At 57.4% G+C, this 228,055-nt stretch carries 206 protein-coding genes, 3 tRNA genes, 2 rRNA genes and 1 riboswitch (1 of these 212 cut by a window edge); of the genes, 121 read left to right on the forward strand and 90 right to left on the reverse strand.

Going from position 1 to position 228,055, the window contains the following annotated elements:
* The 6 genes from AC1V0D_RS10820 to aceK all read left to right on the forward strand — a co-directional run.
* Nucleotides 1-98, forward strand: a 23S ribosomal RNA gene (locus AC1V0D_RS10820); the annotation flags it as partial.
* A 92-nt stretch (nt 99-190) separates the two neighbouring features.
* A 5S ribosomal RNA gene (rrf, locus tag AC1V0D_RS10825) occupies nt 191-306 on the forward strand.
* Nucleotides 307-485: 179 nt separating this feature from the next.
* A complete protein-coding gene (gene metA, locus AC1V0D_RS10830; RefSeq protein ID WP_009092644.1) occupies nt 486-1,415 on the forward strand; it encodes a homoserine O-acetyltransferase MetA in 930 nt (309 codons plus the stop codon).
* A 263-nt stretch (nt 1,416-1,678) separates the two neighbouring features.
* Nucleotides 1,679-3,277, forward strand: a complete 1,599-nt coding sequence (gene aceB / locus AC1V0D_RS10835) for a malate synthase A (RefSeq protein ID WP_336793994.1) — start codon at nt 1,679-1,681, stop codon at nt 3,275-3,277.
* 17 nt (nt 3,278-3,294) lie between these two features.
* Nucleotides 3,295-4,596 (forward strand): isocitrate lyase, encoded by a 1,302-nt coding sequence (gene aceA / locus AC1V0D_RS10840; protein WP_150028772.1) that lies wholly within the window; start codon nt 3,295-3,297, stop codon nt 4,594-4,596.
* A gap of 61 nt (nt 4,597-4,657) precedes the next feature.
* On the forward strand, nt 4,658-6,406 hold the full coding sequence (gene aceK, locus AC1V0D_RS10845) for a bifunctional isocitrate dehydrogenase kinase/phosphatase (protein WP_482907413.1): 1,749 nt from the start codon (nt 4,658-4,660) through the stop codon (nt 6,404-6,406).
* On the opposite strand, the gene iclR is transcribed toward aceK, so the two are convergent.
* Entirely contained in the window at nt 6,381-7,208 is an 828-nt protein-coding gene (iclR, locus tag AC1V0D_RS10850; RefSeq protein WP_046100998.1) for a glyoxylate bypass operon transcriptional repressor IclR, read from the reverse strand. The two genes, aceK and iclR, sit on opposite strands and share 26 nt — an antisense overlap.
* A 194-nt stretch (nt 7,209-7,402) precedes the next feature.
* Here iclR and metH point away from each other — a divergent pair, with 194 nt between their 5' ends.
* Nucleotides 7,403-11,086 carry a methionine synthase gene (gene metH, locus AC1V0D_RS10855; protein ID WP_482907556.1) on the forward strand — a complete coding sequence of 1,228 codons (3,684 nt, stop codon included), beginning with the start codon at nt 7,403-7,405 and terminating at the stop codon, nt 11,084-11,086.
* 359 nt (nt 11,087-11,445) lie between these two features.
* On the opposite strand, the gene AC1V0D_RS10860 is transcribed toward metH, so the two are convergent.
* The 5 genes from AC1V0D_RS10860 to pgi all read right to left on the reverse strand — a co-directional run bounded on the left by AC1V0D_RS10860 (nt 11,446) and on the right by pgi (nt 17,559).
* On the reverse strand, nt 11,446-13,536 hold the full coding sequence (locus AC1V0D_RS10860; protein ID WP_046100999.1) for a YjbH domain-containing protein: 2,091 nt from the start codon (nt 13,534-13,536) through the stop codon (nt 11,446-11,448).
* The gene (locus AC1V0D_RS10865; RefSeq protein ID WP_009092636.1) at nt 13,536-14,279 is read right to left on the reverse strand and encodes a capsule biosynthesis GfcC family protein; all 744 of its coding nucleotides are present in this window, start codon (nt 14,277-14,279) and stop codon (nt 13,536-13,538) included. The genes AC1V0D_RS10860 and AC1V0D_RS10865 overlap by 1 nt, the downstream gene beginning before the upstream one ends.
* Nucleotides 14,276-14,923, reverse strand: a complete 648-nt coding sequence (locus AC1V0D_RS10870; protein WP_046101001.1) for a YjbF family lipoprotein — start codon at nt 14,921-14,923, stop codon at nt 14,276-14,278. The genes AC1V0D_RS10865 and AC1V0D_RS10870 overlap by 4 nt, the downstream gene beginning before the upstream one ends.
* A gap of 176 nt (nt 14,924-15,099) precedes the next feature.
* Complete coding sequence (gene yjbE, locus AC1V0D_RS10875; RefSeq protein ID WP_009092634.1) at nt 15,100-15,348, reverse strand: exopolysaccharide production protein YjbE; 249 nt, start codon at nt 15,346-15,348, stop codon at nt 15,100-15,102.
* Between the two features lie 564 nt (nt 15,349-15,912).
* Entirely contained in the window at nt 15,913-17,559 is a 1,647-nt protein-coding gene (gene pgi, locus AC1V0D_RS10880; protein WP_150028770.1) for a glucose-6-phosphate isomerase, read from the reverse strand.
* 429 nt (nt 17,560-17,988) lie between these two features.
* Nucleotides 17,989-18,179: riboswitch (Lysine riboswitch) on the forward strand.
* Between the two features lie 119 nt (nt 18,180-18,298).
* On the opposite strand from pgi, the gene lysC reads away from it, so the two are divergent.
* The 3 genes from lysC (at nt 18,299) to panS (ending at nt 21,684) form a co-directional block, all read left to right on the forward strand.
* The gene (gene lysC, locus AC1V0D_RS10885; RefSeq protein ID WP_482907414.1) at nt 18,299-19,651 is read left to right on the forward strand and encodes a lysine-sensitive aspartokinase 3; all 1,353 of its coding nucleotides are present in this window, start codon (nt 18,299-18,301) and stop codon (nt 19,649-19,651) included.
* Between the two features lie 238 nt (nt 19,652-19,889).
* On the forward strand, nt 19,890-20,585 hold the full coding sequence (aqpZ, locus tag AC1V0D_RS10890; RefSeq protein ID WP_190311312.1) for an aquaporin Z: 696 nt from the start codon (nt 19,890-19,892) through the stop codon (nt 20,583-20,585).
* Nucleotides 20,586-20,766: 181 nt separating this feature from the next.
* Nucleotides 20,767-21,684, forward strand: coding sequence for a ketopantoate/pantoate/pantothenate transporter PanS (panS, locus tag AC1V0D_RS10895; protein WP_009092628.1), 918 nt, complete (start codon nt 20,767-20,769; stop codon nt 21,682-21,684).
* Nucleotides 21,685-21,721: 37 nt separating this feature from the next.
* On the opposite strand, the gene AC1V0D_RS10900 is transcribed toward panS, so the two are convergent.
* From AC1V0D_RS10900 to AC1V0D_RS10925, 6 genes are all read right to left on the reverse strand, one after another.
* On the reverse strand, nt 21,722-23,347 hold the full coding sequence (locus AC1V0D_RS10900; RefSeq protein ID WP_111208883.1) for a Na/Pi cotransporter family protein: 1,626 nt from the start codon (nt 23,345-23,347) through the stop codon (nt 21,722-21,724).
* 108 nt (nt 23,348-23,455) lie between these two features.
* The gene (locus AC1V0D_RS10905; protein ID WP_046101005.1) at nt 23,456-24,448 is read right to left on the reverse strand and encodes an ABC transporter ATP-binding protein; all 993 of its coding nucleotides are present in this window, start codon (nt 24,446-24,448) and stop codon (nt 23,456-23,458) included.
* A gap of 2 nt (nt 24,449-24,450) precedes the next feature.
* Nucleotides 24,451-25,236, reverse strand: a complete 786-nt coding sequence (locus AC1V0D_RS10910) for an ABC transporter permease (RefSeq protein WP_482907415.1) — start codon at nt 25,234-25,236, stop codon at nt 24,451-24,453.
* A gap of 10 nt (nt 25,237-25,246) precedes the next feature.
* Nucleotides 25,247-26,092 carry an ABC transporter permease gene (locus tag AC1V0D_RS10915; RefSeq protein ID WP_009092623.1) on the reverse strand — a complete coding sequence of 282 codons (846 nt, stop codon included), beginning with the start codon at nt 26,090-26,092 and terminating at the stop codon, nt 25,247-25,249.
* On the reverse strand, nt 26,089-26,901 hold the full coding sequence (locus AC1V0D_RS10920; RefSeq protein WP_009092622.1) for an alkaline phosphatase family protein: 813 nt from the start codon (nt 26,899-26,901) through the stop codon (nt 26,089-26,091). Before AC1V0D_RS10920 ends, AC1V0D_RS10915 begins: the two co-directional genes overlap by 4 nt.
* A 19-nt stretch (nt 26,902-26,920) precedes the next feature.
* Nucleotides 26,921-27,982 carry an ABC transporter substrate-binding protein gene (locus AC1V0D_RS10925; protein WP_009092621.1) on the reverse strand — a complete coding sequence of 354 codons (1,062 nt, stop codon included), beginning with the start codon at nt 27,980-27,982 and terminating at the stop codon, nt 26,921-26,923.
* A gap of 206 nt (nt 27,983-28,188) precedes the next feature.
* On the opposite strand from AC1V0D_RS10925, the gene AC1V0D_RS10930 reads away from it, so the two are divergent.
* The 4 genes from AC1V0D_RS10930 (at nt 28,189) to ubiA (ending at nt 30,871) form a co-directional block, all read left to right on the forward strand.
* Nucleotides 28,189-28,896: a UTRA domain-containing protein gene (locus AC1V0D_RS10930; RefSeq protein ID WP_009092620.1), complete on the forward strand. Its 708-nt coding sequence runs from the start codon at nt 28,189-28,191 to the stop codon at nt 28,894-28,896.
* A gap of 70 nt (nt 28,897-28,966) precedes the next feature.
* On the forward strand, nt 28,967-29,377 hold the full coding sequence (gene psiE, locus AC1V0D_RS10935; RefSeq protein WP_009092619.1) for a phosphate-starvation-inducible protein PsiE: 411 nt from the start codon (nt 28,967-28,969) through the stop codon (nt 29,375-29,377).
* An 86-nt stretch (nt 29,378-29,463) separates the two neighbouring features.
* Nucleotides 29,464-29,976, forward strand: a complete 513-nt coding sequence (gene ubiC / locus AC1V0D_RS10940) for a chorismate lyase (protein WP_482907416.1) — start codon at nt 29,464-29,466, stop codon at nt 29,974-29,976.
* A 28-nt stretch (nt 29,977-30,004) separates the two neighbouring features.
* Nucleotides 30,005-30,871: a 4-hydroxybenzoate octaprenyltransferase gene (ubiA, locus tag AC1V0D_RS10945; protein ID WP_369974609.1), complete on the forward strand. Its 867-nt coding sequence runs from the start codon at nt 30,005-30,007 to the stop codon at nt 30,869-30,871.
* Nucleotides 30,872-31,116: 245 nt separating this feature from the next.
* Here ubiA and plsB read toward each other — a convergent pair whose 3' ends face one another.
* Nucleotides 31,117-33,540 carry a glycerol-3-phosphate 1-O-acyltransferase PlsB gene (plsB, locus tag AC1V0D_RS10950; protein WP_482907557.1) on the reverse strand — a complete coding sequence of 808 codons (2,424 nt, stop codon included), beginning with the start codon at nt 33,538-33,540 and terminating at the stop codon, nt 31,117-31,119.
* A gap of 127 nt (nt 33,541-33,667) precedes the next feature.
* Here plsB and AC1V0D_RS10955 point away from each other — a divergent pair, with 127 nt between their 5' ends.
* The 3 genes from AC1V0D_RS10955 to dinF all read left to right on the forward strand — a co-directional run bounded on the left by AC1V0D_RS10955 (nt 33,668) and on the right by dinF (nt 36,179).
* Nucleotides 33,668-34,036, forward strand: a complete 369-nt coding sequence (locus AC1V0D_RS10955) for a diacylglycerol kinase (RefSeq protein WP_009092615.1) — start codon at nt 33,668-33,670, stop codon at nt 34,034-34,036.
* A gap of 105 nt (nt 34,037-34,141) precedes the next feature.
* Nucleotides 34,142-34,756, forward strand: a complete 615-nt coding sequence (lexA, locus tag AC1V0D_RS10960; RefSeq protein ID WP_009092614.1) for a transcriptional repressor LexA — start codon at nt 34,142-34,144, stop codon at nt 34,754-34,756.
* Nucleotides 34,757-34,856: 100 nt separating this feature from the next.
* On the forward strand, nt 34,857-36,179 hold the full coding sequence (gene dinF, locus AC1V0D_RS10965) for an MATE family efflux transporter DinF (protein ID WP_482907417.1): 1,323 nt from the start codon (nt 34,857-34,859) through the stop codon (nt 36,177-36,179).
* Between the two features lie 42 nt (nt 36,180-36,221).
* Here dinF and zur read toward each other — a convergent pair whose 3' ends face one another.
* Nucleotides 36,222-36,743, reverse strand: coding sequence for a zinc uptake transcriptional repressor Zur (zur, locus tag AC1V0D_RS10970; RefSeq protein WP_009092612.1), 522 nt, complete (start codon nt 36,741-36,743; stop codon nt 36,222-36,224).
* Between the two features lie 450 nt (nt 36,744-37,193).
* Between zur and AC1V0D_RS10975 the strand changes: the two genes are divergently transcribed.
* The 3 genes from AC1V0D_RS10975 to pspG all read left to right on the forward strand — a co-directional run bounded on the left by AC1V0D_RS10975 (nt 37,194) and on the right by pspG (nt 39,986).
* Entirely contained in the window at nt 37,194-38,444 is a 1,251-nt protein-coding gene (locus tag AC1V0D_RS10975) for a conjugal transfer protein TraF (protein ID WP_482907418.1), read from the forward strand.
* Between the two features lie 106 nt (nt 38,445-38,550).
* Entirely contained in the window at nt 38,551-39,543 is a 993-nt protein-coding gene (gene dusA, locus AC1V0D_RS10980) for a tRNA dihydrouridine(20/20a) synthase DusA (protein ID WP_482907419.1), read from the forward strand.
* 176 nt (nt 39,544-39,719) lie between these two features.
* The gene (gene pspG / locus AC1V0D_RS10985; RefSeq protein ID WP_009092609.1) at nt 39,720-39,986 is read left to right on the forward strand and encodes an envelope stress response protein PspG; all 267 of its coding nucleotides are present in this window, start codon (nt 39,720-39,722) and stop codon (nt 39,984-39,986) included.
* Nucleotides 39,987-40,193: 207 nt separating this feature from the next.
* Here pspG and AC1V0D_RS10990 read toward each other — a convergent pair whose 3' ends face one another.
* Nucleotides 40,194-41,177 (reverse strand): quinone oxidoreductase, encoded by a 984-nt coding sequence (locus AC1V0D_RS10990; RefSeq protein ID WP_009092608.1) that lies wholly within the window; start codon nt 41,175-41,177, stop codon nt 40,194-40,196.
* A gap of 96 nt (nt 41,178-41,273) precedes the next feature.
* On the opposite strand from AC1V0D_RS10990, the gene dnaB reads away from it, so the two are divergent.
* From dnaB to AC1V0D_RS11020, 6 genes are all read left to right on the forward strand, one after another.
* Nucleotides 41,274-42,680, forward strand: coding sequence for a replicative DNA helicase (dnaB, locus tag AC1V0D_RS10995; RefSeq protein ID WP_009092607.1), 1,407 nt, complete (start codon nt 41,274-41,276; stop codon nt 42,678-42,680).
* Between the two features lie 129 nt (nt 42,681-42,809).
* Entirely contained in the window at nt 42,810-43,289 is a 480-nt protein-coding gene (locus tag AC1V0D_RS11000; RefSeq protein WP_009092606.1) for an Lrp/AsnC family transcriptional regulator, read from the forward strand.
* A 241-nt stretch (nt 43,290-43,530) separates the two neighbouring features.
* Nucleotides 43,531-44,145: a YitT family protein gene (locus AC1V0D_RS11005; RefSeq protein WP_009092605.1), complete on the forward strand. Its 615-nt coding sequence runs from the start codon at nt 43,531-43,533 to the stop codon at nt 44,143-44,145.
* Between the two features lie 38 nt (nt 44,146-44,183).
* Nucleotides 44,184-45,377 (forward strand): amino acid aminotransferase, encoded by a 1,194-nt coding sequence (locus AC1V0D_RS11010; protein WP_482907558.1) that lies wholly within the window; start codon nt 44,184-44,186, stop codon nt 45,375-45,377.
* 119 nt (nt 45,378-45,496) lie between these two features.
* Complete coding sequence (locus AC1V0D_RS11015; RefSeq protein WP_009092603.1) at nt 45,497-45,916, forward strand: secondary thiamine-phosphate synthase enzyme YjbQ; 420 nt, start codon at nt 45,497-45,499, stop codon at nt 45,914-45,916.
* Entirely contained in the window at nt 45,916-46,251 is a 336-nt protein-coding gene (locus AC1V0D_RS11020) for an MmcQ/YjbR family DNA-binding protein (RefSeq protein ID WP_009092602.1), read from the forward strand. The genes AC1V0D_RS11015 and AC1V0D_RS11020 overlap by 1 nt, the downstream gene beginning before the upstream one ends.
* A gap of 38 nt (nt 46,252-46,289) precedes the next feature.
* On the opposite strand, the gene AC1V0D_RS11025 is transcribed toward AC1V0D_RS11020, so the two are convergent.
* Nucleotides 46,290-47,354 carry an NAD(P)-dependent alcohol dehydrogenase gene (locus AC1V0D_RS11025; RefSeq protein ID WP_009092601.1) on the reverse strand — a complete coding sequence of 355 codons (1,065 nt, stop codon included), beginning with the start codon at nt 47,352-47,354 and terminating at the stop codon, nt 46,290-46,292.
* Between the two features lie 233 nt (nt 47,355-47,587).
* Complete coding sequence (gene uvrA, locus AC1V0D_RS11030) at nt 47,588-50,416, reverse strand: excinuclease ABC subunit UvrA (protein WP_046101018.1); 2,829 nt, start codon at nt 50,414-50,416, stop codon at nt 47,588-47,590.
* A gap of 224 nt (nt 50,417-50,640) precedes the next feature.
* Between uvrA and ssb1 the strand changes: the two genes are divergently transcribed.
* On the forward strand, nt 50,641-51,183 hold the full coding sequence (gene ssb1 / locus AC1V0D_RS11035) for a single-stranded DNA-binding protein SSB1 (RefSeq protein ID WP_009092599.1): 543 nt from the start codon (nt 50,641-50,643) through the stop codon (nt 51,181-51,183).
* 72 nt (nt 51,184-51,255) lie between these two features.
* Here ssb1 and AC1V0D_RS11040 read toward each other — a convergent pair whose 3' ends face one another.
* Nucleotides 51,256-51,777 (reverse strand): isochorismatase family protein, encoded by a 522-nt coding sequence (locus AC1V0D_RS11040; RefSeq protein ID WP_046101019.1) that lies wholly within the window; start codon nt 51,775-51,777, stop codon nt 51,256-51,258.
* 122 nt (nt 51,778-51,899) lie between these two features.
* On the opposite strand from AC1V0D_RS11040, the gene AC1V0D_RS11045 reads away from it, so the two are divergent.
* Together AC1V0D_RS11045 and AC1V0D_RS11050 are read left to right on the forward strand one after the other, a co-directional pair.
* Nucleotides 51,900-52,727 (forward strand): AraC family transcriptional regulator, encoded by an 828-nt coding sequence (locus tag AC1V0D_RS11045; protein WP_009092597.1) that lies wholly within the window; start codon nt 51,900-51,902, stop codon nt 52,725-52,727.
* A 76-nt stretch (nt 52,728-52,803) separates the two neighbouring features.
* Nucleotides 52,804-53,763, forward strand: a complete 960-nt coding sequence (locus AC1V0D_RS11050) for a DMT family transporter (RefSeq protein ID WP_154928659.1) — start codon at nt 52,804-52,806, stop codon at nt 53,761-53,763.
* A gap of 924 nt (nt 53,764-54,687) precedes the next feature.
* On the opposite strand, the gene AC1V0D_RS11055 is transcribed toward AC1V0D_RS11050, so the two are convergent.
* Complete coding sequence (locus AC1V0D_RS11055; RefSeq protein ID WP_009092595.1) at nt 54,688-55,083, reverse strand: transposase; 396 nt, start codon at nt 55,081-55,083, stop codon at nt 54,688-54,690.
* A 525-nt stretch (nt 55,084-55,608) separates the two neighbouring features.
* Between AC1V0D_RS11055 and AC1V0D_RS11060 the strand changes: the two genes are divergently transcribed.
* Both AC1V0D_RS11060 and AC1V0D_RS11065 read left to right on the forward strand, forming a co-directional pair.
* Complete coding sequence (locus tag AC1V0D_RS11060) at nt 55,609-56,865, forward strand: oligosaccharide flippase family protein (RefSeq protein WP_033736443.1); 1,257 nt, start codon at nt 55,609-55,611, stop codon at nt 56,863-56,865.
* An 8-nt stretch (nt 56,866-56,873) separates the two neighbouring features.
* Complete coding sequence (locus tag AC1V0D_RS11065) at nt 56,874-57,824, forward strand: ATP-grasp fold amidoligase family protein (RefSeq protein ID WP_033736441.1); 951 nt, start codon at nt 56,874-56,876, stop codon at nt 57,822-57,824.
* A gap of 72 nt (nt 57,825-57,896) precedes the next feature.
* Here the strand turns inward: AC1V0D_RS11065 and AC1V0D_RS11070 are convergent, their stop codons facing one another.
* Nucleotides 57,897-58,178: a YjcB family protein gene (locus tag AC1V0D_RS11070; protein WP_009092592.1), complete on the reverse strand. Its 282-nt coding sequence runs from the start codon at nt 58,176-58,178 to the stop codon at nt 57,897-57,899.
* Between the two features lie 254 nt (nt 58,179-58,432).
* Nucleotides 58,433-58,858, reverse strand: coding sequence for a superoxide response transcriptional regulator SoxS (soxS, locus tag AC1V0D_RS11075; RefSeq protein WP_009092591.1), 426 nt, complete (start codon nt 58,856-58,858; stop codon nt 58,433-58,435).
* A 100-nt stretch (nt 58,859-58,958) separates the two neighbouring features.
* Between soxS and soxR the strand changes: the two genes are divergently transcribed.
* The 4 genes from soxR to AC1V0D_RS11095 all read left to right on the forward strand — a co-directional run bounded on the left by soxR (nt 58,959) and on the right by AC1V0D_RS11095 (nt 63,652).
* Nucleotides 58,959-59,444, forward strand: a complete 486-nt coding sequence (gene soxR, locus AC1V0D_RS11080) for a redox-sensitive transcriptional activator SoxR (RefSeq protein WP_009092590.1) — start codon at nt 58,959-58,961, stop codon at nt 59,442-59,444.
* Nucleotides 59,445-59,483: 39 nt separating this feature from the next.
* Nucleotides 59,484-60,149 (forward strand): glutathione S-transferase family protein, encoded by a 666-nt coding sequence (locus AC1V0D_RS11085; protein WP_167428935.1) that lies wholly within the window; start codon nt 59,484-59,486, stop codon nt 60,147-60,149.
* 358 nt (nt 60,150-60,507) lie between these two features.
* On the forward strand, nt 60,508-61,857 hold the full coding sequence (locus tag AC1V0D_RS11090; protein ID WP_058957003.1) for an NCS2 family permease: 1,350 nt from the start codon (nt 60,508-60,510) through the stop codon (nt 61,855-61,857).
* A 145-nt stretch (nt 61,858-62,002) separates the two neighbouring features.
* Nucleotides 62,003-63,652, forward strand: coding sequence for a Na+/H+ antiporter (locus tag AC1V0D_RS11095; RefSeq protein ID WP_009092586.1), 1,650 nt, complete (start codon nt 62,003-62,005; stop codon nt 63,650-63,652).
* A gap of 42 nt (nt 63,653-63,694) precedes the next feature.
* Here AC1V0D_RS11095 and AC1V0D_RS11100 read toward each other — a convergent pair whose 3' ends face one another.
* The gene (locus AC1V0D_RS11100; protein WP_111208679.1) at nt 63,695-64,597 is read right to left on the reverse strand and encodes a LysR family transcriptional regulator; all 903 of its coding nucleotides are present in this window, start codon (nt 64,595-64,597) and stop codon (nt 63,695-63,697) included.
* 102 nt (nt 64,598-64,699) lie between these two features.
* Here AC1V0D_RS11100 and AC1V0D_RS11105 point away from each other — a divergent pair, with 102 nt between their 5' ends.
* The 3 genes from AC1V0D_RS11105 (at nt 64,700) to AC1V0D_RS11115 (ending at nt 66,495) form a co-directional block, all read left to right on the forward strand.
* Nucleotides 64,700-65,125: a CidA/LrgA family protein gene (locus AC1V0D_RS11105; protein ID WP_046101023.1), complete on the forward strand. Its 426-nt coding sequence runs from the start codon at nt 64,700-64,702 to the stop codon at nt 65,123-65,125.
* On the forward strand, nt 65,118-65,813 hold the full coding sequence (locus AC1V0D_RS11110) for an LrgB family protein (RefSeq protein ID WP_046101024.1): 696 nt from the start codon (nt 65,118-65,120) through the stop codon (nt 65,811-65,813). The genes AC1V0D_RS11105 and AC1V0D_RS11110 overlap by 8 nt, the downstream gene beginning before the upstream one ends.
* Nucleotides 65,814-65,949: 136 nt before the next feature.
* Nucleotides 65,950-66,495, forward strand: coding sequence for a YfaZ family outer membrane protein (locus AC1V0D_RS11115; protein WP_009092582.1), 546 nt, complete (start codon nt 65,950-65,952; stop codon nt 66,493-66,495).
* A gap of 78 nt (nt 66,496-66,573) precedes the next feature.
* On the opposite strand, the gene AC1V0D_RS11120 is transcribed toward AC1V0D_RS11115, so the two are convergent.
* From AC1V0D_RS11120 to acs, 3 genes are all read right to left on the reverse strand, one after another.
* Nucleotides 66,574-68,229 carry a cation acetate symporter gene (locus tag AC1V0D_RS11120; protein ID WP_482907420.1) on the reverse strand — a complete coding sequence of 552 codons (1,656 nt, stop codon included), beginning with the start codon at nt 68,227-68,229 and terminating at the stop codon, nt 66,574-66,576.
* Nucleotides 68,226-68,555 carry a DUF485 domain-containing protein gene (locus AC1V0D_RS11125; RefSeq protein WP_009092580.1) on the reverse strand — a complete coding sequence of 110 codons (330 nt, stop codon included), beginning with the start codon at nt 68,553-68,555 and terminating at the stop codon, nt 68,226-68,228. Before AC1V0D_RS11125 ends, AC1V0D_RS11120 begins: the two co-directional genes overlap by 4 nt.
* Before the next feature lie 140 nt (nt 68,556-68,695).
* On the reverse strand, nt 68,696-70,651 hold the full coding sequence (acs, locus tag AC1V0D_RS11130; RefSeq protein ID WP_482907421.1) for an acetate--CoA ligase: 1,956 nt from the start codon (nt 70,649-70,651) through the stop codon (nt 68,696-68,698).
* Between the two features lie 585 nt (nt 70,652-71,236).
* Here acs and gltP point away from each other — a divergent pair.
* From gltP to AC1V0D_RS11150, 4 genes are all read left to right on the forward strand, one after another.
* Nucleotides 71,237-72,538, forward strand: coding sequence for a glutamate/aspartate:proton symporter GltP (gene gltP / locus AC1V0D_RS11135; protein ID WP_009092578.1), 1,302 nt, complete (start codon nt 71,237-71,239; stop codon nt 72,536-72,538).
* Nucleotides 72,539-72,896: 358 nt separating this feature from the next.
* On the forward strand, nt 72,897-73,808 hold the full coding sequence (gene murQ, locus AC1V0D_RS11140) for an N-acetylmuramic acid 6-phosphate etherase (protein ID WP_325936556.1): 912 nt from the start codon (nt 72,897-72,899) through the stop codon (nt 73,806-73,808).
* Entirely contained in the window at nt 73,808-75,262 is a 1,455-nt protein-coding gene (murP, locus tag AC1V0D_RS11145; protein WP_482907422.1) for a PTS N-acetylmuramic acid transporter subunit IIBC, read from the forward strand. Before murQ ends, murP begins: the two co-directional genes overlap by 1 nt.
* Nucleotides 75,263-75,490: 228 nt before the next feature.
* Nucleotides 75,491-77,035 carry a methyl-accepting chemotaxis protein gene (locus AC1V0D_RS11150; protein ID WP_046101031.1) on the forward strand — a complete coding sequence of 515 codons (1,545 nt, stop codon included), beginning with the start codon at nt 75,491-75,493 and terminating at the stop codon, nt 77,033-77,035.
* On the opposite strand, the gene AC1V0D_RS11155 is transcribed toward AC1V0D_RS11150, so the two are convergent.
* The gene (locus AC1V0D_RS11155) at nt 77,032-78,009 is read right to left on the reverse strand and encodes a cupin domain-containing protein (protein WP_482907423.1); all 978 of its coding nucleotides are present in this window, start codon (nt 78,007-78,009) and stop codon (nt 77,032-77,034) included. The genes AC1V0D_RS11150 and AC1V0D_RS11155 overlap by 4 nt on opposite strands.
* 104 nt (nt 78,010-78,113) lie before the next feature.
* On the opposite strand from AC1V0D_RS11155, the gene AC1V0D_RS11160 reads away from it, so the two are divergent.
* The 3 genes from AC1V0D_RS11160 to yncE all read left to right on the forward strand — a co-directional run bounded on the left by AC1V0D_RS11160 (nt 78,114) and on the right by yncE (nt 80,975).
* Nucleotides 78,114-79,301 carry an MFS transporter gene (locus AC1V0D_RS11160; RefSeq protein WP_325974721.1) on the forward strand — a complete coding sequence of 396 codons (1,188 nt, stop codon included), beginning with the start codon at nt 78,114-78,116 and terminating at the stop codon, nt 79,299-79,301.
* Between the two features lie 212 nt (nt 79,302-79,513).
* A complete protein-coding gene (locus AC1V0D_RS11165) occupies nt 79,514-79,723 on the forward strand; it encodes a YdgH/BhsA/McbA family protein (RefSeq protein WP_009092571.1) in 210 nt (69 codons plus the stop codon).
* A 199-nt stretch (nt 79,724-79,922) separates the two neighbouring features.
* Nucleotides 79,923-80,975 carry a 7-bladed beta-propeller protein YncE gene (gene yncE / locus AC1V0D_RS11170; RefSeq protein WP_482907424.1) on the forward strand — a complete coding sequence of 351 codons (1,053 nt, stop codon included), beginning with the start codon at nt 79,923-79,925 and terminating at the stop codon, nt 80,973-80,975.
* Between the two features lie 105 nt (nt 80,976-81,080).
* On the opposite strand, the gene sbmA is transcribed toward yncE, so the two are convergent.
* Complete coding sequence (sbmA, locus tag AC1V0D_RS11175) at nt 81,081-82,322, reverse strand: peptide antibiotic transporter SbmA (protein WP_009092568.1); 1,242 nt, start codon at nt 82,320-82,322, stop codon at nt 81,081-81,083.
* A gap of 276 nt (nt 82,323-82,598) precedes the next feature.
* On the opposite strand from sbmA, the gene AC1V0D_RS11180 reads away from it, so the two are divergent.
* From AC1V0D_RS11180 to AC1V0D_RS11190, 3 genes are read left to right on the forward strand one after another with little or no spacing between them, the layout of a single operon-like run.
* Nucleotides 82,599-83,333: a gluconate 2-dehydrogenase subunit 3 family protein gene (locus tag AC1V0D_RS11180; protein WP_009092567.1), complete on the forward strand. Its 735-nt coding sequence runs from the start codon at nt 82,599-82,601 to the stop codon at nt 83,331-83,333.
* Nucleotides 83,334-83,335: 2 nt separating this feature from the next.
* The gene (locus AC1V0D_RS11185) at nt 83,336-85,120 is read left to right on the forward strand and encodes a GMC family oxidoreductase (RefSeq protein ID WP_267369698.1); all 1,785 of its coding nucleotides are present in this window, start codon (nt 83,336-83,338) and stop codon (nt 85,118-85,120) included.
* 11 nt (nt 85,121-85,131) lie between these two features.
* On the forward strand, nt 85,132-86,442 hold the full coding sequence (locus AC1V0D_RS11190) for a c-type cytochrome (RefSeq protein ID WP_058957011.1): 1,311 nt from the start codon (nt 85,132-85,134) through the stop codon (nt 86,440-86,442).
* Between the two features lie 42 nt (nt 86,443-86,484).
* On the opposite strand, the gene AC1V0D_RS11195 is transcribed toward AC1V0D_RS11190, so the two are convergent.
* Nucleotides 86,485-87,894 carry an MFS transporter gene (locus AC1V0D_RS11195; protein WP_058957047.1) on the reverse strand — a complete coding sequence of 470 codons (1,410 nt, stop codon included), beginning with the start codon at nt 87,892-87,894 and terminating at the stop codon, nt 86,485-86,487.
* 227 nt (nt 87,895-88,121) lie between these two features.
* Here AC1V0D_RS11195 and AC1V0D_RS11200 point away from each other — a divergent pair, with 227 nt between their 5' ends.
* Nucleotides 88,122-88,454: a type II toxin-antitoxin system RelE/ParE family toxin gene (locus tag AC1V0D_RS11200; protein WP_009092563.1), complete on the forward strand. Its 333-nt coding sequence runs from the start codon at nt 88,122-88,124 to the stop codon at nt 88,452-88,454.
* Nucleotide 88,455: 1 nt separating this feature from the next.
* Nucleotides 88,456-88,740: a NadS family protein gene (nadS, locus tag AC1V0D_RS11205; protein ID WP_009092561.1), complete on the forward strand. Its 285-nt coding sequence runs from the start codon at nt 88,456-88,458 to the stop codon at nt 88,738-88,740.
* 60 nt (nt 88,741-88,800) lie between these two features.
* Here nadS and abgT read toward each other — a convergent pair whose 3' ends face one another.
* The 3 genes from abgT to AC1V0D_RS11220 all read right to left on the reverse strand — a co-directional run bounded on the left by abgT (nt 88,801) and on the right by AC1V0D_RS11220 (nt 93,238).
* On the reverse strand, nt 88,801-90,318 hold the full coding sequence (abgT, locus tag AC1V0D_RS11210) for a p-aminobenzoyl-glutamate transporter (RefSeq protein ID WP_482907425.1): 1,518 nt from the start codon (nt 90,316-90,318) through the stop codon (nt 88,801-88,803).
* Nucleotides 90,319-90,485: 167 nt separating this feature from the next.
* Nucleotides 90,486-91,928 carry a M20 family metallopeptidase gene (locus tag AC1V0D_RS11215; protein WP_140922766.1) on the reverse strand — a complete coding sequence of 481 codons (1,443 nt, stop codon included), beginning with the start codon at nt 91,926-91,928 and terminating at the stop codon, nt 90,486-90,488.
* Nucleotides 91,925-93,238 carry an amidohydrolase gene (locus AC1V0D_RS11220; RefSeq protein WP_482907426.1) on the reverse strand — a complete coding sequence of 438 codons (1,314 nt, stop codon included), beginning with the start codon at nt 93,236-93,238 and terminating at the stop codon, nt 91,925-91,927. Before AC1V0D_RS11220 ends, AC1V0D_RS11215 begins: the two co-directional genes overlap by 4 nt.
* A gap of 115 nt (nt 93,239-93,353) precedes the next feature.
* On the opposite strand from AC1V0D_RS11220, the gene AC1V0D_RS11225 reads away from it, so the two are divergent.
* Together AC1V0D_RS11225 and yjdN are read left to right on the forward strand one after the other, a co-directional pair.
* Nucleotides 93,354-94,250, forward strand: a complete 897-nt coding sequence (locus AC1V0D_RS11225; protein WP_009092555.1) for a LysR family transcriptional regulator — start codon at nt 93,354-93,356, stop codon at nt 94,248-94,250.
* Between the two features lie 73 nt (nt 94,251-94,323).
* Nucleotides 94,324-94,761: a VOC family metalloprotein YjdN gene (yjdN, locus tag AC1V0D_RS11230; protein ID WP_009092553.1), complete on the forward strand. Its 438-nt coding sequence runs from the start codon at nt 94,324-94,326 to the stop codon at nt 94,759-94,761.
* Nucleotides 94,762-94,843: 82 nt separating this feature from the next.
* Here yjdN and AC1V0D_RS11235 read toward each other — a convergent pair whose 3' ends face one another.
* The 3 genes from AC1V0D_RS11235 to AC1V0D_RS11245 form a co-directional block, all read right to left on the reverse strand.
* Complete coding sequence (locus AC1V0D_RS11235; protein WP_325954303.1) at nt 94,844-95,710, reverse strand: nucleoside-specific channel-forming protein Tsx; 867 nt, start codon at nt 95,708-95,710, stop codon at nt 94,844-94,846.
* 276 nt (nt 95,711-95,986) lie between these two features.
* Nucleotides 95,987-97,342, reverse strand: a complete 1,356-nt coding sequence (locus AC1V0D_RS11240; RefSeq protein ID WP_482907427.1) for a sensor histidine kinase — start codon at nt 97,340-97,342, stop codon at nt 95,987-95,989.
* Nucleotides 97,339-97,998 carry a response regulator gene (locus AC1V0D_RS11245; protein ID WP_009092548.1) on the reverse strand — a complete coding sequence of 220 codons (660 nt, stop codon included), beginning with the start codon at nt 97,996-97,998 and terminating at the stop codon, nt 97,339-97,341. The genes AC1V0D_RS11240 and AC1V0D_RS11245 overlap by 4 nt, the downstream gene beginning before the upstream one ends.
* A 488-nt stretch (nt 97,999-98,486) precedes the next feature.
* Between AC1V0D_RS11245 and AC1V0D_RS11250 the strand changes: the two genes are divergently transcribed.
* From AC1V0D_RS11250 to AC1V0D_RS11265, 4 genes are all read left to right on the forward strand, one after another.
* Complete coding sequence (locus AC1V0D_RS11250) at nt 98,487-99,272, forward strand: hypothetical protein (protein ID WP_482907428.1); 786 nt, start codon at nt 98,487-98,489, stop codon at nt 99,270-99,272.
* Nucleotides 99,273-99,606: 334 nt separating this feature from the next.
* Nucleotides 99,607-99,975 carry a helix-turn-helix domain-containing protein gene (locus AC1V0D_RS11255; protein WP_009092546.1) on the forward strand — a complete coding sequence of 123 codons (369 nt, stop codon included), beginning with the start codon at nt 99,607-99,609 and terminating at the stop codon, nt 99,973-99,975.
* A gap of 167 nt (nt 99,976-100,142) precedes the next feature.
* Entirely contained in the window at nt 100,143-101,039 is an 897-nt protein-coding gene (locus AC1V0D_RS11260) for a LysR family transcriptional regulator (RefSeq protein WP_046101042.1), read from the forward strand.
* Nucleotides 101,040-101,149: 110 nt separating this feature from the next.
* On the forward strand, nt 101,150-102,355 hold the full coding sequence (locus AC1V0D_RS11265; RefSeq protein WP_058957015.1) for an MFS transporter: 1,206 nt from the start codon (nt 101,150-101,152) through the stop codon (nt 102,353-102,355).
* 55 nt (nt 102,356-102,410) lie between these two features.
* Here AC1V0D_RS11265 and AC1V0D_RS11270 read toward each other — a convergent pair whose 3' ends face one another.
* On the reverse strand, nt 102,411-104,801 hold the full coding sequence (locus tag AC1V0D_RS11270; RefSeq protein WP_009092543.1) for a glucose/quinate/shikimate family membrane-bound PQQ-dependent dehydrogenase: 2,391 nt from the start codon (nt 104,799-104,801) through the stop codon (nt 102,411-102,413).
* Between the two features lie 276 nt (nt 104,802-105,077).
* Complete coding sequence (locus tag AC1V0D_RS11275) at nt 105,078-105,677, reverse strand: hypothetical protein (protein ID WP_111208662.1); 600 nt, start codon at nt 105,675-105,677, stop codon at nt 105,078-105,080.
* A gap of 399 nt (nt 105,678-106,076) precedes the next feature.
* Between AC1V0D_RS11275 and AC1V0D_RS11280 the strand changes: the two genes are divergently transcribed.
* Nucleotides 106,077-107,318 carry an MFS transporter gene (locus AC1V0D_RS11280; RefSeq protein WP_033736437.1) on the forward strand — a complete coding sequence of 414 codons (1,242 nt, stop codon included), beginning with the start codon at nt 106,077-106,079 and terminating at the stop codon, nt 107,316-107,318.
* Between the two features lie 845 nt (nt 107,319-108,163).
* On the opposite strand, the gene AC1V0D_RS11285 is transcribed toward AC1V0D_RS11280, so the two are convergent.
* Nucleotides 108,164-109,321: a Gfo/Idh/MocA family protein gene (locus AC1V0D_RS11285; protein ID WP_140028734.1), complete on the reverse strand. Its 1,158-nt coding sequence runs from the start codon at nt 109,319-109,321 to the stop codon at nt 108,164-108,166.
* A gap of 271 nt (nt 109,322-109,592) precedes the next feature.
* Between AC1V0D_RS11285 and AC1V0D_RS11290 the strand changes: the two genes are divergently transcribed.
* Together AC1V0D_RS11290 and AC1V0D_RS11295 are read left to right on the forward strand one after the other, a co-directional pair.
* Entirely contained in the window at nt 109,593-110,486 is an 894-nt protein-coding gene (locus AC1V0D_RS11290; protein ID WP_482907429.1) for a glucosamine kinase nucleotide-binding domain-containing protein, read from the forward strand.
* A 30-nt stretch (nt 110,487-110,516) separates the two neighbouring features.
* On the forward strand, nt 110,517-111,632 hold the full coding sequence (locus AC1V0D_RS11295; RefSeq protein WP_009092538.1) for an ROK family transcriptional regulator: 1,116 nt from the start codon (nt 110,517-110,519) through the stop codon (nt 111,630-111,632).
* Between the two features lie 56 nt (nt 111,633-111,688).
* On the opposite strand, the gene AC1V0D_RS11300 is transcribed toward AC1V0D_RS11295, so the two are convergent.
* Complete coding sequence (locus AC1V0D_RS11300; protein WP_482907430.1) at nt 111,689-112,780, reverse strand: ABC transporter ATP-binding protein; 1,092 nt, start codon at nt 112,778-112,780, stop codon at nt 111,689-111,691.
* 12 nt (nt 112,781-112,792) lie between these two features.
* Complete coding sequence (locus AC1V0D_RS11305) at nt 112,793-113,392, reverse strand: GNAT family N-acetyltransferase (protein ID WP_482907431.1); 600 nt, start codon at nt 113,390-113,392, stop codon at nt 112,793-112,795.
* Between the two features lie 550 nt (nt 113,393-113,942).
* Here AC1V0D_RS11305 and AC1V0D_RS11310 point away from each other — a divergent pair.
* From AC1V0D_RS11310 to AC1V0D_RS11325, 4 genes are all read left to right on the forward strand, one after another.
* Nucleotides 113,943-115,274, forward strand: coding sequence for an extracellular solute-binding protein (locus AC1V0D_RS11310; RefSeq protein ID WP_009092535.1), 1,332 nt, complete (start codon nt 113,943-113,945; stop codon nt 115,272-115,274).
* A gap of 57 nt (nt 115,275-115,331) precedes the next feature.
* Nucleotides 115,332-116,204, forward strand: a complete 873-nt coding sequence (locus AC1V0D_RS11315) for a carbohydrate ABC transporter permease (protein ID WP_009092534.1) — start codon at nt 115,332-115,334, stop codon at nt 116,202-116,204.
* Nucleotides 116,204-117,019 (forward strand): carbohydrate ABC transporter permease, encoded by an 816-nt coding sequence (locus AC1V0D_RS11320; protein WP_325936534.1) that lies wholly within the window; start codon nt 116,204-116,206, stop codon nt 117,017-117,019. Before AC1V0D_RS11315 ends, AC1V0D_RS11320 begins: the two co-directional genes overlap by 1 nt.
* A 103-nt stretch (nt 117,020-117,122) precedes the next feature.
* Nucleotides 117,123-118,454 (forward strand): glycoside hydrolase family 28 protein, encoded by a 1,332-nt coding sequence (locus AC1V0D_RS11325; protein ID WP_046101050.1) that lies wholly within the window; start codon nt 117,123-117,125, stop codon nt 118,452-118,454.
* A 53-nt stretch (nt 118,455-118,507) separates the two neighbouring features.
* Here AC1V0D_RS11325 and AC1V0D_RS11330 read toward each other — a convergent pair whose 3' ends face one another.
* Nucleotides 118,508-119,578, reverse strand: a complete 1,071-nt coding sequence (locus AC1V0D_RS11330) for a tartrate dehydrogenase (protein ID WP_009092530.1) — start codon at nt 119,576-119,578, stop codon at nt 118,508-118,510.
* 64 nt (nt 119,579-119,642) lie between these two features.
* On the opposite strand from AC1V0D_RS11330, the gene AC1V0D_RS11335 reads away from it, so the two are divergent.
* Nucleotides 119,643-120,584 (forward strand): LysR family transcriptional regulator, encoded by a 942-nt coding sequence (locus AC1V0D_RS11335; protein WP_009092528.1) that lies wholly within the window; start codon nt 119,643-119,645, stop codon nt 120,582-120,584.
* Between the two features lie 29 nt (nt 120,585-120,613).
* On the opposite strand, the gene AC1V0D_RS11340 is transcribed toward AC1V0D_RS11335, so the two are convergent.
* From AC1V0D_RS11340 to AC1V0D_RS11350, 3 genes are all read right to left on the reverse strand, one after another.
* Nucleotides 120,614-120,907 (reverse strand): DUF1330 domain-containing protein, encoded by a 294-nt coding sequence (locus tag AC1V0D_RS11340; RefSeq protein WP_009092527.1) that lies wholly within the window; start codon nt 120,905-120,907, stop codon nt 120,614-120,616.
* Nucleotides 120,908-120,918: 11 nt separating this feature from the next.
* Nucleotides 120,919-121,782 carry a glutathione-dependent disulfide-bond oxidoreductase gene (yghU, locus tag AC1V0D_RS11345; protein ID WP_009092525.1) on the reverse strand — a complete coding sequence of 288 codons (864 nt, stop codon included), beginning with the start codon at nt 121,780-121,782 and terminating at the stop codon, nt 120,919-120,921.
* Nucleotides 121,783-121,973: 191 nt separating this feature from the next.
* Nucleotides 121,974-122,852 (reverse strand): sugar phosphate isomerase/epimerase family protein, encoded by an 879-nt coding sequence (locus AC1V0D_RS11350; RefSeq protein WP_140922744.1) that lies wholly within the window; start codon nt 122,850-122,852, stop codon nt 121,974-121,976.
* Between the two features lie 259 nt (nt 122,853-123,111).
* On the opposite strand from AC1V0D_RS11350, the gene AC1V0D_RS11355 reads away from it, so the two are divergent.
* The 3 genes from AC1V0D_RS11355 to AC1V0D_RS11365 all read left to right on the forward strand — a co-directional run bounded on the left by AC1V0D_RS11355 (nt 123,112) and on the right by AC1V0D_RS11365 (nt 126,385).
* Entirely contained in the window at nt 123,112-124,137 is a 1,026-nt protein-coding gene (locus tag AC1V0D_RS11355; protein ID WP_482907432.1) for a LacI family DNA-binding transcriptional regulator, read from the forward strand.
* A gap of 150 nt (nt 124,138-124,287) precedes the next feature.
* Nucleotides 124,288-125,205, forward strand: coding sequence for a TIM barrel protein (locus AC1V0D_RS11360; protein WP_482907433.1), 918 nt, complete (start codon nt 124,288-124,290; stop codon nt 125,203-125,205).
* A gap of 10 nt (nt 125,206-125,215) precedes the next feature.
* Nucleotides 125,216-126,385 carry a Gfo/Idh/MocA family protein gene (locus AC1V0D_RS11365; RefSeq protein WP_336793899.1) on the forward strand — a complete coding sequence of 390 codons (1,170 nt, stop codon included), beginning with the start codon at nt 125,216-125,218 and terminating at the stop codon, nt 126,383-126,385.
* A 254-nt stretch (nt 126,386-126,639) separates the two neighbouring features.
* Here AC1V0D_RS11365 and AC1V0D_RS11370 read toward each other — a convergent pair whose 3' ends face one another.
* The 5 genes from AC1V0D_RS11370 to AC1V0D_RS11390 are packed head-to-tail and all read right to left on the reverse strand — an operon-like array spanning nt 126,640 to nt 131,891.
* Entirely contained in the window at nt 126,640-127,836 is a 1,197-nt protein-coding gene (locus AC1V0D_RS11370) for an ATP-binding protein (protein ID WP_140028740.1), read from the reverse strand.
* Nucleotides 127,833-129,098, reverse strand: coding sequence for an ATP-grasp domain-containing protein (locus tag AC1V0D_RS11375; RefSeq protein WP_140922733.1), 1,266 nt, complete (start codon nt 129,096-129,098; stop codon nt 127,833-127,835). The genes AC1V0D_RS11370 and AC1V0D_RS11375 overlap by 4 nt, the downstream gene beginning before the upstream one ends.
* A complete protein-coding gene (locus AC1V0D_RS11380) occupies nt 129,082-130,314 on the reverse strand; it encodes an MFS transporter (RefSeq protein WP_140922731.1) in 1,233 nt (410 codons plus the stop codon). The genes AC1V0D_RS11375 and AC1V0D_RS11380 overlap by 17 nt, the downstream gene beginning before the upstream one ends.
* 16 nt (nt 130,315-130,330) lie before the next feature.
* Nucleotides 130,331-131,413 carry a thymidylate synthase gene (locus tag AC1V0D_RS11385; protein WP_181161909.1) on the reverse strand — a complete coding sequence of 361 codons (1,083 nt, stop codon included), beginning with the start codon at nt 131,411-131,413 and terminating at the stop codon, nt 130,331-130,333.
* Entirely contained in the window at nt 131,403-131,891 is a 489-nt protein-coding gene (locus tag AC1V0D_RS11390; RefSeq protein WP_482907434.1) for a nucleoside 2-deoxyribosyltransferase, read from the reverse strand. The genes AC1V0D_RS11385 and AC1V0D_RS11390 overlap by 11 nt, the downstream gene beginning before the upstream one ends.
* A 272-nt stretch (nt 131,892-132,163) precedes the next feature.
* Here AC1V0D_RS11390 and AC1V0D_RS11395 point away from each other — a divergent pair, with 272 nt between their 5' ends.
* On the forward strand, nt 132,164-133,102 hold the full coding sequence (locus tag AC1V0D_RS11395) for a LysR family transcriptional regulator (protein WP_140028745.1): 939 nt from the start codon (nt 132,164-132,166) through the stop codon (nt 133,100-133,102).
* 105 nt (nt 133,103-133,207) lie between these two features.
* Here the strand turns inward: AC1V0D_RS11395 and AC1V0D_RS11400 are convergent.
* The 6 genes from AC1V0D_RS11400 to aspA form a co-directional block, all read right to left on the reverse strand.
* Nucleotides 133,208-133,283, reverse strand: a tRNA-Phe gene (locus tag AC1V0D_RS11400).
* Between the two features lie 107 nt (nt 133,284-133,390).
* Nucleotides 133,391-133,966, reverse strand: coding sequence for a division control transcriptional repressor DicD (gene dicD, locus AC1V0D_RS11405; RefSeq protein ID WP_482907435.1), 576 nt, complete (start codon nt 133,964-133,966; stop codon nt 133,391-133,393).
* A 64-nt stretch (nt 133,967-134,030) separates the two neighbouring features.
* Nucleotides 134,031-135,743 carry a protein-disulfide reductase DsbD gene (locus tag AC1V0D_RS11410; RefSeq protein WP_482907436.1) on the reverse strand — a complete coding sequence of 571 codons (1,713 nt, stop codon included), beginning with the start codon at nt 135,741-135,743 and terminating at the stop codon, nt 134,031-134,033.
* On the reverse strand, nt 135,719-136,033 hold the full coding sequence (gene cutA, locus AC1V0D_RS11415; RefSeq protein ID WP_265137468.1) for a divalent cation tolerance protein CutA: 315 nt from the start codon (nt 136,031-136,033) through the stop codon (nt 135,719-135,721). The genes AC1V0D_RS11410 and cutA overlap by 25 nt, the downstream gene beginning before the upstream one ends.
* A 68-nt stretch (nt 136,034-136,101) precedes the next feature.
* On the reverse strand, nt 136,102-137,403 hold the full coding sequence (locus AC1V0D_RS11420) for an anaerobic C4-dicarboxylate transporter (RefSeq protein WP_009092505.1): 1,302 nt from the start codon (nt 137,401-137,403) through the stop codon (nt 136,102-136,104).
* Between the two features lie 111 nt (nt 137,404-137,514).
* Entirely contained in the window at nt 137,515-138,951 is a 1,437-nt protein-coding gene (gene aspA, locus AC1V0D_RS11425; RefSeq protein ID WP_009092504.1) for an aspartate ammonia-lyase, read from the reverse strand.
* 327 nt (nt 138,952-139,278) lie between these two features.
* On the opposite strand from aspA, the gene AC1V0D_RS11430 reads away from it, so the two are divergent.
* The 4 genes from AC1V0D_RS11430 to AC1V0D_RS11445 all read left to right on the forward strand — a co-directional run bounded on the left by AC1V0D_RS11430 (nt 139,279) and on the right by AC1V0D_RS11445 (nt 142,628).
* Nucleotides 139,279-139,740, forward strand: coding sequence for an FxsA family protein (locus AC1V0D_RS11430; RefSeq protein ID WP_181405354.1), 462 nt, complete (start codon nt 139,279-139,281; stop codon nt 139,738-139,740).
* 228 nt (nt 139,741-139,968) lie between these two features.
* Entirely contained in the window at nt 139,969-140,262 is a 294-nt protein-coding gene (locus tag AC1V0D_RS11435; protein ID WP_009092502.1) for a co-chaperone GroES, read from the forward strand.
* Nucleotides 140,263-140,310: 48 nt separating this feature from the next.
* A complete protein-coding gene (gene groL / locus AC1V0D_RS11440) occupies nt 140,311-141,960 on the forward strand; it encodes a chaperonin GroEL (RefSeq protein ID WP_009092501.1) in 1,650 nt (549 codons plus the stop codon).
* A gap of 320 nt (nt 141,961-142,280) precedes the next feature.
* A complete protein-coding gene (locus tag AC1V0D_RS11445) occupies nt 142,281-142,628 on the forward strand; it encodes a DUF4156 domain-containing protein (RefSeq protein ID WP_009092500.1) in 348 nt (115 codons plus the stop codon).
* 53 nt (nt 142,629-142,681) lie between these two features.
* Here the strand turns inward: AC1V0D_RS11445 and epmB are convergent, their stop codons facing one another.
* Entirely contained in the window at nt 142,682-143,710 is a 1,029-nt protein-coding gene (gene epmB / locus AC1V0D_RS11450) for an EF-P beta-lysylation protein EpmB (protein WP_009092497.1), read from the reverse strand.
* A 43-nt stretch (nt 143,711-143,753) separates the two neighbouring features.
* On the opposite strand from epmB, the gene efp reads away from it, so the two are divergent.
* The 3 genes from efp to AC1V0D_RS11465 all read left to right on the forward strand — a co-directional run bounded on the left by efp (nt 143,754) and on the right by AC1V0D_RS11465 (nt 144,739).
* The gene (gene efp / locus AC1V0D_RS11455) at nt 143,754-144,320 is read left to right on the forward strand and encodes an elongation factor P (protein ID WP_009092495.1); all 567 of its coding nucleotides are present in this window, start codon (nt 143,754-143,756) and stop codon (nt 144,318-144,320) included.
* Nucleotides 144,321-144,371: 51 nt separating this feature from the next.
* Nucleotides 144,372-144,503, forward strand: coding sequence for an entericidin A/B family lipoprotein (locus AC1V0D_RS11460; RefSeq protein WP_009092493.1), 132 nt, complete (start codon nt 144,372-144,374; stop codon nt 144,501-144,503).
* A 101-nt stretch (nt 144,504-144,604) separates the two neighbouring features.
* Complete coding sequence (locus AC1V0D_RS11465) at nt 144,605-144,739, forward strand: entericidin A/B family lipoprotein (RefSeq protein WP_003848302.1); 135 nt, start codon at nt 144,605-144,607, stop codon at nt 144,737-144,739.
* Nucleotides 144,740-144,793: 54 nt separating this feature from the next.
* On the opposite strand, the gene AC1V0D_RS11470 is transcribed toward AC1V0D_RS11465, so the two are convergent.
* Entirely contained in the window at nt 144,794-145,318 is a 525-nt protein-coding gene (locus AC1V0D_RS11470; protein ID WP_111208268.1) for a lipocalin family protein, read from the reverse strand.
* 135 nt (nt 145,319-145,453) lie between these two features.
* Here AC1V0D_RS11470 and epmA point away from each other — a divergent pair, with 135 nt between their 5' ends.
* Nucleotides 145,454-146,431 carry an elongation factor P--(R)-beta-lysine ligase gene (gene epmA / locus AC1V0D_RS11475; RefSeq protein WP_009092488.1) on the forward strand — a complete coding sequence of 326 codons (978 nt, stop codon included), beginning with the start codon at nt 145,454-145,456 and terminating at the stop codon, nt 146,429-146,431.
* A 151-nt stretch (nt 146,432-146,582) separates the two neighbouring features.
* Here the strand turns inward: epmA and degS are convergent, their stop codons facing one another.
* The 3 genes from degS to zapG all read right to left on the reverse strand — a co-directional run bounded on the left by degS (nt 146,583) and on the right by zapG (nt 149,617).
* A complete protein-coding gene (gene degS, locus AC1V0D_RS11480; RefSeq protein WP_046101068.1) occupies nt 146,583-147,644 on the reverse strand; it encodes an outer membrane-stress sensor serine endopeptidase DegS in 1,062 nt (353 codons plus the stop codon).
* An 89-nt stretch (nt 147,645-147,733) separates the two neighbouring features.
* A complete protein-coding gene (gene degQ / locus AC1V0D_RS11485; protein WP_482907437.1) occupies nt 147,734-149,107 on the reverse strand; it encodes a serine endoprotease DegQ in 1,374 nt (457 codons plus the stop codon).
* 108 nt (nt 149,108-149,215) lie between these two features.
* On the reverse strand, nt 149,216-149,617 hold the full coding sequence (gene zapG, locus AC1V0D_RS11490) for a Z-ring associated protein ZapG (RefSeq protein ID WP_009092485.1): 402 nt from the start codon (nt 149,615-149,617) through the stop codon (nt 149,216-149,218).
* A gap of 178 nt (nt 149,618-149,795) precedes the next feature.
* Here zapG and zapE point away from each other — a divergent pair, with 178 nt between their 5' ends.
* From zapE to sspB, 5 genes are all read left to right on the forward strand, one after another.
* Entirely contained in the window at nt 149,796-150,923 is a 1,128-nt protein-coding gene (zapE, locus tag AC1V0D_RS11495; protein WP_482907438.1) for a cell division protein ZapE, read from the forward strand.
* A 227-nt stretch (nt 150,924-151,150) separates the two neighbouring features.
* Nucleotides 151,151-151,579, forward strand: a complete 429-nt coding sequence (gene rplM / locus AC1V0D_RS11500) for a 50S ribosomal protein L13 (protein ID WP_009092483.1) — start codon at nt 151,151-151,153, stop codon at nt 151,577-151,579.
* Between the two features lie 15 nt (nt 151,580-151,594).
* The gene (rpsI, locus tag AC1V0D_RS11505; RefSeq protein WP_008925401.1) at nt 151,595-151,987 is read left to right on the forward strand and encodes a 30S ribosomal protein S9; all 393 of its coding nucleotides are present in this window, start codon (nt 151,595-151,597) and stop codon (nt 151,985-151,987) included.
* Between the two features lie 330 nt (nt 151,988-152,317).
* Nucleotides 152,318-152,959 carry a stringent starvation protein SspA gene (sspA, locus tag AC1V0D_RS11510; protein WP_009092481.1) on the forward strand — a complete coding sequence of 214 codons (642 nt, stop codon included), beginning with the start codon at nt 152,318-152,320 and terminating at the stop codon, nt 152,957-152,959.
* A 3-nt stretch (nt 152,960-152,962) separates the two neighbouring features.
* Nucleotides 152,963-153,448 carry a ClpXP protease specificity-enhancing factor gene (gene sspB, locus AC1V0D_RS11515; protein WP_009092479.1) on the forward strand — a complete coding sequence of 162 codons (486 nt, stop codon included), beginning with the start codon at nt 152,963-152,965 and terminating at the stop codon, nt 153,446-153,448.
* Between the two features lie 113 nt (nt 153,449-153,561).
* Here sspB and AC1V0D_RS11520 read toward each other — a convergent pair whose 3' ends face one another.
* Both AC1V0D_RS11520 and AC1V0D_RS11525 read right to left on the reverse strand, forming a co-directional pair.
* Nucleotides 153,562-155,319: a sulfite reductase subunit alpha gene (locus tag AC1V0D_RS11520; protein WP_009092478.1), complete on the reverse strand. Its 1,758-nt coding sequence runs from the start codon at nt 155,317-155,319 to the stop codon at nt 153,562-153,564.
* A gap of 181 nt (nt 155,320-155,500) precedes the next feature.
* Complete coding sequence (locus AC1V0D_RS11525) at nt 155,501-161,032, reverse strand: glutamate synthase-related protein (RefSeq protein WP_482907439.1); 5,532 nt, start codon at nt 161,030-161,032, stop codon at nt 155,501-155,503.
* 891 nt (nt 161,033-161,923) lie between these two features.
* On the opposite strand from AC1V0D_RS11525, the gene arcB reads away from it, so the two are divergent.
* Both arcB and mtgA read left to right on the forward strand, forming a co-directional pair.
* The gene (gene arcB / locus AC1V0D_RS11530; protein WP_482907440.1) at nt 161,924-164,257 is read left to right on the forward strand and encodes an aerobic respiration two-component sensor histidine kinase ArcB; all 2,334 of its coding nucleotides are present in this window, start codon (nt 161,924-161,926) and stop codon (nt 164,255-164,257) included.
* 886 nt (nt 164,258-165,143) lie between these two features.
* The gene (gene mtgA, locus AC1V0D_RS11535; RefSeq protein WP_111208264.1) at nt 165,144-165,863 is read left to right on the forward strand and encodes a monofunctional biosynthetic peptidoglycan transglycosylase; all 720 of its coding nucleotides are present in this window, start codon (nt 165,144-165,146) and stop codon (nt 165,861-165,863) included.
* A gap of 2 nt (nt 165,864-165,865) precedes the next feature.
* On the opposite strand, the gene npr is transcribed toward mtgA, so the two are convergent.
* The 11 genes from npr to AC1V0D_RS11590 all read right to left on the reverse strand — a co-directional run bounded on the left by npr (nt 165,866) and on the right by AC1V0D_RS11590 (nt 173,844).
* Nucleotides 165,866-166,138 (reverse strand): PTS phosphocarrier protein NPr, encoded by a 273-nt coding sequence (gene npr / locus AC1V0D_RS11540; protein WP_009092474.1) that lies wholly within the window; start codon nt 166,136-166,138, stop codon nt 165,866-165,868.
* Entirely contained in the window at nt 166,135-166,989 is an 855-nt protein-coding gene (rapZ, locus tag AC1V0D_RS11545; protein WP_003851114.1) for an RNase adapter RapZ, read from the reverse strand. The genes npr and rapZ overlap by 4 nt, the downstream gene beginning before the upstream one ends.
* Nucleotides 166,990-167,036: 47 nt before the next feature.
* On the reverse strand, nt 167,037-167,516 hold the full coding sequence (gene ptsN, locus AC1V0D_RS11550; RefSeq protein ID WP_009092473.1) for a PTS IIA-like nitrogen regulatory protein PtsN: 480 nt from the start codon (nt 167,514-167,516) through the stop codon (nt 167,037-167,039).
* Nucleotides 167,517-167,666: 150 nt separating this feature from the next.
* A complete protein-coding gene (hpf, locus tag AC1V0D_RS11555; RefSeq protein WP_009092471.1) occupies nt 167,667-167,954 on the reverse strand; it encodes a ribosome hibernation promoting factor in 288 nt (95 codons plus the stop codon).
* Nucleotides 167,955-167,975: 21 nt separating this feature from the next.
* Entirely contained in the window at nt 167,976-169,409 is a 1,434-nt protein-coding gene (gene rpoN, locus AC1V0D_RS11560; RefSeq protein ID WP_009092468.1) for an RNA polymerase factor sigma-54, read from the reverse strand.
* Nucleotides 169,410-169,457: 48 nt separating this feature from the next.
* Nucleotides 169,458-170,183: an LPS export ABC transporter ATP-binding protein gene (gene lptB, locus AC1V0D_RS11565; RefSeq protein WP_009092467.1), complete on the reverse strand. Its 726-nt coding sequence runs from the start codon at nt 170,181-170,183 to the stop codon at nt 169,458-169,460.
* A 5-nt stretch (nt 170,184-170,188) separates the two neighbouring features.
* Nucleotides 170,189-170,740 (reverse strand): lipopolysaccharide ABC transporter substrate-binding protein LptA, encoded by a 552-nt coding sequence (gene lptA, locus AC1V0D_RS11570; protein WP_482907441.1) that lies wholly within the window; start codon nt 170,738-170,740, stop codon nt 170,189-170,191.
* Complete coding sequence (gene lptC / locus AC1V0D_RS11575; protein WP_009092465.1) at nt 170,715-171,287, reverse strand: LPS export ABC transporter periplasmic protein LptC; 573 nt, start codon at nt 171,285-171,287, stop codon at nt 170,715-170,717. The genes lptA and lptC overlap by 26 nt, the downstream gene beginning before the upstream one ends.
* Nucleotides 171,284-171,850, reverse strand: a complete 567-nt coding sequence (gene kdsC / locus AC1V0D_RS11580) for a 3-deoxy-manno-octulosonate-8-phosphatase KdsC (protein WP_009092464.1) — start codon at nt 171,848-171,850, stop codon at nt 171,284-171,286. The genes lptC and kdsC overlap by 4 nt, the downstream gene beginning before the upstream one ends.
* A 13-nt stretch (nt 171,851-171,863) precedes the next feature.
* Nucleotides 171,864-172,847, reverse strand: a complete 984-nt coding sequence (gene kdsD / locus AC1V0D_RS11585) for an arabinose-5-phosphate isomerase KdsD (protein WP_482907442.1) — start codon at nt 172,845-172,847, stop codon at nt 171,864-171,866.
* A gap of 16 nt (nt 172,848-172,863) precedes the next feature.
* Entirely contained in the window at nt 172,864-173,844 is a 981-nt protein-coding gene (locus tag AC1V0D_RS11590; protein WP_482907443.1) for a calcium/sodium antiporter, read from the reverse strand.
* 226 nt (nt 173,845-174,070) lie between these two features.
* Between AC1V0D_RS11590 and mlaF the strand changes: the two genes are divergently transcribed.
* The 7 genes from mlaF (at nt 174,071) to murA (ending at nt 178,877) form a co-directional block, all read left to right on the forward strand.
* Nucleotides 174,071-174,886, forward strand: a complete 816-nt coding sequence (mlaF, locus tag AC1V0D_RS11595; RefSeq protein WP_046101074.1) for a phospholipid ABC transporter ATP-binding protein MlaF — start codon at nt 174,071-174,073, stop codon at nt 174,884-174,886.
* 4 nt (nt 174,887-174,890) lie between these two features.
* Nucleotides 174,891-175,673, forward strand: a complete 783-nt coding sequence (gene mlaE, locus AC1V0D_RS11600; RefSeq protein ID WP_009092460.1) for a lipid asymmetry maintenance ABC transporter permease subunit MlaE — start codon at nt 174,891-174,893, stop codon at nt 175,671-175,673.
* A 4-nt stretch (nt 175,674-175,677) separates the two neighbouring features.
* Nucleotides 175,678-176,223 carry an outer membrane lipid asymmetry maintenance protein MlaD gene (gene mlaD, locus AC1V0D_RS11605; protein WP_009092459.1) on the forward strand — a complete coding sequence of 182 codons (546 nt, stop codon included), beginning with the start codon at nt 175,678-175,680 and terminating at the stop codon, nt 176,221-176,223.
* A gap of 15 nt (nt 176,224-176,238) precedes the next feature.
* The gene (gene mlaC / locus AC1V0D_RS11610) at nt 176,239-176,874 is read left to right on the forward strand and encodes a phospholipid-binding protein MlaC (RefSeq protein ID WP_482907444.1); all 636 of its coding nucleotides are present in this window, start codon (nt 176,239-176,241) and stop codon (nt 176,872-176,874) included.
* Nucleotides 176,874-177,179, forward strand: coding sequence for a lipid asymmetry maintenance protein MlaB (gene mlaB, locus AC1V0D_RS11615; protein WP_046101075.1), 306 nt, complete (start codon nt 176,874-176,876; stop codon nt 177,177-177,179). Before mlaC ends, mlaB begins: the two co-directional genes overlap by 1 nt.
* A gap of 113 nt (nt 177,180-177,292) precedes the next feature.
* Nucleotides 177,293-177,550, forward strand: coding sequence for a BolA family iron metabolism protein IbaG (gene ibaG, locus AC1V0D_RS11620; RefSeq protein WP_009092456.1), 258 nt, complete (start codon nt 177,293-177,295; stop codon nt 177,548-177,550).
* A 67-nt stretch (nt 177,551-177,617) separates the two neighbouring features.
* A complete protein-coding gene (gene murA, locus AC1V0D_RS11625; RefSeq protein ID WP_009092454.1) occupies nt 177,618-178,877 on the forward strand; it encodes a UDP-N-acetylglucosamine 1-carboxyvinyltransferase in 1,260 nt (419 codons plus the stop codon).
* Between the two features lie 62 nt (nt 178,878-178,939).
* Here murA and AC1V0D_RS11630 read toward each other — a convergent pair whose 3' ends face one another.
* Both AC1V0D_RS11630 and ispB read right to left on the reverse strand, forming a co-directional pair.
* Complete coding sequence (locus tag AC1V0D_RS11630; protein ID WP_033736431.1) at nt 178,940-179,224, reverse strand: helix-turn-helix domain-containing protein; 285 nt, start codon at nt 179,222-179,224, stop codon at nt 178,940-178,942.
* Nucleotides 179,225-179,455: 231 nt separating this feature from the next.
* On the reverse strand, nt 179,456-180,427 hold the full coding sequence (gene ispB, locus AC1V0D_RS11635) for an octaprenyl diphosphate synthase (RefSeq protein ID WP_009092450.1): 972 nt from the start codon (nt 180,425-180,427) through the stop codon (nt 179,456-179,458).
* A gap of 257 nt (nt 180,428-180,684) precedes the next feature.
* On the opposite strand from ispB, the gene rplU reads away from it, so the two are divergent.
* The 3 genes from rplU (at nt 180,685) to cgtA (ending at nt 182,684) form a co-directional block, all read left to right on the forward strand.
* Nucleotides 180,685-180,996 carry a 50S ribosomal protein L21 gene (rplU, locus tag AC1V0D_RS11640; RefSeq protein WP_008925416.1) on the forward strand — a complete coding sequence of 104 codons (312 nt, stop codon included), beginning with the start codon at nt 180,685-180,687 and terminating at the stop codon, nt 180,994-180,996.
* A 15-nt stretch (nt 180,997-181,011) separates the two neighbouring features.
* The gene (gene rpmA, locus AC1V0D_RS11645) at nt 181,012-181,269 is read left to right on the forward strand and encodes a 50S ribosomal protein L27 (RefSeq protein ID WP_009092448.1); all 258 of its coding nucleotides are present in this window, start codon (nt 181,012-181,014) and stop codon (nt 181,267-181,269) included.
* Between the two features lie 242 nt (nt 181,270-181,511).
* On the forward strand, nt 181,512-182,684 hold the full coding sequence (gene cgtA, locus AC1V0D_RS11650) for an Obg family GTPase CgtA (RefSeq protein WP_009092447.1): 1,173 nt from the start codon (nt 181,512-181,514) through the stop codon (nt 182,682-182,684).
* 64 nt (nt 182,685-182,748) lie between these two features.
* On the opposite strand, the gene AC1V0D_RS11655 is transcribed toward cgtA, so the two are convergent.
* From AC1V0D_RS11655 to AC1V0D_RS11675, 5 genes are read right to left on the reverse strand one after another with little or no spacing between them, the layout of a single operon-like run.
* Nucleotides 182,749-183,171, reverse strand: coding sequence for a hotdog fold thioesterase (locus AC1V0D_RS11655; protein WP_111208260.1), 423 nt, complete (start codon nt 183,169-183,171; stop codon nt 182,749-182,751).
* A gap of 2 nt (nt 183,172-183,173) precedes the next feature.
* Nucleotides 183,174-183,932, reverse strand: coding sequence for a 2,3-dihydro-2,3-dihydroxybenzoate dehydrogenase (gene dhbA / locus AC1V0D_RS11660; protein WP_167431932.1), 759 nt, complete (start codon nt 183,930-183,932; stop codon nt 183,174-183,176).
* Nucleotides 183,929-184,783, reverse strand: a complete 855-nt coding sequence (locus tag AC1V0D_RS11665) for an isochorismatase family protein (protein ID WP_046101079.1) — start codon at nt 184,781-184,783, stop codon at nt 183,929-183,931. Before AC1V0D_RS11665 ends, dhbA begins: the two co-directional genes overlap by 4 nt.
* A 24-nt stretch (nt 184,784-184,807) precedes the next feature.
* Nucleotides 184,808-186,418 carry a (2,3-dihydroxybenzoyl)adenylate synthase gene (locus AC1V0D_RS11670; protein ID WP_482907445.1) on the reverse strand — a complete coding sequence of 537 codons (1,611 nt, stop codon included), beginning with the start codon at nt 186,416-186,418 and terminating at the stop codon, nt 184,808-184,810.
* Nucleotides 186,419-186,428: 10 nt separating this feature from the next.
* A complete protein-coding gene (locus AC1V0D_RS11675; protein ID WP_482907446.1) occupies nt 186,429-187,607 on the reverse strand; it encodes an isochorismate synthase in 1,179 nt (392 codons plus the stop codon).
* A 177-nt stretch (nt 187,608-187,784) separates the two neighbouring features.
* Between AC1V0D_RS11675 and fepB the strand changes: the two genes are divergently transcribed.
* The 4 genes from fepB to AC1V0D_RS11695 all read left to right on the forward strand — a co-directional run bounded on the left by fepB (nt 187,785) and on the right by AC1V0D_RS11695 (nt 191,605).
* Complete coding sequence (gene fepB, locus AC1V0D_RS11680; protein ID WP_482907447.1) at nt 187,785-188,759, forward strand: Fe2+-enterobactin ABC transporter substrate-binding protein; 975 nt, start codon at nt 187,785-187,787, stop codon at nt 188,757-188,759.
* 91 nt (nt 188,760-188,850) lie between these two features.
* A complete protein-coding gene (gene fepD / locus AC1V0D_RS11685; RefSeq protein WP_154928596.1) occupies nt 188,851-189,837 on the forward strand; it encodes a Fe(3+)-siderophore ABC transporter permease in 987 nt (328 codons plus the stop codon).
* Entirely contained in the window at nt 189,837-190,817 is a 981-nt protein-coding gene (gene fepG / locus AC1V0D_RS11690) for an iron-enterobactin ABC transporter permease (RefSeq protein WP_482907448.1), read from the forward strand. Before fepD ends, fepG begins: the two co-directional genes overlap by 1 nt.
* Nucleotides 190,814-191,605, forward strand: coding sequence for an ATP-binding cassette domain-containing protein (locus AC1V0D_RS11695; protein WP_482907449.1), 792 nt, complete (start codon nt 190,814-190,816; stop codon nt 191,603-191,605). The genes fepG and AC1V0D_RS11695 overlap by 4 nt, the downstream gene beginning before the upstream one ends.
* A 28-nt stretch (nt 191,606-191,633) precedes the next feature.
* Here AC1V0D_RS11695 and AC1V0D_RS11700 read toward each other — a convergent pair whose 3' ends face one another.
* The 3 genes from AC1V0D_RS11700 to fes form a co-directional block, all read right to left on the reverse strand.
* The gene (locus tag AC1V0D_RS11700; RefSeq protein ID WP_482907450.1) at nt 191,634-195,554 is read right to left on the reverse strand and encodes an amino acid adenylation domain-containing protein; all 3,921 of its coding nucleotides are present in this window, start codon (nt 195,552-195,554) and stop codon (nt 191,634-191,636) included.
* On the reverse strand, nt 195,547-195,768 hold the full coding sequence (locus AC1V0D_RS11705; RefSeq protein WP_312829986.1) for an MbtH family protein: 222 nt from the start codon (nt 195,766-195,768) through the stop codon (nt 195,547-195,549). The genes AC1V0D_RS11700 and AC1V0D_RS11705 overlap by 8 nt, the downstream gene beginning before the upstream one ends.
* Nucleotides 195,769-195,853: 85 nt before the next feature.
* Nucleotides 195,854-197,080, reverse strand: coding sequence for an enterochelin esterase (fes, locus tag AC1V0D_RS11710; protein WP_482907451.1), 1,227 nt, complete (start codon nt 197,078-197,080; stop codon nt 195,854-195,856).
* A gap of 239 nt (nt 197,081-197,319) precedes the next feature.
* Between fes and AC1V0D_RS11715 the strand changes: the two genes are divergently transcribed.
* On the forward strand, nt 197,320-199,581 hold the full coding sequence (locus AC1V0D_RS11715) for a TonB-dependent siderophore receptor (protein WP_482907452.1): 2,262 nt from the start codon (nt 197,320-197,322) through the stop codon (nt 199,579-199,581).
* Nucleotides 199,582-199,718: 137 nt separating this feature from the next.
* Here AC1V0D_RS11715 and dacB read toward each other — a convergent pair whose 3' ends face one another.
* Nucleotides 199,719-201,152, reverse strand: coding sequence for a serine-type D-Ala-D-Ala carboxypeptidase (gene dacB, locus AC1V0D_RS11720; RefSeq protein WP_009092423.1), 1,434 nt, complete (start codon nt 201,150-201,152; stop codon nt 199,719-199,721).
* A 250-nt stretch (nt 201,153-201,402) separates the two neighbouring features.
* Here dacB and greA point away from each other — a divergent pair, with 250 nt between their 5' ends.
* Nucleotides 201,403-201,879 (forward strand): transcription elongation factor GreA, encoded by a 477-nt coding sequence (gene greA / locus AC1V0D_RS11725; protein ID WP_009092422.1) that lies wholly within the window; start codon nt 201,403-201,405, stop codon nt 201,877-201,879.
* 106 nt (nt 201,880-201,985) lie between these two features.
* Here greA and yhbY read toward each other — a convergent pair whose 3' ends face one another.
* A complete protein-coding gene (gene yhbY, locus AC1V0D_RS11730) occupies nt 201,986-202,279 on the reverse strand; it encodes a ribosome assembly RNA-binding protein YhbY (protein ID WP_009092420.1) in 294 nt (97 codons plus the stop codon).
* 127 nt (nt 202,280-202,406) lie between these two features.
* Here yhbY and rlmE point away from each other — a divergent pair, with 127 nt between their 5' ends.
* From rlmE to AC1V0D_RS11815, 17 genes are all read left to right on the forward strand, one after another.
* Nucleotides 202,407-203,036 (forward strand): 23S rRNA (uridine(2552)-2'-O)-methyltransferase RlmE, encoded by a 630-nt coding sequence (rlmE, locus tag AC1V0D_RS11735; RefSeq protein ID WP_009092419.1) that lies wholly within the window; start codon nt 202,407-202,409, stop codon nt 203,034-203,036.
* A 113-nt stretch (nt 203,037-203,149) separates the two neighbouring features.
* Nucleotides 203,150-205,075: an ATP-dependent zinc metalloprotease FtsH gene (ftsH, locus tag AC1V0D_RS11740; protein ID WP_009092418.1), complete on the forward strand. Its 1,926-nt coding sequence runs from the start codon at nt 203,150-203,152 to the stop codon at nt 205,073-205,075.
* A 79-nt stretch (nt 205,076-205,154) separates the two neighbouring features.
* Entirely contained in the window at nt 205,155-205,988 is an 834-nt protein-coding gene (gene folP / locus AC1V0D_RS11745) for a dihydropteroate synthase (protein WP_009092417.1), read from the forward strand.
* A 2-nt stretch (nt 205,989-205,990) separates the two neighbouring features.
* The gene (glmM, locus tag AC1V0D_RS11750; protein WP_009092414.1) at nt 205,991-207,325 is read left to right on the forward strand and encodes a phosphoglucosamine mutase; all 1,335 of its coding nucleotides are present in this window, start codon (nt 205,991-205,993) and stop codon (nt 207,323-207,325) included.
* Nucleotides 207,326-207,542: 217 nt separating this feature from the next.
* Complete coding sequence (gene secG, locus AC1V0D_RS11755) at nt 207,543-207,881, forward strand: preprotein translocase subunit SecG (RefSeq protein WP_337021530.1); 339 nt, start codon at nt 207,543-207,545, stop codon at nt 207,879-207,881.
* Between the two features lie 37 nt (nt 207,882-207,918).
* Nucleotides 207,919-208,005, forward strand: a tRNA-Leu gene (locus AC1V0D_RS11760).
* A 59-nt stretch (nt 208,006-208,064) separates the two neighbouring features.
* Nucleotides 208,065-208,141, forward strand: a tRNA-Met gene (locus tag AC1V0D_RS11765).
* Between the two features lie 211 nt (nt 208,142-208,352).
* Nucleotides 208,353-208,805 (forward strand): ribosome maturation factor RimP, encoded by a 453-nt coding sequence (gene rimP / locus AC1V0D_RS11770; RefSeq protein WP_009092411.1) that lies wholly within the window; start codon nt 208,353-208,355, stop codon nt 208,803-208,805.
* A gap of 24 nt (nt 208,806-208,829) precedes the next feature.
* Nucleotides 208,830-210,317, forward strand: a complete 1,488-nt coding sequence (gene nusA, locus AC1V0D_RS11775; RefSeq protein WP_009092410.1) for a transcription termination factor NusA — start codon at nt 208,830-208,832, stop codon at nt 210,315-210,317.
* Between the two features lie 17 nt (nt 210,318-210,334).
* Nucleotides 210,335-213,028 carry a translation initiation factor IF-2 gene (gene infB, locus AC1V0D_RS11780; RefSeq protein WP_009092409.1) on the forward strand — a complete coding sequence of 898 codons (2,694 nt, stop codon included), beginning with the start codon at nt 210,335-210,337 and terminating at the stop codon, nt 213,026-213,028.
* Nucleotides 213,029-213,093: 65 nt separating this feature from the next.
* Nucleotides 213,094-213,501, forward strand: a complete 408-nt coding sequence (rbfA, locus tag AC1V0D_RS11785) for a 30S ribosome-binding factor RbfA (RefSeq protein ID WP_009092407.1) — start codon at nt 213,094-213,096, stop codon at nt 213,499-213,501.
* Complete coding sequence (gene truB / locus AC1V0D_RS11790; protein ID WP_167428883.1) at nt 213,501-214,445, forward strand: tRNA pseudouridine(55) synthase TruB; 945 nt, start codon at nt 213,501-213,503, stop codon at nt 214,443-214,445. Before rbfA ends, truB begins: the two co-directional genes overlap by 1 nt.
* A gap of 132 nt (nt 214,446-214,577) precedes the next feature.
* Nucleotides 214,578-214,847 carry a 30S ribosomal protein S15 gene (rpsO, locus tag AC1V0D_RS11795; RefSeq protein ID WP_003851063.1) on the forward strand — a complete coding sequence of 90 codons (270 nt, stop codon included), beginning with the start codon at nt 214,578-214,580 and terminating at the stop codon, nt 214,845-214,847.
* Between the two features lie 310 nt (nt 214,848-215,157).
* Nucleotides 215,158-217,293, forward strand: coding sequence for a polyribonucleotide nucleotidyltransferase (gene pnp / locus AC1V0D_RS11800; RefSeq protein ID WP_058957631.1), 2,136 nt, complete (start codon nt 215,158-215,160; stop codon nt 217,291-217,293).
* Between the two features lie 129 nt (nt 217,294-217,422).
* Nucleotides 217,423-218,307, forward strand: coding sequence for a lipoprotein NlpI (gene nlpI, locus AC1V0D_RS11805; protein WP_009092404.1), 885 nt, complete (start codon nt 217,423-217,425; stop codon nt 218,305-218,307).
* A 105-nt stretch (nt 218,308-218,412) separates the two neighbouring features.
* The gene (gene yrbN / locus AC1V0D_RS11810; protein ID WP_098053093.1) at nt 218,413-218,469 is read left to right on the forward strand and encodes a protein YrbN; all 57 of its coding nucleotides are present in this window, start codon (nt 218,413-218,415) and stop codon (nt 218,467-218,469) included.
* Between the two features lie 16 nt (nt 218,470-218,485).
* Entirely contained in the window at nt 218,486-220,378 is a 1,893-nt protein-coding gene (locus tag AC1V0D_RS11815; protein ID WP_009092402.1) for a DEAD/DEAH family ATP-dependent RNA helicase, read from the forward strand.
* Between the two features lie 55 nt (nt 220,379-220,433).
* Here the strand turns inward: AC1V0D_RS11815 and AC1V0D_RS11820 are convergent, their stop codons facing one another.
* Nucleotides 220,434-221,180, reverse strand: coding sequence for an SDR family NAD(P)-dependent oxidoreductase (locus AC1V0D_RS11820; protein WP_111207625.1), 747 nt, complete (start codon nt 221,178-221,180; stop codon nt 220,434-220,436).
* Between the two features lie 173 nt (nt 221,181-221,353).
* On the opposite strand from AC1V0D_RS11820, the gene AC1V0D_RS11825 reads away from it, so the two are divergent.
* Nucleotides 221,354-222,274, forward strand: a complete 921-nt coding sequence (locus tag AC1V0D_RS11825) for an AraC family transcriptional regulator (RefSeq protein WP_185155355.1) — start codon at nt 221,354-221,356, stop codon at nt 222,272-222,274.
* Here the strand turns inward: AC1V0D_RS11825 and AC1V0D_RS11830 are convergent, their stop codons facing one another.
* From AC1V0D_RS11830 to ubiU, 3 genes are all read right to left on the reverse strand, one after another.
* Nucleotides 222,275-223,285 (reverse strand): luciferase-like monooxygenase, encoded by a 1,011-nt coding sequence (locus AC1V0D_RS11830; protein ID WP_482907453.1) that lies wholly within the window; start codon nt 223,283-223,285, stop codon nt 222,275-222,277. It abuts the gene before it with no gap.
* Between the two features lie 115 nt (nt 223,286-223,400).
* Nucleotides 223,401-224,279: a U32 family peptidase gene (locus tag AC1V0D_RS11835; protein WP_154928689.1), complete on the reverse strand. Its 879-nt coding sequence runs from the start codon at nt 224,277-224,279 to the stop codon at nt 223,401-223,403.
* 9 nt (nt 224,280-224,288) lie between these two features.
* Nucleotides 224,289-225,284 carry a ubiquinone anaerobic biosynthesis protein UbiU gene (gene ubiU / locus AC1V0D_RS11840; RefSeq protein ID WP_046101094.1) on the reverse strand — a complete coding sequence of 332 codons (996 nt, stop codon included), beginning with the start codon at nt 225,282-225,284 and terminating at the stop codon, nt 224,289-224,291.
* A 206-nt stretch (nt 225,285-225,490) separates the two neighbouring features.
* On the opposite strand from ubiU, the gene ubiT reads away from it, so the two are divergent.
* Both ubiT and AC1V0D_RS11850 read left to right on the forward strand, forming a co-directional pair.
* Nucleotides 225,491-226,015: a ubiquinone anaerobic biosynthesis accessory factor UbiT gene (gene ubiT, locus AC1V0D_RS11845; protein WP_009092395.1), complete on the forward strand. Its 525-nt coding sequence runs from the start codon at nt 225,491-225,493 to the stop codon at nt 226,013-226,015.
* Nucleotides 226,009-226,515 (forward strand): GNAT family N-acetyltransferase, encoded by a 507-nt coding sequence (locus AC1V0D_RS11850; protein WP_009092394.1) that lies wholly within the window; start codon nt 226,009-226,011, stop codon nt 226,513-226,515. The genes ubiT and AC1V0D_RS11850 overlap by 7 nt, the downstream gene beginning before the upstream one ends.
* On the opposite strand, the gene AC1V0D_RS11855 is transcribed toward AC1V0D_RS11850, so the two are convergent.
* A complete protein-coding gene (locus AC1V0D_RS11855) occupies nt 226,499-226,792 on the reverse strand; it encodes a GIY-YIG nuclease family protein (RefSeq protein ID WP_009092393.1) in 294 nt (97 codons plus the stop codon). The two genes, AC1V0D_RS11850 and AC1V0D_RS11855, sit on opposite strands and share 17 nt — an antisense overlap.
* A 76-nt stretch (nt 226,793-226,868) precedes the next feature.
* Between AC1V0D_RS11855 and AC1V0D_RS11860 the strand changes: the two genes are divergently transcribed.
* A complete protein-coding gene (locus AC1V0D_RS11860; protein ID WP_046101095.1) occupies nt 226,869-227,297 on the forward strand; it encodes a YhbP family protein in 429 nt (142 codons plus the stop codon).
* Between the two features lie 33 nt (nt 227,298-227,330).
* On the opposite strand, the gene AC1V0D_RS11865 is transcribed toward AC1V0D_RS11860, so the two are convergent.
* Nucleotides 227,331-227,852: a type 1 glutamine amidotransferase domain-containing protein gene (locus AC1V0D_RS11865; protein WP_009092391.1), complete on the reverse strand. Its 522-nt coding sequence runs from the start codon at nt 227,850-227,852 to the stop codon at nt 227,331-227,333.
* A gap of 146 nt (nt 227,853-227,998) precedes the next feature.
* On the opposite strand from AC1V0D_RS11865, the gene AC1V0D_RS11870 reads away from it, so the two are divergent.
* On the forward strand, nt 227,999-228,055 hold the start of the coding sequence (locus AC1V0D_RS11870; protein ID WP_482907454.1) for an NAD-dependent epimerase/dehydratase family protein. It continues 579 nt past the right edge of the window; 57 of the gene's 636 nt are visible here — the first part of the coding sequence; it begins with the start codon at nt 227,999-228,001; its stop codon lies off the right edge, out of view.

Genomic DNA, 228,055 nt, shown 5'->3' on the forward strand with positions numbered 1-228,055 from the left:
TGAAGGGACGTTGAAGACGACGACGTTGATAGGCCGGGTGTGTAAGCGCAGCGATGCGTTGAGCTAACCGGTACTAATGACCCGTGAGGCTTAACCTTACAACGCCAGAGGCGTTTTTGAGAGACGTGATTTTCAGTTTGTGACGGATACGTCTGCGCGGCCCCTGTGGCGGCGCGGAAAACAGAATCTGCCTGGCGGCTTTAGCGCGGTGGTCCCACCTGACCCCATGCCGAACTCAGAAGTGAAACGCCGTAGCGCCGATGGTAGTGTGGGGCCTCCCCATGCGAGAGTAGGGAACTGCCAGGCATTATACAAGTGAAGAAGCCCCGCACCGACGTGCGGGGCTTTTTTACGTCTGCTGTTTGCCAGTTTAAGCTGAAACATTTTCATTTTCTGCATGAAACCTCGACAACTCACCCCAATCAGGCTAATGTTGGGCATCCAGATGTCTAAACGTTTATACGGTTGTATGAGGTGAGCAGGTTATGCCAATCAGGGTTCCCGACGAATTACCGGCAGTAAATTTTTTGCGTGATGAAAATGTCTTTGTCATGACATCATCGCGCGCCAGTGTTCAGGAGATCCGTCCGCTTAAAGTGCTGGTACTGAATCTGATGCCGAAGAAGATCGAAACGGAAAATCAGTTTCTGCGTCTGCTGTCCAACTCACCCTTACAGATCGATATTCAGCTGCTGCGTATCGACAGCCGTGAGTCGCGCAACACCCCCAGCGAGCACCTCAACAACTTCTACTGCAATTTCGAAGATATTCAGCACGACAACTACGATGGCTTAATCGTGACAGGTGCGCCGCTCGGACTGGTTGATTTTAACGATGTCGCTTACTGGCCACAGATTCAGCGCGTGCTGCACTGGGCAAATGAGCATGTTACCTCGACCCTGTTTGTCTGCTGGGCAGTGCAGGCTGCGCTGAATATTCTGTATGGTATTCCGAAACAAACCCGACAGAACAAACTGTCTGGCGTCTATGAGCATCAGATACTGCATCCGCACGCGTTACTGACCCGGGGTTTTGATGATAATTTCCTGGCTCCGCACTCACGCTATGCTGATTTTCCTACCCAGCTGATCACGGATTACACCGATCTTGAGCTGTTTGCTGAATCGGAACAAACCGGTGCGTATCTGATGGCGAGCAGGGACAAGCGACTGGTCTTTGTTACCGGTCACCCGGAGTATGATGCCCTGACCCTGGCCGGTGAGTATCATCGCGATTATGAAGCGGGCGTGAAACCGGAGATTCCGTATAACTATTTCCCGCAGAATAATCCGGCGCTGCCACCGCGCGCCACCTGGCGCAGCCACGGCAATCTGCTGTTTTCGAACTGGCTCAACTACTACGTCTATCAGATCACGCCGTTCGATCTGCGTCACATGAATCCGACGCTGGAATAGTCCCGCTTAATCTTCAACTGAACCGTGTTAGCCGATGGCAGCACGGTTTTTTTTCGCCTGTAAAAAGCCAGGTGAAAAGCATTCCTTTAAAAAATGAAACTTTAATTCGTTCTGAAACAGAGAGATATCGCCGTTTAAATACAAAAATGGAAATAGTTTTTGATTTAAGAAAATAAATGCTTATGCTCTGGATCTGTAGCTCACAAAACAAACAGCGAGTGGATCCGCTGCATTCGATCTTTTGAATACAGGAGAGCGCCAGCATGACAGATTCCGTGATCAGCCATACCCTGACCTTCAGCCAGCCCCTGAACCAGGGAGCAGAGAGCCTGTTTACCCCTGAAGCCATCTCGTTTTTAAAGGCTCTGGTGACACGCTTTGCGCCGCAACGCGAAGTACTGCTGCTCGACCGCCAGCGGCGACAACAACGCTATGACCAGGGCACGCTGCCAGACTTCGATATGGAAACCGCTTCCATAAGAGAAAGTGAATGGCATATTCGATCCATTCCGGCCGATTTAGCGGATCGCCGGGTGGAGATCACCGGGCCGCCCGATCGGAAGATGGTGATCAACGCGCTGAATGCTGACGTGAACGTCTTTATGGCTGACTTTGAGGATTCGCTTTCCCCGGCGTGGTCAAAACTGATCGACGGTCAGCTGACGCTGCGCGAGGCGGTGCAGGGGACACTGAGTTACACCAGCGACAAGGGCAAAATCTATCAGTTGAACGCCCATCCGGCGGTGCTGATGTGCCGGGTGCGCGGTCTGCATCTGTCAGAAAAACATGTCAGCTGGCAGGGTAAGGCGATTCCGGGCGGCCTGTTCGATTTCGCTCTCTACTTTTTCCACAACGTTCGCGCTTTACTGGCGAAAGGCAGCGGCCCTTACTTCTATCTGCCGAAAACCGAAAGCTGGCAGGAGGTCGCCTGGTGGCGTGAGATCTTTCGTTTCAGCGAGGATCAGTTCGATCTGCCGCGCGGAACGATCAAAGCGACGGTGCTGATCGAGACCCTGCCTGCGGTCTTCCAGATGGATGAGATCCTGTGGAATCTGCGCGATCATATCGTCGGCCTGAACTGCGGTCGCTGGGATTACATCTTCAGCTATATCAAAACCCTGCAACAGCATCCGGATCGGATATTGCCGGATCGCCAGTCGGTGACCATGTCGCAGCCATTCCTGGATGCTTATTCGCGACTGCTGATTAAAACCTGTCATCGCCGGGGGGCATTTGCGATGGGGGGCATGTCGGCCCTCATTCCCCACAAAGATCCGGCGCGCAATGCCTGGGTATTGCAACGCGTAACGGAAGATAAGCAGCGTGAGGCGGGCAATGGACACGATGGCACCTGGATAGCGCATCCTGGCCTGGCAGAGAGTGCAATGGCCGTCTTCAATGCCGCTCTCGGCGACCGGCCTAATCAGCTGCATGTCATGCGTGAAGCGGACGCCCCGATCACGGCAGAGCAGTTACTTGCGCCCTGTGAAGGGCAACGCACCGAGGCGGGTATGCGTGCCAACATCCGCGTCGCGCTGCAATACCTTGAGGCCTGGATTAGCGGTAACGGCTGTGTGCCGATTGATGGACTGATGGAGGATGCCGCCACGGCGGAGATTGCGCGCACCTCTATCTGGCAGTGGATTCGCCACCAGCAAATCCTGGACAGCGGCCAGCCGGTCACCGCTGAACTGTTTCTGCGCTGGCTGAACGAAGAGTTGCATCTGCTGCAAAACACGCTGGGTGAATCCCGTTTCAGCGGCGGTCGCTACCACGACGCGGCGCAGCTGATGGCGCAGATCACCACCGAACGCGAACTGGTTTCCTTTCTTACCCTGCCAGGCTACCGCCTGATCCCCTGAACAGAGGAGCTATTGCCATGACACGCACTCAACAAATCGAGCAACTTGAACAGGATTGGCAGACCGCACGCTGGCAGGGGATTACCCGCCCGTACAGCGCAGCAGAGGTGGTTAATCTGCGCGGCTCATTACAACCCGCCTGTACGCTGGCGGAGCGCGGTGCAGAGAAACTCTGGGCACTGCTGAACGGCAAGGCAAAGAAGGGCTACATCAACAGTCTGGGCGCGCTGAGCGGCGGTCAGGCCCTCCAGCAGGCGAAAGCGGGCATTGAAGCGATCTATCTCTCTGGCTGGCAGGTGGCGGCAGATGCCAACGTTGCCGGGCAGATGTATCCCGATCAGTCGCTCTATCCGGTCAACTCAGTGCCGGAGGTCGTGACGCGCATCAATCAGACCTTTCAGCGTGCCGATCAGATTCAGTGGTCTGCGGGTATAGAAGCGGGTGACAGCCGGTACACCGATTTCTTTCTGCCGATTGTTGCCGATGCGGAAGCGGGTTTTGGCGGCGTGCTGAACGCATTTGAACTGATGAAGGCGATGATTCAGGCGGGTGCCGCGGCGGTTCACTTCGAGGATCAGCTGGCTGCGGTGAAAAAATGCGGCCATATGGGCGGTAAGGTGCTGGTGCCGACTCAGGAGGCGATTCAGAAACTGGTGGCGGCCCGGCTGGCCGCCGATGTGATGGGGGTGCCCACCCTGCTGCTGGCCCGCACCGATGCCGATGCCGCTGACCTGATCACTTCAGACTGCGATGAATACGACCGTCCCTTTATCCGGGGCGACCGGACGGCAGAAGGGTTCTTTCGCACCCATGCGGGGATAGAACAGGCGATCAGTCGCGGTCTGGCCTATGCACCCTATGCTGACATCCTGTGGTGTGAAACCTCGACGCCGGACCTGGCGATGGCGCAGCGCTTTGCCGACGCCATCCATGCGCGCTTTCCCGGCAAACTGCTGGCCTACAACTGTTCGCCGTCGTTCAACTGGAAGAAGAATCTCGACGACAGCACCATCGCGACGTTTCAGCAGTCGCTCAGCGACATGGGTTATCGCTTCCAGTTCATCACGCTGGCAGGCATCCACAGCATGTGGTTCAACATGTTTGATCTGGCCCATGCCTATGCTCAGGGCGAAGGGATGCGTCACTATGTTGAAAAGGTTCAGCAACCTGAGTTTGCGGCGCGCGATCGCGGTTACAGCTTCTCGTCGCATCAGCAGGAGGTGGGCACCGGCTATTTCGATCAGGTCACCACCACCATTCAGGGCGGTAAATCGTCGGTCACGGCGCTGACCGGTTCGACCGAAGAGCATCAGTTCTGACGCGCTTTCCTGACGGATCCCCCGCCCGCACGCTGCGGGCGGGCCTTTGCCGGAGCTGATTATGCCGCCACGTGAATCTTTAATCGCCCACACGATTCTGCAGGGGTCAGATGCGCAGTATGGCCGCTTTCTGGATATCACCGCCGGGGCGCAGCAGCGGTTTGAACAGGCGGAGTGGCAGGCGGTGCAGCACGCCATGAAGGCTCGCATCCACCTCTACGACCATCATGTCTCTCTGGTTGCTGACCAGCTGCGGGTGCTGAACGGTGCGGCAGACTGGGATCAGGCATTCTGGCTGCGGATCAAGGAACACTATCAGAGCCTGCTTCCCGGCTACCCGCGGCATGAGATTGCCGAAAGCTTTTTTAACTCCGTCTACTGCCGGTTACATGGCCATGCCGATCTGCAGCCGGAGCGCCTGTTTATCTTCAGCTCTCAATCCCAGGCTACGCCGGTCACCCCTTTGCGGCCCCTGTCGCGACGTTATCTGCCGGACAGAGGCTGGCGGGCCGTGGTGGATCAGGCTCTGGCCGATTTACCGCTGACCCTGCCGTGGCAGCATCGCGCCCGGGATGTCGGCTGGATTGTCCGTCACCTGACGTCGCACTTTGCCGGTCTGGATCAGGGCTGGCTTGAGGTCAGCAGTGAGCTTTTTTATCGCAACAAAACCGCGTGGCTGGTGGCGCGCCTGCATCTGCCGGAAGGCATCGCTCCCTGTCTGCTGCCGATTCAGCGCACTGACGCCGGCGAACTCTGGATAGACACCTGTCTCACCGATGTGAATGACGCCAGCATTGTCTTTGGGTTCGCCCGCGCCTGTTTTATGGTCTATGCCCCGGTGCCTGCTGCGCTGGTCGCCTGGCTGCAACAGATTCTGCCAGGCAAAACCCTGGCGGAACGGTACAGGGCAATTGGCTGCCAGAAACATGGCAAAACGGAAAGCTACCGTGAATATCTTCAGGCGCTGGCAGAGAGTGATGCGGCCTTTGAGATCGCGCCTGGCGTGCGCGGCATGGTGATGCTGGTTTTCACGCTGCCGGGGTTTGATCGGGTGTTTAAGGTCATTAAGGATCGCTTCGCGCCACAGAAAGAGGTGACGGAAGCGCAGGTGCGCGCCTGTTATCAGCAGGTCAAAGAGCATGATCGCGTGGGACGTATGGCCGATACGCAGGAGTTTGAGCAGTTTGCGCTGCCGCTGGCGCGCTTCTCACCGGCGCTGCTGGCTGAGCTGAACGCCTGTGCGGCAGAAAAAGTGGAGATCCGGGGCGACCGTCTGATCATTCGTCATCTGTGGCTGGAGCGACGGATGCAGCCGCTTAATCTCTATCTGGCGCAGGCCAGCGCGGCAGAGCGGCATCATGCAATCGAGGAGTATGGCAACGCCATCCGGCAGCTGGCGGCCGCCAATATCTTTCCCGGCGATATGCTGTTTAAAAACTTCGGCATCACCCGCCATGGCCGGGTCATTTTTTATGACTACGATGAGATCCGCCCGATGCTCGAACTGAACTTCCGGGAGGTGCCGCGCGCGCGTTATGAGGAAGATGAACTCAGCGCAGAGCCCTGGTACAGCGTCGGGCCGGACGATGTGTTTCCGGAGACTTTCCGCTATGCGTTATGCAGCGAAGCCGCGACCGGCGCCTTGCTGCTGCAACTGCATCCGGAGCTTTTTGACCCCGGCTGGTGGCGCGCTCAGCAGCAGCGCATCGCTCAGGGCCATGTGGAAGAGGTAATTGCCTGGCGGCAGACGCAGCGTTTCAGCGTCTGCTACGCGGCAGAAACCGTTAACGACCGCTGTACGCCAGCGTAACCTGTCGCGCCTCGCGGATGACCAGCGCGCCGAGTTCAGTAATGCGGTCATCCGTCATGCGGGCAATCGGGCCGGAGATGGAGAGCGCCGCAAAGGCGTCGCCATGTTCGTCATAGATGGGGGCGGCGACACAGCGCAGACCCAGCGCATGCTCTTCATCGTCAAAGGAAAAGCCCGCTTTGCGCACCTGTGCCAGATTCTCCTTCAGGCTCTGCGGCGACATCAGCGTCTTCGCGGTGTAGTAGTGCAAGCCCTTCTGATGCAACAGCGCCGTGACCTGCTCATCGCCCAGATGTGCCAGGAACGCTTTGCCGGCACCGGAGGCGTGCATCGGCAGCTTGCCGCCAATCGGCGCAGACATCCGCATCAGCTGCGTACACTGCACCTGATCGATGATCACGGCCTGATGATCGCTGAGATCCAGCACCGCCAGATTGACCGTCTCGCCGGACTGCTCCATCAGCCTGCGCAGCACCGGGTGCACCAGCGCCAGCAGGTTACGGCTTTGCAGAAAACTGCTGCCGACCACAAAGGCGTGTGCGCCGATAGTCCACAGACCCAGGTCGCCCACCTGACGGACAAAACCCTGCTGCTGCATGGTGCTGAGCAGGCGATGGGTGGTGGAGTTTGGCAGGCCCGCCTGCTGGGCCAGTTCGGTCAGCGCCACGCTGCCGTGTGAATCAGCAATCAGCTCCAGCAGGGTCAGGCCGCGCGTCAGCGACTGGACCTGACCGCCCGCTGGTGCGGCGACAGGTGTGCTACGGGGTTTTTTGCCGCGCTTAGCGGGAACCGGCGTTGCCATGGGAAACTCCTCTTTTGCATTGTGGAAATCATTTTCGTTTTAATCGTGACGTTTGCAAACGCTGCTTTTCTGGTCAGACCTCTCAGCCCGCGATCGTTATCCGTCCCGCATAAGGTGACTTTGTCGCCAGTTAAGCTTGTGCCAGAATGAAAAACAGGCTTTTTCGCCAGCAGACTGACGTGAGTGGGGCAACGGTGAGCACGAAAATCGACGCGTTATATCAGCAGCTCGCACAACGCATTATGGTGCTGGACGGTGCCATGGGCACCCTGATCCAGTGCTACCGGCTGGAGGAGGCGGATTTTCGCGGCAGCCGCTTCGCCGAGTGGCCCTGCGATCTTAAAGGCAACAACGATCTGCTGGTGCTGAGTCAGCCGGCGGTGATCCGCGAGATCCACGACGCCTATCTGGCCGCAGGCGCTGACATCCTCGAAACCAACACCTTCAATGCCACGTCGATTGCGATGGCAGATTACCGCATGGAAAACCTCTCGGCAGAAATTAACCGTGAAGCGGCCCGGCTGGCACGATCCTGCGCCGATGCGTGGACGGCGAAAACGCCGGATCGTCCGCGCTTTGTGGCGGGCGTGCTGGGCCCGACTAACCGCACCTGCTCTATCTCGCCCGATGTAAACGATCCCGCCTTCCGCAACGTCACCTTCAGTCAGTTGGTGGACGCGTACCGGGAGTCGACCCGCGCGCTGGTGGAGGGCGGTGTTGACCTCATCATGATTGAAACGGTGTTCGACACGCTGAATGCGAAAGCCGCGGTCTATGCGGTGCAGAGCGAGATGGAGGCGCTGGGCGTGACGCTGCCGCTGATGATCTCCGGGACGATTACCGATGCCTCCGGGCGGACGCTCTCCGGCCAGACCACCGAAGCCTTTTATAACGCTCTGCGTCATGCAGAACCCCTCTCTTTTGGCCTGAACTGTGCGCTCGGCCCGGATGAGCTGCGTCAGTATGTGGCGGAGCTGTCGCGCATCGCTGAGGGCTACGTCAGCGCGCACCCCAACGCGGGTCTGCCCAATGCGTTTGGCGAATATGATCTCGATGCGGAAGTGATGGCCCGGCAGATGGGGGAATGGGCCCGTGCCGGCTTCCTGAATATTATTGGCGGCTGCTGTGGCACGACGCCGCAGCATATTGCCGCCATGGCCGCCGCTGTTGAAGGCGTCGCACCGCGGAAGCCACCGGCTATTCCGGTGGCCTGTCGTCTCTCCGGTCTGGAGCCGCTTAACATCAGCGCCGAATCACTGTTTGTGAACGTCGGGGAGCGCACCAACGTCACCGGCTCGGCAAAATTTAAAAGACTGATTAAAGAAGAGAAATATCACGAGGCGCTGGACGTCGCGTTGCAGCAGGTGCAGAGCGGCGCACAGATTATCGACATCAATATGGACGAAGGGATGCTCGACGCTGAAGCGGCGATGGTGCGTTTTCTGAATCTGATTGCGGGCGAACCCGATATCGCCCGCGTGCCGGTGATGATCGACTCTTCGAAATGGGCAGTGATTGAAAAAGGGTTACAGTGCATTCAGGGCAAAGGAATCGTTAACTCGATTTCGATGAAGGAGGGCGAGGCGGCCTTTATCCATCATGCCCGTCAGGTGCGGCGCTACGGCGCTGCCATGGTGGTGATGGCCTTTGATGAAGTGGGGCAGGCGGATACCCGCGCCCGTAAGATCGCGATCTGCCGCCGGGCTTATCAGATTCTTACACAGGAGGTCGGTTTCCCGCCGGAAGATATCATCTTTGACCCCAATATCTTTGCCGTGGCGACCGGCATAGAGGAGCACAACAACTACGCGATGGACTTTATCGGGGCGTGCGAAGATATCCGGCGTGAATTGCCCCATGCGATGATCTCGGGCGGCGTCTCCAACGTCTCATTTTCTTTTCGCGGCAACGAACCGGTTCGCGAAGCGATCCACGCCGTGTTCCTCTATCACGCTATCCGCAACGGCATGGGGATGGGGATTGTCAACGCTGGCCAGCTGGCTATCTATGACGATCTGCCCGCTGAACTGCGCGATGCCGTCGAAGATGTGATCCTCAACCGGCGCGAAGAGGGCACCGAGCGGCTGCTGGCGCTGGCGGAAACGTATCGTGGTGGCAAAAGTGACGGCGCGCAGGAGAAACAGCTGGCGGAGTGGCGCGGCTGGGCGGTAGCTAAGCGACTGGAATATTCGCTGGTTAAAGGAATAACGGAGTTTATTGAGCAGGACACCGAAGAGGCACGCCAGCAGGTGTCCCGCCCGATAGAGGTTATCGAAGGGCCGCTGATGGCGGGCATGAATGTGGTCGGCGACCTGTTCGGCGAAGGCAAAATGTTCCTGCCGCAGGTGGTGAAATCGGCACGCGTCATGAAACAGGCGGTGGCGTATCTGGAACCCTTTATCGAGGCCAGCAAAGAGGCCGGGCGCAGCAACGGCAAAATCGTGCTGGCCACGGTGAAAGGGGATGTGCATGACATCGGCAAGAATATTGTTGGCGTGGTGCTGCAGTGCAATAACTACGAAATTATCGACCTGGGCGTGATGGTGCCAGGGGAGAAGATCCTGAAAACCGCGCGGGAAGTCGATGCGGATATCATCGGCTTGTCGGGCCTGATCACGCCGTCGCTGGATGAGATGGTTAACATGGCGAAGGAGATGGAGCGTCAGGGCTTTACGCTGCCGCTACTGATAGGCGGCGCGACTACCTCAAAGGCGCATACCGCCGTCAAAATCGAGCAGCACTACAGCGGTCCGACGGTTTACGTGCAGAACGCTTCACGCACCGTCGGCGTTGTGTCATCGCTGCTCTCCGACACGCTGAAAGCCGATTTTATTGCCCGGACCCGACGGGAGTATGAAACCGTGCGCATCCAGCACGCACGCAAAAAACCGCGCACGCCGCCGGTGTCGCTGCAGGCCGCGCGCGATAACGCCAGCCTGATCGCGTGGGAAAACTACACGCCACCGGTGCCGCATCGCCCCGGCGTCAGTCAGGTTGAGGCCAGTATCGACACGCTGCGCCACTATATCGACTGGACGCCGTTCTTTATGACCTGGTCGCTGGCGGGCAAATATCCCCGCATTCTGGACGATGAGGTGGTGGGTGAAGAGGCACAGCGTCTGTTTGCCGATGCCAGTGCGATGCTCGACAGGCTAAGTGAGCAGTCGCTGCTGACACCCCGTGGCGTGGTCGGTATTTTCCCGGCTAACCGGGTCGGTGACGATATCCATCTCTATAGCGATGAGCGGCGCGATGAAGTTTTGTGTGTGAGTCATCACTTACGTCAGCAGGCAGAGAAAACCGACTTTGCAAACTACTGCCTGGCCGATTTCGTGGCACCCAAATCAACGGGAAAAGCGGATTATCTTGGCGCTTTCGCGGTGACCGGCGGGCTGGAAGAGGATGCGCTGGCGGCGGCATATGACCTGCAGCATGACGACTACAACAAGATTATGGTGAAGGCGCTGGCGGACCGTCTGGCGGAGGCGTTTGCCGAATATCTGCATGAGCGGGTGCGTAAGGTGATCTGGGGCTTCGCCCCCAATGAAAATCTCAGCAATGACGAGCTGATTCGCGAGCGTTATCAGGGGATACGACCGGCGCCAGGCTATCCGGCCTGCCCGGATCACACCGAAAAAGCGGCCATCTGGACGCTGCTGGGGGTGGAAGAACAGATCGGCATGACGCTCACCGAATCCTATGCCATGTGGCCGGGCGCCGCCGTCGCCGGCTGGTACTTCAGCCATCCTGACAGTCGATATTTCGCCGTGGCGCAGATCCAGCGTGACCAGGTGGAGGATTATGCGGCACGCAAAGGCATGTCGGTCAGCGAAGTGGAACGCTGGCTGGCACCGCATCTTGGCTACGACGAGGAGTAAAAAAGCGGGCTGAAGGCCGTTTCAGACAGCTGGAAATTTAAATCCGGGCGAATCTTACTGCAATGAATAAGCTCAATGCGCAGGGAACCCGGTCAGAAGAGGAAAGCGTCCCGCGCCAGGGACGGCGCGGGCCGAGCGGCCAGGGATGGCATTAGCGCCTTTCCGATCTGACCGGGTTTCCTGTGCGTGCACCCGCTTACCGCTGAGCAGGCTCAGGGAGCATACGCCTTGCGCAAAGTCGCCTTAACGCCATCCATGGCAGGCTCAGCGCGGGCCATCCCTGGCCCGCTATGCTTTGCTTCAGGCGTATGCTCCCATCGCTTTACGTCCGGCCGTCGTCTGAACGAGGCCGCTTCTGCTTAGTTAAAGCGCGCGTCGCGATCGGAGGTCAGATCATACAGCTGGTATTTACGACCCAGCATCTGACCGCCATCGCGCGTCAGCGGCACCCAGTTAACCTGCGCGCGACCGCGTGTTGGCGTCACGGTGAACAGATCCATTGGCACGGAGATATAGAAGCCTTTGGTGAAATCACCCTCGCCATACTCTTCCGAGGAGACGTTGGTTTTCGTGGCATACACGCCCACCATCACGCCGCTGTCAAAGCGCTTGGACACATCAACCGTCACGCCTTTATCTTTCGCCAGATACTGACCGACGCTGGCTTTCACCAGCACATCCTGCATAAACCACGGACGCCAGTAGCCGGTCAGGTTGCCGGTTGAGGCTTTATAGCGGTTGAACTGCATCATGTTGTCCCAGTCACGCTGCCGGACGTAGTTGGCATCGACGCCCACCGCCCAGTTCGCATCGACCGGACGATAGAGCACCTCGCCGCCCACGCCGCCATACATCGTCTCCAGATAACCGCCGTAGACCTGACCATAGAAGCCGTTACCAAGGTGGCCCATATAGTTGGCCTGCAGATCGTTAACGTAGACGTTATTCTCGACGTAGTCGCGGATGTGGGTACGCACGCGCGGCAGCGATGAGTCGGCCGGTGCGCCGTTATAGTTGAACTTATCGTAGTTGTTGGCGAGGTTGCCAAACAGACTGCCCCCCACCAGCAGGTGGTCGGTCAGCCAGTAATCGACGTTACCCATCACGCCGACCTGATACATGTAGAAACTCTCCGGGCCGCCCACCGACTGATTCAGCACCGGTGACAGGCTGTAGTTCAGGCGATCTTTGCGGATAAACATCCCCTGCTCAGTAGTGCCCGGATCGACTGGATCTTTGCGCGTCTGCTGCAGCGGCTGCTCATGGCCCAGCGGATAGCCTTGCAGATCGTTACGCAGGCTGGCGACCTGCGTTTCCGTGGTGACCTGCGGCATATTAAAGCGCGACTCGGTGACATTGATGGTGTCGATGCCGTCCGGCAGATGATTCATGATGATGCGGTTAGCACGATCGACGCCTTCGCGGGTATCGCGATATTTGGTCTGCTCACCGGAGACATAGAGCGTATGCCCCTGTGTCTGAATACGCGGGCCATCGAGACCGGCGTTATATTTCAGGTCGGTAAGCTGATTCCCCACCACGGTCGGCTCCAGCAGACGCGGCTGCGGCTGCGGATTGTAGGCGGGCTTCTCGCTGTCGATGTGCGCCTGGCGCAGATCGTTAAAGTTCGTGCGCAGGGTAACACCAAACATAAAGGTGTTGCCGCGTTCGTAGCTGGCGTTGATATCCGCCCAGTCGGTCACACGGTAAATCGCCCCGACGTTCAGCTTGCTGCGCTGCTCCAGACGGCCAGCAAAGTCATTCTGATAGTCGTTGCCCTCATACTCCATTTTAAGGCGCAGCGGCTGCCAGGGGGTCTGATACTCAATACCGCCAAACAGCGCCGTCGGACCGTGGAACATCTGCGAGCCGTTGATGGAACCCGCTTCACCGACCCGTGGACGCTGACAGTAGCTGTCGCTGTAGGAACAGAAGGGGTTCTTCACCGTGCCGCTGTTGCCGAGATAGCCCCAGCCGAGACCGAACGTAAAGTCGAACGGCCCCCAGGCCTTGGTCGCCACCAGATATTCGCTGTCGAACAGGCCCGTGCCGCCGAGATCGCGGGTGCCGACCGCCACTTCCGGCAGCCAGAATCCTTCCTGCCACAGACGCAGTTTCAGGTCGAAGGCTTTATCTTTATAGCTCTGCGTGCCGCTGAATTCAGAGACCGCACTGTACTGGCGGGTACGCACGTCGGTGTAACGCACGGTCGTCTCCAGCCACGGGAAGAGCTGCAGCGATGCGGAGTAATAGCGATACTGATCGTTGTCGCGGGCATTGAGGCTGAACTCCCCCTCTCTGGCCATGCGCGCGGTCGGCACCTGCATCAGGCCCACGCCGCCAAAATCAGATTGTGAAGGTCCCACCGGCGCAGGCCAGGTGTCAGCCTGCGCCTGACAGGCTGCCGCCACGGAAACAGCCAGCAGGCTGAAGAGATAACGTTTTTTCATCAGTCTGGTATCCGGTGAGTCAGTACGGAGAGGAGGCGATCGTTGAGATCTTCATAGGCACCTGGCAGGCTCCACGATGAAAAGCCGAGCCAGATAATGCTGCCTGGCTCCACTTCCACATGGCGATGATTCCAGTACGCTACCGGCACCTGCTGCGTGGCACCCGACGGAGCAATCACCGTAACAAAATTGCGTTCTGCCCCGGAAAGTAACGAATGCCCCGCAAGATAGTCACGTACGGATTTTCCCGGTTGCCAGCTCACTTTGCCTGCCCCACTCAGCGCGCCGAGCAGCAGCACGGAATCGGACGGGGTTTGCAGCCAGAGGTCATAGCTGCCTTCCAGACGACGGTTATCTGCCGGATGCAGACGGATCCAGTCCGGGTCGAGCGAGGTAAACTGGCGGCCTGTTACCCTGATCGCACTCAGCTGGCGGATCACCTCATCAATGGCCGCCGCCCGGTCGCCACTGCTGTCGGCACGCCACGCGCGCAGCTCGCCCAGCGTCTGCTGATAGTGCTGCTGTGCCACGGCGCTGGCACCGCGCTCGGCAATAAAAGTACGACGCCAGTCCGTGTTCGCCTGCAGCGGAGGAAGCGTCACCAGTTGGGCGAGATCGGCAATCTGGCTCAGTTCAGCCTGACCGCCATTATGCGGTGCGTGGACAATCACCTGCGCCGTCGCCTGCGCGCCTGCGCTGCTGAGCAGGCTCAGCCCGGCCAGCAAAAATGTTATTTTTTTCATGATTTCGCCGGCTTCAGAATAGTGGTGTCTACAGGGAAGGCATCTGCCGCCAGCATCTGATGGGCCTGCACCACATCGCCGCTGCTGTTATCGATCCAGAAGGTGTTTTCCCACGTGCGGTTACTGCTGTCGATGCTCACCTGCTCATGCCAGACGCGGCAGGGAATGCGGTTGCCCGCGAGGGTCAGGACTTCATCGGTGCCGCGCGCAAAGGTAGAACGCACGGTCGCGCCGCGAACCTTGCCCTGTTCGGTCCACTGCACGATGCGGGTCCAGCCTGCGCCATTGCTGAGGTGAAGGGCGGCAGCCAGCGGGTCCTGCTGCAGATTGCTGACGCTCAGCAGGTTATCCGGTAAGCCCAGGGTTTTTACCAGGCGCCCATGCTGTGTGACCAGCATCGCCTGATCCTGAGTCACCCATTTCTGCTGACCATTCTCGTTATAGCCCAGCACCACGAAAATACGCGGTCCCTCATTCAGCCGGGCATAGAGACTGGCGTAGGGCAGATTGTTGACCTGTTGATCGGTTACGGTGACGTCGTCAGGACCGTTAACCGCGAGCAGCAGGGTCTGTTCAAGACCTTTTTGCGTTTGTGTACAGGCCTGCAGCAGCAGGCAAGCGAGCAGCAGAGGAAGTTGGCGCACTGTGTGTCCCTGATAAGTCATGCCAAAGTAAAAATAACCACACAGACGTGTGGTTATGTTTAAAGGTGCTCTGCCCGTTACGTCTGGCGGCAAAACGGCGGACTGCGTGGCGTCGCTAAAACGTCAGCGTTGCCCGTGAGTCACCGGTCAGCAATCAGACGCGTTTCGGGTTTCCATCAACGAGTTGTGCTCGTCGTGGTTGTGGTTGTTGTACCGGTATTTGCACCGTCACCACCGCCAGAAGCGGCGATCCCGATCCCGACCAGCGCGCCCAGCGCACCGATACCGACAGCGGTCGACGTGCCGGACGAGATTGCTCCCGCCTGCGCGCCAGCTGCGGAACCCGCTTCTTCCGGCGCGGCAAAGGCGCTGGATGAGGCGGCAACGAGGATCAGGGCTGCACCGGCAACCATAGTTTTTTTCATAACAACGTTTCCTGCATTGAGTGAATGAAGGATCTCCGCCTGACGACCCTGGCTATACAGACAAGCTATGACCAGAGCGACAGGCAGTCCCATTGCGGGCGCGTTCATTATAGGGCAACAAAATATCAGAGTTCAGCGCTATAAAAACCAGGGCGGCGAAGGAGGTGATGGCGTGATTTAATCAGTCAGATTGGAGATAACCGCCTTTTATATCGGAATATTTCGGCCTGATGCCAGATATTTCGCTGCGGGTTAAAGAATTGCAAAGCGTAATGTTCTCTTTTATTAATATCTGGTACGGAATAAGAATAATCAGAATTTACTCAGGATTGCTAAAATTAAATAGGATTATGAATCAAGGGTTAACCCAGGGTAACGACACTTTTCAGGTCCATTTTATACTGGGTGTTGGCGGGTATGCTCCGGCAATGTTCAGAATTGTCTTAGGTGACTTTCGGAATTTTCCCGCGCCAGTGACGGTCTGTATATCCATAAAGCGCCAGACAGGGCGTAAACAGAGACAAAAAAGGCGGCAAATGTGCCGCCTGATTAATTTAAAGCCGATTAACGCCAGGACTTGTAGCGATTAATTAAGGCATTAGTGGAACTGTCATGACTGGTAATCTGTTCATCATTTTCCAGTTCCGGCAGAATGCGGTTCGCCAGTTGCTTCCCTAATTCCACACCCCACTGATCGAAGGTGAAGATATTCAGGATGGCACCCTGAGTGAAGATTTTATGTTCATACAGGGCAATCAGCGCACCCAGGCTGAATGGGGTAATCTCACGCAGCAGGATAGAGTTGGTCGGGCGGTTACCTTCAAAGACTTTGAACGGCACGATATGGGCCACGGACTCTGCGGATTTACCGGCATCCGTAAACTCTTTCTCCACGACGTCGCGTGACTTACCAAAGGCCAGCGCTTCGGTCTGCGCAAAGAAGTTGGAAAGCAGCTTCGGATGGTGGTCGGCGAGGGCGTTATGGCTGATGGCGGGTGCAATAAAGTCGCACGGCACCAGCTTGGTTCCCTGATGGATCAGCTGATAGAACGCATGCTGACCGTTGGTGCCCGGTTCGCCCCAGATAATAGGACCGGTCTGGTAGTCCACCGGGTGACCGTCGCGATCCACATACTTGCCGTTTGACTCCATATTTCCCTGCTGGAAATAGGCCGCAAAGCGGTGCATGTACTGGTCATAAGGCAGGATCGCTTCGGTTTCGGCACCAAAGAAGTTGTTGTACCAGATACCAATCAGCGCCAGCAGCACCGGCAGGTTCTGTTCAGCAGGCGTCGAGGCAAAGTGCTGATCCATGGCGTGTGCGCCGCTCAGCAGCTGCTCGAAGTTATCGAAACCGATAGAGAGAATGATCGACAGGCCGATGGCAGACCAGAGCGAATAGCGACCGCCGACCCAGTCCCAGAATTCAAACATGTTGTTGGTGTCGATGCCAAACTCGCCCACCGCTTTGGCGTTGGTGGAGAGCGCCGCAAAGTGTTTCGCCACGTGCTGCTGATCGCCAGCCGTTTTCAGGAACCAGTCACGCGCACTGTGGGCGTTGGTCATGGTTTCCTGCGTGGTAAAGGTCTTCGATGCGACCAGGAACAGGGTGGTTTCCGGGCTGAGATCTTTCAGCGTTTCGGCGATGTGGGTGCCGTCAACGTTAGAAACAAAGTGCATGTTCAGGTGGTTTTTATACGGGCGCAGCGCCTCAGTCACCATGAACGGGCCAAGGTCGGAGCCGCCGATACCGATGTTTACCACGTCCGTAATCGCTTTACCGGTATAGCCTTTCCACTCGCCGCTGATGATACGTTCGGAGAAGCCTTTCATCTTATCCAGCACCGCGTTCACTTCCGGCATCACATCTTTGCCATCCACCAGAATCGGGGTGTTGCTGCGGTTACGCAGCGCGACGTGCAGCACCGCACGATCTTCGGTCCGGTTAATCTTCTCACCCGAGAACATAGACTTAATGGCACCGCTGAGATCGGTCTCTCTGGCCAGCGCCTGTAACTTATCGAGGGTTTCCTGGATGATGCGGTTTTTGGAGAAATCCACCAGCATCTGATCATCAAAGGTGGCAGAGAATTTGGCAAAACGATCGGCATCCTCAGCAAACAGATCGGCAATTTCCACCGATTTCATCTGCTCAAAATGCTGTTGCAGCGCTTTCCAGGCTGCGGTTTGTGTCGGATTGATATTTTTCATGGCAACACTCTTGTTGATAAAAAGAACCGTCATCCCATCGGGTCACATCGACCCCGTTTAGCGTTTCAGTATGACCACAGTTGTAACTGAAAGGAAAAATTTTGTCAGCGCGCTCCGGGCTGGGGAGCGGAAAGCCCCCATCCTGTCGCCAGCATTCACTGGCGCGAACAGCCGGAGAGGGCAGTGACAACGTCCGACCGAGTGTGACGCGAAAGGCCGTACAAAACGTTGTGCCGAATCAGGAATGAATGCAACGGCTGAACCCATTAAGCTTCGCAGAAAAAAGGGCGCGTCGGACTGAACCCACCCAGCACTCTAGACGCTGTGGCGCAGGCAGATTTGTTTTCTGATGCGGCGCGCCAGCCATGCTGACATTGACAGCAGGGCCAGAAAAGGCTAAATGTATGCGCCTACTTGCGCACCTGTGCGCAAGCCAGAAGAGGCGCGTCGCCCAGGCAGTGTGTTGGAGGAACCGTATCCGGCGAAAACACATGATGGGGAGCGACGCCGAGGTGGGTCAGCACGCGGTGTGTTGCCTGTCGGCTACAGGGGCTGAATCCTCTGGGTTGTCACCAGAAACGTGCAGTCGACGTTTCGCAAGGTGGGGCGCTTCTGGGTGACTCGTCTACCCGATCTGGTCTGCCCGTTTCTGCTCTTTCCTTGTGCCTGGCTGAAAGAATGTTTCCCGACCCCTTTCTCAATGGCGGGAACAAGATAACCTGACACGAGGTTCTACTACATGTCTCAAACACTGATTGTGGCAAAATTTGGCGGCACCAGCGTCGCTGATTTTGAAGCGATGAATCGCAGCGCTGATGTGGTGCTGCAGGATGCGAGCACCCGTCTGGTGGTGCTTTCCGCCTCGGCGGGCATCACCAATCTGCTGGTTTCGCTGGCTGAAGGCCAGCCCGCTGCCCAGCGTGCCGTTATGCTCGATGATATCCGCCGTATCCAGTATGCCATTGTGGATCGTCTGCAGCGTCCGGATGTGATCCGCGATGAAATCGATCGGATGATCGACAATATCAGTATGCTCTCCGAAGCCGCTTCGCTGGCCACCTCAAGTGCCCTGACCGATGAACTGGTCAGTCACGGCGAGCTGATGTCCTCCCTGCTGTTTGTTGAAATTCTGCGTGAACGCCAGGTCAATGCGGAGTGGTTTGACGTTCGCAGAGTGCTGCGCACCGACGATCGCTTTGGCCGGGCTGTACCGGACGTCGACGTGCTGGCAACGCAGGCGACGGAGCAGCTGCAGCCGCGCATCGCGCAGGCGCTGGTTGTGACCCAGGGCTTCATCGGCAGTGAAAGTGAAGGACGCACCACCACGTTAGGCCGTGGCGGCAGTGATTACACCGCAGCGCTGCTCGGCGAAGCCCTTCACGCGGCGCGCGTGGATATCTGGACCGATGTGCCGGGTATCTACACCACCGATCCGCGCGTGGTGCCGACCGCGAAGCGTATTGATGAAATCACCTTTGAAGAAGCCGCTGAAATGGCGACGTTTGGCGCGAAAGTCCTGCATCCGGCCACGCTGCTGCCCGCCGTACGCCGCGGTATCCCGGTCTTTGTCGGCTCCAGCAAGGATCCGGCCGCGGGAGGAACCCGCGTCTGCAACGAAACCCGCAACCCGCCGCTGTTCCGGGCGCTGGCGTTGCGCCGCAAGCAGACGCTGTTAACGCTGCACAGCCTCAACATGCTGCATACGTTTGGTTTCCTCGCCGAACTGTTCAACATTCTGGCGCGCCACAACGTCTCGGTCGATCTGATCACCACCTCGGAAGTGAGCGTGGCGCTGACGCTCGACACCACCGGCTCCACCTCTACCAGTGCCAGCCTGCTGACCCAGGCGCTGCTGACGGAACTCTCGTCGCTCTGCCGGGTAGAAGTAGAAGAAGATCTGGCGCTGGTGGCGATTATCGGCAACCAGCTCTCTAAAGCCTGCGGCGTTGGCAAAGAGGTGTTTGGTGTGCTCGACCCGTTCAACCTGCGCATGATTTGCTACGGTGCCAGCAGCTACAACCTCTGCTTCCTGGTGCCGGGCAACGATGCAGAAAGCGTGGTGCGTACGCTGCACCGCAATCTGTTCGAGTAAGCCTCTCTGTTTTCTCAGGCCGCTTCAGCGCGGCCTGAGAAAGCGTCCGGCCGGATCACACTGGCCGGTTTTCCCCGCGTTACCTCATCCCGGATAAATCCCCTCTTTACAAAGGGTTATTATTTCCTGTTGCCAAATGGCAACCCTTTTATCCCGCCATTTCATGTACTTGCGTTGCGATCAGCCTGCGCAGTTTTATAATCCCGCCGCAAAATCCATTCACCCAATCACAGGAAATATCATGAAAAGGTTAATCGCAGAAGCGCTGGGCACCTTTGTGCTGGTGGCGGGCGGTTGCGGGAGTGCCGTGCTGTCTGCCGCGTTTCCGCAGCTGGGCATTGGCTTTCTGGGCGTGGCGCTGGCGTTCGGGTTGAGCGTGCTGGTCATGGCCTATGCGGTCGGACACATTTCAGGCGGTCATTTTAACCCGGCGGTCACCCTGGGCCTGGTGGCAGGCGGACGTTTTCCCGCGGCGCAGGCTATCCCTTACATCCTCGCGCAGCTGGCGGGTGGCATTGCGGCGGGTGCGGTGCTCTGGCTGATCGCCAGCGGCAGAAGCGAGTTCAGTGCCGCCGCCAGCGGCTTCGCGGCGAACGGCTACGGCACGCATTCGCCGGGTGGCTTCAGCCTGCAGGCGGGCATGATCAGCGAAGTCGTGATGACCGCCATCTTCCTGATCGTCATCATGGGGGCGACCAGCGAACGCGCGCCGAAAGGCTTTGCGCCAATTGCGATTGGCCTGGCGTTAACCCTGATTCATCTGGTGACGATTCCGGTGACCAACACCTCGGTTAACCCGGCTCGCAGCACGGCAGTGGCCCTGTTCCAGGGGGACTGGGCACTCTCACAACTGTGGATGTTCTGGCTGATGCCGGTTATCGGTGGTGTGGTGGGTGGTGTGATCTTCCGCAGTTTAGAGGATAAAGCAGCGTAATTTCGTCGATTTGCAGCGGATCGGCAGCAGTCGATCCGCATTTTCCCGCCTCGCCGCATCTTCGCCTTACGTCGTGATAACGAAATGTTATGATCCCGCCCGCGTCAGCAGTCGTTCCTGTATGGCGTGCTTCAGGGGCAACTCTGCATAAAACACAACACTCTTATAAGGAAGTCTGGCCATGCTCGCCACTTTAACCCGCCTGTTCCCGCTCTGGGCCGTGCTGTTATCTGTCGCCGCGTATTACTCGCCCGGAACGTTTCTTGGCATCGGGCCGTGGGTCACGTATCTGCTGATGCTGATCATGTTTGGCATGGGGGTGACGCTCAATATTGACGATTTTAAACGGGTGCTGACCCGCCCCGCGCCCGTGATTGCCGGTACCTTTCTGCACTATCTGGTGATGCCGTTAGCCGCCTGGGCGCTGGCAAAACTGTTCCATATGCCGCCCGATCTCGCTGCGGGGATGATTCTGGTCGGCAGCGTCGCCAGCGGTACTGCCAGCAACGTGATGATCTATCTGGCGAAGGGGGATGTGGCGCTGTCGGTCACGATCTCCTCCGTCTCGGCGCTGGTGGGCGTATTCGCCACGCCGCTGCTGACCCGCTTTTATGTGGACACCCATATTCAGGTGGACGTGGTGGGAATGCTGCTGAGCATCGTGAAAATCGTGGTGATCCCGATCAGCCTCGGGCTGATCATTCATCACAGCATGAACAGCGTGGTTCGCCGGGTCGAGCCCTGGCTGCCTGCGTTTTCAATGATCTGTATTCTGCTGATCATCAGCGCAGTCGTGGCGGGCAGCCAGAGCTTTATCGGATCGGTGGGCCTGATGGTGATCGCCGCTGTGATCCTGCATAACGCCATTGGCCTGCTGGGCGGTTACTGGGGAGGCAAGCTGTTTGGCTTTGATGAGTCAACCTGCCGCACGCTGGCGCTGGAGGTCGGGATGCAGAACTCCGGTCTGGCGGCGACGCTGGGTAAGCTCTACTTCTCGCCGCTGGCGGCCCTGCCGGGCGCGCTGTTCTCGGTGTGGCACAACCTGTCAGGTTCACTGCTGGCGGGCTACTGGTCCGGAAAGCCGATCAAGAAGCCCTAACACCGATGGCGCGCAGAGGTTTCCCTCCTCTGCGCGCTTATTCATAATCACGCTCATCATCGGGCTGCTCCAGCACGGTATAGGCGACGCTGCAGAACAGTGAGTTGAGACGCTTCATATCACCGAGCAAACCGAGGTGCAGCGAACTGGTCTCAATACTCTGCACGTTCTGCTGATGCAGGCGGTCAACGTGCGCGTGCGAGTAGCGGCGAATCATCAGGCGGAAACGATGTTTCGCGCGGCGCAGCCGTTTAGCACTGGTGACATCGTGCGACAGAAACACCGACAGACTCATTCTGAGGTTGCTAATCAGCAGCTCCTGCAGGCCTTCCAGCTCTTTCAGCCCCTCGGCTGAGAAGGCGCGGCCCGCCGCCAGCGACTTATCCGCCACATCGCCGCTCATCCGTTCAATGATGTCACCGGCCTGCTCCAGATTGAGCGACATCTCAATGATTTCCCCCCAGCGTCGCGAATCCTCTTCCGGCAGATCCTCTTTCGGCATCCGCGCCAGATAGAGTTTGATGGCGGTGTAGAGCACATCGACATCATCATCCAGCCGCCGTACCGTCCGCTCCTCGCGGGATTCCCCATGCATCACCTTATTGAACGCCTCCAGCATCTGCTCCAGCACGTCGCCCATGCGCAGCGCCTCGCGGGCGGCATTCACCAGGGCGAGCGCCGGGGTATCCAGCGCGCTGCGGTCAAGATGCTTCGGTTTCAGCTGCAGAGTGGTGTCCACATCGTCGGCGATGAGACGACGGCAGAGGCGCGCCATCAGGTCAGCAAAGGGCACCATCGCCACGCAGCGAACCAGGTTGTAGAAGACGTGGAAGAAGATCACCAGCTCTTCATCGTTCACCGGCAGCTTATCCAGCCATGTCGCCACGATATCGACAAAGGGCAGGATCACCACGCAGCCGATCAGCTTAAACAGCAGGCTGCCGAGCGCCACGCGCTTGCCCGCCGCATTGGAGCCGCTGGCGTTGATCAGGGCCAGCAGGCCGCTGCCCAGGTTGGCACCAATCACCAGACAGAGCGCCACCTTGAAAGAGATCACCCCGGTGGCGGTCAGCGTAGCGGTGATCAGCACTGCAGCCAGGCTGGAGTAACTGATAATAGCGAAGACCGCGCCCAGCAGGGCATCAAGCATCACATCGCCGGTCAGGCTGGAGAAGAGCACCTGGACCCCGGCGGCCTGGGTAATCGGGCGGGCGGCTTCAACAATCAGCTGCAGTGCCAGCAGGATCAGACCCAGTCCGATACTGGCCCGGCCTAGCTGTCCGGCTCGGGTCTGCTTACGGCTGAGAAAGAAGACCACGCCAAAAAAGATAAACAGCGGCGAGAGCCAGGAGAGATCAAACGTCAGGATACGCGCCATGATCGCGGTGCCGACATCCGCCCCCAGGATCACCACCAGCGCGGGGGTCAGGCTGACCAGATTCTGCGCCACAAAGGAGGTGACCAGCAGGGTGGTGGCATTGCTGCTCTGCACCAGCGTGGTCACACCAATGCCTGCCAGAAAGGCCATCGGTTTCTTTTCTATGCTGCGGCTGAGGACGCGGCGCAGATCGGCGCCGTAAACCCGCATGATGCCGGTGCGGACGATATGCGTGCCCCAGACCAGCAGGGCCACAGCGGAGAGTAAATTAAGCAGAGTTAACACGGGGGGTTGCTCCTCCAGAGTCAGGCTTAAAGCACAGACTGCCAGCCTGACGGAGAGAGCAATCTGTGAAAAGGGATTGCCGTGCTTTGCCTGATTTTTTCCTGTGTTTTAAGCCACCTGGCGCAAAGTCGACATCGCTAATTGTAGACCAATCTGACTGCCAGCGGGATGCAAATCCGCCGCCGATCGGTTAAGCACATCCACCGAAAGTTCCACATCCTGCGCCCGGATACGATAGCGGATGACGTTGCCCAGCAGGCTGTGGCTGAGGATGACCGCAGGAATGCCCTGGCCCTGCGCCGTGAACTGCATTGATTCCGGACGAATCGCCACCTGGCTGTGAAAAGGCTGGCCGGTCAGCCGCGTTGCCTGCTCAGCGCTGAGCAGGTTGTAGTTACCGATAAACCCGGCGGCGAAGAGGTCAGCCGGCTGGGTGTAGAGCGCTTCGGCATCGCCGTTCTGCACGATTTTACCCCGGTTCATCAGCACAATACGATCGGAGAGCGTCAGCGCTTCCTCCTGATCGTGGGTGACGAAAAGGGTCGTGAGGTTCAGCTCGCGCTGGATGCGGCGGATTTGATCGCGCAGATGGCGACGGATTCGCGCATCCAGCGCCGACAGTGGCTCATCCAGCAGCAGCAGACGCGGACGCGTCACCAGCGAGCGCGCCAGAGCCACGCGCTGACACTGTCCGCCCGACAGCTGATGCGGATAACGGCGCGCATAGTCGCTGAGCTCCACCAGCTCCAGCACCTCCGGCACCCGCTGGCGGATCTCTGCGTCGGGCAGCTTCTGCATCTTCAGGCCAAACGCGACGTTTTTCTCTACCGTCATGTTGGGAAAGAGTGCGTAGCTCTGGAACACCATACCGATGGCGCGCTTCTGCGGTGCCAGCGGCACAATATCGTGACCCGCCAGCCGGATTTCGCCGCTGTCGACGCCGGTTAAACCGGCCAGGCAGCGCAGCAGCGTCGATTTACCGCAGCCGCTGGGGCCGAGCAGGGTAACAAACTCACCTTCTGCCGCGCTGAAATCGATCTCCTCGAAAATGGGGGTGGGTCCATAGCGTTTATTCAGCGATCTGACCTCAAGATAACTCATACTCAGCCTCGTTCGGGATTCAGGGCGTTAGCCAGCCAGGTGACCAGCAGCACCACAAAGAAATAGGAGATCACCAGCGCGCTGGTGAAGTGACCGCTGCCGTTGCGCATGTTGTAGAGATAGACCTGCAGGGTTTCATAGCGGTTGCTGACCAGCAGGTTAGCAAAGACAAATTCGCCAATCAGAAAGGAGAAGGAGAGCAGAACCGCAATCAGCATCCCTTTGCGCAGGTTGGGCAGCACCACCCAGAGTGCCGCCTGCCAGGTGCTGGCACCAAGCAGCTGCGCGGCGTCGATCAGCTCTTTAAGGTTGATGGCCTGCATATTGTTCGCCAGCGCCCGATAGATAAAGGGCAGCGCGATGGTGAAATAACAGCCAATCAGTATCCACGGTGTGCCGGTCAGCATCAGCGGGGAGGAAGAGTAGAGCTGCAGCAAACCCACTGATGAGACCACCGGCGGTACGGCAAAGGGCATCAGGATCAGAATGTTCATCACCGCATCCAGCCGTGGATAGTAGTAAGCGATTACAAACATGGCAGGCAGCACCAGCAGCAGCGAGAAGAGCAGCGCACCAAAGCAAATCAGCAGGGAATGGCCCAGTGCCGTCAGAAAACGCGGGTCACTCCAGAGCTGGATGAACCACTTCAGGCTATAGCCCTGCGGCAGAATGGTATTACTCCAGTCAGAGGCGATCGCGTAGAGCAGCGTGGCCGCCAGCGGCAGGGCCAGCAGGAGAAAAAGTACCCCCACCATTATCCGGTGATACAGGCGCTCAGCAGATGACATGACGGCTCCTTCAGGGCTGTTTCGCGTTGAGATAGCTGCGGCGCACCAGATACTGCTGCACCAGGGTGATCAGCGCCATAATCGCCACCAGCAGCATCGCCAGCGCGCTGCCGGTGTTGGGGTCCAGCGAGATATCCCCGGAGACCAGCGCGGCGATGCGCACCGGCACCACGTTAAAGTTTCCGGTAGTCAGGGCATAAATGGTGGCGTACGCCCCCAGCGCGTTCGCCAGCAGAATGACAAAGGTGCCAAGCAGCGCCGGAAACAGAATCGGCAGGGCGATGTGCCACCCGTAGTGCCAGCGGCTGGCCCCCAGCAGAGCCGCTGACTCCTGCCACTCTTTCTTCAGTCCGTCGAACGCCGGGTAGAGCAGCAGCACGCCCAGCGGGATCTGGAACCAGGTGTAGACCAGCACCATGCCGTTGCGCGAAAAGAGCCGGAAGCTCTCAATCAGCCCGTAGTGACGCAGCAGCAGCGTCAGACAGCCGTTCAGCCCCAGCAGGATCACAAAGGCGAAGGCGAGCGGGACACCGGCAAAATTGCTGGTCATGTTGGTAAAGGAGAGCAGGAAGCGCTGCAGTCGCCCGCCGCCGAGCTGATGCAGGGAATAGCCGGTAACCAGCGCAATCACTAATCCATAGACGCTTGACCAGAGCGAAATATCGAGCGAAAAACGAAACGCCTGCTGATAAAAGGGCGAGGTCAGGATGTCGTGATAGTTATCCCAGCCCCACTGGCTGTTCATCTCACTCCAGAAGCTGTTGATGGCGATCCACAGCAGCGGTGCCAGCTGAAAGGCGACCCAGAACAGGGCAAACGGCAGCAGCAGCAGCAGGGCAAAGCCTTTTCTCCTCATCTCGGTGGCTCCGCCAGCAGCCCGCGGCAGACCGGTTTGTCATGCGGCACCTCAAGCAGTTCGCACAGGGTGCCGCACAGATCGGTCTGCTGCGGTGCCAGATCAGGCTGCAGCGAGAAGGCCCGGCCAAAGACAAACAGCGGCACCGTAGTCTCCTCAGGCAGAATGCCGCCATGGGAGCGATCGTCATTCATACCGTGATCGGCGGTCACCATCACCTGATAGCCCTCGGCCAGCCACAGCGGCATCCACTGCGACAGCAGGCCGTCGGCGATGCGCGCCCGGTTGCGGTACTGCGGTGAGGAGAGTCCCGATTTATGACCGGCGTCGTCGATGTTCATCGGGTGGATCAGCAGGAAGTCGGGATCGTGACGCAGCCGCAGGCTCTCTGCGTCTTCAAACAGATGCGAATCGGGATAGCTGTCGTCAGAGTAAAAATGACCATACTGAATCGGCAGTTCCGGCGCGTCCGTATGACGATCGCGCGCCGGAACAAACGGGGTGCGGTTATAAAGTTCACTCACCCAGTGGTAGGCCGCCGCCGCGGTGGTCAGGCCCGCCGCACGGGCAAAGTGAAAGATGCTGCGCTCGCGACTTAACCGGCTGACGCCATTGTGAATAATGCCGCTTCTGACCGGCGGGACGCCGGTCAGGATGCACTCATAAAGCGGCCGCGACAGCGAGGGCAGTTCACAGGTCAGACGGTAGTAAAAGCCGTTGCCCTGCGAACATTCGGCATGCAGATAACCCATTGCATGTTGTGCGACCTGATTGCTCAGCCCATCCAGCACCACCAGGATAGTCTTCATTTCCTCTCCCCGCCGCAGGTTACTGCTGCATGTTGATGATGACGTTTTCCTGCCACAGGCGCGGCAGCATTTTTGACGATTTATCCCAGGCGGCCTGATCTTTAACCGGACGGGCATTTTTATACTCTGACTGCGGCAGCAGGCGAGCCTGAACATCCGCAGGCAGCGTCAGATGCTCGGCACGAATCGGACGGGCATAGCCCTTCGCCAGGTTGATCTGACCCTGGTCTGAGAAGATATATTCGCGCGTCAGTTTTGCCGCGGCAGGATGTTTCGCATATTTGTTGATGAGGGTGGTGTAACCGGAAGTCACAGAACCGTCAGAGGGGATCACCACTTCGTAGCGGCTTTTATCAATCTGGTCACGGTAGTTAAGGGCGTTAAAGTCCCACACCACCGCCATCTGCACTTCCCCTTTTTCGATGTTGGCGATCACCGGATCGGTCACGCCAAGACGCCCCTGTTTTGCCAGGTCAGCAAAGAATGCCAGCGCCGGTTTCAGGTTCTTCTCGTCGCCGCCTAATGCGTAGTTTGCCGCCAGCACACCGTTGGCTGCCTGAGCTGCCACGCCGACATCACCGATAGTAACCACATACTTACCTTTTTTCAGATCGGCCCAGCTGTGGGGGATATCTTTAACCTGCTGCTTGTCGATCAGGAAAGCGATGGTGCCGGTATAGGCCAGCGCCCAGTGACCCTCTTTATCTTTGGCCCAGGCCGGGATCTGATCCCAGTGGGTCGGTTTATATGGCTGCGTCAGCCCTTTCGCCACGGCGATGGGGCCAAAGGCCGCGCCGACGTCGCCGATGTCAGCGCTGGCGTTATCTTTCTCCGCATCAAATTTCGCCAGCTCCTGCGCCGATGACATATCGGTGTCGCTGTGCTTAAGGCCATATTTGCTATTGAGATCGCTCCAGGTCTCCTTCCAGTTGGCCCAGCTGTCCGGCATCCCGACGCTGTTGACCTGGCCTTCACTGCGCGCCGCTTTTTCCAGCGCGGCGAGGTCGTTATCGGCGGCCTGCGCGACGGGCAGGGTGAGCACTACAGCACTGGCTACTACAGAGGCGATAAACGCTTTCATCTCAGTTGCTCCGGGTGTAAGTTGAGGGGCCTGACTGGTCTAGTCCAGCAAGAACCGAGCCAATGTAGCCCCTGTATATGAACGATTTATGACAGAACCGCGCGATACGGGGGAAGAAAGGCAGCAGACCCGGGTCATCCGCCCGTCACAGGCGCGTTAACCTGAACAGTTATAGTGCGGAGTCGCACCAGAATGAGGCTACTGTTGTGGAGTCAATCGCACTCAAAACGGCGGAGGCGATCGCCAGTGCACTGCTGAGCCGTATCCGGGATGGCGAGTTTCAGAGCGGGCGGTTGCCGGCGGAACGCGCCCTGAGCGAGGCTTTCAGCACCACGCGGATCACGCTGCGTGAAGCGCTGGGCAAGCTGGAAGCGCAGGGGATGATCTACCGCGAGCTGCGTCGGGGCTGGTTTATCGCGCCGCCGCGGCTGGTCTACAACCCGCTGCACCACAGCCACTTTCATGCGATGGCGACGGAGCAGGGGCGGCGGGCGACGACGGAGGTTATTGCGGCTGGCGAGGTAGCCGCGCAGGACGCCGTGGCGACAGCACTGGGTCTGGCCCCCGGCTCGGTGGTCTACTGCATCCGCCGTCTGCGGCGCATTGATGGGCGCGCGGTACTCTATGTGGAACACTACCTGAATCCGCACTTTTTCCCTGGCCTGCTGGAGGAAGATCTGACGCGCTCCCTGACCGACCTCTATGACCAGCGCTACGGTATTCGTTACGGTGGCGCGCGCTTTACCATTCTGCCCGGCCCGCTGCCGGACGTTGCCGCACCGGCGCTGAATGTGGCGACCGGCAGCCCCGGCCTGCTGATCACCCGCATCAACCGCAATCAGCAAAAAGCGGTGATCGACTGCGACTGTGAATACTGGCGCTATGATGCACTCTGTGTGGATGTCGAAGCCTGAGGAGTTATTGTGATTTACATCACACTCGCGCATGATGATGCGCGCTGATAACTCCATTTTAAGGCGCAACATGAGTGACAAAAATCCTTTGGCCCGCCACCTTGCAACAGCACTGCAATGGGTGCTGAATGTGGGCCTGCTGAGTCTGGCGATCATCCTGATCGTCTTTTTAGGCAAAGAGACGATCCATCTGGCAAACGTGCTGTTTAATACCGGCGAGCAGGCCTCTTCCTATCTGCTGATTGAGGGAATCGTGATCTATTTCCTCTACTTCGAATTTATTGCCCTGATAGTGAAGTACTTTCAGTCCGGCTATCACTTTCCGCTACGCTATTTTGTCTACATCGGCATTACGGCGATCATCCGCCTGATTATTGTCGATCACAAAAATCCCTTCGATACGCTCTGCTACTCGGCGGCGATACTGATGCTGGTCATTACGCTGTGGCTGGCAAACAGCAACCGGCTGAAACGCGAATAATTCACCTGCCGTCTGGTACGACGGCAGGTGTTCGCATCGCGTCTCTGCGCTAAACTACCGACCTCAAAATTACCGGGAGTGGTGCTATGTCTCAAGACGCGCTCAGCTTATTAGGTGCGCTCAACTGGCTTTCTCCATCGCAGGCAGCCCTCGCGCCGCCGTTGCTCGACTGGCTGATGGAAGAGGATTCAATGACGCGCCGTTTTGAACAGCATTGTCAGCGGGTGACGATTCAGCCATTGCGCGAAGGCTTTATCGACGCCAGCGAGTTGGGCGAGGAACGCGCCCTGTTGCCGGATGATGAACGCTTCTGGCTGCGTGAAGTGCTGCTGTTCGGCGACGATCAGCCCTGGCTGGCGGGCCGCACCCTGGTGCCGGAAAGCACCCTCAACGGGCCTGAGGCGATGCTGCAGCAGCTGGGTACCCGTCCTCTGGGTCGCTATCTTTTCTCCTCTTCGACGCTGACCCGCGATTTTATTGAACCCGGACAGATTGATGCATTGTGGGGGCGGCGGTCGCGTCTGCGCCTCTCCGGCAAGCCGCTGCTGCTGACTGAACTGTTTTTACCGGCATCGCCGCTCTATCGCGATCTGGTCTGAGGATTTTGTGGTGGAAAAGAGCTTAAGTATGAATAAATGGCGGGACTACAGCCGCCTGATGCGCATCGATAAACCGATCGGCACGCTGCTGCTGATGTGGCCCACGCTCTGGGCACTCTGGCTGGCTGACATGGCGATGCCGCCGTTACCGGTGCTGGCGGTGTTTGTGGCCGGGGTCTTTGTGATGCGGGCGGCGGGTTGTGTCATCAATGACTATGCCGATCGCAAAGTGGATGGTCACGTTGAGCGCACCCGACATCGGCCGCTGGCCAGCGGCGCGGTGAGTGCCAGAGAAGCGAAGCTGCTGTTTGTGATTCTGGGGCTGGTGGCTTTTGCGCTGGTGCTGACCATGAACCTGATGACCATCATGCTTTCCGTAGTGGGGCTGGCGCTGGCCTGGGTCTATCCCTTTATGAAGCGCTATACCCATCTGCCGCAGGTCGTACTGGGGGCCGCATTTGGCTGGGCAATCCCTATGGCCTGGTGTGCAGTTAGTGAGTCCTTACCTCTGGTCTGCTGGCTGGTATTCATTGCCAACATCTGCTGGACGGTTGCTTACGATACGCAGTATGCGATGGTGGACAGGGACGATGACCTGAAGATTGGGGTGAAGTCGACCGCCATTTTATTTGGTCGCTTCGACAAGCTGATTATTGGTCTGCTGCAACTGGCGACCCTGCTGCTGATGGCGTGGGTGGGGACGATGCTGCACCTGAACAGCGCCTTCTACTGGACGCTGCTGCTGGCTGCCGCCCTGTTTGTTTATCAGCAGAAGCTGATAGCCGGGCGCGAACGTCAGCCCTGTTTCCAGGCTTTCCTCAATAACAACTATGTCGGGATGGTGCTGTTCCTCGGCATTTTAATGAATACGCCGCCGTTCACTCAGCTGTTCTGACTGGAAAGGCAGCCTGTCATAGCGGGAAGACCGCGCCTGCGCAGGGGACAGGGCCAGATCGGAAAGACGCAAAAGCTGTCATCCATGACGGCTCGGCCCGCGCCATCCCTGGCGCGGGACGCTTTCCTCTTCTGTCCCTGTCCCCTGCGCGTCAGGTTCTTCGTTGCTGTAAGAAGCCTGCCAGACAGCCCTGTGCGACATAAAAAAGGCGACCCTGAGGTCGCCTTTTTTGCTTTACGCGGGTATCAGTCGTGCGCGACAGCCGTTTCAATGGTCATCCGGACATCGCTGGTCACCAGGTCAGCCAGGATGTGCCAGGTGGCCTGGGTCTGCGCCACATCCGCATCTCCGCTGTCACTGATATAGCCTTCATCACGCAGCGTCAGTACCAGTGAGGTAAAGACCGCTTTGTCGAAGAACTCCGGAGCGTTGATACCGTGCAGCACGGAGAGACGTTGTGCCAGCGTCCGGCTCTCTTTCTCCAGCGTGCCGCGGTTAATCGTCGGCTTGGCGCTGAGAATCGAGAAGGTAATGGCATAACGCTGCAGCGTTTCACGCACACCGGCGGCCAGCAGTTGCAGCGTGCGATAGCGCGCTCCGGTAAACCGCAGTTCTCCGGCCTCAAGCGTAATCAGACCCTGACGCGCCAGCTCCTGACTCAGTTCAGTCAGCAGTTGCGGCAGCTCATCCGTCTCCCAGCGCAGGAAGAGCTCGCTCTTCAGCATCGGATAGATCAGGCTGACCTGACGCAGCAGTTCCGCTTCGCTCAGCGTCTGGTGTTGCTGAACAATGGCGGCAATCAGCGACGGCATCACCAGCATGTGATGAATGTTGTTGCGGTAATAGGTCATCAGCACCGCCTGCTCACGCGGCAGAATGATGATGTCGCCAATGCTGTCCTTTTCACTCTCAAACTTGTTCATGCCCATGGCGTGATCCAGCAGCGCTTCCGCGGAGAGATCGGGCAGGGTCGCATTCGGCGAGTAAGGCACATTGCGCAGCAGCTGGGTATAGCACTCCAGCTGTTCAATCAACTGTTCGCGGGTAAGTGAGCGCTGACGTGAGGCAAGCAGGGCCGTAACACAGAGGTTCATGGCGTTAGCCGCGCCGGCTTCATTGATCCGCACCATCACGCGAGCCGCAATATCGTTCACGGTCGGGGTCAGCCAGCCGGGACGCTGTGGCTCAATCGGATCGATCGAGTCACGCCATTCCGGCACGCGCTTGTTGAGATAGTTAACCAGCGGCAGCGGTTCGCCAAAGTTAACGTAACCCTGACCGAGATTGCGCAGCTTACGCAGGCCACGCACCATCTGCATGAAGCCCTCTTTCTCTTTTGCCGCGCCGCGCAGCTCTTTGGCGTAAGTACCCACTTCCATCACATGCTCATATCCGATGTAGATCGGCACCAGCGTGATGGGACGATTGCCGCCGCGCAGCATCGCCTGCAGCGTCATGGCTAACGTGCCGGTTTTCGGGTCCAGCAGACGGCCCGTGCGTGAACGGCCACCTTCGACAAAGTACTCAACCGAGTAACCCCGGGTGAACAGCTCACCGAGGTATTCGCGGAATACCGTGGCGTACAGCTTGTTGCCTTTAAAGGTGCGACGGATAAAGAAGGCACCCAGACGACGGAAGATCGGACCGGCTGGCCAGAAGTTGAGGTTGATGCCTGCTGCGATGTGCGGCGGCACCAGGCCCTGGTGATAGAGCACGTAGGAGAGCAGCAGATAATCCATGTGGCTGCGGTGGCAGGGCACATAGACAATCTCGTGACCATCCTGCGCCAGCTGGCGCACTTTTTCGCCGCCATTGACGTTGATGCCCTGATAGAGACGGCTCCAGAGCCAGCCCATCACCCGGTCAGTAACGCGAATTGCTTCATAGGAGAAGTTCGCCGCAATCTCTTCCATCATCTCGACGGCATTCTGCTGCGCTTTCTCATGGGAGATTTTTTTGCTGCGCGCCTCATCTTCTACGGCTTTTTCAATCGCTTTGGATTGCAGCAGGCGATTAAACAGATCCTGACGGGCCGGTAAACGCGGGCCAATCGCAGCCAGCCGCTGACGGGCAAAATGGATACGCGCGACGCGGGCCAGCTTCTGCGCGATCGACTTATCTGTCCCATGTTCCGTGGCCATACGCCGCAGCGACACGGTCGGCGAGAAGCGGACAAAGCTGTCGCGCCCATGCCAGATGACCGCAAAGAACTTCTGCACGCCGTTCAGCACCCGCAGGTGTGGTGTGGCTTCGCCCTGAACTTCACGTCCCGGTGCGCGGCCAAACATCACGGTGACGGGCAGCATCTGAATATCCAGCGTGGGATTATTGCGATGCAGGTCCAGGTAATCGTGGAAAATTTTCACCGATTCCACGCTGGGTACAAAATAGGGGAAGACGCGCGGGCCATCGTGGATAAAGACGTGGCGAGGCAGCAGGGAACCATCAATCTCCAGTGGAGAGAGCGGATCGGGCAGATGATGCCGCAGACACTGCGCGCGCAAAGTCAGTAAGTCAGCCTTCGAATCGTAAGGCAAAACATACATAATAGGTCGGGTCGGATCCAGACCATGTTCAGACACGGGATCGGCCGGAATGGCCTTACTCTTTACCAGAAACGAGAGTGGTAAATTAAGCAATTTATAATAAAGTTTACGCCAACCTGACATAGACAACATGAAGCCTCTTGTTAGCAAAGCGCCGCAAGCATACCAGAAAGTGCAGCGAAGATCTGTGGTGGTGCCAAATGCACGCAGCCCAGACATTGACGTCAATCCGATAAAAGGGTTCCCACACATGGCAAATAATGCCACCGGACTTATCAGAATAGTAAAAGCCGCCGGTTACTCCTGGCAGGGGCTGCGTGCCGCGTGGCAACATGAAGCGGCGTTTCGTCAGGAAGCCCTGGCTGCGCTGGCGGCGATCATTATCGCGTGCTGGCTGGACGTTGATGTGATCTCGCGCATCCTTATGATTGGGTCGGTGGTGCTGGTGGTCATCGTCGAAATCCTCAATAGCGCCATTGAAGCGGTGGTCGATCGCATCGGTCAGGAGCATCATCCGCTCGCGGGCCGGGCAAAAGATATGGGTTCGGCAGCGGTACTGCTGGCTATCTTACTGGCCCTGTTTGTCTGGATCGCGCTGCTCTGGACACATTTGCGATAAACCTTCCATAACGCGGCTCAGGCCGCGTTTTCCCTGACAATCGGTTTTCATTTCGCCAATACCTGTATATACTCACAGCGACTGTATAAACAACCAGGGGGCGGGATGAAAGCATTAACCAGCAGGCAGCAGCAGGTCTATGACCTGATTCGCGACCATATTACTTCAACAGGCATGCCGCCTACGCGTGCCGAGATTGCCGCGCAGCTGGGTTTCCGCTCGCCAAACGCGGCAGAAGAGCATCTGAAAGCGCTGGCGCGCAAAGGCGTCATTGAGATTGTCTCCGGCGCATCGCGCGGCATCCGTCTGCTAATGGAAGAAGAAGCCTCAGAAGGCATACCGCTGATTGGCCGGGTTGCTGCCGGTGAGCCCATCATGGCGCAGGAACATATCGAGACGCATTACAAAGTCGATCCGGGCCTGTTCAAACCTTCGGCGGATTTCCTGCTGCGCGTCAGCGGAATGTCGATGAAAGATATCGGGATTATGGACGGCGACCTGCTCGCGGTGCATAAAACGCAGGATGTGCGCAATGGCCAGGTCGTGGTGGCCCGCATTGACGATGAAGTGACGGTGAAACGCTGGAAAAAGCAGGGTGCTATCGTGCATCTGCTGCCTGAAAACAGCGACTTCGACCCGATTGTTGTCGATACGCGTGCCCAGTCGCTGACCGTGGAAGGTCTGGCGGTGGGTGTCGTACGCAACGGCGAATGGCTCTGATTCTGACGCCTGCGTGCATTCGCCTTTTCTGGTGCTATTCTGTCTGCCCTGATTTTGTCGCTGCCGCCTCTGCGCAGCGACACTGAGCACGGAATGGCGAATGCGCTTTATCACGGCAACCGATAAAAATCTCTGGCGGCTCGCGCTGCCCATGATCCTGTCAAATATCACCGTTCCCTTACTGGGCGTGGTCGATACGGCAGTGATTGGTCATCTCGACAGCCCGGTCTATCTTGGCGGGGTCGCGGTCGGGACGACCGTCACCAGCTTCCTCTTTATGCTGCTGCTTTTCCTTCGCATGAGCACCACGGGCCTGACGGCACAGGCCTTCGGGGCAGGCGACAAAACGGCGCTGGCACGCGCCCTGATCCAGCCGCTGATCATGGCGTTGCTGGCGGGTCTGCTGTTTGTCGCGCTGCGTTACCCCATTATTCAGCTGGCTACCCATCTGGTTGGCGGCGATCCTCTGGTACTGGCACAGGCCGGACTGTTTATTCAGATCCGCTGGCTCAGTGCGCCTGCCACGCTGGCGAACCTGGTGATTCTGGGCTGGCTGCTGGGCGTGCAGTATGCGCGTGCGCCGGTGATCCTGCTGGTGGTGGGGAACCTGGTGAATATCGTGCTCGACCTCTGGCTGGTCATGGGGCTGCACTGGGGCGTTGCGGGGGCAGCCACCGCCACGGCACTGGCGGAATATATCACGCTGGGCGTCGGCGGCATGATGGTCTGGCGGGTTCTGAAGCTGCGCGGCATTCCATTCAGCCTGCTGAAACAGAGCTGGCGCGGTGACAGCGCCCGGCTGCTGCGCCTCAACCGGGATATTATGCTGCGCTCTCTTATGCTGCAGCTCTGTTTCGCCTCGCTGACCGTGCTGGGCGCCAGGCTGGGGCCGGAGGTGGTCGCGGTGAACGCCGTATTACTGATGTTCATTACCTTTACCGCCTACGCGCTCGATGGTTTTGCCTATGCCGTCGAAGCGTTTGCAGGTGAAGCGCATGGCGCAAAAGATGGCAGCAAACTGCTGCGCGTCTGGCGCTCTGCCTGCCGACAGGCGGCGGCGGTGGCGCTCTTCTTCTCGCTGGTTTATGCCTTTACCGGCCCGCAGATCGTGATGCTGCTGACCTCTCTGCAGACAGTGCAGCAGGCGGCCGACCGCTATCTGGTCTGGCAGGTGATTATGCCGCTGATCGGCGTCTGGTGTTATCTGCTGGATGGGATGTTTATCGGCGCAACGCGCGGACGTGAGATGCGTAACAGCATGGTGGTGGCAGCCGCAGGCTATTTTCTGACGCTGCTGAGCGTGCCGGTGCTGGGCAATCACGGTTTGTGGCTGGCGGTAACGGTTTTCCTGGCGCTGCGCGGCCTCTCACTGTGGCTCATCTGGCGCAGGCACTGGCGTCAGCACAGCTGGTTTGCGGCCTGAGCAGGCAGAACGTTTTTAGTCCGATAGTGATTGTTCCGCCGCTTATCCCCGTCGTCCGCGCTTTTTACCCTCATCCTGATGGTCATGTCCGCAGTTTTCGTGCTGCGTACAGGCGTCTGCTTCCGCGCAGTTTTCGCATAAGCCATGGGCTTCGATCACGCTGTGACGCAGGGCAAACTGCGCTTCACCCGCCAGCGTGGCGATAATCTTTTCCACGCCCTGCGCCTGCTTCTCGGTGACGGCGGCGCAGCGGTCACAGACCAGCATGACCGACGTATGAGCCGGCGCCTCAAAATGGTGACACATCACATAGCTGTTGTTGGACTCCACCCGATGCACAAAACCCTGCTCCAGCAGGAAGTCGAGCGCACGATAAACCGTGGGAGGCTTGGCCTGAGGTTCGCTGATCCGGAGCTGATCCAGCAGATCGTAGGCACTGATTGAGCCCGGCTGTTCCGCCATCAGACGCAACACTTCAGCGCGCTGCGAAGTCAGACGCACACCACGTTGCAGGCACATTTTTTCGGCCTGAATCAAAATTTGCTGCGACGTCATGGTAGTCATGAAAATTCTCCGCTGAATAAGTGATGTTATTTTATCACATAACCTGTCAGGGTGCTGAAGCGCGTTTCTGTCTGTTAAAACAGCACAATTAGCCTGAAAAAACAGCGCCTGTGGCATTTTCGCTCCTCTCTATCTCAAATCTGACGAAAAAACCGATCCACCTGTAAATCAACCGGAGCAGAATTTTTTGTCCTTTTGCTTTGCATCTCACTGAGTTAAGAAGTAATGTTCAGAAAGACTTAATAAAAGTCTGACATTATTTGAAATTAGCCGGTCCGTTTTTAATAATTACACGCTAATTCTGGTCGTAAAACGTCCAATCCTTTGAATTAAGACACTGTTTCCTTTGAATTCACAGCAATAACGCGTTAGCCAGGGTTCACAATAGGGCTGACAAACTATTCAGTTGTTGAATGTATCAACGACACTTTCTCAGGTGATGGCAGGCAAATGGTGAAAAAATCCGCTCAACGCTCAGCGCTGATCTGTTCCGCTGCAGCGACCGCGCTTTTCCTTTCTTCCTCCGCCATGGCGGCAGGGACCTGGTATGATGCACGTAATGACGCCATGGGCGGCACCGGCGTGGCATCTTCTGTTTATGGCTCTGCAGTGCTGGCGAACCCGGCATTAATGACGCGTGCTAAATCTGACGATAATGTCAGCATTATTATTCCTTCAGCAGGCATTCAGGTAACGGACAAAGATAAGCTGATCGATAAAGTCGATGATATTACCGACACCGTGGATCGTTACCGCGGTGTGATTGGTAACCTGACGTTTGCCGATTATCTGCGTGGTTATCCTGAACTGCGTGCTGCCTCCGGCGATGTCGCTGACAAGCTCAGCGATTTGCGCGGTAACAAAGCGGACGGCAGTGCGGGTGCGGCCGTCGCCGTGACAATCCCCAATGAAACGCTGCCTTTCGCCTTTATCGCCAAAGCCTACGGAACGGCACACGTCCGCGCCAATGTGGTCCAGAGTGATATCAACTACCTGCGCGGGGTTGCTAACGGTACGATTCTGCCCGTTCCGGGCGATCAGAATAACCTTCGCTCCAGTGCGAACGGCTTAGCGGCCCTGGTTACCGATTATGGTGTGGCGGTGGCGCATGAGTTCACTGTCGCCGGTCAGCCGGTGTCGGTGGGCGTGACGCCAAAAGTGCAGAAAACCTGGCTCTATAACTACACTGCCAGCATCTATAACTACGACAAAAATGACATCAACAACAGTCAGTATCGCAGCACCGACACCGGCTTTAACGTTGATGCCGGTCTGGCGACCACCTTTGCTGAAAACTGGACGCTGGGTGTGACCGGACAGAACCTGGTTTCACGCGATCTGCAGACCCGGGAGGTTAACGGGTTCCGCGACACCTACCAGATTCGCCCGCTGGTCACCACCGGTCTGTCCTGGGATAAAGGTCCGTTTACCGTGACCGGCGATGTGGATCTCACCGAAACGAAACGCTTCAAAACTCAGGATAACAGCCAGTATGCGGCAGTGGGTGCGGAGTACCGCGTACTTGACTGGCTGCAGCTGCGCGCAGGTTATCGGGCGGATATGCGGTCTAACGACGAAAATGTGGCCACAGCAGGTTTTGGCTTGTCGCCGTTTAACAAAGCTGTCCATCTGGATCTGGCTGGCTCCGTCGGTGCTAACAATACCTGGGGCGCGATGATGCAGCTGGGCTTTAACTTCTAAGCGGATTATCCCGGCTCTCCGGGGGCGGGCGATGCACTATCGCCCGCCCTTGTGTTATCCTTGCACAGAATTCCATCACCCTTAATTACCGGATTGTCTGCGCTACATGGCTACTTTTTCTTCGCAACGCTTCTCCATCGCCCCTATGCTCGACTGGACCGATCGGCACTGTCGCTATTTTCATCGTCAGCTGACCGGCGACACCCTGCTCTACACCGAAATGGTGACGACCGGCGCGATCATTCATGGCAAAGGGGATTATCTGGCTTACAGTGACGCTGAACACCCGGTTGCGTTGCAGCTGGGCGGAAGCGATCCGGCGGCGCTGGCGCAGTGCGCGAAGCTGGCGGAGCAGCGCGGCTACGATGAGATCAACCTGAACGTCGGCTGTCCCTCTGATCGGGTGCAGAATGGCCGGTTCGGTGCCTGCCTGATGGCCGAAGCCACTCTGGTCGCAGATGCCGTGAAAGCGATGCGCGACGTGGTGTCGATTCCGGTCACGGTGAAAACCCGTATCGGGATTGATGAGCTGGACAGCTATGCCTTCCTGACCGACTTTATCGGCACGGTGGCGGGCCGCGGCGAGTGCGAGACATTTATCATCCATGCGCGCAAAGCCTGGCTCTCCGGCCTCAGCCCCAAACAGAACCGCGAAATCCCCCCGCTGGATTATCCCCGCGTCTACCAGCTGAAGCGCGATTTCCCGCATCTGACGATTGCGCTTAATGGCGGCGTGAAAACGCTGGAAGAGGCACAGGCGCATCTGGAGCACCTTGACGGCGTGATGATGGGCCGTGAAGCCTATCAGAACCCCGGCATTCTGGCGCAGGTCGACCAGCAGCTGTTCGGGCGTCAGCATCCGGCGGCTAACCCGGTTGAGGTGGTACGCGCCATGTATCCCTATATTGAAGCGGAACTGGCGAAGGGCACCTATCTGGGCCACGTCACGCGCCATATGCTGGGACTCTTCCAGGGCATTCCGGGCGCACGCCAGTGGCGACGCCATCTGAGTGAAAATGCGCATAAGCCGGGGGCGGATGTCCGCGTTCTGGAAGCGGCGCTGGCCCTGGTGGCGGATAAGATTCCACAGGAAGCCTGATCCGCTCACGCCGCAGAAAACCAGCCTTCAGGCTGGTTTTTTTTACGCCATCATCTGGTCTTTTTCACCAGGTTATCTCACACCCCCTTCCCGTAAACCACGACTATTCAATAGGTTACCTGTTGGCACGCTTTTTGTAACTGTCCTGGTATGAAAGTGGATAAAGGAGTCCTGACGTGGAAATTTTATTTGTATTGGGGTTTTTCCTGATGCTGTTGCTGACCGGCGTGTCGCTGCTGGGCGTGCTGGCAGCACTGGTGGTCGCCACCCTAGTGATGTTTGTCGGCGGGCTGTTTGCACTTGTTATCAAAGTGTTACCTTGGCTGGTGCTGGCCGTGATCGCGGTCTGGCTGCATCGCGCCTTCTTTGGCGACAGCGAGGCGCGGGCACGACGTAAGCTAAGACGTAAGATCAACAGGTTAGACCGGAAAAGCTGGCGATAATTGCGGGAGTGATCACAGAGTGAGAGATTGCAAAGCCGCAATCTGCAATTAAACATATTTTTTACTTATGTTTTCTGGCAGGATGGCTTTTGTCAACGCGATGTGCCATCGACGCGACAGGAATTCATCGCCGCTGTCCCTACATCAGCGCGAACAAAAAATAAAAAAGAGAAGGGCTTCCTGCGGAAGCCCTTTTTGTTTGTCCGGTCAGGGGATCAGCAGGCAGGAACCCTGCGTGGCGCGGCTCTCCAGAATCTGATGCGCTTTGCTGGCCTCTTTCAGCGCAAACTTCTGCTGCTCCGGTACCTCCACCCTGATTGCGCCGCTTGCCAGCAGCGAGAAGAGTTCGGCGCTGGCCGTTTCCAGCTCCTGGCGGTTGGTGATGTAGCCAAACAGTGAAGGGCGGGTAACAAACAGCGAGCCTTTCTTATTCAGAATGCCAAGGTCGATGCCGGTTACCGGCCCGGACGCGTTACCGAAACTGACCATCAGCCCGTGACGGCGCAGGGAATCCAGCGACGCTTCCCAGGTATCTTTGCCGACAGAGTCATAAACCACACCCACTTTTTTCCCGTCGGTCAGCTCGCTGACGCGCGCGGCAATATTCTCTTCACGATAGTTGATGGTCGCCCAGGCCCCGGCGTTTCTGGCGATGGTTGCTTTTTCCGCAGAGCCGACCGTGCCAATCAGGTGTGCGCCCAGTGCTTTTGCCCACTGACAGGCGATTAAACCGACGCCGCCTGCGGCGGCATGAAACAGGAAGGTCTCGCCGGCGCTGATTTTATAGGTCTGCCGCAGCAGATACTGCGTGGTCAGCCCTTTCAGATAGCTGGCGGCACCCTGCTCAAAGCTGATCGCCTCCGGGAGATGCATCAGGCGATCTTCGGCCACGTTATGAAGTTCGCTGTAGGCCCCCATTGACGCCAGGCAGTAGACCACGCGATCGCCGGGTTTAAACAGGGTGACGCCACGGCCCACACGCGACACCACGCCTGCGGCTTCCGTACCCAGACCCGAAGGAAACGCCGCCACTGGATAGAGGCCGCTGCGCACATAGGTGTCGATGTAATTAATCCCGATCGCGCGGTGTTCCACCTGTACTTCATGTTCAGCCGGGTCAGCCGGGTCAAAATCCGTCCACGTTAACACTTCCGGTCCGCCGTGCGCGCTGAACTGAATACGCTTTGCCATTCTGACTCCTGTGATTGTTTCATCATGAGGGTGAGGCACGCACCCCAACTAAGGTATACTTGCGCGTCCCCACAGAAGATCGGTAATGCATTCACTATGGCAGGAAATAAACCCACCAACAAATCGAACGAAACGCAGGATCGCCAGCTGGCTGGCGTGAAAATGCCCCCGCATTCGCTGGAAGCGGAGCAGTCGGTGCTCGGTGGGTTAATGCTGGATAACGAGCGCTGGGATAACGTCTCTGAGCGCGTCGTTGCGAATGATTTTTTCAACCGCTCGCACCGGCTGATTTTTTCAGAGATGCAGCGGTTGCTGGAAAACAGCAAGCCCATTGACCTGATTACGCTCTCCGAGTCACTGGAAACCCGTGGCGAACTGGAGATGGCGGGGGGATTCGCCTACCTGGCTGAGCTGGCGAAAAACACCCCGAGTGCAGCGAACATCGGCGCCTATGCCGATATCGTGCGCGAACGTGCGGTCGTACGCGAGATGATCTCCGTTGCCAACGAGATCGCCGATGCCGGTTATGATCCGCAGGGGCGGAACAGCGAAGAGCTGCTCGACTTTGCGGAATCGAACGTCTTCAAGATTGCCGAAGCGCGCGCAGATAAAGATGCCGGGCCGAAGAACATCGAGCAGATTCTGGAATCGACCGTCTCCCGTATTGAGTCGCTCTATCAGACCCCGCACGATGGCGTCACCGGCGTCGACACCGGCTATCAGGATCTGAATAAAAAGACCGCTGGCCTGCAGGGTTCAGACCTGATCATCGTCGCCGCCCGTCCTTCGATGGGTAAAACCACTTTTGCGATGAACCTATGCGAAAACGCCGCGATGCTGCAGGATAAGCCAGTGCTGATTTTCAGTCTGGAGATGCCCAGCGAGCAGATCATGATGCGTATGCTGGCCTCGCTTTCCCGCGTCGACCAGACCCGCATCCGAACCGGCCAGCTTGATGATGAGGACTGGGCCCGTATCTCCGGCACCATGGGTATCCTGCTGGAGAAGAAGAACATGTATATCGATGACTCTTCCGGCCTGACCCCCACTGAAGTGCGTTCGCGTGCCCGGCGTATCTACCGTGAAAACGGCGGATTGAGCCTGATCATGATCGACTACCTGCAGCTGATGCGCGTGCCATCGCTGTCGGACAACCGAACGCTGGAGATTGCGGAGATCTCCCGCTCGCTCAAGGCGCTGGCCAAAGAGCTTAATGTGCCGGTGGTCGCGCTGTCGCAGCTTAACCGCTCACTGGAGCAGCGTGCCGATAAGCGTCCGGTTAACTCGGATCTGCGTGAATCGGGATCGATCGAGCAGGATGCGGATTTGATCATGTTCATCTATCGTGACGAGGTCTATCACGAGAACAGCGATCTCAAAGGGATCGCCGAGATCATCCTGGGTAAACAGCGTAACGGTCCAATCGGTACGGTGCGGCTGACGTTTAACGGTCAGTGGTCACGCTTCGACAACTACGCCGGCCCGCAATACGACGACGAATAATCTGCGCTTTATGCTGTCATGCACGATCTGTGCATGACAGCTCCCATCATCAGAAAATAGTGTTGGACAACCTCTCCGGTTATCGGGTTATCTGTAACAAAGCGACGCCTCTCACGCTGTGGAAACGGAATGACTCACGTAGACGATTACGACCTGAAAATCCTGACTTTATTACAAGCTAACGGCCGTCTTACTAACCAGGAGCTCAGCGACCTGGTTGGCCTCTCCGCCTCGCAATGTTCCCGCCGCCGCATCAATCTGGAACAGGCCAATCTGATTCTGGGCTATCACGCCCGGCTCTCGCCCGATGCCATTGGCCTGGGGATGGTGGGGCTGATAGAGGTACGCTTAATCAACCACACCACCGAATATGTGGAGAGCTTTCACCGCATGGTGGAGCAGGAAGAGGCGATTGTCGACGCCTACAAAACCACCGGTGACGCTGACTATCTGCTTAAAGTGGCGGTGGCCGATCTTAACTCCCTCAGTGCACTTATCAGCCAGTTAGTGGCGGGCCATCAGAGCGTGTCCCACGTCAAAACCTCCGTGGTACTGGGGCGCATGAAAGAGAATGGCCTGATGATGCTGCCTGCGAACAAAACGCGCTAAAAAGGTGCGTGCTGTGCGTTTTTGGTGCAGACTGGCGACCATAAACGCAAAGAATACGCATCGTAACGGGATTTTGCGCATGGAGTGACGGTTTTAACCGGAAGGTATGCACGAAATCCTGTTATAAAGCGCCTTAGATATCAACGGGATATCACCAGCCTTCGGCCAGCAGCCGATTGACGCTGCGGCAATGGTGCGTTTTTTGCATTGCAACCGCATCATTTGCACTGAGACAACCCCCATGGATAACATCGCAGAACCCTCCCGCGTCCCGCATTCGCGTATTGAAGATGCGCTGGCGATGGTGCTGGGCACCCTGATGGTTTCGTTCGGCGTCATTATGCTGAAACAGGCGGGTGCCCTGACGGGCGGCACTGCCGGTATCGCCTTTCTGCTGAGCTACCTCTCCCCGCTCTCCTTTGGCAGCGCATTTTTCCTGATCAACCTGCCTTTTTACTGGCTGGCGGTAAAACGCATGGGCTGGGAATTTACCCTGAAAACCTTCTGTGCCGTCGGGCTGGTGTCGCTGTTTACGCAGCTGCACCCGCTGTTCGTTCACTTTTCCGATCTCAATCCGTTCTATGCGACACTGTTCGGTAACGTCATCATGGGGATCGGGTTTATAGTGTTGTTTCGTCATAAGGCGAGCCTGGGCGGCATCAATATTCTGGCGCTGTGGCTGCAGGATCGCGTTGGGATCCGCGCGGGTAAACTGCAGATGGCGGTCGACACCTGCGTCGTGCTGGCATCCCTGTTTGTGGTCAGTGGCCCCATCCTGCTGGCCTCCATTGCAGGAGCCGTGATCCTCAATCTGATTATTGCAATGAACCACCGTCCGGGACGCTATCGGGTTTAGCCCTCTTTACCTCTGGACCAATCATGGAGACCTACACCGTGTTTCAAAACGTTGATGCCTATGCGGGCGATCCGATTCTGTCGTTGATGGAAGCCTTTAAACAAGATCCGCGCGAACACAAAGTTAACCTGAGCATCGGGCTTTACTACGACGAGCAGAACATAATCCCGCAGCTGAAGGCCGTAGCGGCTGCTGAAGAGCAGCTCAATGCCGAGCCAAAGCAGGCATCGCTCTATCTGCCCATGGAAGGCCTGAACAGCTACCGCAACGCGATCGCGCCGCTGCTGTTTGGTGCCGACCATCCGGTGCTGCAGGCGGGTCGTATCGCCTCGATTCAGACGCTGGGGGGATCGGGTGCGCTGAAAGTCGGGGCAGACTTCCTTAAGCGTTACTTCCCGCAGTCGGCCGTCTGGGTCAGCGATCCCACCTGGGAAAACCATATCGCGATTTTTAATGGCGCAGGTTTTGAGGTGAAGAGCTACCCCTGGTATGACGCCGAAACCCACGGTGTGCGTTTTGATGCCTTTATCCATACCCTGAAAACGCTGCCAGCGCAGAGCATCGTGTTACTGCATCCCTGCTGCCATAACCCGACCGGCGCTGACCTGACCAATGCGCAATGGGATGAGACCATTAAGGTGCTGAAAGCACAGCAGCTGATTCCTTTCCTGGATATTGCCTATCAGGGCTTTGGTGAAGGCATGCAGCAGGATGCTTATGCGCTGCGCGCCGTCGCGGCAGCCGGCCTGCCGGCACTGGTCAGCAACTCTTTCTCTAAAATCTTCTCGCTCTATGGCGAGCGCGTAGGCGGGCTCTCTGTCGTCTGTGACAGCGCCGAAGAGTCAGCGCGCGTGCTGGGCCAGCTGAAAGCGACCGTCCGCCGCAACTACTCCAGCCCGCCGAATTTCGGTGCGCAGGTCGTGGCCCGCGTCCTTAACGACGACGCGCTGAAAGCGAGCTGGCTGGACGAAGTGGAGACGATGCGTCTGCGCATTCTCGCGATGCGTGAGTCACTGGTCGGGGTGCTGAGCACGGCACTGCCGGGCAAAAACTTCGACTACCTGCTGAAGCAGCGCGGCATGTTCAGCTACACCGGCCTGAGCGTGCAGCAGGTTGACCGCCTGCGCAATGAGTTCGGCATCTACCTGGTGGGCAGTGGCCGCATGTGTGTGGCCGGTCTGAACAGCAAAAATGTGCATCAGGTAGCGGAAGCCTTTGCCGCGGTGATGTAACGGCACGCCTGCTGTGAACAAACCGCCCGCCTCGCGCTGGCGGTTTTTTTATGGCTCAGGGTTTACCTTTCGGCGACATGCTGCACACTTAAACGGGGTAACCGTTTCAGGAATAAGCTATGTGGCATCAACAGACTATTACGCTGAGCGCGAAGCCGCGCGGCTTTCATCTCATCACTGATGAGATCACCGACTCGCTCTCCGGATTGCGTGATATCAAAACCGGTCTGCTGCATCTGCTGTTGCAGCATACGTCGGCGTCATTAACCTTAAATGAAAATTGCGATCCGACGGTGCGCAGCGATATGGAGCAGCATTTCCTGCGGCACGTGCCGGAGAATGCGCCTTATCAGCACGACTACGAAGGACGTGATGACATGCCGGCGCACATTAAATCCTCGACCCTGGGCGTGTCGCTCTTGCTGCCGGTTCAGCGGGGACGTCTGGTTCTGGGGACCTGGCAGGGTATCTGGCTGGGCGAGCATCGCATTGAGGGCGGTGCCAGGCGGATTGTCGCCACTTTACAAGGGGAATCGTGATGAATCACTCAGACTTACTGACCTATTGCATGAGCAAGCCGGGCGCAGAGCAGAGCGTCCACAGTGACTGGAAGGCCACGCAGATTAAAAGCAACGGCGTGCTGTTTGCGATGGTACATGAGGTAAAAGGGCGGCCTGCGGTTTCGCTGAAATCGACGCCTGCGCTGGCAGAGCTGCTGCGCGAAGAGCATAGCGACATCATTCCCAGCGAGCATCTGAATAAATCACACTGGAGCACGCTGTTCCTGGATGGGTCGCTGAAGGATTCGCAGATCTACTATCTGGTCGATGCCTCCTTCCAGCAGGTTGACGCCGCGCGCCAGGCCGCGCTTTAACACCCCCCTGCCTGAGCAGGAGGGTGCAGGCGACCCGATCAGGCAGCCGACTGCTCGCGCAGGGTGTTGATGTCGATAACAAAGCGATATTTCACATCGCTTTTCAGCATGCGCTCATAGGCTTCGTTGATCTGATCCATCGCGATCAGTTCGATGTCCGAGGTGATGCCGTGCTCGCCACAGAAATCGAGCATCTCCTGCGTTTCTGCGATACCGCCAATCAGTGAACCGGCGATGCTGCGACGTTTGAAGATCAGGTTAAACACCTGCGGAGCCGGGTGATCGTGCTCAGGTGCGCCGACCAGCGTCATATTGCCATCCAGCTTCAGCAGGGTGATGAAGGGGTTAAGGTCGTGCTGAGCGGCAACGGTGTTCAGGATAAAGTCGAAGCTGTTGGCGTGCTGCGCCATCTGCTCAGGATCTTTGGAGATCACCACCTCATCGGCGCCCAGGCGTTTGCCATCCTCGATTTTGGACGGCGAGGTGGTGAACAGCACCACATGCGCCCCCATCGCGTGAGCAATTTTCACGCCCATGTGCCCCAGGCCACCCAGGCCTACGATACCGACTTTTTTGCCGGGGCCGACATTCCAGTGGCGCAGCGGCGAGTAGGTCGTGATACCGGCACACAGCAGCGGCGCGACGCCCGCCAGATCCAGGTTTTCCGGAATGCGCAGCACAAAGCTCTCATCCACAACCATCGCCGTTGAGTAGCCGCCGTAGGTGATCGCACCGGTCTCGCGGTCTTCACCGTTATAGGTGCCGACAAAACCGTTTTCACAATATTGCTCCAGCCCCTGCTGACAGCTCGGGCAGCTGCGGCACGAATCCACCATGCAGCCTACGCCAACCAGATCGCCGACTTTGTATTTCTGGGTCTGTGGGCCCACCGCGGTGACGCGACCCACAATTTCATGCCCCGGAACCACAGGGAAAATCGTGTTTTTCCACTCATTGCGGGCCTGATGCAGGTCTGAGTGGCAGACGCCACAGAACAGCACCTCAAGCTGAACGTCATGGGCGCGCAGCTCACGCGGCTTATAATCGAACGGTGCCAGTTTGGATTTAGCATCCTGAGCAGCATACGCATGCGTAATATTCATGGTGTCTCCAGTTTCGATGTGTCGTGAGTGTTTTTGATGAAGTGCAGCAGCGCAGAGGTGCTGCAAAAAACAGGGCGACGCCAGGGGCGTGCCAAAGAGGAACCGCTTAAGGATAGTCAGCGTGGGGAAGGGCGTATATGCCTATACATGTCTGAATCTTGCCTGATTCTGCATTTTTCTGGCTGAACCGGCAGCAGAAATAAGCAGGCCCGCACGGGGCGGGCCTGGCATCATTACTTCTGTAACAGGGGCTTCAGGAAGCGCGCGGTATGCGATTTCTCACACTCCGCCACGGTCTCCGGCGTGCCGGCAATCAGGATTTCGCCGCCGCCGCTGCCGCCTTCCGGGCCAAGGTCGACAATCCAGTCAGCGGTTTTCACCACGTCGAGGTTGTGCTCAATCACCACGATCGTGTTGCCCTGGTCGCGCAGCTGATGCAGGACCTCCAGCAGCTGCTGAATATCGGCAAAGTGCAGGCCGGTGGTCGGCTCATCAAGAATGTAGAGCGTCTGACCGGTGCCACGCTTCGACAGTTCACGTGCCAGCTTCACGCGCTGAGCTTCACCACCGGAGAGGGTGGTGGCGGACTGGCCGAGACGAATGTAGGAGAGACCCACATCCATCAGCGTCTGCAACTTACGCGCCAGCGCCGGAACCGCATCAAAGAACTCACGCGCCTCTTCGATGGTCATCTCCAGCACCTCGTGAATGCTCTTGCCTTTGTACTTCACTTCCAGCGTTTCACGGTTATAGCGTTTGCCTTTGCACTGATCGCACGGCACATAGATGTCCGGCAGGAAGTGCATTTCGACTTTCAGCACGCCATCGCCCTGACAGGCTTCACAGCGTCCGCCGCGCACGTTAAAGCTGAAACGACCCGGCGTGTAACCGCGTGACCGCGCTTCCGGCACGCCAGCAAAGAGTTCACGCACCGGGGTGAAGATGCCGGTGTAGGTCGCCGGGTTGGAGCGCGGCGTGCGGCCAATCGGACTCTGGTCGATGTCGATGACTTTGTCGAAGTGCTCCAGTCCCGCCACGTCGCGGTAAGGGGCCGGCTCTGCGATGGTGGCACCGTTCAGCGCCCGCTGCGCAATCGGGAACAGCGTATCGTTAATCAGGGTCGATTTACCGGAGCCGGAGACACCGGTGATGCAGGTGAACAGACCCACCGGCAGCGTCAGCGTGACATCCTTGAGGTTATTGCCGCGCGCGCCGGTAATCTTCAGCACCTTCGATGGATCGCCCTTCACCCGCGCCTCCGGCACGGCGATTTCACGCTTGCCGCTCAGGAACTGGCCCGTCAGGGACGCTTCCTGCGCCATGATCTCATCCACGGTGCCTTCCGCCACCACCTGGCCGCCATGCACGCCTGCACCCGGACCAATGTCGATCACGTGGTCGGCGGCACGAATCGCATCTTCATCGTGCTCAACCACAATCACCGTATTACCGAGATCGCGCAGGTGAATCAGGGTGCCGAGCAGACGCTCGTTGTCGCGCTGATGCAGGCCGATTGACGGTTCGTCCAGCACATACATGACGCCCACCAGACCGGCACCGATCTGGCTCGCCAGACGGATACGCTGCGCTTCACCACCGGAAAGGGTTTCAGCGGAGCGCGACATCGACAGGTAGTTCAGGCCGACGTTCACCAGGAAGCTCAGGCGATCGCTAATCTCTTTCAGCACCTTTTCGGCGATCTGCGCACGCTGGCCGCTGAGCTTCAGATTTTCAAAGAAGGACATCGCGTGACCGATGCTCATCTCAGAGATGGTCGGCAGCGTGGTATCTTCGACAAAGACATGTCGCGCTTCGCGACGCAGACGGGTGCCTTCACAGCTCGCACAGGCGCGGTTGCTGATGAACTTCGCCAGCTCTTCGCGCACCGCTGAGGATTCGGTCTCTTTGTAGCGACGCTCCATGTTGTTGAGCACGCCTTCAAACGGATGACGGCGAACCGAGGTGTCGCCACGGTCGTTGATGTACTTAAATTCGATGCTCTCTTTGCCAGAGCCGTACAGGATCACTTTCTGCACGTTGTCGGGCAGGCTGCCGAACGGCGCTTCAATATCAAAACTGAGATGGTCCGCCAGCGAACGCAGCATCTGGAAATAGTAAAAGTTGCGGCGATCCCAGCCACGGATTGCGCCACCGGCCAGAGAGAGCTCAGGGTTCTGCACCACGCGATCCGGATCGAAATATTGCTGTACGCCCAGGCCGTCGCAGGTCGGACAGGCGCCTGCCGGGTTGTTAAAGGAGAACAGGCGCGGCTCCAGCTCACTCATGCTATAACCACAAATCGGGCAGGCGAAGTTCGCGGAGAAGAGCAGCTCTTCGGCCTCGCTGTCATCCATGTCCGCCACGATCGCCGTGCCGCCTGAGAGCTCCAGGGTTGTCTCAAAGGACTCGGCCAGGCGCGTCGCCAGATCGTCACGCACTTTAAAGCGGTCAATCACCACTTCGATGGTGTGTTTTTTCTGCAGCTCCAGTTTCGGCGGATCTGACAGGTCGCACACTTCGCCGTCGATACGCGCACGGATGTAGCCCTGCGTCGCCAGATTTTCCAGCGTTTTGGTGTGCTCACCCTTGCGATCTTTCACCACCGGTGCCAGCAGCATCAGACGGCGGCCTTCCGGCTGAGCCAGAACCTGATCGACCATCTGGCTCACGGTCTGCGCCGCCAGCGGTACGTTGTGGTCCGGGCAGCGCGGTTCGCCCACGCGGGCAAACAGCAGACGCAGGTAGTCGTGGATCTCGGTGATGGTTCCCACCGTCGAGCGCGGGTTATGCGAGGTGGATTTCTGTTCAATAGAGATGGCGGGCGACAGACCTTCGATATGATCGACGTCCGGCTTCTCCATTAACGAAAGAAACTGGCGCGCATACGCAGAGAGCGACTCCACATAGCGGCGCTGACCTTCCGCATACAGCGTATCAAACGCCAGTGAGGATTTACCGGAGCCTGACAGGCCGGTCACCACAATGAGTTTGTCGCGTGGGATGGTCAGGTTAATGTTTTTCAAATTATGGGTGCGGGCACCACGAACTTCGATCTTATCCATTCACCTTTCCCGGATTAGCAGCACTCACCGCGCCTTGCCGACACGGCCAGAATAAACGTGTCATTATGGCACAAAAAATAGACTGAATAAATATCCAGTACTCTGTGGTCCGGACGTGCGAAGGATTAAAACCGGAACGCGGCTCGAAAGTGGGAAACAGTGAGCAGGACGTGTTAGAATTGATGGATTAGACTGAATGCATTAACTCATCGGGAGACAGCAACATGGCCAGTCGTGGCGTTAACAAAGTGATTCTTGTCGGGAATCTGGGTCAGGATCCGGAAGTACGTTATATGCCAAATGGTGGCGCTGTTGCCAACATTACGCTGGCTACGTCGGAGAGCTGGCGTGATAAGCAGACCGGTGAAAACAAAGAGATCACCGAGTGGCACCGTGTGGTGCTGTTTGGCAAACTGGCTGAAGTCGCGGGTGAATATCTGCGCAAAGGCTCTCAGGTCTACATCGAAGGTCAGCTGCGCACCCGTAAATGGCAGGATCAGGGTGGCCAGGAACGTTACACCACCGAAGTCGTGGTTAACGTCGGTGGCACCATGCAGATGCTGGGCGGCCGTCAGCAGGGCGGTAACGCCGGTGCAGGCGCGCAGGGTGGTGGCAACAACAATGGCTGGGGCCAGCCGCAGCAGCCGCAGGGCAACAACAATCAGTTCAGCGGCGGCGCGCAGTCCCGTCCGCAGCAGCCGCAGAGTGCGCCTGCCAGCAACAACAACGAACCGCCAATGGATTTTGACGACGATATTCCGTTCTGATTCATCTGGCCTGACGCGTTTAAAAAGCCCGCTATGCGGGCTTTTTTTATGCGCGGCCCCGGCCGACCGGGGCTATGACCATTCCGCCAGCACGGCATCCGTGCTCAGCACGCGCGGCACGTTGCCAGGGATCAGCAGCGAGGCCCACACCTCGTTGTGCTGATTAATCAGCGCTTCGGCCCCGACCCAGCGGCGATCGGCGGTGGTGTGCGCATCCGCCGCCACGGTTATCGCATAGCCCGCACTGGCCCCTGTTTTAATCGTGGTATCCAGACAGTAGTCGGTCGCACAGCCGCACACCACAAACGCCTCCACCTCCAGACGCTTTAACAGCGCGGCCAGCTCTGTCTGCCAGAAGCTGTCGCAGGCCGTTTTCGTCACGTAATGCGCGCCCGCAGGCTGAACCAGTTCCGGCAGCAGATCAAAGCTGGGGTCGCCCTCGCACATCGTGCCTTCACGATGCTGAATAAAGAGGATGATATCGGCGCGATCGGTCAGCCGGTTGATTCGGTCAACCCGGCCTGCCTTATCGAAACGTGGTGTGCTGAACACGCCGTTCTGCATATCAATGACGATGACGACTCGCTGTGCCATGCTGACTCCCTCAGAATGAGAAAAAAACAGTGTTACCTGCGGCGCGGCGGATAGCAATCTTTTGCATTTTCCCCCCGGTCGCAGGCATGCTAATCCGACATCGGATAAATAAGGAGAGAGAAGTGGAAGGTGTTCCGGCTGTTTTTCCCTGTGAAAAAGACCGCGCACAGTTTCAGCAACCGGCCGCGTTGCCCGGTGTGGAACTCTATCAGGCTCACATCTCCCGCTACGCTTTTGAACCCCATACCCATGAAGCCTTTGGCATTGGCACGATTGAGGCGGGTGCGCAGCGTTTTCGCTATCGCGGCACCGAATATACCGCGCCGGTGAACTCGCTGGTGACCATGAATCCGGATGAGCTGCATACCGGTGAGTCAGCCTGTGACGAGGGCTGGCGCTATCAGATGATCTACATTCAGCCGCAGCTGATGGATGAACTGACCGGCGATCGCGGCTGGTGGTTTAACGAGGCGCTGCTGACCGATCCGCGCATCGCGCAGCCGCTCTCCCGCACGCTGGCCGCACTCTGGCAGGCGGAGTCCGGACTGGCGCGCCAGAGTCTGCTTTCCGAACTGCTGTTGCAGATTCGCCCGCTGGCGCGGATGTCGTCACCGGGCAGGCCCGAGGGAGGGCATCGCTTTGATCAGGTGCGTGATTTTCTGCGGGCAAATCTGGCGGAACCGGTGCGGCTGGAGGAGCTGGCGGCGCTGGCCTCGCTGTCGCCGTGGCACTTCTTACGCGCTTTCCGCCAGCACTATCACGTCACGCCGCATCAGATGCTGATGGCTTTCCGCCTCTATGATGCCAAACAGCGACTGGCACAGGGCGAAGCCGCTGCCAGTGTCGCAGCGGCCGTCGGGTTAACCGATCAGGCTCATCTGACCCGCGCCTTTGCTAACCGCTATGGCATTACGCCTGGCCGCTATCAGAAACAGGTGCGCCAGCCCTGACACAACCGCAATCTGCTACAAGCCTTCCTCCTTCACTCCCGCCACACTGTGAAAAAAAGCTATACGGGAAAAAGTCATGTTTGCTGGTGTTATGTTTGCCGTTACCGCGGGGCTGATGTGGGGGCTGATCTTTGTCGGGCCGCTGCTGGTGCCTGACTATCCTGGTGCACTGCAGTCGGCGGGACGTTATGTGGCGTTCGGGCTGATTGCGCTGCCGCTGGCCTGGCACGATCGCCGCCGACTGCGCCAGCTGGGGCGGGCCGACTGGCGCGAGGCAGTGAAACTCTCGCTGGTGGGTAACCTCTTCTATTATGCGTTTCTGGCCAATGCCATTCAGCGCACCGGCGCACCGGTCTCCACCATGATTATCGGCACACTGCCGGTGGTGATCGCCGTTACCGCCAATCTCTGTTACGGCCACCTTGAAGGACGTCTGCCCTGGCGGCGGCTCTTTCCGGCGCTGGTGATGATGGCGGCCGGGTTGCTCTGCGTCAATGCAGCGGAGTTGCGGAGCCAGGGCGCAACGCTGGATCTTAGTCGTTACCTGACCGGTATCGTGCTGGCACTGCTGGCGGTGGTCTGCTGGACCTGGTATCCGCTGCGCAATGCCCGCTGGCTGCGCACTCATCCCGCACTGCGACCCTCGACCTGGGCGACGGCGCAGGGGCTGGTGACGCTGCCGATGGCGCTGACCCTGTATGCGCTGGTCAGCGTTCAGATCGCCTGGCAACAGCCTGACTTCCCGCTGCCGTTCGGGCCACATCCGTCACTCTTTATCTCTCTGATGCTGGCGATTGGCCTGCTCTGCTCCTGGCTCGGCAGCCTGTGCTGGAACGCAGCCAGCCAGCGTCTGCCCACGGTACTGATGGGGCCGCTGATTGTTTTTGAGATCCTGTTCGGTCTGTTATGGACTTTTCTCTGGCATCAACGCTGGCCACCTTTGCTCACCGTTATCGGCATTGCCTGTCTGATGGCTGGCGTGCTGTGGGCAATGCGTATCAAACCACAGCCGCGGGTGGTCGCCCTCAGCGGATAACCCTCACCGATCTCTGGAATAAACTGGCCGTGCGAAGCCAGCTTTGCCCGGCTTTTTAAGACAAAACCCTATCCCGATTTGCACTCTGTCCGACAGATTTTTGCCGCGAAATCGATTTCATGCGATGCGAAGGGGGAAAATCTCGTCGGGTTAACCCCTGCCATCCACCCCCGGTCAGCAAAAAAACGGCTCTTTTCACCCGCTGAAGGCGGATCGTTTACCGCCGGGATGCAATTTCCTGCACAGATAGCGCCCATAAATCAGGAAAAAAAGCGCAGCATTATGGACGTTACGCTTTTCTCTGCCGCATTTTATTGGATTGTGACCCTGAGTTATGCCCGCTAAAAACCACTATTAACTTCATTCCTCATTCAATGAGTAAGAAAATTCCGCCGCTGCGTTTTTAATTAAAGATTAATCTGTGGCATCAATGATGCGCAATGAAGAGAGTGAAAAGATAGCCACATAACGTTAGTGATAAGGAGCAATAAACTATTTATGCCGGATTAATCCTGGAGAAACTATTGCGGAAAAGGCACGCAAAGGAATTAAAGCGTAACCGCAAAAAGTTTGGGTTAGGGCCAGGATTAACTTAAAAGAAGTGTGATTATTTTTCGTTCTAAGTTTAAAGCGTCTTAATGTTATCCAGACGCTTTGGTAGTGGGGTTTAGCAGCACTTAACAAAAAAAGAGGAGGCCCAATCCCGCTAAAACGAGATTGGGAGGGGAAGAATCGGCGTAGAATGCGAGACTTTTGCTGTTGTGAATCAATTTTACCGCAAAAAAAGAAGCTTAGCCGTGAAGCCATTCATTAGTTATAAATGGAGCGGAAAGGGGTGCCGCAATTGTCCTGTTAAATGATCTTCATCTCTTCTGGTAAGAACAAATCTCAGCGTTAAGTCTGGTAAGCGCGGTAGCATGGGGGTTATCGGTTCTCCGTGCCTGACGGATAATGGTAAACGCTGCGGCTGATATCCAGTAAGCGGCAGCTGCGGCGGGTGCCGATGTCAAACGTGGTCTGCAGGAAGTCTACAGCCTGACGCTTTTCATTCGTGGTAAAGAAGTGCTTAAGCACGCTCTGCAGCATCTCTTTATCCGAGTTGAGGGTCTGCAGCTCACGCGTCGCATTCTGCAGTTTTTCTTCCAGCTCCTTGATTTTTCTGCCTTCTTCCGAAGACAACCCAGAAAACTTCTTCTTCCAGCTGTAGAACGTGGCTTCAGAGATGCCTAACTCTTCACAAATCTCTCTGACTTTCACGCCCGATTCAGAAGCTTTAATGGCATTTGTGATTTGATCTTCGCTGTATCGTGACTTTCTCATAAATGCTCTTACCTTTCTTATCGATTAATGGATGAGAATGACTTTAATAATTTCTGGCACTGTAAGATTCTATTAATGCAGTATTAAAGTGCGCCAATGGAATAGCGAAGCCTAAATTAAGATATTTAGAATAAATATCATCATGGGATAAATCTTATTTTATTCTTATCCGCAGGCCGCGCCTTCCTGGAGGCGGATTTTTGTTATAAATTCATCGCATCCCGAATACGGAAAAATTAAACGTAAACCGGATATTTAGCCTGACCGACCCGAATAATAGGGGGGTTGTGGCCGTTTAAGGTTGGGTTATTTTCAGCCTGAAATCGTTTCCATTTGAAGTGATTCGCGCCAGATATAATAAGAATTATCCTGAATTCACTCTCCGGATTATGATCAACTTCTCAATTTTCGGACCAGCCTGGTCTGAAGTCTTACATTTTCGCCAGGCCTACTGCGCGCTTATTAATTCGTTACAGGGATGTTGTACCGAAGCGGTTGTAGTTGAGTAATACTAAGGAAGAGTCGATGAAATTGAGCGTAATGTCTAATGCCGCCTGGATGATGTCTGAAAAGATCATCTCCGTATTTGGCGTCATTTTTGTGACGTCTTACGTGGCAAAATCCTTTGGCCCAACGGTGTTTGGCCAGATGGCGTTTTCAACCTCACTATTTGCAATGGTGCAAACCGTTGCCATCTTTGGCACCGAAACCATTCTGTTTAAGCGTGTCAGCAAAAATGCCTCAAAAGGCCTGCGTCTGATGAGCATCGCCCGGACGCTGCGGATGGTGCTGTTACTGGTCACTTCGGTGCCAGTCTTAATCTGGGTCTGGTACAACATGCAGGAAAATTTTCTGGCATTTGCACTGGCCTCATTTGTGGCGTCCGTTTTTGTCACCCAGGACACGTTCAGCGTCTACAACAATGCGCGGCTGGCCTCGCGCCTGAATACCGTTGCCAATGCGACAGGCATGCTGCTGAGTTTCGGCATCAGCTTTACCATCGCCTGGCTGCGCCTCAATCCGCTCTGGCTGACGCTCTCCATTGTGTCGGTGACCCTGGTGCCTTACCTGATTAAGCGTCACAACTTCTATCAGGATCATCAGGACCAGATGCCGCCGCGCGAAAAGCGTACCACCTATGTGCGTTATCTGATGTATGCCGGTCTGCCACTGGCCATCTCCAGCATCTTCATCTCTGTGCAGGTGAAAGCGGCGCAGATGTTTCTGGCAGGCACCGCGCCAGCGCGCGACCTCGGCCTGTTTGCGGCGGCGAATACCATTTCCGCCTCCTGGATTTTTATCCCGGTGGCGCTCATCACCTCCTGCTTCACTGAAATTTTCAGGGAGCGCGGCGAGGTCGCCATTAAGCTTGCCGCCCGGCTCAATGGCTATGTTATGGCGGTTTCACTGCTGATGCTGCTGATCATCTCGCTCTTCGGCGAGCGGATCATCATCGCGTTGTACGGGCCGGAATACACACAGTCAGGAAGTCTCATTACGTTGCTGTCGATAGCCACCAGCTTTTCGGCAATGGGGACCGTAGCCTATCGCTACATGGTTAAAGAGGGAGGATTCAATTACCTGCTGAGGAAAATCGTCTGTCTGATGGTCATCAGTTTGCCGCTCTCCTGGTGGTTGATCCAGGGTCACGGCATCATGGGGGCCGCGTGGAGCGTTTTCCTTTCAGAACTTTTGTCCCTGACCGTAATGAATTACTTCTTTAAAAACGGCGTCATTCAAAAGATTCAGGTTTCCTCACTCAACTACAAAACCTACAAATGAGGTCAGATATGCTCAAGTTGAAAGAAGAACTCAGAAGAAGTGTGCAGTATTTTATTAAGAAGATGCCCTGGGCTTATCAGGATCGCATCTACTACTTCCACAAGTTCAGAAAACTGCCCAATCTGCGTCAGCCAAAAGTGTTCAACGAGAAGGTGCTGTACCGTAAGTTTATCTTCGGCGATTACCAGAACTACGGTCGCCTGTCAGATAAGTACTCGGTGCGCGAATTCATTGCTGAGAAAATCGGTGATGAGTACCTGATCCCGCTGGTACACGAAACCACTGACCCGACCACGCTGAACAGCTTACCCTGCTGGAAGGGGACGGTGATTAAACCGAACCACGCCTCCAACATGGTAGAGATTCTGCTGGAAGAGCCGGATGCCCTGCGCAAGCAGCAGATCATTCATGACTGCTATCGCTGGCTGAAGACCGACTTCGCCAACGAAGCGCGTGAGATTCACTATCGCTACATCAAGCCACGTATTCTGGTGGAGAAGTACATTGGTGATGGCAAAAGCGCGCCGATCGATTACAAGTTCCATATGTTCAACAAGCGCGATGGTCGGTTTGAATATGTGCTGCAGGTGATCTACAACCGCTGCCAGCCGCTGCTGTCGATGAATTTCTACGTGAATAACCTCCAGGAGGCGTATCACAAGATTCGTGACACCGGGTTGGATGTCTCACCGATCATGCCGTCACTGGAACATGCGCTCGAACTGAGCAAGAAGCTGGCCAGTGATTTCGACTATGTGCGCGTGGACTGGTATATCCATGACGAGCGGATCTACTTTGGCGAACTGACCTTCACCCCAGGTGCAGGACTGGTCACCGGACTGGATCGCGGTTTAAATCAGATGATGGGAGATATGTGGATTCAGGACCGCCGCGGAACGCAGAGCCCGGGCGTTACAGTGCAGGATGTGAACATCCCTGCCATGTTGAAGAAAATTTAAACACACAGCAATATAAAAAACCCCGCGCAGCGGGGTTTTTTATGCCTGTCGATTGGGGATTATCGCGATCGATCAGGGCATCGGCCAGTCAGCAGGGGCCTGGCTCATCACATCGATAAACGCATGCTTTGAGATTTCCAGGAAGTTATGCACGTTTTCCATGCTCAGGGTAATGCCCATCAGCCCCGTCACAAACCAGCAGGTCACACCTAAACCAATCCCGCCACACATAAACGCCATCACATGACGGCTATCCTGACGCAGTCGGGTTTTAAGGGTACTGGCAAAAAACATCAGAACTGCGCTCAGCAACTCCCAGCGCATAACAAGAAAACTGGCGGTTAACGTGGCCATCGGTGGACCTCAATATCAGTAAGGATTCCTGACAATTCGCGGACATCACCGGCGGCAGAAAAGCGTGTCAGGAGGGGCTTTTTCGCCGTCAAACCAGGTTCAAAGTGTGACTTGGGTCACATTATATCACCCGATTTTAAATTTTGAACAAAATTTGACTCTGGTATGGCAGCTGGAGCGGGGGAAAAATGAACGGCAGGGGAGGAAATGCGGGAAATTCAGTCAGATGCGCCTGTTGCAGGCGCATCTGCCGGTCAGCGAACCGGACAGCACTCACCGGTGGTGCGCTGGGTATAGCTGCCAATGCCGTCGTTGCAGCCAAAGCTCAGCAGGCGAGGGCGCTGAATCGCCTGACGTCGCATGGTATGCCGGTAGGCAGTTGGCGTCTGCGAAAACTGACGGCGAAACACGCGGGAGAAGGTCTGCTGCGAGTCGTAGCCATATTGCATTGCGATATCAAAAACCGGGCGCTGTGTCTGCGACAGCGCTTCTGCTGCCAGGGTCAGGCGACGCTCACGAATATAGCCACCCAGCGTCTGTTTCGTCACGGTACGGAACATACGCTGCAGGTGCCATTTTGAATAACCCGATTTAGCGGCAACTTCATCGATCGACAGACTCTTGTCGAGGTTCTGGTCAATCCAGTGCGTCAGGGAATGAATGATCTCTTCTTGCATCATGGCCTCATCCTTCTGGTGCTTAATAAGTGATATAGGGAGTTTCGTCGTTTTGATAGAGAAGGAGTATAATTCCTCAAGTTAACTTGAGGTAAAGGGCCTGATGAAAAAAGAACGCAACTATCCAAAACCGGTGTTAACACCGGGTGAGGTGGCGCGCCGTAGTGGTGTGGCGGTGTCGGCACTGCACTTTTATGAAAGCAAAGGGCTGATTTTCAGTACGCGTAACAGCGGCAATCAGCGGCGATACAGTCGTGACGTGCTGCGACGCGTGGCGATTATCAAGATTGCTCAGCGCATCGGTATTCCGCTGGCGACGGTCAGCGACAGTCTCGATCACATCCCGGCTGACAAACGGATGTCGACACCGGAATGGGATGCGCTGACCCGGCACTGGCGCGAAGAGCTGGATAAGCGCATCGAAACCCTGACCCGCCTGCGCAACGATCTGGATGGATGTATCGGCTGCGGCTGCCTGTCGATGCGCGACTGCCCGCTGCGTAATCCCGGCGACCGGCTGGGCGAGCAGGGGTCGGGTGCGGTGCTGCTGGACCCGGAACAGGATGATAAACATCCGGATGTGGAGTGACGTCTATACTGAGGAGAGGTCAAAACACAGGGAATCATGATGATCACCGTTCACCATCTTGAGCAATCGCGCTCGCAACGCGTATTGTGGCTGCTGGAAGAGCTGGAAGTGCCGTACCAGATTAAACGCTATCAACGCGAACCGACCATGCTGGCCCCGGAGGCGCTGAAAAAGGTGCATCCGCTGGGGAAATCGCCGGTGATTACCGACGGCAACCGGGTTGTGGCCGAGTCGGGAGCCATCCTGGAATACCTGGAAGAGAACTACGATCACACCTTCCGGCTGAAAATCAGTGATGAGGCGTCACGTCTGCAGTGCCGCTATTGGCTGCACTACGCCGAGGGATCGCTGATGCCGCTGCTGGTGATGAAGCTGATCTTCGGGCAGATGGGCAAAGCCCCGGTGCCGTGGCTGCTGCGTCCGGTCGGGGCGGCATTCGGGAAAGGGGTGCAGAAGGCGTATCTGGATAAACAGCTAAAGCCGCACATGAAGATGATTGAACAGCATCTGGCAGCTAACCCCTGGTTTGCCGGTGAGCGCTTCTCCATAGCCGATGTCCAGATGAGCTTTCCGCTGCTGGCACTGGCGCAGCGCGCCGGGCTGGATCAGATGCCCGCCACCCGGAAATGGTTAGAGACCGTACAGCAGCGCGCCGCCTGGCAGCGCGCGATCGCTCAGGGCGGCGAGCTTTCGCTGCCAGGCTGATCCTCTTTTTCGCCCGGCGAGCCGTCTCTCTTCACGGCTTTGCCGGTGCCCCGTCCGTCAGAAACCGCTTTAACTTCAATGCGTCAGCGCGTTGCACTGGCCCCGGCTGCACGCTTTTCCGCCCCGAACCGCGGATCTTTATGCTGAACAATCTCCCTCTGACAGTTGAAACTGTGCCGCCAAACGCCGGATAATCGCCTGCCTTTTTATCCGGCCGCCTTTAGCGACCCACCCTCTGCGGCAAGGTAAACGTTTGCCTGCCGGGTCCGCCCGGTCAGGGTTACCGTCTACCCGCTTATTCCAGGGACAGCGATGGCCGCAGAGCGATCCACACAACAAAAATTTTTGAGGCTCAATTATGTCAACTGAATCACGCCCGGCCAGTGGAAAACTGGACGCCTGGTTCTCGATCTCGGCGCGAGGCAGCAGCGTGCGTCAGGAAATTCTGGCCGGACTCACCACCTTTCTGGCGATGGTTTACTCCGTAATCGTCGTACCGGGGATGCTGGGCAAAGCCGGTTTCTCCCCGACGGCCGTCTTTGTCGCCACCTGTCTGGTCGCCAGCTTTGGTTCTATCCTGATGGGCTTATGGGCCAACCTGCCGATGGCGATTGGCTGCGCGATCTCGTTAACCGCCTTTACCGCATTCAGCCTGGTGCTGGGTCAGCACATCAGCGTGCCGGTCGCGCTGGGCGCGGTGTTCCTGATGGGCCTGCTCTTTACGCTGATCTCCGTCACCGGTATCCGTGCGTGGATCCTGCGCAATCTGCCGATGGGGGTGGCGCACGGCACCGGCGTCGGAATTGGTCTGTTTCTGCTGCTGATTGCGGCGGATGGCGTGGGCCTGGTCGTTAAAAATCCGGCTCCCGGCCTGCCGGTCGCCTTGGGCCACTTCACCACCTTTCCGGTGATGATGACGCTGCTGGGTCTGGCGGCGATTATCGGGCTGGAGAAGCGCCGGGTGCCGGGCGGCATCCTGCTGACGATTATCGCTATTTCACTGCTGGGACTGATCTTTGACCCGGCGGTGACGTATCACGGGCTGTTTGCGCTGCCTGACCTGCGCGATGCGCAGGGACAGTCGCTGCTGTTCAGCCTCGATATCATGGGTGCCCTGCAGCCGGTGGTGCTGCCGAGCGTGCTGGCACTGGTCATGACGGCGGTCTTTGATGCCACCGGCACCATTCGCGCCGTGGCGGGGCAAGCCAATCTGCTGGATAAGCAGGGCCAGATCATCAATGGCGGCCGTGCCCTGACCTCGGACTCTGTCAGCAGCCTGTTCGCCGGTCTGGTCGGCGCGTCGCCGGCGGCAGTCTATATCGAGTCGGCGGCGGGAACGGCGGCGGGCGGTAAAACGGGTCTGACCGCCATTGTGGTCGGCCTGCTGTTCCTGGCCATTCTGTTTATGTCGCCGCTGGCTTACCTGGTACCGGCATACGCCACGGCACCTGCCCTGATGTATGTGGGTCTGCTGATGCTGAGCAACGTGGCAAAAATCGACTTCGCTGATTTTGTTGATGCGATGTCGGGTCTGTTAACGGCGGTGATCATCGTGCTCACCTGCAACATCGTGACCGGCATCATGATTGGGTTTGCCAGCCTGGTGGTGGGCCGTCTCTTCGCGGGCGAATGGCGCAGGCTCAACGTCGGCACCGTCGTGATTGCCGTTGCGCTGGTGGCGTTTTATGCCGGAGGCTGGGCGATCTGACTGCTGAACCGGACGTGTAACAACGCGTCCGGAATTTTTCACTTTTTTCCTCCTCGTCGCACGCGTAGCTGACACCCTTCATCGCCGTTTGTTTTACACTTTATCGCTTAACCAATGACTGAAAGAAACGACGCCTAAGGAAAGCATGGAAATCTTTTTTACTATTCTCATCATGACGCTGGTCGTGTCGCTCTCCGGCGTCGCGGCCCGCATTCTCCCTTTTCAGATCCCGTTACCCCTTGTCCAGATCGCCGCAGGTGCGCTGCTGGCCTGGCCGACGTTTGGTCTGCATGTCGACTTTGACCCGGAACTGTTTCTGGTGCTGTTCATCCCGCCGCTGCTGTTCGCGGATGGCTGGAAGACGCCGATCAGTGAGTTCCTGCATCACGGTCGTGAAATTATCGGCTTAGCGCTGGCGCTGGTGCTGATTACCGTAATTGGTATCGGCTATCTCATCTACTGGATGGTGCCAGGTATCCCGCTGATCCCCGCTTTTGCACTGGCGGCGGTACTGTCGCCCACCGACGCCGTGGCGCTCTCCGGCATCGTCGGTGAAGGCCGCATCCCTAAAAAGATTATGTCGATCGTGCAGGGTGAAGCACTGATGAACGACGCGTCGGGCCTGGTGTCGCTGAAGTTTGCCGTGGCTGTCGCCATGGGCACCATGGTCTTTACCTGGGGCGGCGCGAGCATCGAATTCCTGAAAGTCGCCGTCGGTGGTCTGGTGGCGGGTGTGGCGGTCTGCTGGCTCTACGGGAAATCGCTGCGCCTGCTCAGCCGCTGGAGCGGTGACGACCCGGCGACCCAGACCGTTCTGCTGCTGCTGCTGCCGTTCGCCTCTTACCTGATTGCCGAACATCTGGGTGTGTCAGGCATCCTGGCAGCCGTGGCGGCCGGTATGACCATCACCCGCTCCGGCATTATCCGTCAGGCTCCGCTGGCGATGCGTCTGCGCGCCAACAGCGTCTGGCAGATGCTGGAGTTTGTCTTTAACGGCATGGTCTTCCTGATGCTTGGCCTGCAGTTACCGGACATTCTGCAGACCTCGGTTGACCAGGCGCAGGCCGATCCCAACGTCGAACTCTGGATGCTGTTCGCTGATATCGCGCTGGTCTATCTGGCGCTGATGCTGGTGCGTTTCGGCTGGCTGTGGATTATGCAGCGCTTCAGTAAACGCCTGCTGAAGAAGAAGCCGCTGGAGTTCTCCAACTACTCGCTGCGCGAACTGCTGATCGCCTCTTTTGCCGGTGTCCGCGGTGCGATTACCCTGGCGGGTGTGCTCTCAATTCCCCTGTTCCTGAGCAATGGCGAACCCTTCCCGGCGCGTTATGAGCTGGTGTTTATTGCAACCGGGGTGATTCTGTTCTCGCTGCTGGTGGGCGTGGTGATCCTGCCGATTCTGCTGCGCGGCATCGATACCATCGACAAGGGTGCGCATCGCCGCGAACTGCAGAACGCCCGTGCGGTCATGGCCGGAGCCGCGATTGAGAGCCTGCACAAAATGGAAGAGCGGCTGGAGAAGGAGTCGGAAGAGAATATCGATCCGGAGCTGCTGAAAGAGGTGAGCCTGCGGGTGATCGGCAACTTACGTCGTCGCGCCGAAGGCAAGAACGACCTCGAACATGCGCTGTTCGCTGAAAACCTGGAGCGTCGCTTCCGCCTGACCGGACTGCGCGCCGAACGCGCCGAGGTCTATCATCTGCGCGCTACTCAGCAGATCTCCAATGAGACGATGCAGAAATTACTGCACGACCTGGACCTGCTGGAAGCGCTGCTGATCGAAAAAGAGGAGTAATCCGCAACGGGCGCGTCTGCGATAACGCGGCGCGCCCGCCTGCTACACCGACAGACGCGGCGGCTGATCCGGCCAGTGCTCGCGACAGCACGCTATCCACGCCTGCGCACTGCGCGACAGATAACTGCCTTCCCGCCAGATCAGACCCAGACTCCACTTCAGCTCCGACTCCAGCGGCAGCCACAATAAAGAGTGCTTATCCAGCCGCTGACAGATCGGCTCCGGCAGAATCGCCAGCCCCATTTCCGCCTGCACCATCGCCGCCAGAAAGTCCCACTGGCCGCTGCGCACCGCTATGGTCGGCGTCAGACTGAGCCGCTGAAATGCCTGCATCAGCTGACGGTTCAGCGAAAACTCCTCGTTGAAAATCAGCAGCGGATGCTGCGCCAGTTCAGCCAGTCCAATCTGCTGGCGGCCAAGCCACACCGGATGCCGGGGCAGCAGCACGCAGAGCGGATGGTGCATCAGGGGCAGGGTGTTCAGCGGCAGCCCGGCGTCAACCGGCAGGGCGGTCAGGGCGATGTCCAGAGTGCCCGCCAGCACCGCCTGCTGGACGGTCAGCCCGCCAAACTCCGAAATTTTCAGCGCCACACCCGGATAGCGGCGGCGAAACGCGGAGATCGATCCGGCTATCTGCATCCCGACCATCGGTGGAATGCCGAGCCGCAGCTCACCGGTTTTCAGCTCGTTGATGTCACCGATCTCCGCTTCCAGCTGATGAAACTCCTGCAGGATCGCCAGCCCGCGCTGATAGACCGCCTGTCCGCTGTCGGTAAGATGCAGGCGACGGCCATCGCGCAGAAGCAGCGTACAGCCCAGCTCCTCCTCCAGCTGGCGCAGCATTTTGCTGATGGTCGGCTGCGTCACAAACAGCTTCTGTGCCGCTCGGGTAAAGCTCTGCTGACGAACCACTTCAGTAAAGTAACGCAGGGCGCGGACATCCATAACTATTCCTTTCAGGCATGATTGCGATAATTTTAATTCATTTTTTTCACCTTCTGTCGCCGATTTATACTGGTGCGGTGAATTTAATCAGGAGAGAAGGGTATGGCGTTAGCACTCACACCACGCAGTCACCGCGCAGCGCAATGGCTGAGTCTGCCGCTGCAGCTGGGGTTCTATATCGGTCTGTTTATCGCCTGCGACCGGCTGGTGACGTGGCTGCATCTGCCGTTGCCTGCCAACATCGTCGGCATGCTGCTGCTGCTGGCATTGATCGTGACGCGCGTCGTGCCGCTCAACTGGGTGAAAGCGGGGTCACGCTGGCTGCTGGCCGAGATGCTGCTGTTCTTCATTCCGGCCGTGGTTGCGGTGGTCAACTATGGCGATCTGCTGCGGGTCGACGGCTGGCGCATCTGCGTGGTGATCGGCGTCAGTACCCTGCTGGTGCTGGCTTCCACCGCCTGGGTCGTGGATCGGCTTTATCAGTATGAAGTCGCGCGCGCCGCGCGTAAGCAGGGCCCCCATGCGTGATATTCTGCTCAGCCTGCTCTGTGTGGCGGTGACCCTGCTGGTCTATGCGCTGAATAAACGGCTCTACCGGCGCTGGCGGACGCTGCTGCTGATGCCACTGGTCATGACGCCGCTGGTGCTGGTGGCGCTGCTGCTGCTGACGCACATCAGCTGGCAGGATTACATCGCTGAAAACCACTGGCTGCTGTGGCTGCTGGGGCCCGCCACGCTGGCCTTCGCCGTGCCGGTGTATGAGAACGTGGCGATTATTAAGCGTCACTGGCTGTCGCTGAGCGCGGGCGTCGTGACCGCCACGCTGGTGGCCGTCTGCAGTTCCGTCTGGCTGGCGCGGTTGCTGACGTTACCGGAGTCGATTCAGCGCAGCCTTGCCGTTCGCTCCATCACCACCCCCTTTGCGCTGGCCGCCGCGGGGCCGATTGGCGGACAGCCCGATCTGGTGGCGCTGTTTGTGGTGATCACCGGCGTGTTTGGCATGGCGGTGGGTGACGTCCTGTTTCTGCGCATTGCCATTAAACAGGGCGTAGCGAAAGGCGCGGGACTGGGCGCAGCATCGCACGGCGCCGGAACGGCACGTGCTTATCAGCTTGGGCAGCAGGAGGGCGTTGTCGCCAGCCTGGTGATGATGCTTTCTGGCGTGGTGACCGTGGTTCTGGCTCCGCTGATTGGACACCTGATGTGGACGATATAGTCTACACTGCTCTGCGCAGGCGACTCTCCTGACCGCGACACGTATTTTTACGTAAAGTTTTCCGGATAATGTTGTCTCCGTTTTTCAGGCTGTTAACCTTGCGGCCGAATTAATTGTCCTTTCACGGAGTGGAATCATGTTTAAGCAACTTGTTACCGGGAGCGCCCTCGGGCTGGTTTTACTGAGCGGTGCCGCTCAGGCAATCGAAGGCAGTGTTGATGTCAGTGAACACAACACCAACCTGAATCTGGGTCTGGGCACCACCACGCCTGGGCTGTTTCTGAAGGGTAACTGGCTGCGTAGCGACCATGACGGCAGCACCTACGGTGCCGGTCTGGGTTACAACGTCGATTTCGGGCCGCTGCGTCTGGCGCCGACCGCAAAAGCGATCTTCACCCATCCTGAAGATGGAAAAGATGGATTTGCGGTGGCGCTGGGTGGTGCAGCACACTACAGCCTGAACAGCATGTGGGGCCTGTATGGCGAATACTACTATGCGCCGGAGTCCTTCACCGATCAGCTGGACAGCTACCAGGAAGCGGCGGGCGGCCTGAGCTTCACGCCGGTCTCACTGCTTAACCTGCGCGTGGGTTATCAGTACATCGAGCTGAACAACAAAGATGGACGCAAAGATAACGTGCTGGTCGATGGTCCTTATGTCGGGGCTTCACTGCGTTTCTGATGCGCGACATGAAAGAAAAGGGCGGCTGATTGAGCCGCCCTTTTTTTATGGCCTGTCTCTGCCCGTTTCAGAGGACGATCAGTGCGCTTTACCCTGTTCAATACCGGTGCCGGTCTGCGAGCGGATGAACTGCGCCCGGAAGCGCGAACGCTCCTCTGCACCCTGCGGCGAATGGTCGGTAATTGAGAAGATCCAGATGCCCACAAAGGCCACGATCATCGAGAACAGCGCCGGATACTCATACGGGAAGATCGGTGTGGCGTTGCCCAGCACCTGCACCCACACCGTCGGGCCGAGGATCATCAGGATCACCGCGGTCAGCAGACCGAGCCAGCCGCCCACCATCGCGCCGCGCGTGGTGAGTTTTGACCAGTACATCGACAGCAGGATGATCGGGAAATTACAGCTGGCCGCAATGGAGAAGGCCAGCCCGACCATAAAGGCAATGTTCTGCTTCTCAAACAGAATTCCCAGCGCAATCGCCACCACGCCCAGCGCCAGCACGGTGATTTTAGAGACCCGCAGTTCATCCTTTTCGCTGGCCTGACCTTTACGGTAAACGCTGGCATAGAGATCGTGCGACACCGCCGACGCGCCTGCCAGGGTTAAGCCCGCCACCACCGCCAGAATCGTGGCAAAAGCGACCGCAGAGATAAAGCCGAGGAAGGTGCTGCCGCCCACCGCATTCGCCAGGTGCACCGCCGCCATGTTGTTACCGCCTATCAGCGCACCCGCCGCATCTTTAAACGCCGGATTCGCGCCGACCAGCAGAATGGCCCCAAAGCCGATAATGAAGGTCAGGAAGTAGAAGTAACCCATGAAGCCGGTAGCCCAGAAGACGCTTTTCCGCGCCTCTTTGGCATCGGCCACGGTGAAGAAGCGCATCAGAATGTGTGGCAGGCCAGCCGTACCAAACATCAGCCCTAAGCCCAGTGACAGCGCCGAAATGGGATCTTTGACCAGTCCGCCAGGCTGCATAATTGCGGTGCCTTTGGGATGTACCGCCATCGCTTCGGTGAAGAGCGTATTAAAGCTGAAACCGGTCGCCTTCATGACCATCACCGCCATAAAGGTGGCGCCAAACAGCAGCAGCACCGCTTTGATGATCTGCACCCAGGTGGTGGCGAGCATGCCGCCAAACAGCACATACATCACCATCAGAATGCCGACCAGAATCACCGCCACATGGTAGTTAAGACCAAACAGCAGCTGGATCAGCTTCCCGGCCCCCACCATCTGTGCAATCAGGTAGAGCGCCACCACCACCAGCGAACCGCAGGCGGAGAGAATGCGGATCGGCATCTGCTTAAGACGATAGGAGGCGACATCCGCAAAGGTATAGCGACCCAGGTTGCGGAGCCGTTCGGCGATCAAAAACAGAATCATCGGCCAGCCGACCAGGAAGCCGAGCGAGTAGATCAGCCCGTCATAACCGGAGGTGTAAACCAGCGCCGATATCCCCAGGAACGACGCCGCGGACATAAAGTCTCCCGCCATCGCCAGACCGTTCTGAAAGCCGGTGATGTTGCCGCCCGCGGTGTAGTAGTCATTGCGTGAACGGGTTCGTCTGGAGGCCCAGTAAGTAATCCCCAGCGTGGCCCCGACGAAAATCATAAACATGATGATCGCCTGATAGTTGGTTGCCTGACGCTGCACGGCACCGGTTATCGCATCGGCGGCCAGCGCGGAGAAGGGCAGCATCAGGGCCAGCAGCCATAAGGTGAGTCGGGTCATGATTTCACCTCGCTGAGGATCGCTTTGGTTAAACGGTCAAACTCCCCGTTGGCGCGCCAGACATAGACGCCGGTCAGCAGAAAGGAGACCACAATCAGCCCGACACCAATCGGGATACCGCGGGTCACGTTGGTGCCGGCGTGCAGCGGCGTACCGAGCCAGCCGGGCGCGAACGCAATCAGCAGAATAAAACCGACATAAAGCACCAGCATAATCAGCGACAGCAGCGTCGCGAACGCCTGGCGTTTACGGACTAGCTCATGAAAACGGGGATTACGTTCAATCTGTTGATTGATTGCATCCTGACTCGAAAGGGCGTCATTCATCACATTTTCTCCAGAGGTCTTGCAGGGGAGAACCTCGCGTCAGGACGCGGATTCAGCTGGTTATAATATTTGTGACTACCGAAACAGACTGCGTGGGGCGGGGGGGGCGGGAAGCGATCTTCCCGCCGGACAGCGTGCGCTTAAGGCATGTTGATGGACTGTTTCTCCTCAAGCAGTTTTTCTACGACGCCAGGATCGGCGAGCGTGGAGGTGTCACCCAGATTGCTGGTGTCGCCGGTGGCAATTTTGCGCAGAATACGGCGCATGATTTTGCCGGAGCGGGTTTTCGGCAGAGAGTCCGTCCAGTGCAGCACATCCGGCGTGGCTATCGGGCCGATCTCTTTGCGTACCCACTGGCGGACTTCGGTGTAAAGCTCCGGTGACGGCTCCTCGCCGTGATTCAGCGTGATATAGGCATAAATCGCCTGACCTTTGATGCTGTGCGGAATGCCCACCACCGCGGCTTCGGCAATTTTCGGGTGCGACACCAGCGCTGACTCAATTTCGGCAGTGCCGAGCCGGTGACCGGAGACATTGAGTACGTCATCAACGCGGCCGGTGATCCAGTAGTAGCCATCCTCATCGCGACGGGCACCGTCACCACTGAAGTAGGCATTTTTAAAGGTGGAAAAATAGGTCTGCTCGAAACGGTCGTGATCGCCAAAGAGCGTTCGCGCCTGTCCGGGCCAGGATTCCGTGATCACCAGGTTGCCTTCGCAGGCACCTTCCTGAGGCTGACCTTCGTTGTCTACCAGCGCGGGCTGCACCCCGAAGAACGGCCGGGTGGCGGAACCGGCTTTCAGCTCGGTTGCACCCGGCAGCGGGGTGATCATGAAGCCGCCGGTTTCGGTCTGCCACCAGGTGTCCACAATCGGGCAGCGGCTGTTGCCGATTTTCTGATAGTACCACTCCCAGGCTTCCGGGTTGATCGGCTCGCCGACCGAACCCATGATGCGCAGCGTGCTGCGGTCAGTGTTCGCTATCGCCTTATCGCCTTCCGCCATCAGCGCACGGATAGCCGTGGGCGCGGTGTAGAGCAGGGTCACTTTATGTTTATCGACCACTTCCGCCATGCGGCTCGGTGTGGGCCAGTTCGGCACCCCTTCAAACATCAGCGTGGTTGCGCCACAGGCCAGCGGGCCATAGACCAGATAGCTGTGACCGGTGACCCAGCCGACATCGGCGGTGCACCAGTAGATATCATCCTGATGGTAATCAAAGACAAACTTAAAGGTGGTCGCCGCATAGACCAGATAGCCGCCCGTGGTGTGCAGTACCCCTTTGGGTTTACCGGTGGAGCCGGAGGTATAGAGGATAAACAGCGGATCTTCTGCACCCACTTCGGCTGGGGAGTGATTGGTGCTGGCGTTCTGCATCAGGTCATGCCACCACCGATCGCGGCCTTCCACCCAGCCCACCTCTCTACCGGTGCGCCGGAAGACCACCACGTTCTTCACGCTGGTGACGGCAGGATTTTTTAATGCGTCATCGACATTTTTCTTCAGCGGGATGCTGCGGCCGGCGCGGATCCCTTCATCCGCGGTGATCACCAGCGAGGCACTGGAGTCGACGATACGGCCCGCCACCGCCTCCGGTGAGAAGCCGCCAAAGATCACCGAGTGAACGGCCCCGATACGCGCACAGGCCAGCATCGCCACAGCCGCTTCCGGCACCATCGGCATATAGATCGCCACCACATCGCCTTTTTTCACCTCCAGCAGCTCCAGCACGTTGGCGAAGCGACAGACTTCAGCATGCAGCTGGCGGAAGGTCAGGGTTTTGCTCTCGCTGGCGTCGTCGCCTTCCCAGATAATGGCCGGGTGGTCGCCGCGCGTGGCGAGTTGACGGTCAAGGCAGTTTGCCGCCAGGTTCAGCGTGCCATCTTCGTACCAGCGAATGCTGATGTTACCCGGTGCAAATGAGCAGTTTTTCACGGTGCTGTAGGGCTTAATCCAGTCAAGGATTTTGCCCTGTTCGCCCCAGAAACTGTCCGGGTCGTCGACAGAGTGCTGATACATCGCCTGATACTGTTCTGCTGTGATCAGGGCATTCGCTGCAATGTTCTCTGGAACAGGATGTTTGTGGTTTTGGCTCATGGCGGATCTCCTTGAAGATGTTAATGATATGTCAATCAATAGTTAATTGAAGCCTGCCCTGAGCCTTTGTTTCTTTTTTGCGCCACAGATCACGGGATATTTCTTCGCCGCCTGAGCGGGAGGCTATCCCGATATTTCTGCTGGATAAGCCGACGGGGATAAGGGCGACAGGCATGACCTTTTGACACTCATCCTGAATAAAAAGCGAGCAAACGCGCCGGGAGCCTTTTTAACCGCTCCTGCATAGCTATGCGTAAATTCATCGAAGTAATACTTTTCATAACAGCAGGTTAGGGTTTTTCAGCGTCAGCAGCACTTTATGCTACTCAGGTGGTGAACTTTTAATCGGATCCGCCAGGGGTTGCATTTACCACAGTGAAAATGGTACTTATCTCGCCCCTGTTCTGCAGGTATCAACTCAGACCGCGTCTGAAAATGGGTATGGGAATCGTCAGATTTTCATACGAGGCGCTGTTTCAAGACACCCTCTAATTTACCGGGCTTTTTGCTCACTCCCTGTGTGTATCGTCTTCTGCACCTTCGCAGCAGAGAAAAAACGGGTTTTGACTGAGGAAATGACACGTTATGAAAGGTTTTAAAATCAGCCTGGCCTGGCAGATTCTGACAGCCCTTGTGCTTGGTATCATCGTGGGCGCTGTGTTGCATAATCAGCCAGACAATCGTGAATGGTTAGTCACCAACATTCTCAGTCCGGCAGGCGATATCTTCATTCATCTCATCAAGATGATTGTGGTACCGATTGTGATTTCATCCCTGGTGGTCGGCATTGCCGGCGTCGGTGATGCAAAGAAGCTGGGACGCATCGGCGTCAAAACGATTCTCTACTTTGAAGTGATCACCACCCTTGCCATTGTGGTCGGTATTACGCTGGCCAACGTATTTCAACCCGGCACCGGCATCGATATGTCAACGCTGGCAACGGTGGACATCTCTAAATATGAAGCGACAACGGCAGAGGTGCAGGGCGGTCCGCACAGCCTGGTCGCCACCATTCTGTCGCTGATCCCGCAGAACATCTTCGCCTCAATGGTGAAGGGCGACATGCTGCCGATTATCTTTTTCTCGGTACTGTTTGGCTTAGGCCTCTCGTCTCTGCCGTCAGAACAGCGCGATCCGCTGGTGAACCTGTTCCGTGGCATCTCTGAAACGATGTTTAAAGTCACGAACATGATCATGCGCTATGCGCCGGTAGGGGTGTTTGCGCTGATTGCGGTGACGATTGCCAACTTCGGCTTTGCCTCGCTCTGGCCGCTGGCCAAGCTGGTGCTGCTGGTTTACGTGGCGATTCTCTTCTTCGCCTTCGTGGTACTGGGCGGCGTGGCGCGTCTCTGCAAGCTGCGGATCACCACCCTGATGCGTATCCTGAAAGATGAGCTGATCCTCTCTTACTCCACCTCCAGTTCGGAAACCGTGCTGCCACGCATCATGGAGAAGATGGAAGCCTACGGCGCGCCGAAAGCGATCACCAGCTTTGTGGTGCCGACCGGCTATTCATTTAATCTCGATGGTTCAACGCTTTATCAGAGCATCGCGGCCATCTTTATCGCGCAGCTCTATGGCATTGACCTGTCACTGACCGACGAGATTGTGCTGGTGCTGACGCTGATGGTGACCTCGAAAGGGATCGCCGGCGTGCCGGGCGTGTCGTTCGTGGTGCTGCTGGCCACCCTGGGCAGCGTCGGCATTCCGCTGGAAGGCCTGGCGTTTATCGCTGGTGTTGACCGCATCATGGACATGGCGCGTACCGCACTGAACGTGGTCGGTAACGCGCTGGCGGTGCTGGTGATTTCCCGCTGGGAAAACCAGTTCGATGCAGAACAGGCGAAGGCGTACGAGCTGCAGCTGCGGACGCAGACCGCAGGCTGATCGTTCTCGTTCACGCAGAAAGGGCTCAACGAAAGTTGGGCCCTTTTTTTATGTGGCTTAGTTCATACCGGGTCGATAGGGCAGATGTCCGGCTAAAACTTCTTTTCAAACAGCAGTAAAACAGCCTGAGGGAAGAAAATGTTCACCTGACGAGTAAAGCGTCCCACGCCAGGGACGGCGTGGGCCGAGCGTCATGGATGACGAATGCGTCTTTACGATCAGGTGAACCTTTTCTGACCGGCTCCGGTTTGACAACGACGCCACTCACATCCAGTGAAAAAAGATCTCCCCCAGCGAATTAATCATTCTTTATAATGTTTTCCGGTTTGAATAATTTATTCCTTTTGCGGAGCCCGCCATGAAACTCGACCTCAGCCAGATGATTACCGAAGGCCGCAACCCGGCCAGCCAGAACATTGACGAACTCTCCACCGAAGCGATGCTGCGCGTCATTAATGATGAAGATAAAAAGGTCGCGCTGGCGGTTGAGGCTATCCTGCCGCAGATCGCTGCCGCCGTTGACGCCATCTGCGCCGCCTTCCGGGCCGGTGGACGACTGATCTACTGCGGCGCAGGCACCTCCGGACGGCTCGGTATTCTGGACGCCAGCGAATGCCCGCCCACCTTTGGCACCCCCCGCGAACAGGTTATCGGCCTGATCGCCGGTGGCCATACCGCCATCCTGCAGGCGGTTGAAAACGCCGAAGATAACCGGGAGCAGGGCGCGCAGGATCTGAAAGATATCCGCTTCAGCCGCCACGATATTTTGGTCGGTATCGCCGCCAGCGGTCGCACACCCTACGTGCTGGGTGCGCTGGCTTACGCGAACGAACTTGGCGCGACCACCGTGGCGCTCACCTGTAATCCGGACAGCGCCATGGCACAGGTTGCCGCGATTGCGCTCACTCCGGTGGTCGGCCCGGAGATTGTCACCGGCTCTTCCCGCATGAAAGCGGGCACGGCGCAGAAACTGGTGCTCAACATGCTTACCACCGGCGCGATGATCCGCAGCGGAAAGGTCTACGGCAATCTCATGGTGGATGTGGAAGCCACGAATCAGAAGCTGGTGCAGCGCCAGGTCAACATCGTCATGCAGGCCACGGATTGCGATGACGCCACGGCCCGCGCCGCGCTCACCGCCTGCGGCGGACACTGCAAAACGGCCATCCTCATGGTGCTGGCCGGACTGGACGCCGATGAGGCAAAAGCGCTGCTCAGCCAGCATCAGGGCTTTATCCGCCAGGCTCTGCAGGCAGCGGGAGCACGCTGATGGCCAGCATCACCGTAGCACTGCTGCGCGATATCCTGCAGGCGGTCGGAGGGGCGCACAATATCGCAGCCTGCGGCCACTGCATGACGCGGCTGCGGCTGACGCTCAATCAGGCCGGGCAGGCCGATCTGGCACGCCTGAAAAGCCTGCCGGGCGTGCTGGGCGTCATCGACAGCGAGGCGCAGCTTCAGATTGTCCTCGGTCCGGGGAAAGCGCAGACCGCCGCGGAAGGGATGCAGCGCCTGCTGTCACAGGAAGATATCTCGCCACCTCCGCGCCAGCAGACGGCGGATCTGGCACCGCGGGCGGCGGAGCAGAAGCAGCAGCTCAGGGCGAAACAGACCCACGGCGTTCACCAGTTTCTGTCGCGTTTTGCCACCATTTTTACCCCGCTGATTCCGGGCTTTATCGGCGCGGGCCTGCTGCTCGGTTTTGCCACGCTGATTGAGCAAAGCCTCCACCTTAATACGCCCGGCGACCATGCGCCCTGGCTGCTGCACACCGTGGCGTACATGAAAGTGTTCGGCAAAGGGCTGTTCACCTTTCTCAGCATCCTGATTGGCTACAACGCGCAGAAAGCCTTTGGCGGCAGCGGCGTCAATGGTGCCATCATCGCCTCGCTGTTTGTGCTGGGCTATGTGCCCACTGCCACCACGGGTTACTACGGCGGGATGGAGAGCTTCTTTGGCCTCAGCATCGATCCGCGCGGCAACATTATCGGGGTGCTGATGGCGACGATTATCGGGGCATGGATTGAGAAACAGCTGCGCCGCATCATTCCCGATAATCTCGATATGATCCTCACTTCGCTGTTTACACTGGTGATCACCGGCGCCATCACCTATCTGCTCATCATGCCGCTGGGCGGTGAACTGTTCAGAGGGATGTCATGGCTGTTCATCCATCTCAACAATAATCCCTTTGGCTGTGCTCTGCTGGCCGGGCTGTTCCTGATTGCGGTGATGTTCGGCATCCATCAGGGTTTTATTCCGGTCTACTTTGCGCTGATGGAAAGCCAGGGCTTTAACTCCCTGTTTCCGATTCTGGCAATGGCGGGGGCCGGGCAGGTCGGTGCAGCACTGGCGCTGTGGTGCAAAGCGGAGAAGGGGGCACTGCTGCGGGCGCAGATCAAAGGTGCCATTGTGCCGGGCCTGCTGGGTGTCGGTGAACCTCTGATCTACGGCGTCACCCTGCCGCGCCTCAAGCCCTTCGTCACCGCCTGTGGGGGCGGAGCGCTGGGCGGTTTCTTTATCGGACTGGTGGCGTGGCTGGGATTACCGGTGGGGATGAATACGGTATTCGGGCCATCCGGTCTGGTCACGCTGCCGCTGATGACGTCCGGACAGGGGATCTTCGCCGGGATGGCGGTCTATCTGGCCGGGCTGATGGTCGCCTGGACCGGCGGGTTTCTGCTGACCTGGTGGTTCGGCACCCGAAATGTTGACCTCAGCTGACGGACTGCCGGAATTCTGAAATCCGGCTAACGGATGAATAATCACCCAAAAATGTGAAAGCCGCTGCAAAGTGGCTTTTTTCGCGGCAGAAATTTAACGGAATCGCTAAAGAGAGTACAGACGCATGCCGAAAACATAAAAAAAGGTAATCGTTATCTCTCAGCCTGCCGTTTTCTCGCTGACAGTTAAGCTGTCACGGGCAGAAGGTCGGGTCTTCAAGGATTTTTGATGCGTAACAACCAGCCTGTCTCTCAGCGTGAATATCTGTTCGACGATCATGCGACACTGATGTCCACCACCGATCTCAACAGCCACATCACCTACGCCAACGACGCCTTCATCGAAGCGAGCGGATTCACCGCCGACGAGATCAACGGCCAGCCGCACAATATGGTGCGCCATCCCGACATGCCGCCGGAGGCCTTTGCTGACATGTGGGCAACGCTGAAGCAGGGCGAGCCCTGGACCGCGCTGGTCAAGAACCGACGCAAAAATGGCGATCACTACTGGGTGCGGGCCAATGCCATTCCGGTGGTGCGCGACGGCAAAGTGCAGGGCTATATGTCGGTGCGCACCAAACCCACCCCGGAAGAGGTGCGTCAGAGCGAAGCGCTCTATCAGGATTTTCGTGAAGGCCGCGCCAGAGGGCGACGTTTTCACAAAGGCCTGCTGGTGCGCAGCGGCTGGGGCCGTCCCGCCTCATTGCTGAAGACGCTGCCCCTGCGCTGGCGGATCCGCAGCACCCTGCTGGCGCTGCTGCCTCTGTCGGTGGCGGGTACCTGGGCGCTGGGTATGACACCGGCGGCCCTGGCCGGTTTTGCTGCCGGTATGGCCGCTCTGCTGACACTCAGCAGCCTCTGGCTGGAGCAGCAGATCTCCCGCCCGATCGAGCGGATGTGTCAGCAGGCCCTGCGCGTGGCGACCGGAGCCAGCCATCAGGTTGAGCAGATGGATCGCGTGGATGAGGTGGGCGTAACGCTGCGTGCCATCGGTCAGCTCGGCCTGATGTTCCGCTGGCTGGTGGATGATGTCAGCGGCCAGGCGATCAACGTTTTAAGCGCCAGTGACGCTATCGCCCGCAGCAATAACGAACTGAGTCGTCGCACCGAGCAGGCGGCCGCCAACGTGCAGCAGACGGCGGCCACCATGAACGAAATGACCGCGACGGTGAAGAGCAATACGGAAACCGCGCATGAGGTAAATACCCTCTCTGCCGACACCAGCAGTGCGGCGAGCAAAGGCGGCGAGGTGATGAGCGAGATGATGGAAATGATGGGCGAAATCGCCGACAGCTCGAAGCGAATTGCCAATATTACCAGCGTGATCGACGGTATTGCCTTCCAGACCAACATCCTGGCGCTGAACGCGGCCGTTGAAGCGGCACGGGCCGGTGAACAGGGCAAAGGCTTTGCGGTGGTGGCGGGCGAGGTGCGCAGTCTGGCGCAGCGCAGCGCCAAAGCGGCCAGTGAGATTAAAATGCTGGTCGAAACCAGCGCTGGCCGGGTCAAATCGGGCAATGAACACGCCAGCGCGGCAGGCCGGACCATGCAGGATATCGTGTCGCAGGTGCAGAATGTCACGGCACTGATTGCCCAGATCAGTGCCGCCACCGCCGAGCAGGCCACCGCACTCAGTGAGGTGAGTTCAGCGGTGGAAGATCTTGATGACATTACCCATCAGAACGCCGCGCGCGTATCGGAAAGCGCCGAGGCGTCGGGCCGCATGACCCATCAGGCAAACCGTCTGGTGGAGGCGATCAGCGTATTCCGCTAAGCGGCAGATGAGGCGGTCAGCGCCTGCGTGCCTTCGCGTCCGGCCCGCAGCGCGCCTGGCGACTGACCGACGATGCGTTTAAAGGCGCGGCTGAACGCTGCAATCGAACCGTAGCCGAGATGGTAAGCCACGGCTTCCACCGCTTCGCCATTGTTCACAATCCGCTGCACCGCCAGCCGCATCCGCAGTTCGGTCAGATAACGTAACGGCGTCATGCCGGTGGCGTTGAGAAAACGGCCGGCAAACACCGAACGCGAACAGCCCGCCACGCTGGCCAGCCGTGCGACCGTCCAGTTTTCGCCCGGCTCCCGGTGCATGGCGGCAATCGCCTGACTCAGCCGCGGATCGCGCATCGCCTGCACCAGCCCGCTCTGCTGGCCGCAGCCGTTCTCCACCCAGCCGCGCACAATCAGCGCGGCAACCACGTCGGCCAGACGCGACAGAATACCGGCAAATCCCGCCTGCCGGGTGCGCGACTCCCGTTCCATCGCCGCCAGGAGCGGCTGAATCTCCGGATACTGCGACAGCAGGGTACTCACCAGCATCACATCCGGCATAGTATTGATCAGCGGCTGCATGCCGCCCAGTTCAAATGCCATACAGGCGCTGAACAGCAGCACGCTGTGCTCATCCTCTCCGGCATCCTCCGGAGCGGCAATGGCGCAGACGCTGTCGCAGATCGGCTTGCTCGTCATATTTTTCACACACAGGCAGGCCACCTCCTCGCCGGAGATCAGGCTGTGCGGTTTACCGTGCGGCACCAGCAGCGCATCGCCGCTGTGAAGCGGAAACACCTCACCGGAGGCACTGCGCACCAGCAGTGAGCCGCGGCCGACAAAGTGAAACTGCGCCCGCCCCGGTGCGTGATCGAAGCGCAGCCCGAACGGTGCGCTTACGGCGATACGCTGATAGTTGACGCCATAAAGGCGCATCCCCATCAACAGCTCGCTGGTCAGGTCTCCATAGTGGCTCATGCGATTCCAGACGAATTATCAAAAATGAAGGTGTAAGCATCATAGATCGTCCTGACGCCTCCCTCTATGCTCTCTCACACTTTTTTATCTTCCGGAGAAGCAGCATGAGTCTGACAACCGAAGTGGCTGATGAGGTTTCCTCGCCGACCCACCCCGCGTGGGGCGCAGTTTTTGCTATGGCGTTTGGGGTGTTCAGCCTGATTACCGCCGAATTTTTACCCGTGAGTCTGCTGACGCCCATGGCGCACAGCCTCGGCGTTTCAGAAGGGCAGGCGGGACAGACCGTCACCATTACCGCCCTGGTGGCGCTGTTTACCAGCCTGGTGACCGGCAGTGTCACGCGGCGTATCGATCGCCGCATCGTGATGCTGGTGTTCTCACTGCTGCTGATCGCCTCGGCGCTGATGGTGGCGTTTGCCGGCGATCTGACGGTGATATTGCTGGCGCGCGTGTTGCTGGGGATGGCGATAGGTGGCTTCTGGACGCTCTCAACCGCCATCACCATGCGTCTGGTGCCCGTCGATCAGGTGCCGCGGGCGCTCTCCATCGTCTTCAGCGGGATCTCGCTGGCGACGATTATCGCCACGCCGCTTGGCAGCTACCTCGGTGGCCTGGTGGGCTGGCGCAACATCTTTATGCTGACCGCCGGGCTGGGCGCGTTGGCGCTGCTGTGGCAGTTCTTTACCCTGCCCGCCATGCCGGCAGAGAACAAAGCCCGCAGCGGCGGCGTACTGACCCTGCTGCGGATCGGCGTGATGCGCTGGGGCATGCTGGCCGTGATCATGATGTTCACCGGCCACTTCGCCTTCTTTACCTATCTGCGCCCTTTCCTGGAAGGTGTGGCGCAGTTCAACCTTAACCAGCTGTCGCTGGCGCTGCTGGCCTTTGGTGTGGCGAACTTCTTTGGCACCTCGCTGGCCGGTTTTCTGGTGACTCGCAGCGTGTCGCTGACGCTGAGCGGGATGGCGCTGCTGATGAGCCTGACCGCGCTGCTGCTGGTGACTTTTGGCGGGGTCAGCTGGATAGTGGGAGCGGGCGTGGCGATCTGGGGCATGGCGTTTGGTTCGATGCCAACCGGCTGGTCAACCTGGATTTCGCGCGCGGTGCCGGATGATGCAGAATCGGGCGGTGGTCTGCTGGTCGCCACGATTCAGCTGGCGATAACTGTCGGCGCGGCGGCGGGCGGCTGGATGTTCGATCTGCGCGGCGCTGGCGGCGTATTTGTTGCCAGCGGGGTACTGATGCTGCTGGCTGCACTGACCATCTTCAGCCGGGTCCGGCACCACGGTTAATCTTTTTCAGGCAGCGGATTATGCTGCCTTTTCTTTCATGAGCGGGTTATTAACCTTTTGAGCGATAACTGTACGATGCGTGCTTTTTATGTTCAGTTTTTCTGAAAGAGATAAGCAAAACCCTCCGCTTTTTCCTGATCAACTTCCGGACTATTATTTCTATCAACAAGGCAGCACGCCTTACCTGATAAAAATCAACCGAGGAATTGACCATGAAATCTATCAAAACTTTTGCAGCTGTTATCGCGCTTTCTGTTCTGCCATTCGCCAGCTTCGCGCAATCTGTGACCGCCATCGACTCTACATTGGACGGTGCTGAAGCGAAAATTGCTGCGCAGGCTCAGGAAGCTGGTGCTTCATATAAAATCACCGAAGCTTACACCAACAACGGCGTGCACATGACCGCTGAGCTGCTGAAATAATCTTTCTGCCCTCCCATGCTGACAGGACGCCTCCGGGCGTCCTGGCGGCGTTTCTGCGCGAATAATCCTGTCCCTTTCCTTCCGAAATAATTATTATTCTCAAAAACAAGATTCTCTCAGGCTGCTGGTCAGCTGTTTCTGGTTGCAATGTCGGGCTTTCATTTCACTGCATCTGCGGTGAATTCACTCTGGAGAAGTTATGAAAGCGAATACCAATACGCGCCGGACGCTGCGTCCGCTGTTACTGGCTACGGCCCTGTTTTCTGCGTCAGGATGGCTGGCTGTGCAGGCAGAAGATCTGAATCAGGCGGTGGGCAAAGGGGTCTATGAACTGGCCGTCAGCCCGAAGGAGAATGCGCTGTTCGTGGCGACAGCACAAAACAGCAGCGGCGAGGGCGGCACCGTGTTTCGTCTCGATCCCGCGACGCTGGCGGTGCAGAAGTCGATCGCCACGCCGCTGAAATCGTTTGGCGCGGCGCTCAACCCGCAAACGAACGTGCTCTATATCGGAAATACGCTTGACGGTTCAGTGACCGCGATTGATGCCAGCAGTGGCAACGTCCTCAACACGCGGGTGCTGGATGGCCGCAAGCGCAGCGAAACCGTGCGTCCGTTGCAGCCGCGTCAGGTGGCCGTGGATGTGAAAACTAACCGCGTCTATATCACCGGGCTGGGGCCGCAGAGCGTGGTCTGGGTCGTGGATGGCAGTTCGCTGAAACTGATCAGCACGATCCCGAACACCGGCAAAATGGGCACAGGCCTGGCAGTGGATTCAGCCGCGCAGAAGGTGTACGTCACCAATGCGGATGGCGAGCTGGTGACTATAAACGCCCGCACCAATGCCGTTGAGAAAAAACAGAAGATTGATGGCGATAAAGCGCACTTCTTCCTGAACATTGCGCTGGATACGCGCGGTCAGCGTGCCTTCCTGAGTGATTCAAAGCAGGCTCAGGTGCTGGTGGTTGATCTGCGTAGTCAGCAGGTCATACAGCGGATTGCCGTTCCGGAATCGCTGGCGGTGCTGTTCAATCCGGATCGCGATGAGCTCTATGTCACCCATCGCAAAGCGGGCGAGGTCAGCATCATCGACGCCCGCACCTATCAGGTTAAACGTACTGTAAAAACGCCGGCCCTGCCGAACAGTCTGGCGCTCTCAGCGGATGGCAACGTGCTTTATGTCAGCGTGAAGCAGCCAGGCTCGCGCAAGGCGCCGCCAGCGAATCCTGATAGCGTGATGCGCATAACTCTGTAAGGAACGCTCTCTGCGCGGGGAGGTAAACGGTTTTACCGCCGCGCTGTGTCACCGGAAAAGCCACTCTCACGGGTGGCTTTTTCGCCTCAATAAAGCGCCTGTGCGCTACACATCCTCTGACGCTTCGCGCATCATCTCGTCGTGCGGCACATCATCCAGAATCTGCTCGAAGCTGCGCAGACGTTTGTAGATGGACATCAGTTCAATCAGCGTCGACCAGGAGGCGATCAGATACTGGAACGAGCCGCGCACCTGATCAAACACGTTGGTGATCTGATTGAGTAAGCCCAGCGTGATGGTGCCCGCCACAATCGAAGGAAACAGCAGGAACAGGCCAAACACGTTATCGACCTGCAGATAGAGAATGCGGGTGATGTTGAAGTAGAGATAGTGAAAGTAGAGACGGAAGTAGTTAACCCGCACCCGACTGAACAGCTCCTGCACCGTCTGTGGCCCGGCGCGATCGGCATTGTCTTCGCCGTAGACCAGCTCTTTACGGTAGGCGGCTTCGACCCGCTGGTTGCGGAACTCCAGCCCAGGCAGTTTAATCCCGACCAGCGCCAGTAAACCTGTACCAAACACCGACCAGAGCACCGCGGCAATCACCAGCGCGTAAGGGATATTACCGAGGAACGGAATATCTTTAACGTGATGGGAGAGCGCCACCAGTACCGGCAAAAATGCCACCAGCGTCATGATCGCCTGAATAAAACTGACACCCCAGTTTTCCAGCGTGGTCGCAAAGCGCATGGTGTCTTCCTGCACACGCTGTGCGGCACCTTCAACATGGCGCAGCCGCTGCCAGTTGTGCATGTAATAGTTATTCATGGCGGTACGCCAGCGGAAAACCCAGTGGCTGATAAAGAACGAATTGAGTACGCCAATCACCACCGCGATTAATGCGATGCCGAGAAAAGCCACAACCTGGTGGTAAAACTCAGCAATCTGCACCGATCCCGCTTTTGTCAGCGCTTTCTGGATCAGATCGTAAAACGGGCCATACCAGGCGTTGATGGCGACCCCGACCTGGACACCAAACCAGGTGACAAAGATGATCAGTGCCGATCCCCAGACTGACCAGCGTTGCCACGGATGAGAGTCGATCACCCGCCACGCCACGGCAAAAATGGCGACCATTATCCAGTAATAGAGATAGAACCAGATCTGACTCGCCGCGATAAAACGCGCTGCGGTCGTCGGCAGGGGCGCTTTGATGGCGGTTTCGAACATGGGCCACATGCCGGGCAACTGCTCAGCAAAACCAAACCAGGCAAAAATAGCGACTAAACTCCAGACGGCCGCTGAGCTGAAAAACAGCGCTGGCCGCGGAAAAAAAGACTTAAACATAGGCACTCCGCTGTTGTGTGTGGTCTTTTATAACGTTTTGGTTGCTTGCTGTCTGTAGTCTGTTGTTTCTGCTCATGACAGGACAGGGATGAATGTTAATGAAATTGTGCGGTTTTGTTTCGCGGAACTAAATCTTTGTGAATAGCAGTGTTACAATATGGCGGCTTGTTACCGGTAACAAGCCGGCATCAGGGCCGGTATCTGCTGATAAAAACCACTACAACGCAACCACCTATTTTTTCATACCGCCATCCAGCGCGGGAATGAGGCAATGTCATGTCAGAACAAAAAAAGGGTCATTCACGCAGGGATTTTTTGCTGAAGACAATCACCCTGGCGCCTGCAATGGCGGTAGGGTCCACAGCGATGGGTGCTCTCTCCCTGCCGCTGACCGCACAGGCGGCTGAAACGCCGGCTGCACCACAGAAGGCGCGTGATTATCAGCCCTCCTGGTTTACCGCCGAAGAGTATGCCTTTATCACCGCCGCCGTGGCGCGCCTGATCCCCAGCGATGAACGCGGGCCTGGCGCAGTGGAAGCGGGCGTGCCGGAGTTCATCGACCGCCAGATGAATACACCCTATGCCACCGGATCGAACTGGTATATGCAGGGGCCGTTTAATCCCGATCTGCCGAAAGAGCTGGGCTATCAGCTGCCGCTGGTGCCGCAGCAGATCTACCGTCTCGGTCTGGCCGATGCCGACCACTACAGCAAACAGCAGCACGGTAAGGTGTTCGCTCAGCTCAGCGCGGAGCAGCAGGATGCGCTATTGCAGGCGATGGAGAGTGGCAGCGCCGAATTCAGCCAGCTGCCCGCTAAAACCTTCTTTGCCTTTCTGCTGCAGAACACCCGCGAAGGCTTCTTCAGCGATCCTGTCCACGGCGGAAATCAGGGAATGGTCGGCTGGAAGCTGATCAACTTCCCTGGCGCACGCGCCGACTTTATGGACTGGGTAGAGCGCGGTGAACGTTATCCGTTCCCGTCAGTATCGATTCGCGGGGAGAGAAGTTAAGCATGGCAAACGAAATGAAAAAAGTGGATGCGGTGATTGTTGGCTTCGGCTGGGCCGGTGCCATCATGGCAAAAGAGCTGACCGAAGCGGGCCTGAATGTGCTGGCGCTGGAGCGTGGGCCGCATCGCGACACCTATCCCGACGGCTCTTATCCGCAGTCCATTGATGAGCTGACCTATAACATCCGCAAAAAGCTGTTCCAGGATCTCTCTAAAAGCACCGTGACCATCCGTCATGATGCTTCGCAGACGGCGGTGCCTTATCGTCAGCTGGCGGCATTCCTGCCCGGCACCGGCACCGGCGGCGCGGGCCTGCACTGGTCAGGCGTCCACTTCCGCGTGGATCCGATTGAACTGCGGATGCGCAGCCATTACGAAGAGCGTTACGGCAAGAATTTCATCCCGGAAGGCATGACGATTCAGGATTTTGGCGTCAGTTACGATGAGCTGGAGCCGTTCTTCGATAAGGCAGAAAAAGTCTTTGGCACCTCAGGCAGCGCCTGGAGTATCAAGGGCAAGGTGGTCGGCAAAGATAAAGGCGGTAACCCGTTTGCGCCCGATCGCTCAGATAACTTCCCGCTGCCCGCACAGAAGCGTACCTACTCGGCGCAGCTGTTTGCGCAGGCGGCGGAGTCGGTCGGCTATCATCCTTACGATCTGCCTTCCGCCAACACCTCCGGGCCCTATACCAACACCTATGGCGCGCAGATGGGGCCGTGTAACTTCTGCGGATACTGCAGCGGCTACGCCTGCTACATGTATTCCAAAGCGTCACCTAACGTGAACATCCTGCCTGCCCTGCGCCAGGAGCCAAAGTTTGAACTGCGTAACAACTCGTATGTCCTGCGGGTCAATCTCAGCGATGACAAAACGCGCGCAACCGGCGTGACCTATGTGGACGGGCAGGGGCGCGAGCAGGTGCAGCCCGCTGACCTGGTGATCCTCTCCGCCTTCCAGTTCCACAATGTGCATCTGATGCTGCTGTCAGGCATCGGCAAGCCTTACAACCCGATTACCAACGAAGGCACCGTCGGCCGCAACTTCGCCTATCAGAACCTCTCTACCCTGAAGGCGCTGTTTGATAAAAACACCACCACTAACCCGTTTATCGGCGCAGGTGGCGCGGGCGTTGCGGTTGATGATTTCAACGCCGATAACTTCGACCACGGACCGCTGGGCTTTGTGGGCGGATCGCCATTCTGGGTCAACCAGGCGGGAACCAAGCCGATCTCCGGCATGCCAGTGCCTGCCGGTACGCCAAACTGGGGCAGTAAATGGAAAGCGGCAGTGGCGGATACTTACACCCATCACCTGTCGATGGATGCGCACGGCGCGCATCAGTCCTACCGCGCTAACTATCTCGATCTCGATCCCAACTACAAAGATGCCTATGGGCAGCCACTGCTGCGCATGACCTTTGACTGGCAGGAGAACGACATCAAAATGGCGCAGTTTATGGTCGGAAAAATGCGCAATATCGCTGAAGCGATGAATCCGAAGATGATTCTGGGCGGCGCGAAAAAGCCGGGCACCCATTTTGACTCCACGGTGTATCAGACCACCCACATCAGTGGCGGTGCGATCATGGGCGACGATCCGAAAACCAGTGCGGTTAACCGCTATCTGCAAAGCTGGGACGTGCCGAATGTGTTTGTGCCAGGCGCCTCTGCCTTCCCGCAGGGACTGGGCTACAACCCGACCGGCATGGTGGCGGCGCTGACCTACTGGTCAGCTAAAGCGATTCGCGAAAACTACCTGAAGAACCCCGGCCCACTGGTGCAGGCATAAGGAACATGGCGATGAAAAATGGCATTCTGGCCCTGATTCTGGGCACCCTGACCTTTGCCGCGCTGGCGGATGAGAGCCAGGACAATCTGGTTAAGCGGGGAGAGTATCTGGCGCGCGCCGGTGACTGTGTGGCCTGTCACACCAGCAAAGGCGGCGCGACCTTTGCCGGTGGTCTGCCGATGGCCACCCCGATTGGCACCATCTACTCCACCAACATTACCCCCGATCGCACGACCGGTATCGGTGAGTACAGCTACGACGACTTCCAGAAAGCGGTGCGTCATGGCGTGGCGAAAAATGGCGATACCCTCTATCCCGCCATGCCTTATCCCTCTTACGCGGTCGTCAGCGATGAGGATATGAAGGCGCTTTACGCCTACTTCATGCATGGCGTGACGGCGGTGAAGCAGCCAAATCGCGACAGCGACATTCCGTGGCCGCTGTCGATGCGCTGGCCGCTGGCGATCTGGCGCGGAATTTTTGCGCCCGATGTGAAAGCGTTCCAGCCTGCCGCTCAGGAAGATCCGGTGCTGGCGCGCGGTCGCTATCTGGTTGAGGGGCTGGGCCACTGCGGTGCCTGTCACACGCCGCGCAGTTTCACCATGCAGGAGAAGGTGCTGACCAACGCCGAAGGCAACGACTATCTGGCAGGCAGCAGCGCGCCGATTGACGGCTGGACGGCCAGCAACCTGCGTGGCGATAACCGCGATGGGCTGGGGCGCTGGAGCGAAGATGACCTGCGTCAGTTCCTGCGTTATGGCCGTAACGATCAGACTGCCGCGTTCGGTGGGATGACCGACGTGGTGGAACACAGCCTGCAGCACCTGAGCGAAGCCGATATCACCGCGATTGCGCGCTATCTGAAGTCCTTGGGCGCGAAAGATCCGCATCAGGCGGCCTTCAGCGTGGATGATGCCACCGCCAAAGCACTCTGGCGCGGCGATGACAGCCAGACCGGCGCGGCGGCCTATGTCGACAGCTGTGCGGCATGCCATAAAACCGATGGCAGCGGCTATAAGCGTTTTTATCCGGCGCTGCGCGGCAACCCGGTGGTACTGGCGGACGATCCGACCTCGCTGATTCACATCGTGCTGGTGGGTGGGCAACTGCCTGGTGTGAACGGTGCGCCATCGACCATTACCATGCCGGCATTTGGCTGGCGGCTGAACGACCAGCAGGTTGCCGATGTGGTGAACTTCGTGCGTAACAGCTGGGGCAATAAGGCGTCAGAACCGGTGACCGCGAAACAGGTCGCGTCGCTGCGTAAAGATGAGAAGGATCGTCTGGGCAGTGCAGATATCCGGGTGCTGGAAGGCAAATAACCCGTAAAAAGGCCGTCACCATCAGGATGACGGCCTTTTCTTTTAAATATTCTCCAGATCGATTCCACGGGTTTTCGGCCCGTAAATCCCTACCGACAGCATCACCATCAGCATGCTCAGCACGATGAACGTAATCACGCCCGGCGTGCCGGCGTATTGCAGGATCACCCCGATTAAAATACTGCTGAATACCGTAGAGAGGCGGCTGAAGGAGTAGCAGAAGCCGACTGCCCGCGCCCGGATGTGGGTCGGGAAAATCTCGGTCTGATAGGCGTGAAAGCTGAAAGTCAGCCAGGCGTTGGACCAGGTAATCAGGAAGCCGCAGAGGATCAGCAGCACCGGCTGCGTCTGGAAGGCGAACAGCGTGCCGAATACAACCGTCATCAGCGATGACAGAACAATCTGCCACTTATTCTCCAGCTTGTCGGCATAGCGGCTACAGATCAGCGATCCCAGCGGATAGGCTAGCGTGATAAAGAAGGCATAGAGCAGGCTGTGTGTCACCGTGGCACCGCGGCCTGACAGCAGCGCAGGCAGCCAGTTACCAAAGCCAAAAAAGCCGATCGCCTGGAAAAAGTTCATCACCACCAGCATCAGGGTGCGCTGTCGATAAGCGGGAGCCCAGATCTCACGAAAGCGCCCGCGTTTGGGCAGCTGTGCAGCCGCGTCATCGGGCAGGATAGCGGGCCCGGCCGGAATGCCGCAGCGCTGCTCCATCGCCGATAACACCTCATGCGCCGCCTGATAGCGCCCCTGCTGCGCCAGCCAGCGTGCCGATTCCGGCAGATTTCTGCGCACCAGCCAGATCACCAGTGAACAGAGTGCGCCTGCGATCACGACCCAGCGCCAGCCTTCCAGACCGAATACGGTCTGCGGCACCAGCCACCACGACATCAGCGCGACGGCAGGCACCGATAAAAACTGCACGAAAAAGGCGTAAGCAAAGGCGCGGCTGCGCAGGTGGCTCGGCACCCATTCCGACAGATAGGTATCAATGGTCACCAGCTCGACGCCCAGCCCGATCCCCACCAGAAAGCGGAACAGAATGATCATCTCCGCGCTCTGCTGAAAGGCCATCAGCAGGGAAAAGAGCCCATACCAGAGCAGTGCACACATAAAGGTCAGGCGGCGGCCAAATCGGTCAGCGTAGGGGGCCAGCAGGCTGGCGCCGAAAAAGAGGCCGAGAAAGGTGGCTGAGGCAAACGCAGCCTGATCGGAGAAGCCGAGCACACCCGCCTCACCGGTGTGAAAGACGCCCGCCGCCAGCAGGCCGGTGCTGATATAGCCGGTTTCAAACAGGTCGTAAAGTTCAAAAAAGCCGCCCAGCGCCAGCAGGGTGATAAAGCGCCATAAGCCAGCGGACGCGGGCAGCGCATCAATGCGCCCGGCTACGCTGTTGCGGGCCGCCGATGACGCGTGCATCGGCGGCATGCGGGTGGAGTGAGTGGTCATATCAGCGTCAACCTCAGGCAGTGTGGGAAACACCCGCAGGCGGTTATTCAGAACGTCAACCGTTAGCAGGCGAAGAAATAGCAGAATAATCAATTCATCTGCTGTTGCCGAGAGGGGCGTTGCTGACGATTTAGCAACATACGTTGCAGGTTTTGCCATCCGTGGGCTTTTTCATGAAGCAGGCTGGGTGTACTATGTACTCCTCATGGAAGAGGCAGGAGTGAGCGATGAGTCAGGCAATTGAGTTTATCGAAACCCCGATGTTTACCCGACAGATAAAGCAAATCGCCACGGATGAAGAGCTTCGGGAGCTTCAGAGGGAGCTTATCGAGTCACCGGAGAAAGGCGATCTTATTCAGAAAACCGGCGGACTGCGAAAAATCAGGATGGCGACGGGCAATCAGGGTAAAAGCAGCAGCGCAAGGGTAATTTACTTTCTGGCTACCGCTGAGGTGATTTACCTGATCATGGCTTATCCAAAGAATCTCAAAGAGAACCTCACGGATGCGGAAAAAGCCGTGCTGAAAAAGCTGACACAAAGACTGAAAGAGGAGATATGACATGAGTTTTTTTGATGAGCTGAAAGCATCGCTGGAAGAGGCGGTGGAGATAAAAAACGGTGTCAGAGAACCCGCCCGTGTTACCCATTACGCGCTGGCTGATGTGAAGGCTATCCGGGCGCAGCTTAACGTTTCCCAGAGTGAAATGGCTGCTGCACTGGGAACCAGCCTTGATACGATAAAGAGCTGGGAAAGCGGACGCCGCAATCCGACCGGACTGGCAGCTAAAGTACTGGCGACTATCCAGAAGAATCCCGCCTTCTTTCAGGAACTGGCTGCGCACTGACATAACTGCAGTGCCGCAGAAAACGTGCCAGCGTTTATGCTGTATCGCTGGCACGGTGCCTTAAGGCAGTTGCGGCCAGACGCCCGGCCCAATCGGCAGTCCCAGCCAGTACCAGGCGACCAGCAGCGCGATCCAGCTGATAAAGAACACCAGCGGATAGGGGAAGATCAGCACATAGTAGGTGCCGAGCTGCGCATCCTTCTGGTATCGCTGCAAAAAGGCGAGGAACAGCGGCAGAAAGGGCGACATCGGTGCCAGCGGCAGCACCGCCGAGTCAGCGATGCGAAAAATCATCTGGGCAAAGGCGGGATGGAAGCCGAGCAGCATAAACATCGGCACGAACACCGGCGCCAGAATCGACCAGATGGCTGAGCCGCTGGCGATAAACATGCAGAGAAATGCCGACAGAAACATCAGGCCGAGAAATGCGGGCGCGCCGCTGACGCCTGCGCTCTCCAGCACGTCGGTCAGTCCTATCGCCATGAATTTGCCCATGTTGCTCCAGTTAAAGAACGCCACGAACTGCGACAGCGGAAAGACCATCACGATAAAACCCGCCATGCCTTTCATCGGATCGACCAGCAGCTGCGGGATATCATCCGGACGGCGGATCTGCCGGGTGGCGACACCATAGGCAATCGCCACCACAAAGAAGAACAGAATGATGATCGGCACAATGCCCTGAATAAATGGCGAGGGGATAATGGCACCGCTGGCGGGATTGCGCAGCGGCGCATGTTCCGGCACAACCAGCAGCGCCATGACGGCGATAAACAGCAGCGCGGCGATCCCGGCGGCCCGCAGGCCGCGGTTCTCCAGCGGCGTCAGCCCCGCCAGCTTTTCGCCGTTGCCCTGCCACTGCGGCAGGCGCGGCTCAACAAATTTGTCGGTCAGTAACGCACCCACAATCGTCAGCACAATCACCGAGGTGGCCATAAAGAACCAGTTATCGATGACGCTGACATGCACCGTATCGCTGACCGCTTTAGCGGCTTCGGTGCTGATACCTGAAAGCAGCACATCGGTGGTGACGATCAGCAGGTTAGCGGTAAAACCCGAGGCGACACCGGCGATGGCGGCCAGCAGGCCCGCGACCGGATGACGGCCCACCGCCAGAAAGATCAGCGCACCCAGCGGTGGCATCACCACCAGCGCCGCGTCCGAGGAGATATGGCTGAAAAAGGCGATAAACAGCACCATGTAGCTGGCGTAACGGCGGCTGACGCGTGACGCCATCTTAACCATCAGCGACTGCAGCAGGCCGACCTTTTCCGCCAGCCCGGCACCAATGACCAGCGCCAGAATCGACCCCAGCGGGGTAAAGCTGCTGAAGTTTTTGATGATGTTGGGCAGGATCCACTGCAGACCCGCGACGCTCAGCAGGTTGTTGACCCGGACGATTTCGCCATTACCGGGGTTCTTCACCGCCAGATCCAGCGCACTGATAATGGCGGTTGCGACCATCAGTATCACAATCAGATAGACAAACAGTAAAAACGGGTTAGGCACTTTATTGCCTGCGCGCTCGATCCAGCTGAAGAGCCGGCCAGGACTACGGTTCTCGGAGGTTGCTTCCATGGTATGGGTTCTCTTCTTGTCGTCTTGTGACCCCCTTATCGATGGCGGCGCGGGCTGACGCCGGTCGCGACAGGCAACAGGCGGTGAGTTCAGTTCCGGCCCCGCAGAATCAGGGAAGTGTTTGCACTATTTTTATTCTGGTCCGCGTCAGCGACGCGGCCGCTGGCTCATCCGGCCAGTTTTGTGGGTGTGATCCCCGCCGGGATCGGGCAGTGATAGGGCTGCCCGGCGCGTGCCTTCTGAAATTCGGCCTGGCATTCCGCCAGCGCCTGTTCATCCTGCAGCAGCGTGGTCACCGTCGCCGCCATCACTTTGCCCGCCAGCAACATGCCCTTATGCGCGATCGTGGTGCGGCCCTGCGCCACCAGTTGCCAGGTGTGCAGCGGCGTGCCGAAGGTAAAGCAGGGCGCAAAACACTGTGCCGTCGGCGTGACCCAGCTGACATCGCCGACATCGGTGGAGCCATAGAGCAGGTCGCGGGTGACGGCATAGGGCGCGACCTGATCCATAAACAGCCTCTCCCCCAGCTGTTCAGCCCAGGCGTGACCGGCTTCGCCACCGATACGGGCGGCGTTCAGGCGGGCATTACGCAGATCGTCATCGGTCAGAGTGGCACGCAGTTCAGCCGCGAACGCGCGCTCTTCGTCGCTGTAGTCGGGCAAACCAAAGTGATGCAAATAGCGCTCCATGACCGCTTCCAGGGCGCGATTAGGCACATAGTCAGAGCAGGCTTTGTCAAAACGCACGGTCAGGGTCGTGTCCGTCATCAGGGCGGCACCCCGGGCAATATTGATCACCCGCTGATAGATCGCCTGCGCCTGTGGCAGCGATGGCGCGCGGATCAGGTAGAGCACCTCCGCATCGGCCTGCACCACATTTGGCGAGACGCCGCCGCTGTTGGTGATGGCGTAGTGCAGACGTGCCTCCTGTTCGATGTGCTCGCGCAGAAAGTTGGCCCCGGTATTCATCAGCGTGACGGCATCCAGTGCGCTGCGGCCCAGATGGGGAGAGTTAGCGGCATGAGCCGCGATCCCTTTGAAGCTGAACGCGGCCTGAATATTGGCGAGCGTGCGCAGATTGAACATGCCGCTGAAACCTTCCGGATGCCAGGTCACGGCGGCATCCACATCGTCAAACAGGCCCTCACGCACCATAAAGGTCTTGCCCGATCCCCCTTCTTCGCCAGGGCAGCCATAAAAACGCACGGTTCCGCCAGCGTGATGCTGCTCCATCCAGGCTTTAACCGCACAGGCCGCCGCCACGCCGGCGGTGCCGAGCAGGTTGTGGCCGCATCCGTGTCCGTTGCCGTTCACCTCCAGCGGTTCTGGCCGGGCGCATCCGGCCTGCTGGCTGAGACCGGCCAGCGCATCAAACTCCCCGAGGATGGCAATCACCGGTTTGCCGCTGCCGGCGCTGGCGATAAAGGCGGTGTCAATGCCGCCCACGCCGCGCTCCACGATGAACCCGGTTTCGGCCAGCGCGTCGGCCAGCAGGGCCGAGGAGCGGGTTTCGGCAAAGCGGGTTTCCGGCGTATCCCAGATGGCGTCGCTGAGCGTGCTGAAACGGTGCTGATGGCGGTCGATATAGTCGGCAATAAAGGCTTCCATCATCGTGTTTCACCATACTGCGCCTGATTGAGCGCCAGCGTCGCCAGCAGCGTGATGGCGTCCGGCATGACCCGCTCATCAAAGTCGAATCGGGCATTATGGTGGCCCGCCGCCAGGTCACAGCCGAAAATGACGTATGAGGCCTGGCCGCCACGCTGCCTGACCCGCTCCATCATATAGGTCGCATCTTCTGACCCTGCCGCCTGCGCTTTGCGATCGACCACGGAATCAAAGATACCGAGCGCGTCTGCCTGCTGGTGGATGAAGTCGACCCACGGCTGCGTCGGGGTGCAGCTGCGCGCCGCACCCATCAACGTCACCTGCTGCTCAACACCATACATCGCCGCCGCACCGGCAATTACCCGCAGCGCCTGCTGATAAATATCGTCGTTAACCTGATTGGTGATGCCGCGGGTTTCGACCTTCAGCAGGGCGCAGTCGGCGACCACGTTGCGGCCGGTTCCGGCCTGCAGCACGCCGACATTCACCCGCGCCACGCCGCCGCTGTGCTGGGCCAGGCCATGCAGGGCCAGCGTCGCCTGAGCCGCCGCCAGCAGGGCATTGCGTCCCTCTTCCGGGCGGCCACCCGCATGGGCACCGACGCCGGTGAAGTGAACATCCAGCTTGGTGGTGGCGAGAAAGCTGTCGCTGCCGCACACCACTTCGCCCGCCGGCACGCCGGTGCCAATGTGAATCGCCGTGAAGCGATCCACATCATCGACCACGCCCGCCGCTACCATCGCTTTCGCGCCGCGTACACCCTCTTCAGCAGGCTGAAAAATCAGTTTGATGGTGCCGCTGAGCCGCTCTTTCATCGCCATCAGCACTGAGGCAAGCCCCAGCCCGATGGTGGTATGGCCATCATGACCGCAGGCGTGCATCATGCCCGCATTGCAGGAGGCGAACCCTTCCCGATGCGGCAGATGATCGCTGGCCTGGCTCTCATTGAGATCCAGTGCGTCCATGTCCACGCGGAAGCCCATCACCGGGCCGGGACGGCCGGTTTCCAGCGTCGCCAAGATGCCGCAGAATCCGCCGGAAAAGTGGCTGATCCACTGCGGCAGCGCGCCCTGTTGTAACGCCCGCGCCTCCTGCTGTTTCAGCACGGCGGCGTCGGGCAGGCCCATCCGCGCCTCTGCGTCGATCACCTCACGCCCCAGCTTTAGCTGATAACCGAGCTGATGCAGCTCTTCAGCGACCAGCGTGGCGGTGCGAAACTCCAGCCAGCCCGATTCGGCGTAGTGATGGAAGTCACGACGCCACTGCTGAAGCTGCGGCAGCCTTGCACTGACGTGGTCGGAAAGGGTTTTCATCGGCTCTGTCCTCGTTGTTGGTTTTTTATGCACTGCTTCGAATCTACACAATGGAATAGCCGGGCATAAGATGCGAATATCTTGTGACTGATAAACAACGGTTATCACAGAAGTTATGTCCGCTAATCTCAAACTTCATCAACTGCGTGCGTTTGTTGACGTGGCGCGGCAGGGCAGTATCCGTGCGGCAAGCCGTGTTTCGGGGCTGTCGCAACCGGCGCTGACCAAAGCGATTCAGGAACTGGAGCGTGAGCTGGGGGCAAAGCTGTTTATCCGCCGCCAGCAGGGCGTGGTGTTAACGGATATCGGTGATAACTTTTTCCGTCATGCCAGCCTGGTGCTGGCGGAGCTGCGGGTCGCCGAAGAGGATATCCAGCAGCGGCTGGGGCGGGGCGGGGGGCAGGTGAATATCGGCATCGGCAGCAGCGTGGCGCGTACCGTTATGCCGCAGGTGATCAACCAGTTTCATCGGGAATATCCGCTGGTCAAGGTGCGCATCGTCGAAGGCCAGCTGGTGTCGATGGTGCATGAGCTGCGTCAGGGAACGCTCGATTTCACCATCAATACTTATGACCAGAGTCATCTCGATCAGGAGCTGATGTATGAGCGCGTGATGGAGCGGGAATATAAGGTGGTGGTTCGCAAAGGCCATCCGCTGGAAAAAGCCCGTTCACTGGCGGCGTTGCAGCAGGCGGACTGGACCATGCCGACGCCGAAAGGCAGCTATTACCGCCTGTTGCACGACCTCTTTGGCGAGCGCGGCATGGCACCCAAAATCGTGGTGACCTGTGAAACCTTTATGGCCTGCACCAGCCTGGTGGCGCAAAGTGATTTCATCAGCATTCTGTCAGCCGATGTGATTGACGATCCGGTTCTGGGACGGTCGCTGGTCGCGCTGACGCTTGACGAACCCCTGCCGAAAGCGATTTTTTATCTGATTCAGCGTAAGGAGACCGCGCTGACGCCCATGAGCAGCTATATGGCGCAGCTGTTTCGCCGTTATTGCCAGTAAAATCAGCGAGTAAAGTCGATCGTCTACACTCTTAGGGTACTGTAAAAATCCAACCGACAATATAGAGGTGAAGATGCAAGTCAGTCCTTATCTGTTTCTCTATGGCCGTTGTGAAGAGGCTATCGACTTTTACCTGCAGGCGACCGGGGGCGAGTTGCTCGCGAAAATGAAGTTTGGCGATATGCCGGATCAGGGAGAGCAGGTTGGCGATCAGTCCGCAGCGCCGCAGCCACCCGAGAAGATCATGCATGCGCAACTGCGTATTGGCGACGGCGAGCTGATGCTCAGCGACGGTAACACCGATCAGCCACCGGCGTCGGAACATGCCGGTTATGCGGTCAGCCTTTCCACCACCGATGTTGAAGAGGGCAAAGCGTGGTTTGAAAAACTGTCGGCAGGCGGCAAGGTGACAACGGAATGGCAGGAGACTTTCTGGTCGAACGGCTTCGCCATGTTTATTGATAAGTTCAACATTCCGTGGCGCATCAATGTGGAGAAGTCGCAGGATTAAGCGGCTGACGGACGTCACAGGACGTGACGTCATACCAGCAGAAACACAAGGCGGCGACGCGATAAAGCGCCGCCGCTTTACATCAGAAGTTGTAACCTGCCACCAGGTAGTAACCCCAGCCGGTCGATTTCAGCTCAAACGGCCCGCTGCCGAAGTTAACTTCCTGACCATCTGCCCACTGTCCGCCGTTGTGGAAATAACGCGCCACTGCAGAGAAGTGCCAGTGATCGTAGCCCAGAGACAGAATGTGGCTGGAGGCGATAGAGTTGCTGGTGCGTGATGCACCGCCTTTATCGCGCAGATCGGAACCCCAGTCGAAGTTAGTGAAGCCGACATAGCCCAGATTACCGCCCCACAGCGTCGTGATCGGGACGAAGTATTTCACTTTGAAGCGATAGCCATCCCAGCTGTTCTCGTTCGCCGCACCGTAGTTTTCCCACTGATATTTGGCATAGACGTTCAGCGACAGGCCGACATCGCTGTGCGTATCGATATCGGTGCCGAGACCCATATACCAGGTGTTCTGGCGGCTGTCGCTGTTGCGGCCCATATCGTAGATGTAGTTGTTAGCAAAATACCACTCTTTGAACGGACCAAACGCCAGGCTGGTGCCGGTCAGCTTGTCGATCGAGAAGCGCGGCTCAATTTCCATGAACATCGGGGAACCGTGGTCGAATACGCCGTTGGCGTTGCTGTTGCCGACGCCGAAGAAATTAGGTACGTCGAGATAGCCGTAAAAGTCGAACCACTCTTTTTTCGCAAACGCTTCATATTCCAGATAGACGTCGTTATTGAACTGCGGTCCGAAACGGGTGTGGTAGCTGCCTACCACGTTAACGCTCTGATGCCACCAGTCAGAGAGATACTGCGGATCGCTTTCTGCGGCCTGCGCAGCACCACTCAGTGAACATGCCAGCACGGCACCTGCTATCAACGTTTTATATTTCATTATCATCAGCCACATGCTTTTGACCGCCGCACAGCAGACGCAGTCAGAGAGAAATCGGTCCCTGGAGGGAATGAGGATGTCAGCAAAAAACAGCCGGTTGTTCAGCCCGCGTAGCGTGCCTGTAACAGATCGATAGAAAATAGATTTTGCTCACGTTTGTCAAAAAGTGTTGCATTACAATTCAGCTAAAATGTGATGCACTTCACAATTAAGACCATGATCGAACGGAACCAGGCAACCGTTTACGTTGTCTGGTTCGTGATCAAAAAGGCGGGATCAGGGAAAAGTAACGCGAACCTGTAAACCACAGATCGTACCCTGTGGGGTCAGACAGTTGGAAAGGGCGACGTGAATCTGATGCTTCTGAGCGACGTTACGCACGATGGATAATCCCAGTCCGCTGCCCTGGGCTTTAACGTCAGGCGAGCGGGTAAAACGATCAAACGCGCGCTCGATAAAGGATTCCGGCATGCCTGGCCCGTTATCGACAATATCGACCACCGTTTTGCCCGCGACCCGATGCAGCAGCACATCGACCAGACTCCCTTCCGGCGTGTGCAACATGGCGTTACCAATCAGGTTGTCAAACAGGCTGCGCAGCTCAGAACGACTGGCCTGCAGACGATATTGATCAGAGCCGTTAAAGCCGATATCAATGCCGCGCTTGTCTGCCACCACCATCAGCTGCTCAATGCTCTCCTTCAGCAGATCTTCCAGGTCAATATGCTCGACGCTGGCGACCACACTCTGGTCATCCTGGCGCGACACATTGAGTAGCTGTGTGACCAGATGACGGGTGCGCGTGACGCCCGCTTCCAGCTGGCTGAACTGCCGGCTCGCTTCGCCCGGCTGGATATGCTGACGCAGATTCTCCAGCTGTAAGGTCACCGCCGTTACCGGGGTGCGCAGCTCATGGGCGGCGTCCTCCAGGAACTGACGCTGAGAGGACCAGGCCTCGCGCAGTTTACTCAGCAACGAATTATAGGCAGCCACCAGCGGCAGGATCTCATCCGGCAGCCCCTCCGGCGAGACGTTATGCGGATGATGGGTCTCCTGCGCCGCGATCTGACGCGAAGCCACCTGCAGATCGCGGGTGATCTTGCGTACCACCAGCCAGATCACCAGCAGCGACAGCGGCATCATCAGGATCATCGGGATAATCGCCGCCAGCGCCCGCTTGACCATCGTGGACTTCATGTAGCTGAGGTTGTGCATGACCTGAATGGTTTTGATCGCGCTGCCGGGCAAACCGGGCCGGGTATAGATCCGCCATTCACAGTCGCGGCACTGGCCGACATGCACGTCGCGGTAACCCCGCTGGTTCTGTAACGGGGCCGCCAGCTCCGGCCAGGAGCTGGCACGCAGCTGTCCGCGATCGTCCCACAACTGAACCACAAACGCGCTTTTCGCTTTATCCGGCGCAATCAGCATCGGCATCAGGGCGGGCATCTGCTTATTGGTGGACCAGGCGTCCGCGATTTTTGCCAGCTGATCGTCCTTCATCGTGCCGACCATATCGCCGTAGCAGCTGAAGAAATACCAGGTGACACCGCCAATCATCAGCAGATGAATAATCAGCAGCGTAGAGAGCAGTTTATTACGCAGCGAGCGCATAAAGGTGAAGGGTTTCATATGGCCGGAACCCGCCAGCCCAGGCCACGCACGTTGCGGATCACGTCGTTATCCAGCTTGCGGCGCATGCCGTGAATCAGGACATCCACCGCATTGCTGCTGACTTCATCGCCCCAGCCATAGATGCGGTTTTCCAGCTGCTCGCGCGACAGAATGGCACCGGGCCGCTCCAGCAGAGCGTAGAGCAGGGCATACTCGCGCGCGGTCAGCTGCTCGCGCTGACCCTTGTAGAGCACTTCGCGGGTCATCATATCCAGCTGAACATCCCCGCTGCCCAGCACCGAATCTGCCGCGCCGTGGCGGCGTCGGGTAATGGCGCGCATCCGGGCCATCACTTCCTGGAGGTCGAACGGTTTAAGCAGGTAGTCGTCAGCGCCGCTGTCGAGCCCCTGAATGCGCTGCGCCACCGTATCGCGGGCAGTCAGAATCAGCACGGGCGTGGAGTCGCCGCGCCCGCGCGCCCGGCGCAGCACCTGTAACCCGTCATCGCGGGGTAAGCCGAGATCGAGCAGCACGCAGCTGTAGCCGCCTTCGCTCCAGGCATTGTGGGCAAAGACGCCATCGCGCACCCAGTCCACCGACCAGCCCGCGCCCTCCAGTGCCTGCTGCAGGTTTGCGCCGATCATTTCATCATCTTCAACCAGTAACACGCGCATGGCTGATCTCCTCTGCAAAGATGGGAGAGAGTTTACTCATCAATTGTTAGGCCAGAATTATCCGCCTTCACACTTCCCGCTGTCGCCGCGCTGGCTGCGACTTACCGCCTGCCTGCAGCACGAACGATTCTGGCAGACCGCCGTCACCGATATGTTATCGAGGTGGCAGGGTACCTCACTATACTCATCGAGATACCCGTGATTGCATGCGTAAAGAGGGTGACGTATATTTGAGCAACAGATCAATGTCAGACATTTCATCGGTGGACAGTATGTCAGCTCTGGAAGTAAAAATCAGACATCAGCGCGAGTATCAGGAGCGTGTTGAAGCTGTCCGAAAAGGTCAGGCTCCGGGACGCATACTTGAAAAACGACCTCAGGGTATTGTGCCTGCAAAAGGTGGACGCAGCCTCGCATTTTTCTGACGTTATGCCCTGCTAAACGCAGCCATGCGATAAAATAAGCCCATCATACCGGTGGGTTTTTTTATGACATCACAGGCTATTCCTCCCGAAGAGCAACTTCTTAAACTCAATCGATATCTGATCGATAATGCGGAACAGCTCCCATCCCCGGTTATTACCGTTGGTGGTCAGGCTGTTATGTACTGGTATCTGACGTATCTGCATCTCTATCCTGAGCAGCCTGACATCACGTCCATAACCTCAATTGATGTCGACTATGTGACCCGAAAGGAAGGCGTTGATGTAATTGCAAAAATTTTCAACGTTTCAGCACAGGTTCAGGACATTTTTAATCCGCCATCGATCGCACTCCTCACCCTTATTGATAAAGATACAGGCAGGGTCAAGGAGGATGTCCAGGGTCAGTTCCTCAATGAGCAACTAAATGAGGCAAATATTGTGGATATTATCGATCGGCCCACAGGCTTTGATGCTGGAGATTTTGACGGTGATAAACTGATGTTAAATACAGAACCCTTTCTGGTTATGCCGGATCGACATGGTGCAGATATGTGCCATGAATATGTTCGGGTTCTGAATCCGATTGCCTGTATCCGTTCTCGCCTTTCAAATGCCACCGTTCCCGGCGGAAAAAACAGGCTGACTGAAGCTGACCGAATACGCGTGCTGGCTCTGCCTGCTTTCAACTTTTTGCTGGAGAAATTACAAATCCTTCCTTTCCGACAGGGAAGGCATTACGTTGACTACTTTGTCTCGTTTATCTGGCAGAGAGCATTCAGACGTTTTCAGGCACAGCACAAAATCCCCTTATATCGGATTGTTGAGCAACTGGCGGCAGAACTGCAATAGGAGCCTGGCGACGACATGCCATCCGAATTTTATCGGGAGGAGTTACCTCGAAAAGTGGATTTTCTGGCTAAGGAGTATCAGCGATACCTCAGACGCATTGAAGCCGGATAAGACTACTGGCCCCTCATTAGTGACTGCCTGAGAAAATAGCGCTTCTCTTCACCGTCATTTTCTGCGCCGGGTCTGCTGTCCCTTGCAAGCCAGCCCCCGCTGGCCACACCCTCTCACCTCCGTTTCACCCCTTGCTAATTCTGCGCTAATTTTCTGCTAATTAAGGGATAAATTTTAGCGGGTAGAGTGGTTCCACTGCACATCAGCTTGAACAGGAGGAACCATGAATCAGCGCGAGTTTATTCGGAGTCTGCTGGACTGGATAGAGAACAACTTAGGACACGATCTGCATCTGGATGAGGTGGCGCGCCGCTCAGGCTATTCGCGCTGGCATCTGCAACGCCTGTTTCGCCAGCATACCGGCTTTTCCCTGGCAGAATATATCCGTCAGCGTCGCCTGACGGAGTCGGCGCTCACGCTGCTGAGCAGCAACGAAGCGATTCTGCAGGTGGCGATGAACTACGGCTTTGATACCCAGCAGGCCTACACCCGGACCTTCAAAAATTACTTTATGGTGACGCCGGGCCAGTTGCGCCGCCAGCGTCGCGTCGAGCCGGATCGACTGCTGTTCCCGCTGGCGATGGCCAGCTGATGCCTGACAAGGCCTTTCCGTCACGGCAGGCAGACGGAAAGGTCACTCCGTGCATTACCCTCGCTTCGCCTGCTATCGCCCTGTTTTTTTTGCCTCCTCGCCACAGTCCCCCCGCCTGAACGTGCTAGTTTGTTGCCTGCATCCCCTTACTGTCGGAGTCGGGAAACATGGAAAATGGCGCGAATTTAACCGCCATGCTGGTATTCGCACGGGTGGTGGAGTTACAGAGTTTCAGCGAGGCCGCCCGCGCACTGGGCTGGTCCAAGTCGCATGTCAGCCGGGAGATCGCCCGGCTGGAACTCAGGCTCGGTATCCGGCTGCTGCAGCGCACCACCCGGCGGCTGGCGCTGACCGAGCTGGGGCAGGCGTACTACCCCTATTGTGTCCGGATGCTGGCGGAAGCGCAGCGCGCCGAGGCGTTCGTACAGCAGCTGCATCAGCAGGCCGCCGGTCATGTCAGGCTGCAGGCGCCCGTCACGTTCGGCTGTCAGTGCGTAGTGCCTGTCGTTAATCGCTTTCTGCGCCGCCATCTGCATATCAACGTCGATCTCGATCTCACCGATCGCAGCCAGGATCGGCTGGACGATCAGGATGATCTGGCGATTGTGATCCGATCCCGGGCACCGCGTCAGGGCAACTTCCGGCTGCTGAGTGATATCGACTGGGGACTCTATGCCGCGCCTGCTTATCTGGCACAGCGACCGGCTATCACTCACCCCGGGATGCTGCCGCGTCACGACCTTCTGCTGTTTCATGGCCCGGCCCACACCGCTGCGCTGCCGTTCCGCCGCGATAAGCAGCGACTGGCGCTGGATGTACGCAGTCGCTTTCGCGCCAATAACAGCATGGCGCTGCTGAATGCGGCCCTGGCCGGCAGCGGTATCGCCTATCTGCCCGCCTACATGGCGCAGGAGGCGGTCGGGCGGGGTGATATTCAGCAACTGTTGCCGGAGTGGCAGATGGACCGTCTGCAAAGCTATCTGCTACTGCACGACACCCCGGAAACGGCGTCGCCCGTCACGCTGCTGAGCGATGCGCTGGTTGCGGCGCTGAGCACAGGCTGATTGTTGCCTGCTGACAACAATCATCGCCACAGAGTAACTATCGCGGCGTTACTGTTGTTAACCCGCCGTCCTGGTTAGCCTGTATCCCTGATCACTCAAGGGATATGGCTATGCAACACTCACCCGAAACGGCAGTGTTTCACCACTGGAAACGTAATTTAGCGGTCTGCGTCGTCGGATCTTTTACCACTATCGTGGCGATGACGCTGCTGCTGCCTTTTCTGCCGCTCTATGTTCAGCAGCTTGGCGTTGAGCAGCCCGCCGCCATTGCGCGCTGGTCCGGCCTGGCCTATGGGGCGACCTTTTTCAGTGCCGCGCTGACGGCACCGCTGTGGGGCCGGCTGGCTGATCGTTACGGTCGCAAGCTGATGCTGATTCGGGCCAGCCTCGGCATGGCGATTGCGATGTCGCTGATTGGCATGGCGACGGCGCCGTGGCAGCTGGTGGCGCTGCGTCTGCTGGCGGGGCTGCTGGGTGGCTACGCGTCGGGGTCGACCATTCTGGTGGCGGCGCAGACGCCCAAAGCGCAGACAGGCTGGGCGCTGGGCGTCCTCTCCTCCGGCATTATGGCCGGCAACGTGGTCGGGCCGCTGCTGGGTGGCCTGCTGCCGCCGCTGATTGGCATCCGGCACACCTTCTGGCTGACCGGCGCGGTGATTTTTCTCGCCTTCCTCGCCACCACCTTTTTACTCAGAGAGCAGCCGCGAGCCAGCGTCACCGCCCGCGATCGTCCTTCACCGATGCCGGCAGAGCCGCCGGTCAATCACCGCCTGGTGCGGCTGATGTGGCTTTCCGGCATGTTGCTGATTTTTGCCAGCATGTCGATTGAACCGATTATTACGCTCTACGTCGGCGAGTTTGTTCAGGGTGAACATCAGATCACCCTGATGGCCGGAATCGTGATGTCCGCCGCCGCGCTGGGCACGGTGCTGGCAGCACCGCGGCTCGGTCGCCTGGCCGATCGCGTCGGACACTGGCGGGTTCTGACAGGGGGATTACTGCTGAGCGGCGTGCTGCTGATCCCGCAGGCGTTTATCACGGCGGCCTGGCAGCTGGTGCTGCTGCGCTTTCTGATGGGGATGGCGCTGGGCGGCCTGATGCCATGCATCACGGCGATTATCCGTCATAACGTACCGGGCTCACAGGTCGGACGGATGCTCGGTTATTCCACTTCGGCACAATATGTGGGTCAGGTCAGCGGTCCGCTGTTCGGTGGAGTGGTCGGCGGGACGTTCGGGATGCGGCCGGTATTTCTGGCGACCTGCGCGGTGATGCTCTTCTGCGCATGGCTCAACTGGCGCGAAATGAAAAAGTAACGCGATCAAAAAAGGCGGACCGGAGTCCGCCTTTTGTTACTGACCGAAGCAGGAATTACTTCTGGTCTGGCAGCGCGTAGGCAATCACATAGTCGCCCAGCTTGGTACCAAACGAACCGTGACCGCCTGCTGCGATGACAACGTACTGCTTGCCATTCACTTCATAGGTCATCGGGGTCGCCTGGCCGCCTGCTGGCAGACGTGCCTGCCACAGCAGCTCGCCGGTGTCGGTGCTGAACGCGCGCAGGTAGTTATCGGCGGTCGCACCAATGAAGAATACCTTACCTGCGGTGGTGATTGGACCACCCAGCATCGGCATACCCATTTTGAACGGCAGCGGAACCGGTGAGCTGTCACGAACGGTACCGATACGCTGTTTCCACACGACGTCGTTGGTCTTCAGATCCACCGCGGAGATGTAACCCCAGGCTGGCTGTTTGCATGGCAGACCAAACGGAGAGAGGAACGGATTCAGTTCGACGCCAAACGGCACGCCATACTGCGGCTGAATACCGGTTTCAGTCCCTGAACCACCCTCTGCACCTTTCGGCGGCTCAATCGGGTTACCCGGACCGCGCGGAACCAGTTTCGAGACAAACGGCAGCGCCATCGGGTTAGCAATCGCAATCTGACGATGTGGATCGACCGCGATACCGCCCCATTCGAACATACCCAGGTTGCCCGGGAACACCAGCGTACCCTGCTCAGATGGCGGCGTGAACGGACCTTCATAGCGCAGACGCTTGAAGATAACGCGGCACACCAGCTGGTCAAACATCGTCGCGCCCCACATATCCTTGTCCGTGAGGTTCTGTTTCGGACGGAAGGTCAGCTCAGAGTAGGGCTGCGTAGCGGCAACGTGGTCACCTTTCGCAGCACCCTGTGGCACTGGCGTTTCTGGCGCCGGAACCACTGGCTTGCCGGTACGGCGATCCAGGACGAAGATATTACCGGTTTTAGCCGGCGCGTAGATCACCGGGACGGTATTGCCATCTTTATCGGTGATGTCAGCCAGGGTCGGCTGCGACGGCAGATCCATATCCCACAGGTCGTGATGCACCGTCTGATAAGACCAGACCAGCTTACCGGTGGTGGCGTTCAGCGCCAGCACGCTGCTCGCGTAACGCTCCTGCTCTGGTGTGCGGTTACCGCCCCAGATGTCCGGTGTGCTCACGCCCATTGGCAGATAAACGGTATCCAGTTTCGGATCGTAAACCGCCGGTGCCCATGAGTTCGGTGAATTCAGGGTAAAGGTGTGTTCATCAGCCGGGATGGCATTCGGATCTTTAGCACCCGGATCAAAGACCCACAGCAGTTTACCGGTATTCACATCAAAGCCACGAATCACGCCGGAAGGCTCGCGGGTTGAGTAGTTATCGGTGACTGCACCCGCCATGATGATGGTGGTGTTGGTAATGATCGGCGGTGAGGTCGGCTCATACTGACCCGGCGTGGTGACAGGCTGTTTGTGCTGCAGATCCAGCTCGCCGTTAACGCCAAATGTCGGGCAGCGTTCGCCGGTTTCGGCGTCCAGTGCAAACAGACGACCATCGTTAACCGGTAAATAGATACGACGTGAGCAGAGCGCAGGCTGGCTGTTTGCTGCATCAGCGGCTGCCGGCACTTCGTGGTAGGAGACGCCGCGGCAGGTCACGTGCTGGAAGGTCGGATTCACCTTCATGGCCGGATCAAACTTCCACTTCTGTTTACCTGTAGCCGCATCCAGCGCAAACAGGATCTGGTGTGGCGAACAGAGGTAAAGGGTGTCGCGGATTTTAATCGGGGTCACTTCGTCGGTGATTTCGCCCGGATCGTTAGGGGTTTTCATGTCGCCGGTCTGGAACTGCCAGGCAACCTGCAACTCTTTCACGTTCTCGTGGTTAATCTGCTTCAGCGGCGAGAAACGGGTTCCCTGCTGATCGCGCGCATAAGCGGGCCAGTCAGCATCCGGGATGTTGCTCAGCGGTGCAGCCTGCTGCGCATTGTCAGCGGTTTCCGGCACAGAACCGTTAATGACCTGCGGATCGTTGAATACCGCGTAGGCCAGCACGGCCGCACTGGCAATCAGCGCCACAGCCATGGTACCCAGTGCTGCTTTGCTACCGGCGTTAACGCTGCGATAGACAAACGGCAGGATCAGCCAGACACCAAAAATCACCAGCACATCGGTGCGTGGCGCCAGCGCCCAGAAGTCCGTCCCGACTTCCCACACGCCCCAGATCAGGGTGCCGATCAGCAGCAGCGCATAGAGAACCAGCGCGGTGCTTTTACGGCGGGAAAGCAGATAAGCGGTGATGAGCATAACCACACCGCCGAAAACGTAATACCAGGAACCACCAATAGCGGCTAACCAGCCACCGCCAATCAGCATAAACGCGCCCGTCAGTACTGCGAACAGTATCGTCAGGAAACGAATTACGCTAAACGATGAGGAGTTTTTCCCCATGATATCGACCTCGTTTTGTTGCCATAAAACATACGAAAACAACCAGATAGGCTGTTTCCAGTTATCAAGTACAAATGATTAAGGGTGTTCTTGAGAATCTCTTCCGCTAAGACAGACGCTCCCTTTGTGTTAAATGTTATAGCAAAATTAGATCAAGGTTTGATTTTTTTAGCTCAAAGCGCTTAACAAATGAAGTAATGCGACATTTTATGGGGGATTAATGGACGTTAAGCGCACCGCCGTGTGCCCTTAACGCCGGAGGGCAGGATTTGTGGTTCAGCAGCTAATCAGGTCGCCGTCCGAGCGTTGCTGTTGCCAGCCGCTAATATTTATCTCAGCAAACTGTTCAGCGCTTAAAGGCGGCGTATGACTTCGCACGATCACCTCGGCCCCTTTCTCACGGAATGTCGCCATGAAAAAAGGAAAGGTAAACTTTTCATAATTGTCATTAAAGAACGCTTCGGTTAAAACAATCCCGGAAAAAGGAAAGGATTCCAGCAGTCGCCAGTCTGCGCCGGGCGGAGCAAAATCATAAAGCCAGAAATCAAATTTCTCTGTTAATTCAAGCAGTGAGGCATGGTGTGCGGCTAAACTGGTATAATTAATACCAATTCTGATTCGCCCATTCTGTAAATGAGAATAAGCATCCGGAACCGCAATCATTCCCTGCAGCCGAAAGTCTTCTACCGGGACAATCATTAATGCTGCTTCAGTAGCGATTTGGTTGTGTAATGAAATAATGTTGTTTGTATTAAGTATATTGCGGCTGTCCTGATTTTGCTGAAGATATGGCACGCTATAGCAAATGCCCGTGACATTACGCGTAACGTGATGGATAGGTTCAGTAACATAAGGGTTATATAAACTGTTTTTCATTATCTCTTTGGCGTGCAATAAAAAAGGATTTATTGATAATCAATCATATAAACGGTCGCATTTTCCAAACGCGTGAATAAATATAGATCATCTGCTTAATCCAAATCATCCTTTTATTGTCGCGGAGCGTAAATAAACGCTTCGGCACAGAAGCAATAATTCCTTTGGCGTCTGATGATGACGTGGAATATATTCAATAGTCGGGACCAATAGGCTGGTAATAATCAGGAGAGATTTTTCAGGCCCGGCATGGACAGGAAGGCGATTTATCGCCGGGAGCAGCAGAGGGGAAACCATCGCGATTATACTTCATCCGCTCTGTTATCTGACGTTCCTCATCGACCGCACAAATAACACCGCGCAACGACGCGGGACGGCTCATCAAATTTGGGATAAGACATGGGATTTATGGCATCGGCAGCGGAAGAGCCGCTGTGGCGACATCGGGCATTCGTCGCCTTCTGGCTGGCACGAACCTGTTCATCATTTGGTTTTCAGATGTTTTCGGTGGCCATCAGCTGGCAGATCTATGCGCTGACCGACAGCGCGATGGCGTTAGGGATGATCGGCTTAATGCAGTTTCTGCCGTCGGTGTTGCTGGCGCTGCCTGCAGGGCATCTGGCGGATCAGTATGACCGGCGGCGTATCGTGCTGTTCGGTCAGCTGGTGGAATTTGCTGCGCTGCTGGCATTAGTGGTGCTTACCTTATTCTCTACCGCCGATCGGGTTACGCTCTGGGGTCTGGTATTTATGATTGCGGTGGCGAAAGCGCTGGAGTGGCCTTCGATGTCCTCAATGCTGCCGTCGCTGGTGCCGCCCGCGATTCTGGCGCGGGCGATGGCGATGAACTCGGTGGGCGGCGAGGCGGCGGTTATCGTCGGACCGACGCTGGGCGGGCTGCTTTATGTCGCGGGACCGCATGTGGTGTATGGCGTGTCTGCGCTGTTTTATCTGATTTCGCTGACGCTGGTGAGTCTGCTGCGCTATGAGCGCCCGTTGCAGCCGCGCCTGCCGATGAACATGAAGAATCTGTTTGCCGGGATTCACTTTATCCGCGAACGCAAAGATGTGCTGGGCGTGATTTCGCTCGATCTCTTTGCCGTCCTGCTGGGTGGCGCGACCGCGCTGCTGCCCATTTTTGCCAAAGATATTCTGCATACCGGGCCGTGGGGATTGGGGATGCTGCGGGGCGCGCCCTCTGTGGGGGCGCTGCTGGTCGGCATCTGGCTGAGCCGGCATAAGCTGGATAAGCATGTCGGGATGATTATGTTTGGTTCGGTGGCGGGCTTTGGTGTTGCCACGCTGGTGTTCGCGCTCTCGACGCAGCTGTGGCTGTCGCTGCTTGCGCTGTGTGCGCTGGGCGGTTTCGATATGGTCAGTATGGTGATTCGCGGTGCGCTGGTGCAGCTGGATACGCCGGATGCGATGCGCGGGCGGGTGAATGCAGTGAACGCCATTTTCATCAATACGTCGAATCAGCTGGGTGAGTTTGAGTCGGGGATGCTGGCAGCATGGATGGGCGCAGCCCCGGCGGCGGCGATTGGCGGGATCGGTACGCTGGTGGTGGTGGCCCTGTGGATGAAGTTGTTTCCGCATCTGCGGCGGCGGCAGAAGCTGGAGAATGAGGGGGATGCGGTCTGACCCAGGGCAGCTGTATGCGCTTGTGATGTCAGGAAGGTTATCGCTGATAAATTGAGCGCAGGCTTCAGGGAACATATGTCCTCCGCAAAGACGCAAAAACGCCCTCCCTGGCAGGCTCAGCGCGGGCCATCCGTGGCCCGCTATGCTTTGCTACAGACATATGCTCCCTTCGCTTCACATCCGGCAGCCGCTTCCCGTTTCAGGAAGGTCGCTGCAGGCACATCCCGCGCAGGCTTCAGGGAGCCTGCGTCTTCCGCAAAGTCGCCCGCCATATCGGTTGATGAGGGTAGTTAATCTTTTTACTCTTGATAAAACCCCTCTGAAAAAGCAGCAATTTCTGAGTGCAATCGAGAATCTTCAGAGTCATCAGAAAAGTCATTTCTGAGCTATCAGGGGCGGTTGTGATCAGCGCCGTAGTGCCGGGCATGTTCATTGCCATCTTTGCGAATGAAGGGATTATGCGCGTACTCGCCCCCTTGCTCGTTTTTCTCGCTGGAGTGGTTCTTTACGGGTTAGCCTGGATGATTTCATCTAAAGAAGATCGGAAATAGGCCACGCAAAACGCCTGACCAGCAGGCAGCAGCGACTACCGCGCGTCAACATGGGTTCAATCGTTGCTCTGCAGCCTGCGTGAGCAACACCCTGTCGATTATTCTCATACCGGAAGAGGTCGTTTAAAGGCATTTTCTTGCGTCTGTTGCAGACATAAGGCGACAGGCCTGAAGGTGACTACTGCCTGTCGCCTGAGAAGTAACTGGCCCGAAGGCCAGTTCAGCAGAGTACCAGTCAGAGAGCCAGTAACAAGCCGGGGACGGCGGGGGAGGCCGCCCCTGAGGCTGGGGCCGTCAGGCCCCGGATTTTCCCAGGTTGGCGTCAAATGTCAGCCAGCTTTCACGCATGTCCACTACGCTGCGGGTTTTGCGTGCCTCATCGATTTTGATGGCGGTGAGGCCCGCTTCCAGCGCGTCCACCACTGAGACTTTCAGCGGTGTTCCCTGTTTAATATGTTTGACGATCTCTTCAGCCATCAGCGCATCCGCGCCGTAATGGCCATCATAAGCGTTGCCGCTATAGGCGGTATCGACCTCTTTCTCACCGCTGCGGGCGTTGTGCACCCGGAAGTAGTTACGCACAAAGTCGCCTTCCGCCATGCCGTCAGTGCCCATGACGCAGAAACGGCGGAACTCATCCGGCACGTTCAGGTTGGCGTGGAAGGCGAGGGTGGCTCCCCCCTCATACTCAATCAGCGCGGTCTGGTAGTCGACAATGTCAGCATCGCTGTCGAAGACCGCATCTGTGCTGGACCAGCCGCTGGGTTTGACGTGATAGAGCTCCGACTCAGGGGTGATCGCCCCCTGCGGGGCATGAGCCGGGGTAAAGGATTTCCGGCCACCAAAGCTGGCGACGTGAGTCGGACGCCGCTGCAGCAGGCCCTGATAGAGATCGATGTCGTGGCAGCACTTCTCCAGAATATAGGGACCGGCATACTTCTCCAGCCGTCGCCAGTCGCGCTGGAAGAAGGCACCGTGATAAGGCTTGATGTGTTCGGTTGCCTCAATCGAGGTGATTTCGCCCAGCTGGCCCGCATCGCGCGCAGCCAGCAGATCGTGATAAAGCGGTGAATAGCGCAGCACCAGCCCGACCAGAATGCGCGCCTCGCCATACTGACGCACCAGCTTTGCCATCGCCATGGTCTGCTCTTCATTAATTACCACCGGCTTTTCGGTAAAGACGGTATAGCCTGCCGCCAGCGCCTGACCCACATGCTCCAGATGCAGAAAGTTGGGTGAACCCACCAGCACCACATCCATTCCGCCGTGAGCCAGCAGGGCGTCCACAGACGCAAAAGCCTGGCCGGGCGCAATACCAAAGCTGTGCAGATTCGGCAATCCGGCGGGGGCCGGATCGTAATAGCCCACGACGGAAAAGCTGTCGTCAGCCTTGCTGAACTCTTTCATGACGTGGGACAGACGAAAGCCGAGACCGATAATGCCTACTTTCATGGTAAACCCCTGCTCCTGAGATCGGATGATGCAAAGCCCGCCAGCGGTCGGGCGCGACTGCTGATAATCTGACCATCAACTTATTACGGCAGAAAAAGTAATGTCAACATCGCGCTGCACGTTTTGCGGGGTGGTTTTTTGTTATATTTATGTAAATTAAGGAAAAATAGTCAGGATGTTTTTACCATATTTATTTGTTATTGCGATTTAAGTTTTTTTATCCTATCGTTCGCTCATTATGGCTATAACCCTTAATCAGGGAAGGAAGCGCGTGCAACCACACTATCTTCTTGGCATCGATGGCGGCGGAACGCAGTGTCGCGCGCGCTTAACCGATCGGCAGGGCCGCCTGCTGGCAGAAAGCATCGGGGGGCCTGCTAACGTCTGGTCAGATTATGATGCGGCCCTGACCTGCGTCGGGCAGCTGACTGAACAGGTATTTATCCAGGCGGGACTCACCGCAGAGGCGCTGGCGCAGACCGCGCTGGTGGCGGGGCTGGCGGGCGCTAACGTCGCCTCAGTGCAGGCGCGCCTCGCCAGCTGGCAGCCCGCCTGCGCGGCGTTGCAGGTGGTCAGCGATGTGGAGATCGCCTGCGCGGGCGCGCACGGTGGCGAGCCTGGGGCGGTCTTTATCATCGGCACCGGCAGTCAGGGCGCCGCCTGGGATGGCGAACGCTTTACGCTGCTTGGCGGCTGGGGCTTTGCCCTCTCCGATCAGGGATCGGGGGCGGAGCTGGGCCGTCGCGCGCTGCGTCTGGCGCTGCTGGCGCATGAGTCGATCATTCCGCACGGCTCCCTGACCCGCCAGCTGATGGCGCAGTTCGGCGACAGCCCGGAAACCATGCTGCTCTGGACGCGCACGGCGGTGCCTGCTGACTGGGCCCGCGTGGTGCCACAGATTTTTGCAGCCGCCGACGCGGGTGACAGCCACGCTCAGGAGCTGCTGCAACAGACCGCCGCCGATATCGGCATGATGGTGCGACGCCTGATCGCCCTGAGCAGCGGCCCGGTGGCGCTGATGGGCGGCGTGGCCGCACCGATTCAGCGCTGGCTGGATGAAGATATTCAGGCCCGGCTGGTGGTGCCGCAGGGCGATGCCCTGAGCGGGGCGCTGACCCTGGCGCAGCAGCTGACGCCTGCCGATTACCGATCTCAAGCGGGCTGAGCTGCCTCAGCCCGATAACCCGAGGAATCTATGACCGCTCCCAATGTAACCGCGCGCATTCTGCGGTTGATTGTCGAAAATGCGCCAATCAGCCAGTCAGATCTGAAAGTTCGCAGCGGACTGAGCATGTCGACCGTCTCACAGGCAACCAACCGCCTGCTGACGCAGGAGATTGTGCAGGAGCTGGGGCTGCGTCGCGTGTCGATGGGACGGCCAAAAACCCTGCTGGGGCTCAACCCCGACCGCGCCAGCGTGATTGGGATTCAGCTCAATGCGGAACGCAACCTGATCGTCATGACCGATCTCAGCGGCAATCTGCTGGGTGAACAGCAGATGCCAAAAGGCACGCTGACGCCGCGCCAGCTTGGCGATGCGCTGGCGAAATTTCTGCGCGGCGTGGAGGAGAAGCGGGTGGGGGCCATTGGCCTGGCGCTGTCGGGGCTGGTCGATGCTGAAAACGGCTACTGCATCCGCTCCAAGGTGCTGGGCTGGGATAACGTTCCGATTGCGCGCCTGCTTGAAGAGCGCTTCTCGCTGCCGGTCTTTATCGAAAACGACGCCAACGCCATGGCCATGGCCGCGCTGGTGTTTGGTCAGCTCGGCAATGCGCAGTCGGCGGTGATCGCCACCTACGGCAAAGGGATTGGCGCGGGGATCATCCTTAATCGTCAGCTCTATCGCGGTCGTCACGGCAAGGCGGGCGAGATTGGTAACGGGCTGGTGGGCGACGGTTCGCTGCGCCTGCTGGAAGATGTCGCCTCCTCGCGCGCCATTCTGCAGCGGGTGGCGGAGCAGGATGCGGAGGGCGTGACGCTGCAGGCGCTGGATCAGCGGCCCACGCCAGAGGTGCTGGCGGCGCTGGAAGAGGCGGGACGTGAACTGGGCATTTCGCTGGCGAACCTGTCGGTGGCCTACGATCCGGATGTGGTCTATCTGGCGATGGAGCCGCACATGGCGTCACGCATTCTGCTCGATCACATCACCCAGAGTTTTCAGGCCTACCGGCTGAAACTGACGCCACAGATGACGCCGCTGCAGTTTCTGACGGAATCGAACCGGATGTGGGCGCTGGGCGCGGCGGGATTTGCCGTTAACCGCTTGCTCGATCTGCTGGCAGCCCAGGCCGACGAAGAGCCGGTCACCTGAGTTAACACTCGAATAAAAACGGGCGCTAAGCGCCCGTTTTTGTTTCCGCGCTTCTCCTAGCGCAGGCGCAGACCCTGCTCATCAAACAGCAGGCAGTGCGCGGCAGAGATGCCCAGTTCCACCTGCGCACCGAGATCGCGCGGGGTGGCCTCGCGCTCTTCCACCACCAGCATCTGTTCACGTCCGATATCCAGGTAGAGATAGTTGGTGTGACCCAGCATCTCGCCATAGGCCAGCTCGCCGTGAAAACGCAGGGCGTCCGGCGTCTGCGCGGCAGGCTGGAAATGCTCGGGACGGATGCCCAGCGTGACGGTCTGGCCCTCGCGGCAGGCAGCCGCAAGGGGCATGACCAGCCCCTCAATCTTCAGCTCCGGCACCCGCAGCTGCACTTCACCTTCGCCCGTCGCGCTGATCTCGGCGCGCAGAAAGTTCATCTTCGGCGATCCGATAAACCCGGCGACAAACAGATTATCCGGGTCGTGATAGAGCGTCAGCGGCGCGCCGACCTGTTCAATCCTGCCCTGACGCAGCACCACGATGCGGTCAGCCAGGGTCATCGCCTCCAGCTGATCGTGGGTGACATAAATCATGGTGTTACCGAGTGAGGCGTGCAGGCGGGCGATCTCGATCCGCATCTGCAGACGCAGTTCGGCATCCAGGTTGGAGAGCGGTTCATCGAACAGGAAAATACGCGGATGACGAATGATGGCGCGGCCAATCGCCACGCGCTGCCGCTGTCCGCCAGAAAGCGCACGCGGCAGGCGGTCGAGCAGTTCCGTCAGGTGCAGCCGAGCTGCCGTCTGCGCAATAGCCTGGTTGATCTCCGCTTTGGACTTTTTCATGACCTCCAGCGGATAGGCCAGATTGCCGCGCACCGTCATGTTGGGGTAGAGCGCATAGGACTGAAACACCATCGCGATGCCGCGCTCGGTGGCGGGCTGCTGCGTCATATCCAGCCCCTCAATCAGCAGCTGACCGCTGCTGATCTCCTCCAGCCCGGCGATCATCCGTAACAGCGTCGATTTGCCGCAGCCGGAAGGGCCGACAAACACCACAAATTCGCCGCTGTTGATCGTCAGGTCGATGCCATGAATAACATTGACGTGCTCATACGACTTCTTCACATTCTGCAAGCGCAGGCTGGTCATCGGCTACCTCACTCAGAGTAACTGGCCCATGTAGATGGCATTACTGCGCAGGATAGGGGTGAACCCCATACGCGTATAGAAGGCGCACACCTGCTCGTTCTGCAGGCTGACGCCAAGATGGACACCTCTGACCCCGGCGGCCCGCAGCGCCGCCAGCTCATGCTCAATCATCCGGCGACCCCAGCCCCCTTTCTGGGCGGCAGGCAGCAGGTTGATATGCAGATGCGCGGGCCAGCGGGTCACCAGCGTCTCCGCGGCCTGATCGGGCTGGCGGATGGCGTCGAGCACCTTACTGTCGAGCGGGGCGCTGGCGCTGCGGTCGCGATATTTCTCCTGAAGCTGCGGCCACCATTCGGCGTCGAGCTGGGCCTCAAACGCGCGGGTGTCAGGCACGGCCACAACGTAACCCTGCACCTCACCGTCACGCTCCAGCACAAAGGCGAAGTCAGGCGCAAACCGCGCGTAGGGCACGGCAAAACGCTGGCCGGGATAGTCGGGATCGGAGTAGAGCGCGCGGGCATCGCCACCGGCATCCGCTGTTTCCAGGCAGATACGGTAGAGCGCCGGGAAGTCCGCCGGCGTGGCCGGACGAATGACACCTTGATTCGCCATGGTGAAGTCTCATGAGTGAGTGAAACGGTCAGGGAGTAAACAGATCCACAGGATAAAGTTACGTTAATGAATGTGGACTTAGTTTTCAAGATAGAATAATTCCCTTATCGCACTAACGCTGACGGTTAAGCAATCTTTCACGGCGTCATGATGCACAACTGTGATCGCCAGCACGCCCGCAGGACGGCGGCTGGCGGCAGATTCAGCGCCGGTAAAAAGAGAAAAGTGTGAGCGTGATAGGATTTTCGTATGGTTTATCAGGGTGTTATTTTGTCATTATAGCCTGGCGATCTCCTGCTGTGAAAAGCGCGCGGGGCACGCTGCCGCCGCGGTTAACAGGCGTCAGACCAGCGTGATGTGCTGATATTCACGCCAGGTTGCTGTTTATTTGCGCGCGCTCACAGCGTTGCAATTCCCGCGGCAGGTTGTTTGACTTTATTTTTTTATTAAAGTAAGTATGAGTCAGTGCGTTTGTGTGCGGCTTCAGCCTGCAGGATGTCAGGCGGTGAGATGCAGGGATGCCGATTCTGGTCTGAAGAAGGTGAGCATAATGTCTGTTTCCTCCGTTCGTTCGTTCCGAATTCGCAATGTGGGTCGGCTGCTGGCAGCGGGCCTGCTGGCAGGCAGCGTCTCGCAGGCCGCCCACGCCGCCGTGACCCTTAATGAGTGGGATATCTACAACTATCCGCAGCAGACCGCCGCGGTGGATGAGGGGATCAAAGAGTTCTCTCAGCAGAATCCCGGCATTGTTATCAACCGCTCGGTGCACTCCTTTGAAGATACCCGCATCCCGCTTAAGCTGGCGCTGACCGCCGGTGACGGCCCGCAGATTGCGCAGGTCAACCAGGGCGGCGGGGATATGGGCTCGCTGGTTAAAGATAAGCTGCTGCTGCCGCTCGACAGCTACGCAGCCAGCTATGGCTGGACGACCCGTTTTCCGGACTCGATTCTGAAACGTAACCGCTGGTCAGACAGCGGTGAATTTGGCAGCGGCAAACTCTACGGCATAGCCAGCCTGGGGGAGATGGTCGGGCTCTATTACAACAAAGCGCTGCTGGATAAAGCGGGCATTCCGGTGCCGAAAACGCTGGCAGAGCTGGAAAGCGCCATGGCGAAACTCAAATCGCAGGGCACCGCGCCGATGATGCTGGGGCTGCTGGACGGCAACATGGGCCAGCAGCTGCTCAGCACCCTGTGGCAGGCCCAGATCGAGAGCCGTGACCGCAAGACGCTGGATAACCTGATTTACGATGTGGGCGGCACCTTCAGGGACAGCAAGCTGGTCAACGCCGCCACCATGATGAAGAGCTGGACCGACAAAGGCTACTTCTTCCCCGGCTTCCAGGGCATTGGCCATGACGATGCCGCCACCCTGTTCCAGAACGGCCAGGCGGCGTTTCTGGTCAGTGGCACCTGGTACCTCGGCCAGTTCAAAGACAACAAAGATATCCACTTCGCGGCGATGCCTGCCGGTGAAGGTGTGAAGCAGCCGCTGATGGTGGGGGGCACCGATCTGGCGTTCTCCATCACCAGCACCGCCAAAGGCAAAGATCAGCAGGAAGGGGCGGCGAAGTTCATCAACTATATGGTCTCTGATGCCATGGCGAACCGCTGGCTGAAGGTCGGTTTCCTGCCCGCCAGCACCAACAAAGCGGCCACCATGCCGGCGGACAATCCGCTGCTGGCCGAAGCGTATCAGGTCTGGCTGACGCTCAATGAGTATGACGGTTTAGGTCATTACGTAGACTGGGCGACCCCGACCATGAATGCCGAGCTGAATCAGAATGTCCAGCTGCTGCTGGCGGGCCGTCAGACCGCCGATCAGATGGTGGTCAACTTTGATAACAACTATCAGCGTTACCTGAAAACCCTGAAACACTAAGCCGGAGGCCCGGCGAAGCGCCGGGCCTGAGCACTGTTCTGAGTCACGAGTAGGGTTATGTTGAATTTAAGCGGCTGGCGTAATTTTCTCTATGTGCTGCCTGCGGTGCTGGTCTATGCGGTATTTCTGCTCTTTCCGCTGCTGGCCTCGCTGGGCATCAGTTTTACCGAATGGGACGGCACCTCACTGCCGGTGTTCAGCGGCATCAGTAACTATATGCGGATGTTCAGCGATCCGGTGTTCTGGATTGCGCTGGGCAATAACGCCATCCTGATGCTGTTCTATACCCTGTTGCCTATCGGCGTTGGCCTGCTGCTGTGCAGTTTTCTCTATGAGACGCGCAACAACAAGGAACGCAGCGTGCTGCGCATTCTCTTTTTCCTGCCCTACATCATGCCGATGGCCGTGCTGGGGGTCGTGTGGCGCTGGCTCTATAACCCGGCGTTTGGCCCGATCGACCAGATACTGCGCGCCGTCGGCCTGCCGCAGCTGGCCCTGTCGTGGCTGGGCGATTTTACCTGGGCGCTGCCCGCGGTCGGTCTGGTCGCCACCTGGTACTTCTTCGGCTTCTGTCTGGTGCTGTTTATGGCGGGCCTGCAGCGTATGGACCCCTCCCTGCTGGAGGCGGCCGACCTGGATGGGTCGTCGCGCCGTCAGAAGTTTATGCGCATCACGCTGCCGGGTCTGCGACCGGAGCTGCGGATTGCCCTGCTGCTGACGGTGATCGCCAGCCTCAAAGCCTTCGACCTGGTCTATGTCATGACCCAGGGCGGGCCGGGCACCTCCACCATGGTCACCAACATCTTTATGTATAAGCAGGGCTTTGATCTGCACTACTTTGGCTATGCCTCGTCAGTGGCGGTGTTCAGCATGATCATTGTTCTGGGGATTAACTACCTGATCCATCTGGCCTTAAGGGAGCGTTACTGATGCGAAGCACGCCGGTCATTTCACGCGCGCTGATCTGGATCGTGGCGCTGATGACGATTCTGCCGTTTCTGATGGCGCTGATGACCTCATTCAAAACCCAGATGGAGCTGTTTCAGGGCGTCTTTACGCTGCCCGCCTCGCTGAATTTTAAAAATTATCTGACCGCGTGGCAGCAGGGACACTTCAACGTCTACTTCCTTAACTCTGTGCTGGTGGTGATCCCGGTGGTGCTGTTCAGCGTGCTGCTGGGCATTCTGGCCGGATTTGGCTTTGCCTGGCTGAAGATCCCCGGCAAAAAGTTGATAGCCGCGATGCTGGCGCTGGGGATGGTGCTGCCGAGTGAGGCCTTTATCATTCCGCTCTATCACGAGCTGCGCTGGATGGGGCTGACCAACACCTATCTGGCGCTGATCCTGCCGCAGATTGCCCTGTCGCTGCCCTTTACCACGCTGATGATCGCCAGCGCCTTTCAGCAGGTGCCGAAAGAGCTGGTGGAGGCGGCGGTGATGGACGGCGCGTCGCGGGTCAAAATCCTGTGGGGCATTCTGGTGCCCGCTATCTGGCCAACCCTGTCAACGCTGGGGCTGCTGCTGTTTATCTGGACCTGGAATGAGTTCCTGATCCCGCTGATTCTGGTGAACAAAGATGAGCTGCGGACGCTGCCGATTGGCATGATGTTTTTCCAGAATAAAAATACCATCGACATTCCGGTGCTGATGGCGGGGGCGATGATTGTGATCATGCCGCTGATCCTGGTGTTCCTGATTTTCCAGCGCAAATTTATCAGCGGCGTGACGGAAGGGGCCGTGAAGTAATCTGTGACAGCCCGCACGAAACGGCGAACTGGCGACCAGACAAAGGTTTGCTGCGCCGTTTCGTGCTGCAATTTTTCCTCCTCAAACCTGCGGGAGACGCACCATGCACCTTTCCCTTGCTGATTTTCATCCTGCCGCCGACGGCGAAACCCCGGACACCGCGGTGCTGCAGCGCGCCCTTGACCAGATTGCGGCGGCGGGCGGCGGCCGTCTGACACTGCCTGCCGGACGCTATCGCAGCGGCTGCCTGAATCTGCCCTCAGACATTGAGCTGCATCTCGACGCGGGTGCGGTGCTGATCGCCAGCCAGCAGCTGGCTGACTATCAGGCGGTGCAGGCGCTGAGCTGCGCGGAGAAATCCCACAACGTGCTGCTCTATGCGCTGGGCCAGCGCAATATCACCCTCAGCGGCACCGGCCGCATTGATGGTGAGGGTGACGCCTGGTTTGCCGCTGAGCGGGATGCACAGGGCTATCGCCTGCCGCACGCTGACCGGCCACGCCTGATTGTGTTTGAAGATTGTGAGCAGGTGACGCTGACCGGCTTTACGCTGGTGCAGGCACCGATGTGGACGGTCCATCTGGTGAGCTGCCGCCATGTGCATATCGATCACCTCACCATCGACAACGCCATGACGATGCCCAACACCGATGCGCTGGATATCGACAGCTGCGAAGCGGTGTTTGTCAGCAACAGCTATTTCAGCGCCGCCGACGATGCCATCTGTATCAAAACCACCCATAAACCCGCCGCACTGCGGCGGCCGGCGCGGCAGATTATGATCACCAACTGCCTGCTGCGCAGCTACAGCTGCGCCCTGAAGATTGGCACCGAAACCTGGGACGATGTGGAAGATGTCACGGTAACCGGCTGCACTATTTTTGATTCGAACCGGGGGATTGGCATTCTGTCGCGCGACGGCGGCGCCATGCGGCGTCTGCTGTTCAGTAATCTGACGTTTGCCTGTCACCACGCGCCGCCCTGTCACTGGGGCAAAGCCGATCCGCTGCATATTTCGGTACGCCGCCGCGATCCCGCCATCACACCCGGCGTCGTGGAGCAGGTGCAGTTCAGTACCATAACCGGCGTGGCCGAGGGGGCGATTAACCTGCATGCGGCAGAACCGGGCTGGATACGCGATGTGGTTATCAGCCAGCTCCAGATGCAGCAGGCGGTGGCGTCATTGCCCCAGGGGCACTACGACATACGGCCGCCCTGCAACCCGGACGCCCCGACCGGCATGGGCCTGGATAACGCCTACCGGGTTGACCCGGCATCCGGTGAAGCATTTGGGGTCGAACCCTATCCCGGCGGTCTGCCAGGGCTGTTTGCGCGCGGCGTAGAGAACCTGCACCTGCATAACCTGAACATCGTGCGGCCGGATCCCTTACCCGCAGGGTGGCATCCGGCGATGGTCGTCCGGCTACCGGAATAAGTGGCGCGGTGGTGAGAGGGCTGCCGCCGGGGGCGGGCGGCAGCGTGATTCACTTACAGTGCGGCGGCGATGGCCGCTCCCAGCTCTTCTGTACTGGCGCAGCCACCGAGGTCACGCGTCAGGTGCTCACCCGCCGCCAGCGTGCGTTCAATGGCGTCCAGAACCGCTTCGCCTGCCGCCTTGTAGCCGAGATGCTCCAGCATCATCGCGCCGCACCAGATCTGGCCGATGGGATTGGCAATGCCTTTACCGGCGATGTCGGGCGCGGAGCCGTGAACCGGCTCAAACAGGCTGGGGAAGAGACCTTCCGGGTTGATGTTGGCGGAGGGGGCAATGCCGATGGTGCCGGTACAGGCCGGGCCAAGGTCAGAGAGGATATCGCCAAACAGGTTGCTGGCGACGACCACATCGAACCAGTCCGGGTGCAGCACGAAGTTGGCGGTGAGAATATCAATGTGATACTTATCGACGCGAACCTCCGGAAACTGGCCGGACATCGCGTCGACACGGCTGTCCCAGTAAGGCATGGTGATGGCGATACCGTTGGATTTGGTGGCCGAGGTCAGATGTTTCTTCGGCCGGCTCTGCGCCAGCTGATAGGCAAACTTCAGAATGCGATCGACGCCGGTGCGCGTCATCACCGTCTCCTGAATCACCACTTCCCGATCGGTGCCGGGGAACATGGTGCCCCCCACGCTGGAGTACTCGCCCTCGGTGTTTTCACGCACCACATAGAAGTCGATATCGCCCGGCTGGCGATTGGCCAGCGGCGCTTTGACGCCGGGCATCAGGCGCACCGGACGCAGGTTGACGTACTGGTCGAACTCGCGGCGGAACTGTAACAGCGACCCCCACAGGGAGACGTGGTCAGGCACCACCTCCGGCCAGCCTACGGCGCCAAAGTAGATGGCATCGAAGGTTTTCAGCTGCGGGAACCAGTCGTCAGGCAGCATTTTGCCGTGCTGCTGCCAGTACTCAGCGCTGGCGTAATCAAACCACTCCCAGCGCAGCGGAATGTTAAATTTTTCGGCGGCGGCATTCATCACGCGGACGCCTTCCGGCATCACTTCTTTACCGATACCGTCGCCGGGGATCACGGCAATACGATGGATTTTCTCAGTCACAGGGCACCTTTCCGGTTGATGTTCGAATTGTGACCGCAGTATAACTGTCGCTTCCGGGGAAATAATGAGTCTGAAACGCAAACCAGTGTTGAATAAAAGTAGAGAATCCCGCACCTCCACCGATGACCTGGCCTTCTTTGTTCGCCTGGCCGGGCTGGAGAGCCTGACCGCAGCGGCACGTGAGCTGGGTCTGTCGCTGGCGGCCGTCAGCAAACGTCTGAGCCAGCTGGAGCAGCGTCTGGGCGTGCAGCTGCTGCGCCGCACCACGCGACGGCTGGAGCTGACGCCGGAAGGCCACCGTTATCTGGCAGGTGCCCGCCCGCTGCTCGATCAGCTGGTGGCGCTGGAAGAAGCGGTCAGCGGTGAAACCGCTCAGCTGCGCGGCTCGCTGAATATCAACGCTTCATTCGGGTTTGGCCGTCGCCATATCGCGCCGTGCGTCTCCGCCTTTGCCGCGCTGCATCCGCAGCTTGCGCTGTCTCTGCACCTCAGCAGCCAGCCGCTGAATTTTCTCGATGCGCACATTGATATCGATATTCGCGTCGGTGAGCCGCCTGACTCGCGGCTGGTGGCGCGTAAGCTGCGAACCAATCCGCGTATTCTCTGCTGTTCGCCCGCTTATGCTGCCCGGCACGGCCTGCCTGCGACGGTCAGCGAGCTGGCGGAACACAACTGCATTTTACTGCGTCAGCACGACAGCGATTTTACCCTGTGGCGACTGACCCGCGGTGAGCAGAGCATCAGCCAGAAGGTGCGCGGCAGCCTGATGACCAACGATGGCGAAGTGGCGATGCGGCTGGCGATGGATGGGCATGGCATTCTGCTGCGTTCCTGGTGGGATGCGCAGCACAGCCTCGCGGCGGGGGATCTGCTGCCGGTGTTGCCTGAATGGCAGGCACCCGATGGCGACATTTTTGCGGTCTGGCAGGCGCAGCGTCAGCTTCCGGCACGCGTGACGGCGTTCGTGGCGTTTCTGCAGCAGACGCTGCAGAAGGTGGAGGCGTAAAAAAGGCGGCATCGCTGCCGCCCTGCGTGTTATTTGTCGATGCCCTGCACCAGCACCACGCGATAGTTCGCCCCTTTCAGACGGTGCGCTTTGGCAGCCTGATATTCCGGGCTGTCATACCAGGCGTGCGCCGCTTCGCGGGTCGGGAATTCCAGAATCACCACGCCTTCCGCTTCCGGACCTTCCAGCGTTTCCAGCGCGCCATAAAAGGCGAGCGGGTTGATCGGATGATCGCCACGTGCCTGGCCCGCTTTCTCAGAATAGGTGTTCATTTCGTCCTGGTTCAGGGTGTTATCACGAATAAATACGACGTATGCACTCACAGGTTAGCTCCTTACGCTTTTTTATCCTGGGTCTGGGTATCGAAGTCAGCAGCATCATGACGCTCATGCAGCTGATCGGCCGGGTCGCCCATGACACGATTGACCTTGCGGCCACGAATGACGGCGGGACGCTGCGCGATCTCTTTCGCCCAGCGCACCACATTTTTATAGGACTGCACATCCAGGAATTCCGCCGCGCCATACTGGTCATTCAGCACCATGTTGCCGTACCACGGCCAGGTGGCGATGTCAGCGATGGTGTAATCCTCACCGGCCAGATAGCGATGATCCGCCAGCTGGCGATCCAGCACGTCGAGCTGACGCTTCGCTTCCAGCGTGAAGCGGTTGATGGCGTACTCAATTTTTTCCGGCGCATAGTGATAGAAATGACCAAAACCGCCACCGAGGTAAGGCGCAGAGCCCTGCAGCCAGAAGAGCCAGTTCAGGGTTTCAGTGCGGCCGGCGATATCTTTTGGCAGGAAGTAGCCATACTTTTCCGCCAGATAGAGCAGGATATTGCCCGACTCGAACACCCGCAGCGGCGGGGTGACGGAGTGATCGCTCAGCGCCGGGATTTTTGAGTTCGGATTCACGTCCACAAACCCGCTGGAGAACTGATCCCCGTCGCCAATACGGATCAACCAGGCATCATATTCTGCGTCGTTAACATTCAGCGCCAGCAGCTCTTCCAGCAGAATTGTCACTTTCTGACCGTTCGGCGTGCCGAGTGAGTAGAGCTGTAAAGGGTGTTTACCGACCGGCAGCGCTTTTTCATGGGTAGGACCCGCGAACGGACGATTAGTTTTCGCGCCGTTGCCTTTGGCTTCAGGATCCCAGTTCCAGACTGTTGCAGGCTGATATGCATTTTCCGACATAATAAACGTTCGCCTCGTGGTGTGATGTTTGTCTGGAGTGTAGCAGGTGCTGAAAAGGCGGTTTAACTCTGCTGGCTGCGTGAGGACGCGCGGCAACCCGTTGATGTCAGGGAGGCCGGGAAGGTGGAAAAAGGAAAAGCGGGGCGGTTATCGCCCCGGAGGATCACTGCCGGGCTGCATGGCTGCGGGGATCAGAGCAGTTCGCGCTCAATCCGTTCGCGGGTTTCAATGGCCTGAACCGACATCTTTTCCGGGTAGCCAAACAGCGAGGCCGCGATGATCGGCTCTCCGCCAACTTTGTAACGGCGTGTGGCAAAGCCGGTGTCGCGCAGGGTCTGGAAGAGACTGTCGAAATCGACCTCACCTTCACCAACGCCGACGTGCTGATGAATAGTGGCGTCGACGCCTGGCGGATTGACGATGTAGCGGCAGTGGCGGGTGTGGTTCATGGTGTCGGCAATCAGCATATGGGAGAGATCGTCTCCGGCGTACTCCAGCATCGGTTTCACATCGCCTTTGCCTTTGTCATAGAAGAAGGTGTGCGGCGCACTGTAGATATACTTCACGTTATCGCTGCGGAACGACTTCACGATATCCACGGTTTCGTTGTTCTCTTCGCAGAAATCCCACGGATGTGCCTGAATTTCGACGCGTATTCCTTCACGTTCGAGGATCGGCAGCAGCTCCTCCATTGAGCGATAGAACATCTCTTCGCAGATTTCCGGCTCGTTTGGCGTGCCGGAGAGTTCGGTATTGATTACCGGTACCCCCATCTCAACCGCGATCTCAATCATCCGCTTCCAGTTCTTCACCGCCGCCTGACGACGCAGCTCATCCGGGCCGGACCAGCGATAGACGACGATAAACGAGGAGATCGCCAGGCCGGTCGCACGCAGCGCATTTTTATATTCGGTGATGATTTCGCGGCTGGCTTTGGGATGTTTATAAAACGGGTTGATCTGCGGATGCGGCGACTGTTCGATATATTGATATCCCCAGTCGGCGACCTGATGAACCATACGGGTGATGCCCAGCTCTTTAATCACATCCACATCAAAAGCGATTTTCATCTCTCTGCTCCGGCAAGGTTGAAGGAACGGTTCCTGAGTGAAGAGGACGCCTGTCTGCGCGCCGCTTTCGCACAAGCCTTTCACCGGTTTTAGCAAATGCCTGTTTTAAAGAGAACGCAGAAAGAAACGGATGTTTCATTTTTGCGAAAGCGATCAACTTTGCGTGAGGTTTTCTATCAAATAAATGAGAGAAAAAGGGCGTGCCGGGATAAAGTATTACCGTCAGTCACCACAACAGAGCGTGAAGAGGAGAAACAGGATGCCAAAAGTGACGATGACCGCCGTTGCTCAGGCGGCGGGCGTGGGGGTAGCCACGGTGGATCGGGTGCTGAACCGTCGCGCACCGGTGCGCAGCGCCACAGAGCAGAAGGTAATGGCAGCCGCCAGGTCGCTGGGCTATCAGCTGACACAGGCCCATAGCCAGCATATCGCGCCGCCCGCCGCGCAGGCGTTACGCTTTGGCTTTATCCTGCTGCCCGCGCGCTATTCGCTCTATCAGCAGCTGGGCGAGGCGCTGAAACAGCAGGCGGAGCAGCAGCAGCCTGCGGGCAGTGAACCGGTCTTCTGCTGGCATGATATTCATGACGTGGAGGCGGTTGCCCGTTCAGTGCGGCAGCTGGCGCAGTGCTGCGACGTGATCGCGCTGGTGGCGCTGGATCATCCGCTGATTCGTCACGCGATTCAGGATGTTTCGCGGCTCGGCGTGCGGGTTTACGCCCTGTTCTCCGACTTCTCCGCCTGTGAACATGCAGGCTTTATCGGCATCGACAGCCAGAAGGCGGGACGCACTGCCGCCTGGATGGCCCGCCACCTGCTGCGCCGGCCAGGGTGCGTCGGCGTGCTGATCGGCGACCATCGCTTTACCTGTCAGGAGAGCAGCGAAATCAGTTTTCGCTCCTCCCTGCGCGAGTCGGGCATCAGCCAGCGCGTGCTGGAGCCGCTGAAAACGCACGAGACGGCAGAGGGGGGCTACCAGGCCACCCGGGCGCTGCTGGAGAGTCATGACGATCTGGTCATGATTTATGCCCCCTGCGGTGGCATTGAGGGCGTGGTGCAGGCGCTGCGGGAGAGCGGACGCACGCAGATCGACCTGGTGTGCCACGGTCCGCTGCCCGGCGACGAGCTGGCGCTGATTGACGGCACCATCACGCTGATGCTGCGTCACCGTATTGAGGCGATGGCCGAAGCGGTGGTCTCGGCCTGTCTGAACGGGCGGCTGGAGCCGCGGGATCACTTTGCGCAGATTACCGTGCCCTTTGAGATCGTGACACGGGAAAACCTGTAGAAAGAAGGTGTTAGCTTTTTAATGATATAAAACTATCATTTAATGCAATTTTTAAAAGCGATCTCTATCAAAAAATGAAACTTTCATCGTTGTCTGAGATGAAACGTTTGTTTGATACTGCCGGCAGTTCTTACTGCAGAGGCAGACACGATGACCTTTCACATTGCTAATGCGCCCTGTAGCTGGGGCGTGGACGATCCCGCCAATCCCTGGCTGCCACCCTGGCAGAAAGTCCTGACCGAGGCCGCGCAGGCGGGCTATCCGGCCATCGAACTGGGGCCGTGGGGCTACCTGCCCACCGATCCGGCTGAGCTGACCCGGCAGCTTGATGCGCATCAGCTTTCGCTGGTGGCGGGCACGATCTTTGACGATCTGGTCAGTGAGGCTCATTTCCCCACGCTGGTGACGCTGACCCACAACCTCTGCCGCACGCTCGCCCGTGTCCCGACAGCAGCGAAAACCCCGGGAGCCAGCGCGCCCTATCTGGTGATTATCGACTTCGGCAATCCGGAACGGGCGAAATATGCCGGTCAGTCAGAGAAGGCCCCCCGGCTCTCCGCAGATGCGTGGCAGCGCATGATGCAGCACATCACCATTCTGAGCGACATTGCCTGGCGGGAGTATGGCGTGCGGCCGGTGATCCATCCGCACGCGGGTGGCTGCATCGAATTCGCCGACGAGCTGGCGCAGCTGGTCAGGGATATTCCGCATCAGGTCGCGGGGCTGTGCCTGGATACCGGCCACCTCTGTTACGCCGGGATGGACCCGGTGGCGGCGCTGCAAAAGTACTGGACGCGCATCGACTATCTCCATTTTAAAGATGTGAATCTGCGGGTCTGGCAGGACGCCGTCACGCGCGGAGTCGATTTCTTCACCGCCTGCGCGGAGGGCGTCATGTGCCCGCTGGGCCAGGGCGCAATCGACTATCCGGCCGTGCATGCGCTGCTGATGGAACGCCATTACCGCGGCTGGATCACCATTGAACAGGAGCGTGACCCGCGCCATGCCGACACCAGCCTGCGCGATGTGAAAGCCAGCCTGGACTATCTCCGATCAACAGGATTCTGAGGACAACAGCATGATTAACGGAAAAAAAGCGGCTAATCGCTCACTGCGCTGGGGAATGATCGGCGGCGGCGGTACCAGCCAGATCGGCTACATCCACCGTTCGGCGGCGCAGCGTGACGGTAACTTCACGCTGCTGGCGGGCGCCTTTGATATTGATGCCGGGCGCGGACGCGAGTTTGGTCAGGCGCTGGGCGTGGCGCCCGATCGCTGCTATCCCGATTACGCCAGCCTGTTCGCCGGCGAGGCTGCGCGGGAAGAGGGGATTGAAGCGGTGTCCATCGCCACGCCAAACAACACCCACTTTGCCATCTGTCGGGCAGCGCTGAATGCCGGACTGCATGTGGTGTGTGAGAAGCCGCTCTGTTTTACGGTCGATGAGGCCGATGAGCTCGAGCAGCTCAGCCGGGAGAAGCAGAAGATTGTTGGCGTCACCTACGGCTACGCCGGACATCAGCTGATCCATCAGGCCAGAGAGATGATCGCGGCAGGGGCGCTGGGTGAGATTCGCATTGTGAACATGCAGTTTGCTCACGGTTTCCATAATGAAGCGGTGGAGCTGCAGAGTGAAAGTACCCGCTGGCGGGTAGACCCGCGTTTTGTCGGGCCGAGCTATGTATTAGGCGATCTGGCCACGCATCCGCTGTTTATCGCCGAAACCATGCTGCCGCAGCTGAAGATGACGCGGCTGCTCTGTGCGCGCCAGAGCTTTGTTGCCTCGCGCGCGCCGCTGGAGGATAACGCTTTTGTGATGATGGAGTATGACAACGGCGCGGTCGGCACGCTCTGGGCATCGGCGGTCAATGCCGGTTCCATGCACGGGCAGAAGATTCGCGTCGTTGGCGCGAAAGCCAGCCTGGAGTGGTGGGATGAGCAGCCCAACCAGCTGCGCTATGAAGTGCAGGGCGAGCCGGTGCGGATTCTGGAGCGTGGCATGGGCTATCTCACCCCGCGCGCGCTGGAAGAGGATCGCATCGGCGGAGGGCATCCGGAGGGGCTGTTTGAGGCCTGGTCAAATCTCTATCGCCGCTTCGCGCTGGCGATGGACGCCACCGATCGCCGCGACACCGCTTTCCTGGAGGATTTCTGGTATCCCGATGTGCATGCCGGATTAGCGGGCGTGCGCTGGGTAGCCCAGTGCGTGAAATCAGCAGATGCCGGGGCGGTGTGGGTGGAAGGGTAAGGCGTGATAAACAAAACCTCAACCCGCCAGAGACGGGTTGAGGAAAGCGGCGTCATCTGTGAGTACACCGCACTGCCGCTGACATTTTAATTATCACCCGTTGAAAAGGGCCGTAACAGGCAGGACAAAAAACATCCTGACCAGATAATTGCATCCACACGACATTATCAACTTTTTATCCCGGATGTATCAGCCTGTAAAGCGGGACGCCAGGCAGACCTGCTCCTGATTACGTCAGGCAATACTGTGCGGGACTAAGCTATGCGTAGCGTTGAAGCGATAAAGCTAAGCGAGCTATGCTGAACAGACTGCAACACATTCTCAATGCTGCTGATCGTTCCGCCGGCAATCATATTTCGTGAGTCTTTTCCGTCTACCGTAATGATGTTGTCACGGTAAACTGTGACGTTATTGCCTTCGTCGCGAATAACAGAACTGATTTCATCTGCATATTTCCCGCCCAGTTGCAGAGCGGCTCCCTGACGACTTTGATAAGGAAGCGGTGCCTGCCATTGACCCGAAGAAATAAGGTACGTTGACTCAAATGAATTGATGCCGCTTGCTGCTGAGCTCAGGCAACTGATTCCGCTAATACGTGGGTTAATTTCCAGAAGATAAAGGCTGTTTTCCGTAACAATAAAATCGACGCAGCAGACACCATTGAACCCCAGGTGATTTAATAGGAGAATCAGTTTTGTCTGGACCTCACCGGTTAACTGTTTGCTGAAAAGACCAGGATGACAGACGCGTATCGTATCAAAATCAGAGCGAACTCCCAGTGAACTCTGGCCGGTATAACAGGGAGGCTGGAAAAAGTAATTCCCCGGCGTACCAGCAATTTCTATGCAACCAAGCGCACCATCAATAAAGGACTCAATTAAAATATTCTTGCGCTGATTCTGACTCAGCGTCTTGATCAGCTGGTCTTTGTTACTGATTATCTCAATACCATGCCCCATACAATCCCACAGAGGTTTCAGAATGACGGGAAAAGCAATATGGCTGACCAGTTCCTGCTCAAGTTTGTCTCTGCAGCCCGGTTTTAAAAGCTCGCCATGTGTAAACTCTCGGTCCAGAAGTTCCCAGCGCGGCGTAGGAAGGGCGAATTGCTCAAAAAGCATTTTGGTTGCTCTTTTATCGGCGAGCTTATATACAGCATTAATTGGGCCAGGGACCGCGCTGACGCCTTCTGACAAAGTGATGTCTTCAATGGTCCTTTCATTGGGAATAGACCAGGAAATAACATGGCTGACGTAAGCCGGTTGACGCTCACTTTGGGCATCGTCAATTGCGGCATCAGGCCCCATCGGAGACGAAAAGTGAGGCTGATCTTTGAGCAGCAGTCTTGAATCACTGTGCCTGCTTTTGATCGTTTCCCATGCCATTTCGAGAAAAGGTGATGCCTGGCTTATATCCAGCGAGCGGATGCAGAGTACGGGAAAATCACTCATACGATAGAGACCCTGGTGCTTTGTGAAAATTCATCCATAGCCAAAAGTATTGACTGCTCAGAATCAGCGGTAAAAATGGCCCATCCCAGACGTTCAATATTTGTTGAGCCCGGTTTTACCGGTGAATTTTCACTAACGGTAGAGCGGGTTTCAATGACGGATGCATTTTCCAGCCTGGAAGGAATTTCAAGCTGCTTTAAAACGCCTTCGGCGTCAGGCCGGACAAACTGAATGGCACAATAGCGTTTAGGCACGGCAGGTTTAAAGTCACTATCCAGCATACCGACGGCCTGGCGGGCATAGATTTCAAGCGGGTCCTGATCGGTGGAAAGGGCGACAAGGCGAGGAATATAGTCACCTGCTGGCCGTGAACAGCTCTCAATAACGCGTGGCTTTCCTTCTTTGTCTAATTTGATTTCGGTATGGCTTATGCCATTCGTGATGCCCAGGGCAATAACCGCCTGAGTGGCAACGTTCAGAATCTCATCGCGTAAGGCGTCAGGAACAGGCGCCGGGAAAATGTGTCCGGTTTCTGCACGAGCTTTGCCGGGCGTGGTGAACTTCATTGTCACACCCCAGGGCGCATATCGACCTGAGACGGAAAGGCCTTCAACACTAAACTCCTGTCCAGGAATATATTCCTGAACCAGAATTTCTTTGCTGAAAGGAATACCGTGTGGATATTCATGTGTCCATTGTGATGCGTCTTTACATGCCTGAGGAAACTCGTTGCACTCCATCAGCACTGAAACGCCAAAGGAGGCTGCATTTTCAGCCGGTTTGACCACCAGAGGAAACGCCAGCTCTTCCAGAGGAAGTTGATGCACATCATCCTTGTCGGTTAATACCGCCAGCAGTGCCGGTAACGGACACTCTGCCTTCGACAGCGTGCGGTACATGTCATATTTGTTTCTTCTGGCTCTGGAAAGCGAGGCATCCGGACCGCAAAGATCGAGCCTTTGTGCGACTTCTGCTGCGATATCTGTCAGGAACTCCCAGGCGACAACTACCCCGGAAACGCCTTTCTTCTTCGCTTCGCTGACCAGCGTCTCAATGGCCAGCTGGCGCACTGAAAAGTCCAGAAAAATGAGGTCATCAATCATGCCTGAGACTTCTTGCAGCATGGAGTCATAGACTTCTTCTGTTGTGGCGACGACTGAATGATAACCCAGTGCGCGTATTGCCTTAAGAAGCAGCTCTCCTCCCATACCGATCGGCTCAATAACCAGTATGCTTTTATTTCCATTAATAGTTGTATTCATTAACTCCTCCTTTTAAATTTTTGAATCCCAGACTAAAAGTGACTGCGGTCAGTAAGAGCAGGACTATCCAGGTGGAATGCGTATTCATATCCAGCAGCCAGCCAAAAATTGCCGGAGACAACGTCATTCCTGCCGACCAGGTCATCTGAAAGGCAGCCATGTAATTTCCATTATTTACTTCCGGGGCTAGTTTTATACTTAGCATATTAACCGACGGCGTAGATAACATTTCTGCAAGGCTGTAAATAAGCATCGCAACAATTAACAGCCCACCAGTAACTATCTGGTTATTTAAAGTTATGCTGGCACACCAGAAAATAATGAATGAAAGAATATTCAGGTAATAAGCGTGTTTTATGTTCTGGACGGGATCGTTCTCTTTTGTCCATGATGCAATATGGGTGCTGATTAGCGCCACGATGGCCGTGTTTAAAATGACCAGTCCGCCTGAGAAAAAAGCAGGAAGGCCAAGTTGTTTGGTTGCATAAATAACAATTACGAGCGGAATAACCATTGCAGCAATGACTAAGCCAAAGTTGACAATCAGAAGCTGGCGATAGCTGGGATCGCTCAACACTTTTCTAATATTATGACTTTCTGCTTTTTTGTGGCTATTCTTTACCGTCTGCACGGCTACAGGATGCCACATCAAAAGTGCCAGGCAGGATAGAAAGTAAAGTGATGCCGACGCAATAACAATAAAATGCAGACTGCTGTCAGAATCAACAGAAAAAGCCAGTGAAGTAAAGATGGTGCCCAGTCCCAGACCAATATTCCTGATAGACGCAATAAGTCCGAACCAGGTTTGAGTCCCTTTCCCACCTGAAGCCAGTGAAACCAGCCCTCGGTTGCTCGTCCAGAAAATATGAGATCCTGCCTGGGTAAAAAACTGCGTCAGCATTATGGTAAAAGGGTCTCTGGCGAAAAGACACATGACAAAACCCGCGCCGCTGATAAAATCGCCCCATATCGACAGTTTTTTAGGACCGAGTCTGTCCAGTAACCTTCCTATCAGGACAGGTACTAAAGAGGAAAGGGCACGGCCTGTGGCAATAGCTACGCCTATTATTGAGAGCGTAAGCGTTGTCGTTCTGTCAAAGTAGATCATCATAAACGCCATGATCAATCCACCACCCGTTGCATTTAATATTGTCGATGCAACAAATAGTCTGGAACGTTTTAGGTTTGGCACTGAAATTTTTAATGTAGTTTTCACGCAGAGACCTTTAAAACTAAGTGATTAGACTGCTATTTACCGGGTTCTTCATTGAGGTAAATGCCTGATAAAATTCATCTGAAATTGTGCTGACTGCTGCCAATGTTTCCTGGGATTTCCATTTCCTGCTCAGATATTCAAGTGCGGCAATGTGGAAATCACTATTGCCCAGCTCTTTGAGGTAATTATTGATAATGTCCCGATCGACATTTAGCTGCAGCGCATTATAAATTTTCAACAAGGTCGCGGCCTTTCTGAAAAAAGGATCGGCTATATTCTTCTCGATCTCAGACGAATTTTTAAAGTTGCCGTTTCGTGAAGCCTCTTCAGCCTGAAAAACCATTGCCAACACTTCATCAATATTTTCTGCACACGTGGTTATTTTGGTCGGGTTAATCTGGCATTCGTACATGCTTACCGGGTTCTTCATGCTGCTGATTTTCTCTGCAGTCGAGTAATGACGGTTATAGATATGGAATGTGCCTACATACCAGGATAACTTTCCGACTTTCCACCCAAGCGTATTAGCAATAATTTCGTGTAAAACGCTCCACTCAAAAAAATTAATGCCGCTGAATCCCCAGATGGCATCATTCGCGCGGACGGTAACATGTAAATCAAGATAACCGCCTCGCTGGATGAAGTGCAGCCAGTTATTACAGGGAACATCTTTTGTTTCCTGATAATCCGTTTCAGGATCAAAGATATTCATTACTGCACGTTTTGTCAGCGGATCTTCTCTAAGGCGATTCACTACTCCCTGCAACTGGTCTACTTTCCCTTTCCATTTGCGTAACCGGGGTCCGTAGGCTGCTCGCCAGGTCAGTGAGTCATCGGAATAGTCTTCTGCGCGAGGAAGATAATGTTTAAGGAAGTGCAGATCATCCCGTCCAGCGAGTACCCACATCGTTTCTGCAACCTGCGCAAAGACGTTATTATTTCTGTGGGGTAATACCAGGAATCGCTCTGTGGGATGGCTGATTTTGGTTAATGTAGAGAGAACTTCCCGTTGCTCCTGATCGCGTGAGCCAACATCGTTACCATTCATCATGATGTTATTTACGGTATTAACCAGCGCATGCGTAATATTACGATTCATGGGCGACCTCATAACCTAACTTCGCCATTTCACTTTCGATAATCTGAAAGGCATCTTCAACCTGCAGATAATCATAATGGCGACATCCATCACTGCCAGATATCATGGCTGAAACGTTTTTTTCATTTTTTCTGTAGAGCGTGATAACAGGAATACGCCAGCTGATTGCCGTCGCAATTTCATAACCTACTCCCAGACTTGGAGTTGTGACTTCAGCGACAACTACCTGGGAATGGCGCAGCCAGTGCAAATCACGGTCATGAATAAATTTGTCACCCAGGAAAGACTGACCACCATCAGATAAACTGTAATCACCCACGTGTTCGGTAATAACTTTACCGTAGCCCTTGAGCTTATTAATCAGTTTCGCGTAAACAGGAACATCATCCCGTCCGGCTCTGATTGAACCAGCAAAATAGATAACCAATCCATTGTCAATAACAGTTTCAGGCGAAAGGGTATGTACTAATTCACTCACGATGCTTCTCCATATAAGGGTTTCCTTTGACCAAAAAATAACAGTCAAGCTTTCCGTTTTTTGAAGGTTATAAAAAGAGTTTCATCCGGTTTATTAACGGAATTAATAAAGCCGGGGAGGTACTCTTACTATTTTGAAAATTTGATAAGCGACAGTGGCTTTCAGGTAATTTAACAATTCATTTTCATCAAGACTAAAATGCAGTGACATCATTGTAAATATAAGTAAAGGTACTTACACTAAGGAAAAAAATTCCACAATTGGAGGGGGGGATGGAGAGTCTGCGAGGTCTCAGGGCGTTTGTTTATACAGCTGAACTGGGCAGCTATGTTGCAGCGGCAAGGGTGTCAGGCATCTCTTCTTCAGCGATTGCAAAGAGCGTGGCGAAACTTGAAGACGAACTCGGGGTAAGGCTTTTTCATCGGACAACGCGCAGCATCGGTCTGACTGAAGAAGGGAATGTCTTCTATGAACGGTGTAAGTTCATCCTGAATGAGATTCGCGATGCCAGAGCTCTGATTGCCGAAACGCGCATCACGCCCTGCGGCAGATTACATATCAGCGTGCCGCAAATTTTCGGGCATTCCCTTTTGATGCCCATACTTCCACGTTTTATTGAAAAGTACCCTGATATACAGCTTGATATCGATTTTGAAGATCGCGTGGTGGATCTGATTGCGGAAGGAATAGATGTCGCGGTGAGAAGTGGTGAGCTGGCAGATAACCGCCTTGTGAGCAGAAAGCTGGGAGAGCAGTATTTTGTCGTCTGTGCCAGCAGAGAGTATCTAAAAACGCATGGCATCCCTTTGAACCCTGCTGATCTGGTCCACCATCGCTGCATACATTTCAAATATCCCTCAAGTGGTCGAATCGCCAGTTGGGCTTTCTCTGCCGATTTTGAAAACCTGGACCTTCCCAGGGATCTTATATTCAACAATACTCACGCTGGGTTGCGGGCAGCCATTGATGGATCAGGCGTAGCTCATCTGCCGGTCTATGTTGCTGAAGAAGCATTTGAAAAAGAATTACTCGTCCCTTTACTGACTGAATACATGCTGCCATTAGGATCGATGTCGCTAATCTGGCCTTCTAACCGCCATTTATCCTCGAAGGTCAGAGCATTTGTGGATTTTGTCAGCAGCGAACTGGTTCAGGGGAACTATTTTACGAACATCGGCAGTCAGACGCTGAGTGGGCCTGACGAAGCGTGAATTGAAGGGGATGGGCGAGCCACAGGAAGTGGCGAGTCTATTGAACCTTCGATAACGGGTTCGCTCTGAAAAGCAAAAACCCGCCAGAGGCGGGTTCTTTAAAAATGGTGCCCGAACCCGGAATCGAACCAGGGACACGGGGATTTTCAATCCCCTGCTCTACCGACTGAGCTATTCGGGCAACGGGGCGCATTAAACCGTAAAGGCCGCGGGTCGTCAACGGCTTTCACTAAAAAACCCCTGGAAACGTGACTGATTGCCTGATTTTCAGTCAAAGCAGGCAAAACCTCAGGCCAGCGCCCCGTTTTTGCGGCACAGCGCGATGTTGTAAACATCTTCCGCCAGGCGCTGAGCGGTGGCGACATCCTGCACGTTACGCTTCACCAGCAGCTTGCTCAGGCAGCCTTCAAGAATCAGCTCCATCTGGTCGGCGACCATGCCGGGGTTATCCAGCCCCTGTTCCACCAGAATCTCATGGGTAAATTGCCAGGAGCCGCGTTTCTGCTGCTCGGCCAGCTGGTGAATGGGCTGATCGGGCTGCGGGTAGAAGCTGCAGGCGGCGATAAACAGGCAGCCCGGAAAACGCCCTTTGCTGACCTGTTCACTCAGGACTTCATAGCGTGCCATCAGCTTCTGATCTGCCGACAGCGACCCATCCAGCAGGATCTGGCGACGCCAGGTTTCAATCTGCTGCCCGTGATAGCGCAGCGCATCGTAGAGCAGAGCGTCGCGGTCGGGCCAGAACAGCAGGAGCTGCTCTGAAGGTAATCCGGAACCCGCCAGGTTTTCCAATGAGAGGGTGGCGGCGAGGCCGTTCTGTTCAAGCACATTCAATGCATGCTCGAGTATCTGTTCACGCTGCAAGTGACTCTCCTCTGGTATGCAGGCCCGGCTGTTTTACCGGGCAAAGACCTGACTCCAGTGTTGTTTACGGGGTAAGTTTCTGCAAATGCGCGCGGAAGTCAGCGGCATCCAGAAACCCGGTGATACGCGAACCGGGGATTTCGCGGCCCTGCGCATCAAAGAACAGAATTGTGGGTAAGCCCAGTACCTGAAGATGCTGTAACAGTGCGTTGTCGCGGGCGTTGTTGTCGGTGACGTTGGCCTGCATTAGCTGCACCTGACGGAGGCTATCGCGCACGGCGCGGTCACTGAAGGTATATTTTTCAAACTCTTTACAGGCGACGCACCAGTCAGCATAGAGATCGACCATCGTGATGCGACCGCGGGCCTGCTGCAGCGCACTGTCGAGCTGCTGCGGCGTCTGAAGGGTCTGGAACGGCAGGGGGGTTGCCGCCTGCTGCGTGGCCGGATCGCCAAAGGCCCAGTCCTGCAATGGTCGCGCACTGATCAGCGCAGCGGCCAGCATGACAATCTGCACGACGCGCCACTTTCCGCTGCTGGCGCGCAGGCTGAGGCTGAACGCCCAGCCAAAGAACGCCACGCCAAGCAGACTCCAGAGCCGCCATCCCCAGGCCTCGCCCACGATGCGCTCCAGCAGGAACACCGGCAGCGCCAGGATGACAAACCCGAAGCCCTCCTTGACGGTCTGCATCCACGGGCCGCTTTTCGGCAGCAGGCGGTTACCAAACAGGGTCACGGCGATCAGTGGCAGCCCCATCCCGACGGCATAGAGCCACAGCGTACCGGCGCCGGCCCACAGATTTCCGCTCTGCGCGATGTAGAGCAGAATGGCGCTGAGCGGAGCCGTAGTGCAGGGCGAGCAGATCAATCCCGCCAGCGCTCCCATAAGGAAGACACCGGGCAGCGATCCGCCCCGCTGGCGATTACTCCACAGGGTCAGGCGGGTTTGCAGACTGGCGGGCAGTTGCAGCGTAAACAGGCCAAACATGGAGAGAGCCAGCACGATAAACAGCAGTGAGAGCGTGATGAGCACCCAGGGATGCTGCAGGGCGGCCTGGAAACGCAGACCGGCTGCGGCGACCACCACGCCCAGCAGCGTGTAGGTCAGCGCCATCCCCTGCACGTAGACCATCGCCAGGGCAAACAGGCGTCCCAGCGAATAATGGCGCTGGCCGCCCAGGATAATGCCGGCGATCAGCGGGTACATCGGCAGCACGCAGGGCGTAAAGGCGACGCCGATGCCGATCAGCAACGCCCACAGTGGCGAAAAGGGCAGCGGGCTGGCGGAGGCGGGCTGAACCTCAGCCGTAGGGCTGGCGGGCGCTGGCGGGCTGTCTGCGGCTACCGCATTCAGCGGCACGGATCGCGTCTCTGGCGGGTAGCAGAAGCCGGCAGCCGCACAGCCCTGATAAGTCACGCTGAGCGTGGCACCGGGGCCTGCCTGTTGCAGCGTCACCGGCAGCGTCAGATCCTGCGGATAGATCTCACTCTTGCCGAAAAATTCATCTTCATGCGGCTCTCCGGCAGGCAGCGTCAGGGGCGCGAGGGTCGCATTCTGTGGCGTGATGTGAATCTGCTGGCGATAGAGGTAATAGCCTGACTTCACTTTCCAGTGCAGGTTGAGCTGCGCGCCCTGCTGGTCGAAATCAAACGTAAAGGCCTGGTCGACGGGCACAAAGCGGCCGGTCGCCGGACTGGAAAAGAGGGAAGCGTGCGCCTGCAGACAGACAAACAGCGTCAGCAGAAGCGTTATTAAGCGAGAGATGCGTGCAGCCATGACAAGTATTCACTGTCTCCATGTTGAACCGGCAGTGCCAGCAGTTCGGGCACGTCGTAAGGGTGCGCGGCTTTGAGCAGATCGCACAGTGCCTGCTGATGATTGCTGTCGCACTTCAGCAGCATCTGCACTTCACTGCTCTGCTCAATCCGGCCCTGCCAGAGATAGCAGGAGGTCGCGCCGGGCAGCAGGGTAACGCAGGCCGCCAGCCTGGCTTCCAGCGCCAGGGTCGCAAGCTGTTGCGCCGTGGCCTGATCGGGGGCAGTACAGAGGATAACGACGGCATTCATCCTGTAACTCCTGTGTGATGAAAAGAGCGCCGATGATAGCACGCTCCCTTCATAACACGATGGCGGCGCTACAAGAGCAGTCCGCCAAAGATGAAGCCGGAAAGCACCGACAGCGCGATAGCGATAACGCCGGGAATGATAAAGGCATGGTTGAACACAAACTTACCAATCCGGGTGGAGCCGGTATCGTCCATCTCAACGGCGGCCAGCAGTGTGGGGTAGGTGGGCAGCACAAACAGTGCCGATACCGCCGCAAAGGAAGCAATCGCGGTGAGCGGGGTGACGCCCAGCAGCAGGGCGGCCGGCATCAGTGCCTTGGTGGTCGCCGCCTGTGAGTAGAGCAGCATGGAGGCAAAGAAGAGCACCAGCGCCAGCATCCACGGATAGGTTTTCAGCGTGTCGCCCGCCAGCGTCTGAATCTCTGCCAGATGCGCTTTGACAAAGGTGTCGCCCAGCCAGGCGACACCCATCACACAGATACAGGCACTCATGCCGGACTTAAAGGTGCTGGCGCTGAGGATTTCGCTGGTGTCGAGTTTGCAGGTCAGGCTAATCAGCGTCGCGATGGTCAGCATAAACACCACAATCGCTTCGTTGCGTGGCAGCGGCGGATCGGCGATCAGCCCGACGCTGGCGCTGGTGGCGGTGGCATAGAGCACCACGGCAATAATGCCCGTCAGAAACAGCAGCACCGAGCGTTTCGCCCCCGGCTTCGGCTGGTAGACGCTGGCACCCCGCAGGGTAACTTCCCCTTTGGCGAGACGCGCCTGATAAACCTCATCATCTTTAAGCTCTTTGCCGAGGAAGTTAGTGACCAGCGCGGCCAGGAAGAGGCCCACCATCGTGGCGGGGATCGCAATCGCCAGCAGCGTGATGTAGCTGACGCCGCGCGGTTCCAGCAGCGTGGCAAAAAAGACCACGGCGGCGGAGATGGGAGAGGCGGTAATCGCGATCTGCGACGCCACCACCGCAATCGACAGCGGACGGGAAGGGCGCACGCCCTGCTCTTTGGCCACTTCCGCGATCACCGGCAGCGTCGAGAAAGCGGTGTGACCGGTGCCTGCCAGCAGCGTCATCAGGTAGGTTACCAGCGGGGCCAGCAGCGTGACGTGGCGCGGATGTCGGCGCAGCAGGCGTTCCGCCAGGCTCACCAGATAGTCCATGCCGCCCGCCACCTGCATCGCCGCGATGGCGGCGATCACCGCCATGATGATCTCTATCACGTCGAACGGGATAGCGCCGGGTGCCATACCAAAGCCCAGCGTCAGGATCAGTACCCCCATCCCGCCGGCGAATCCGATACCAATGCCGCCAAGACGTGCGCCCAGCCAGATCGCCATCAGGACGACAAGCAGCTCAACCACAAACATGAATCACTCCTGCAAAGTTAACCGGTGAACTCCGGGAATGCTGTGTACCAAAAAAAAAGGCACACCATGTTGATCGCGGTGTGCCTTTGGTTAACCCGCGTGGGTTAAACCCTACTGCTCGTTTTCATCGGTGTAGCGTTTTGCTTTATAAACCGGATACATCAGGTTCTGCACCGAGAAGATATCGTCCAGCTCACTCTCCGTCAGCAGGCCGCGCTCCAGCACCACCTCACGCACACTTTTCCCGGTTTCGGCACAGATTTTGCCGACGATGTCGCCGTTGTGGTGGCCGATGTAGGGGTTGAGGTAGGTCACGATGCCAATTGAGTTGAAGACGTAGGCCTCGCACACCGCGCGGTTGGCGGTGATGCCGTTGACGCACTTCTCCAGCAGGTTGTAACAGGCGTTGGTCAGGATGCTGATCGACTCAAACAGCGCCTGGCCAATCACCGGCTCCATGACGTTAAGCTGCAGCTGACCCGCTTCAGAAGCCATGGTCACGGTGGTGTCGTTGCCAATCACCTTGAAGCAGACCTGGTTAACCACTTCCGGTACCACCGGGTTCACTTTGGCCGGCATGATGGAGGAGCCCGCCTGCAGCTCAGGCAGGTTGATTTCATTCAGGCCGGCGCGCGGACCCGAGGAGAGCAGGCGCAGGTCGTTACAGATTTTAGAGAGCTTCACCGCCAGGCGTTTCAGCGACGAGTGAACCATCACATAGGCACCGCAGTCGGAGGTCGCTTCAATCAGATCTTCCGCCGGAATGACCGGCAGGTTGCTGACTTCCGCCAGACGCTGCACGGCCAGATGCTGATAGCCATCCGGCGTGTTAAGACGGGTACCGATGGCGGTCGCGCCAAGGTTAACCTCCAGCAGCAGTTCGGCGGTGCGCAGAATGCTTTTGGTCTCTTCGTTCAGCAGCACGCTGAAGGCGTGAAACTCCTGCCCCAGAGTCATCGGCACCGCATCCTGCAGCTGGGTTCGGCCCATTTTCAGGATGGTCTGGAATTCATCGGCTTTGCGCTGGAAGCCTTCAGACAACTGGCTGATGCCATCAAGCAGTTTCAGCAGCGAACTGTAAACCGCGATGCGGAAACCGGTCGGGTAGGCGTCGTTGGTGGACTGGCACTTGTTTACATGGTCGTTGGGGTTGAGATACTGGTATTCCCCTTTCTGGTGGCCCATCAGCTCAAGACCGATGTTTGCCAGCACCTCATTGGTGTTCATGTTGACCGAGGTCCCGGCGCCGCCCTGATAGACATCCACGGGGAACTGATCCATACAGCGGCCCTTGTTCAGCACTTCGTCGCAGGCCTGAATGATGGTATCGGCAATGTTACGCGGGATGGTCTGCAGCTCTTTGTTAGCCATCGCTGCTGCTTTTTTTACCATCACCATACCGCGGACAAATTCAGGTATGTCGCTGATTTTGCTGTTGCTGATATAAAAATTTTCAATCGCACGCAGAGTATGAACGCCATAATAGGCATCCGCCGGAACTTCGCGCATACCTAACAGGTCTTCTTCGATACGAATGTTGTTCGCCATGATAACCTTCTTGTTGTTGCCGCTAACCATCACAAAGGATGTGTTTATTTTGTCGTGGTGTGCCCGTGCCGACATATTATCCGTCTTCATAGAGGCGTGTGCGATCATATTCTGATGCCCGGGAAAAGCACGCATGCAGATCGCTAATGCTGCTGCCGGGTTAACGATATGTGAAGTTGGTTACAAAATTAACCCCGCAGGATAAATTTGACAGGATCGGTTGAAAAGGGCGGCGCGGGTGCCCATCTCTTTTCTTATCCTCCTCAGGATGAACGCTTTCTGCTGACCGGCACGCTGCCGTTCAGCCTCTACTTACAGGAGAGTACGGTGCGCTGGATACCGTTATTAGTCTTTTTTGTTCTGGCCTGGATTGAGATTTCACTGTTCATCCAGGTCGCACACGTCATGGGCGTGCTGCTGACCATGCTGCTGGTGGTGTTCACCTCCTGCATCGGGGTTTCGCTGGTAAAAAATCAGGGCATGAAAAACTTCATGCTGATGCAGGAGAAGCTGGCGCGTAACGAAAGCCCGGCCACGGAGATGATCAAAAGCGTTTCGCTGATCATCGCCGGTTTCCTGCTGCTGCTGCCGGGCTTCTTTACCGATCTGCTGGGCCTGCTGCTGCTGCTGCCCCCGGTTCAGAAGCATCTGACGCTGAAGCTGATGCCCCATCTGCGCGTCTGGCGCGGGCCGGGAGCCGGACCGGACAGCGGCTACACGATGGACGGCGAGTTTGAGCGTAAAAACAGCGATCGCCTTGAGCATCACGACGATCACAAGGATCGTTAACCGCCATTGTCACCACTGAAAGCGCAACCTCCGGGTTGCGTTTTTTATTTGCGCCGTCATCTGTTTAAAAAAACATCACTTATGGCTTCCCTAGAAAAAATTTGTTGTTCGCCCCCTTGAAAGCGGGTGGGGATGGCCCTATCTCACAGGTCACGAGGCCGGAAGCCATGCAGCCCGGTGTTCAACCCCAAAACTGAATGATTGGACTTCTCAAAGGAGAGCTATCACATGAAAATTCGTCCATTGCACGATCGCGTCATCGTCAAGCGTAAAGAAGTTGAAGCTAAATCAGCTGGCGGCATCGTGCTGACCGGTTCTGCAGCCGGTAAATCCACCCGTGGTGAAGTTCTGGCTGTCGGCAATGGCCGCATCCTTGAGAGTGGCGACGTTAAGCCGCTGGACGTGAAGGTTGGCGACGTGGTGATCTTCAACGAAGGTTACGGCGCTAAAACCGAAAAGATCGACAACGAAGAAGTGCTGATCATCTCTGAAAGCGACATTCTGGCGATTGTCGAAGCGTAATTTTTTCGCGTAACTCACTGAACGAAACGAATTTAAGGGACAATTGAAATGGCAGCTAAAGACGTAAAATTCGGTAATGACGCTCGCGTAAAAATGCTGCGTGGCGTGAACGTACTGGCAGATGCAGTAAAAGTTACCCTGGGCCCGAAAGGCCGTAACGTGGTTCTGGATAAATCTTTTGGTGCACCGACCATCACTAAAGATGGCGTGTCCGTTGCGCGTGAAATCGAACTGGAAGACAAGTTCGAAAACATGGGCGCGCAGATGGTGAAAGAAGTGGCCTCTAAAGCGAACGACGCTGCAGGCGACGGCACCACCACCGCGACCGTACTGGCGCAGGCTATCATCACCGAAGGTCTGAAAGCCGTCGCCGCGGGTATGAACCCGATGGACCTGAAGCGCGGTATCGACCAGGCCGTTGTGTCTGCCGTTGAGAAACTGAAAGCGCTGTCTGTACCTTGTTCAGACTCTAAAGCGATTGCGCAGGTGGGCACTATCTCTGCTAACTCCGATGAAACCGTGGGCCAGCTGATTGCTCAGGCGATGGAGAAAGTGGGTAAAGAAGGCGTGATCACCGTTGAAGAAGGCACCGGCCTGCAGGACGAGCTGGATGTGGTTGAAGGTATGCAGTTTGATCGCGGCTACCTGTCACCGTACTTCATCAACAAGCCAGAAACTGGTGCGGTTGAACTGGAATCGCCGTTCATCCTGCTGGCTGACAAGAAAATCTCTAACATCCGTGAAATGCTGCCCGTGCTGGAAGCCGTTGCGAAAGCCGGTAAACCTCTGCTGATCATCGCGGAAGATGTTGAAGGCGAAGCCCTGGCAACGCTGGTGGTCAACACCATGCGCGGCATCGTGAAAGTGGCTGCGGTTAAAGCACCAGGCTTCGGCGACCGTCGTAAAGCCATGCTGCAGGATATCGCTATCCTGACCGGCGGTACCGTCATCTCTGAAGAGATCGGTATGGAGCTGGAAAAAGCTGCGCTGGAAGATCTGGGTCAGGCAAAACGTGTTGTGATCAACAAAGACACCACCACCATCATCGACGGTGTGGGTGAAGAGACCACCATTCAGGGCCGTGTTACCCAGATTCGTCAGCAGATCGAAGAAGCGACCTCTGACTATGACAAAGAAAAACTGCAGGAGCGCGTCGCGAAACTGGCAGGCGGCGTAGCCGTTCTGAAAGTGGGCGCGGCCACTGAAGTTGAAATGAAAGAGAAGAAAGCGCGCGTTGAAGATGCACTGCACGCAACCCGTGCTGCTGTCGAAGAAGGCGTGGTTGCAGGTGGTGGTGTGGCGCTGGTTCGCGTTGCAGCACAGCTGTCAGAGCTGCGTGGTCAGAACGAAGACCAGAACGTCGGTATCAAAGTTGCGCTGCGCGCGATGGAAGCACCACTGCGTCAGATCGTCTCTAACGCCGGTGAAGAGCCTTCTGTTGTGGCGAACAACGTGAAAGCGGGCGACGGTAACTACGGTTACAACGCGCAGACTGAAGAGTACGGCAACATGATCGACTTCGGTATCCTGGACCCAACCAAAGTGACCCGTTCTGCACTGCAGTACGCGGCCTCTGTTGCGGGTCTGATGATCACTACCGAGTGCATGGTCACTGACCTGCCAAAAGGCGACGCACCTGATTTAGGCGCTGGCGCTGGCGGTATGGGTGGCATGGGCGGTATGGGCGGCATGATGTAATTGCCGTTGACTGCCTGAGTCACAAAAGAACCCCCGACCGGAAACGGCCGGGGGTTTTTCTTTTGGGCAGGAAAATAGTATAAGTAGTGGCGCAATCGTACGTCTTTCCTCCTGATATTTCCCGTTGTCTGCACGCTGTCTGCAGTTGTCCGGCTGAATTCACTGATGTTCAGTTCATTCTTCAGGCAGGCAGAGTCGCCGAGACGTAACATGAAATATTGAGGGGATATAACGGGATTAAGGCAATGAATGTGCAGAAAAAAGTGCTTTTTTTCTGCTACGCTGCCACCCGACTCTGATGATAATAAATGGGGATTACAATGCGGATTAACCTCTTGCCCGGACTGACGGCTGGCGTGTTATTGCTGGCGGGCTGCAGCAGCTCTACGCAACTCTCTTCAGCAGGCGAGCGCGTGACGTTTACCGATCAGCAGCCTGCCAGTTCCTGCCAGCTTCTGGGCAACCTTACCGGCTCACAGAGCAACTGGCTGAGCGGTGCAGGCGGCGAAACCAGCGCACTGCGCGGTGCAGCCAATGACCTGCGCAATCGCGCCGCGGAGATGGGCGGCAACGTGATTTATGGTGCCACCAGCCCGACACAGAATCTGCTGTCTGCGTTCGCGCCTCTGGACAGCAAAATGACCGGTCAGGTCTACAAGTGCCCATAATGTGGCATAGGTAGTACAGCGAATCTCAGCGGCCAGCCTTGTGCTGGCCGTTTTTATTCCTGACGCAGCTGTAAATCCAGCGGCGTTTTACTCGGCTCTCCGCCAATTTCCCGCGCCAGTTTCGGCACCAGATAGCCGGAAACCTGTGACAGTAACGCCCGCACCAGCTGGCGCGCCTCATCGTCAGACACAAAGAAATGTGCGGCACCCTGCACCTTATCCAGCACGTGCAGATAGTAGGGCAGAATGCCCGCATCAAACAGGGCATTGCTCAGGGTGGCCAGCGTCTGCGCATTATCGTTCACGCCCCGCAGCAACACGCTCTGATTCAGCAGGGTGACACCGGCCCGCTTCAGGCTGCTCATCGCCTCACGCAGCGCATCATCAATCTCCTGCGCATGGTTGATGTGCGTCACCATTACCACCTGCAGGCGGGTCGCGCGAAGCATCTCACAGAGCTGATCGGTAATGCGTGCCGGAATCACCACCGGTAAACGACTGTGGATGCGCAACCGCTTCAGGTGCGGGATCTTTTCCAGCGCGGCAATCAGCCACGCGAGTTCATGATCTTTCGCCATTAATGGATCGCCGCCGGAGAAGATAATCTCATCCAGTTCCGGATGATCGGCGATATAGTCCAGCGCCGCCTGCCAGCTTCGCTTATTACCGGGATTATCCTGATAGGGGAAGTGACGGCGGAAGCAGTAGCGGCAGTTGACCGCACAGCCGCCTTTGACCAGCAATAACGCCCGGTTGCGGTATTTATGCAGCAGTCCGGGCACCGCGTTACTTTGTTCATCGAGCGGATCGGTGCTATAACCAGGCGTATCGATGAATTCCTGACGCTGCGTCAGAACCTGAAGCAGCAACGGGTCGTGCGCATCGCCTTTTTTCATCCGGCTGATGAAGGCATGCGGAACGCGCAGAGCGAAAAGCCGCCGCGCATCCGCGCCAGCGGCCAGCTCAGGATGCTGTTCCAGGGCTAAAATACGCAGTAATTCATCAGGTTCAGTGACAACATCAGCAAGTTGCTGCAACCAATCTTCTCTGGAAGGTATTTTTAGGGTTACAATGTGTGCCATTTTTTTGGCTTAGTACCAGTATCAATTTTCGTAGAGGGCCTTCATGGCGACTTATTCTAGCAACGATTTCCGTCCCGGTCTTAAAATCATGTTCGAAGGCGAGCCGTATGCCATCGAATCCAGTGAGTTCGTTAAACCGGGTAAAGGTCAGGCATTCGCACGCGTTAAAATGCGTCGCCTGCTGACGGGTTCTCGCGTTGAGAAAACTTTCAAATCCACCGACTCCGCCGAAGGCGCAGACGTAATGGATACCAACCTGAGCTACCTGTACAACGACGGTGAGTTCTACCACTTCATGCACCAGGAAAGCTTTGAGCAGTTCCCGGTTGAAGAGAAGACTGTGGGCGAAGCAGCGAAATGGCTGCAGGACAACGCAGAATGTATCGTTACGCTGTGGAACGGTCGCCCTATCGCCGTTCAGCCGCCGAACTTTATCGAAGCTGAAATCGTGGAAACCGATCCAGGCCTGAAAGGTGACACTGCCGGTACCGGCGGTAAACCTGCCAAGCTCTCTACCGGCGCGGTTGTAAAAGTGCCACTGTTCGTTCAGGAAGGCGAAGTGGTGAAAGTTGACACCCGCTCTGGCGAATACGTGTCACGCGTGAAGTAAGAGTCGCAGGCGCATCTCCGGATGCGCCTTTTTCTTGTCTGAGAGAAAAAAATGAAAAAGCTGGCAAAATTAATCGCATTCGCGTTGCTGGTCTCCTCTGCATTAAGTGCCTGCAACACATTCCACGGTTTTGGCGAAGATGTCTCCCACTTAGGTGGTGCCATTTCGCGTGCGGCAAAATGACCTTAACGGCTTCTCCTTTTTAAAGTTCCGCGGCAGCATCCGCCGGAAATCCGGCTATGCTTAAAGCGCTGTACTTTACATCCATCAAAAAGGACATTGTCATGTTAAAGAAAAGTATTGCCGCGATCTTCTCTGTACTGGTGCTCTCTTCACTGCTGACGGCTTGCAACACCACGCGTGGCGTGGGTGAAGACGTCGAAGCGGGTGGCCAGGCGATTCAGAACAGCACGAAGTAACCTGTTATTACAGCCGGTACGAAAACGGTTTTGTACCGGCTTATTCCCTCTGCACTATTTCTGTTTCACCCAGATTAACTCATCAACCGGGAAGCCATCCCGGCGCGCCTGATCAACCAGCTTCTCTTTGACGCCCGGCTCCAGCTGCGGTGTGCGCGACAGTATCCACAGGTAGTGGCGATTCGGGCCACACACCAGGGCATAGCGGTAGTCGGGATCCAGGGCGATAACGTTGTAGCCGCCGTAGAAGGGGCCAAAGAACGAGACTTTCAGGGCGGCGCGCTGCGGCTCACCAGTGAAGTAGGCCTTACCGACGCTCTCCTGCCAGCGCTGTTTTTTCACGTTATAGCCACGATTGATCACTTTCAGGCCGCCATCTTCACGCGGGCTGTAGTTAGCCGTGACCTGCTCCAGACCGCGTTCAAACGGATGATTGAGGCGGGCAATCTCATACCACTGGCCGAGATAGCGCTGGCTGTCAAAGTTCTCAACAACCGTGACGTTTTTGGGTGGCGTGGTGCTACAGGCAACGGAGAGAAAAGCGCTGAGGCTGGCGACAAGGGTTTTCCATAGAGACATAGCGGGATTCCTTTGTGATTTAACTGCTTAAGTATAGAAGCCGAAGCGCTGTTTTTGGCATCGCCGGCATGAGATTGTTTGCCGCAGGCATTGCAGGTAGACTTCCACCCCTTATTTGTATCAGGAGTCATCACCATGAGCGAAACGGCAAGCTGGCAACCAAGCGCATCCATCGCCAATTTGTTAAAACGCGCCGCGATTTTAGCGGAAGTGCGTCGTTTCTTTGCCGATCGTGGCGTACTGGAAGTGGATACGCCGGCGATGAGCCAGGCCACTATTACCGATATCCATCTGGTGCCTTTCCAGACGCGTTTTGTCGGGCCTGGTGCGTCGCAGGGGCGCGATCTCTGGCTGATGACCAGCCCGGAATATCATATGAAACGCCTGCTGGCAGCGGGCAGTGGTCCGATCTATCAGATGGGGCGCAGTTTCCGCAATGAAGAGGCGGGACGTCATCATAATCCGGAATTCACCATGCTGGAGTGGTACCGGCCGCACTACGACATGTACCGCCTGATGAATGAGGTGGACGATCTGCTGCAGCAGGTGCTGGAGTGTGACAGCGCAGAGTCGCTCTCCTATCAGCAGGCCTTTATCCGCCACCTGGATCTGGACCCGCTGTCGGCAGATAAAGCGCAGCTGCGTGAAGCGGCAGAGAAGCTGGGCGAAGGCGAGCTGGCGCGTGCAGAAGAGGATCGCGATACGCTGCTGATGCTGCTGTTTATGCTGGGCGTGGAGCCGAAGATTGGCCAGGACAAACCCTGCTTCGTTTATCATTTCCCGGCCAGTCAGGCGGCACTGGCGGAGATCAGCACCGAAGATCACCGCGTAGCTGAACGTTTTGAGGTCTATTACAAAGGCATTGAGCTGGCGAACGGTTTCCGTGAGCTGACCGACAGCCGCGAGCAGCGTCAGCGGTTTGAGCAGGATAACCGTCGCCGTGCGGCGCGCGGTCTGCCGGTCCATCCTATTGATACTTATCTGCTGGATGCGCTGGCGCACGGTATGCCCGCCTGTTCCGGGGTCGCGCTGGGTATCGATCGGCTGATTATGCTGGCGTTAAAAGCAGAGTCACTGAGTGAGGTGATCGCCTTTCCGGTTGATCGCTGCTAGTCCGTGACTCACAGACGATGACGGAGCAGAGGGGAAGGGGTGGCGCGGATGAAGAGCAAAGCGTCCGAGCCAGGATGGCGAGGCCGACCGCCAGGGATGGCGGCCTTCTTTGCGATCAGCCGGGCCACCCCTGACCGGGCACCCGTTTCAGCTAACCACTGTTATCAGGAAATTCCTGAATGGTGACCGGCAGCGTCAGTTTCTGATCGTTGCGCAGCACCTGCACATCAATCACGGAACCGGGACGAATCTCTGCCACCTGATCCATGGTCTCCTGCGCCGAGATGGCTGGCTTACCGTTTACGCTGAGCAGTACATCGTTGGCCTGAATCCCGGCCTTGTCCGCCGGTCCATCCGGCGTCACCACGCTGACGATAATGCCCTGAACCCGATCCAGATTGCTGCCCTGTCCATGCAGCGGCGGCAGCTCACGACCGGTAATACCGATATAGCCGCGGATCACCCGACCATCACGAATCAGCTTATCCATGATCTTCGAGGCTAAAACGGTGGGGATGGCAAAACCAATGCCTTCCGGCGTTTCGCCATCGTTACTTTTATCAAAGGTCAGGGTGTTGATGCCCATCAGTTCGCCAAGCGAGTTAATCAGCGCGCCACCGGAGTTACCCTGATTGATCGACGCATCGGTCTGCAGGAAGTTCTGGCGGCCTGATGAACTCAGTCCAACCCGGCCCGTAGCGCTGATAATGCCCTGCGTCACCGTCTGCCCCAGGTTATAGGGGTTGCCTATCGCCATCACGACATCACCGATATGCGCCTGGCGATTGGGATTGATCGGGATGACAGGCAGGCCGGAGGCGGTGATCTTCAGCACGGCCAGATCGGTCATGCCGTCGGAACCGACCAGCGTGGCCTCAAAGAAGCGGCCATCCTGCAATGCCACAATAATCTGATCGGCATTATTGATGACGTGCTTGTTGGTCAGGATGTAGCCTTTGGCATTCATAATCACCCCCGAGCCCAGGGTGGTAATGCCACGGTTGTTGTTGCCGTGGGCGCTCCGGTTATAAACGTTTACAACGGCAGGCACGGCGCGGCGCACCCCCTGATTGAAGCTGAAGGGCGTTTCGTCGTTGATATCGTCGTGGTTATAGAGGGCGTCGCTGCCCATACGCAGTGCAGGCAGTGCTGCGAGTAGAATACCCGCCACAATCAGGCCCAGCACTACGGCACGCAAAAGTTTAAGAAACATGGTGTTAAATCACGCCAGGGGAGATCGCTGGGCAGAATAACATGAGAGCGGCGGACACACACGCGCTTGTGTCCGCCATAATGCGAGGTTTATCTCAACAACAGATAGATACTTTCATCGCCGCGCACCACGTTCAGTGCCAGAACCGGCGGTTTGCCTTCCAGTATCTTGCGCATCTCAGCCAGGTTCTGAACCCGGTTGCGGTTTACGCCGATGATCACATCATCTTTCTGCAGGCCAACCTGTTCAGCCAGTGTCCCTTTTTCGATGGTGTCGACCTTCACGCCTTTGTCGCCGGTTTTGGTCTGTCCATCACTCAGGGTGGCACCCTGCAGGGCCGGAGACATCAGCTGGGCGCTGGCGGTGGTCTGAGCGCTCTGCTCCAGCGTAACGGTGACCGTCACCGGTTTGCCTTCGCGCAGCAGGCCAAGCTTAACCTGTTCGCCTGGTGGGGTCGTGCCCACTTTTACCCGCAACTCAGCGAAGCTGGTAATCGGCTTGTCGTTGATTGAGGTAATGATGTCGCCGGACTTGATGCCCGCCTTCTGTGCGGCAGACTGCGGTAACACTTCCGAAACGAAGGCGCCGCGCTGCGCGTCGACATTGAATGCCTTCGCCATATCGGCCGTCATTTCGGTGCCTTTAATACCCAGCTGACCGCGCTTCACTTCGCCAAATTTAATCAGCTGCTGCGCGAGGTTCATCGCCATATCGCTCGGGATAGCAAAGCCGATGCCGATATTGCCGCCGCTGGAGGCCAGAATGGCGGTGTTGATCCCAATCAGCTCGCCGTTCAGGTTGACCAGCGCACCGCCGGAGTTACCGCGGTTAATCGCGGCATCGGTCTGAATAAAGTTTTCCAGCCCCTCCAGGTTAAGGCCGCTGCGGCCCAGCGCAGAGATGATACCGGAGGTCGCCGTCTGGCCCAGACCAAACGGGTTCCCGATTGCGACCGCAAAATCACCCACTTTCAGCTGGTCGGAGTCCGCCACTTTAATCTGCGTGAGGTTTTTCGCGCCCTGGATCTGAATCAGGGCGATATCGGTCTGTTCATCATGACCGATCAGTTTGGCTTCATACTCACTGCCGTCGCCAAGCTGCACGTTGATTTTGTCGGCACCGTTCACCACATGATTGTTGGTCAGCACGTAGCCTTTCGCTGCATCAATGATCACGCCCGAGCCCAACCCTTCAAACGGCTGTGGCTGATTATTCCCGCCAGGCATCTGACCGAAAAAACGTTTCAGGGGCTCAGGGATATCCTGAGCCTGTTCGCCGGAATCGGTGCCTTCCACGTGAACGCTGACCACGGCAGGCAACACTTTTTCCAGCATCGGTGCCAAACTCGGCAGCGGCTGGCCCGCAATTTGTGCTGGCAGCGTTGCCATCGCGTCTGGCGCGGCGGCAAGGCTCATCCCGATACTCAAGGCTAATGCGCTAAACAGGCGTGCTTGTTTTTTCATTGCTACAACGCTCTCGCTGCAAAGTGGGAGGATTTAATGAGTGTGACAGTCGTTTGTGGTCAGGGTTCGCAAAAACAGCGGGCGCAGACAGGCTGCGCCCCAAAAAGATTAGTCGCGGGCAGGGCGCTCGCCACGCAGTAAACCAGATGCGCCTTCAGAGTAGTCGCGCGGCATCTGCACCGGCACCTGATCGTTGTCAGCTTCCGCTTCAGTCAGCTGATAGGCAAAAGGATTCTGCTGACCCGGCAGATTCGGCAGCAGATCGTTAGAGCCTTTCGCCATGTGCTGATAAAGCTGACGATAGTCACGCGCCATGTTGTCCAGCAGCTCGGCGCTCTGTGCGAAGTGGTTCGTCAGCTCTTCGCGGTAATCGGCCAGTTCGGCCTTCGATTTTTCCAGTTCATACTGCATGCTGCGCTGCTCACGCAGCTTTTTGTTGCCGAAACGCATGGCGACTGCGCCGACAATAATACCTACCACTAAACCAATTAGCCCGTATTCCCAGGTCATAATGACTCCCGTGTTTTTTCCATTGTTCCGTAGGGCGTTGCACCATTTCAATAATAGTCACTATACCCGTTAATCTTATGGATGTGGAACTCCGGAGCAGCATGGCTTAGTGTAGAACGGCCTTTTTTTCAGCAACCGTGGTATGAATCAGACACTATTCAGGGACTTTGAAACAACAATGCAAACCTCATCTCCGCTTGCACGTTATGAGCAGGCGCTGTCGCAGGGCGAATTCAGGCCCGATGACGTACAACGTGAAGCGATTACCCGTTTAGACGCCCTGCAGCAGGCGCTGGTTGCCCGGCAACAGGCTGCCGCGCCCGCCTCATCCGGCCTGCTGGGTCGCCTGTCGAAATTGATCGGTAAAGAGAAAAATGCGGCGCCCCAGCCTGTTCGCGGGCTCTACATGTGGGGCGGCGTCGGGCGCGGCAAAACCTGGGTCATGGATCTCTTTTTTCAGTCTATTCCTGGCGAACGCAAACTGCGCCTGCACTTCCACCGTTTCATGCTGCGGGTGCATGAAGAACTGACGCAACTGCAGGGGCAGAGCGACCCGCTGCTGATTATCGCGGACAAATTCAAAGCGGAAACTGACATCCTCTGTTTCGATGAATTTTTTGTCTCCGATATCACCGACGCGATGCTGCTGGGCACGCTGATGGAAGCGCTGTTTGAGCGCGGCATTGCCCTGGTGGCAACCTCGAACATTCCGCCGGATGACCTCTACCGCAATGGCCTGCAGCGCGCGCGTTTTCTGCCGGCTATTGAGCAGATAAAACGGCACTGTGATGTGATGAATGTGGATGCCGGCATCGACTACCGGCTGCGGACACTGACCTCGGCGCATCTGTGGAACTATCCGCTCAACGAGGCCACCCACACGGAGATGGCGCGCATGTTTAAGGCGCTGTCGGGCAGCCAGCCGGAGGAGGCGCCGGTGCTGGAGATCAACCATCGCCAGATGCCGACGCTGGGCGTCAGCAACGGCGTGCTGGCCATCAACTTCACGACGCTGTGCGGGGAAGGGCGCAGCCAGCATGACTACATCGCGCTTTCCCGCCGTTTTCACAGCGTGCTGCTCTATGACGTGCCGGTAATGATCTACAAAACCGAAGATCAGGCGCGCCGTTTCCTGGCCCTGGTTGACGAATTTTATGAGCGTCACGTGAAGCTGGTCGTGGCCGCAGAAACCTCGCTGACCGAGATCTATCAGGGGACGCGGCTGAAGTTTGAATACCAGCGCTGTTTATCGCGGCTTCAGGAGATGCAGAGCGAAGAGTATCTGCGCCTGCCGCATCTGCCGTGAGAATAATCAGGATAAATACCGAAATAGGGTTCGATTTTTGCAATCGACTTCTCTATAATCTTGCGACCCCACGTTACAGCAAAGGATTTTTTTCCCAAATCCTCTGTGTTCCAGTAACTCTATCCGAAGGGGTGGCTTGCTGGTCAAAATGGTCGTGTGAGCCTCATTCGTTTACTTAAGCGTTTGGGATTTCACCAACGTGTAACTTAATTTGGGTAAGCTTTTCGATGAAAACTTTTACAGCTAAACCAGAAACCGTCCAACGTGACTGGTTTGTAGTTGACGCAACGGGCAAAACTTTGGGTCGCCTGGCGACTGAACTGGCGCGCCGTCTGCGTGGTAAGCATAAAGCGGAATACACTCCGCACGTTGATACGGGTGATTACATCATCGTTCTGAACGCAGAAAAAATTGCTGTTACCGGCAACAAGCGTACTGACAAGATCTACTATCACCACACCGGCCACATCGGTGGTATCAAACAGGCGACCTTTGAAGAGATGATTGCTCGCCGTCCTGAGCGTGTGATTGAGATCGCGGTTAAAGGCATGCTGCCGAAGGGCCCGCTGGGTCGTGCTATGTACCGTAAGCTGAAAGTTTACGCAGGCAACGAGCACACCCATGCGGCACAGCAACCGCAAGTTCTTGACATTTAATCGGGATTAAAGGCAATGGCTGAAACTCAAAACTACGGCACTGGTCGCCGCAAAAGCTCTACCGCTCGCGTATTCATTAAGCCGGGTAGCGGTAACATCGTAATTAACCAACGTTCTCTGGAACAGTACTTCGGTCGCGAAACTGCCCGCATGGTCGTTCGTCAGCCGCTGGAACTGCTGGATCTGGTTGGTAAATTCGATCTGTACGTCACTGTTAAAGGTGGCGGTATTTCTGGTCAGGCTGGTGCGATCCGTCACGGTATCACCCGCGCTCTGATGGAATACGACGAATCACTGCGTGGCGAGCTGCGTAAAGCTGGCTTCGTAACGCGTGACGCGCGTCAGGTTGAACGTAAGAAAGTCGGCCTGCGTAAAGCACGTCGTCGTCCTCAGTTCTCCAAGCGTTAATTGTTTGCAGCTCCGGCTGCGGCAATTGGCTCAAAAAACCCGCTTCGGCGGGTTTTTTATTTTCTGCCTTCCCGTCTGATAACGGTGAAAACCGTAAGCCCGCGCTCAATTTACCTGCAAAGATTCATTCCACGCCCACAAGCAGCCTAAAATCTGGTAAACTCTCTGTCACTTTGCGCCCGCAGGCCGGTGCGTTATGCGCCTTCCCGCTGTCGGGGCGTCAGTTTTACGGCGCAGCTGACCAGGTTGCGTGCGAGTTCGACAAGCAAGTGAGTCGCCGTGTGGTTGGCTATTCGCAGTATCTTTTTGTGAACAAACTTGGAGGTTTTCATGGCTGTCGCTGCCAACAAACGTTCGGTAATGACGCTGTTTTCTGGTCCTACTGACATTTTCAGCCATCAGGTACGTATCGTTCTGGCGGAGAAGGGTGTCAGCGTAGAGATCGAGCAGGTCGAAATGGATAACCTGCCGCAGGATCTGATTGACCTCAATCCGTATCGCACGGTACCGACACTGGTAGATCGTGAGCTGACGCTGTATGAATCCCGCATCATCATGGAATATTTAGATGAGCGCTTCCCGCATCCGCCACTGATGCCGGTTTATCCGGTTGCCCGTGGTGACAGCCGCCTGATGATGCACCGCATCGAGCAGGACTGGTACAGCCTGATGAGGAAGGTTGAGAACAGCAGTGGTCAGGAAGCCGAAGCCGCACGCAAACAGCTGCGTGAAGAGCTGCTGGCGATCGCGCCGCTGTTTGGCCGCACGCCTTACTTCATGAGCGAAGAGTTCAGCCTGGTGGATTGCTACCTGGCACCGCTGTTATGGCGTCTGCCTTCAATGGGCATCGATTTGATTGGCTCTGGTTCAAAAGAGCTGAAAGGTTACATGAACCGCGTATTTGAGCGTGACTCTTTCCTCGCTTCATTAACTGAAGCTGAACGTGAAATGCGCCTGCAAGCACGGGCTTAACGTATGGAAATGTCGCAACTTACTGCACGTCGTCCCTATCTGCTGCGCGCCTTCTATGACTGGTTGCTCGACAACCAGCTGACGCCGCATCTGGTGGTCGACATCAATCAGCCAGGTGTTCAGGTGCCGCTGGAGTACGCGCGTGATGGTCAGATTGTCCTGAACATCGCGCCTCGTGCTGTCGGCAACCTCGATCTGGCGAATGACCAGGTGTCGTTTAACGCCCGCTTTGGGGGGGTTCCTCGTCAGGTTAACGTGCCGATGGCGGCAATTCTGGCAATCTATGCCCGGGAAAACGGTGCCGGAACGATGTTTGAACCGGAACCGGCTTACGAGCTGGATATTCAGGAGGCGTCAGAAGGTCAGGAAGAGACTATGATGTCCGTGATTGATGGCGATCGTCCCGACGATGCCAGCGATGATGAGACACCGCCTGATGACGATCCACCGCCGCGGGGCGGACGACCTTCACTGCGCGTCGTGAAATAACCGCAGCATTCTTAAAACAGATACCCGCCTCTCCGGCGGGTATTTTTTTGCCTGTCAGCCATAAAAAAATCCGGCTGCCTGCGCAAACCGGATTTTTCATCACACCTTCGCTATCAATAGACGTCGCGCAGGTAACGCTTCTCTTTCTTCAGCTGGTCGACATAGTCCGCTGCGCGCTCGCTGGAGAGGCCACCGAACTGGCGAACCACTTCATACAGCGCATTATCCACATCCTTCGCCATGCGCGATGCATCGCCACAGACATAGAAGTAAGCGCCTTCCTGCAGCCAGGCATAGAGTTCTGCACCCTGCTCCAGCATCCGGCTCTGCACGTAGATCTTCTTCTCCTGATCGCGTGAGAACGCCAGGTCAAGCCGCGTCAGCAAGCCATTATCCCGCCAGGCGAGCAGTTCATCCTGATAGATAAAGTCATGTTCCTGATGCTGATCGCCGAAGAACAGCCAGTTTTTGCCCTGCGCGCCGGTTGCCTGACGCTCCTGCAGGAAAGCCCGGAAGGGCGCGATGCCGGTGCCAGGTCCCACCATGATCAGCGGAGCGCTGTTATTGGCTGGGACGCGGAACGCTTTGTTCGGCGAAATAAAGATGGCTGGCTTTTCGCCACGACGTACGCGCTCAGCCAGGTAGGTTGAGCAGACGCCACCACGATTACGGCCGCCGCTGTGATAACGCACCGAGGCAACGGTCAGGTGCACCTGATTCGGATGGGCTTTAGAGCTGGATGAAATTGAGTAAGCGCGATGCTGCAGCGGACGCAGCAGGGCAACAAACTCAGGCACCGCCAGCGTGCGCGTCAGGTCAAGCTGCAGCAGGTCAAGGCTATCTTTGCCCCACAGCCAGACACCCAGCGCATCTTTGTCGTCGTGCTGTAACACATGACGCAGCTCCTGGTTGGTGGTGTTCTGCCCGACCCATTCGATGAGCTTGCGCGACGGTTCAGAGATCTCAAACTGGTAGGTCAGCAGGTCGCCGAGGCTGCGGTCAAAGCCGGGCACCGGCGTCTCGTAGTCGGCATTAAGCTGGGTCAGCAGCAGGCTGACCAGCGATGGCTCGTTGACCGGAATGACGCCGAGCGCATCACCCGCTTCATACTTCAGGCCGCTGTCGGTCAGGTCAAACTCAAAATGTCGGATATCTTTGGCAGACTGCTCGCCAGAGAGGCGCTTGTTGGTGATTAGCGCCGCGGCGTAAGGGTTCGATTTGTTGCTGCCCGGGATGACCGGTGCTTCAGGCGCGCTCTCCAGCACGGTGCCGCTGCTGCCTGCGCTGGCCGCAAACTGAGGCATGGAGCTGTTCAGCCACTCGCTGGATGGCTCTTCATAGTCTATATCGCAGTCGATGCGATCCACCACGCGTTTTGCTCCCAGCTGCTCAAGGCGCATATCGATGAACTTGCCCGCCTGACAGAAGCCGTCATAGCCGGTATCACCGATTGCCAGCACGGCAAAATGCATCTGCTCCAGGCGCGGTGCGGTACTGGCAGAGATCGCATCCCAGAAGAGCTGCGCGTTATCCGGCATCTCGCCTTCGCCGTAGGTTGAGGTGACGATCAGCACATGGCGCATGGTGGCAAAGACGTCGAGGTCGACATCGCCCAGCGCCTGAACCACCGGCACCAGCCCTTTAGCACGCGCCGATTTCGCGGCGGTCTGCGCCAGCGCTTCGGCATTGCCGGTCTGTGAGCCGTAGAGAATGTGCAGTTGCGTGGTCGCGGCTGCGCCTGTGCCCGCAGCGGGTTGCTGCTTGTCTTCTAATACCAGCAGACGGGAGTGAAGACCCGCGAGAAAGCCAGCCAGCCAGTATTTCTGATCGCCATTAAATGGTGCATCTTCTGGAATATAAGGAATTTTCATGGGTACTTTTACTCAATCCCGTTCTTCCCCGTCATCAGTAACGCTGGCCGGTTTAAGCAGTTCCGCTTTCCCACACCGCGGTGTGCGGCTGGGGAGAGCGGTTCTGCATCTGTCCGGTACAACGACGACTCCGGGCAATGATCAATGAATAACATTCAGTTCAGCCTGAACAGTGTGACTGTCAGGAGAGTTTGCCCACCGCCGCGGCGATTTCAGGCAAGGCCGCACGTGCAAACAGCTCTTCAAAATCAGGCAGATGGCCCAGCACTTCCCGGTTACAGGCATCCTGATACATGATCCAGCCATAGGTGGCCAGGCTGTCCATGGAGCGGATGTTGCGCTGCGTCAGCGCCGCTTTGTAATCTGACATGCGTTTGGAACCAATCAGACTGGCCAGTTCGTCATCGTTATACGCTTCGATGGCGGAACGGGCATGGCGCTGCAGTTTGCTGATCAGCGAAAAGTCCTCCGTCATCAGCAGATTACGCACGGCTTTTTCTACCGCCGGATCTTCAACCGCTGTCCCTTTCGGTAATTTACTCAGGGCCAGCTGCTGAGCAAAGCTCAGAACGGTGTAGTTGTTAAGCAGAACAAACATCTCCAGCGTATCGGTCGCGCCGTAGGCGGGTACCGCACCGTCAGCAATGGTCTTGCCCTGACGCCAGGCCGCTTTGAACTTCGCAACCTGATGGCCGGCCAGCGCGGTCGACAGCTCTTCGAGCAGATCTTTACGGCTTCTGGCTTTCAGGATCTCACCGCCATCCTGATAGAGCAGCAGCGAGCGCGGCATCACGTAGACAAAGTGGTGACACTCCGTTTCCCAGTTCTCCAGCAGCCAGGCAGCACGCGGTGAGTTTGTGGCCTCCAGATGCCAGTTCAGCATGGTCAGCACGGCCTGCTTATGCACCTGCGCCATCTCATCCTGATCGGCAATCGAACCGAAGCGTACTGAATCACCGGCTGCATGGCTGGCGAGCGTTCCATACGGATCATACTGATAGGCGAAGCCGCCGCTCATGCCGTTACCAAAGCCTTTACCGAAGGTGCCCAGATTTAGGATGGCACCATTGGTCATATATTCGCAGCAGAAATCTCCTACGCCTTCGACCACGGCTGTGGCTCCGGAGTTACGCACCGCGAAGCGGTCACCGGCCTGGCCCTGCACGAACAGGCGTCCACCGGTCGCGCCAAACAGCGCAAAGTTACCGATCAGCACGTTACCATCGCCATCCTGCGCGCCGCCGCCCGGCGACATGATAAACAGCTCACCGCCACACTGTCCCTTGCCGACGCCGTCGTTACAGGTGCCGTAGTGGGTCAGCTGCATGCCATCGTTGCAGAAGGCGCCAAATGACTGACCGGCTGAACCGGTGGTTGAAATTTTTACGGTCGCAGGGGCCAGATAATGGCGACCGCGGTCATCGCTCAGAACCGCAGGCATCGCCTGCAGCTGCGCCGCACTCAGCTGATGGTTCAGCATGCGTTCAATGTCGATCGCCAGCTGGCCCCCCACACTTTTGTTGCGGTTGTTCAGCACGATGCCGTTGCCCAGTGCGACATCGGTATTGCCCTGATCGACCAGCGCTGATTTCAGCTGCTCAACCCAGCCATCATCCAGCTCAAAATCTTTCTCCAGATAGACCGGTTTCTCGATCTTCAGCTCCGGCACCACGGTGAGCATGGCGCGTAAGTCGAGCTTGCCTACTTCCAGCGGGTGATCCATCAGGTGCAGCAGGTCAGCCCGGCCGCGCGCTTCACGCAGGGAACGCAGGCCCATACGCGCCAGGATCTCACGCACTTCATGGGCGACGTTGAGGAAATACTGCGCCAGCTGACGCGGATCGCCATCAAAGGCTTCGGCGTTGGTCGTCAGGCCCGCCGGGCATTTGACGTTACAGTTTTTCGCCATCACGCACTTCAGCATCATCAGCGCAGTGGTACCGAATTCGAAGCTGTCGCCGCCCAGCAGCGCGGATTTCACCACGTCGCTGCCGGTCTGCTGCGCGCCGGAGCAGCGCAGCTGCACTTTCTCACGCAGGCCGTTGGCGCAGAGCGCCTGATGAACTTCAGCGATGCCGATTTCCGCCACGCGTCCGGTGTATTTCAGACTGGTGACCGACGCAGCGCCGGTACCGCCGGTGTTACCCGCCACGTTAATGACGTCTGCGCCCGCTTTGGCCACGCCGACCGCGATGGTGCCGATCCCTTCTGAGGAGACCAGTTTGACGATCACGCGCACCCGCGCGGCTTTACAGTCGTGGATCAGCTGCGCCAGATCTTCGATGGAGTAGGTGTCGTGATGTGGCGGCGGCGAGACCAGCTCGACGCCTGGCGTACCGCCACGCGCTGCCGCAATCTCAACCGTGACTTTTGCTGCCGGTAGCTGGCCGCCTTCGCCAGGCTTCGCACCCTGACCAATCTTGATTTCCAGCTCTTCCAGCATCGGGTCCGCCAGATAGGCGGCCCAGACGCCAAAACGGCCGGACGCCAGCTGCTTAATGCGTGAGGCACGGATGGTGCCGTGACGGGAGTAGTGCTCGCCGCCTTCACCGCAGTTACTCATGCCGCCGACCATGTTGGTGCCGTGCGCCACCGCTTCATGCGCGGGGGCGACCAGCGCACCGTGACTCATCGCACCGGAGGCAAAGGTGCGGGTGATTTCGCACGCCGGCTGCACGTCGCTCAGTGGCAGAGAGGGCAGGGTGGTGAAAATACGTGACAGGTAGTCTGCCGCTTTACCGTAAGCGGTTATTTTCAGACCGCCGGTCACCACCTCGCTGCTTTCGATATCGTCGCCGAAGCGGAACTTCAGGGCGTTAGAGAGATTCTGCAGGCGCTCGTTCTCTGGCTTCAGGCCTTTGATCGCATCGGTCAGACGCAGCATAAAGTGATTCAGGCTGCCATCCACCGCTTCACACACCAGACCACGAATGGCAAAGCCGTTGTTGGTCAGTGAGTAGCGTCCCAGTTTGCGGCGGAACTCCGCTTCGCTGTCGATATGGGTCAGATCGGCCGGGAATGTCAGTATGTCACGCAGGGCCGCCGGGCGACGCTTACGCTCCTCATACATCAGGCTGGAGAACTGACGATAGTCGGCCGTGATCGCGAAGTTGTTGATCACCTCATCCGGAATACGCTCGAAGCTGCTGTCTTTAAAGGTTTCTGGCTTGATACCAAAAGCGTTATCCAGTTTTGCCAGCGTCATCAGACGGATAAAGTTATCCTCTTCGCGCGCTTTATCAGCGAAGCGAATCGGCTCTTCGGTCATATCGATAAAGGTGCGTACGGCAATCGTGCCGTAGGAGTGACCGGCACCCTCTGCGCGCTCTTTAAACAGACCCAGCAACGGTACGTCCGATTCACCCTGAATCTTCAGTGCACTCTGATGCCAGTCAACGGCCATCTGCGCGATAGCCGCGAAGCCTGCGCCACCCACCGGCGTTTTGATATTCGGGAAGTACTTTTTCAGCACCGGGTCATCGGTGTTGAGGAAGTTAGGTTCAAAGAACTCGCCGCTGCTGTAGCTTTCTACGGTACAGAGGCCCACTTTGCCCATGGTTTTCATCAGGGCTTTTTCCGCAGCTTTGGCATAGCGCTTAAAGGCTTTATTGCCTTCTTCACCCTCGCCAAATTTCTCCTCTGCGCGCATCTGTACGCCCAGCGGATAGATTGCTGACGCGCCGAAGCCCAGCGTCGCGGCAATGTGGTGCGAGGAGATGCTCTGGCCGCTTTCTACCACCAGTGACACATCAAGGCGCAGACCTTCCTGCACCAGACGCTGGTTGATAGCGGAAACCACCAGCAGCATCGGGATCGCGGCGTGCTTCGAGGAGATGTGGCGGTCGGTCAGAACGGCGATGCCGCCCTGCGTCCGGGCAAAATCCACCACCTGCTGCGCCAGGTCATCAATCGCTTTTTCCAGGGCGTTCGCGTTGGCGGTCGTGCTCAGCAGATCTTTGCCGATGACCGGCTCATAGAGCATCTCGAAGCGGGCGTAGGGGGCAACGGTCTGCTCACGCAAACGCAGCATATCGAGATGGCTGAGAATCGGTGTCGGCACCACAATCTGACGGCCTTTGCTGCGGCCCAGGTGCGGTTTCGCCCCCAGCGCCACACGCAGCGTCATGCCATCCACTTCGCGGATAGAGTCCAGCGGCGGGTTGGTAACCTGCGCAAAGCGCTGAGAGAAGTAGTGCGCCATGCCGCCTTCGTGATCGGATAAGCCGTTGATGGCGTTGCCGTAACCCATTGCGGAGATCTTCTCTGCGCCGGTGTTAAGCATCGGGTCCATCATGAACTTGAAGCTTTCCTGGTTGTAGTAGTAGGCGACAAAGCGCTGATAGGTTTTCAGATCGCCGCGATAGCGCAGCGGTGAACCCTGCTGCTCAGCCGGGATCTCCGGCAGATCGTCCAGGCCGACGCGCGCTTCACGCAGCAGGGCGGAGTAATCTTTCTCTGCGGCCAGTTTTTCCAGCGCCTGCAGCGTGGTGTAGCTGCGTTTTTCACGGTGATCGAAGTAGAGCATGCCGCCCGCTTCGATACGGCCACGACGCAGGACGCTTTCAGGAGGAAAGGCGATCTGGCCCGCTTCGGACATCGCACCGATATAGTCTGCGGTTTCGACCGAGCGCAGCGGGCGCAGGCCCAGACGGTCAAGGCGTGCGCCAATGACTTCGCCATTGCCAAAGATTAGGGCGGCAGGGCCGTCGTTCTTCTCTTCATACAGAGAGAAATACTCCAGCATGTCGCGCACCTCGGTTGACAGCGAGCTGTCGTTTTCCCAGGCGGGCGGCATCATGGAAACCACGGCGGTGATCAGATCGAGATTATCTTCCATCAGACGGCTGTGGATACTCTGATCCAGACGCGAACTGTCGGACTGCCCTTTAGGCCGCACGATCTTTTTGCCGCGCGCTAGTGCCAGGGCCGATTCGGCGATGCGGTTTTTACGATCCGTGTTCAGCTCGCCGTTGTGCGCCATCAGGCGGAACGGTTGCGCCATAGTGGTATGCGGATCGGTGTTGGTCGAGAAACGGGTGTGGAAAAAGAGCCCGCGCACCTGATGATCGGGATCGGTCAGATCTTTGAAGTAAGGAATCACTTCATTGGAGTTCAGGCGCGCTTTAAATACCTGCGTGCGCGACGACAGCGACAGCGGATAGAGCCCGCCAAATTCGCTTTCGGTAAAGGCGCGTGCTTCGATAGTTAACAGGGCGCGGTAGATACGTTGTTCGAAGTCATTCTGGTCGGCCACGTCCTGAGGCGCAGTGAAGATCCACTGCAGAATCGGTAACTGAAACTGAATGGCAGCCGGACGCGTCACGCTGCTGTCGAGCGGCATGTCGCGCTTCATGATCACCGGCAGGCCGAAACTGCTGAGGGTCTCATCCACCAGACGTTCGGCATTCGCGCGCAGCTCAGCATCTTTCGGCACAAAGAAGTTGCCGACGCCAAAGCGACCCGCTTCCAGTGGCTGGCCGGTAATCTTGCGGAAGAAATGCAGTGAAAGGTCAACGTTGACGCCTGCGCCATCGCCGACGCCTTCTGCTGACATACCGCCGCGGTGCGGCACTGTGCACAGGGCGCTGTGCGCCATCTGCAGAATCTCATGGGTCTGCTCGCCGTCCTTACGCGTAATGAAACCTACACCACAGCTGTCACTGCCTGCTGTCGGATCATACAAGCCATAGGATTGAGGTTTTTTAGTGGACATTGAGGGTCTCCTTAAACTGCTTTGACATTACCTGCACTGTTTCAGGGTCTGGGCGCAACTGAGGCGCAGCTTCATTTTCATCGCCATGCTCTGTCGAGCGCGCGTCATAGCCCTGAGCATTTCTCTCCAGACATCCGTAAAACGTCCTTTATTGAGCTGCTCTTCGATTTCCGGTCTCGTAAAGGAGATGACTTAAACCACGCGGGAGTCTTCTTGTTGCATAGATATGCCGAGACAATGGCCCGTCAGGAAAGCTTTCAGCGGATTTCCAACTTATCGGGAAAGCGTAATCAGGTCAAATAGGGCGGCCAGGCGGGCTTATCAGGCGCTTTTCTCATATAAATATATGAAAATATTGATTTTTATGGTTTAAAATGTCTCACTCTGCCACCTGGTGATCGGCCGATAAATGTGAACTGACTCACTGTAGTGCAGGCGTCATATCTCTGCACCATGCTGGTGACAGGGTGTCTGGCAGCATTAAATGCTGTCCGGCACCCCTGATACATAGCATGTATCTGTTTTTCTTATGTCGGCCTATTTGAATGAAACAGCGGTTGGTTATAAGAAAAATTAATCAGGCAGCGAATGCTTAAAACAGCATTAAAGTTGAATGAGTATTCATATAAAGGAGAGAGCCTGCGCAACAGGACGCTGCCAGGATATTGAAAAAAGGCCGTCGGGTGAAATCTGCGATTCACAGGCGGCCTTACAGATTATTCATTTGGCACAATCAGTCAAGGGATTTAACCGGTTTGTACCAAACGTCGCCGAACGGCAGGGCGGATGCACCATAAAAGCGCATTCAATCCCTCATCTTCGCGTGACGTGCTGCGACGTCCGCAGGCTAACTGCGCTATCATGGGGCTGTTTCTTTTCCAGGGAGTCGTTATGAAACAGATTCGTCTGCTGGCGCAGTACTATGTCGATTTAATGGTCAAACTTGGCCTGGTCAGGTTCTCGCTGCTGCTGGCCTCTGCGCTGGTGGTGCTGGCGATGATTGTCCAGATGGCGGTCACGATGGTATTGCGGGGGCACGTCGAGAGTATCGATGTGGTGCGCTCGGTCTTCTTTGGCCTGCTGATTACGCCCTGGGCCGTCTATTTTCTGTCGGTGGTGGTCGATCAGCTTGAGGAGTCGCGGCAGCGGCTGGCAAGGCTGGTGGATAAGCTGGAAGAGATGCGCACCCGCGACCTGGAACTCAATCAGCAGATGAAGGAAACCATCACCCAGCTGAATCAGGAGATCAGCGATCGTAAAAAAGCGGAGCTGGCGCGCGAACAGGTGATGGACAAGCTGCGCGAAGAGGTCACCCGCCGCGAACAGGCTCAGATTGAGCTGGAGCAGCAATCATCCTTCCTGCGCTCCTTCCTGGATGCGTCACCTGACCTGGTGTTCTATCGCAATATCGACAAGCAGTTCTCCGGCTGCAACCGCGCCATGGAGCTGCTGACCGGCAAAAGCGAAAAGCAGCTGATTGGCCTGACGCCGCGCGATATCTACGATGATGAAGCCGCAACCAAGGTGCTGGAAACGGACGAAAAAGTGTTCCGCCATAACGTCTCCCTGACCTATGAGCAGTGGCTGCAATATCCTGACGGGCGCAAAGCCTGTTTTGAGATCCGCAAGGTGCCCTATTACGATCGTGTCGGCAAACGCAGCGGGCTGATGGGCTTTGGCCGCGATATCACCGAGCGTAAGCGCTATCAGGACGCGTTAGAGAACGCCAGCCGGGAAAAGACCACCTTTATTTCCACTATCAGCCACGAGCTGCGTACGCCGCTTAATGGCATTGTCGGCCTGAGCCGCATCCTGCTGGATACCGATCTGAACCAGGAACAGCTGAAATACCTGAAAACCATCCACGTCTCGGCCATTACGCTGGGCAACATCTTCAACGATGTGATTGAGGTGGACAAAATCGAGCGTCGTAAAGTTCAGCTGGATAATCAGCCGCTCGACTTCACCGGTTTCCTCGCCGATTTAGAGAATCTCTCCGGCCTGCTGGCGCAGCCAAAAGGGCTGAAGTTTGTGCTCGCGCCGCAACTGCCGCTGCCTCACATGATCTCCACCGACGGAACGCGTCTGCGTCAGATTCTCTGGAACCTGATTGGTAACGCCGTGAAGTTCACCCAGCAGGGCGAGATCGTGGTGCGCGTCGCGTATGAGCAGGATGAAACACTGCGCTTTGAGGTGCAGGACTCCGGCATGGGTATCCGGCAGGAGGAGCAGGACAAGATCTTTGCGATGTACTATCAGGTTAAAGATCAGCATGGCGGGAAACCGGCGACCGGAACCGGCATCGGGCTGGCGGTTTCACGTCGTCTGGCCCATGCGATGGGGGGAGATATCCGCGTACAGAGTGCGCCCGGCCAGGGCTCATGCTTCACCGTCGAAATTAAAGCACCACGCATCGCAGAAGAAGTGATTGACGAAGGCGTCGACGACAGCCTGCCTCTGCCTGCGCTGCATGTGCTGCTGGTTGAGGATATCGAACTGAATGTGATTGTGGCGCGCTCCGTTCTGGAGAAGCTGGGATGCAGCGTGGAGGTCGCCATGACCGGCAGCGAGGCTCTGGCGATGTTTGACCCGCTGGAGTTCGATCTGGTGCTGCTGGATATTCAGCTGCCCGATATGACCGGGCTGGATGTCTCCCGTGCGATTCGCCAGCAGTATCAGGGCGCACATCTGCCTCCGCTGGTGGCGCTCACGGCCAACGTGCTGAAAGATAAAAAAGAGTATTTCGACGCCGGGATGGATGATGTGCTCAGTAAACCGCTGGCCGTGCCTGCCCTGACCGCAATGATCAAAAAATACTGGGACTATCAGGCAGAAACGGACGATGAAACGCCCGCCGTCAGCGATGACAAAATCCGGATGCTGCTGGATGTCGCAATGCTCGAACAGTATATCGAGCTGGTGGGCCCGGGGTTGATTACGCAGAGCCTGACGATGTTTGAGAAGATGATGCCGGACTATCTTGCGGTGCTGGAATCGAATCTGATGGCGCGCGATCAGAAAGGAATTGCGGAAGAGGGGCACAAAATCAAAGGCGCGGCCGGGTCCGTCGGGCTGCAGCGTTTACAGATGCTGGCGAAACAGATCCAGAGTCCGGAGCTGCCGGCGTGGTGGGACAACGTGGTTGAATGGATTGAAGAGCTGAAACATGAGTGGCGACACGATGTGCAGGTTCTGCGCGACTGGGTTGCCGGACAGGAGAAGTGAAACGGCAGAAAAAAATGACCCCAGCCGAGGCCGGGGTGCGCGAATACTGCGCCAACACCAGGGAAAATGTTGCGGCCGCTATGATTTGAATAATTAATGCAGCCGCAGGGTATTGGTTAACACTGTCATCACCTTAGCAAATTCATCTTCTCATGTGACAAGATTCATTAAAATGTGTGATGTTGAGCAGCGTTTAAACACAGAAAACATTAATTTGGCAACACAGTCAAGCAAGGAATTAATTTCCGCGTTATGTTGCTGCTATTTTAATCAGATTTACCCTTTTTCGCGTACTTTTAACGCGGCTGCGCCATGTCGCGAAGACCGTACAGCGTAAAAGCGAACCGGCAGGTTCATTTGCCCTGACAGTCCGCGTAACGCGCTGATATTGCAAGCCGGCAGCCTGAAATGAACCGAATCATCCAAAACGATTCGGAATGGCAGAAATGAATCTTAAACTTTGCGCTTTTCTGCGTCTGCCGGGTTGCGGGGCAGGGATCGAAAACCGGGTCATTTATAACAGGATTTACGCTGACCTCTGCTGTTTATTTAGACGTTATAAGAATAGTTCTGGTTAAGAGTTGAACCATTACGACAACAGAAAAAAATAACAGTTAAGGTTGATGAATGATTTAAAGCGGCGTTTATTACCCATTATTAAGTGTTTATCTGGAAAGATGCTAAGCAGTGGCAATGAATGGAACCGATTCCTTTTTTCGGAAGTCCTTGAACTATTTCGATCTGTTGCCGCATGTTGATGCAAAATAGGTGCATGAAGTCTGGAAACGCACCGTTCATTTTCACCGAAAATCGCAAAAAGGCGATTTTTCTGGCAGTGATTACATGAGTAATTGATTAACGTCTGAAACAGGTATGGGAAGATTGCATGAACAAGCATAAAGGAAGCGCCGGACGGCGTATCAGACGGATTGCCGGCCGTCTCCTGCTGGTCTGGCTGGGCGTGTGGCTGGCCGGCATTTTACTCTTTTCGTTTTTACCGGTGCCCTTCTCCGCAGTGATGGTGGAGCGACAGGTGGGGGCGTGGTTGCGCGGTGATTTCAGTTATGTGGCGCACTCAGACTGGGTCGGACATGATGAGATCTCGCCGTGGATGGGGCTGGCCGTTATCGCTTCTGAAGATCAAAAGTTTCCCACGCACTGGGGCTTTGATGTGGCGGCGATTGAATCGGTGCTGGATAACAGCGACAGCCGGATGCGCGGAGCGTCCACGCTGTCACAACAGACCGCGAAGAATCTCTTTCTCTGGGATGGTCGCAGCTGGATCCGTAAGGGGCTGGAAGCGGGTCTGACGGTGGGGATTGAGACGGTCTGGACGAAGCGGCGTATTCTGACCGTCTATCTCAATATCGCGGAGTTCGGGCCGGGCATCTTTGGTGTGGAGGCCGCATCACAGCACTATTTCCACAAACCTGCCAGCCGGCTCACTGCGGCCGATGCTGCTTTACTGGCGGCGGTCCTGCCGAATCCGATTCGTTACCGTGCCGCCGCGCCTTCAGGCTATGTCAGGTCGCGGCAGCAGTGGATACTGCGCCAGATGCGTCAGCTGGGGGGAGAGGGCTTTTTACAGCGTAATCAGCTTAACTGACCTTACTCTTCATCAAAGCCCGCTTCAAATAACTCAATGACCGCAGCCAGCGCCGGGACCTCTTCCGGCCCGCTGGCTTCAATCTCAATGTGTCCCCCTTTTGCCGAGTCGAGCATCAGCAGGGCGATCACGCTGCTGGCCTCGGCTTCGGTGCCTGCCTCGTTGCGCAGTAACACTTCGGCATCGAAGCTCTGCACCAGCTCAAACAACTTCATCGCCGGACGGGCATGCATGCCCAGCTTATTTTTGATTTCTACAGTTTGTCTGACGGTCATGATTTGCGCTTTTCCAGCGTGCGATGGCGTGACTGTACATTCTTACCGCGCGAGCGGAAATAGTCCGCCAGCTGCTCGGCGATATAGACTGAGCGGTGTTTACCGCCGGTACAGCCAATCGCCACGGTAAGATAGCTACGGTTGTTGGTCTCCAGCATCGGCAGCCAGAGTTCAAGATAGCTGCGTGTCTGGTAGATAAAATTATGCACTTCCGTGTGGCGGTCGAGGAAGGCCGCGACCGGGCGATCGAGGCCGGTCATCGGGCGCAGTTTCGGATCCCAGTGGGGATTGGGCAGAAAGCGCACGTCAAACACATAGTCCGCGTCGATAGGAATGCCATGTTTGAAACCAAAGGATTCAAATACCATGGTCAGCTCGCGTTCACGCTTGCCCAGCAGGCGGGTGCGCAGCATCTCGGCCAGCTCATGCACCGACATCTCTGACGTATCAATGATCAGATCGGCGCGCGAACGCAGCGGCTCCAGCAGATCGCTCTCTTCATCAATGGCGCTCTCCAGCGACAGATTTTTGCTGGAGAGGGGGTGCAGACGACGCGTATCGCTGTAGCGGCGAATCAGCGTGTTGCGGTCGGCGTCGAGAAACAGCAGCTGAGGTGAAAAGGAGTCGGGCAGATTATTCAGTGCGGTTTCAAAAATTTCGGGGGATTCAGGCATATTGCGCACGTCGATGCTGACCGCCGCCGAAATATTCCGCTCTGCCAGTGAGTTCGCTAACTCCGGCAGCAGCACCACCGGCAGGTTATCAACACAGTAGAACCCCATATCCTCCAGCGCACGGAGTGCCACTGACTTCCCCGAGCCTGAACGACCGCTAACGATCATCAGCACCATGACCTTCTCTCCCGTTTTAAAACCGGCACCCGGCCGGTAAAGACGCGTTACAGCTCTGTCTGGTTTTCCGTAATAATGGCATAAAGCTCTTCATCACTCTGCGCAGCGCGCAGCCGGCGGCAGACCGTTTTATCGGCCAGACGCTTTGCCACCAGTGAAAGGGTGTGCAGGTGTGTTTTGCACTGGTCAGCCGGAACCAGTAAGGCAAACAGCAGATCGACCGGCTGGTTATCAACGGCATCAAACGCAATCGGCTGTTCGAGGCTGATAAAGACCCCGACCGCGCGCAGCGTATCCTCTTCCAGCTTGCCGTGCGGGATCGCTATCCCGTTGCCGATACCGGTACTGCCCATACGCTCACGCGTCAGGATCGCTTCGAAAAGCGTCTGGTGCGGCAGGTTGAGCTGCTTAGCGGCCAGTTCGCTGATGATTTCCAGCGCACGTTTTTTGCTCTGGCAGTGTACGCCACTGCGTGTGCAGTCAGGCGAAAGCACCGTGCTCAATTCCAGTGTAAGATCGTTGTTCATTATCGTTTCACTTGCGGGTTCACCAGGCCATTCACCGCCGGCGTCTTCTGACGTGACGGAAAATGACGCCTGCCAGATGACAAAACGGGGCGGATTATCCGCCCCATCCTGTCGGCTCAGTGCGCCAGGCGCGCGTAGCCAGCATGAAGGTTAGTGTTTTTTCAGTTTATCTTTATGTTTAGTCAGCTGACGGGCGAGCTTGTCGATCAGCCCGTCAATCGCCGCGTACATATCTTCCGCTTCCGACGTGGCGTGCAGCTCGCCACCGTTAACGTGGAGTGTTGCGTCAGCCACCTGCATGACTTTCTCAACTTTCAGGACAATATAGACCTGATTGATGTGCTCAAAATAGTGTTCCAGTTTGGCAAATTTAGCACTGACGAATTCACGCAGTGGTGGCGTAATTTCAACGTGTTGCCCGGTCAGGTTCAGCTGCATAGGTCTTCCTTCTCATTTCTGTCAAACCAGCTGTTTACGCTGGTTCGATGGCGGGATGGATAAAGACTCACGATATTTTGCGACGGTACGCCGTGCCACCATGATCCCCTGATCGGACAACATGGAGGTCAGTTTACTGTCGCTCAAGGGTTTGGCTGGATTTTCCGCCGAAATTAATTTTTTCACCAGCGCACGAATCGCGGTAGAGGAGGCTTCGCCGCCCCCTTCCGTGTTGACGTGGCTGGAGAAAAAGTACTTCAGTTCAAAAATACCGCGCGGACTGTGCAGATACTTCTGCGTGGTCACGCGGGAGATAGTCGATTCGTGCATCTCAACAGCCTGAGCGATATCAGCCAGGACCATCGGGCGCATAAACTCTTCCCCCTGCTCGAAAAACGCCTGCTGCTGCTCAACGATACAGCGCGTCACTTTCAGCAGTGTATCATTGCGGCTTTCCAGACTCTTAATCAGCCAGCGTGCTTCCTGCAGGTTGCTGCGAATAAACTGCGTGTCGCTGTCGTTACGCGTGGTGCCGCCCATCGCCGCATAGTGCTGATTGATCTTCAGGCGGGGCAGGCTGTCGGCGTTGAGTTCAACCGTCCAGCGGCTGCCGACCTTGCGCACCAGCACATCGGGAATTACATATTCCGGTTCGCCGGTGTTGATCGACTGGCCGGGACGCGGGTCCAGCGACTGAATCAGCAGCATCGCCTCTTTCAGCACCTCTTCTTTGAGGCGCGTTACCCGCATCAGGCTACGGAAGTCGTGGTTGGCCAGCAGGTCGAGATGCTCACTGACAATCAGACGTGCTTCGGTCAGCATGGGCGTGTCGGGCGCATATTGTGACAGCTGAACCAGCAGGCAGTCGCGCAGATCGCGCGCACCCACGCCAATCGGGTCAAAGCGCTGGATGCGTTTCAGCACCGCTTCAACTTCATCCACCTCCAGCTCGTCATTGCCGATACTGTCGAGGATCTCCTCAAGCGAAACGGTGAGATATCCGGTGTCATCGATAGCATCGACGATAGAGGTCGCAATCGCGCGATCGGTATCACTGAACGGCGTCAGGCCGACCTGCCACATCAGATAATCCTGCAGGGACTGCGTCGTCTCACCCTGGTAGACCGGTAGCTCATCATCCTGATAGTCCGTTCCGGTGCCGGAAGGTGTGCCAGCGGTGTAGATCTCATCCCAGGTGGCATCCAGCGGCAGTTCATCGGGCATCTCTTTTTGCTCAAGCGCTTCGCGGGTATCCAGCGCCTCCGCTTCTGCAGCGTCCCGGGAGTCGATCTCGTCGTGCGGGTCCGTCTGCTCAAGCAGGGGATTACTTTCCAGCGCCAGCTGTAGCTCCTGCTGGAGTTCAAGCGTAGAGAGCTGCAGCAGACGAATCGCCTGCTGCAGTTGGGGAGTCATTGCCAGCTGTTGGCTGAACCTGAGTTGTAAGCCTTGCTTCATAGACAGGATGATAGTTCCCAGGTAAATAGCGGTCTTAACGACACCTTATCAGAGTCTGAACTCTTCACCCAAATAAACCCGCTTAACCTGCTCATCCGCAAGAATTTCATTGGGTGTGCCGTGCGCGATCAGGTGGCCCTGGCTGACGATATAAGCCCGCTCACAGACCGCTAACGTTTCACGCACGTTATGGTCGGTAATCAGCACGCCGAGGCCGCTGTCACGCAGATGCTCAATGATCTTCTTAATGTCGATAACGGAGATAGGGTCAACACCGGCAAAAGGCTCATCCAGCAGAATGAACTTCGGATTGGCGGCCAGCGCACGCGCGATCTCAACACGGCGGCGTTCGCCGCCGGAGAGGGCCTGGCCCATGCTGTCGCGCAGGTGCTCAATGTGGAACTCTTCCATCAGCTCGCGGGCGCGATCCTGGCGTTGCTCTTCGGTCAGATCGTCACGGATCTGCAGCACCGCCATCAGGTTATCGTAAACGCTGAGGCGACGGAAAATGGACGCCTCCTGCGGCAGATAGCCGATACCCCGACGCGCACGCGCATGCAGCGGCAGGATGCTGATATCTTCATCGTCAATCACGATACGGCCCGCGTCACGCGGCACGATGCCGACCACCATGTAGAACGTGGTGGTTTTACCGGCACCGTTCGGGCCCAGCAGGCCGACAATCTCGCCGGATTTCACCTGCAGACTGACATCTTCTACCACGCGACGGCCTTTGTAGGCCTTCGCCAGGTTTTCTGCGATTAATGTGGCCATAGCTATCAGTTACTCTTCTTCTCGCTGTTGGACGACGCTTTATCCTGAAGTTGCGACGGCACCAGTACGGTGGTGACGCGCTTGTTCTGGCCCTGGCTGAAAGCCTGCATCTTCTGCTCTTTCACCAGGTAGGTGATGCGATCGCCTTTGATGTTGCTGTCCTGCTGCTCAATAAACGCATTGCCGGTCAGTTCAACTAAATCGTTGGCCAGTTCGTAATGCAGTTTTGCGGCATGGCCCTGAACCGGTTTGCCGCTGTCCTGCATCTGATAGAAGGTGGCAGGATTACCGTAGGCGTCGACGATAGTTTTCTTGCTGTCGCCGCCCGGACGGGTGACCACAACTTTATCTGCCGTAATTTTAATGGTGCCCTGCGTCACAATGACGTTGCCGGTAAAGGTCGCGACATTGCCCTGTAAATCCAGCGCCTGATTCTGCGAGTCAATATTAACGGGTTTGTCCGAGTCACCGGTCAGGGCCAGCGCCGGAACGCTGGTCGCCAGCAGCACGCTGGCCAGTAAAAGCTTCAGGCTATTTTTGTTCATTTTGAATTTCATAAGAGGTTTTGACCTTCTCGATTAACTCGGCGTTTTTTGTCCGTAAATTGCCGCGCATTTTCATGCCGGTGGAGTTAAAGCTGCGGCCATACAATGTCACCTGGTCATCCGAGGTAACGTCCTGGGTCACCAGATTGATCTGCGCGTTATCTGTTTTGATCCGCTCCAGCTGAGAATCCTGCGTCAGCGTGTTGAGCTCAACATGGCCATAAAGATAAAGCATACGATCTTTGGTGAGCTTTGCCTTATCCGCGCGTAACGTCCAGGTCGGGATTTTGTTCTCATCATAGGTGGTCATCACCGGATGCTCGAACCAGCTCAGTTCGTCATCCGAGAAATAGGTCACTTTGTCTGAGACCAGTTTATAGGACAGCGCGCCCTGCGGGTTGTAAACCACCGTGTGCGAATCCGCACTGGTGTAGGTCGGAGACTGACTGTCTGTCCCGACGGGCATCCCATCGTCATCCTTATTGGTAAGATTCCAGCCGATCAAAACCAGTGCAATCAAGGTCAGAATCAGCGTTATCCAACGCCTGCTTTTACTCATACTGATTGCCCTTTGGCATCCTCAAATTTGTTCTGCGCCATTAAGATCAGATCGCAGACTTCACGAACCGCACCGCGTCCACCGGCGATACGGGTAACATAGTCTGCGCGCGGCAACAGGATAGGATGTGCATCCGCCACCGCCACGCTCAATCCCACCTTCGCCATGACCGGCCAGTCGATCAGGTCATCGCCGATATAGGCGACCTGGTCGTCGGAAAGAGACAGTTTATCCAGAAGTTCGCGATAGGCCAAAAGCTTATCCGATTGTCCCTGATAAAGATGACGGATGCCGAGCGTTTTGCAGCGATCTTCCATCAGACGGGCATTGCGGCCGGTAATAATAGCCACTTCCACATCTGAGGTCAGCAGGCAACGCACGCCATAGCCATCCCGCACGTTGAACGCCTTAAGCTCTTCGCCGTTATTTCCCATGTAGATCACCCCGTCGGACATCACGCCGTCCACGTCACAGATCAGCAGACGAATGCGACTGGCGCGCGCCATAACCTCAGCACTGACCGGGCCGTAGCAGGTGTCAATCGGGGGAGTTGCCTGTTGCATTTTCTCTTCCTGTTCAGACTACGCCAGCGCGCAGCATGTCATGCATATGTACCACACCGAGCAGATGGTCGTCATCGGCCACCAGAATCGACGTAATGTTTTTGGTCTGCATCAGGTTCAGGGCATCCACCGCCAGCATGTTTGGCCGGACGCGGATGCCTCCTGGCGTCATCACTTCCCCGATGGTGGCTCGCTGAAAATCGATGCCCATATCAAAGATGCGGCGCAGGTCACCATCAGTAAAAATCCCTTCGATTTTCATCAGGTCGTCGACGATTACCGTCAGACCGAGGTTTTTGCGGGTAATCTCCAGCAACGCATCGCGCAGTGAGGCGTCACGGGTGACATGCGGCAGCGCATCGCCACTGTGCATGATATCGGCCACATGCAGCAGCAGTTTGCGGCCCAGCGCACCGCCAGGGTGGGAGAGGGCGAAATCCTCGGCTGTAAATCCCCGCGCTTCCAGCAGCGAAACCGCCAGAGCATCACCCATCACCAGCGTGGCGGTGGTACTGCTGGTCGGGGCCAGACCCAGCGGGCAGGCTTCCTGAGGAACGTGGACGCAGAGATGCACGTCGGCAGCCCGTCCCATCGCGCTGTCAGGCCGTCCGGTCATGCAAATCAGCGTAATGTGCTGGCGCTTCAGCACCGGAATCAGGGCGAGAATCTCGTTCGACTCCCCGCTGTTAGAGATGGCGATGACGACATCATTTTTGCTCACCATGCCCAGATCGCCGTGGCTGGCTTCGCCCGGATGCACAAAAAAGGCGGGCGTGCCGGTGCTGGCAAAGGTCGCCGCCATTTTCTTGCCGATGTGACCTGACTTCCCCATGCCCATCACCACCACCTTACCCTGGCAGGCATAGATCAGGGCGCAGGCGCGGGCAAAGTCCTCATTGATATATTGATCGAGCTGTTCCAGCCCTTCACGCTCAATGCGCAGGACGGTTTTTCCCACCTGCTGGAAGTCGAATGCTGTTGGTTGCTGATGTGACATAGTGAGTCTGTCCTTGTTAGCCGTCCATGAACGCCGGCTGCATCCACAGCAGCGTCACCCAGACGAAGAAACCACAGAGTAAAATCAGGCCTGCCGTCCGGCCAACGCGGCGACGCCGTAGCAGGCAGAGCAGGGCAAAGAGTGCACTCACGCCGAGCATCACCCAGTAGTCACGGGCGAAAGCGTGATAGTCAATGCTGCCGGGGTGGATCAGCGCCGGCAGGCCAAGCACGATGGCAATATTATAAATGTTGGCGCCGACCAGATTACCGATCGCGATATCATCTTCGCCTTTCAGTGCACCGGCGATGACCGTTGCCAGCTCAGGCAGGCTGGTGCCCACGGCGATCAGCGTCAGGCCCATCACCAGCTCACTGACGCCAAAGTAGTCGGCAAAGGCCGTGGCGTTGTCGATCACCATGCGTGTCGACATCGGCAGGATGATCAGCGCAACGGCGAGCCAGAGAAAGGCCACCGTGTTGCCGCTCTCTTCACGGGGCAGCTCGGCCAGCTGCTCGCGGGTCAGGGTGTCGTTATTGTCCTGTTCGGCCTTGCGCGCGATGCGAATCACCACCAGAAGATAAATCGCGGCAATCGCGATAAGGCCAATTCCATCCAGTCGACTAAGCTGATTGTCAAACAGCATAAAACCGCTGAGCAGGGTGACCAGCAACATCAGCGGCAGTTCGCGGCGAATCAGATTAGAATGCACACTCAGCGGGTGCATAAGCGCAGCGGCACCCAGAATCAGTAAAATGTTCGTAATATTCGAGCCGAGGGCGGTGCCCACAGCGAGATCCATCTGGCCATGCTGCGCTGCCGAAAAGGAGAGGATCATCTCCGGCAGCGAGGTGCCGATGCTGACCACGGTCATGCCGATAATCAGCGGCGGAATGCCCAGAGAGTGGCATAATATTGAGGCGCTAAACACCAGTCGATCGGCACCATAAGCCAGTAAAAGCAAACCGATAATCAACAGTGCAGAAGCTACGAACATGAAAAATCCTTGCGTAAAAACTCAGGCCGGCAATGCGTTCCCGGCCGGTTTAAAATTCTGTTTGGCGAGACAGGCGCTGATTTTGACCGCCTCAGGGGCAAAAGTAAATTTAATGACCATTTTCGCCAAATCTTAGCGGTAAGTTTCTGTAAAGCTATCGTGAATCAGGACTGAACAGGCTACCATCGTACCCCATGTTTACGCCCGATCCTTACAAGAGGTAATAATGACCCAGCAGCAAACGAATCTGGTTGAGGTTCGTGGCGTGAGTTTTTCGCGCGGAGATCGCACCATCTTTGATGACATCTCGCTGACCGTGCCGAAAGGCAAAGTGACCGCGATTATGGGGCCATCGGGGATCGGAAAAACCACTCTGCTACGCTTGATTGGGGGGCAACTTCAGCCGACCCGCGGCGAGATTTTTTTCCGTGGCGAAAACATTCCGTCATTATCGCGCGCCAGACTGTATGAAGCGCGTAAAAAGATGAGCATGCTGTTCCAGTCGGGTGCGCTGTTTACAGACTTAACGGTTTATGAAAACGTTGCGTGGCCGCTGCGTGAACATACGCGACTGCCTGAGCCGCTTCTGCACAGCACCGTGCTGATGAAGCTGGAGGCGGTGGGCCTGCGGGGCGCGGCCCAGCTGAAGCCCGCAGAGCTGTCAGGCGGCATGGCGCGACGTGTGGCCCTGGCGCGCGCTATTGCGCTGGAGCCGGAACTCATCATGTTTGATGAGCCCTTCGTCGGTCAGGATCCGATTACCATGGGCGTGCTGGTCAAACTCATTGATGAACTGAACCATGCGCTGGGCCTGACCTGCATCGTGGTCTCGCATGACGTACCGGAAGTACTGAGCATTGCGGACTATGCCTATATTGTGGCCGGACAAAAAATTATCGCACACGGCACCACGCCGGAACTGCGAGAGAATAACGACCCGCGCGTGCGCCAGTTTATTGATGGCGATGCGGATGGTCCGGTTCCATTCCGTTTTCCTGCCGGCGATTATCTCGCTGATTTAACCGGCTCACGGAGTAACTAAACAGATGGTCTTGAAGGCGCTGGCGTCGTTTGGTCGTCAGGGAATTGAAACGTGCGCCAGTTTTGGACGCGCAGGATTAATGCTGTTTCACGCGCTGGTAGGAAAACCGGCGTTTCGCAGACACACGCCACTACTGATCAAACAGCTCTACAGCGTTGGCGTGCTGTCGCTCCTGATTATTGTGGTATCGGGTCTCTTCATTGGCATGGTTCTCGGGCTGCAGGGCTATCTGGTGCTGACCACCTATGGCGCCGAAACCAGTCTGGGTATGCTGGTGGCCCTGTCGTTGTTGCGAGAGCTGGGACCGGTGGTAACCGCACTGCTGTTTGCCGGCCGGGCGGGCTCGGCGCTGACGGCGGAAATCGGCCTGATGAAAGCCACCGAGCAGCTCTCCAGTATGGAGATGATGGCTGTCGATCCGTTACGCCGGGTGGTGTCGCCCCGTTTCTGGGCGGGCTTCATCAGCATGCCGCTGCTGGCACTCATCTTTACGGCGGTCGGGATCGCAGGCGGTGCACTGGTGGGTGTGAGCTGGAAGGGGATCGATCCCGGCTTCTTCTGGTCGGCGATGCAGAATGCGGTCGATTTCCGCACCGACGTGGTGAACTGCCTGATTAAAAGTGCTGTCTTTGCCGTGACGGTGACCTGGATTGCTCTTTTTAATGGCTATGACGCGATTCCCACTTCCGAAGGGATCAGTCGCGCGACAACGCGTACCGTCGTACACGCCTCTCTGGCGGTACTCGGGTTGGATTTTGTGCTGACAGCACTGATGTTTGGGAATTGATGCAATGCAAAGCAAAAAAAGCGAAATCTGGGTTGGCATTTTTATGATTATGGCGCTGATCGCCGCGCTGTTCCTCTGTCTGCGCGTCGCCGACCTGAAGTCAATGGGCACGGAGCCGACGTGGAAACTCTACGCGACCTTTGACAATATTGGCGGCCTCAAAGCCAGTTCGCCGGTCAAAATCGGCGGCGTAGTGATTGGCCGGGTGACGGATATCGAGCTTGAACCGAAGACCCTGCTGCCGCGCGTCACGATGGAGATCAGCGATCAGTACGCGAATAAAATTTCAGATACCAGTTCGCTGGCGATTCGCACCCAGGGTCTGCTGGGTGAGCAGTTCCTGGCGCTTAACTTAGGCTTTGACGATCCTGAACTCGGTTCGGCGATGCTGAAAGATGGCGATACGCTGCGCGACACCAAATCGGCGATGGTGCTTGAAGATCTGATCGGTCAGTTCCTTTACAAGAGCGGCGACAACAAACAAAAAAATGAGGGCAAGGATGCGCAGGATGGCAGCAGTGCCGCGCCTGCGGAACCGGCTCAACCTTAAAGAAGAGGGCATACCATGTTTAAACGTTTACTGATGATTGCCATGCTGGTGGTTGCGGTCCCGCTGATGGCAACGGCAGCCGACCAGAGCAATCCCTACAAGCTGATGAACGAAGCGGCGCAAAAGACCTTCAGCCGTCTGAAAAATGAGCAGCCAAAAATCAAGCAGGATCCCAACTACCTGCGTCAGATTGTGCGCCAGGAACTGCTGCCTTATGTGCAGATCAAATATGCGGGCGCATTAGTGCTGGGTCGCTACTATCGTGACTCAACACCGGCGCAGCGCGAAGCTTACTTCAGCGCTTTTGGCGACTATCTGGCCCAGGCTTATGGTCAGGCACTGGCCCTCTACAACGGCCAGAGCTACCAGATCCAGCCTGAGCAGCCGCTGGGCGACGCCAAAATTGTGGCGATTCGCGTCACTATCATCGATCCTAATGGCCGTCCGCCGGTTCGCCTCGACTTTCAGTGGCGTAAAAACAGCCAGACTGGCAACTGGCAGGCTTATGACATGATTGCCGAAGGTGTCAGCATGATCACCACCAAACAGAATGAGTGGAGCGATCTGTTACGGACCAAAGGTATCGATGGTCTGACGGCGCAGCTCAAATCGTCTGCGTCACAGCCAATCACGCTGGATAAACAACAATAATGCACGAATCGTTACGCTGGGAGCGCGAAGCCAGCACGCTATTACTGAAAGGCGAGCTGGATCGCGACACCCTGATGGGCCTCTGGCAGCAGCGTGAAACGCTGATTCGCGGCGTCGAGACGATCGACGTCGCGGCGCTGAACCGGGTTGACTCTTCCGGCCTCGCTCTGCTGGTGCACCTGCGGGAAATCGCACGGGCGCAGGGGAGCACCCCGCGCTTTGCCGGTATCAGCGACAAACTGCAGTCGCTGATTACGCTTTACAATCTGCAACAGATTATTGTTTCTGCGGATAAAAGCGCCTGATTTCCGCTTGTTATGCTAAGCCCCTGTTTTCAACAGGGGCTTTTGCGTATTTAAGAGTCAGCCGCTTTCCTCTACTATGTCAGCCTTATTATTATTAAGTGAAGTTAAGCACAATGGAAAACAGTGAAATTCAGGCCGTGCTGATGGCAGCGCTGCCTTTAGACGAAGTGCATGTGATGAGCAACGATGGCAGCCATTTTCAGGTGATCGCCGTAGGCGAACTGTTTGGCGAGCTGAGCCGCGTGAAAAAACAGCAGGCTGTCTACGCGCCGCTGATGGAATACATCGCGGACAACCGCATTCATGCTGTCTCTATCAAAACCTATACTCCCGCTGAATGGGCGCGCGACCGTAAACTCAACGGTTTCTGATCCCTCAGCGTGGTGCACTCGTGGTAAGCGAGTCACATCTTTAGCTAGTTAATTGAGAGCCGTGTTAATGGACAAATTTCGTGTGCAAGGCCCCACCCGCTTAAGTGGTGAAGTAACCATTTCCGGGGCGAAGAACGCCGCGCTACCTATTCTGTTTGCTGCCCTGCTGGCCGAAGAGCCGGTAGAGATCCAGAATGTGCCAAAGCTGCGCGACATTGATACCACCATGAAGCTGCTGAGCCAGCTGGGTGCGAAGGTGGAGCGCAACGGTTCTGTGCATGTCGATGCCAGCGCGGTCGATGTATTTTGTGCGCCTTACGATCTGGTGAAAACCATGCGCGCCTCCATCTGGGCGCTGGGCCCGCTGGTGGCGCGTTTTGGTCAGGGTCAGGTTTCGCTGCCGGGCGGCTGCGCGATTGGTGCGCGTCCGGTTGACCTGCATATCACCGGCCTGGAACAGCTGGGTGCCGAGATTAAGCTGGAAGAGGGCTACGTCAAGGCGTCCGTCAACGGTCGCCTGAAGGGCGCGCTGATTGTCATGGACAAGATCAGCGTCGGCGCAACCGTCACTATCATGAGTGCGGCAACCCTGGCGACCGGCACCACCGTGATCGAGAATGCGGCGCGGGAGCCGGAAATTGTCGATACCGCCAACTTCCTTAACACGCTGGGTGCCCGCATCAGCGGCGCAGGCACTGACAAGATCACCATCGAAGGCGTCGAGCGTCTGGGCGGCGGTGTTTACCGCGTTCTGCCGGACCGCATCGAAGCCGGCACCTTCCTGGTGGCAGCCGCCATTTCAGGCGGCAAAGTGATGTGCCACAAGGCTCAGCCCGATACGATGGATGCGGTTCTCTCTAAGCTGCGTGACGCCGGTGCCGATATCGAAACCGGCGAAGACTGGATCAGTCTCGATATGCACGGCAAACGCCCTAAAGCGGTCAATGTGCGCACCGCGCCACACCCGGGTTTCCCGACCGATATGCAGGCGCAGTTCACCCTGCTGAATATGGTGGCGGAAGGCACCGGCGTGATTACCGAAACCATTTTCGAAAACCGTTTCATGCACATCCCGGAGCTGATTCGTATGGGCGGCCATGCGGAGATCGAGAGCAACACCGCGATCTGTCACGGGGTGGAAACCCTGTCCGGTGCGCAGGTGATGGCGACCGATTTGCGTGCTTCTGCCAGCCTGGTTCTGGCTGGCTGTATCGCGGAAGGCACGACATTCGTCGATCGCATTTATCACATCGATCGTGGCTATGAGCATATCGAAGATAAGCTGAAAGCGATGGGTGCGAATATCGAGCGCGTCAGCGAAGAGTAATCTCAGGTATGCGCTGAAAGAACCAGCCCTTTGCGGGGCTGGTTTTTTTTCGCCTGTCGATCTCAGGGCGTGCCGGAAAGATCGGCGGGGATCCGGATACGTTTTTTGCGATCCAGCAGGCGGTGCGTGTCAGGATCGTAGTAGCGGCTGGGCCAGATCTCGCTGGGATGCACCTCGATCGCCTCGGCGATCAGCCATTCGCCTTTTGGCCACGGGCGCGTCAGCGCATTCGCGAGTGTTGATGAGCTGAGGCCGGCCGAGCGTGACAGTGCGGCCAGCGTCGTACCGCGTTTGTGCAGGGCTGCGATAATGTCAGCCGGGTGCCAGTCTTCCATCCTTTTTTGCATAACCCGTTCTCCTTGTCTTTGTGTCGTCCACCGGGACGTTGGCTTACCTTTTTACTGTTATCTGGAAAGTAAGCGTTTTTTATAGCAAATAGTTTCCATTAATTTCCAGTAATATTTGGCGTCAGCGTCGGGTCTGTGTGACAGCCCGCAAAAGGCATGCAACAGCAATGAGCGAACATAAAGAAGTGAGAGCGGGGAGGAGAAACGGAGCCGGGGAGGCTCCGTAGGGAATCAGAAATCGCGCTGAACTGACATGTGCGCCAGCGACTCCAGCGCACTGCGCCAGGGTGATTCAGGCAGAATGCGCAGAGCGGCAATCGCCTTGTCCGCTTCCTGTTCGGCGCGGGTGCGGGTCCACTCCAGCGAGCCGCACTGGTGCATCGCTTCCAGTACCGGTTCCAGCAGATGGCGGCCATTACCCTGCTCAATGGCTTCGCGGATCATCTTCGCCTGCTCAGGTGAGCCGTTCTGCATTGCATGCAGCAGCGGCAGCGTCGGTTTCCCTTCGCTCAGGTCGTCGCCGGTGTTTTTACCCAGCGTCTCTCCGTCCGCACTGTAATCCAGCAAATCGTCGATTAACTGGAAAGCCGTACCCAGATAGCGTCCATAATCCTGCAGCGCTTTCTCCTCTTCCGGCGTGGCGTCAGCCAGGATCGCAGAAGCCTGCGACGCGGCTTCAAACAGGCGCGCGGTCTTGCTGTAAATCACGCGCATGTAGCTCTCTTCGGTGATGTCAGGATCGTTCACGTTCATCAGCTGCAGGACTTCACCCTCAGCGATCACGTTGACCGCTTCTGACATCAGCGCCAGGATACGCAGCGACCCCATGCTGGTCATCATCTGGAAGGCGCGGGTGTAAATAAAATCCCCGACCAGCACGCTTGCCGCATTGCCAAACGCCGCGTTCGCGGTCGCTTTGCCACGACGCATATCGGATTCATCCACGACATCGTCATGCAGCAGCGTGGCGGTGTGGATAAATTCGATCAGCGCCGCATTGGTCACGTGCAGGTCGCCCTTGTAGCCCATGGCGCGTGCGGAGAGCACGGCAATCATGGGACGGATACGCTTACCCCCACCACTGATGATGTAGTAGCCCAACTGGTTGATGAGCGAGACATCTGAATTCAGCTGGTCGAGGATGGTCTGGTTAACGGCAGCCATATCCTGTGCGGTTAATTCGTTGATCTGTTCTAAGTTCATTCGTCTTTTCAGCTATGACTCGTTATCTCTGCCATGGTAAGTGCTTTTACCCAGCCAGCGTTCAGGTAATCTGTTACTGATTGTACTTGAATTTTCAGCCTGAGAAACGGTTGCGTTCAGCCTGTGTTTTTTTTCTGCAAGAGTGTGCAAAGTGCTCTTGTCTTCTTCTGGAGTTTTGCGTAGAATTCGCGCCCTATTGTGAATATTTAGCGCGCCGCCTGATGAACTAAAAGGCAAGCGCAGAAGCGGAGTTTTATATGTACGCGGTTTTCCAAAGTGGTGGTAAACAACACCGAGTAAGCGAAGGTCAGACCGTTCGCCTGGAAAAGCTGGACATCGCAACCGGTGAAACCATCGAGTTTGACCAGGTTCTGATGATTGCTAATGGCGAAGACGTGAAAATCGGCGCGCCACTGGTTTCAGGCGGTATGATCAAGGCAGAAGTTGTTGCTCACGGTCGTGGCGAGAAAATTAAGATCGTTAAGTTTCGTCGTCGTAAGCACTACCGTAAGCAGGCTGGCCATCGCCAGTGGTTCACTGATGTGAAAATCACTGGTATCACGGCGTAAGAGGAGATCTGACAAATGGCACATAAAAAGGCTGGTGGTTCGACTCGAAATGGTCGTGACTCCAATGCAAAACGTCTGGGTGTTAAGCGTTTTGGTGGTGAATCTGTTCTGGCAGGTAGCATCATCGTTCGTCAGCGTGGCACCAAATTCCACGCAGGCAGCAACGTAGGTTGTGGTCGTGACCACACCCTGTTCGCTACCGCAGACGGCAAAGTAAAATTCGAAGTTAAAGGTCCGAACAACCGTAAATACATCAGCATCGTTGCTGAGTAAGGTTGTCGTGACGCAGACGTTTAACGTCTGAACGCACGAATTAAAGGCCCCGCAGCTCCTGCGGGGCTTTTTACATTCTGCGCTCTGTCGCTGTAAAAGCGACGCCTCACTGAAGTTTGCTGTACACTTTATGTACACACTGGCGACAGCCAGTCCTGATTTATCCGCCGCTGGTCAGCGCAGAAGACCCTGGCGGACCCGTCTGCAGAGTGCTGCAGGCGATTGTGTGACGGAGATTGAAAATGAAGTTTGTTGATGAAGCGACAATTCTGGTCGTCGCGGGTGATGGCGGTAACGGATGCGTCAGCTTCCGCCGCGAAAAATATATCCCGAAGGGCGGCCCTGACGGGGGTGATGGCGGTGACGGCGGCGACGTTTATCTGATCGCCGATGAAAACCTCAATACCCTTATCGATTATCGTTTCGAGAAATCGTTCCGCGCTGAACGCGGGCAGAATGGCCAGAGCCGCGACTGTACCGGTAAACGCGGTAAAGATATCGAAATCAAAGTTCCGGTCGGCACCCGGGTTATCGACCAGGGAACCGGCGAGACCTTAGGCGACATGACGCGTCACGGCCAGAAACTGATGGTCGGTAAAGGCGGCTGGCATGGCCTGGGCAACACCCGTTTTAAATCGTCAGTGAACCGCAGCCCGCGCCAGAAAACCATGGGAACCCCGGGTGAGAAGCGCGACCTGCAGCTTGAGCTGATGCTGCTGGCGGACGTCGGCATGCTGGGCTTACCGAATGCCGGTAAATCCACCTTTATTCGCGCCGTGTCGGCCGCCAAGCCAAAAGTGGCGGACTATCCGTTTACCACCCTGGTGCCAAGCCTGGGCGTGGTACGTATGGACAGCGAGCAGAGCTTTGTCGTGGCCGATATTCCGGGCCTGATTGAAGGCGCCGCTGAGGGTGCCGGTCTCGGGATCCGCTTCCTGAAGCACCTGGAGCGCTGCCGCGTGTTGCTGCACCTGATCGACATCGATCCGATCGATGAAAGCGATCCGGTTGAAAACGCCCGCATCATTCTTGGCGAACTGGAAAAGTACAGCGAGAAGCTGTTCAACAAACCGCGCTGGCTGGTCTTCAACAAAGTGGACCTGATTGGTGAAGAAGAAGCGCAGGCACGTGCCAAAGCGGTCGCTGAGGCGCTGGGCTGGGAAGATAAGTATTACCTGATCTCTGCCGCCAGCCGTACCGGCGTCAACGAACTCTGCTGGGATGTGATGAGCTTCATCAACGCCAACCCGAAAGAAGCCGAGCTCGAAGAGAAGCAGCCGGAGAAAGTGGAGTTCATGTGGGACGATTACCACAAAGAAACCCTTGAAAATGCGACAGAAGTGGAAGATGAAGAGTGGGATGACGACTGGGATGATGAAGACGACGAAGGCGTCGAAATTATCTATCAGCGCTAACCACGACGCGGCCACAGGCTGACCGGCAAAGCCCCTCTTTCCGACCGAAAGGGGGGCTTTTTTTTCAGCTGCTCATCACCGCCACGCTGAGTCGCGCACTGCAGCACAACTGATCCCGGCCGTTACGGATCTCGATCTGCCAGCTCTGGCTGCGTCTGCCCAGATGCAGGGGGCGACAGATCCCCCGCACTGTCCCGGCTGACACCGCACGCAGATGGCTGGCATTGACTTCGACACCCACCACGCTGCTGCCTTCTTCCACCGCCATATACCCGGCCATAGAGCCCATCGACTCCGCCAGTACCACGGAGGCCCCGCCATGCAGCAGGCCAAATGGCTGGTGCGTGCGCGCATCCACCGGCATCGTCGCTTCCAGGTAATCCTCGCCTATCACGGTAAAGACGATCCCGAGATGGGCGACCAGCGACTGCTCGCCCAGTGCATTCAGGGTGGGAAGATCGAAGGATCGTTTCCAGATCGCAGCCATTTTCAGGCTCCCAGGGTTGCGCCGCCGTCGACCACGATATCCTGCAGGGTCACATGGCTGGCCAGGTCTGATGCGAGAAACAGCACGGTGGCCGCAATTTCCTGCGGCTGCGCGATCTTGCCCAGCGGGATCCCCAGCTTAAACTGATCTGGAAAACCGGCGATCATTTCCTGCTCGCCACCGGGAGTCTGCCACAGGCTGCGCTGCATCGCGGTGTCGGTGGAGCCGGGTGAAACGATGTTACAGCGAACGCCAAAAGGGGCCATTTCCAGCCCCACGGTCAGACAGAGGCTGCGCAGTGCCGCTTTCGATGCGCCGTAGGCCGACATGCCAATTCGCGGCGCGTGCGCCGCATTAGACGCCACGGTGACGATGGCCCCGGCGCGCTGCTGGCGAAAGCGCGGCAGGGTCTGCTGAAACAGGTTAAAGGCGCCGCCCGCGTTGACGTTCAGGCACGCCTGCCAGTCAGCGAAGGAGAGCGCATCAGTGGCGCCGACGCGCAAAATGCCCGCCGCGTTGACCAGCACATCAATTCGCGGTTGCGTTGCCAGCACGTGCTGACAGATCGTTTCTACCTGATCCGGATCGGCCACATCCAGGCGATGACAGCGAAACGGATAATCCTGCCGCGCAAACTGCAGGTCAAAGGCTTCCACCCGCGCGCCTGCCCGATGAAAGGCCAGCGCACTCTGATAACCAATGCCCTGACCGGCTCCGGTTACCCAGACAACGCGACCGCTGAAGTCGAAGGTGTGGCTCATTGAGTGAGCTCCCGCGACAGCAGTGCCCACCAGCCATCGATGCTCGGATTTTTCGCCAGCGTAACAAAGTCGATATCCCGGTGAACCTGACGCCAGCGTGCCGCCAGCGCCATGACGCGCACCGAATCCAGACCATAATCGATCAGGTTTTCATCGTCCTCCGGCACCTCATCATCCTCCAGCAGCGGAAGGACGAGCGCGCGCAGATCCGCTTTGCTGAGAGGGACTGGCATCATATCAGCCGTCATCACCACTTTTCCGCTGCGGCCGGCGGTGTAAGTCAGCGCCATCATATGCTCCTCGCGGCTGAAATCAGCCAGCGCATCGGCCACCATAAACGGCTGAATATCACGCATAAAGGCATCCGTGGCGGTGGTCAGGCAGCCGATATGGGCATAGACGCCCGTGATAATCAGCTGATCGCGGCCCATCTCCTTCAGGATCGCCTCCAGCGGGGAACGATGAAAGGCGCTGTAGCGCCACTTGGTCAGCACCTGGTCGTCCTCGTCGGGGGCCAGCGCCGCCACGATCCTCTGCTGGTCGGGATGCTTATTCAGGCCCGGTCCCCACATATCGTTGAGCAGGGCGCGATCCGCATCGCTCTGCGCCGTCGGCTGGGCGGTGTAAAACACCGGAATACCCTGCGCTTTGCAGTAGCGACGCAGGCGGGCAATATTGCCGACGACCTGCTCAATCAGCGGGCTGTTCTCTCCCCAGAAGCTGAGAAAATAGCGCTGCATATCGTGGATGAGCAGGGCGGCCCGGCCCGGCTCCAGCGCCCATTTCACCCGGTTATTCGGCAACTCGGTGGCTGCGGGCAGTGGATAGGAGGTCAGTTGTGGAATAGTCATAAAAATTCTCCGGACAGATCGGGCTTACGCGTGTTGATCGGCAAGATGCTGGCGCAGACGTTTTTTATCGACCTTGCCGACCGGGGTCAGTGGCAGGGCATCTACGCAGGTAATGCGGTCGGGCAGCTTAAATTCTGCGACGCCCAGCTCACGCAGGTGGCGCCGCAGCGCCGCCGGTTTTACCGGCTGACGGGTGACGATAAACGCGCAGCTTTTTTCACCCAGCAGCGGATCGCTCATGGAGACCAGTGCCGCGTGGATCACATCGGCGTGTTGCAGCAGCAGGTTTTCGATCTCTTCCGCGGCGATCTTCTCGCCACCCCGATTGATCTGATCTTTCTCCCGACCCTGCACGATAAGGTTGCCGTCAGGGGTGATCTCAACCAGGTCACCGGAACAGTAAAAGCCCCGTTCGTCGAAACTGGCGGCGTTGTGTTCCGGACTGTTGTAGTAGCCGCGAAAGGTGTAGGGGCCGCGCGTCATCAGACGACCGGTGGCACCCACGGGCAGAGGATGACCCTGCTCGTCGGCAACCCAGACCTCATCATCCGGGGAGATCGGGCGTCCCTGTGTGGTGAGGATGGTCTGCGGATCATCATCCAGCCGGGTGTAGTTCACCAGTCCTTCGGCCATGCCAAAGACCTGCTGCAGGGTGCAGCCAATCTCATGCTGTATGCGTGCAGCCAGCGTTTCGCCCAGCTTAGCGCCCCCCACCTGCATGCGCTGCAGAGAAGCCAGTGCCGCCTTGCTGTCCGATTCCTGAAGCGCCAGCAGCCAGAGGCTGGCGGCAGGCGGAACCAGGCCGGTATCGGTCACCTGATGTTTTTCAATCAGGGGAAAGCAGGCTGTCGCGCTGGGATCGGCGGCTAAAATAACCTGTCCCCCCGCGTAAAAGACGCCCAGCGCGCCCGGCGAACTCAGCGGGAAGTTGTGGGCGGCGGGCAGGGCGATGAGATAACGGGTGTCGGCGGTGACGCCACAGATCGCGTCACTTTCACGGATGCTGTAGTAGTAGTCGTTATGGGTGCGCGGAATCAGTTTTGGCGTGCCGGTACTGCCGCCAGAGAGCTGGAAAAAGGCTACCTCGTCACCCGCGGTCGGCGTGGCCATAAACGCACCGGCCGGTTCGGCCAGCAGCGCTTCAAGGCTCTGTTCCGGCGGTGAGGCATGGCGCAGGATCACCTGTTGCAGTGAAGGGTGATCGCGGCAGAGCTGCGCAATAAAAGCGTCATCGGCAAACAGCGGATGCGTGCGGTCAGCAATCACCAGGCGGGGCGAAATCTGGCTGGCGTAGGCGGTCAGTTCGGTGCGCTGATGGCTGAACAGGGCATTCACCGGCGCAACACCGAGTTTAAACAGAGCAAACAGTGTCAGATAAAATTCGGCCACGTTGCCCAGCTGCACCAGCGCCGTATCACCCCGTTTCAGGCCACGCCGCTGTAACGCCGCCGCCAGGTTGTCACTCAGTGCCGCCAGCTGGCGGTAGGTCAACCGCCTGTCATCCTCAATCACTGCCACGCTATCGTTGTCGCGGTGGCGATCCAGTATGTCGGTCATCGGCAGGTCGAGCCAGTAGCCTTTTTCACGGTAACGGGCGGTCAGGTCGTCCGGCCAGCGGCTGTAGGAGATCGTCATGCAGGTTCCTTTATTGCAATCCAAAAGCGCGAAGCAGGGTGTCGAGTTTGACGCCGGTTTCACGCCACTCTGCTTCAGGTTGTGAGTCCGTCACGATGCCCGCACCGGCAAACAGCCGTACCCGCGACCCCTTCACCGTGCCGCAGCGAATGGTGACGACCCATTCGCCATTGCCCCGGTCGTCACACCAGCCGACGATGCCGCCAAACAGCTGACGCTCAAACGGCTCAAGGCGCTGGATCAGGGCCTGCGCACGCTGATGCGGAAAGCCGCTGAGCGCCGGCGTCGGATGCAGCAGGCAGGCGAGGGAGAGTGCATTTTCGCGCTCGTCCAGCACTTCGCCTCGGATCTGCGTGGCGAGATGCCAGAGGGTGGCCGTGGTCAGCAGAGAGGGTGTTTCAGGCACCGACAGCAATCGGCTGCGCGGCTGCAGGGTGGCGCGCATCGCATCCGTCACCAGCTGATGTTCATGTCGATCCTTCGCCGACTGCATCAGGCTGTCGCCGGAGGCCCGATCGCGTTGCGGATCGTGGCTGCGTGCGGCCGAGCCGGCCAGGGGACAGGAGCTGAACAGGCGACCCTGTTTTCGAATCAGTAGTTCCGGGCTGGCTCCCACCAGCGCGCCGCCGCCGGGCAGGGGCAGATGAAAGTGATAGCTGCCGGGATTCTGCACCACGATGCGCTGCATCAGAGCAGCCGTATCAACCGGCTGTTCAGCCACGATCTCCATCAGCCGCGACAGCACCACTTTCTCCAGGTCGCCCCGGCGCGTGGCGGCAACGGCCTGCGCCACCATGTCGGTAAAGCGCGCCTGATCCGGCAACGCCGTACGGCGACGAATCATGGGCAGATCGGCGTCTGCCAGTGAGGCCCGGGCGATCAGATCGTCACGGTTAAAGCGCTGCCAGGACTCCGGGATAAACAGCGCGGCGGGCTGCGCCACGTCAAAGGGGATGGCACCTGCCACGATGGGGTGCGCAATGCCCTGCTTTCTGGCCGAGGTAAAGTGGTGCTGAAGCTGCTGCTGAAAATCCCCTGTCAGCTGTTCACCCTGTCTGACTGGCGTGGTCAGCGTTGTAAAGCAGCCCTGTGTGGTGAGGCTTTGCCAGGGCGAGGTAAACAGGAAACCCTGGCAGAGTGCCGCAAAATCGTGCAACAGGGGATGTTCAAATGCGCGTGATTCGGCCATACTTTTCACCCGGAAATGATAAGATAACTAATAATGATTATCATTTGTATTATTGAGCGTTAAGCTACGTGGATTGGCCGGATCTGTCAATCCATATGCGGCGCTTCGGCTGCTGCTCCGGGTCAGATCAGCATAAACAGCCGCCGACCTTATCTGAACGAGTGTGGAAAATAACGTATGAATAAACAGAGGGTTAGCAGGGCGATCGTGCTGTTTTTTCTGAGCAGCCTGCTCAGTATCAGCGCGGTGGCCGGGACGGGCTGGCCGCGCACCATTACCGGGGCCAGTGGCGATCTTACCCTGACGCAGGCACCGACCCGAATCGTCTCAACCAGCGTGACCCTGACCGGATCGCTGCTGGCCATTAATGCGCCGGTGGTCGCCAGCGGGGCCACCGCCCCCGGCAGTCGCCTGGCGGATGAGCAGGGCTATTTCCGGCAGTGGGGCGCGGTGGCGAAACAGCGCGGCGTGAAGCGTCTCTACATTGGCGAACCCCGTGCAGAAGCGATTGCTGCCGAAGCGCCGGATCTGATTGTGGTCAGCGCCACCGGTAACGATTCAGCCATCAGGCTGGTCGATCAGCTTGCGGCGATTGCGCCGGTGCTGGTGGTCAATTATGACGATAAAAGCTGGCAACAGCTGGTGACGCTGCTGGGCAAGGCGACGGGGCATGAGGCGGATGCGGCCGCACGGATAAACGCTTTTGAGGCACGCGAAAAGGCGCTGAAGGCGAAGCTGACGCTGCCGCCGCAGCCGGTTTCCGCGATGGTCTGGAACGGGGACGGGCGGGCCGTGAACCTGTGGACGGCAGCGTCAGCGCAGGCCAGGTTACTGCAGCAGCTGGGCTTCACGCTGGCGACGCCGCCCGCCAGCCTTCACGCTGGTCACAGTATGGGAACGCGCAAAGATATTCTTCAGCTGTCAGGTGAAAATCTGGCGGCAGGCCTGAATGGTCAGACTTACCTGCTGTTTGCCGCCGACGACAACACCACTGCACAGGTGATGAGCAACCCTTTCCTGGCGCAGACCCCGGCAGTAAAAAGCAGGGCGGTCTATGCACTGGGGCTGGATAGCTTCCGCCTCGACTACTACAGCGCCAGCAATCTGCTGACGCGGCTGGAGACGCTGTTTGTTAACGGTCGTGGCGTCTGAGAGACGGGATAACCTGCAGAAATGATGAGGCTTATCGGTCGCTTAATCGCATGGGTTTCTCTGTGACTTTTCTGGTGAAGGCTTAAACGTTATGCGTCAATGTCGCGCAATAGCAGGTTCAGGGATGCTGCTGTTGCTACTTTTCGCGCTCAGTCTGATGCTGGGCGCCAAATCCATTCCCCTCCATGAGGTCACTCAGGCCCTGTTCACCGACTGCACCCGCGTCGATTGTGTCATCGTGCGTGACGCCCGGCTGCCGCGCACCCTGGCGGGGGTGCTGGCCGGATGCAGCCTGGGACTGGCGGGTGCGCTGATGCAGAGCCTGACGCGAAATCCTCTGGCCGATCCCGGCATTCTGGGGGTTAACGCCGGTGCGGGTTTTGCGGTCGTACTGGGGATCGCCCTGACCGGCGCAGACTCCCCGGCTGACTGGCTGGGCTTCGCCTTTGCCGGTGCACTGCTGGCCTCTCTGCTGGTGGCGCTGACCGGCGCCGTGGGCGGCGGTCGGGTCAGTCCGGTGCGCCTGACTTTGGCGGGGGTAGCGCTGGGTGCGGTGCTGGAGGGATTAACGTCCGGGCTGTCGCTGCTCAACCCTGATATCTACGATCACCTGCGTTTCTGGCACAGCGGCTCGCTGGATATCCGCAGTTTCGCCATTCTGCGCGCCACCTTGCCGGCCGTCGCTGTCGGCAGCGTGCTGGCACTGTTGCTGGCACGTTCACTGAACAGCCTGAGCATGGGCGGTGATATGGCGACCGCACTGGGCACCCGCGTGGTGCGAACGCAGCTGACGGGCCTGCTGGCGATTGCGCTGCTGAGCGGCGCGGCGACGGCCGCCGTCGGCCCCATCGCCTTTGTCGGCTTAATGACGCCACACCTGGCACGCTGGCTGCTGGGCAACGACCATCGCTGGCTGCTGCCGGGAACCCTTGTGATGACCCCCTGCCTGCTGCTGGCCGCCGACATCCTGGGACGGCTGCTGGTGCCGGGCGAGCTGCGCGTGTCGATTGTGACCGCCATTCTCGGTGCGCCGATGCTGATTGTGCTGGTTCGCCGCCGGCCGGGAAGAGGGCTGTAATGAAACGCATCATAATCAATGCGCTTTTACTGCTGGTGGCCTGCGGCATCCTGGCGTTTATGGGGCTGACACACGGCACCCCCTCCCTCTCTCTGCAGCAGTTGTGGACGCTCTTCAGCGGGGAGGCGGCGCGCAATGTTCAGCTGATTGTGCTGGAGTGGCGGCTGCCGCGCGTCACGATGGCGCTGCTGCTGGGGGCCGCGCTGGGCGTCAGTGGCGCGATTTTTCAGTCACTGCTGCGTAACCCGCTGGGCAGCCCCGATATTCTCGGTTTCAACACCGGGGCATACAGCGGGGTGCTGGTCGCGCTGGTGCTGTTTCAGCAAAACATGGCGGGCCTGACGCTGGCCGCACTGGCGGGCGGGCTGCTTACAGCGGCGGTGGTCTGGCTGTTCAGCTGGCGCAACGGCGTGGAGACCTTTCGTCTGATTATCGTCGGCATCAGCGTGCGGGCGCTGCTGATGGCGCTCAACAGCTGGCTGATTATCAGCGCCTCCCTGGAGGCGGCACTGAGCGCCGGGCTCTGGAGCGCCGGTTCACTTAACGGCATCACCTGGGCGAAGACGCTTCCCGTGACGGTTGTGCTGCTGCTGGCGCTGCTGGCAACGGGAATGCTGGCCCGGCGCATGCGTCTGCTGGAGATGGGCGATGACACCGCCTGCGCCTTAGGGGTTCCGGTGGAACGCAGCCGCGTCATGCTGATGCTGACAGGCGTGATCCTGACTGCGGCCTCAACCGCGCTGGCCGGGCCTCTCTCTTTTATTGCGCTGCTGGCGCCGCAGATTGCACGGCGTCTCTGCGGAGGCGTCAAAGGCGCACTGCCGCTGGCTGCGCTGTGCGGTGCGCTGCTGTTAATCGCCGCAGACTACGCCGCACAGCACCTTTTCCTGCCTTATCAGCTGCCGGTCGGTGTCATTACCGTCAGCCTGGGCGGACTCTATCTGATTGCTCTGCTGATACGGGAGACGCGACGCCAGTGAAAGAGAAAACACGTTTGCAGGGTAAGGCGCTGACGCTGGGTTACGACAAAAAGATCGTGGCGGAGCATCTCTCGGTCGCGATCCCCGACGGTGAACTGACCGTCATTATCGGGCCTAACGCCTGCGGGAAATCGACACTGCTGCGCACCCTGAGTCGGCTGGTGACGCCGCTGCAGGGCGAGGTGCTGCTGGATGGTCAGACGATCGCCCGGTATGCCACCAAAGAGGTGGCGCGGCGGCTGGGGCTGCTGCCGCAAAGTTCCAGTGCGCCCGCGGGCATCAGCGTCAGTGAACTGGTGGCACGCGGACGTTATCCGCACCAGACGCTGTTCGGACGCTGGCGACAGGAAGATGAGGCGGCGGTGCAGCAGGCGATGCAGGCCACCGGGGTGGCCGATCTGGCCGCCCAGCCGGTGGATACGCTCTCTGGCGGTCAGCGGCAGCGGGTCTGGATCGCGATGGTGCTGGCGCAGGAAACTCCGTTACTGCTGCTCGATGAACCCACCACCTGGCTGGATATTACACATCAGATTGAGCTGCTGGAGCTGATGCAGGATCTCAATCAGCAGCATGGCCGCACGCTGGTGGTGGTGCTGCACGATCTTAATCAGGCGTGCCGTTACGCCAGCCACCTGATTGCGATGCGTGACGGAAAAATCATCGCCGAAGGGAAACCGGCGGAGATTGTGACGCCAGCGCTGATTGAAGCGATCTACGGCCTGCGCTGCGTCATCATCCGCGATCCGGTAGCCGGCACCCCGATGATTGTGCCGTGCGGAAGAGGCTGACCGGCACCCTCTCCGCAGGAGAAGGCGGCTACGGATACAGCGACGCCAGCATCTGCTGCAGGCGGGGACCAATCTGTTCAAACAGGCGGGGTGAGACGATCTCTACGTGGGCACAGTCCAGCGGCCAGATCGTCAGACCGCCGAGGTAAGGTGCCCAGGCGCGACGTGCATCCTGACCGGGCTGCTGCGTCTGTTGCGCCAGAAACAGCGTCGCCTGTCCGCTGAAACGGGCACTGCGCGCCGTGGCCAGCAGCCGCACGGAACGGGCGTAATTGCGCTCAATGGTGGTGAACAGCGCCTCCATACCTTCACCCGCCTGCTGACGCTGCGTCGCGATAAACTGCTCGCGCTCGCGGTTAACCTCCTCCAGCACCACCGGATCCAGCACGTTCTCGCCGCGCCGTGCATCCCAGTTTTGCGTTTCCGGCGGCCAGGTGTCGAGCAGCCCGAGGAAGGCAACGGTTTCGCCTTCCGCTTCCAGCCGCGCGGCAATCCCCTGTGCCAGCGTGCCGCCCAGCGAGTAACCCAGGAAATAGTAAGGCCCCTGAGGCTGCTGCTGTCGCACCGTCGCCAGATGGGCATCACACACCGCATCGAGATGCTGCGCCTGGCTGAGCGGGCTGGTGAGGTCGGGTGACTGAATGCCCAGCAGCGACCAGCGCGGGTCCAGATAACGCGTTAATGCGCTGAACTGCCAGGCAAAACCGGAGGCGGGATGGAAACAGAACAGCGTCGGGCCCGTGCTGCGCCGCAGCGGCAATACCGTCTCAAACCCGGCGCGGGCCGCCCCGGCAGAGGGGCCGCTGAGCAGAGCCGCCAGTTGTTCCACCGTAGGGGCCACCATAATCTGCCCCACCGACACCGGCTGATCCAGCGTCCGGCGCAGCTGCGCCGCCAGCCGCATCGCCAGTAGCGAATGCCCTCCCAGCAAGAAAAAGTCATCCTGTGCGCTGACCGACTCGCGCTCCAGCAGCGAAGCAAACGCCTGAGCCAGCGTGCTTTCCAGTCCGGGGCAGGGCGCGCGCCCGGCGATTCTGGCCTGGGTCTGTGGCAGCGGCAGGGCTTTACGATCGAGCTTGCCGTTGCTGCTGAGCGGCAGGCTTGCCAGCTGAACAATCGCCACCGGCACCATGTGCGCGGGCAGCCGGGTGGCCAGCCTCTGGCGCAGGGCGTCCGCGTCAATCGTCTCATTGGCGACGACATAACCGACCAGCTGTCGGGCATCACCCTGCAGATCGCCACTGCCACCCAGCACGGCCGCGTGCGTCACCGCCTGCTCAATGCCCGGCAGGGCGGCCATCGCCAGATCGATCTCATTCAGCTCAATGCGCTGTCCGCGAATTTTAAGCTGATCGTCACTGCGGCCCAGATACTCCACTGCGCCATCCGGCAGCCAGCGTGCCACGTCGCCGGTGCGGTACATCCGGGTGCCGTCACCCCAGGGATCGGCCACAAAGCGGCTGGCCGTGAGGTCGGGACGATCCAGATAGCCGTGCGCCAGCTGGACGCCGGTCAGCCAGAGATCGCCGGCAATGCCCGGCGGCATCGGCTGCAGACGGGCATCCAGGATCCGCAGGCCGGTGTTCCAGACCGGGAAGCCAATCGGTACGCTGGCGCCTTGAACGGCGGCCAGCTCTGCGCCGGAGGCCGGATAGTAGCTGACATCCACCGCCGCTTCGGTCGGGCCATAGAGGTTATGCAGCGGCACCCCGGTCAGCGTCTGCCACTGACGCGACAGCGCGGCGGGCAGTGCTTCACCGCTGCAGAAGACCCGACGCAGGGTGGCGCAGCAGGCTGCCGCCGCCGCCTCCTGCAGCGCAGCGACAAAGGCGGCCAGCATCGATGGAACAAAGTGGGTGGTGGTCACGCGGTAGCGGGCAAACAGCTGCCTCAGCGCCTCCGGGTCGCGGTGCGCATCGGGCGGCGCCATCACCAGCTGCGCACCGGCGATCAGGGGCCAGAAGAACTCCCAGACGGAGACATCAAAGCTGCCCGGCGTCTTCTGTAACACCACATCCTCCTGACCCAGCGGATAGCGATCCTGCATCCATAACAGGCGGTTGACGATCGCGGCGTGACTGACCAGCACGCCCTTTGGCCGCCCGGTTGAGCCGGAGGTGTAGATGAGGTACGCGCCGTCCTGCGGGGAGGGCACCTGCGACGGCATCGCCTCAGCGGGGGTTAACAGCGTGTCGTAAAACAGCGGTGTGACCGGCGAGAGCGCCGCCAGCCGGTCAGCCAGTTCACGGCGGGTGATCAGCGCTTTCGGCGTGGCGTCTGCCAGCATCATCTTTAATCGGTCGTCGGGATACCCGGTGTCGAGCGGCAGCCAGGTGGCCCCCACGCTGACGATCGCCTGCAGCGCCAGCGATAAAAACACGGAGCGCGGCAGCGCCACGGCGACAATATCTCCCCGCGCCACACCCCGGGCGATCAGCTGCTGTCCCAGCGCGGCGACCTGCTGCTGCATCTGCTGATAGCTGAGCTGATGCGACGCATCGGCCAGCGCCGGCGCCTGCGGCGTTCGTTCAGCCTGCTGCAGCAGCAGGCTGCTCAGCGTGGCCGGGGGAAGCGTCACGGCGGTCTGATTGATCGCCGCCAGCTGCCGGTGCTCGTCCGGCATCAGCATATCCAGCTCGCCACAGGCGCGCGCGGGCTGGCTGGCGAGCTGGAAGAGCAGCCGATCAAAACGGCGGGCATGCTGCTGCACCAGGGCGTCACTGTAGCGCTGCGCGTTAGCCAGCAGCGTCAGCGTCAGGTCGCCCTGATCGTTCAGATAGATAGCCATCTCCAGATCGCGAACCGGGCCGGACGCCAGCTGATGGGTGATGCCCGCTGTACCGGCGAAATCGAGCTGGTAGTCGAACATCTTCAGGTTAATCACCGGCCCGTAAAGCGGATCGCTGTCGCCGTGACGACCCAGATCGCGCTGCACCTGCTCTGCGTCATAGCGCTGATGACGACGCATTTTTCTGACTTCACCCGCCAGCCGGGCCGCCAGAGCTGCCAGCGGCTGGGCCGGATCGTAATGCACTGCCAGAGGCAGCACGTTGATCACCGGACCGGTGGCGCAGAGCGCCGCCGAGCCGATGCGGCGCATAAAGATGAAACCGGCGGCAAAATCGTTCTGACCGGTCAGACGCGCCAGCCACAGCGCCACCAGCGCCACGGCCGTATCTGCCGCGCTGAGGTTCTGCTGCCCGGTGTGCTCAAGCAGCTTCTGAAAGGCGCTTCGATCCACCGTGATGCTGTGACGCCGCAGATCCGTGCTGGCGTGCTGACCGGCCAGCGGCAGCGGGGAGAGAGAGGCGGGGGCAGGTAACGCTGCGCCTTTCTCCAGCCAGAAGTGGCGGTCGCGCTGCCAGGCTGCCGATTGCTGATAGCGCTGATACTCCTCAACCACCTCGCTGAACGGCACAAACGGCGTCGGCGGCGGCGTGTCGCCGCGCTGCCAGGCGCTATAGAGATCGGCGATACGGCGGGTCAGGGCGGTAAAGCTGAAACCATCCACCACCAGATGATGGTAGCGCTGATACCAGTACCACTGCTCCTCACCCAGTCGCAGCAGGCTGTGATGGCAGAGCGGCGCACCGCTCAGCACCCGCAGATCGCCCGACAAATCCTCCTGCATCCGCGCCCGCGCGGCGGCGTGCGGATCGACGGCGGCGCGCAGATCGATCACCTCGGGTAAGCGGAAATGCTGCGCGACAGGCCACTGCAGCGGCTCGCCGTCCCGCTCGCCAAAGGCCATGTTCAGGGTGTCCGCCTCCTGCATGCCCGCCACGATAGCGCGGGAGAGCAGCGCGCTGTCCAGTGCGCCCCGCAGTTCCACAAAATGTGCCACGGCGTAGGCATTGCTATAGGGCGAGAGCTGGTCAGCGATCCAGATACCGGGCTGGGCAGCCACCAGCGGCAGCGTTTTCTGTGGTGTCAGGGAGAGTTCAGACATGATCGCTCCGGCTGGCTTCTGCGGTGACGGGGCGGATATTGTGCCAGTGTTCATTCAGCCACGTCAGGCAGTGTGCCTGTGGCGCGGGGCCCCATACCGGCTGCCACCCGGCCGGGATCGCACAAAAGGTGGGCCATAAGCTGTATTGCTGCCGATCGTTCTTCAGTACCAGACACGCCTGCTGCGGGTCGTCAAAAGGGTGAGGTTGTTGCATATCAGTCTCCTGACCACCATCGCGGGGCGCGCTGACGTCCCGATTCTGCCCGTGGCACCCTGCAGTGGCGGGCAGGCGGCGGACGTTAAGCGAATGAGGATGATGGCCACAGGGTTTTCAGGCCGGTCAGCAGCCCGCCGCGCCAGCAGAGTGCATCGTGACCGCCTTCCACCGGGTGATAGCTGACCTGATGTCCGGCATCGGTCAGATCGCGCTGAAACTGCTGATTTGCGGCCAGAATCAGCCGCTCGCGCCGACCCGCTTCCAGATAAAAGCGCCGTGGCGGTGCCTGCAGCAGGCCCTGCTGTAACTGCTGCGGCAGCCAGCCGCTGGGATCGTCGCGCCCGGGCCACCAGAAAGAGCCGGAAAGGCTGACGGCACCGGCAAAGGTGTCGGGCCAGGTCAGCGTGGCGTAAGCGGCAGCGAGGCCGCCAAAACTCTGGCCGATCACCAGCGTGCGGTCGCTGTCGATACGGCAGGGCGTCTGGTGCGCAACCTGTGGCAGCAGCTCATGCTGAACGGCCAGCCAGAAGTCAGGGTTGCAGGTCAGCTCGCGCGTGCGGTGTTCACGATCGATGATGTCGATCATGACATAGACCGCCGGGGGCAGTTCGCCTGCCGCGGTGAGCTGCTGAAGCGGACCGGCAACCGGCATGCTGTGCGCCCAGAACTGTCCATCCAGCAGCAGTGCCAGCGGACGCGCGCCAGCATCGGCCTCGCCGGTTACACAGATCCAGATCTGACGCTGGTTGCCCAGCCGTTTGCTGCGCCACAGAAAGTGTTGCAGGGGTACTGCGGCGGCGCGGCCTTCATCGACCGCCCGCCAGACCTGCTGGTCAGGCGCATGAGGCAGGTGCAGCGGCGAGTGTGACATACCGCGCCCGCCCGCCCAGCCACGCAGCGGATTGAGCGGGTCGTTTTGCGCCTGCGGAAATTTCTGCTTCCACCACTGCCGTAACGCCTGCGCATTGCTCTGGCCGGTAAACGGCTCAGCCTGCGTATCCGGGATCAGAAAGTAGCTGCCACGCCAGTCAGCGGGCAGGGTGGTTTGCCACCACCAGACATCGGTGTGGGGCAATGGAGAGAGTGAAACAGGGGCGACGGCATGATGATGATCGGTCACGCCGGTAATGTTGATCCAGACGCGGCGGGTATCCGATCTCTGTGTGTCGCCCTGCGGATCGCGCCAGAAAAAGGTGACCTGACAGGTGCCCGCGTCACCCGGTTCAATCAGCGGAATCCCCCGCTGCTGCTGCTGTTGCCACCAGCGTTCACTGCCGGTTTCTTCGTTTAACCAGGTCATACGCGCCATCGTTCGAACAGACGAAATCTGTGCCATAAATGATATAAATAATAGTATTGATAATTATTTGCATTTGCAATAGGGTGTTTCCGCTCGTCAGAGCGTGTGTGCATTTTCTCTGCCGCACCGGCTTTCAGCGGGGTGTCTCGCGGTGCTGAAATCAGCCGGGCAGGAAGGGGATCAGGGACATTACCTTTTTACCGGCGCGCTGGCAGTGGCATTCCTGCTGGTCGTCCAGGAACAGAAAAATGAAAAAGTTATCGCGGCTTTCACTGGCCATTATGATTGAACTGGGTTTCACCGCCTCTCTCATCTCTGCCGGTGCCGTGGCGGCCAGCAGCGATCCGGCGCTTAACAACACCGCGTCAGACAGCCTTAACGACAGCACCATGATGGTGACCGCCGCCGAGCAGACGCTGCAGGCGCCGGGTGTCTCGACCATTACCGCCGACGAAATCAAAAAGCACCCGCCGGCGCGCGATGTCGCCGAAATCATCCGCACCATGCCGGGCGTCAATCTGACCGGTAACTCCACCAGCGGTCAGCGCGGCAACAATCGTCAGATCGATATCCGCGGCATGGGCCCGGAAAATACCCTGATCCTGATTGATGGTCTGCCGGTGACCAGCCGTAATGCCGTCCGGCTGGGCTGGCGTGGCGAGCGTGACACGCGCGGCGACAGCAACTGGGTGCCGCCAGAGATCATCGATCACATCGAGGTGATCCGCGGCCCGGCAGCGGCCCGTTACGGTAACGGGGCGGCGGGCGGCGTGGTCAACATCATTACCCGAAAAGAGATGGATCATCAGTGGCACGGCTCGTGGAGCGCCTACTACAACGTGCCGGAGCATAAGGATGAGGGGGCCTCCCGACGCACTAACTTCAGCCTTGAGGGGCCACTGGGGGATGATGTCAGCTTCCGCCTCTATGGCGGGCTGGCAAAAACGCAGGCAGATGCGTATGACATCAATGAAGGGCACGCCGCCGCCCGTACCGGAAGCTATGCCGGATCGTATCCGGCGGGCCGGGAAGGCGCGGTCAACAAAGACATTCATGGTTTGCTGCGCTGGGCTTTTGCGCCGATGCAGGCGCTGGAAGTGGGAGCCGGTTTCAGCCGTCAGGGCAACCTCTACGCCGGGGATACGCAGAACACCAACACCAGTGATCTGGTGAAAAGTAAATATGGTGATGAGACTAACCGGCTCTATCGGCAGAATGTCTCTGTCAGGTGGACCGGTGCCTGGGACAATGGCGTCAGTACCAATACGTATGCGCAGTATGAGAATACCCGTAACTCCCGGCTGAACGAGGGGCTGGCGGGCGGGACGGAGGGCATCTTCTCCGACAGCCATTTCAACACCATCCAGCTGGATGATCTGCTGCTGCACAGTGAGATCAGCGTGCCGTTTGAGTGGCTGGTGAATCAGACGGCGACCTTTGGCACCGAGTGGAATCAGCAGCGGATGAAAGATCCGTCGTCAACCACGCAGGCTGCCAGTTACGGTTCCATTCCGGGGATCGCCACCACCGGCCGCTCTCCCTATTCTCAGGCGGAGATTTTCTCGCTGTTTGCCGAAGACAACATTGAGCTGACTGACAGCACCATGCTGACGCCGGGAGTGCGTTTTGATCATCACTCGATCGTGGGCGATAACTGGAGTCCGTCGCTCAACCTGTCTCAGGGGCTGGGTGATGAGCTGACCCTGAAAATGGGTATCGCCCGTGCTTATAAAGCGCCGAGCCTCTATCAGACCAACCCCAACTATCTGCTCTACAGCAACGGCCAGGGCTGCGCCGCCAGTACCGGAGCCTGCTACCTGATGGGGAATGATGATCTGAAAGCAGAAAACAGCATCAACAAGGAGATTGGGCTGGAGTGGAAGCGTGACGGCTATCAGGCCGGACTGACCTGGTTCCGTAACGACTACCGCAACAAGATCGACGCGGGCAGGGTGCCAACCGGCACCGCCTCTAACGGTAAAACGGACATCTACAAATGGGAAAACGTGCCGAAAGCCCTGGTCGAAGGCGTGGAAGGCACGATCAACGTTCCCTTCTCCGACAGCGTGACGTGGAACAACAACTTCACTTACATGCTGCAGAGTAAGAACAAAGAGACCGGGGACCGTCTGTCAGTGATTCCGGAATATACGCTCAACTCTACGCTGAGCTGGCAGGCGATGGCGGATCTCTCCCTGCAGACCACCCTGACCTGGTATGGCAAGCAGGTCCCGAAGAAGTATGACTATAAAGGTAACGCCGTCACCGGCAGTGCAACCGATCAGGTCAGCCCCTATTCGGTGCTCGGCATGAGTGGCACCTATGACATTAACGCCTCTGTCAGCGTCACCGCAGGCGTCGATAACCTGTTCGACAAGCGTCATTTTCGTGAGGGCAATGCACAGACCACGGGTAATACGCGAACCGGCGCTTACCTCTATGGGGCAGGGGCCAATACCTTCAATGAGTCGGGCCGCACCTGGTACATGAGTGTGAACACCCGCTTCTGATTGATGCAGTGATAACCGGGTCGGGAGAAGGCTGACCGCCGTGACTGAACGGGGGAGAGGCTGTCGCAACGCCGTCCGGAGAAGACGATTAAAACGCAGCAGGTCGATGACCCGCTGCGTTTTTTGTTACGCGCGGATCAGTTGTTCTGATTGATATCGCGGTAGAGCCGGCTCTCAAAACGCACCAGCGGAATACGGCGGGTACGCTGATCTTCCGGCGGAACCGCATAGCCGGAGAGGAACTGGACAAAGGCAACCCGCGCACCGCTGGAGGTGGTGATAAAGCCCGCCAGGTTATAGACCCCCTGCAGGGAACCGGTTTTCGCCGAGACTTTGCCATCCAGTCCCGCTTCATGCAGCCCGCCGCGATACTGCAGCGTGCCGTCATAACCCGCCAGCGGCAGCATCGAAATGTAATCCAGCGTATTGTCATTCTTCGCAATGAATTGCAAAACCTGCATCATGGTCTGCGGCGAGATCAGGTCATGGCGTGACAGACCGGAACCATCCACCTGAATGCTGTTGCCCATATCGATGTTGGCTTTGGCTTTCAGGATGCGGCGCACGGCATCCTGACCGGCGCGGAACGTGCCAGGCACATTGAAGTAGTGGTGGCCGATGGTGCGGAACACCGTATCAGCAATCATGTTGTCTGACTTCTTCAGCATGGTGTGCAGCAGGGTATGCAGCGGCGCAGACTGGGTGGAGGCGAGCACGGTGCCCGGCTCGGTGACCTGTGTCTGACGAACAAGATGGCCACTGTAGTCTATCTCTGACGCGCGCAGTTCCGCCTTGAGGATCTCGCCCGCCCAGGCCGCGCCATCCTGCACGGCAAAGGCCAGCGGCAGCGGCTCTGCACGCTGACGCATACAGCCGGTCAGGGTATAACGGTTCAGTTCACCCGGAACCACATCCAGTTCGCAATATTGCCCTTCGCCGCTGTTGCGGCCCAGGGTGCGAACCTGACTGTACATGTGTGCCGGATAGTAGGAGGCGATGCGGACAAACGCGTTTTCTCCCGGCGAACTGGCGCTGTAGAGCGACACCGAGAAGCAGTTCTTATCCACAATGGCGGCCCCTGGCGGGGCGCTGAAGCACTGGGTCATATCGTTCCACGGCCAGCCCGGAGCCATGTCGTGACTGGCAAACACGGAGGTATCAATCACCAGGTTGCCTTTGATATGGTTAATGCCCTGCTTCTTTATCGCCGCCACCATATTGCGCAGATCCTGGCGGCTTAAGGTGGGATCGCCGGCGAAACGGGCGACTAAATCGCCGTTCAGCGTGCCATCCACGATAGAGCCACGGGTCTCAAAGGTGGTCTGAAAACGGTAATCGCCGCCCAGTTCCAGCAACGCCGCGAGCGCCGTCACCACTTTCATGGTACTGGCGGGCAGGGCCATCTGTTTGCCGTGGTAATCGATGATCGGGGTTGATGCGCCCACTTTCTGCACCATCAGCGCCAGATTGGCGCCGTCTGGCAGGTACTGCATGTATTCATCAACTGGCGCTGCGTGTGCCTGCAGCATAAATGCGCAGCTTAATCCGGTAACAAGTCGTGAAAATCGCATAATCTCGCGGTAACTGGCAGGTGAGGGCGTCAATACTACGTCGCTGGGCGGTGCAAAGTAAACGATGACCCGCAGGGAACTCTGGGGTAAAATACGTATCAAATTGCAAAACTCTTTTCTGGCCTGGAAGCATCTCCGGGTCAGGATTCTTTTATTTGCAAAAAACGGGCTAATGCGCCGCAGAACGCTTTTTTCTGCAGTCACCAGTCAGGATGACACCGTTAAACAGGAAAGATGGCGAGGAGCTTAAATGAATCAGATTCCGATGACGTTGAGAGGCGCTGAAAGATTGCGCGAAGAGCTGAACGAGCTGAAAACCGTGAAGCGCCCGCGCATTATCGCCTCTATCGCTGAAGCACGCGAACATGGCGATTTAAAAGAGAACGCGGAATATCACGCTGCGCGTGAAGAGCAGGGGTTCTGCGAAGGCCGCATTCAGGAGATTGAAGCCAAACTCTCTAATGCGCAGGTTATCGACGTAACGCAGATGCCTAAAACCGGACGCGTGATCTTTGGCGCAACGGTAACCGTACTGAATATCGAAACCGACGAAGAGGCGACTTATCGCATCGTCGGCGATGACGAAGCGGACTTTAAGCAAAATCTGATTTCTGTCAATTCGCCAATGGCGCGTGGCCTGGTGGGTAAAGAGGCGGATGATGTCGCCATCATTAAAACCCCAGGCGGCGACGTTGAGTATGAGATCCTGAAGGTGGAATACCTTTAAAGTGTTGCTACGCTTTGAAAAGCGTTAAAGCACAATGTAAAGAAAGGAAAAAGGCCGCAATGCGGCCTTTTATCTGAGGTGGGAGCATGGCACTTTCTTTGCCCACTTAGCGTGGCAGAGAAATTTTGCTCTCCTTAGAGGGGCGATACAGCACCAGCGTTTTGCCGATCACCTGTACGTTGCTGGCACCGGTCTCACGCACGATAGCGTCAACGATCAGCTGTTTCGTTTCACGATCTTCCGAGGCGATTTTCACCTTGATCAGTTCGTGATGCGACAGAGCCTGCTCGATTTCGGCCAGCACGCCTTCAGTCAGGCCATTGCCACCCAGCATAACGACCGGCTTGAGCGGATGGGCGAGGCCCTTGAGGTGCTGTTTTTGTTTGGTACTTAGATTCATCGTAGTTTTTTACTTACTCAGGGATTGAAAACGGTTCATTCTACCGCCATCTCGGGTATATCACCAAATCGGCGCAACCCACTGCGTGCAGGTTTATCGCTACGATGACGATTTAACTGGAAATATTATGACGGGTAAAAAGCGTTCGGCCAGCTCGAGCCGCTGGCTTCAGGAACACTTTAGCGATAAATATGTACTTCAGGCGCAGAAAAAAGGGTTGCGTTCGCGTGCCTGGTTTAAACTTGATGAAATACAACAGGGTGACAAGCTTTTCAAACCCGGTATGACCGTGGTAGATCTGGGTGCTGCACCCGGTGGCTGGTCGCAGTATGTTGTACAGCAAATCGGGAACAAAGGGCGCATCATTGCCTGTGATATCCTGCCAATGGATCCGATAGTCGGTGTCGATTTCCTTCAGGGCGATTTTCGTGAAGAATCGGTGATCAATGCGCTGCTTGAGCGCGTTGGCGAAGAGAAAGTTCAGGTTGTCATGTCCGATATGGCGCCGAATATGAGTGGTACACCTGCCGTAGATATTCCCCGGTCGATGTATTTGGTCGAGCTGGCGCTGGAGATGTGTCGGGATATCCTGGCACCCGGCGGAAGTTTTGTAGTGAAAGTGTTTCAGGGAGATGGCTTCGATGAATACCTGCGGGAAATTCGCTCCCTGTTTACGAAAGTGAAAATTCGTAAGCCGGACGCTTCACGGTCACGTTCACGTGAAGTGTACATTGTGGCGACTGGGCGCAAACTATAACCAAATTGCTGGAGTTGTCCGCAGCTGAGCTGCGATTCCATGTATGCAGGATCTATAGTACCCTACGCTATCTGTTAACACCGTTGTAATATGAGGTTAATCCCTTGAGTGACATGGCGAAAAACCTGATTCTCTGGTTAGTCATCGCGGTCGTGCTGATGTCAGTATTCCAGAGCTTTGGGCCCAGCGAGTCGAATGGCCGTCGGGTTGATTATTCAACCTTCCTGTCGGAAGTGAACCAGGATCAGGTCCGCGAGGCACGTATTAACGGGCGTGAAATTAACGTTATTAAAAAAGACAGCAATAAATACACCACCTACATTCCTGTCAACGATCCTAAGTTGCTCGATAACCTCTTGACCAAAAACGTCAAAGTGGTTGGCGAACCGCCGGAAGAGCCGAGCCTGCTGGCTTCCATCTTCATTTCGTGGTTCCCGATGCTGCTGCTGATCGGTGTGTGGATCTTCTTTATGCGTCAGATGCAGGGCGGCGGCGGTAAGGGCGCGATGTCCTTCGGCAAAAGCAAAGCCCGCATGCTGACGGAAGACCAGATTAAAACCACTTTTGCTGACGTAGCCGGTTGTGACGAAGCGAAAGAAGAAGTGGGTGAGCTGGTTGAGTACCTGCGTGAGCCGAGCCGTTTCCAGAAGCTGGGCGGTAAAATTCCTAAAGGTGTGCTGATGGTGGGGCCACCGGGAACCGGTAAAACCCTGCTGGCAAAAGCGATTGCCGGTGAAGCGAAGGTGCCATTCTTTACTATCTCCGGTTCTGACTTTGTGGAAATGTTTGTCGGTGTCGGTGCATCCCGTGTGCGCGACATGTTCGAACAGGCCAAGAAAGCCGCGCCCTGCATCATCTTTATCGATGAGATCGACGCCGTCGGTCGTCAGCGTGGTGCCGGTTTAGGCGGGGGTCATGATGAACGTGAACAGACGCTGAACCAGATGCTGGTGGAGATGGATGGTTTCGAAGGTAACGAAGGTATTATCGTTATCGCCGCGACGAACCGTCCTGACGTACTGGACCCGGCGCTGCTGCGTCCAGGTCGTTTTGACCGCCAGGTTGTGGTGGGTCTGCCTGATGTCCGTGGTCGTGAGCAGATTCTGAAAGTGCATATGCGTCGTGTGCCGCTGGCAACCGACATCGATGCCGCCATCATTGCACGTGGTACGCCTGGCTTCTCCGGTGCTGACCTTGCTAACCTGGTCAACGAAGCCGCACTGTTTGCAGCCCGTTCCAACAAGCGTGTGGTGTCGATGGTTGAGTTCGAAAAAGCCAAAGACAAGATCATGATGGGTGCGGAACGTCGCTCTATGGTCATGACCGAATCGCAGAAAGAGTCGACGGCGTATCACGAAGCGGGCCACGCGATCATCGGTCGCCTGGTACCAGAGCACGATCCGGTGCACAAAGTGACGATTATCCCACGTGGCCGTGCGCTGGGTGTGACCTTCTTCCTGCCTGAAGGCGACGCGATCAGCGCCAGCCGTCAGAAACTGGAAAGCCAGATCTCGACCCTTTACGGCGGTCGTCTGGCAGAAGAGATCATCTACGGCGCAGAACATGTTTCTACCGGTGCGTCGAACGACATTAAAGTCGCGACCAACCTGGCACGCAACATGGTCACGCAGTGGGGCTTCTCGGACAAACTGGGTCCGCTGCTCTATGCAGAAGAAGAGGGTGAAGTGTTCCTTGGCCGTTCTGTTGCCAAAGCGAAACACATGTCTGATGAAACGGCCCGTATCATCGACCAGGAAGTGAAGCACCTGATCGACAGCAACTACCAGCGTGCCCGTCGCATCCTGGGTGAGAACATGGACATCCTTCACGCAATGAAAGACGCGCTGATGAAGTATGAAACCATCGACGCACCGCAGATCGATGACCTGATGGCGCGCCGCGAAGTGCGTCCGCCAGCGGGCTGGGAAGATCCCGGCAGCAACTCAGACAGCAACGGTACGCCGAAGGCGCCGCGTCCGGTCGATGAACCGCGTACGCCAAACCCAGGCAACACCATGTCAGAGCAGTACAATAAATAAGACGTTATCTCGTCAGACAAAACCCCGGCTGGTCCGGGGTTTTTTACATCCGGATAGTGACCCGTAAGGAGTTTCCGCCATGAAGTTGTTCGCCCGTGATTCCCATCTCGATTTATCTTTTCCTCATGTGATGGGCATTCTGAATGTCACGCCGGACTCTTTTTCTGACGGGGGTAAACATAACGCGCTGGTCGATGCACTGACCCATACCAATGAGATGGTCAACGCAGGAGCCACCATCATTGATGTCGGCGGGGAATCCACCCGTCCGGGCGCGGATGAGGTGAGTGTGGAAGAGGAGCTGGAGCGTGTCATTCCCGTCATTGATGCCATTGCCCAGCGGTTCGAAGTCTGGATTTCCGTGGACACCTCTAAAGCAGAGGTTATCCGCGAAGCCGCGCGAGTGGGTGCTCACATCATCAATGACGTGCGTTCGCTCTCTGAACCCGGCGCGCTGGAGGCGGCTGCGGCGACCGATCTGCCCGTCTGTCTGATGCATATGCAGGGCGAACCCCGCACCATGCAGCAGGCTCCCGCTTACGACAATATTTTAAGCGAAGTGGACACTTACTTCGCTCAGCAGATTGCGCGCTGTGAAGCGGCGGGTATCAAAAAAGAACGGCTGATACTCGACCCGGGCTTCGGTTTCGGTAAGAATCTCAGCCACAATTATGAACTGCTGGCCCATCTGGGCGATTTTCACCACTTCGGCCTGCCGCTGCTGGTGGGAATGTCCCGTAAATCAATGATTGGCCAGCTGTTAAATGTCGGCCCGTCACAGCGTTTAACCGGCAGCCTGAGTTGCGCGGTGATTGCAGCCATGCAGGGCGCGCAGATTATTCGCGTGCATGATGTGAAAGAGACGGCTGAAGCAATGCGCGTGGTCGAAGCGACCCGAAGAGCAAAAGGATAAACATGAGTAATCGCAAATATTTCGGTACAGATGGCATTCGCGGCAAAGTCGGTGAAGCCCCTATTACCCCCGATTTCGTCCTGAAGCTGGGCTGGGCCGCCGGGAAAGTGCTGGCGCGCCACGGTTCAAAGAAGATCATCATCGGAAAAGATACGCGTATCTCAGGCTACATGCTGGAGTCAGCGCTGGAAGCGGGGCTCGCCGCGGCGGGCCTGACGGCGGCCTTTACCGGCCCAATGCCGACCCCGGCCATTGCCTACCTGACCCGCACCTTCCGCGCTGAGGCGGGCATTGTAATCTCTGCCTCGCACAACCCGTTTGATGACAACGGCATTAAGTTCTTCTCTTCCGAAGGGACAAAGCTGCCGGATGATGTCGAGGAAGCGATTGAGCTGGAGATGGAGAAGCCGATTACCTGCGTGGAGTCTGCGCAGTTAGGCCGTGCCAGCCGCATCGTCGATGCCGCGGGACGTTACATCGAATTCTGTAAGGGCACTTTCCCCAGCGAACTCAACCTGAATGGCCTGAAAATTGTGGTCGACTGTGCCAACGGAGCCACCTACCACATCGCGCCGAACGTGCTGCGTGAGCTGGGGGCGACCGTGATTGCCATCGGTGTTCAGCCGGATGGCATGAACATCAACAAAGAGTGTGGGGCGACCGATCTCAAACTGCTGCAGCAGCGTGTTCTGGCCGAGAAGGCGGATATCGGCCTGGCCTATGATGGCGACGGCGATCGCATCATGATGATTGACCATCTGGGTGACAAAGTCGACGGTGACCAGATCCTCTATATCATCGCGCGTGAAGCCCTGCGTCAGGGTCAGTTGCGCGGTGGCGTGGTAGGCACCCTGATGAGTAATATGGGCCTGGAGCTGGCGCTGAAGCAGCTCGGCATCCCGTTTACCCGCGCCAAAGTGGGCGACCGCTATGTGCTGGAGAAGATGCAGGAGAAGGGCTGGCGTCTCGGCGCGGAGAACTCCGGTCACGTTATCCTGCTGGATAAAACCACCACCGGCGACGGTATCGTTGCAAGTTTGCAAGTACTTACTGCGATGGTGCGTAACCACATGAGCCTGCACGACCTCTGCAGCGGCATGAAGATGCTGCCACAGGTGCTGGTTAACGTCCGCTTTGCCGGTGAGCACGATCCGCTGCAAAGCGAGGCGGTCAAAGCCGCAACGGCAGAGGCGGAAAAAGCCCTGGCGGGGCGCGGACGCGTGTTACTGCGTAAGTCAGGCACTGAGCCGTTGATTCGGGTGATGGTTGAGGGCGAGGATGAGGCGAAGGTAACAGAGCTGGCTAATCTGATCGCCGACCAGGTCAAGGCGGTTTAAAACGCCTGCAGGCAGTTCGCAGCAGGCGGAACTGCCTGTAAAATCACCGGGATGGCGCTTTTTTCTGCAATCAGTTTAGGTGGTGAAAATTGCACTTGCAGAGCTATGCGCCTTTGGTTAGTATTCACACCCGCTTCTGATGGGTGATGACGAGACTCCCCATCAATACTGGCTGAAGCTTTAACTGTACGATTATCGTGCAAGGAACAGGTTGAATATGTACGAAGCTCTTTTAGTTGTTTTCCTTATTGTAGCGATCGCCCTCGTAGGTATGATCATGCTGCAGCAAGGCAAAGGCGCTGATATGGGAGCCTCATTCGGTGCAGGCGCATCCGGTACGGTGTTTGGTTCTTCGGGTTCAGGTAACTTCCTGACGCGCACAACTGGCATCTTAGCGGCTCTGTTCTTCATCATCAGCCTGATTCTGGGTAATCTGAACAGCAATAAAGCCTCGAAAGGAAGCGAGTGGGAAAATCTTTCTGCGCCGGCGCAGTCTTCTCAACAGACTGAAAAGCCAGCTCAACCGGTTACACCGGGCAGCGATATTCCTAAGTAAGGTCGTCAACACAACGCATCGTTGTGGTCAGTGTAGTGCCGTGGTGGTGGAATTGGTAGACACGCTACCTTGAGGTGGTAGTGCCCGATTGGGCTTACGGGTTCAAGTCCCGTCCTCGGTACCAAATCGTAGTATCACTTGCATTTTATGCAGGTCTGGCGTAATATTCGCCACGTTTTCGGACGCGGGGTGGAGCAGCCTGGTAGCTCGTCGGGCTCATAACCCGAAGGTCGTCGGTTCAAATCCGGCCCCCGCAACCACTTTCCCTTTGAGTTATTTTTCAAATATACTGTGTGCATCGACGGACGCATTCACGGCTGATTTTTGAAAGAAAATTCTTTGGATGGAGTCCGGGCCGCATTGCGGCAGACAGGGTCCAGTGACTAAAAGCCCCGAATATTCGGGGTTTTTTGTTATTAGCGAATCGTAATACTGGGCTATAGGCCCTTTTTTTATGTCTTGGGGGTGGGCTTGTCCACATTAGAGCAAAAATTGACAGAGTTGGTATCGGCTCCGGTAGAAGCGCTGGGTTACGAACTGGTTGGCATTGAATTCGTTCGTAGTCGCACATCTATTCTGCGCATCTATATTGATAGTGAAGATGGCATCAATGTCGATGATTGCGCCGATGTCAGCCACCAGGTAAGCGCCGTAATGGATGTAGAAGATCCCATTACCGTTCCTTACAACCTTGAAGTCTCTTCACCGGGACTCGATCGTCCTCTGTTTACCGCAGAACACTACACCCGCTTTATGGGTGAGGAAGTGACTCTGGTGCTGCGTATGGCCGTTCAGAACCGCCGTAAATGGCAGGGAATCATCAAGTCAGTTGATGGCGAGATGATCACGGTGCATGTTGAGGGTAACGATGTAGTGTTCGCGCTGAGTAATATTCAGAAAGCGAACCTGGTCCCCCACTTTTAAAAGTCCGGATTGAGGCTAACCAGGATGAACAAAGAGATCTTAGCTGTTGTAGAAGCCGTTTCTAACGAAAAAGCCCTGCCGCGTGAGAAAATCTTCGAAGCGCTGGAGAGCGCGCTGGCGACTGCGACCAAGAAAAAGTACGAGCAGGAAATTGAGGTACGCGTCAGCATTGATCGCCGTAGTGGCGACTTCGATACTTTCCGCCGCTGGGAAATCGTAGAAGAGGTGACTCAGCCGACGCGCGAGATCACGCTGGATGCGGCCCGCTTCGAAGATGAAGCATTCAATCTGGGCGATTATGTCGAAGATCAGATTGAATCGGTCACCTTTGACCGTATCACCACCCAGACCGCTAAGCAGGTTATCGTGCAGAAAGTGCGCGAAGCTGAGCGCGCAATGGTGGTTGATCAGTTCCGTGAGCAGGAAGGCGAAATTATCACGGGCGTGGTGAAGAAAGTTAACCGCGACAACATCTCCCTCGACTTAGGTAACAATGCTGAAGCGGTCATTCTGCGCGAAGACATGCTGCCGCGTGAAAACTTCCGTCCAGGCGACCGTATCCGTGGCGTGCTCTACTCCGTTCGCCCGGAAGCGCGTGGCGCGCAGCTGTTCGTAACGCGTTCCAAACCGGAAATGCTGATCGAACTGTTCCGCATTGAGGTGCCAGAAATTGGCGAAGAACTGATTGAAATTAAAGCCGCTGCCCGCGATCCGGGTTCGCGTGCGAAAATTGCAGTCAAAACCAACGACAAACGTATCGATCCGGTGGGTGCCTGTGTGGGCATGCGCGGCGCGCGTGTTCAGGCTGTTTCCAGCGAACTGGGCGGCGAGCGTATCGATATCGTGCTCTGGGACGATAACCCGGCGCAGTTTGTTATCAACGCCATGGCCCCGGCCGATGTGGCGTCAATCGTGGTTGATGAAGATAACCACACCATGGATATCGCCGTCGAAGCTGGCAATCTGGCTCAGGCGATCGGCCGTAACGGCCAAAACGTGCGTCTGGCATCACAGCTGAGTGGCTGGGAGCTGAACGTGATGACCGTCGATGATCTGCAGGCTAAGCATCAGGCTGAAGCACATGCAGCGATCGATATGTTCACGAAACATCTCGACATCGACGAAGAGTTCGCCACCGTACTGGTGGAAGAGGGCTTCTCCTCGCTGGAAGAGCTGGCCTATGTGCCTATCAACGAGCTGCTGGAAGTCGACGGCCTCGACGAAGAGACCATTGAAGCCCTGCGTGAACGAGCAAAAAATGCGTTAACCACCCTGGCACTGGCGAAAGAAGAGAGCCTTGGTAATCAGGATCCTGCTGAGGACCTGCTGAACCTTGAAGGTCTCGATCGTGCGCTGGCGTTCCGCCTGGCGTCGAAAGGCGTTTGCACGCTGGAAGATCTCGCTGAGCAAGGTGTTGACGATCTGACGGATATTGAAGGCCTGTCTGATGAACAAGCCGGCGCGCTGATTATGGCCGCACGTAATATCTGCTGGTTCGGCGATGACGCGTAATAACAGGAAGGAACAGCATGACAGATGTAACCGTAAAATCGCTGGCCGCAGAAATTCAGACTCCGGTCGATCGCCTGGTACAGCAATTTGCTGATGCGGGGATCCCTAAGTCTGAAAATGACGCCGTGACCCAGCAAGAGAAAGAAACCTTACTATCTCATCTGAACCGTGAACACGGTCAGGTCGGTTCAGCTAAGCTGACGCTGCAGCGTAAAACGCGCAGCACCTTGAATATTCCAGGCACCGGGGGTAAAAGTAAATCGGTGCAAATTGAAGTCCGCAAAAAGCGTACCTATGTGAAGGGTGATGCAGAGGCTGAGCAAGCTCAGGCAGAAGCTGAAGCCGAGGCGCAGCGTGAAGCGGAAGAGCAGGCGCAACGCGAGGCTGAAGAGAAAGCCCGTCGCGAAGCTGAACAGAAAGCGCAACGTGAAGCCGAAGATAAAGCCAGGCGCGAAGCCGCTGAGAAGGCCAAACGTGCAGCAGCGGAAAATGACAAAGTGACAAATCAACCTACCGACGAAGTGACCAGGGCTGCGCAGTCTGACAAAGCCCGTCGCGAAGCTGAAGCAGCTGAACTGAAGCGTAAAGCGGAAGAAGAAGCTCGCCGTAAGCTCGAAGAGGCGGCCCGCCTCGTAGCCGAAGAAGCCCGCCGTCTGGCTGAAGAGAAATCAGCCGAGTGGGAAAAGCCGGAAGAAGAGGATAAAGGCGACTATCACGTCACCACTTCAACCCATGCCCGTCAGGCGGAAGATGAAAACGACCGTCAGGTAGAAGCTGGCCGTGCGCGTGCGCGTACCACGGCGAAAGCAACGCGTCCGGCGAAAAAAGGCAACAAACATTCCGAAGCGAAAACTGACCGCGAAGAAGCGCGTGCACAGGTTCGCGGCGGTAAAGGTGGCAAACATCGTAAACCAAGCGCACTGCAGCAGGGTTTCAACAAACCCGCTCAGGCCGTGAACCGCGATGTTGTGATTGGCGAAACCATCACCGTAGCCGAACTGGCGAACAAAATGGCGGTGAAAGGTTCTCTGGTCATTAAAGCGATGATGAAGATGGGCGCGATGGCGACCATTAACCAGGTCATCGACCAGGAAACCGCACAGCTCGTCGCAGAAGAGATGGGCCACAAAGTGACCCTGCGTCGTGAAAACGAGCTGGAAGAGGCGGTAATGGACGATCGTGACACCGATGCCGCGCAGGAAGCTCGCGCGCCGGTAGTTACCATCATGGGTCACGTTGACCACGGTAAAACCTCACTGCTGGACTATATCCGCTCGACCAAAATCGCCTCTGGCGAAGCGGGCGGCATTACTCAGCACATCGGTGCTTACCACGTTGAAACCGACAACGGTATGATCACCTTCCTGGACACCCCGGGCCACGCCGCGTTTACCGCGATGCGTGCACGTGGTGCGCAGGCGACCGATATCGTTATCCTGGTCGTTGCCGCAGACGATGGCGTGATGCCTCAGACCATCGAAGCTATTCAGCATGCCAAAGCGGCCAAAGTGCCGGTTGTGGTTGCGGTGAACAAGTGCGATAAGCCAGAAGCGGATCCGGATCGCGTTAAAAACGAACTGACCCAGTACGGAATTATTCCGGAAGAGTGGGGCGGCGAAAACATGTTCGTTAATGTCTCTGCGAAAGCGGGTACCGGCATTGATGACCTGCTTAACGCTATCCTGCTGCAGGCGGAAGTCCTGGAGCTGACGGCTATCCGTGCCGGTATGGCGAGCGGCGTGGTTATCGAATCGTTCCTCGACAAAGGTCGTGGTCCGGTTGCAACCGTGCTGGTTCGTGAAGGTACGCTGAACAAAGGCGACATCGTCCTGTGTGGCTTCGAATATGGCCGTGTTCGTGCAATGCGCGATGAACTGGGTCGTGAAGTCATGGAAGCGGGTCCGTCTATCCCGGTTGAGATTCTGGGCCTCTCCGGCGTGCCGGCTGCGGGTGATGAAGCGACCGTGGTACGTGACGAGAAGAAAGCACGTGAAGTGGCGCTCTATCGTCAGGGCAAATTCCGCGAAGTTAAACTGGCTCGCCAGCAGAAATCTAAGCTTGAGAACATGTTTGCCAACATGACCGAAGGCGAAGTGTCTGAACTGAACATCGTACTGAAAGCGGACGTTCAGGGTTCTGTGGAAGCGATCTCCGACTCCCTGCAGAAACTCTCTACCGACGAAGTGAAGGTGAAGATTGTTGGTTCAGGCGTGGGCGGGATCACCGAGACCGATGCGACCCTGGCGGCTGCTTCTAACGCCATCATCCTGGGCTTCAACGTGCGTGCCGATGCCTCTGCGCGTCGCGTCATTGACGCAGAAAGCCTGGATCTGCGCTACTACTCCGTCATCTATAACCTGATTGACGAAGTAAAAGCGGCGATGAGCGGCATGCTGGCTCCAGAGTACAAACAGCAGATCATCGGTCTGGCTGCGGTCCGCGACGTGTTCAAATCACCGAAGTTTGGCGCGATTGCCGGTTGTATGGTGACGGAAGGTAACATCAAGCGTCACAACCCAATCCGTGTCCTGCGTGATAACGTGGTGATTTACGAAGGCGAGCTGGAATCCCTGCGTCGCTTTAAAGATGACGTCAACGAAGTGCGTAACGGCATGGAGTGCGGTATCGGCGTGAAGAACTACAACGACGTTCGCGTTGGCGATATGATCGAAGTGTTTGAAATCATCGAAATTAAACGCACCATCGAGTAATCGACTGCTGATGTGTTGCAATTTGGGAGGCCTCTGGCCTCCCGAATTATTTGGGAGAAATAATGATGGCGAAAGAATTTGGTCGCCCGCAGCGCGTATCACAAGAGCTGCAAAAAGAGATTGCGATGATCCTGCAGCGTGAGATCAAAGATCCGCGTCTGGGCATGATGGTCACCGTATCAGGCGTTGAAGTGTCACGCGATCTCGCCTACGCAAAAGTGTTCGTCACTTTCCTGAATGACCAGGATGAGGACGCGGTAAAACAGGGTCTGAAAGCGCTGAAAGAAGCGTCAGGCTACATCCGCATTCTGCTGGGTAAAGCGATGCGTCTGCGTATCGTGCCGGAGCTGACGTTCTTCTACGACAACTCCCTGGTTGAAGGGATGCGCATGTCCAATCTCGTCACAAGCGTCGTGAAAAACGATGCCGAGCGCCGTGGCTCTGACGCCACCGGCGATGACGAGGAGGCGTAATGAGTCGTCCGCGTCGTCGCGGCCGCGACGTCCATGGCGTGTTGCTGCTGGATAAGCCGCAAGGCGTCTCGTCGAACGATGTCCTGCAGAAGGTGAAGCGTATCTTTAACGCTAACCGCGCAGGCCATACCGGCGCGCTTGACCCGCTGGCAACCGGCATGCTGCCGATCTGCCTGGGTGAAGCGACCAAGTTTTCACAGTATCTGCTGGATTCCGACAAGCGCTACCGCGTGATTGCGCGGCTGGGTGAGCGGACCGACACGTCAGATGCCGATGGCAACCTCGTTCAGACACGTCCGGTCACCTTCAGTCAGGCCGACCTCGACAGCGCGCTGGAGAGCTTCCGCGGTGAGACCCTGCAGGTGCCTTCAATGTTTTCGGCGCTGAAGCATCAGGGACGTCCCCTGTATGAATATGCGCGTCAGGGCATTGAGATTGCGCGTGAACCGCGTCCAATCACGGTCTACGAACTGCAGTTTATTCGCTGGCAGGATAACGAGCTGGAGCTGGAAATTCACTGCTCGAAAGGCACCTATATCCGCAGCATCATCGACGATCTCGGTGAGAAGCTGGGATGCGGAGCGCATGTCATCATGCTGCGTCGCGTTCAGGTTGCCCGTTATCCGTATGAAAGGATGGTGACGCTGGAACAGCTCAACACCCTGCTGGCGGAAGCGACAGAAGCCGGCCTTCCTCTGGAAACGCAGCTCGATCCGCTACTGTTGCCAATGGACAGTCCTGCGTCCGATTTCCCGGAAGTAAACATCCCGCCTGCCGTGGCTGCGTTTTTCCGCCAGGGTCAGCCGGTTCAGGCCAGTCAGGCGCCCGCGCAGGGGCTGGTCAGGGTGTCCGAAGGTGAGGCGCGTAAGTTCATCGGGATGGCTGAAATTGCCGACGATGGCCGTCTGGCACCCCGTCGCTTAGTCGTGGAGTATCAGGATTAAGTCGTGCCTTCACTTTTCGCTGATGGGGCATTTGCGTTGCTATCGGGCGCAGAGTAGAATAGCGCGGCTTTAAAAGCGGGATGCTGAATTAGAGATCGGCACCCATACATTCATTTTATACCGGAGTTTATTATGTCTCTAAGCGTAGAAGCTAAAGCAGAGATCGTTGCTAAATATGGCCGTGGTGCTAACGACAGCGGTTCAACTGAAGTTCAGGTTGCCCTGCTGACCGCGCAGATCACCCATCTGCAGGGTCACTTCTCTGAGCACAAAAAAGACCACCACAGCCGTCGCGGTCTGCTGCGCATGGTATCTCAGCGTCGTAAGCTGCTGGACTACCTGAAGCGTAAAGACGTTGCGCGCTACAGCAGCCTGATCGAAAGCCTCGGTCTGCGTCGCTAAGTCTGAAAAATCGGGTCGTCAGGGCGTCATGCAGCGATTAACGCGGCGTGCAGCAGACGATCAGATTTGTGCGAGTTTCATGAAAAGGGGGCCTTTATGGCCCCTTTTTTTGAGCAATCGGCAGCAATCCGGGCCAAACTGATGTATTGTTGCTTAGTGTGATCTTTAGTTTGCAGAATTTCGCGCGGCTAATGAGAGGCTTTACCGCAGGGGCGGTCGAGGGTTGTCATTAGTCGCGAGGATGCAGCTGGAGATTGGTAATCAATGGCGGGCTACAGATAGCCTTGCCCCGAAGTTAAGGACTTTGATTTTGCTGAATCCGATCGTACGCAAATTCCAATATGGTCAACATACCGTCACGCTGGAAACCGGCATGATGGCGCGCCAGGCGACTGCTGCTGTTATGGTGAGCATGGACGATACCGCGGTGTTCGTCACTGTCGTCGGCCAGAAAAAAACCAAACCCGGTCAGGACTTCTTCCCACTGACCGTGAACTATCAGGAGCGTACCTACGCTGCTGGTCGTATCCCAGGCAGCTTCTTCCGTCGTGAAGGCCGCCCAAGCGAAGGCGAAACGCTGATTGCGCGTCTGATTGACCGCCCGATTCGTCCGCTGTTCCCGGAAGGTTTCGTTAACGAAGTTCAGGTCATTGCGACAGTGGTTTCTGTAAACCCACAGGTTCATCCTGATATCGTTGCGATGATCGGTGCTTCTGCCGCGCTGTCACTCTCGGGTCTGCCGTTCAATGGCCCAATCGGTTCTGCGCGTGTTGGTTACATCAACGATCAATACGTTCTGAACCCGACAGCGGATGAGCTGAAACAGTCTCGTCTGGACCTGGTGGTTGCCGGTACGCAGAATGCCGTTCTGATGGTGGAATCTGAAGCTGAGATCCTGTCAGAAGAGCAGATGCTGGGCGCCGTGGTCTTTGGCCACGATCAGCAGCAGGTGGTTATTGAAAACATCAACGCGCTGGTTGCTGAAGCGGGCAAACCACGCTGGGACTGGCAGCCAGAAGCCGCCAACACCCCACTGATTTCACGCGTTGCTGCACTGGCAGAAGCGCGCATCAGCGATGCTTACCGCATCACCGACAAGCAGGAGCGTTACACGCAGGTTGGCGTCATCAAAGACGAAACCATTGCTGCGCTGCTGGCTGAAGATGAGACGCTGGATAGCGCTGAAATCAGCGACATCGTCCATAGCCTTGAAAAGAACGTTGTTCGTACCCGTATCCTGAACGGCGAGCCGCGTATCGATGGCCGCGAAAAGGATATGATCCGTGGTCTGGACGTGCGTACTGGCGTGCTGCCACGTACTCACGGTTCATCCCTGTTCACCCGTGGTGAGACGCAGGCGCTGGTAACAGCAACGCTGGGTACCACCCGCGATGCGCAGAACCTGGATGAGCTGATGGGCGAGCGCACTGACAGCTTCCTGTTCCACTACAACTTCCCTCCGTACTCTGTCGGTGAAACCGGCATGGTCGGTTCGCCGAAGCGTCGTGAAATTGGTCACGGTCGTCTGGCGAAACGCGGTGTGTTAGCAGTTATGCCGAAAGCGGAAGATTTCCCTTACACCGTGCGTGTGGTGTCTGAAATCACCGAATCTAACGGCTCCTCTTCAATGGCCTCTGTCTGCGGTGCCTCACTGGCGCTGATGGATGCGGGTGTGCCAATCAAAGCCGCTGTTGCAGGTATTGCAATGGGTCTGGTGAAAGAAGATGAGAAGTTTGTTGTTCTGTCTGACATCCTGGGCGACGAAGATCACCTGGGCGACATGGACTTCAAAGTAGCCGGTAGCCGTGAAGGTATCACCGCGCTGCAGATGGACATCAAAATCGAAGGCATCACGCGTGAAATCATGCAGGAAGCGCTGAACCAGGCTAAGGGTGCGCGTCTGCACATCCTGGGCGTTATGGAACAGGCTATCAGCACGCCACGTACTGAGATTTCTGAATTCGCACCGCGCATTTACACCATCAAGATCAGCTCTGACAAGATCAAAGATGTGATTGGTAAAGGCGGCTCAGTGATCCGTGCACTGACCGAAGAGACCGGCACAACGATCGAAATCGAAGATGACGGCACCGTGAAAATCGCTGCGACCGATGGTCTGAAAGCGAAAGAAGCGATCCGTCGTATCGAAGAGATTACCGCAGAGATCGAAGTGGGCCGCATTTACAGTGGTAAAGTGACCCGTATCGTTGACTTTGGTGCCTTCGTCGCCATCGGCGGTGGTAAAGAAGGTCTGGTTCACATTTCGCAAATCGCCGATAAGCGCGTTGAGAAAGTGACTGACTATCTGCAGATGGGTCAGGAAGTGCCGGTGAAGGTGATGGAAGTTGATCGCCAGGGCCGCGTACGTCTGAGCATCAAAGAAGCGACAGAATCTAAGCCGCAGGCTGAAGAAGCTGCAGCGGTGACCACACCTGCCGCTGAATAAGTCGTTGCTGATTTGCCCCTCTTTGCCTGGCAGAGAGGGGCGTTTGTGTCATCGCGAGGGCGGGAATCCTTGTGCACAGCAGGCGGATGACAGGATGGTTATCCCAATGTTTGTATTCGGGAGTGGGAAATGAAGCCTTTTCTGCGCTGGTGTTTTGTTGCGACAGCTTTAACGCTGGCAGGATGCAGCAACTCCAATTGGCGTAAGAACGAAGTTCTTGCAGTGCCGTTACAGCCCACACTGCAGCAGGAAGTGATACTGGCGCGCATGGAACAAATACTTGCCAGTCGCGCTCTCACCGATGATGAACGCGCACAGCTGTTATATGAGCGCGGAGTGTTGTATGATAGTTTAGGTCTGCGGGCATTAGCGCGGAACGATTTTTCGCAAGCGCTGTCTATAAGACCAGATATGCCCGAAGTGTTTAACTACTTAGGCATATATTTAACGCAGGCGGGCAACTTTGATGCCGCCTATGAAGCGTTCGATTCTGTACTTGAGCTTGATCCAACTTACAACTATGCGCATTTAAACCGTGGTATCGCCCTCTATTACGGCGGTCGATACAAGTTAGCGCAAGATGATCTGCTGGCGTTTTATCAAGACGATCCTAACGATCCTTTCCGCAGTCTGTGGCTCTATCTGGCTGAACGTGAGATGGATGCCGACAAGGCAAAAGTCGCGCTTCAACAGCGTCATGACAAAGCGGTCAGAGACCAATGGGGATGGAATATTGTCGAGTTCTACCTTGGAGATATCAACGAGAAAACGTTGATGGAAAGTCTCAAGGCGGACGCAACGGATAACACCTCGCTCGCTGAACATCTCAGTGAAACCAACTTCTATTTAGGTAAGTACTACCTAAGTCTGGGGGAGAAGGACGACGCGAAAGCGTTGTTCAAACTGGCGGTGGCCAACAACGTCAATAACTTTGTTGAACACCGATACGCATTGTTGGAACTGGCGCAACTCGGCCAGGCACAAGACGATTTATCAGAATCTGACCAGCAATAGCTGACGAACTAAATTTGCCCGTAACACCTGTAAAGTCATCATCTTCAGGGATGAGGGCTTTTCTGTTCGTCAAAACTTCTAATTTGAGCCGGTTCACACTTTTTGATGAAAATGACTGAAAGTTTTCACGACGAGTTATGTAGACTGGCCGCCGCAATCTAAGAGGCACGTGTACTACATGACTGATATTCAAACCACTTTTGCTGACCTTGGCCTGAACGCCGACATCCTTGAATCACTGAATGGCATGGGCTACGTAAAGCCTTCCCCAATCCAGGCTGAGTGTATTCCTCACCTGCTGGCGGGCCGTGACGTGTTAGGTATGGCGCAGACCGGGAGTGGTAAAACTGCGGCGTTCTCTCTGCCGCTGTTAAACAACATTGACCCTTCTGTAAAAGCACCTCAGATCCTGGTGCTGGCACCGACCCGCGAGCTGGCGGTTCAGGTTGCTGAAGCTGTCACCGAATTCTCTAAACACATGCGTGGCCTGAACGTGGTTGCCCTGTACGGCGGCCAGCGTTATGACGTGCAGCTGCGTGCACTGCGTCAGGGACCACAGGTTGTTGTGGGTACGCCTGGCCGTCTGCTGGATCACCTGAAACGCGGCACGTTAGACCTTTCTAACCTGCGCGGCCTGGTGCTGGACGAAGCGGACGAAATGCTGCGTATGGGCTTCATCGAAGACGTTGAAACCATCATGGCGCAGATCCCGGAAGGTCATCAGACCGCTCTGTTCTCTGCCACCATGCCAGAAGCGATTCGTCGCATCACGAAACGCTTCATGAAAGATCCACAGGAAGTGCGTATTCAGTCAAGCCTGACCACGCGTCCTGACATCAGCCAGAGCTACTGGACCGCTTACGGTCGTAAAACTGACGCACTGGTTCGCTTCCTGGAAGCGGAAGATTTTGATGCGGCGATTATCTTCGTACGTACCAAAAACGCGACCCTGGAAGTTGCAGAAGCGCTGGAGCGCAGTGGCTACAACAGCGCCGCGCTGAACGGTGACATGAATCAGGCACTGCGTGAGCAGACGCTGGAGCGCCTGAAAGATGGTCGTCTCGACATCCTGATTGCGACTGACGTTGCGGCCCGTGGCCTGGACGTTGAGCGTATCAGCCTGGTTGTTAACTACGACATCCCGATGGATGCAGAATCTTACGTTCACCGTATCGGCCGTACCGGTCGTGCCGGTCGTGCTGGCCGCGCGCTGCTGTTCGTTGAGAACCGCGAGCGTCGTCTGCTGCGCAACATCGAACGTACAATGAAGCTGACTATTCCGGAAGTTGAACTGCCTAACGCAGAACTGCTGGGTCAGCGTCGTCTGGCGAAGTTTGCCGCGAAAGTTCAGCAACAGCTGGAAAGCAGCGATCTGGATCAGTACCGTGCTCTGCTGACTAAAATGCAGCCAGAAGACGAACTGGATCTGGAAACGCTGGCCGCGGCACTGCTGAAGATGGCACAGGGCGAACGTCCTCTGATTCTGCCACCGGAAGCGCCACGTCCGCCACGTCGTGAATACCGCGATCGTGACGATCGTGATGGCCGTCGTGACAGCCGCGAAGCGCGTGGTCCACGTGACAGCCGCGATGGCGACCGTCCACGTCGCGAACGTCGTGACGTTGGCGAGATGCAGCTCTACCGCATCGAAGTGGGTCGCGATGATGGTGTTGAAGTTCGTCACATCGTTGGCGCGATCGCTAACGAAGGCGACATCAGCAGCCGTTACATCGGTAACATCAAGCTGTTCGGTAACCACTCGACTATCGAGCTGCCGAAAGGCATGCCAGGCGACGTGCTGCAGCACTTCACCCGTACACGTATTCTGAACAAGCCGATGAATATGCAGTTACTGGGTGATGCTCAGCCAAACGAAGGTCGTGGTGACCGTCGTCCGGCCGGTGGCGATCGTCGCAATGGCCCAGGCGCTGGCAACCGTGAAGGTGGTCGTCGCTTCTCTTCTGAGCGCCGTGACGGTGGTCGTGAAGGCGGTCGCAGCTTTAACCGCGAAGGCGGCCGTGGTCCACGTCGTGAAGATGGCGCAGCCGCACCACGTCGTCGTGACGCATAACGACTTCATGTCGTAACAAAAAGGGAAGCCACTGGCTTCCCTTTTTTTATGCCGATCAGGCTCCGCCGCTGATGATGACGCGCTCGCCGCTGACCCAGGCGGACTCCTCCGAGGCCAGAAACAGCGCCACCTGTGCCACATCTTCCGGCAGACCAAAACGCCCCAGCGGCGTGGCGGCCAGCAGTTGCGCTTTAAGCTGCGGGCTCATCCTCTTCGCCGCCAGCAATCCCTCTGTCAGAATCATTCCCGGTGCCAGGGCGTTAACCCGAATGTTTCTGGCACCCAGTTCGCGCGCCAGCCCCTGTGTCAGCGTATCCACCGCGCCCTTGGTCGCCGCCCAGAGCACGGAACCCGGCGTGCTGTTCTGGCTGCTCAGGGCGCTGAGGTTGATAAGGGTACCGCCGTGGGCAGGAAAGTGATGAATTGCCTGCTGACAGACTAGCAGCGTGCCAAGCAGGTTAACGTTGATCTGCTGCTGCATCTCCTCCTGGGTCAGCGCCTCAAAAGCGCCGTGATGAAAGCGGCCCGCGTTATTCACCACAATATCTGGCGCGCCGAAACAGGCGACGGTGGTTGCAAACAGCCGCTCCACGTCCTGCTGCACAGAGATATCCGCCTGCACCGCCACCGCGTCACTGCCCAGGGCAAGAATGTCGCTGACCACGTCAGCCGCACCCACCTCGTCCTGTTGATAATTGACGATTACCCGTGCGCCCGCCGTCGCAAAGGCGATGGCGATAGCAGCACCAATGCCTTTTGATGCTCCCGTTACCAGCGCGATTTTATTCTGTAGTGCCTTCATTATCCTGATCTCCGCCGTAATGATTGCGTTGACAGACTATGCGCGCCGCTGACTCATCCGGGTAGCGCAATCCTGCAAGCTTTTTGCCCGATCCTGCAAAAGTGTCGCTGTGACACAGGCATGGCGCACCGGCTCAGGTAATATCGGCTGAGATGATGAAGGGAGATGACCCGGTGACAGAGAATGATACGTGGCAGGCGCTGGCCCGGTTGATTGCGCGGCATGCGCCGGAGGATGGACGGCACGCGAGTGCCATTGACTACCTGTTCTTTGGTCGCAGCTCCGCACCAACGAAGCCCGTGCACTTTGCCCAATGGGCCAGTTTCGCGCTGGTCGCACAGGGCAGCAAGGCGCTGCACATCGGTGATGAGGTGCTGCATTATGGCCCGGGCGATCTGCTGCTGGTGACGCTGGATATGCCGGTGCGCGCCTGCGTCACGGTCGCCACGCCGGAAAAACCTAACCTGGGGATTGGCATCGCCATCAATGAATCCCGGCTGATGCGCTACCTCGACCAGTTTCCCCCGACGCTGTCACCCGCCACGGCCCGCAACGAACGCGGCATCACCGTGCATAAGATGTCGCCGTGGCTGGTGGAGGCGGTAACGCGGCTGGTGCGGCTGCTTGACCATCCTGAGGATATCCCGGCGCTCGCCCCGCTGATCGAGCAGGAGATTTTCTATCGGCTGCTGACCGGACCGGAAGGATCGCGCATTCTGAATATGGCGCTGGCTGAGCGGCCGGGTAACCGGGTGGCGCAGGCGGCCCGCTGGCTGCGGGAGAATTTTCATCAGCCGCTGAAGATTGACCAGCTCGCCAGCAGTGTCGGCATGAGCATCTCTTCGCTGCATCATCACTTCAAAGCGGTCACGGCAATGACGCCGATGCAGTATCAGAAACAGCTGCGGCTGAATGAGGCGCGACGGCTGATGATGGTGGAAAAGCTGGATGCCGGGACGGCAGGCTATCGGGTAGGGTATCAGAGTGCGTCACAGTTCAGCCGGGAGTATCGCCGCCTTTACGGGCAATCCCCGGCTAGGGACAGTCGTCAGCTGGCGGTGAGCGCGGAAACTGCGCCCCCACCGCAGAACTGACTACAGGCTTTTGGCGGCTTCCATCGCAATGGCGAAGGAGCGCAGGCGCGCTGCGGAGTCAAAAATCTGGCCGTTGACCATGATCTCATCCGCCTGAGTTTCACGCATCAGTGACGCCAGCCCGTGACGCACCTTATCTCCATCGCCGACCAGCGACATGCTGAGCGCCTGCTGAACCCCATACTGCTCTGACGGTGACCAGAGGTTATCCATGTTCTCAACCGGCGCCGGTAACGGGCCCGGTTTGCCGCGGCGCAGGTTGATAAACTGCTGCTGCTGCGAGGTAAACAGGAAGCGTGCCTCACGCTCGCTGTCAGCGGCGACCACGTTGATGCAGACCATGGCATACGGCTTGTCGAGTCGCGCCGAGGGCTGGAAGTTTTCGCGGTAGACGTGCAGCGCCTGGAACAGCTGATCCGGCGCAAAATGTGAGGCAAAGGCAAACGGCAGACCCATCCGGGCTGACAGTTGTGCACTGTAGAGGCTGGAGCCGAGCAGCCAGACCGGGATCTTCAGGCCGAGGCCCGGCACCGGTTGCACCGGCGGCTGTGCATCCGCTTCCGCATCAAACCAGTTAATCAGTTCAGCCACATCTTCAGGAAAGGTGTCGGCGTGCATGCTGGCCTGATGACGACGCAGCGCCATCATCGTACGCTGGTCAGAGCCGGGCGCACGACCCAGGCCGAGATTGATACGGCCGGGATAGAGAGAAGCCAGTGTGCCAAACTGCTCGGCAATCACCAGCGGCGCATGGTTAGGCAGCATGATGCCGCCCGATCCCAGCTGCAGCGTCTCAGTATTGGCCGCCAGATAGCCGATCAGCACCGACGTCGCAGCACTGGCAATCCCCGTCATGTTGTGATGTTCAGCCAGCCAGTAGCGTTGGTAGCCCAGTTTTTCAGCCTGGCGCGCCAGCGCCAGCGAATTGTGGAACGCATCCCGCGCGGTCGCACCCTGAGGGATCGGCGCGAGATCCAGCACGGACAGGCGAAGAGGTTTTTTATCAGACATGACTACTCCCGTTGTATGGCGCAGGCATTAAAGTCTGCATCATTTAGTATTACGCATCATTCCTTATATTAAAACTGCTAACCTCAGCAGGAATATAGCCGGTATGTGCTTTTACTCAGGATGCCAGCGTCATACCCGCCAGTTTGCGCCAGTAACCATTGCAATCGCAGCCTTTCGCGACCATTAACGGAGCCTGACCATTCTCATTGGCCCGGAAACGATCTATCTCTGCCAGCGTGGTGGTGTCCTGCGGAGAGAGCCGGACGCAGTCGACCCACTCCCGCATCCCTGCCAGATCGTTCCCCAGGTTGTAACAGTAGCCGCTCATGGTCTGAATGCCGTTGAGCACGAACACCGGCTGCCCCTCCTGCGAGCTGACGCGGCGGCCTGTCGGATAGTTGATGCAGCAGGTTTCGCAATCATCCTTCGCGCGGTTTTCCGAGCGGGCGGTAAAGCAGCGCGCCGAGAGCGCCAGCGGCAGATGACCGTAGCCCATCACCTCCACCTCAAACTGCTGCCGGATACCGCGCGTTTCGCACTGTTCCAGCAGCTGCAGCAGCCAGTCGCGTGACATCTCGACCGGCATACACCAGCGCGTCATCCCCTCCCTGACCAGCAGTTGCAGGGTGTCAGCGTTGTAGACGTTCAGCGTCGGGCCTGCCACAAAGGGCAGGTGGCGCTCAGCGGCCATGTTAACCGTGCCGATATCATTCGCTTCAATCAGGAACTCGCCGTTTTCGACATAACGCTGCAGCTCTTTCAGTTCAGAGGGGGACTGCAGCAGCGCCAGGGTGCTCAGCACCACCTGTTTGCCGCTGGCCGCGACGTCACGGGCCATCTCCATCCAGCGGCCATAAGGCGTCGCGCGGCGTTTACTGCACACCGCTTCGCCGAGGTAAATAATCTCCGCGCTACTGCGGGCAGCCTGCTGGTAAAACTCCTCCAGCGTGGGGGTTGGCCAGTACCAGAGCACCGGCCCGACGGCATATTGCATCATGACTCCTTATTGCCATTCACGGTGATAAGCACCCAGCGTGGTTTGCGTGCCTTCAGAGAGATCGCCCAGCGTCTGCATCCACCGGGGCGCCACCTCAAACTGTTCCGGCCGGGCCTGACAGCGGTCGATCGCCTGACGCCAGACGCGCGCGACGTCAGCAACATAGGCGGGACTGCGCTGGCGACCCTCGATCTTGACCGAGGCGACCCCGGCCCGCAGCAGCTCCGGCAGCAGCTCCAGCGTGTTCAGGCTGGTGGGCTCTTCCAGCACGTGATAACGCTGGCCGCTGACCTCATACCGTCCTTTGCACAGGGTCGGGTAACCCGCGCTTTCATCCGCCGCGTAGCGATCGATCAGCACTTCGTTCAGGCGGGATTCCATACCCTGCGGCGTCTGCTGCCAGCGCACAAATTTCGCCGGAGAACAGGCACCGGCGCTGTTAGGCGACTCACCGGTCAGCCACGAGGAGAGGTAGCAGCGGCCTTCCGCCATAATGCACAGGCTGCCAAACGCGAACACCTCCAGCGGCACCGGCGTGCTGCGCGCCAGCTGCTTTACCTGATGCAGAGAGAGCACCCGCGGCAGCACCACACGCTGCAGGTTAAAATGGCGATGATAAAAGCGAATCGCCTCCAGATTCGTGGCTGACGCCTGCACGGAGAGATGGCGCTCCACCTGGGGGTAGTGCGTCGCCGCATACTCCAGGGTAGCGATATCGGCGAGGATCAGCGCGTCGGCCCCGTTCTGCGCCGCCACATCAATGGCCCGCTGCCAGCGTCCCATGCCGTCCGGATGGGCGAAGGTATTGATTGCCACATGCAGTTTGCGGCGATGCTGATGCAGATAGCGAGCCGCTTCGGCCAGCTTTTTGTCGGTGAAGTTCAGGCCCGCGAAGTGGCGGGCGTTGGTGTCATCTTTCAGCCCCACATAGACCGCATCCGCGCCATTCTCGACGGCGGTGCGCACTGCGGGCAGGTTGCCTGCCGGGCAGAGCAGTTCCATAGGTGTTCCTCTCAACATGCAGATGGGCGTCGAGTCTAGGCATCTGCGCCGGGAGGCGTATTGATTTGGGGCAGTGAATTTTCCGTTCCTCCCCACCGGTGCGGCTTTTTTTTCCTCCCAGGAGCGCGATTTTTATTGATCCCGGATGAGGTGTGTCGAAACGGATATGGCAATATACGTAAAATTTTCTGAAGGGAGGGACACAAGTGTTAAAGCGGATTCATGCCCATTTTGTAAAAAAGGCTCCGGAAATCTTAGGCTTACCCGCAGCGCTTACCCCATTCCCGGTCAAGAAGCGGCTTCTGCAACAACTCTTAAACTGGCAATTTCGTCATGCTTTAGCTGAAGGTGAGTTAGACTTTCTGGAAGGTCGCCTGCTGGGTATCGGGATTGCCGATCTCAATCTGCAATGGATTACCACGCTGCAGGACGGCCGGCTGGTGGTATTGCAACAGTCCGAAGCGGATGTCTGGTTTCGGGGCAATGCCAATGATTTGTTGCTGGTGGCAGCACGTAAAGCAGATCCCGACATGCTCTTCTTTCAACGCCGTCTGGTGATTGAAGGGGACACTGAACTGGGACTTGAGGTGAAGAACGTAATGGATGCTATTGAACCCGAGGCTATGCCCACCGCGTTACGCACGGCAATTCAGCAGATGGCGGCCTTTGTCGACGCCGGGATGAAACAGGACGCGAAGGCCGGACAGGCACGCGCAGGTGCCCTATGTTGATCCGTAGCGAAATTGGCGTGGATGCCGCAGGCATCGACACGCTGCTCAGACGCTGTTTCACGTCGCCCGCCGAGGCGGAACTGACGCAGTCGCTGCGCGAAGATGGCCTGTTAACCTTAGGCGTGGTCGCCACTGATGATGAGGGACAGGTGCTGGGTTATGCTGCATTCAGTCCGGTCAGCGTTAAAGGTGAAGATCGTGGCTGGGTGGCGCTGGCACCGCTGGCGGTGGATGAGACGCTGCGCGGGCAGGGCATTGCCAGCAAACTGATTTATGAAGGACTGGATACCCTCAACGAGTTCGGTTACAGCGCGGTGGTCGTGCTGGGCGATCCGGCATTCTTCAGCCGCTTTGGCTTTGAACCGGCGGCCCGCGTCGGCCTGCACAGCCGCTGGCCGGACAGCGAGGCGACGTTCCAGGTCTATCGCCTGGCAGAGACGGCGTTTGAGGGCGCAGACGGGGAGATCGACTTCGCCGAGCCCTTTAATCGCCTGCTGTAATACCCAGCCAGCTCTCCAGGCTGACCGGCTGACCCGCCACTAACTGGAGTTTCTGCTGACGGGTCAGCTGCTTGACCTGATACTCCAGTCTGGAGGCGCTGGCACGGTCACCTGCATCACAGTGAAACACCAGCGCCAGTGGACCTTTGCCGCGCAACGCGCGGGCGCCGCGTCCGGTCTGGTGCTGATCAAACCGGCGCATCACATCCGTGGTGATGCCGGTGTACAGGCTCCCTTTCGCCGTACGGACGATGTAGAGTTGCCACTGCTGACTCATTCGCAATCATTTCCCAAAAAAAGGTGCCGGGCAGTGTAGCGCGCTTCACGCTCCGGTGCATCGCCAGGAGTTTACCTTGTCCGATCACGCCCATCTGGTTCGCTATCTCCGAAAGCAACATGTGCTTTCTCTCTGCTCTGCCGCCGACGATCAACTCTGGTGCGCTAACTGCTACTACGTCTTCGATGAAGCGCGCATGGTGTTCTGGATTATGACCGAGCCCGACACCCGTCACGGGGCGTTGATGCTGAAGAATCCGCAGGTCGCGGGCACCGTCAATGGCCAGCCCAGAAGCGTGTTGCTGATAAAAGGGGTGCAGTATCGTGGCCGGATTGTGCGGCTGGAGGAGGAAACGGAGAAGGTCGCCAGAGCCGCCTATCAGAAACGGTTTCCGGTGTCGCGCAAAGTCTCAGCACCGCTGTGGGAGATTCAGCTTGATGAGGTGAAGATGACCGACAATGCGCTGGGATTTGGTAAGAAGATCAGCTGGCTGCGGGAAAGCTGAAACGCCCTTTTCAGCGAAAAGGGCGCAACGGATTTACAGCGCTTCGAGGATACGCAGAGATTCGCGATTGAAGGCAGGTAAATCGGCCGGGGTGCGGCTGGTCACCAGCTTATCGCCGTCAACCACTACTTCCTTATCATGGAAGTCGGCACCGGCGTTGATCAGGTCGATGGCAACGGCTTTTACGGTGGTCATCTTGCGACCACGCACGCCGTTGGCGCTGATCAGCAGCTGGGGTCCGTGACAGATAGCAAAGATAGGCTTGCCGCTGGCAACAAACTCTTTGGTGAAGGCGACAAAGCGGTCATCGCCACGCAGCGAATCCGGCGAGTGACCGCCTGGCAGCAGCAGCGCATCAAACTCAGCCGGGCTGACGTCGTCAATGCTGCGATCGATGGTCACTTCGGCTTCGCCTTTTTTGCCTTTTACGACATTTCCGGCCTGGTTCTCAATGGTCACTACCTCAAACCCGGCGCGTTTGTAGACCTCAGCAGGTGACGTAAATTCTGAGTCTTCAAATTCATCGGTAATCAAAACCGCAACTTTCTTGCTCATTTTGTTTCCTCCTTAAAGCAGTGGAGCGCGAGGCGCGCTTTCCGGATCAGGATTTAAGCCTGGCCGCTATGGGCGAGAACGCAAGCCAGACCGTTAAGATCAGCTATCTTTTAAGCTGTCAGCAGTGAAATAAGGATGAATCTGAGATGAATCGCGTATTACTGACCGGAGCCACCGGCTTAGTCGGGTCGCATCTGCTGCGC

This window comes from Pantoea sp. PA1, assembly GCF_056856975.1.

Bases quoted from the DNA above. Each gene is read 5' to 3' on its own strand.
- metA (WP_009092644.1), top strand. From the start codon at position 486: ATGCCAATCAGGGTTCCCGACGAATTACCGGCAGTAAATTTTTTGCGT.
- aceB (WP_336793994.1), top strand. From the start codon at position 1,679: ATGACAGATTCCGTGATCAGCCATACCCTGACCTTCAGCCAGCCCCTG.
- aceA (WP_150028772.1), top strand. From the start codon at position 3,295: ATGACACGCACTCAACAAATCGAGCAACTTGAACAGGATTGGCAGACC.
- aceK (WP_482907413.1), top strand. From the start codon at position 4,658: ATGCCGCCACGTGAATCTTTAATCGCCCACACGATTCTGCAGGGGTCA.
- iclR (WP_046100998.1), bottom strand. From the start codon at position 7,208: ATGGCAACGCCGGTTCCCGCTAAGCGCGGCAAAAAACCCCGTAGCACA.
- AC1V0D_RS10860 (WP_046100999.1), bottom strand. From the start codon at position 13,536: ATGAAAAAACGTTATCTCTTCAGCCTGCTGGCTGTTTCCGTGGCGGCA.
- AC1V0D_RS10865 (WP_009092636.1), bottom strand. From the start codon at position 14,279: ATGAAAAAAATAACATTTTTGCTGGCCGGGCTGAGCCTGCTCAGCAGC.
- yjbE (WP_009092634.1), bottom strand. From the start codon at position 15,348: ATGAAAAAAACTATGGTTGCCGGTGCAGCCCTGATCCTCGTTGCCGCC.
- pgi (WP_150028770.1), bottom strand. From the start codon at position 17,559: ATGAAAAATATCAATCCGACACAAACCGCAGCCTGGAAAGCGCTGCAA.
- lysC (WP_482907414.1), top strand. From the start codon at position 18,299: ATGTCTCAAACACTGATTGTGGCAAAATTTGGCGGCACCAGCGTCGCT.
- panS (WP_009092628.1), top strand. From the start codon at position 20,767: ATGCTCGCCACTTTAACCCGCCTGTTCCCGCTCTGGGCCGTGCTGTTA.
- AC1V0D_RS10905 (WP_046101005.1), bottom strand. From the start codon at position 24,448: ATGAGTTATCTTGAGGTCAGATCGCTGAATAAACGCTATGGACCCACC.
- AC1V0D_RS10910 (WP_482907415.1), bottom strand. From the start codon at position 25,236: ATGTCATCTGCTGAGCGCCTGTATCACCGGATAATGGTGGGGGTACTT.
- AC1V0D_RS10915 (WP_009092623.1), bottom strand. From the start codon at position 26,092: ATGAGGAGAAAAGGCTTTGCCCTGCTGCTGCTGCTGCCGTTTGCCCTG.
- AC1V0D_RS10920 (WP_009092622.1), bottom strand. From the start codon at position 26,901: ATGAAGACTATCCTGGTGGTGCTGGATGGGCTGAGCAATCAGGTCGCA.
- AC1V0D_RS10925 (WP_009092621.1), bottom strand. From the start codon at position 27,982: ATGAAAGCGTTTATCGCCTCTGTAGTAGCCAGTGCTGTAGTGCTCACC.
- psiE (WP_009092619.1), top strand. From the start codon at position 28,967: ATGAGTGACAAAAATCCTTTGGCCCGCCACCTTGCAACAGCACTGCAA.
- ubiC (WP_482907416.1), top strand. From the start codon at position 29,464: ATGTCTCAAGACGCGCTCAGCTTATTAGGTGCGCTCAACTGGCTTTCT.
- ubiA (WP_369974609.1), top strand. From the start codon at position 30,005: ATGAATAAATGGCGGGACTACAGCCGCCTGATGCGCATCGATAAACCG.
- plsB (WP_482907557.1), bottom strand. From the start codon at position 33,540: ATGTCAGGTTGGCGTAAACTTTATTATAAATTGCTTAATTTACCACTC.
- AC1V0D_RS10955 (WP_009092615.1), top strand. From the start codon at position 33,668: ATGGCAAATAATGCCACCGGACTTATCAGAATAGTAAAAGCCGCCGGT.
- lexA (WP_009092614.1), top strand. From the start codon at position 34,142: ATGAAAGCATTAACCAGCAGGCAGCAGCAGGTCTATGACCTGATTCGC.
- dinF (WP_482907417.1), top strand. From the start codon at position 34,857: ATGCGCTTTATCACGGCAACCGATAAAAATCTCTGGCGGCTCGCGCTG.
- zur (WP_009092612.1), bottom strand. From the start codon at position 36,743: ATGACTACCATGACGTCGCAGCAAATTTTGATTCAGGCCGAAAAAATG.
- AC1V0D_RS10975 (WP_482907418.1), top strand. From the start codon at position 37,194: ATGGTGAAAAAATCCGCTCAACGCTCAGCGCTGATCTGTTCCGCTGCA.
- dusA (WP_482907419.1), top strand. From the start codon at position 38,551: ATGGCTACTTTTTCTTCGCAACGCTTCTCCATCGCCCCTATGCTCGAC.
- AC1V0D_RS10990 (WP_009092608.1), bottom strand. From the start codon at position 41,177: ATGGCAAAGCGTATTCAGTTCAGCGCGCACGGCGGACCGGAAGTGTTA.
- dnaB (WP_009092607.1), top strand. From the start codon at position 41,274: ATGGCAGGAAATAAACCCACCAACAAATCGAACGAAACGCAGGATCGC.
- AC1V0D_RS11000 (WP_009092606.1), top strand. From the start codon at position 42,810: ATGACTCACGTAGACGATTACGACCTGAAAATCCTGACTTTATTACAA.
- AC1V0D_RS11005 (WP_009092605.1), top strand. From the start codon at position 43,531: ATGGATAACATCGCAGAACCCTCCCGCGTCCCGCATTCGCGTATTGAA.
- AC1V0D_RS11015 (WP_009092603.1), top strand. From the start codon at position 45,497: ATGTGGCATCAACAGACTATTACGCTGAGCGCGAAGCCGCGCGGCTTT.
- AC1V0D_RS11020 (WP_009092602.1), top strand. From the start codon at position 45,916: ATGAATCACTCAGACTTACTGACCTATTGCATGAGCAAGCCGGGCGCA.
- AC1V0D_RS11025 (WP_009092601.1), bottom strand. From the start codon at position 47,354: ATGAATATTACGCATGCGTATGCTGCTCAGGATGCTAAATCCAAACTG.
- uvrA (WP_046101018.1), bottom strand. From the start codon at position 50,416: ATGGATAAGATCGAAGTTCGTGGTGCCCGCACCCATAATTTGAAAAAC.
- ssb1 (WP_009092599.1), top strand. From the start codon at position 50,641: ATGGCCAGTCGTGGCGTTAACAAAGTGATTCTTGTCGGGAATCTGGGT.
- AC1V0D_RS11040 (WP_046101019.1), bottom strand. From the start codon at position 51,777: ATGGCACAGCGAGTCGTCATCGTCATTGATATGCAGAACGGCGTGTTC.
- AC1V0D_RS11050 (WP_154928659.1), top strand. From the start codon at position 52,804: ATGTTTGCTGGTGTTATGTTTGCCGTTACCGCGGGGCTGATGTGGGGG.
- AC1V0D_RS11055 (WP_009092595.1), bottom strand. From the start codon at position 55,083: ATGAGAAAGTCACGATACAGCGAAGATCAAATCACAAATGCCATTAAA.
- AC1V0D_RS11060 (WP_033736443.1), top strand. From the start codon at position 55,609: ATGAAATTGAGCGTAATGTCTAATGCCGCCTGGATGATGTCTGAAAAG.
- AC1V0D_RS11065 (WP_033736441.1), top strand. From the start codon at position 56,874: ATGCTCAAGTTGAAAGAAGAACTCAGAAGAAGTGTGCAGTATTTTATT.
- AC1V0D_RS11070 (WP_009092592.1), bottom strand. From the start codon at position 58,178: ATGGCCACGTTAACCGCCAGTTTTCTTGTTATGCGCTGGGAGTTGCTG.
- soxS (WP_009092591.1), bottom strand. From the start codon at position 58,858: ATGATGCAAGAAGAGATCATTCATTCCCTGACGCACTGGATTGACCAG.
- soxR (WP_009092590.1), top strand. From the start codon at position 58,959: ATGAAAAAAGAACGCAACTATCCAAAACCGGTGTTAACACCGGGTGAG.
- AC1V0D_RS11085 (WP_167428935.1), top strand. From the start codon at position 59,484: ATGATCACCGTTCACCATCTTGAGCAATCGCGCTCGCAACGCGTATTG.
- AC1V0D_RS11090 (WP_058957003.1), top strand. From the start codon at position 60,508: ATGTCAACTGAATCACGCCCGGCCAGTGGAAAACTGGACGCCTGGTTC.
- AC1V0D_RS11095 (WP_009092586.1), top strand. From the start codon at position 62,003: ATGGAAATCTTTTTTACTATTCTCATCATGACGCTGGTCGTGTCGCTC.
- AC1V0D_RS11100 (WP_111208679.1), bottom strand. From the start codon at position 64,597: ATGGATGTCCGCGCCCTGCGTTACTTTACTGAAGTGGTTCGTCAGCAG.
- AC1V0D_RS11105 (WP_046101023.1), top strand. From the start codon at position 64,700: ATGGCGTTAGCACTCACACCACGCAGTCACCGCGCAGCGCAATGGCTG.
- AC1V0D_RS11110 (WP_046101024.1), top strand. From the start codon at position 65,118: ATGCGTGATATTCTGCTCAGCCTGCTCTGTGTGGCGGTGACCCTGCTG.
- AC1V0D_RS11115 (WP_009092582.1), top strand. From the start codon at position 65,950: ATGTTTAAGCAACTTGTTACCGGGAGCGCCCTCGGGCTGGTTTTACTG.
- AC1V0D_RS11120 (WP_482907420.1), bottom strand. From the start codon at position 68,229: ATGACCCGACTCACCTTATGGCTGCTGGCCCTGATGCTGCCCTTCTCC.
- AC1V0D_RS11125 (WP_009092580.1), bottom strand. From the start codon at position 68,555: ATGAATGACGCCCTTTCGAGTCAGGATGCAATCAATCAACAGATTGAA.
- acs (WP_482907421.1), bottom strand. From the start codon at position 70,651: ATGAGCCAAAACCACAAACATCCTGTTCCAGAGAACATTGCAGCGAAT.
- gltP (WP_009092578.1), top strand. From the start codon at position 71,237: ATGAAAGGTTTTAAAATCAGCCTGGCCTGGCAGATTCTGACAGCCCTT.
- murQ (WP_325936556.1), top strand. From the start codon at position 72,897: ATGAAACTCGACCTCAGCCAGATGATTACCGAAGGCCGCAACCCGGCC.
- murP (WP_482907422.1), top strand. From the start codon at position 73,808: ATGGCCAGCATCACCGTAGCACTGCTGCGCGATATCCTGCAGGCGGTC.
- AC1V0D_RS11150 (WP_046101031.1), top strand. From the start codon at position 75,491: ATGCGTAACAACCAGCCTGTCTCTCAGCGTGAATATCTGTTCGACGAT.
- AC1V0D_RS11155 (WP_482907423.1), bottom strand. From the start codon at position 78,009: ATGAGCCACTATGGAGACCTGACCAGCGAGCTGTTGATGGGGATGCGC.
- AC1V0D_RS11160 (WP_325974721.1), top strand. From the start codon at position 78,114: ATGAGTCTGACAACCGAAGTGGCTGATGAGGTTTCCTCGCCGACCCAC.
- AC1V0D_RS11165 (WP_009092571.1), top strand. From the start codon at position 79,514: ATGAAATCTATCAAAACTTTTGCAGCTGTTATCGCGCTTTCTGTTCTG.
- yncE (WP_482907424.1), top strand. From the start codon at position 79,923: ATGAAAGCGAATACCAATACGCGCCGGACGCTGCGTCCGCTGTTACTG.
- sbmA (WP_009092568.1), bottom strand. From the start codon at position 82,322: ATGTTTAAGTCTTTTTTTCCGCGGCCAGCGCTGTTTTTCAGCTCAGCG.
- AC1V0D_RS11180 (WP_009092567.1), top strand. From the start codon at position 82,599: ATGTCAGAACAAAAAAAGGGTCATTCACGCAGGGATTTTTTGCTGAAG.
- AC1V0D_RS11185 (WP_267369698.1), top strand. From the start codon at position 83,336: ATGGCAAACGAAATGAAAAAAGTGGATGCGGTGATTGTTGGCTTCGGC.
- AC1V0D_RS11190 (WP_058957011.1), top strand. From the start codon at position 85,132: ATGAAAAATGGCATTCTGGCCCTGATTCTGGGCACCCTGACCTTTGCC.
- AC1V0D_RS11195 (WP_058957047.1), bottom strand. From the start codon at position 87,894: ATGACCACTCACTCCACCCGCATGCCGCCGATGCACGCGTCATCGGCG.
- AC1V0D_RS11200 (WP_009092563.1), top strand. From the start codon at position 88,122: ATGAGTCAGGCAATTGAGTTTATCGAAACCCCGATGTTTACCCGACAG.
- nadS (WP_009092561.1), top strand. From the start codon at position 88,456: ATGAGTTTTTTTGATGAGCTGAAAGCATCGCTGGAAGAGGCGGTGGAG.
- abgT (WP_482907425.1), bottom strand. From the start codon at position 90,318: ATGGAAGCAACCTCCGAGAACCGTAGTCCTGGCCGGCTCTTCAGCTGG.
- AC1V0D_RS11215 (WP_140922766.1), bottom strand. From the start codon at position 91,928: ATGATGGAAGCCTTTATTGCCGACTATATCGACCGCCATCAGCACCGT.
- AC1V0D_RS11220 (WP_482907426.1), bottom strand. From the start codon at position 93,238: ATGAAAACCCTTTCCGACCACGTCAGTGCAAGGCTGCCGCAGCTTCAG.
- AC1V0D_RS11225 (WP_009092555.1), top strand. From the start codon at position 93,354: ATGTCCGCTAATCTCAAACTTCATCAACTGCGTGCGTTTGTTGACGTG.
- yjdN (WP_009092553.1), top strand. From the start codon at position 94,324: ATGCAAGTCAGTCCTTATCTGTTTCTCTATGGCCGTTGTGAAGAGGCT.
- AC1V0D_RS11235 (WP_325954303.1), bottom strand. From the start codon at position 95,710: ATGAAATATAAAACGTTGATAGCAGGTGCCGTGCTGGCATGTTCACTG.
- AC1V0D_RS11240 (WP_482907427.1), bottom strand. From the start codon at position 97,342: ATGAAACCCTTCACCTTTATGCGCTCGCTGCGTAATAAACTGCTCTCT.
- AC1V0D_RS11245 (WP_009092548.1), bottom strand. From the start codon at position 97,998: ATGCGCGTGTTACTGGTTGAAGATGATGAAATGATCGGCGCAAACCTG.
- AC1V0D_RS11250 (WP_482907428.1), top strand. From the start codon at position 98,487: ATGACATCACAGGCTATTCCTCCCGAAGAGCAACTTCTTAAACTCAAT.
- AC1V0D_RS11255 (WP_009092546.1), top strand. From the start codon at position 99,607: ATGAATCAGCGCGAGTTTATTCGGAGTCTGCTGGACTGGATAGAGAAC.
- AC1V0D_RS11260 (WP_046101042.1), top strand. From the start codon at position 100,143: ATGGAAAATGGCGCGAATTTAACCGCCATGCTGGTATTCGCACGGGTG.
- AC1V0D_RS11265 (WP_058957015.1), top strand. From the start codon at position 101,150: ATGCAACACTCACCCGAAACGGCAGTGTTTCACCACTGGAAACGTAAT.
- AC1V0D_RS11270 (WP_009092543.1), bottom strand. From the start codon at position 104,801: ATGGGGAAAAACTCCTCATCGTTTAGCGTAATTCGTTTCCTGACGATA.
- AC1V0D_RS11275 (WP_111208662.1), bottom strand. From the start codon at position 105,677: ATGAAAAACAGTTTATATAACCCTTATGTTACTGAACCTATCCATCAC.
- AC1V0D_RS11280 (WP_033736437.1), top strand. From the start codon at position 106,077: ATGGGATTTATGGCATCGGCAGCGGAAGAGCCGCTGTGGCGACATCGG.
- AC1V0D_RS11285 (WP_140028734.1), bottom strand. From the start codon at position 109,321: ATGAAAGTAGGCATTATCGGTCTCGGCTTTCGTCTGTCCCACGTCATG.
- AC1V0D_RS11295 (WP_009092538.1), top strand. From the start codon at position 110,517: ATGACCGCTCCCAATGTAACCGCGCGCATTCTGCGGTTGATTGTCGAA.
- AC1V0D_RS11300 (WP_482907430.1), bottom strand. From the start codon at position 112,780: ATGACCAGCCTGCGCTTGCAGAATGTGAAGAAGTCGTATGAGCACGTC.
- AC1V0D_RS11305 (WP_482907431.1), bottom strand. From the start codon at position 113,392: ATGGCGAATCAAGGTGTCATTCGTCCGGCCACGCCGGCGGACTTCCCG.
- AC1V0D_RS11310 (WP_009092535.1), top strand. From the start codon at position 113,943: ATGTCTGTTTCCTCCGTTCGTTCGTTCCGAATTCGCAATGTGGGTCGG.
- AC1V0D_RS11315 (WP_009092534.1), top strand. From the start codon at position 115,332: ATGTTGAATTTAAGCGGCTGGCGTAATTTTCTCTATGTGCTGCCTGCG.
- AC1V0D_RS11320 (WP_325936534.1), top strand. From the start codon at position 116,204: ATGCGAAGCACGCCGGTCATTTCACGCGCGCTGATCTGGATCGTGGCG.
- AC1V0D_RS11325 (WP_046101050.1), top strand. From the start codon at position 117,123: ATGCACCTTTCCCTTGCTGATTTTCATCCTGCCGCCGACGGCGAAACC.
- AC1V0D_RS11335 (WP_009092528.1), top strand. From the start codon at position 119,643: ATGAGTCTGAAACGCAAACCAGTGTTGAATAAAAGTAGAGAATCCCGC.
- yghU (WP_009092525.1), bottom strand. From the start codon at position 121,782: ATGTCGGAAAATGCATATCAGCCTGCAACAGTCTGGAACTGGGATCCT.
- AC1V0D_RS11350 (WP_140922744.1), bottom strand. From the start codon at position 122,852: ATGAAAATCGCTTTTGATGTGGATGTGATTAAAGAGCTGGGCATCACC.
- AC1V0D_RS11355 (WP_482907432.1), top strand. From the start codon at position 123,112: ATGCCAAAAGTGACGATGACCGCCGTTGCTCAGGCGGCGGGCGTGGGG.
- AC1V0D_RS11360 (WP_482907433.1), top strand. From the start codon at position 124,288: ATGACCTTTCACATTGCTAATGCGCCCTGTAGCTGGGGCGTGGACGAT.
- AC1V0D_RS11365 (WP_336793899.1), top strand. From the start codon at position 125,216: ATGATTAACGGAAAAAAAGCGGCTAATCGCTCACTGCGCTGGGGAATG.
- AC1V0D_RS11370 (WP_140028740.1), bottom strand. From the start codon at position 127,836: ATGAGTGATTTTCCCGTACTCTGCATCCGCTCGCTGGATATAAGCCAG.
- AC1V0D_RS11375 (WP_140922733.1), bottom strand. From the start codon at position 129,098: ATGAATACAACTATTAATGGAAATAAAAGCATACTGGTTATTGAGCCG.
- AC1V0D_RS11385 (WP_181161909.1), bottom strand. From the start codon at position 131,413: ATGAATCGTAATATTACGCATGCGCTGGTTAATACCGTAAATAACATC.
- AC1V0D_RS11395 (WP_140028745.1), top strand. From the start codon at position 132,164: ATGGAGAGTCTGCGAGGTCTCAGGGCGTTTGTTTATACAGCTGAACTG.
- AC1V0D_RS11410 (WP_482907436.1), bottom strand. From the start codon at position 135,743: ATGGCTGCACGCATCTCTCGCTTAATAACGCTTCTGCTGACGCTGTTT.
- cutA (WP_265137468.1), bottom strand. From the start codon at position 136,033: ATGAATGCCGTCGTTATCCTCTGTACTGCCCCCGATCAGGCCACGGCG.
- AC1V0D_RS11420 (WP_009092505.1), bottom strand. From the start codon at position 137,403: ATGTTTGTGGTTGAGCTGCTTGTCGTCCTGATGGCGATCTGGCTGGGC.
- aspA (WP_009092504.1), bottom strand. From the start codon at position 138,951: ATGGCGAACAACATTCGTATCGAAGAAGACCTGTTAGGTATGCGCGAA.
- AC1V0D_RS11435 (WP_009092502.1), top strand. From the start codon at position 139,969: ATGAAAATTCGTCCATTGCACGATCGCGTCATCGTCAAGCGTAAAGAA.
- groL (WP_009092501.1), top strand. From the start codon at position 140,311: ATGGCAGCTAAAGACGTAAAATTCGGTAATGACGCTCGCGTAAAAATG.
- AC1V0D_RS11445 (WP_009092500.1), top strand. From the start codon at position 142,281: ATGCGGATTAACCTCTTGCCCGGACTGACGGCTGGCGTGTTATTGCTG.
- epmB (WP_009092497.1), bottom strand. From the start codon at position 143,710: ATGGCACACATTGTAACCCTAAAAATACCTTCCAGAGAAGATTGGTTG.
- efp (WP_009092495.1), top strand. From the start codon at position 143,754: ATGGCGACTTATTCTAGCAACGATTTCCGTCCCGGTCTTAAAATCATG.
- AC1V0D_RS11460 (WP_009092493.1), top strand. From the start codon at position 144,372: ATGAAAAAGCTGGCAAAATTAATCGCATTCGCGTTGCTGGTCTCCTCT.
- AC1V0D_RS11465 (WP_003848302.1), top strand. From the start codon at position 144,605: ATGTTAAAGAAAAGTATTGCCGCGATCTTCTCTGTACTGGTGCTCTCT.
- AC1V0D_RS11470 (WP_111208268.1), bottom strand. From the start codon at position 145,318: ATGTCTCTATGGAAAACCCTTGTCGCCAGCCTCAGCGCTTTTCTCTCC.
- epmA (WP_009092488.1), top strand. From the start codon at position 145,454: ATGAGCGAAACGGCAAGCTGGCAACCAAGCGCATCCATCGCCAATTTG.
- degS (WP_046101068.1), bottom strand. From the start codon at position 147,644: ATGTTTCTTAAACTTTTGCGTGCCGTAGTGCTGGGCCTGATTGTGGCG.
- degQ (WP_482907437.1), bottom strand. From the start codon at position 149,107: ATGAAAAAACAAGCACGCCTGTTTAGCGCATTAGCCTTGAGTATCGGG.
- zapG (WP_009092485.1), bottom strand. From the start codon at position 149,617: ATGACCTGGGAATACGGGCTAATTGGTTTAGTGGTAGGTATTATTGTC.
- zapE (WP_482907438.1), top strand. From the start codon at position 149,796: ATGCAAACCTCATCTCCGCTTGCACGTTATGAGCAGGCGCTGTCGCAG.
- rplM (WP_009092483.1), top strand. From the start codon at position 151,151: ATGAAAACTTTTACAGCTAAACCAGAAACCGTCCAACGTGACTGGTTT.
- rpsI (WP_008925401.1), top strand. From the start codon at position 151,595: ATGGCTGAAACTCAAAACTACGGCACTGGTCGCCGCAAAAGCTCTACC.
- sspA (WP_009092481.1), top strand. From the start codon at position 152,318: ATGGCTGTCGCTGCCAACAAACGTTCGGTAATGACGCTGTTTTCTGGT.
- sspB (WP_009092479.1), top strand. From the start codon at position 152,963: ATGGAAATGTCGCAACTTACTGCACGTCGTCCCTATCTGCTGCGCGCC.
- AC1V0D_RS11520 (WP_009092478.1), bottom strand. From the start codon at position 155,319: ATGAAAATTCCTTATATTCCAGAAGATGCACCATTTAATGGCGATCAG.
- AC1V0D_RS11525 (WP_482907439.1), bottom strand. From the start codon at position 161,032: ATGTCCACTAAAAAACCTCAATCCTATGGCTTGTATGATCCGACAGCA.
- arcB (WP_482907440.1), top strand. From the start codon at position 161,924: ATGAAACAGATTCGTCTGCTGGCGCAGTACTATGTCGATTTAATGGTC.
- mtgA (WP_111208264.1), top strand. From the start codon at position 165,144: ATGAACAAGCATAAAGGAAGCGCCGGACGGCGTATCAGACGGATTGCC.
- npr (WP_009092474.1), bottom strand. From the start codon at position 166,138: ATGACCGTCAGACAAACTGTAGAAATCAAAAATAAGCTGGGCATGCAT.
- rapZ (WP_003851114.1), bottom strand. From the start codon at position 166,989: ATGGTGCTGATGATCGTTAGCGGTCGTTCAGGCTCGGGGAAGTCAGTG.
- ptsN (WP_009092473.1), bottom strand. From the start codon at position 167,516: ATGAACAACGATCTTACACTGGAATTGAGCACGGTGCTTTCGCCTGAC.
- hpf (WP_009092471.1), bottom strand. From the start codon at position 167,954: ATGCAGCTGAACCTGACCGGGCAACACGTTGAAATTACGCCACCACTG.
- rpoN (WP_009092468.1), bottom strand. From the start codon at position 169,409: ATGAAGCAAGGCTTACAACTCAGGTTCAGCCAACAGCTGGCAATGACT.
- lptB (WP_009092467.1), bottom strand. From the start codon at position 170,183: ATGGCCACATTAATCGCAGAAAACCTGGCGAAGGCCTACAAAGGCCGT.
- lptA (WP_482907441.1), bottom strand. From the start codon at position 170,740: ATGAAATTCAAAATGAACAAAAATAGCCTGAAGCTTTTACTGGCCAGC.
- lptC (WP_009092465.1), bottom strand. From the start codon at position 171,287: ATGAGTAAAAGCAGGCGTTGGATAACGCTGATTCTGACCTTGATTGCA.
- kdsC (WP_009092464.1), bottom strand. From the start codon at position 171,850: ATGCAACAGGCAACTCCCCCGATTGACACCTGCTACGGCCCGGTCAGT.
- kdsD (WP_482907442.1), bottom strand. From the start codon at position 172,847: ATGTCACATCAGCAACCAACAGCATTCGACTTCCAGCAGGTGGGAAAA.
- AC1V0D_RS11590 (WP_482907443.1), bottom strand. From the start codon at position 173,844: ATGTTCGTAGCTTCTGCACTGTTGATTATCGGTTTGCTTTTACTGGCT.
- mlaF (WP_046101074.1), top strand. From the start codon at position 174,071: ATGACCCAGCAGCAAACGAATCTGGTTGAGGTTCGTGGCGTGAGTTTT.
- mlaE (WP_009092460.1), top strand. From the start codon at position 174,891: ATGGTCTTGAAGGCGCTGGCGTCGTTTGGTCGTCAGGGAATTGAAACG.
- mlaD (WP_009092459.1), top strand. From the start codon at position 175,678: ATGCAAAGCAAAAAAAGCGAAATCTGGGTTGGCATTTTTATGATTATG.
- mlaC (WP_482907444.1), top strand. From the start codon at position 176,239: ATGTTTAAACGTTTACTGATGATTGCCATGCTGGTGGTTGCGGTCCCG.
- mlaB (WP_046101075.1), top strand. From the start codon at position 176,874: ATGCACGAATCGTTACGCTGGGAGCGCGAAGCCAGCACGCTATTACTG.
- ibaG (WP_009092456.1), top strand. From the start codon at position 177,293: ATGGAAAACAGTGAAATTCAGGCCGTGCTGATGGCAGCGCTGCCTTTA.
- murA (WP_009092454.1), top strand. From the start codon at position 177,618: ATGGACAAATTTCGTGTGCAAGGCCCCACCCGCTTAAGTGGTGAAGTA.
- AC1V0D_RS11630 (WP_033736431.1), bottom strand. From the start codon at position 179,224: ATGCAAAAAAGGATGGAAGACTGGCACCCGGCTGACATTATCGCAGCC.
- ispB (WP_009092450.1), bottom strand. From the start codon at position 180,427: ATGAACTTAGAACAGATCAACGAATTAACCGCACAGGATATGGCTGCC.
- rplU (WP_008925416.1), top strand. From the start codon at position 180,685: ATGTACGCGGTTTTCCAAAGTGGTGGTAAACAACACCGAGTAAGCGAA.
- rpmA (WP_009092448.1), top strand. From the start codon at position 181,012: ATGGCACATAAAAAGGCTGGTGGTTCGACTCGAAATGGTCGTGACTCC.
- cgtA (WP_009092447.1), top strand. From the start codon at position 181,512: ATGAAGTTTGTTGATGAAGCGACAATTCTGGTCGTCGCGGGTGATGGC.
- AC1V0D_RS11655 (WP_111208260.1), bottom strand. From the start codon at position 183,171: ATGGCTGCGATCTGGAAACGATCCTTCGATCTTCCCACCCTGAATGCA.
- dhbA (WP_167431932.1), bottom strand. From the start codon at position 183,932: ATGAGCCACACCTTCGACTTCAGCGGTCGCGTTGTCTGGGTAACCGGA.
- AC1V0D_RS11665 (WP_046101079.1), bottom strand. From the start codon at position 184,783: ATGACTATTCCACAACTGACCTCCTATCCACTGCCCGCAGCCACCGAG.
- AC1V0D_RS11670 (WP_482907445.1), bottom strand. From the start codon at position 186,418: ATGACGATCTCCTACAGCCGCTGGCCGGACGACCTGACCGCCCGTTAC.
- AC1V0D_RS11675 (WP_482907446.1), bottom strand. From the start codon at position 187,607: ATGGCCGAATCACGCGCATTTGAACATCCCCTGTTGCACGATTTTGCG.
- fepB (WP_482907447.1), top strand. From the start codon at position 187,785: ATGAATAAACAGAGGGTTAGCAGGGCGATCGTGCTGTTTTTTCTGAGC.
- fepD (WP_154928596.1), top strand. From the start codon at position 188,851: ATGCGTCAATGTCGCGCAATAGCAGGTTCAGGGATGCTGCTGTTGCTA.
- fepG (WP_482907448.1), top strand. From the start codon at position 189,837: ATGAAACGCATCATAATCAATGCGCTTTTACTGCTGGTGGCCTGCGGC.
- AC1V0D_RS11700 (WP_482907450.1), bottom strand. From the start codon at position 195,554: ATGTCTGAACTCTCCCTGACACCACAGAAAACGCTGCCGCTGGTGGCT.
- AC1V0D_RS11705 (WP_312829986.1), bottom strand. From the start codon at position 195,768: ATGCAACAACCTCACCCTTTTGACGACCCGCAGCAGGCGTGTCTGGTA.
- fes (WP_482907451.1), bottom strand. From the start codon at position 197,080: ATGGCGCGTATGACCTGGTTAAACGAAGAAACCGGCAGTGAACGCTGG.
- AC1V0D_RS11715 (WP_482907452.1), top strand. From the start codon at position 197,320: ATGAAAAAGTTATCGCGGCTTTCACTGGCCATTATGATTGAACTGGGT.
- dacB (WP_009092423.1), bottom strand. From the start codon at position 201,152: ATGCGATTTTCACGACTTGTTACCGGATTAAGCTGCGCATTTATGCTG.
- greA (WP_009092422.1), top strand. From the start codon at position 201,403: ATGAATCAGATTCCGATGACGTTGAGAGGCGCTGAAAGATTGCGCGAA.
- yhbY (WP_009092420.1), bottom strand. From the start codon at position 202,279: ATGAATCTAAGTACCAAACAAAAACAGCACCTCAAGGGCCTCGCCCAT.
- rlmE (WP_009092419.1), top strand. From the start codon at position 202,407: ATGACGGGTAAAAAGCGTTCGGCCAGCTCGAGCCGCTGGCTTCAGGAA.
- ftsH (WP_009092418.1), top strand. From the start codon at position 203,150: ATGGCGAAAAACCTGATTCTCTGGTTAGTCATCGCGGTCGTGCTGATG.
- folP (WP_009092417.1), top strand. From the start codon at position 205,155: ATGAAGTTGTTCGCCCGTGATTCCCATCTCGATTTATCTTTTCCTCAT.
- glmM (WP_009092414.1), top strand. From the start codon at position 205,991: ATGAGTAATCGCAAATATTTCGGTACAGATGGCATTCGCGGCAAAGTC.
- secG (WP_337021530.1), top strand. From the start codon at position 207,543: ATGTACGAAGCTCTTTTAGTTGTTTTCCTTATTGTAGCGATCGCCCTC.
- nusA (WP_009092410.1), top strand. From the start codon at position 208,830: ATGAACAAAGAGATCTTAGCTGTTGTAGAAGCCGTTTCTAACGAAAAA.
- infB (WP_009092409.1), top strand. From the start codon at position 210,335: ATGACAGATGTAACCGTAAAATCGCTGGCCGCAGAAATTCAGACTCCG.
- rbfA (WP_009092407.1), top strand. From the start codon at position 213,094: ATGGCGAAAGAATTTGGTCGCCCGCAGCGCGTATCACAAGAGCTGCAA.
- truB (WP_167428883.1), top strand. From the start codon at position 213,501: ATGAGTCGTCCGCGTCGTCGCGGCCGCGACGTCCATGGCGTGTTGCTG.
- rpsO (WP_003851063.1), top strand. From the start codon at position 214,578: ATGTCTCTAAGCGTAGAAGCTAAAGCAGAGATCGTTGCTAAATATGGC.
- nlpI (WP_009092404.1), top strand. From the start codon at position 217,423: ATGAAGCCTTTTCTGCGCTGGTGTTTTGTTGCGACAGCTTTAACGCTG.
- AC1V0D_RS11815 (WP_009092402.1), top strand. From the start codon at position 218,486: ATGACTGATATTCAAACCACTTTTGCTGACCTTGGCCTGAACGCCGAC.
- AC1V0D_RS11820 (WP_111207625.1), bottom strand. From the start codon at position 221,180: ATGAAGGCACTACAGAATAAAATCGCGCTGGTAACGGGAGCATCAAAA.
- AC1V0D_RS11830 (WP_482907453.1), bottom strand. From the start codon at position 223,285: ATGTCTGATAAAAAACCTCTTCGCCTGTCCGTGCTGGATCTCGCGCCG.
- AC1V0D_RS11835 (WP_154928689.1), bottom strand. From the start codon at position 224,279: ATGCAATATGCCGTCGGGCCGGTGCTCTGGTACTGGCCAACCCCCACG.
- ubiU (WP_046101094.1), bottom strand. From the start codon at position 225,284: ATGGAACTGCTCTGCCCGGCAGGCAACCTGCCCGCAGTGCGCACCGCC.
- AC1V0D_RS11850 (WP_009092394.1), top strand. From the start codon at position 226,009: ATGTTGATCCGTAGCGAAATTGGCGTGGATGCCGCAGGCATCGACACG.
- AC1V0D_RS11855 (WP_009092393.1), bottom strand. From the start codon at position 226,792: ATGAGTCAGCAGTGGCAACTCTACATCGTCCGTACGGCGAAAGGGAGC.
- AC1V0D_RS11865 (WP_009092391.1), bottom strand. From the start codon at position 227,852: ATGAGCAAGAAAGTTGCGGTTTTGATTACCGATGAATTTGAAGACTCA.